Consider the following 226060-nt stretch of genomic DNA (forward strand, 5'->3'; position numbering starts at 1 on the left):
CGCGAGGAAGTGATCACGCGGCGTTCGAAGTTCGAGCTGCTGAAGGCCCGCGAGCGCGCCCATATCCTGCTCGGCCTCGTCATCGCCGTCACCAACCTGGACGAGGTGGTGCGGATCATCCGCGGCTCCTCCAGCCCGGCCGAGGCGCGCGCCGCCCTGCTCGCCCGCGAATGGCCAGTGGCGGAGATCGCCGCCTATATCAAGCTGGTCGAGGCGGTGGAGCATGAGGTGGATGGCGACACCTACCGCCTGTCCGACGCGCAGGTGCGCGCCATCCTCGACCTGCGCCTGCACCGCCTGACGGCGCTGGGCCGCGACGAGATCGGCGACGAGCTGGCCAAGCTCGCCACCTCGATCGGCGAGCTGCTGCACATATTGGGCGACCGCGCCCGCCTTTACGAGGTGATGGAGGAGGAGCTCGACCTCATCGCCGCCGAATTCGCCACCCCACGCAAGACGACGATCGCGCCGGCCGGCGACGATATCGACGACGAGGACCTGATCGAGCGCGAGGAGATGGTCGTCACCGTCACCATGGGCGGCTATATCAAGCGCACCCCGCTCGAAGCCTTCCGCGCCCAGAAGCGCGGCGGCAAGGGCCGTTCCGGCATGGGGACGAAGGATGAGGACGCCGTTATCGCGCTGTTCGTCACCTCCACCCACACGCCGGTGCTGTTCTTCTCCAACCACGGCAAGGTCTATCGCCTGAAGGTGTGGAAGCTGCCCGAGGGCGCGCCCCAGGCGCGCGGCCGGCCGATGGTGAACCTGCTGCCGCTGGCGGCGGGCGAGACCATCTCCACCGTGCTGCCGCTGCCCGAGGACGAGGCGGTGTGGAAGGACCTGCACGTCATGTTCGCCACGGCCAAGGGCACGGTGCGCCGCAATTCGATGGATGCGTTCACCAACGTGCCCTCGAACGGCAAGATCGCCATGCGCTTCGACGAGGGCAGCGACGATCGCCTGATCGGCGTCGCGCTGCTGACCGAGGAGGACGACGTGCTGCTGGCGACCCGCCAGGGCAAGGCCATCCGCTTCGAGGCGACGGCCGTGCGCGAGTTCCAGAGCCGCACCTCCACCGGCGTGCGCGGCATGACGCTGAAGGAAGGCGACGAGGTGATCTCGCTCTCCATCCTGCACCGCGCCGGCGCCAGCCAGGAGGAACGCGAGGATTATCTGCGCTTCGCCCCGTGGAAGGCGGAGAAGGAAGGCGCGCCGCAGATGCCTGCCGAGCGCTTCGCCGAGTTGCAGGCGCGTGAGCAGTTCATCCTCACCGTCTGCGCCAACGGCTACGGCAAGCTCAGCTCTGCCTATGAATATCGCCGCACCGGGCGCGGCGGCCAGGGCATCACCAATATCGACAATATCGCCCGCAACGGGCCGGTGGTGGCGAGCTTCCCGGCGCTGACCAGCGAGCAGCTGATGCTCGTGACCGATCAGGCGAAGATGATCCGCCTCGGCCTCGATACGCTGCGCGTGATCGGGCGCGGCAGCGCGGGCGTGCGCCTGTTCAACGTGGCTGACGACGAGCATGTCGTGTCCGCCGCCAAGATCGAGGAAAGCGACGAGGCGGAAGACGATGCCGGGAATGGCACGGAGGCCGATGACGCCGCCGGCGGAGATACGGCCGCCGATACCGGCGACGAAGCCGCCCCCGAAGCCTGATCGGCGGCACCCGCGAGGGAAACGGCGGTCCCGCCCCGCGCGGACCGCCCCTCCGGCGCCCCGATCGCGGGAATCCGGGCAATGACCGATGGCCTTGAAAGCTACCGGCGCTTGCGACCTGATCGCGTGAATAATAGTGTTCTTACAAGGGGTTAGCGCAGGTCAGGTTCGCTGGGTGTTTTCACCCATAAGCTTGTCGTAAGCCCCCCCAAAAATGTGGAAGCGTGGCCGAGTGGTTTAGGGAACCGGTCTTAATAACCAGCGACGGGGCAATCCGTCCGTGGGTTCGAATCCCACCTCTTCCGCTATCCACCTCATAGCAGCGCCTCCCTCCGGGCGACGAATTTATGCCACTTGCCTGATCGCAAACGGAACCCAACTTTCTTTTTGTAGAGAGCTGGAGAGAGTGCAACTTGAGCTGCATGCCTGTGTCGGTTGCAATACAAACAGGCAGCCACGATATTCTCGCTGCTGTCGGTCCCACCATCACATCGAGCAAGAAGATGTTCAGCAGTGGCTTGGAAGTGGCGAGCTTGCGATAGCGTCAGACCGTAGGTTTTGGCAAAAACTGAAAAATCGCGCAGCCACATTGGTTGTTGGCAATAATAGCAGACACTGCCCTGCTGCCAAAACTTAACATCACGAATTTTTGCGAGTGACGGCACTACACACCTCCAACGACAAAACGTCATTGTGGTATGCGCCGACCATTGGCCGTCCCGAGGCGGGTGAGCTCCTGCTCGCATACTAGGCGGCTTCTGCCGACCCCACAGTCCTCGACGAAATCGCGTATCCGCTGATTTCCACTGCTAGATACGCATGATGAAGTAATCTTGCAAGACGGTATGCCTGAAGTCTGCTTTTGGATTGAAAGCAGGTACAAGCATTGACGGTATAAAAGCCGCACAATTAGCCACCATGCAGGGGCACCGTCAGCGAGCATGTGCGCCGCTCCATGTTCCGTCCTGCTCCCAGCGCCGAAGGTCAGCGACAATCTCAATCATGTCCCGCTGGTCCAGCGCACCGCTCTCAATTCCGGGCAGTACTCGCGCTCAAGCCGTGTGTCAGACGAACCGAACAGAACCGTGAACAGGGATGGCTTTGGCTTCTCTGCTTCCTCTATCCGTTTGATACGGCGTTGAAGGGCGCAGATGCCTGCAATTGTGGTTATCCCAGTCTGAGATGGTAACGAAGGTCAAACGGCAGGTCAGGCTCACCGGGACGAATCGCTACCGGCACGGGTGCAGGCGGTAGAGCGGGGTCAGGTTCGGGCATCGCGATCCTCAAGAGCGGTGATTCTCGCCTCGAGCTCCTCACTGGCCCGCACGTCCGCGAGCGATTTGATGCTGTCGATGATGAGCCGCCCTACATCGGGCGCGACCGCGCCCGCCGCAATGGCATCGAGCACCTGGGCGACCTGATCGCTGATCGGTGCGGTCGCATCGAACTCGAAGTTCACCTTCTCGGCCTGCGCCTTGATGCTGGGGCAGGCACTTGGCGAGAACGATGCTGGCTGCGTTCGTGTCGCCCTCCAGCGCCTTGCCCACCAGCACAGCGACGATGTTCCGCATCTCGTCCAGCATCTGTTGCGTGGCCAGCAAACGCGGATCCCGTCGCCCCGGTGGACGCCCGCGGGGATTGCTGCTGACGCCCGGTTGCCATGCGGGGTTGCCGGGGCCGCGCGGCTCGATCGGGATCGGTGGCGGCGTGGGCTTCCAGTCCACGAGCCAAGCGCCGCGCAAAACCGGATCCGCGATGATCGATCGGACGTGGCCGGGCATCCGTCCGCCCTCCATCCCGGCGGATCGCATCATTCGAACGATCGCCGGCAAACGAAGGGGGCCGCATCCGTCCTATATTGAATCGTCCGGCTATGTCGTCATGTCCGCTGCAATGGACAGGGCAGGTCGCGCGCATGTCCGGACACGTCGGGGCCGTTCATTGTCGTAGAAAAATCCAATCCTCTCAAGATGTAGATCAGACCATAATGGATCGTTCCGCTTATTCGGCAACATCTGTTCACGATTCCGGCCGGTCGATCGGCTCTTCATCGGGCGGGATTTTGCGCGGCCATGGCCAACGCGGCCGCAATCCTATGTTAATGACTCGTTTCCCATAATATTGACGGAATCGGGATTCCGGGGCATGCGGTGCCGCAAGGGGATACAGCTTTTGCGGGAAAATTGCGGAAAATGGCTTTCCATCTGAAACGGAGCCTTTCCCTGCCGCAGGACGAGGCGCTTCTGGGGGGAGGAAAATTGTCCGCGGGGGATGCGCCGGCCGAGGGGATCGAGATCGATCGATATCGATCGATCGTGTTTCCCAATAATATCCGCCTCTGCCGCCGCAAGCGCGGCCTCGCCAAGCTGCTGGCGCTGTCCCAGCGCCTTCCCGATATTCCCTATATCCGCCTTTCCAAGATCGAGCGTGGCGAGGTGTTCGCCAAGCCGGCCGAGCTTGCCGCCATCGCGGGCGCGCTGAAGCTGCTGCCCGCCGATCTGCTGATCGACATCGACGACGACGCCTTCGACATGGCCGAATGGGCGGCGGACGTGCAGGACCCGGCGAGCTTCGATCCCGCCGAGGACCATTTCGCCGTGCTGCTGGCCGCCGCGATCCGCCATCGGCGCGAGGCCGATGTGGGGCTGACCATCGCGGCCTTGGAAAAGGATTATGGCATCGCCCCGGTGATGCTTTCGCGGCTGGAAAACGCCTTCAAGCCGATCGGCCGGTGGAATGACGGCACGGTGGCGGGCATCTGCCGCCTGATGGACGTGGCGGACGTGGCCGCGCTGCGCGAGCGGGTGGCCGGGCTGCATGCGGCCGGCGCGCTGGACGCGCATCTCCGCGCCGTGGCCAATCCCGAGGATCGCAAGGCCAAGACGCGGGCCCGCGTCGCCGAGCTGCGCGCCGCCTTCGATCCCGCCGCCGGCCGGCTGCACCCGCGCCCGCCCAAGGCGCCGCCGCCGCTCCGCGCCGATCCGGCCGGAACGCAGCCCGCCTTCGCCATGCTGGCGGAGGAGCGCGCGCCGTTCGAGGGGCCGGCCATGGCCGAAGGGGAAACCGCCCTGGTGCGGCTGGTGCCGGTTTTCGGCGCGCCGATCGGCGAGGGGCTGATCCAGCGCACCCCCATGGGCACCATGGTGGAGGCGCCGCGCGGGGCCGGACCCAATGCCTATGGCCTGCGCGTCTGCCGGCCCACGCTGGGGCCGGCCCTGCCGGCACGGGCGACGGTGATCGTCGATCCCGATCGCTTCCCCACCCCCGGCGGCATCGCCGTGGTGCGCGAGACGGAGGGGCTGCGCCTGCTGACGGTGGGCGTCGATCGCGACGGCCGGATGACCGGCTATAGCGCGCATCCCGATCGCGAGATCGCGATCGACGCGCTCGATCCGATCGACGTCGCCACGGTGATCGGCGCCATCTTCGACTGAGATCTCCGGCTAAGGGGATTCCGAAGGCGGAAGCGGCGCCTCGCCGCCAAATACGCGTGATTCCAACGGCCTGGTCGATAAATTCCGAATCCGAACGCCTGAAATCCGGCCATCCGATCGATGATCGGCCGAAACCATTCCTATAATGATCCTGAGTAGCCGAGTTCAGGACGCTGTTATGCGCGCACGCCGCGGGGCAAAGGATATATTGGGCAGCGCCCTGCACAGGATCACCGGCTTCCTCGGCACGGCTTCCGGCACAGGCATTCCACGCGATACAGGCACGGCCGCCCATGGCGACGGCCCCGGCGGCTGGATCGATCCCGTCACCACCCTTCCCGACCGCCGCACCATCGCCCGCCTGTTCGATGATCTGAGCGCGCGCCTCGAAGGCGGGCCGGTGGCGATGCTCATCGTCAACCTCGACCGCTTCAGCATGGTGAACGACGTGTGCGGCCATGAAGCCGGCGACCTGGTGCTGCGGGTGACGGCGGAACGGCTGCGACGGCTGGCCAGGGCATCGGGCGCGGCGCTGGCCCATCTGGGCGGGGACGAATATGCCTGCCTCATGCCCGGCGATGCCGCCAGCGCCGCCGAGATCGCGCGGCGGATGGTGGACCAGGTGGCCGAGCCGATCGCGGTGGCAGGCGGCGTGGTGGAGGTGGGCGCATCGATCGGCATCGCCGACAGTGCCGCGATCGACGGCCGCGCCGACGATCTGCTGCGCGTGGCCGGCGTCGCCCTGTCCCGCGCCAAGAATGACGGCGGCGCCACCTTCCGCACCTTCGAGCTGGCGATGGATTTCGACCTGCGCGATCGGGTGCGGCTGGAAAGCGATCTGCGCGCCGGCATCGCGCGCGGCGAGGTCGTGCCCTTCTACCAGCCGATCCTCTCGCTCCAGTCGGGCCATCTCGTCGGCTTCGAAAGCCTGGCGCGCTGGCGGCACCCGATCCGGGGGATCATCGATCCCGCCGTGTTCATCCCGATCGCCGAGGATGTCGACCTCATCAACGATCTGAGCTTCGCGCTGCTGCGCCAGGCGTGCCGCGACGCGCGCGACTGGCCGGGGCACCTGACGCTTTCGATCAACATATCCCCCCTGCAGATCCGCCGGCCCGATCTCGCCATCCGCCTGTTGCAGACGCTCTATGCCGGCGGCCTCGCGCCGGGGCGGCTGATCCTGGAGATCACGGAAAGCGCGCTGGTGGAGGATATCGCCGCCGCCCGCGCGACGATCCTTTCGCTGCGCAATGCCGGGGTGAAGGTGGCGCTGGACGATTTCGGCACCGGCTATTCCAGCCTGCACCATCTGCGCGAGCTGCAGTTCGACCGGATCAAGATCGACCGCTCCTTCATCGCCACGCTGGACAGCTTTGCCGGCGGCAAGATCGTGCGCGCGATCGTCGATCTCGGCCACGGCCTCGGCATGCCGGTGACGGCAGAGGGGGTGGAGACGATCGAGCAGGCCGACACGCTTTCGCTGCTGGGCTGCGCCTATGGCCAGGGCTTCCTGTTCGGCCGCCCGCTCCCGGCGGCCGAGGCGCTGGCGGCGGTCGATACCCGCCATCCGATGATCGATCCCCGCCGCGCCACGGGCTGAGCGGGGGCTCCCCGGCTTATCGCGGCCGCTGCGGAAGGCCGTCCGCTATCTCGTAATAATCGCCCTTGTCGGCGACGAAGATGTGCTTTTCCAGATGCGTGCCCGTGGGCGCATCGAAGGCGCCCATCGCCACCGCGATGCTGTCCTTGAACACGGGCTTCCAGAACAGGGCGGAGCCGCAGACCGAGCAGAAGCCCCGCTCTACCTTCTCCGACGATCGATACCAGCTCAGCTTGTCGGCGCCGTTCAGCCGCAGATCGGCCAGCGCCATGTCGGTGGACGCCCAATAATGGCCGGAAACCTTGCGGCACATGCTGCAATGGCAGGCGTCCGGGCCGCGCAGCTCGCCCGCGACCTCGAAGGTGACCGCCCCGCAAAGACATGATCCCCCGTGCACCGCCCCCTCCCCTGCCGCTGTCTCAGGCGGGTTTGATAGAGGGCGCGGGCGGCGATCGTCCAGCGCGGGGCGGACGGGCGATCAGAATTCCGAATTGACCGAGATCGGGGCCGTGAAATCCGGGGCGAGGTTGCCGGCCGCGCCATAGGTGGAGGCGCGGCGGCCGGCGAGGCGCTTGGCCTCGGCGGTGACGGCGCCCATCATCTCGATCGAAAGATCGATCTGGCGTTCGAGGATGGCGGCGTTCGCGGTCGAAGCCTCGCCCAGCGCGATCAGCGCGGCGGCAAGCTGGTCGCGCCCGTCCTGATCCAGCGCCCGCGCCCAGCCGGGCTTTTCGCGATCGAGGCGGGCAAGCTCGCTTTCCAGCACGCCGACGAGGCGGATCTTGGCGGATGCGAGCTCGGCCAGGTCGCGGCCGCCCTCGCGCGAGCGGAGTCGATCGGTTTCCTCGTTCATGATGAGCGTGAGCGACGCCATGACGTCGATCGCTTCATTGGCCATGGCCGGAACCTCCCTGCATACGGATGATCTGATCGAGCACGGCGGGCGCGAGGCCGATGCCGCCGCGCTTCGCGATCTCATTACCCATTTGCTCGGCAAGCACGCCGCGGAACATCTCCTCGCCCGCGCCGCCGGAAAAATCGCCGGTGTCCACCATCTCCATCATCAGCTTGGTCATCTGGCCGACGAACACGGCCTCGAACTCGCGCGCCGTGGAGGCGGGATCGGGCGTGGGGCGCGGCATCTGCGCGGTCGCTGCCGGCGGCAGCATGGCGGAGGCGATATCGGCCATCTTACTGCACCTCGATTTCAGCCTGGAGGGCACCCGCCCCCTTCAGCGCCTGGAGGATGGTGATGAGGTCGCGCGGGCTGACGCCGAGCGCGTTGAGCCCGGAAACCAGGGTATGGAGCGATGTGCCGCCGTTCAGCACCGCCAGCGATCGGCCGCCGCCGTCGTCCACGTCGATGCTGGTGCGCGGCAGCACCGTGGTCTGTCCGCCGGAGAAAGGCTCCGGCTGCGAGGCGATCGGGGTTTCGGTGACGGCGATGGTCAGCCCGCCTTGGGCGATCGCGACCGGGCTGACGCGCACGTCCGCCCCCATCACCACCGTGCCGGCGGCCTCGTTGATGACGACGCGCGCGGGCTGGTCCACATCGACGGGCAGGTTTTCGATCCGGGCCATCAGTTCGACCAGCGGGCCGCCATAGCCGGCACCCTGGCGCAGCTCGACCGTGGCGGGATCGAGCACCTCGGCCGCGCCGGGCGCCTGCATGTTGATGACGTCGGCAATGCGGTGCGCGGTGGTGAAATCGGGGTTCTTCAGCGCCAGCTTCAGGCTGGTTGCCGACTTGAGGGCATAGGGCACCTCCCGCTCGATGATCGCGCCGCCGGCGATCCGCGCGGAGGTGGCGACGCCGCGGGTGATGCGCGCGGCGGCCCCTTGCGCCTTGAAGCCGGATACCGCCACCGGCCCCTGGGCCACGGCATAGATTTCCCCATCCAGCGCGCGCAGCGAGGATACGAGCAGCGTGCCGCCCTGCAGGCTGGTGGCATCGCCCATGGCGGAAACCTGCACGTCGATCTTCGATCCGGCGCGCGCGAAGGGCGGCATCGTCGCCGTCACCGAAACGGCGGCGACATTTTCCGTGCGCATCGTCGTGCCACGGATGTTGACGCCCATCCGTTCCAGCATCGCCTGGATCGTCTCCTCGGTGAAGGGGACGTTGCGGATGCGATCGCCCGTGCCGGCCAGGCCGACGACGAGGCCGTAGCCGACGAGCTGGTTGGAGCGGACATTCTCGACGTCCACGATATCCTTGATCCTGGTCGCCGCGTCAGCCGGCGCGACAGCGAGGCCGCAGCCCAGCACGGCGGCCGAGACCAGCGACAGGGCACGGGCCCGAAATCTGGTAAAGCTTCGCATCATAATCCTTATAGGATGAAGCGGCGGCCGAACCGGCGGCCGGGCCGGGATTTTGCGACGGATCATGCCACCCGCCTCGCCAGGCGCATCACGTAGCCGATGATCTCCGCCACGGCGGCATAATGTTCCACGGGAATGGGGTGGTCGATCTCGACCGCGGCATAGAGCGCGCGGGCGAGCGGCGGGCTTTCGACGATCGGCACCTTGGCGCCGGTCGCGATCTCGCGGATCTTCAGCGCCACCGCATCGACGCCCTTGGCGACGACGATCGGGGCCGCCATCTCGCCATGTTCATATTTCAGCGCCACCGCATAATGGGTGGGGTTGGTGACGATCACGCTGGCGGTGGGCACCGCCTGCATCATCCGCCGCCGCGCGCGCTGCATCTGGATCTGGCGGATGCGCGCCTTGATCTTGGGATCGCCGTCGCTCTGCTTGATCTCGTCCTTGATCTCCTGAAGGCTCATCCGCATCCGCTTCAGATAGGCGCGGCGCTGATAGACGAAATCGAACAGGGCGAGGCCGACGACCATCATCGCGACGACCTTGAGCACGCGGTAGATCATCTCCGCCAGCGTCTTGCCCACGTCATAGGGCGACTGGCCGATCAACTGGTCGAAGGCCACCGCGCGCGGCCAGGCGACCAGCACGGCGACGAGGACGATGACGGTGAACTTGGCGAGCGTCTTGCCGAATTCCACCAGCGCGCGCGTGCCGAACATGCGCTTGAGGCCGGTCATCGGCGAAAGCTTCGACCATTTGAGGCGGACCCGCGACCAGCTTATCGTCGGCCGGCCCTGGAGGAAGAGGGTGAGGATCGCGCAGCCGAACAGCACGGCGGCGATCGGCGCCAGCGACAGGGCGGTTTCCGCCATCACTCCGCCGACCAGATTTTGCGCGCCGCGCGGCTCCATCCGGAAATCCTCGGCGCTGCCCCACAGCCGCACCATCATCGTGCTCAGCCGCGCGAAGCACCAGGCGCCCAGCCCGCCGGCGACGACGAGCGCGCCCACGAACATGGTGGCGTGCCGCATCTCCGGCGCATTGGCGACCTCGCCCTTCTTGCGGGCATCCTCCAGCCGCTTCTGGGTCGGTTCCTCGGTCTTCTGATCCTGATCGGTCTCCGCCATGTCAGAGGCTCCAGCCATTCTGCATGAAATTGGCCATGGCGTTGGCGAACGCCGTCAGGATGCCGCCGATCAGCACCGCGAACAGCGACATGCCGAGCAGGATGTTGAGCGGCTGCATGATGAAGAAGGCCTGGATCTGCGGCGCCATGCGCACCGCTAGGCCAAGGGCGACGTTGAACAATATGCCGTAGACGATCAGCGGCGCCGCCATGCTGACGGCAAGGCCCATCGCGTGGCCCGTGGTTTCCACCGCCAGCCGGGCGAAATCGGCCGCCGGCGGCAGGCCGCCGACCGGGAACAGCGCGTAGGACTGGACCATGGCGGCGATCCACAGGTGATGGACGCCGGTGGTGAGGCAGACGACCGCCGCGGCGATACCGATGAAGCGGGCAAGCACGGACGCCTGCCCGCCGAGCGCCGGGTCCATCACCAGCGCGGAGGACAGGCCGACCTGGAGGCTGATGATCGCGCCCGCCATCGATGCGGCGTTGAACAGGATGCGGACGATCATCCCCATCGCGATGCCGACCAGCAGTTCCGACAGGACGATGCCGGGCAAGGCGGTGTCGGAACGGAGCGCGGGCGCGACCTGCCCGCCCAGCAGCCCGAACAGGCCGGCGGTGAAGCCCAGGCCGAAGAGCAGGCGCACGCGGCCGGGGATCGCATCCTCCGAGAAAGCGGGGAGCAGCATCAGCACCGCCCCGATCCGCGCGAACAGGATCAGGAAGGCGGCCGCATCGAAGGGGAGCCCCGCCATCGCCCGTCACCCCGCGACGATGATGTCCGCGATGCGGGCCATGAAGCCCGCCAGCGCCCGGCCGATCATCGGCAGGGAAAGAAGGAGGACGATGCCCAGCACCAGGATCTTGGGCACGAAGGTAAGCGTCATTTCCTGGATCTGGGTGAGCGCCTGGAACAGGCCGACGGCGACGCCGACGATCAGCGAACCGATCAGCATCGGCCCCGCGATCGTCAGCATCAGCAGCAGGCCGGCCTTGGCCAGCTCCATCGCCTGGAAGGCATCCATCGCGCCGGCCCCGGATCAGATCTGCATGCGCATGATTTCGGAATAGGCGTTCACCACGCGATCGCGCACCGCGACCACGGTGTCGAGCGCGGTCTCGGCCGCGCCGATCGCGGTGACGACGTCGATCAGGTCGCCCTTGCCGGCCACCTGCTGCGCGCTCGCCGCCTCGGCGGTGCGCAGCGACGTGGCGGCTTCGGTGACGAGATTCTCGATCATCCCGCCGAACCCGCCGCCCGGCGCGCCGGCTGCGGCACCCGCCACATCGGCGGCACCGCCGGATGCACCGCCCGCGGCGGCGGGCGCGATGCTGTTCACCGCGCGGCCATAAGCGGCCGCGGCGTCAAGGACTCCGATGGACATGGATGGCTTCCTTATTTGAGAAGGTCGATCGTCCGCATCGTCAGGTTGCGCGCGGATTCGATGGCGTTGAGATTGGCTTCATAGGATCGCTGCGCGGCCTTCATGTCGGCGGCCTCGACCAGCCCGTTCACATTGGGGCGCAGCACATAGCCCTGCGTGTCGGCCGCCGGATTGCCCGGCTGGTAGATGCGCTGGAAATCGGTCTTGTCGCCTTCGATCGAACGGACCTTGACGTTGGTGGCGCCGGTCGCCCGGTCCACCTCCGCCTTGAACGTCGCGACGCGGCGGCGATAGGGATCGCCGCCCGCCGTGCGGGCCACGGAATCCGAGTTGGCGAGGTTTTCGGCGATGATGCGCATGCGCAGCGATTGCGCACGCAGGCCTGATGCCGACACACCGATCGAAGACTTCAGATCCATGGTTCCTCCCGCCCGCTTGATCGCTGGCTTTTCCCTTATAGGCATTTTTTGCCTAGCTCCGGCGGTTCGGCGAAAATTAATCCTATAAAAATCCCAGAAGGAGACCTCTATGTCCGTCCTCGAGGGAATACCCATCGACCTGTCGATCGTTCTCGGATCGACCAATCTGCCGATCCGCCAGGTGCTCAAGATGGGGCGCGGCGCGATGATCCCGCTCGATTGCGGGCATAATGATCCGACGCTCGTCTATGTGAACAACCAGCTGGTGGCCAAGGGCAAGGTGCTCGTCGAAGGCGAGCATATGTCGCTGGAGATCACCGAAGTCGTCCAGCGGGTGCGCTGACATGGATTTTCTCGCGCTGCTGCGCACCCTGGGCGCGCTGGGCGTGGTGCTGGGCCTGCTGGCCGGCGCCCTGTGGGCTGTCCGCCGTTACGACCTGAAGCTGCCGGGCGCCTTCGCGGGCGGCCTGGGGCCGAAGGCGGACGTGCGGCGCGTGCAGATCATCGAACGGCTGGCGATCGACGCGCGCCACAGCGTCGCCCTCATCCGCCGCGACGACAGGGAACATCTGGTGATGCTGGCGCCCCAGGGGCCGCTGCTGATCGAAGGCGGCATCGATCCCGCCGCGCGGAAGGCCGCCGCCGATGCGTAAGGCCATCCGCATCGCGGCGATCGCCGCGCTCCTGATGCTGCCGCAGGCGGCGATGGCGCAGAGCGTGACCGCCAATCTGGGCGAGGGATCGATCTCCGGCCGCGCCATCCAGCTGGACACCTCGAAGAACCGTCTGATTTCGGCATGATGGAGGCGTGAAGGCTCACGAGCGGCATATGAGCCTCGGTTTCGGTGAGTAATCTGCTGATTTTTGCTGGAGAGGCGGCTGCGCGGGCCGTCTTTGGCGTCACGCGGGCGCAATTCGCCCCTCGAGCCAGGCCAGGCGCTGGAAGTTATAGGCAAGGTTGGTCATGCCGATCTTGATGCGGGCACGAGCAATACCGATGGTGCGCACCACCAGACCCATGCGGTGCTTTTGCCCGGCAAAGACGTGCTCGACGGCGGAGCGGACCGCCGACCGCTTGGCATTGGCGCGTGCAATACGCTTAGGCATCGCTCGGCGGTGTGGCTTGCGCTGGTGGATGTGGCTGGTGAACATGCCCTTGGCGAGAAAGGCTTCGTTCTTCTTCGAGCGGTAGGCCGTATCGGCCCATACCCCCGCGGCCGTGTTGTCCGGACTAATCAGCGTTGGCAGCCTTGCGCCATCGTGGGCATTGGCGGCGCTGGCATCCCAGGTGCGGATCAGGCCATGCGCCCGGTCGATGCCGATATGGTTCTTGTAGCCGAACATCGGGATGGCCAGATCGACCGGCTTGAAGGCCTTGGGGTCCGCGCCTTCCTTGATCTTGGCCTTGGTGTACTTGACGCTCCAGCGGGCGTCGCGATCCTTTTGCCGGATCTTCGCAGGGTTATCCTTCCAGCGCTCGGGTATCCGGCCCTCCTTGATGGCCGCCTTCTCCTCCTCGGTGTTCCGCTGCTTGGGAGCCGGCACAACGGTCGCGTCGATGATCTGCCCGCCCATGGCAAGGTACCCTCGGTCTGTGAGAGCGGCATCGAAGCGGGCAAATAGCCTGTCGATGGCTTTGGCCTTCACCAGACGCTCCCGGAACAGCCACACTGTCGTCGCATCGGGCACGGTGCCATCCAGGCCAAGCCCCAGAAAACGCTGGAAAGAGAGGCGGTCCTTGATCTGGAACTCGGTCGCTTCGTCCGAAAGCGAGTAGAGCGCCTGGAGCACGAGGATCTTGAACATGAGGACCGGATCAAACGGCGGGCGGCCACCTTTGCCGCGAGGACTACGGCGCAGCGCCGCTACCAGCGGTCCCCGGAAAACCTCGAAGTCCACGACTGCCGCCAGACGCTCTAGCGGATCACCCGCCGCGCTCAACGCCTCATATCGGTCCGAAAGATCGAAGAAACCCGGCTGCCCTGCCATCATCGCCTCCGCTATCGCGCAAAGGCAGTGAATCACTTCAGGCCGTCAGGCGCCACGAGTTTTTCGAGGTGTCCAGCTCGTGCTGATGCTGACGGTGCTGAGCCTCGCGCCCGGCATCCTGATGACGGTGACGAGCTTCACGCGGATCATCGTCGCGCTCTCGCTGCTTCGGAACGGGCTGGGCGCGCAGGGCGTGCCGCCCAACCCGATCATCATCAGCCTGGCCTTGTTCCTCTCCTTCTTCGTCATGGGGCCGACCTTCGACGCCGCATGGAAGCAGGGCGTGACCCCCTATAATGAGGGCCGCATCACCGAGGCGCAGGCGTTCGAACGCACATCCAAGCCGTTTCACACCTTCATGCTGAAGCATGTCCGCGACGAGGACGTGAAGCTGTTCGTGGACCTTTCCGGCAAGAAGCCGACGCCGCGCGCCGAGCTGCCGATGACGACGCTGATGCCCGCCTTCATGATCTCCGAGCTTCGGCGCGCGTTCGAGATCGGCTTCCTCTTGCTGCTGCCCTTCCTGGTGATCGACCTCGCCGTGGCGGCGGTGCTGATGGCGATGGGCATGATGATGCTGCCGCCTGCGACGATATCATTGCCCATGAAGATCATCTTCTTCGTGCTGGTCGATGGCTGGGCGCTGATCGCGGGATCGCTGGTCAAGAGCTTCGGTGGCCCCGGCTGACGCGGCGGGGCGCTGTTATCGACAACGAAAAAGGGGCGCGGGACCGATCCGGTTCCGCGCCCCTTTTCGTCAGCATATGTCCGGCTTCAGCTATCCGCGGCGGAATAGCGGGTGGCGGGATCGACCAGCCATTCGGCCAGCGTGGCAAAGGCGATCGATTCCAGGAAGGCGACGCCCACCTTGCCGTCCTGCACCCAGCGCACCACGCCCTTCTGGGGCGGCAGGCCGGGGACGACGAGGGTGACGAGTTCGTCCTTCTCCACCGGCGCGGTGACGGCGAGCTTGGCGCCGCCCTGCGAAAGATCCACCACCGACACGCGGTGGATGCGGCCGTTGGTCTTGAGCTCGGCAGGGCAGCTCGTCGGCAGGCGCGGCGCGCGGGGCACCTGCCCGCCCGGCCGGCGCCAGCTCGTCGAGGATTGGGAGAGCAGCCGCTCGACATCGATCGCGGCATCGAACTGCACGCCGATCGATCGCCGGTCGGTCCAGCGCACCTCGCCGGCGATCACGTCGCCGTTGCGGAATTCGATGCGGATGCGCTCGCCCACGACGAAGCGGGCGCGGACGTCGGCCTTGAGCCCGCCCGAGGAAAGGTTGCGGACGCAGCAGAGCGCGTCGTAGCGGTCGCTGGTGATGCGCGCGATCAGCAGCAGCGCGATCGTCCGCGGCGAACGCGGCGTCATCAGCGGCGCGGCGCGCGACGGCAGCCAGTCCCCGTTGTGATCGCCGCCTGCCGCGGAGGACGAAAGGTTCATCGGTTTCTCCGGTTCAGATCGGGGCCGCCTGCGTCACGATAGCGCGGCGGACCACATTCTTTCCATAGGTTTCCTGCGCGGCATCGAACACGACCCTGCGAAAGGCGGCGAGGCTCGGGATCGTCCCGTCCCGCCCGCTCGCCATCGGCGTGCGATAGGTGCGCATGTTGACCGCGTTCAGCAGCACCGGCATCTTCGCCGCGATATCATCGCGCCGGTCGGCCGGCACCTCCAGCTGCACCTCGAAGGAGACGTAGGAAGCGAGCCTGCCGTCGGAAAATACGAGCGGCGCCAGGATGGGGCCGGTGGGCACGAATTCCAGCTTCTCGACCGTGGGCATCGGCGCGGCCAGCAGCCTGCCGGTGCCGTAGGCGGCCCCGCCGCCCACGCCCACGCCGGCGACCAGCGCCAGGATCGAGACGAGCATCTTCTTCATCCTATATCCCCCCTTTCCGCCGGCCCGTCAGAACCTGAAGCTCGCATCGCGCGGCAGCGCGGAGGGTTCGGCGAGGATGACGATGGTGATGCGGCGGTTCTCCGGCCGGTCGGGCCGATCGGGATAGATCGGCTCCGTCCCCGCCTTGGCCACCACTTCGGAAAAGCGATCGGGCGAAAGGCCGGCGGCCACCATCGCGCTGCGCGCAGCGAGCGCGCGATCGCTGGACAGGCGCCAGTTGGCGTCGCTCTGGCCGCCGGTGGAATCGGTATGCCCCTCGATCGCCACCTGCGCGCCGGCCTTCACCAGCCGCTGCGCGATGCGCGTCAGCATCTGCCGGGCATAATCGTTGAGCTCAGCCGTCGGCCCCTTGAACATCGATCGGTTGGCGCTGTCCAGCAGGTGGACGCGCAGCCCCTCGCGCGAGCTTTCGACGCTGACGTTGCGGGTCTGGTTGGGGCTCTCCGGCGGCTTGTCCAGCGCGATCATCATCTCGTCCGCCAGCACGCGCAGCGCCGCTTCCGGCACCTCGGCCGTGCCGCCCCGCGCAGCCCCCTTCACGCCCGCTTCCGCCGATGGCTGGCCCACCGCCTTGTCATTGTCGCCCTGCGCGCGGCGGCCGTGGCCGCCTTCGCCGGGCTGGCTGCCGGGCTTGGCGGTCATGGTGGCGGCCGGCGAATCCTTGGCGGGGCTGGGCGAGAAATATTCGGCCAGCCCTTTGAGCTGCGCCTTGTTCGGATTGGCCAGGAGCCAGAGCAGCATGAAGAAGGCCATCATCGCCGTCACGAAATCGGCATAGGCGACCTTCCAGGCGCCGCCATGATGGGCGGCGTGCTTCTTGCGGCGCACCTTGCGCACGATGATCGGCGCGACTTCCTCATTCTGTCCCCGAGCCATGATCTGCCCTTATCCGATCGCGGCGCGCAGCCGCTCCTGCACCGCCGTCAGCCGCACCCGCTCGATCGCCGGGCGCACGCCCTCGCCCTGCGCGACGCGATCGAGCAGGTCGGCGCTTTCGTCGGCGCACTGGATGACGAGATCGAAGACCTGGAGCTGGTCCATATAATCCATGGCGAACCGCTCGTCGGCGACGAGCGTTTCGGCGAGCTGCTCGATCAGCGTGCGCACGCCGCGGATCTCCATCGCGACGGCCGCGCAGAGCGAGGTTGCTTCCGGGCCAATCTGCGTCACCATCATCTTTTCGACCGATCTTTCAGAAAAGCTCGACATCGCCATCGTCCGGCGGCGCGAGCGGCTTGATGTTCAGGACGGGCGGCGGCGCATCGGCGACGACGCTGGACCGCACCCGCCCTTCATAGGGCATGAATTCGACCTTGCGGGCCTTGGTGCCGCCCAGCTCGCACCGGCCGACGGCGATCCCCTCCGTTTCCATGAAGCGGCGGGCGAAGGCGGCATTGCTGCTGCCGATCGCGCCCAGGCCGGCGATGATGTTCGCGCCGCCGTAAAGGTGCGCGCGCAGCCGGTTGCGCGCGGCGCCCTGCTGCATCATCCGGTTGATGAGCAGTTCCATCGCATGCACGCCATAGCGTTCCTGGCCGACCCGGTCGCCCAGGCCCTCGGTCGGTTCGCCGAGCAGGAAATGGTTCATGCCGCCCACGCGCGCCACCGGATCCTGCAGGCAGACCGCCACGCAGGAGCCGAGCAGCGTGGAGATGATGACGCCGGGTTCGGCCACCACCGCATGCTCGCCCTGGACGATCGGGATGCGCCGCATCATGGGATCAGGTCAGCTCGCCGAAGACGCGCTCGATCTTCTCCTTGAGCGCGGCGGGCGCGAAAGGCTTCACGACATAATTGTTGACGCCGAGCGCGGCCGCCTTCTGCACGACCTCGCGGTCGGCGGAGCCCGTCAGCATGATGAACACCGTCTTGCCGATCACCGGATCGGCGCGCACCGCCTCCAGGAACTGGAGCCCGTCCATGTCGGGCATGTTATAGTCCGAGATGATGAGGTGGACGCGATCCGTCTTGACCGCGGGCAGCGCTTCGACCGCGCCCGGCTTGTCCCGGATATCCTTGAAGCCGAGATCCTGGAGCGCGCGCCGGATCATAGCGCGCATGCTCGTCTGATCGTCGACCACCATAACCTTAATTGCAGACGCTGCCGGCATGAACCGCTCCCAACCTTACTTCCTGCAAGCCGCGAGGATCGCCTCGGGCATTGCCGACAAACTCACTTCCCGTTCGACCGCGCCCAGTTCGAAGGCAGCGCGCGGCATTCCGTAGACGACGCAACTCGCCTGGTTCTGCCCCAGCGTTCTGGCACCCGCGAGGCGCATGGCCTGCATCCCGGCCGCGCCGTCATTGCCCATCCCCGTCAGGATCACGCCCACCGCCGCCGCGCCCAGCGGCGCGACCGAATGGAACAGCACATCCACAGACGGGCGATGGCCGCCGACAGGCTCGCCCGGGCGCAACCGGATATGGCCGTTGGTGCCCCCCACCAGCTCCATATGGTTGCTTCCCCCAGGAGCAATATAGACGGTCCCGCGCTGGATCGGCGTCCCCGTAACGGCTTCGACGACGGAAACCCGCGATTCCCTGTCCAGGCGCGCGGCGAAGCCGTTGGTGAACGCCGCCGGCATGTGCTGGACGACCAGCACCGGCGGGCAATCGGGCGGCAGCGCGCCGATCACGGAGAACAGCGCCTCGACGCCGCCGGTCGACGCGCCGACCGCGATCACCACGTCGCGCTGCAGGCCCGGCTGCGAGGCGACGGGCGCAAGGCGCGAAGGCCCCTGCCGCACCGACGATCGCGCCGCCGCCTTCACCATCTTGCGCAGCAAGGCCGCGTCGCGGGCGATCTCCAGCGGATTGCCGGCGGGCTTGGCGATGCAGTCCACCGCCCCCAGCCGCAGCGCCTCGATCGTCACCTCCGCGCCGCGCGCGGTGAGCGTGGAGCACATGATGACGGGCATGGGCCGCAGCCGCATGATCTTTTCGAGGAAGGACAGGCCGTCCATCCCCGGCATCTCGACGTCCAGCGTCACGACATCGGGGTTGAGCTCCTTGATCATCGCGCGCGCGGTGTGCGGCTCCGGCGCCATGCCGACCACCTCGATATCGGGATCGGCCGAAAGCGCGCGGGCCAGCACGGCGCGCATCGACGCGCTGTCGTCCACGATCAGGACGCGGGTCGGCCCGGTCATGCCCGTCCTCCCGGCTTCAGGTAGATGGTCTGGCCCACCGGCTCCATCGCCTGCGCCGCCGCCCCCACCAGCCGTTCGGAATGGCCGATATAGAGGTGGCCGCCCGGCGCCAGCATGTCGACGAAGCGCGCCTCCAGCTCCGCCTTCGCGCGATCGTCGAAATAGATCATCACGTTGCGGCAGAAGATCACGTCATATTTCTGGCGCATCGGCCAGCGATCGAACAGGTTGAGCACCCGTGCCGTCACCAGCGCGCGCAGCTCGTCCGCGACCACGAAATCGCCGCCATGGGGCTTCATCCAGCGATCGCGATACATGGCCGGGATCGGCTGCACCGTGGATGCGGAATAGACGCCGCGCGCCACCGACTCCACCACATGCGGGGCGATATCGGTGGCGAGCAGCTTCACGTCGCCCTGGCGCAGCCAGGCGGCGCTGGACGGGCCGTCGCCCGCCAGGGTCATCGCGACCGAATAGACTTCCTCCCCGCTGGAGCAGCCGGCCGACCAGATGCGCACCGGCATCCCCGCCCGCGCGCGCGCCTGCAGCTGCGGCAGCACCGTCTGGCGGAGATGATCGAAATGATGATCCTCGCGGAAGAAATGGGTGTGGTTCGTCGTGAGCGCCACGACCATGGCATGGCGCTCCGCCGGGTCCTCGCGCACCAGCGCGACATAATCGGCGAAGCGGGTCAGGCCATGTTCGCGCAGGCGCCGGCTGAGCCGCGAGTGGACGAGCACGATCTTGCTTTCGACAAGATGGATGCGCGCGTCCTCCTGCATGACCGCCGCGATGGCGCGGAATTCGGGCAGGCCGAGTTCTGCGCCGGCGGCGAGCGCGGCGGCATCCGCGCCCTCGCGGGGAAGGGAGGCGGAGGCTGGCTTCACGCGGCGATATCCAGCCCCACGCGGGTGAGGCCCAGCGCATCGAGATCGAGCAGCAGCACCATGGTCTCGGCATCTTCCGCCTCGGCCGCGCGGCGTTCGATCTTGACGAGGCCGGCGATCATGCTGGCCTCGACCATCTCGACCTCGGGCGCCGGCTGGATATCGCCACCGTTGATGGCGACGATGTCGGCCACCTCGTCCACCAGGAAGCCCGCCTGGCGGCCGCCGATGCTGACGACGAGGATGCACGAGCGCGAATGGATCCTGCTGGGTTCCCAACCAAGCCGTTCGGCAAGCCCCACCACGGGGACGACCGAGCCGCGCAGGTTGGTGACGCCCTTGATGTAGGAGGCGACGCTGGGCAGCGGCGTGGGCTCTTCCCATTCGCGGATTTCGATCAGGGCGCGCATGTCGATGCCGAACATCTGCTCGCCGAGCGTGAAGGTGACGATCTTGCGTTCGTCCGAATTGTCAGTGGCGCTCATGCCGCCATTCCTTTCATCGCATATTTGCTCTGGTGGTTGGTCGACGCGACCAGCGCATCGATATCGAGGATCAGGCCGATCGTGCCGTCGCCCAGGATCGTCGCGCCGCCGAGGCCGCGGATCGGATGGAGATTGTCCTCCAGGCTCTTGATGACGACCTCGCGGCGGTTCTCGATCGTGTCGACCATCAGGCCGACATGGCCGGCGGCCTCGCTCTCGACGATGATGACCAGCGATTCCTCCGGGCTGCGGCGATCATTGGCGCCGATGCCGAAGATCTGGCCGACGCGCTTGACCGGCAGGTAGGAACCGCGCAGCTCGATCACCTCCGAATTGGGCGAGGTGGGCTTCACCTGGCCCGGCTCGGGCTGCACCGTCTCGATCACGTTGGTCAGCGGCAGCACGAAGCGCTGCTGGCCGAGGCGGACGATCATGCCATCGAGGATGGCGAGCGTCAGCGGCAGCGCCATGATGAAGGTGGTGCCTTCGCCCGGCGTGGAGTGGATCTCCACCCGGCCGCCCAGCGCCTCGACATTGCTGCGCACCACATCCATGCCGACGCCGCGGCCGGAGATGTTGGAGATGGTTTCCGCCGTCGAGAAGCCCGGCGCGCAGATCAGGCTGTCGATCTCCTCGTCGGACAATTGCGCGTCGGCGCTGATGATGCCCTTCTCGACCGCCTTGGCACGCACCCGCTCGCGGTTGATGCCGCGCCCGTCGTCGGCGACGCGCACGATGATGCGGGCGCCCTTCTGCTCGGCCGAAAGGTGGATGGTGCCTTCGGCGGGCTTGCCGGCGGCGATCCGCTCCTCGGGGCTTTCGATGCCGTGATCGACGGCGTTGCGGATCATGTGGGTCAGCGGATCGCCGATCTTCTCCAGCACGCCCTTGTCGACCTCGGTGGTCTCGCCGCTGGTTTCCAGCACCACCTTCTTGCCGGTCTCCGCCATCAGGTCGCGCAGCATGCGCGGCACGCGGGAGAAGGCCTGGCGGATGGGCTGCGCGCGCAGCGACATCACATTGTCCTGGATCTGCCGGGTGAGCCGCGACAGCTCGGGCAGCTCCACCCGCTCCTGATCCGCCGGCGACAGCCGATCGGACAGGATCGAACCGTGGATGACGAGCTCGCCCACCAGGTTGAGCAGCTGATCGAGCTTCGAAAGGTCGACGCGGATCGTCTGCGATGCCGGCTCCGCCGCCGCGCGGGCCTCGCCGGTGGCGGCGGGCCGGGGCGCGGGCGTGGCTGCGGGCGCTGCCGCGACTGCGGCCGGGGCGATCGGCGCGGCCGGGGACGGCGGCGCGTCGGCGACCGCGGCTTCCACCGCCACCTCCGCGACCGGTGCGGCCTCGGCCGCCGCGCGCGCGATATCGATCACGGAATCCGGCGATACGAAATCGAAGCATTCGCGGATGTCCTGCTCGTCCACCGTGCCCGGCAGCTCGATCGTCCAGACGAGATAGCTGTCCTCGGGATCGAGATCGCGCAGGCCCGGCAGCGCCGAGCTATCGACGGCGACGATCCGGCCGCCCATCGTCTCCAGCTCGCGGACGATGAACAGCGGCTCGCTGCCATTGGCCAGCGCCGCGCGGGACGGGCCGAAGCGCACCGTCCAGGGCTGCGGCTCGGCGGGGGAGAGATCCTCGAGGTCGATCGCCACCGGCTCGAAGCCGAAGGGATCGAAATCCTCGACGCCCGCCGCGACGGGAACGAAGCCGAACTCGTCCGCTTCCGCCACCGGCGCGCTATCTTCCACGGCCGGCGCGGGCGCGGGATCGGCGGTACCGCCTTCGGCGGCCGCCCCCTCGCCCTTCAGGATCGCGTCCAGCGCCTCCAGCATCGCCTCGTCGGCGGGCGCATCGCTATTGCCCTGCGCGGCGGCGACGTGATCGGACAGGATGTCGAACGCGCCCAGCATCACCTTGGTGACGGCCGGAGTCGGCGCGATCCGGCCGGCGCGCACCTCGTCCAGCACATTTTCGAAGCGGTGCGAGAAAGCGAGCAGCGCGGCATGGCCGAACGCGCCCGATCCGCCCTTGATCGAATGGACCGCACGGAACACGCCGGCGATCACATCGGCGGAGACATCGCCGTTCGCCATGGCCGACAGGCCTTCCTCGGCGATGGCGAGCCCTTCGGCGCATTCCTCGAAGAAGATCGCCTGGATCTCGTCCAGGCCGTCGTCCCCCGCGCTCACGGGCACACGCGGCGGATCGCCGCCCCCAGCTTGGTGGCGTCGAACGGCTTGGTGATCCAGCCGGTGGCGCCGGCTTCGCGCGCGCGGGCCTTCTTCTCGTCCGAAAATTCGGTGGACAGCACCAGGATCGGCGTGCCCCGGAATTCGGGAACGCCGCGCACCGCCTCGATCAGCTCGAACCCGTCCATCTTCGGCATGTTGATGTCGGTGATGAGCAGGTCGGGCTTCACCTCGTGCATGCGCTCCAGCCCGTGCACGCCGTCATTGGCGCCTTCGATGCGGAACCCCTGCGCGGTCAGCGACGTCTTGAGCAGCATGCGCATGCTGGCGGAATCGTCGACGGTGAGAATAAGCTTGCTCACTGGACTGTTTCCCCTTCCGCAGTGAGGCCGATGGCTTCGGCCAGCCGGCAGGCGACGACGCGCTCGATGAAGGCCGGGCTTGGATTGATGATGGCGAACGGCTGGCCGGTCTGATCGGCCTCCGCCTTCGCGGCGACGAGCAGCTGGAGCACCGCCTGGCCGACGCTTTCCACCTCGCCGGCGTCGATCACCATCTCGCCGTCGAAATCGGCGGCGAGGACGAGGCGGACGCGGAGGTCTTCGGCGGTGACAGTGGAACCGTGGGCAGGCAGCCGGAGCGAGCGATCCTCGCCGGGCAGGTCAGACGGGTGTGGCATGCAGTTCGTCCTTGGCTTGATCGAGCGCGACCTCGAGCTGGGCGAAGGAGGGCGCATAGCTGGATGGCGTCATCCGGCGGGCGAGCTCCACCGCCACCTGGGTCGGCAGGCCCTGGGCATGGGCGATGATCGCGGTCTTCACGATCGAATAGGGCTTGAAATCGGCATCGACGATCTGGTGCAGCTTGGAGGCGATCGGCCCGACCAGGCAGTAGGCCAGAAGCACGCCCAGGAAGGTGCCGACCAGCGCGCCGCCGATCATCGCGCCCAATATCTCGGTGGGCTGGTCGATCGAGCTCATCGTCTTGATGACGCCGAGCACGGCGGCGACGATGCCGAGCGCGGGCAGGCCATCCGCCATCATCTGCAGCGAATGCTGGGGCAGAAGCTCCTCGGCATGGTGCCGCTCGATATCGTTTTCCATGGCTTCGGCGATCTGGTGGGGATCCTCGAAGTTCACCGTCATCATCCGCAGATAATCGCAGATGAACTCGACCAGCCCGGCATCGGCGAGCAGGCGGGGATAGCGGCCGAAGATGGCGCTCTTCTCCGGCGCGTCCAGATGGCTTTCGATCGCGGTCGCGCCGCCCTTGCGGAAGGTGGCGAGCAGCGTGAACATCAGCGCCAGAAGGTCGCGATAATCGCCCTCCGTCCAGCGGGCGCCGCGGAACACGCGCAGCACGCCGTTCCACGCCTTCTTCACCGTCCCCAGCGAATTGCCGAGGATGAAGGCGCCGATCGCCGCCCCCGCGATGGCCAGCATCTCGTGCGGCAGCGCATGAAGGATGACCATCAGGTTGCCGCCCGACATCAGGAAGCTGCCGAAGACGCACACCAGGATGACGACAAGTCCGATACCGTTGAGCATAAGGAAATCCGAGAACTGGGTGGCCGGAGCCGGTTCCCTGATTATAGGATGAAGTCATCGGCTGGTGGCGCGAGCGGACGGCTTTTTCCCAAGTCGGGACGCTTTGCCGGCCCCCGGCCCCGCCGCCCCGCCCGGTGCGTGCAGGAAAAATCCCCTCGCATGCGGCCGATGCCGCGCGCTTCATCCTAAAATGACTGGGGAGAGTTCAAGGAGTCACCATGTCGCTGAACGCCTATCATCGCGCGCAATCGATCGTCGCGACCCCGCGCGCCACCGAGCATCGCCTGATGAGCCAGATCACCGGCGCCCTCATCGAAGCGCGCGACGCGGGCCTGAGCGGCGCGGCGCTGATGCCGACGCTCCACCGCAACCGCGAGGTGTGGACCCACCTCGCCACGATCTGCGGCCTGCCCGGCAACCAGCTGCCGGATGCGCTGCGCGCCTCGATCATCTCGATCGGATTGTGGGTCGATCGCTATACGAGCGACGTCGCCGCCGGCCGGGATTCGATCGAGGATCTCATCACGGTGAACCGCGCGATCATCGAAGGGCTTTCCGGCGAAAATAACCAGGTGGCGAGCGCCGCGGCCTGAAGCGTCATCGTGACGCGATCAGGAACGGATAATATTCACCGTTTATTTTCATATGTTTAAACAATCATCCGAATAGCCGCTGGCCAAGCCTTTCGCTTCGCCTCGTCGTATTGGGCGCGGACGCATCTATTCTTCGGTTTGACAACGCATCATGTTGCGCTAGCGCTTCCCGAGGGGGGAGCACTGTGGCGGGCGGCGCGACCGGATGTTTGGATCGGATCCATCGCAGCGGAATGTGGATTCCAGGAACGGCCTGAACGCCGGCTGGGTTCCCCATGTCTGCGCGCTGACCGCGCTTGCCTGCTGCCTGATCGCGCTCGCGGGCTGGGCCACCGGCCAGCCGGGCATCGCCGGCTTCGGCAACCAATCCTATCCCATGCGCCCGCTGACGGCGGCGGGCTTCGGCCTGGTGGCGCTGGCGCTGATCGCCGCGATATGGCGGCAGCGCGCACTCACTCTGGTGCTGATGCTGCCGGTCGTGCTGATCGCCGCCGGCGTGGCGCTCGATTATGCCGGCAATGCGCCGACCATCGCGGATCGGCTGCTGCTGTCCATCGGCCGCGCCGCGCGGCAGGGCCATCCCCATGGCACGCTGCCGGGGCCGATGCCGATCGCGATGATGATCCTGCTCGCCGTCGCCACGCTGCTGGCGCTGCGCGAGGTGAGCCGGCGCAGCAAGATCGTGGTGATGATCGCCAGCCTCGTGCTCGGCGTCACCATCATCGCGGGGCTGGCGGTGCCGCTCGGCATCGTCGCGATCTCCGGCCCCGGCCAGCACGTCACCCTGTCGCTGCCGCTGGCCATCACCACCGCGTCGCTGGCCCTGGCCCTGATCGGCTGGCGCCACCATAATGGCTGGCCGGGCCTGCTTTCCGCACAGGGGGTGGAAGGGCGGACGCTGCGGACGATCTTCGTGCTCGTGCTGGTCGCGCCCGCCGTCCTCGGCCTGGGCGGCCTGTGGGCGGCGAGCCTGCCGGGCATCGCGCCGGAGCTTGTGGAGATGGTGGAGGCCGGCGCGCATGTGCTGGTGAGCGCGGCGGTGCTGTTCTGGGCATGGTCGCGCATCTCGCGCGAGAACAATGCCCGCTGGGCGGTGACGCGCGCGCTCGATTCCGCGCCGATCGTCCTCACCGATGCCGAAGGCCGCATCCTCCACTGGTCCAAGGGCTGCGAGAATCTCTACCTCTGGGACGCGGGCGAGGCGGTGGGCCGGCTGAAGCACGACCTGCTGGCCACCACGATCGATCAGGACTGGCCGGCGATGATGGCCGAGATCACCCGCACCGGCGCCTGCGAGCGCGAGATGGTGGAGCAGCGGCGCGACGGCACGCGCCTCCACATATTGGAGAAGGCCCAGCTGCTGCCGGTGCGCGCGCAGGATGCGCCGCTGGTGGTGCTGTCGATGACCGACATCACCGAGCGCGAGCGCCGCGCCGCCGTGCTCGCCGCGCGCGAGTCCGAGCTGGGATCGATCCTGGAAACCGCGCCCGACGCGATGATCGCGATCGACGATCGCAACGTCATCCGATCGTTCAACGCGACGGCGGAACGCATGTTCGGCCGCCCGGCGGGCGAAATGGTGGGCCAGGATTTCCGGGCGCTGATGCCGGAGCGGTTTAGGGGCCAGTTCGATGCCGGCCTGGCGGACGACGCCGATGCCGGCGGCGAGCGCAGCCGGCTGCGCTCGCTGGTGGGCCTACGCAGCGACGGCACGGAATTTCCGATCGAGCTGGCGCTGGGCGCGGCGGAAGTGGGCGAGGAGCGCATCTTCACCGCCTTCATTCGCGACGTGACCGACAAGCTGGCCGCCCAGGAAAGGCATGCCGAGCTGCGCGACGAGCTGCTCCACGTATCGCGGCTGAGCGCCATGGGCGAAATGGCCGCCGGCCTGGCGCACGAGCTGAACCAGCCGCTCGCCGCCGCCACCAACTTCCTGGGCGCGGCGGAGATGCTGCTCGCCGCCGACGCGCCGGATTCGGGCAAGGCCGCCGATCTGGTGCGGATGGCAAGCGCGCAGACGCTGCGCGCGGGCGAGATCATCCAGCGGCTGCGCACCTTCGTCTCCAAGGGCGACGTGGAAGTGCATGCCGAGCCGATCGTCGACGTCATCGCCGGCGCGGTCAGCCTCTCGCTCACCAGCGTCGAGCAGCAGAAGATCGGCATACGCTACGAACCCGATGCCATGCACCGCACCATCCTGGCGGACAGGGTGCAGATCCAGCAGGTGCTGGTGAACCTGATCCGCAACGCGGTGGACGCGCAGCGCGACCGGCCGGACGCGCGGCCCGAGATCCTGCTCACCTCGCGCGGCGTGGGCGACGGCATGGTGGAGATCGCCGTCAGCGACAACGGGCCGGGCATACCGGAGGAGATACTGGGCAGCCCCTACAAGCCGTTCAACTCCACCAAGCCGAACGGCATGGGCATCGGCCTGTCCATCTGCCGGCGGATCGTGGAATTCCATGGAGGGACGATGCACGCCGAAAACAGGCCCGAAGGTGGCGCGCGCATCCGTTTCACCGTGCCGGCGATCGGCAATGCGGAGCTGGCGACATGATCGCGGGCCACAATGTCTATATCGTCGACGACGACGATGTCGTGCGCGGCTCGCTCGAAAGCCTGCTCGCGCTTCGGCCGGATACCAGCGTGCGCAGCTTCGGCTCGGGCGACGCCTTCCTTGCCGGCGCGGACGGGCTGGAGAGCGGCTGCCTGCTCCTCGACCTGCACATGCCCGGCCTTTCCGGCATCGACGTGCTGAAGGCGATCGGGGACCATGCCGGCAAGTTCGTGGCGATCGTGCTGACCGGCAAGGGCGATGTCTCGCTGGCGGTGCAGGCGATGAAGGCGGGCGCGGTGGATTTCCTGGAAAAGCCCTGCGCGCACCGCGCGCTCATCCAGGCGATCGACACCGCCATCGCCCGGCTCGAGCGGTCGAGCCTGGAAGCCGATCGCGTCGCCGCCGCCACCGCCAAGCTCGCCTTGCTGTCGGCCCGCGAGCGGGACGTGCTGAAGGGCCTGATCGAGGGGCTTTCCAACAAGGTGATCGCCTACCAGCTCGAAATCAGCCCGCGCACGGTGGAGATCTATCGCGCCAAGCTGATGGAGAAACTGGAGGTGCGCAGCCTTTCCGAAGCGCTGGGCATCGCGTTCGCCGCCGGCATGTTCCCTAGGCATTGACGGTCCGGGCGCGCCGCTCGGGGCAGGCGCGAACCGGCAATCAGGCCCTGCGCTCCAGCATCGGCACCTCATCGCGCCGCAGGGTCAGGACTTCGACGCCATCGCCCGTGACCGCCACCGTATGCTCGAACTGGGCGGAGAGCTTGCGGTCGTTGGTCACGACCGTCCATCCGTCGCTCTCGGTCGAAACCTTGCGGGTGCCCTGGTTGACCATCGGCTCGATGGTGAAGACCATCCCCTCGCGCAGCTTCAGGCCCGTTCCCGGCCGCCCGAAATTGAGGATCTGCGGGTCCTCGTGCATCTCGCGCCCGATGCCGTGCCCGCAATATTCGCGCACGACCGAATAGCCGTTTTTCTTGGCATGCCGCTCGATCGCGAAGCCGATGTCGCCCAGATGGGCTCCGGGCCGCACCTGTCCGATGCCCTTCCACATCGCCTCCTGCGCGACCCGCACCAGCCGCCTCGCGGCGGCCGGCGCGTTGCCGACGAGGTAGGTCTTGCTCGAATCCGCGATGAAGCCGTTCTTCTCCAGCGTGATGTCGAGGTTGATGATGTCACCGTCGCGGATGATCTCGCCGGGATCGGGCACCCCGTGGCAGACGACGTGATTGATCGAGCAGTTCAGGACATATTCGAAGCCATATTGTCCCTTGCTCGCCGGACGGGCGGCAAGATCATCGGTGATGAAGCGGTCGACCAGATCGTCGACCTGCATCGTCGACATGCCGGCGAGTTCCTGCCCGTCCAGCATCTCGAAGACCGACGCCAGCAACCTGCCCGATATGCGCATCAGCGCCAGTTCGTCCGGGGTCTTCACCATGTCAGGCGGCCGCCGCCTCCGCGATGCGCACATGCGCCGCCGCAAACTGCATCTTCACGATGTCGTTGAAGGACAGGGTGGGATTGGCTTCGGCCAGCATGCCGATCTTCATCCAGAATTCGGCCTGCGCATTGATCGACCGGCACATGACCGTGCTGGCCCGGCGGGCTTTCTCATGCAGGTCGCCGTCGATCTTCACGATGCCCATGGATGTCCTCAAAGCTGCCGAATATACGATTCATATACAAATCGTATATTCGGCAGTCAATCAGCGGACCGCCTTGTCCAGACGACCCTAGAATTCCAGCGCCAGATCGAGATAGCCATAATGGGTGTCGCCCGCGGCCGGGGCGTTGGGCGCATCCTTGAGGAAGCGGCCCTTGGCCAGCCAGGCGGCGCCGGCATCCATGCGCAGCAGGTCCGGCACCAGCCAGTAACGCACCCGCCCTTCAAGCTGGTGGCCGGCGAAGCGGCCGGAATGGCCGGTGCGATCGCGCACGCCCGTGGAGGCGAAGCTGTCCGTCCTGTCGGCCAGCCACAGCGCGCGATACATCAGCGCGCCGTCGACGCGCTTGCCCGGCTTCACCTCGATGCGCGCGCCGCCCGACAGCAGGTTCGCGCGGCCGACCGGGCCGTAGAGGCCGGTGGGGCCATATTCCCAGCGCCGCGCGCCATAGAGCGTGTCGAAGCGGTTGTAGCTCTTCGCCCCCGGCCCGTCGCCGCTGGCGAGATCGAAGTGGAGGGATAGGCGCGGCTGCCAGCCTTCGGGCCAGGTGCGGCCGACTTCGGCATGGATCAGATAGGCCGAGACATCGAGATCGGTGACGTCGCTGGGCGAGGTGCTGCCCCGCGCCTCGCCGAACTGGTAGGCGGCCTCGATATCGTAATCGAGCGCGGCCTTGGCCGGCTTGCGGAAGGCGCGGAAGCCAGGCGTGTAGAGATGGCGGTTGCGCGTCAGCCGCGTCGCCGAATCCCGTTCGTTGAGGCCATAGGCATAGATTTCGAAGGTGCCGCCCAGCACGTTTGCCTTGGTGAAGGTGCCGCCGAAGAATTGGAGGTCGGTGGTCTCCTGGTCCCATTCGACCTCGTTGTCGCGGATGCCGTCGGCATCTTCCGGCAGGCGGATCTGCGGCAGCGACCAGAGCAGTATCAGCCGGTCGCCGGCGCGGCCCTGCCAGTCGAAATAGGCGCCGGTATAGGCGTTGGTGGTGTTGCGGAAATTCTGCCGCGCCACCAGCCGCCGCGATCCGATATCGAGGGCGAAGCGCCCGACATTGAGCGCCGCCTTCGATCCCTCGCCCAGCCCCTTCACGTCGAGCCCGACATAGGCCTGGATCAGCTCCATGGCGTTGACCTCGCCCGTCCCGGCGGAGGAGTTGCGCTTCTGGCCATAAGCGCGCGCATCCCACAGCTCCGCGCCGAAGCGGACCGGGCCGGTATCATATTCGGCGAACAGGGTGGTCTTGAGCGACCACATGAAATCGCTCTCGGCGGCATCCGGCCGGAACTGGCCGTCGATCGCCTCGATCCGGGATCGGATGCCGGCCTTGAGGGTCAATCCCTCGGGCGCGCCGACAGCCTGCAACAGCGGGTTGGCTTCCGCGTGGGCGGCCGATCCGCCGGCCCCGGCCAGGCAGGCGCCGGCCGCCATCATCAGGCCGCGGACGGCGGCGATACGGGGGAAAATGCGGGAACGCACAGGCCCCACGGGCGCCAGACAAGGCGCGGGGCGGAAGATACGCATCGATCTCGGTCTCCGGTTTCTATCGCCCATCTTATAGGACCGGAACAGGCCGGCGCCGGATCGGCCGACAATCTTTTGTCATGAAGCGGACATGCTTTGCGCAAGGCGGCCACCCGCCCCGCCGCCTGCCATCCTATAATGGGAAAGATGCCGGATGGCGAAGCGACGCCACTCCGCCCCCATCGACTTGTAAGCTTAAGGATCAGGGATGCAGGACGCTCTCAACAACTGGCGATTGCCGCGCAAGATGCTGGTCGCCTTCGCATTGATCGCGGTGTTCGTCGTCGCGCTCGGGGCCGCCGGCCTCATCGCCAACCGGCATCTGAGCAAGATCGCCGACGAACATGTGACCAGTGGCATCGCCAGCGTGGATGCGCTCTCCGACGTGCGCGGCTATGTGCGCGAATATCGCATCCTGATGTATTCGCATGTCACTTCGGTGAGCGCTGCGGAAATGGCGAGCCTCGACGATCGCATCGCCAAGAATAAGGAGAAAATCGACGCGGCCCTCGGCAAGTTCGCGGCCGCCGCCGGCGAGGAATTCACCGCCGATGTCGCCAACATCCGCGCGGTGCTGACGCGGCTGGAGCAGGTGAATGCCCGCGTCGTCGCCTTCAGCCGCCAGGATAAGGATGCCGAGGCGCTGGCCCTGCTCAAGGCCGATGGCAAGGAGGCCTCGCACGCGGCCATCGACGCCACGAGGGCGGTGATGGACAAGACCGTCGCGCTCGCCAACGCCCGCGGCGAGGATGGCAACAAATTCTCCGACAACGCGCTGATCTTCATGAGCGTGATGGTCTTCTTCTCGCTCGGCGCGCTCGCCATCATCTGGAACCTGCTCAACAAGACCGTGTCGCGCCCGATGGCGGAGCTTACCTCCGTCACCACCGCGCTGGCCGAAGGCCGCCAGGCCAACGTGCCGCACCGCGATCGCAGCGACGAGCTGGGTGAGATCGCCAAGGCGGTCGAGCTGTTCCGCCTGGCCGCCGTCGCGCGTGCCGAGGCGGATCGCAAGCTGGCCGAGGAGCAGAAGCTCGTCACCGCCACGCTGGGCGAGGGGCTCGCCGCGCTGGCCGAGGGCGATCTGACCGCCGAGGTGACGGCCGAGTTCCCGGCTCCGGTCGCCTCGCTCAAGACCAACTTCAACGACGCCATCGCCCGCCTGCGCGAGATGATCGGCGCGGTTTCGGTGAGCGCCGCCGGCATCCGCACCGGATCGCAGGAAATCGCCCAGGCGTCCGAGGATCTCGCCCGCCGCACCGAGGGCAATGCCGCGAGCCTGGAGGAGACCTCCGCCGCGCTCGCCCAGATCGACGATCGCCTCAAGACCAGCGCCAGCGCATCGGCGCAGACGGTGGCCCGCGCCGATGAAGCGCTAGCGACCGTGGCCGGCGGCCGCGCCGTCGCCGAGGAAGCGGTGCAGGCGATGGAGCGGGTGAGCCACAGCGCCAAGGGTATCGACCAGGTGATCGAGGGCGTCGACAAGATCGCCTTCCAGACCCGGGTTCTCGCCATGAACGCGGCGGTGGAAGCCGGCCGCGCCGGCGATGCCGGCCGGGGCTTCGCGGTCGTCGCCGATCTCGTCAGCGCGCTCGCGATGCGCGCGGAGGAGGAAGCCAAGCGCGCCCGCGATCAGTTGACCGTCACTCAGACCGACATCGTTTCCGCCGTGGACGCGGTGCAGCGCGTGGACAATGCGCTGGAGAATATCTCCGGCGGCGTCGGCGAGGTGCATGGGCTGCTGGGCCAGATGGCCGAGGACAATCAGGCCCAGTCCTCCGCGATCAGCCAGATCAGCGTGGCGATCAGCACCATGGACCAGTCGACCCAGCAGAATGCCGCGATGGTGGAGCAGACCTCCGCCGCCGCGCGCAACCTGACGACCGAGGTGACCTCGCTGGCCGAGCAGGCCGCGCTGTTCCGGGTCGATAACGGCCGCCCGCAGGCCCGCAGGGCCGCGACCGCGCCTGCATCCGCCCCGGTGGCGAAAGCCGCCCCCGCCAAGCCGAAGCCCGCGCCCAAGCGCAATCAGGCCTATGTCTCGCCCGTGAAGGCGCTGCCGGTGCCCGCCATGGCGAACGCAGCCGCCCGCCTGAACGGCACCAATAACGAGGACTGGTCGGACTTCTGATCGACCCGGTGGAACGGTCCCCACGAAGAAGGCGCCCGGTGGCCGAAAGGCTGCCGGGCGTTTTCGCATCCTTGTTCCGGCTTGCGCGGAAGGCCGGATCGAATCGATCGTTACGGGGTTGAGGTGGAAGGGCCGGCAGGGAGGATCGCGATGCCCCGATCGACGATATCGGCCGCTGCCCCGCACCCGCGGGAAGCGACGCCACGCATCCGTGCAAAATTTCAGGCAGGCAAGCATGAAGATGCTCGACCTCGGCCCAAATCGGCGCAACATCTTCTCCAGCAACTAGCTCAAGGATTTCAGGCCGGCCGATCGGTCCAAGTTCCGGGACCTGCAGGATAGGATCATCACCATGCGAAAAAATGCGTCGAGCTTCCTCCTCCTTCTCGCCGCCGTCGCGGCGCCCGTCGCCATCGTCGCGCCGGCGGACGCCCAGCTCCTCAACCGCTTCATGTTCCGCGGGCTGGAGAAGAGCGACATCGCCGCGCTCCAGCCGGTGATCCGCGATAGCCTGTCCGAAGACGCGATCGGCGCCACCCGGCCGTGGAAATCCACCAGCGGCAAGGAAGGCTATGTCCGCCTGCTGGATGGCGGCGCAAAGGCGGGATCGAACCGGGGCACCGTGCGGATCACGCTGATCCGCGCGGATCAGACGACAGACAGCATCATTTTCCAGTATCAGCAGGACGCCAAGGGCGTCTGGCGCACGGTGGGTTGAAGCACGACGCTGGAAAGGCATGGCTTTTCGATGAATGCCGTTTGTCGAAAGGCGCTTGCCGGATGGCGATCGGCCTCCATGGTGCGGCTCCCCACACCATAATCGGGTCGATCCATGCGCCTTTCCACCACCGTTACCCTTGCCGCCTGCCTGCTGGCGGCCCTCCCCGCCGCCGCCCAGAAACCCGAAGAGCCCGCCAAGAACGCGCCCGACAGCATCGAGAAGAAGGTCGCGACCGAAATCGCCGCCAACTGGGCGACCGCGCCTGTCGAGGAAGTCGCCAAGTCCAAGAACATGAAGGTTTCGGTCGGCGGGCGGAGCATCGGCTACACCGCCACCGCCGGCACGCTCACCATCCGTGACGCGAACGGCAAGCCCACCGCCAGCATCTTCTACACCGCCTACACGGCACCGTCGTCGAACGGGAAGCGGCGCCCGGTGACCTTCCTCTACAATGGCGGTCCCGGCTCGGCGAGCCTGTGGCTGCGCATGGGCTCCTTCGCGCCGATCCACGTCCGCACCACCGATCCCACCTCGGTGGCGCCCGCGCCCTTCGATGTCGGCCCCAATGCCGATACGCTGATCGGCAGCACCGACATGGTGTTCATCGACGCGCCGGGCGCCGGCTATTCGCGCCCGCTGGGCGATACCAAGCCTTCGACCTTCTACGGCGTCGATCAGGATGTGGACGCCTTCGCCAAGGCGATCACCCGCTACATCGCCAAGAACAAGCGCTGGGGCGATCCGAAATATATCTTCGGCGAAAGCTACGGCACCACCCGCTCGGGCGCGCTCGCCTACAAGCTGGAGGATGAGGGCGTCGCCCTCAACGGCGTGATCCTGCTGTCCTCGATCATGAACTACGGCATCCGCCAGTCCGGCTTCGATACCATCCACATCGGCTACCTGCCGAGCTATGCGGCGACCGCCTGGTATCATAACCGCGTGGCCGACAAGCCCGCCGATCTCGCCAGCTTCGTGGAAGAAGCCCGCGCCTTCGCCAACGGCCCCTATGCGGCCGCCCTCCTCAAGGGGCAGGACATCACGCCCGAGGAAGAGGATTCGATCGCCCGGCAGCTCAGCCGCTTCACCGGCCTGTCGGTCGATTATCTGAAGCGCGCCAACCTGCGCGTCGATCTCGGCCGCTTCCGCAAGGAATTGCTGCGCGACCAGCGCGCCACCGTCGGCCGCTTCGATTCCCGCTACATGGGCATCGATGACGACGCCGCCGGCGAGGAGCCGGAATATGATGCGTCGAGCACCGGCATCACCGGCCTCTATGTCAGCAGCTTCCAGGATTATCTGACCCGCGAGCTGGGCTATGAGACGGAGCTGACCTATCGCGGCAGCGCCCGCGACGGTGGCGACTTCAAGTGGGACTGGTCGCATCGCGCGCCTGACGGCCGCACCCAGAATGTCGCGGACGTGACGGCCGATCTCTCGGCGGCGATGCGGATCAACCCGCATCTGCGCGTGCTGTCGCTGAACGGCTATTACGACATGGCGACGCCCTTCTTCTCCACCGAGCGCGACCTGAAGCACATGATGCTCGCGCCCAACCTGCGCCAGAACCTGCAGTTCCGTTATTATCCGGCGGGCCACATGGTCTATCTGAACCCGGATGCGCTGCACACGATGCGCGTGGATCTCGAGCGCTTCTACGCCGAAGGCGCGCGCTGATCGACCGGCGGCGCCGGGCTTCCGATCGAGGCCCCGGCGCCGCCTCCCTTCTTTCCGAGGATTGACCTCGGCACGGGGCCGTGACGATATCGGCCGATGGACGATATCGAGCTGTTCCGGCGGATGGCGCTGGCGATTGCGATCGGCGCCGCAATCGGCATCGAACGGCATTGGCGCGAGCGCGACGAGGCGCGCGGCCAGCGCACGGCGGGGCTGCGCACCTTCACCCTGATCGGCATGCTGGGCGGCGCCGCCGGCCTGATCGAGCGCGACCTTGCCGGGCAGGCGGCGCCCACCGGCCTGGTGCTCGCCACCTTCTTCCTGGTGCTGGCCGGCGCCGTCACCCTCTATCAATATCGCGAAACGCAGGACGAACAGTCGCACAGCGTCACCACGGTCGTGGCGGCGATGCTCACCTTCGCGCTGGGCGCGCTCGCCATGCTGGGCAGCATGGCGGTGGCCTCGGCCGGGGGCGTCGCGCTGCTGACGATCCTGTCCAGCCGCGAATTCCTCCACCGCGCGATGCGGCGGCTGCGCTGGGCGGAGCTGCGGTCGGCGGTGATCCTGCTCGCCCTTACCTTCATCGTCCTGCCGGTGGTGCCGGCCGATCCGATCGGCCCGTTCGGCGGCATATCGCCGGCGCGGACGCTGACCCTGGTGATCGTCCTCGCCAGCATATCCTATGGCGGCTACATCGCCGTCCGGCTGCTGGGATCGGCGCGGGGCGAGCTTGTCGCCGGCGCGGTCGGCGGCATCGTCTCCTCCACCGCCGTCACCATCACCAACGCCCGCCGATCGGCGACCGAAGCGCCGGACAAGGCCAGCGGCGAGGCATTGGCGGCGGGCGCCGTCAGCGCGGGCGCGATATCCTTCCTCCGCACCGCGCTCCTCGTCGGCACGCTCGCATCCTCGCTGGTGCCGCTGCTGGTGGCGCCGCTACTGGCGGGCGCCGCCGTGATGATCGGCTATGCGGCCTTCCTCGCGCGGCGCGGCGCCGCCAGCCACCCCGAGCAGCGGCACAAGAATCCGTTCGAGCTCGATTCCGTGGTCCGCATGGCGCTGCTGCTGGTGGGCGTCGCCTTCCTCGCCCAGGCGGCCAGCCAGTTCTTCGGCGATGCCGGCCTGCTCGCCATATCCGCACTTTCGGGCCTGGCGGACGTCGACGCCGCGACGGTGACGGTAACGGGCATGATGGACCGGCTGGCCCCCCAGGTCGCCGCCCAGGCGATCGCGGTCGCGCTCTTTTCCAACGTCGCGGCGAAGGCGGTCTACGCGGCGGTGCTGGGATCTGCCCCCTTTCGCCTCCACATGGTGCTGGCCTCGCTGATGGCGGCCGCCGCGACGGGCGCGGTGCTTTCCCTCACCACCGGCTGAACGCCCCTTCCGTCCTCCCCGCCGGAAGGCGTAGAGGGGCCTCGGAACGGCCGCCCCCGGTGCGGCGGCCCGGCTAAGGAAGGACGGGACATGACGGGAACGGTGTTCATCACAGGCGCTACGGCGGGCATCGGCGCGGCGGCCGCGCGGCGCTTCGCGGGCGCGGGCTGGAAGGTGATCGCCACCGGCCGCCGCGCCGACCGGCTGGAGGCGCTGGTGGCCGAGCTGGGCGCCGACAAGGTCCACCCCGCCCTCTTCGACATGCGCGACGAAGCCGCGATCGACCGGGCCATCGCCGCCCTCCCCGCCGGCTTCCGCGACGTGGACGTGCTCATCAACAATGCCGGCCTCGCGCTCGGCACCGCCCCGGCGCAGGTTTCCGACCTCGGCCAGTGGCGGCAAATGATCGACACCAACGTCACCGGCCTCGTCACCATCACCCACCGGCTGCTGCCGCTGCTGATCGAACGCAGGGGCGCGATCCTGAACCTGAGCTCGGTCGCCGCGACCTATCCCTATGGCGGCGGCAACGTCTATGGCGGCACCAAGGCCTTCGTCCGGCAATTCTCGCTGGGCCTGCGTTCGGACCTGCACGGCACCGGCGTGCGCGTCACCTCGATCGAGCCGGGCATGGTGGAAACCGAATTCACCACCGTGCGCACCGGCGGCAACCAGGCGGCCTCGGACGCCTTCTACAAGGGCGCGCATCCGATGACCGGCGAGGATATCGCCGAAACCCTGTTCTGGGTCGCGACCCAGCCGAAGCATCTCAACTTCAACAGCATCGAACTGATGCCCGTCACCCAGTCCTTCGCCGGCTTCCAGGTCGCCCGCGACGCCTGATCCGCCAAACGGGAAAGCCCCGCCGATGGGCACCGGCGGGGCTTTTCTTATGGAAGGATGGCAGGGCAGCCGCCGATCATCCCATAAATATCCTGTAATATATCAGGCGTTCGGCGAAGCTTCGACCGATGCCTCGACAGACGCCTTGCGCGGCTTCGCGCGGAGCACGCCGGGCCGGCGATATTCGGCCATCATCGCGAACTTGGGCTCGCTGCCGGCCAGTTCCGCAATGGTCTTGGCGGCGCGCTTGGTGATCTGGCGGACGCGCTCCTTGGTGACACCGGCCTCCTCCTCGACGAAGCTGGGCGTCGCGATGTCGAACAGGCGCGCCTCGACGATCTCGCGGTTGCGGACGAGCCGCTGCTCCAGCTTCTCCAGCTCCTCCGGCTCGATGCCGTGGACCTTGGAACGGAAGCGGACCGGCAGGTGCGCGGCGATATCGGACGGCTGCGGCTGGGGCGCGCGCTTCTTGGGGCGCGGACGGCGGCGGAGCTGGTTGATCGCGGTGGTGCGGAGATGCTCGACATAGCTGTCGACCAGCGATTCCGTGGCGCGACGGGCGAGATAGTCGGAAGCGCCGGCTTCGGTGTGGGCGAGCGCGTCCTCGTCCTCGATCACCGCTTCCAGCGAGGCTTCCTCGCCGTCATTGCCCTGGACCATGGCGTTGAGCGAGATGGTGGTCGCATCGACCTTCTTCGCCGACGGGCGCTGATCGGTCATCAGACGGAAGCGAAGGCTCTGCAGTTCCCCCCGGATCTGCCAGTTCACGAAGGTCGTGAACTGGGCCTTCTCTGGCTCATAGGCCTGGATGGCGCGGTGCACCGCGATGGCGCAGACCTGTTCGGCATCATCCCAATGGCCGCCCAGGCCATATTGGCGGATGAAGTGGCGGATGCGCGGCGCGATCAGCTTGAGAATGCGGGCAAACGCCTTGTCCACCTCGGCGCGCTGGCGGGCGGTGGGCCGCGCATCGCCTTCCGGGGTGTTCGCGATGACGACCGCGACGGCGGCCTCCAGCGCGACAGTGGTCTTCGACATGTTGTGCCTCCCTGTTCAAGGGGCCGCCTGCGCATCCGCATGCTGTCCCTCACCGGGGGCCTATGTCGCCGACAAAGGTTAACAAAGGTTCTTATCCCATATGGATTGCGGCCATTTATCCCATATTTTTTGCAGGAGAGAGAAATCCGGCGATCGCGGGATGTCAGCTTTTGGATTCAAGGACCTGGAAGCGATCGGGGCGCAGATTGCGGCCGACATAGTCGAGCAGCCAGGCGCGGTGCGCGCTGCTGGCATCGCCGGCGGCGGCGATTCGTTCGCTCGCGCGGGCGGTGCCGACCTGGGCGTTCAGCAGCAGGCGGGCGCGATCGGGATCGAGGCCGCCATTCCTGAGGAATCGCGCGGCGTCGCCCAGCCCGAGATGATGGCCGAGATAGGCGATCTCCGCGATCGCCTCCGCCCCCTCGCCCACGCGCAGCCCGCGTTTTTCGAGCTGGTCGATGTTGGACCGGGCATAATCGGCGATCGCGTTGATCGAGGCGTCGCCATCGTAACGCAGCGCCAGCAAGGCGGAGCGGGCGTCGTCACGCACCTTGCCAGCGGCGTCCAGCCAGCCGTTGGCGCGCGCCACCGTGTTCAGCCAGGTGCCCGGCCGTTCGGTCTCCCCCTGCCAGGTGCCGGCGAGGAACTGGCCAAGGCCGGCGGCGCTGGATCGCGGGTTGCGCGAATATTCCAGCCAGCGCCCGTCATTGTCCCGCGCGGATTCGGCATTGACGATCGCCGCCAGCGCGGCGGCGGGAATGCCGGTGCGCGCGGCCGCCGACTGCAGCGTGGCACGATAACGCGCATTAGGGCCCAGGCCGCCCACCTCGCCAGCGTCCCCGTCGTCCCGACGGCCATCGCCATCACCATCGCGGCGCCGCGCGGACGCCATGTCGCGCCCGCCATCGCCATAAGCGATCGGGGGCTGGGAGGGTTGCGGCGACGCCATTGCCGGCGCGGCGCCCCGCGCGTCCAGCCCGCCACTGAACATCGCGATCAGCGAATCCAGGCTGAACTCGCTGCCCGCGCCGCCAGTGCCGGCCACGGCCGCGCCGTCGTCCCCGGTGCCCAGCGCCGCCTGCCACAGGCGGCTGGAAAGCTGCGCCCGCGCCTCGGCCAGGATCAGATCGGCCCGCTGGCGGGCATCCACCTGCTGGATGTCGCCGTGCGGGCCGTCCAGCCGCCCGATCATGGCGAGCGCCGCCGCACGGGCCCGCGGCCGAGCGCGAAAGCGGTGGCGGATCGATCGTCGAGCTGGGCCTGCTCCGCATTCTCCCTGGCTCGCTCGGCCTCGGTGCGGAAGCTGTCGGCCGCGGATTCGATCGCCTTGAACGAGCTGTAGGCCGCCATCGCCTTGTTGCGCAGCCGGCCGAGCTGGGCGTCCACCACGGCCTGGTCCTCGCGCAGGCGCGCCCGTTGCGCGCACATGCGTTCGACATAAGCATGGGAGGAAAACAGGATGTCGCCGGCCGCGATCCGCGCCTCGCGCTCCATCGCCGCCTCCACCTCGGCGCGGTTATTCTCGATCTGGACGAGCTGGCTCACCTGCACGCTGATCGCGACGCGCACGTCGTCGATCTCGCGCTGCTGCACGCGCATCGCGCCGTCATAGGGCGTCTTCATCGGGCTCCGGTCCCTCCATGATGGCGGCCAATGCGGCGAAGGCCTCGCCCGCATGGCCGCGTTCGTTCTTCGACTGGTTCAGCAGCGCCTCGATCCTCGGCGCCAGCAGCACCGCCTGATCCACCTCGGCGCTGGCGCCGGTGCGATAGGCGCCCAGCCGCACCATCTCCTCCATGTCTCCATAGGTGGAAAGCGTGCGGCGCGCGGCGAGACGCACCAGATTTTCTTCCTCGCTGTGCGCGTGGGGCAAGGTCCGCGACACCGATTTCAGCACGTCGATCGCCGGATAACGACCGCGTTCGGCGATCCGGCGGGTGATGACGACGTGGCCGTCCAGGATGCCGCGCACGGCGTCCGCCACCGGCTCGTTATGATCGTCGCCGTCCACCAGCACGGTGAACAGGCCGGTGATCGATCCCTGCCCGGCCAGCCCCGGCCCGGCGCGCTCCAGCAGGCGCGGCAGCTCCGCGAACACGGTGGGGGTATAGCCCTTGGTGGCCGGCGGCTCGCCGCTGGCCAGGCCGATCTCGCGCTGGGCCATGGCGAAGCGCGTGACCGAATCCATCAGGCACAGCACGTTCAGGCCCTGGTCGCGGAAATATTCCGCCACCGCCAGCGTGGTCCACGCCGCCTGCCGCCGCATCAGCGCCGGTTCGTCGGAGGTGGCGACCACCACCACGCTGCGGGCAAGGCCATCGGGGCCGAGATCGTCCTCCACGAATTCCTGCACTTCGCGGCCGCGCTCGCCGATCAGCCCGATCACGGCGACGTCGCATTGCGTCCAGCGCGCCAGCATCGACAGCAGGGTCGACTTGCCGACGCCCGAACCCGCGAACAGGCCCAGCCGCTGGCCGAGGCACAGCGGCGCGAAGATATCGAGCGCGCGCACGCCGGTCTCGATCTTGGCGCCCACGCGGGCGCGGGCGGAAGCGAGCGGCGGCATCGCCTTGATCGGGCGCGGCACGGCGCCCGCCAGCAGCACGCCCTTGCCGTCGACCGGGCGGCCGAGGCCATCGATCATCCGGCCGAGCCAGGCGGTGGAAGGGCGCAGCGCGAACTGGCCGGCGGCGATATCCGCCCGCGCGCCCGATGCGATGCCCTGCGGATCGCTGAACGGCAGGCAGTGGGCGATGCCGCGATCGAGGCCGGTGACTTCGGCCTCCACGGTGCCGCCGGGGGAAGCGACGCGGATGCGCGATCCGATCTGGGCGGCGCCGGCCAGTCCCTCCACCTCGATCAGCGCGCCGCGCACCGCCACCACCCGGCCGTAGCGGCGATCGGGCGAAAGCGCGCGCAGCCCCGCCTCGGCGGACGCGAGTGTCAGCACGGGCTGGGCCTCAGGCGGCCGTGGCCACCGGCCGGGCCATCGCCTCGGCTTCATAATCGATCAGCCAGCGGCAATCGGCCAGCGCGCGATAGAAATCGGATGTCGCCACCTTCTGGGCGAAGCTGATGCACACCGTCTTGGCTTCCGGCGATTCCAGCGCCTCCATCAGCGCCTGCACCAGCGTGACGATCGCATCCTGGTGGCGCTGCTGATCGGCGCTGTCGATATAGGCCATCATGCAGGCGAAATAGAGCCGGCGGGCCGGCGTGTTCGCCTCTTCCGGGCTCATCACGTCGCGGCCGCGCAGCAGCGTGACGTTGTTTTCGATGCACAGGTCCGTGCGGCCGGCGGCGCGCAGCACCGCGCCGTTGACGATGATCTTCTCGCCGTCGCGAAGGGAAATGCGGAGCGCCATGTCCTGCCTCAAATGCCGTTTCCCCTATTATAGGATGGCGATGGCGGATGCGGCCCCCGCACCCGGAAAATTTTGCCTATATTTGGTCGGCTTCTTCTCCCTCCTACAATGATCGATGGAACAGGCATGTGCCCCCACGGCCGCGCCCGTCACCACGCATAGGAGAATCATGTGAGCCTCTATTCCGCTCTTTATGCCGGCGTCTCGGGCCTCGGGGCACAGTCCACCGCGATGGCGACCGTCGCCGACAACATCACCAACGTGAACACCGTGGGCTACAAGGGCACCACCGCCCAGTTCAGCACGCTGGTCACGAACAGCGGCACCAAGAACAGCTATTCCGCCGGCGGCGTCTCCGCGGCCCCGCAGGCGATGATCTCCGCCCAGGGCCTGCTCCAGTCTTCGGGCAGCCTCACCGATCTCGGCATCGACGGCGCGGGCTTCTTCGTCGTGCGCTCCAGCGCCGATCCGAACGCGCCGATCGCCTTCACCCGCGCCGGCTCCTTCGTGCCCGACAAGAACGGGCAACTCTACAACACCGCCGGCTATTATCTGCAGGGCTGGCCGCTCGACGAGAATGGCAACTTCGTCAACAACGGCAACATGAACGCGCTGCGCCCGGTCGACATCAACGAGCTGAGCGGCGCCGCGCAGGCCACCACCAAGATCGCGCTGCGCGCCAACCTGCAATCCACCGCCACACCGCCGACGACGCCGCCTTACGCCGCGGCCGGCGACATGATGAACGGCACGGTGGAACCGCAGTTCGAACGCTCGGTCGACGTCTATGACGCGCAGGGCAATGCCCACACCGTCTCCTTCGCCTTCGTGAAGACCGCGACGAACGAATGGGCGGTGGAAATCCATTCGGAAGGCAATCTGCTGCGCAGCGGATCGCTCGCCTTCAACGGCGACGGCAGCCTCGACGTCGCGGGATCGACCGCCGGCCTGTTCGACGATCTCGCCGTCAACTGGGGCAACGGGGCCGATGCCTCGCCGATCTCGCTCTCGCTGGGCTCGCAGGGCGGGCTCGACGGCATCACCCAGTTCAGCAGCGATTCCTCGCTGCTCTCGTCCAGCGTGAACGGCGGCATCCTCGGCGCCGTCGCCTCGGTGAACATCTCCGACAGCGGCGTCGTCAGCGCCGTGTTCGAGGATGGATCGACCCGCCCGATCTACCAGCTCCCGCTCGCCACCTTCCAGAACCCGAACGGGCTGACGGCGGTTTCGGGCAACGCCTACATCACCTCGCTGGATTCGGGCACGCCTTCGGTCAACCCGGCCGGCTCGCTCGGCTCGGGCAAGATCGCGGCCGGCAAGCTGGAAGCCTCCACCGTCGATCTCGCCGGCGAATTCACCAACATGATCCGCTTCCAGCGCGCCTACAGCGCGTCCTCCAAGATCATCACCACGGTGGACGAGATGCTGCAGGAACTGGGCAACATGAAGCGCTGATCCGCCTGATCCCGCCCGCCTGAAGACCATGAACGCCAGAGGAAACCGCCCGTGTCACTGAACGACATCCTGAACACCGCCGTGTCCGGCCTGTCCGCGTCACAGGCGGCGATGCGGACGGTTTCCAACAATATCGCGAACGTCAACACGCCGGGCTACGCGCGCGAGAAGGTGGCGGCGTCCAGCACGGTCAGCGGCGGGCGGACCAGCGGCGTCTATGTCAGCGAGCCTTCGCGCGTCGCGGACAAGTTCCTGGAGAGCACGGTCTACAACCGGTCGGCCGGCGCCGGTTGGGCGAAGACCGCCTCTTCCTATTTCGACCAGCTCGAATCCCTGCTGGGCGGCGTGGGATCGACGACGGGCCTCGCCGCCCGCCTCGCCGCCGTCTCCTCGTCCGCCACGCAGATGTCGAGCCTGGAGGCGACGCCCCAGTCGATCGCCACCTTCACCGGCAATGTCGATGACATGCTGGACCTGCTGAAGCAGCTTCGCGGCGACACCAACGGCCTGCAGGCCAATGTCGAGTCCGAGGTCAATTATACCGTCGATCGCACCAACACGCTGCTGAAGCAGATCCACACGCTCAACGATTCCGTCGCGCAGCGCAGGGCGCTGGGGCAGAGCACGTCGGGCATCGAGAATGAACGCGCCGCCGCGATCGAGGAACTGAGCGGCCTGATGAAGGTCACGGTGCGCGAACAGCCGGACGGCCGCATGATGATCGAGGCCGACAGCGGCCAGGTGCTGCTCGACCGCCGGCTGCGCCAGCTCAGCTACAATAGCGGGCCGGGCGCCGCGCAGCCGCTTTATTCGGCGATCGACATCCGCTTCGCCAATAATGACGGCACGCTCGGCGCCTCCACCGGGCAGAAGATCGATTCCTCCGCGATCGGCGGCACGCTCGGTTCGCTGATCGACCTGCGCGACAATGTGCTGCCGGCCTATTCGGGGCAGGTGGGCGACCTGTTCTCCGCGCTGGCCGAGGGGCTGAACGCGGCCGCCAACGCCGGCACCACCGTTCCCGCCCCCGCCAGCCTGCAGGGACGGCAGACCGGGCTCGCCGGCACCGACCGGCTGGGCTTCACCGGCGCCGCCAGCTTCGCTGTCATGGGCGCGGACGGCACGCTGCTCGCCAAGGTCGATGTCGATTTCGATGCGCTGGGGCCGACGGCCACGGTGGACGACGCGGTCGCCGCGATCAATGCCGGGCTCGCCGGCTTCGCCACCGCCTCCTTCGTCGACGGCCGCCTCAGCATCGCCGCCGATGCCGCGCCCAACGGCGTCGCCGTGGCGCAGGCCGAAGCCAACCCCGCCAACCGCGCTGGTGTCGGCTTTTCGCATTATTTCGGCCTGAACGACGTGATCCGAAGCGATAGCGGCGCGATCACCCCATCGGGCTTCACCGCCGCCGACGCGGCCGGCTTCGGCGCCGGCGAGACCGCCGAGGTCGTGCTGCGCGACGCCGCCGGCCGGCCGATGGCGAGCTATACCTACACCGCCACCGGTGGCGAGACGTTCGGCGATGTCATCGCCCAGCTCAACGCCAGCCCGCTTTCCGGCCATGGCAGCTTCGCGCTCGACGATCGCGGCCGCATCCAGTTCACCCCCAATGCCTCGAGCGCGGGGGCGAGCATAACGATCCCGGCCGATTCCACCAGCCGCAACGGATCGGGCCTGTCCTTCTCCGACCTTGCCGGCAAGAGCGCGGTGGACGGCGCCTTCATCCGGCCCGACATCCTCGACAACACCGCCAACCTTCCCCTCGCCCGGCTGAACCTGGGTGCCACCATCGGCGAGAAAGCGATCGGGCCGGGCGATTTCCGGGGCGCCGGCGGCTTCGTCGACAGCCTGACCAAGGCGATCGACCTCGGCAACAAGGGCAAGGCATCGGTGGACGCGATCACCAGCCAGTTCATTGCCGGCATCGCCACCAAGTCCGCCCAGTCGCAGACCAACCTCGATGCGGCGAGCGCGCGGCTGAGCGACGCCGTCGGCCGGCGCGACAATTTCGCGGGCGTGAACATCGACGAGGAGCTGGCCCAGATGGTGGTGCTCCAGAACAGCTATTCCGCCGCCGCCCGGGTCATGACCACCGCCAGCAGCATGTATGACACGCTGCTGGAGATGGTGGGCTGATCCCCGCCAGCCGCCACCGTCCTCCAGGGAGACAGTCATGAACCGCGTAGCCACTACCCAGCTCAACAGCGTGATGATGGGCAGCCTGCAGCGCACCCAGTCGCTGCTCGCCGCCGGCCAGGCCCAGCTCGCCACCGGCAAGAAGGCGCAGAATTATTCGCAGCTCGGCGGGGATGCCATCCGCGCCCTTTCGGCCAACGCCCTGCTGGAACGGCAGGAAGGCTACAAGGCGTCCGCCGGCAACACCACGACGACGCTGAAATTCTACGACGCGAACCTCAGCGACCTCGAAAAGTCGATGACGAACCTGCGCCAGAAGGTGATGGATTCGCTCGGTATTTCCGATGGCCGCGATCTGGCCGCCAACATCGAGGCCGCGTTCGACGACTTCAAGACCATCATGAACACGAAGGTGAACGGCCGCTCGCTGTTCGGCGGCTCGCAGACCGATACCAAGCCGCTCAAGCCGGAAACGCTGTCCGACACGATCGGCCTCGATCCGGCCGATGCCTTCGCCAACGATCAGGTGCGCGGATCGGCCCGGGTGGGTGACGATCTCGATGTCGAATATGGCATCGTCGCCAGCGATTTCGCCGGCAAGTTCATCGATGCGTTCGGCGCGCTCGCCGACCTGGGCGAGCTTTCCAGCCCGCTCACCGATGCGGAGCGCACCGCGCTGTTCGCCGCCGTCGATACACTCGACGCGGGGCTGACGGACGTGCGCACCGTCAATGGCGAGAATGGCCGCAAGATGGCCTATGTTGAGCAGATCGGCAAAAGGGCGGAAGATCGCTCGATGCTGATGACCGAGGTGATCGGCGAGACCGAGAATGCCGATCTCGGTCAGGTCGCCGTCGACATGGCGCAATATCAGCTCACCCTCGAGGCATCCTATTCGGTGTTCGCCCAGCTCAACGGGCTTTCGCTGGTCAATTATCTGCGCTGACGGACGGGCCGGCCCTTGCGGGGCCGCACCCCTCCCCCGCCTGTTTGCTTACCGCGGGTCGCAACCGTCGGCAGCAAGGGCGCCTCGTCACGGACGGGGCGCCCTTTTCCTTTGGGGGCGTGGCATGACGCACCCGCCTGTTTCGTCCCCGGCGCTTCTGCTACCGCCGGCCGATGACGCTCCGCATCACGATACCCGAAACGCCGTCCGACGCCGATCGCGAGGCCATTCTCGCTCCCTTGCGCGCCTTCAATGCCAGCCGCGCGGGCGACCCCGGCCTGCGCCCGGTGGCGATCCTGCTGACGGACCAGGCCGGCCGGGATGTCGGCGGCCTGTGGGGCAAGATCGCCTATGACTGGCTGTTCGTTGAACTGCTCGCCGTGCCGGAGGAGTGGCGCGGCGGCAATTACGGCAAGGCGCTGATGCAGGAAGCCGAAAGCATCGCCCGCGCCCATGGCTGCGTGGGGGTGTGGCTGGACACCTTCGAATTCCAGGCCCGCGGCTTCTACGAGAAGCTGGGATTCGAGCTGTTCGGCGAGTTGGGGGACCATCCGGTGGGCCAGCGCCGGTTTTTCCTGCGCAAGCGGCTTCAGGAACCGGCTGCGCAGATGCTCGGAAATCGCGGCTGAATTTGCCTCATCCGTGGATGGGCTGCCGGGTGGGACAGATCACCCTTAGGCAACGCTCCGCCTCCTCCATTCCCCGTGCCCCATAAGGGTGGCCCCACAAATCCCCCTCCAAACCGGGTAGTTCTACCGATTGGCCCTCCGGGGCGCTTTTGCGAGACTCGCGCCAACGGCTCCACAGGATCCGGGGAGTTCGCCATGAAGCGTGCCGGTTTCACCCTCGCCGCCCTCCTGCTCGCAGCATCCTGGGGGCGAGCGGCCTTGGCCCAGAGCGAAAGCGGCCAGAACGACGCCAACAATCCGCTGACGCCGAAGATCACCTTCAACATACACGATTATTACGTGCCCAAGCTGACCGACGTGCCGGACGAGGATGCCAACCAGCTTCTGTTTCGCGGGCTGATCCCGCACAAGACCTTCGGCCGCGGGCAGTTGCTGCGCTTCACCCTGCCGCTCGTCACCACGCCCACAGCATCCGGCCACGCCACCGCCTTCGGCGATCTCACGCTGATGGACATCATCCCCTTCAAGTCCGGGAAGATGGAGCTGGGAGTGGGGCCTCTGCTCGTCGCCCCCATTGCCGGCAAGCACGTCACCGGCAGCGGCAAGTGGCAGGCCGGCGCCGTCGGCCTGCTGATCGCGCCACAAAAATGGGGGCTTATCGGCTCGCTCCTCACCTACCAGCATTCCTTCGCGGGCGACGACGACCGGCCCGAAACCTCGCTGATGACCTTCCAGCCGCTGCTGATCTACAACCTGCCCAAGGGCTTCTACATGCGCTCCACCGGCACCTGGACCTTCGATCTGGAAAAGGCCGGCGACTATATTCCGCTGGGCCTGGGCGTGGGCAAGGTATGGCAGGTGGGCAAGACCACCATCAACGGCTTCGTCGAACCGCAATATTCGGTCTGGACCAACGGCGCCGGCACGCCGCAATGGCAGATCTTCGTCGGCCTCAACTTCCAGTTCGCCCTCGCCGCCAAATAGCGGATCGGGCCGTGCCCGATAGGCCTTACGCCCCCCTGGGGCCGGGCGTTGCGGCCTTGCCGGCGGGAATCGGCCCGGCATCGACCAGCTCGGCGATCTCGCCGGCCGGGCTCACGCTGGGGATGGCGGCCATCGCGCGCGATATCGCAGCGGGGTCGACCGATCCCACCGTCCCGGTCAGCATCTCGAACACCGGCGCGGTCGGCAGGCCCTGGAAGGACGCGGCATAGTGCGCCCGGAGCGCCGCCAGCCCATCCTCCTGCCCCAGCATCGCCAGGGATACGGCATAGCGGAGCAGCACCGCCTGATCGACGTCGCTGATCCTGCCGGCGCGCGGCAGCGTGGGCGCCATCTCGCTGGCCAGCGCCGCCCAGTTGCGGTTCTTCCACAATATCTCGACCCGCAGCGGGCCGGCGCCCGGCACGTCCTGCAGCACGGCGAACGCCTCGTCCACCTTGCCGAGCTGGCTGAGCGCCACCGCCTCCACCCGCTTACGGGCGTGGATCATCTCGTCGGTATAGGGGTTGGCGGCCGTCCTGCGCAGCGCCGCCAGCGCGCGATCGGGGCGCGCCGCGAGGATGTGGAGCGTCGCTACCTTCACCGAAAGCGGCCCCTGCGCGATATCGCGGGTGCGCACGAAAAGCTGGTGCTCCAGAAGATCGCCGGCGCGGGCATAGAGGCCGGAGGCCTGCAGCCTGTCCGCCAGCCGCGTCACCAGGAAATCGCCTTCGGCGCCGCTGGGCGCAAGATCGCGATAATCCCAATAGAGCCCGGCCGCCTGATCCAGCGGCAGCTTGCTGGCGGGATCGAGCGCGGAGGCGAGCTTCGCCTGCAGGCCCGGAACGAAATCCGGCCCCTGCCGGCTGGGCTGGAAGAAGCGGAACAGGGTGGCGCCGGTGCTGAGCGCGCCCTGCAGATTGTCCATCTCGCTGTTCAGGCGATAGCTGAGGCGCAGCGCCCGTTCCTCGACCTGATCGCCGCGCCACACATAGCGCAGGGCATCCAGCTTCTTCAGCGCGGCCGCCGGCGTCAGCGCATGGCTGGCGGTTTCCGCCTCGATCAGGCTGAGGCGCGCATCCATCCGCTGGCCCATCGTGCCGCTCTTCTCCACCCGGGCGAAGCGCAGCCGCGCCTCGTCCGACTGGCCGAGCGCCAGATAGGCACGGCCGCGATAGAGATTGGCGGCGGGATCGCGATCGGGGGTCAGCGCCAGCCAGCGCAGCGCGAAATCGGGGCGGTTGCTTTCCACCGCCGCCCGTGCGGCCGCGATGATGAAGGGCTGGCGCGCGTCGCCCTTGCGGGCGTCGATCGCCGCCTTGGCGCAGGCCACCTGCCCCATCGCCGCTTCGGCAAAGCCGGTTTCGGCCAGCGTGCGCAGGCGCCAGGCACAGGCTTCGGGATTATTGACGAGGCCCGGCGCCGTCAGCAGCGCGAAGGCATCGGCCGGGCGCGCCATCATCGTCAGCGCGGTGGCGCGCGCGAGGTTGAAGGCATCGACCATGGCGAGATCGGGATCGTCCTGGCGCATCACGTCCAGCACGCCGATCGCCTCGGACCCGCGCCCGCGCCCGATCAGGCTGCGCGCATAATCCCAGCGCGCCTGCTGCCGGCCGGAGGCGGAGGCCCGCGCCAGCATCCGCCAGGCCACGTCCTCCGATATGATCTTCCAGGCAGCGGGCATGGAGATGTCGGGCTGCTGGGCGAGATCGGCGGCGAAGCCCGGCAGGCGCGCCATCTGCGGCGGCGCCGGGGTGGAAGCGATCGCGACATCGTCCTCGGCGGCCGACGCGGCGATCGGCGCCGGGGGCGGCGGAACCGTGGGCGCCGCGAGCGCCGCGGCGGAGGCGAGCAGCAAGGGCAGCTTCATCACGGCTGCACCTCGAACAGGCCGAAGGCGCCGATCAGCGCGCCGCCGATGCCGCAGCCCAGGATGAACAGCAGGGCGAGCGCGATGGTCGGCAGCCCCGTCGCGGCCGGCGGATCGATCAGCGCGTCGACGGCGTCGGCGGTGGCGGCAACGATCTCGCCCGCGGCCGCGTCATCGGCTTCCCGGTCGCCGCGCCGGCGGCGGGGGATCGCGGTCGTTTGACCCGAGGATACGACCCTGACTCTCTCGGGCTGCTGATCGCGGCTCATCTAGGCACCTGCTTCACACATTTTCATCCTATTATAGGAGATAAGAGCGCGCCGCCGGATTCGCGGCCCAACAATTGAGCAGGCCGAACCGCCTGTTGCGGAGACCTAGATGCGCAAGACTGTCGTGACCGCAGCCACCGCTCTTTCAGCGATGACCAGCGGCAGCGTCGCCGGCGCCGCCGATGCCGGATCGCCAGTGGCGGGCGGCGAATCCCATTTCGTGCAGATGGACCGGATCGAAACCCCGATCTTCAGCCCCAGCCGGATCGAAGGCTCCTTTCAGCTCTCGCTGGTGCTGGAGGCGAAGGATGCCGCGGCGGCCAGCGCGATGCAGGATGAAATGCCGCGCCTGCGCGCCGCCTCGCTTGCCGCCACGCTGGAATTCGCGCGCCTCTATGCGTCCGAACTTACCGCCGTCGATGCCGAACGGCTGAGCGCGGACGTCACCGCCTCCCTCAAGCGCGTCAATCCGGGCATCGCCCGCGTGCTGATCGTGAAGGTCGCCGCCCTGCCCGTCGCCTGACCGGCTTCGGCCGGGCGATCCGACCGACCGATAAGAGAAAAAGCCCCGGTCCGGCCTCGTGCCGAACCGGGGCTTTTTCATTCCCGCTTGCCGCCCGGCGATGCCGCCCAGGCGTGAAGCCGCCTAGCGCGCCGCCAGCCCGCGCGGCGCAGCACCATTCGGGCGCCGCGCCGGAGGCTGCTGCGGCTGCTGTTCCACCACCACGGGCTGGAGCTGGCGCTTGCCCGCCAGCGCCATGCTGAGCTGCACGGCAGCATTGGGCGTCATGTTCGATACGATCATCGCGGTCGAACGCTCGCGCATCCGCCGGGCGATCTCGGTCTGCACGTCGAGATCCAGCCGCTCGAAGATCACCGCCGCCTTGGCGGGCTTCATCGTCTGGTAGATGCGGGCGAGATCGTCGTAGGAATCATTGCCATCGCCGCCCTGGGCACCGCCGCGCCCCGAAGACGACGCCGACTGCGCGGCTTCCGCTTGGCGCTGGGCGAGATCGGCCTTCAGCCGCGCCTCGCTGGCGCGCAGCGCCTGTTCGCGCAGGTCGAGCCCGCGCTTCTGATCGGCGATCGCCTGATCGCGCTCGCGCACGCTCTGCTGGATCGATGCCCCCAGCCGGCTGGCCGGCGCCGGCTGCTCGGCCGTGGGGGCCGCGACCGCCACGGCATTGGCGATGACGGAAAGGCCCGCCACGCCGGCGGTCAGCGACAGGAGCGAAGGCTTGCGCACCAGATCGCGGACCACGCCGGGAAGCTGCCCGGCCACCCCGCTCATGCGCGAGAAAAGCGAAGGAGGCGGCGCCATCACGCGGCTTCCGCCACCGTCTCGGCGGGGATCGCGCCGTCATCGGCGACGGCCGTCACCGCCGGACGCGGACGCTTCGGCTTGGAGCGCGAGCGCTTGCGCGGCGCGGCGCGCACGACCGGCTGATCGATCGCCGCTTCGGCCGCGGCCTCGGCGATGGCCTCGGCAACGACATCCGCTTCGTCGGCCGGCAGATCCTTCCGATCGGATGCGGTGGCGGCGGCGTCCATGATCCGTTCGGCCACGGCATTGCCGATGCCGACCATCACCGAAAGCTCGTCGCGCAGCGCCTCGCCCGAAGCGATGACGCGCGCATTGGCGGCGCCGTCGGTGGCCAGCAGCGTCTTCAGTTCGCCCAGCACCGCGCGGGCCTGGCCGGTCGCGCGATCGAGCTGCGCCACGGTCTCGCCGAGATCGCCCGACTTGATCGCCCGGAAGCTGCGCATCATCCGCGTGCACTGCACCAGCACCGCCGCGCACAGCAGCGTCAGAAGAAGATTGGTGAAGACGGCGAAAGTCATTTGGGGAAGCCTTTCGAAATGTCGGTCGCAAGCCGGATGGCGATGTTGCTGCAGCGCTGGCCGATATGGGCATGACCCAGCGGCACGCCGCCGCAATGCACCTCCAGCGGATCGTCCGGCCCGCGATTGAGCGCGAGCGTCTGGCCGACGGCCATGTTCATCACGTCGTGCAGGCGCATATGCTTTTCGCCCAGCACGACATCGACGACGACCTCGGTATTGAAAAGTTCGGCCGCCATATGCGCTTCCCAGATCCGGTCGCGGCCCAGCTTCTCGCCCATGAAGCGCTGGAGCAGCTTGGTGCGGACCGGCTCGATCGTCGCATAAGGCAGCAGGATGTTGAACTTGCCGCCGCGCCCTTCCATGTCGACGCGGAAGGTGGCGACCGCGGCGATGTTGGAAGGGCCGGCGATCGCCGCGAAGCGCGGGCTGCTCTCCACGCGCTCCAGCTCCATCGTCACCGGCTCGATCGCCTCGAACGAGGCCGAGAATTCGTCGAGCGCGAGCTGGACCATCTTCGACACCAGCATGGTTTCGATGGTGGTGAAGGCGCGGCCGTCGATGCGGACGGCGCCGCCGCCCTTGCGGCCGCCGAGCAGCGCATCCACCACGGCGTAGATCAGGCTGGAATCGACGGTGACGACACCGTAATTCTCCCATTCCTTCACCTTGAACACGCCGAGCATGGCGGGCAGCGCCACGCGCTTCATGAACTCGCCGAAGCGGACGGAGGTGATCTCCTCCAGGCTGACGTCGATCGCGTCGGACGTGAGGTTGCGCATGCTGGTGGCGAAGGTGCGCACCATGCGTTCGCACACCACCTCCAGCATCGGCAGCCGTTCGTGGCTGATCGTGTTGGATTCGATGACGGCCTTGAGCCCGCTCTTCTGCGCGGGTTCCAGCGCGGCATCGAAGCCGAACAGCGCGTCGATGCCCGCCTGGTCGAACGTGACTTCGGCCCCGACCGGCAGCACCGGCGGTTCGGGCAGGGCGAAATCCTCGAAATCGTCGCCGCCGCCGCTCATTGCTGGACGAGGTCCTGGATCAGCACGTCGCGGACGACGCCGACGCCGAGCACATTGGTCGCGCGCGACATCATCTCCTCCTTCACGCGGAACACCGCCGCCGATCCGTTGAGGTCGTCCGGCCGCAATTCGCGAAGGAAGGGCTGGAGCGCATCAAGGATCACCGGCAGCTTCTGCCGCACCTTCTCCGACTTGCCGGCATCGGCCGCGACGATGATGAAGCGCAGGTTGAGGAAGCGGGCCTGCGCGTCGCTGCTGCGCAGGTTCACGATCATCGGCGGCACTTCGACATAGGCATCGCTGCCCGCATCCCCAGCGGCGGAGGCCACGTCCTCGCCCTTGTCGCCGCCGATCAGTGCATAGCCCGCGACCCCGCCGCCCAGCACCAGCGCGGCGACGGCGCCGGCGATGATCTTCGCACGCTTGCCGAAACGCCCCGCCGGCCTGGCCTCGATCGGCACCGCTTCACTGATTGCATTGCTCTGCACGCATTCACTCCCTTGGAGCCGCCGGTCCCGGCCCGCCTAAATCGGCAGGCGGCGCACCGGGAACCGGATTTCCCTCCTATTATAGGATGAGCGTGCGGCAACTTTTGCCTGGCGCCAAATAAGGTCTCGATTTTTCCGAGGTGGGTTGATGGACGTCTCATCCTTTGTGCTGCTCAGCCATGAACAGGCGCTCAGGCGGCGGCTGGACGTGACCGCGAACAATATGGCGAACACCTCCACCGTGGGCTTCAAGCGGGAACAGCCGCTGTTCCACGAATATGTGGAGAAGACGAAGGAAGCCCCCGTCGAGGACGCGAAGAAGACGAGCTTCGTGCTCGATTACGGCGCCGTCCACGATGCGAGCCAGGGCGCCTTCCAGGCGACGGGCAACCCGCTGGACGTGATGATCGACGGCCCAGGCTACATCAATGTCGAGGCGCCGGGCGGCGGCGTCGCCTATACGCGCGCGGGCTTCATCAAGATTCTGGAGACCGGCGATCTCGCCACCTCCGGCGGGCAGCGCATCCTCGACGAAAATGGCCGCGCCATCAACGTGCCGGACGACCAGAAGACGATGGTCACGATCGCCGGCGACGGCACCGTGATGGGCCGCGACGGGCCGCTCGGCCGCATCGCCATCACCACCTTCGACGAGATCAACGTATCGCCGCGCGGCGACGGGCTGATGGAAGGCACGCGCGGCCGCGTGCTCACCGCGCGCGAGGCCAGGCTGAAGATCGGCGGCGTCGAGGCATCGAACGTGCAGCCGATCGTCGAGACGACGACGATGATCGATATCCTGCGATCCTACCAGACCAGCATGCGCATGACCGAAAGCCTGAACGACATGCGCAAGCAGGCGATCGACAAGCTCGGCCGCGTCAACTGATCCCCCTTCAATTCCTTCACTGAAAGGTTGAACCCATGCGCTCTCTTTCCATCTCCTCGACCGGCATGCTCGCGCAGCAGACCAATGTCGACGTGATCTCGAACAACATCGCCAACATGAACACGACCGCCTTCAAGCGGCAGCGCGCCGAATTCCAGGATCTGCTCTACCAGCAGGTCTCGCGCCCCGGCGCCTCCACCAGCGCGGACGGCACGCGCGTGCCCTCGGGCATCCAGATCGGCGCCGGCGTGCGCACCGGCGGCGTCTATCGCATCTCCGAACAGGGCGCGATGACGCAGACCAGCAACCCCTACGACCTCGCCATCGACGGCGAAGGCTATTTCCAGATCACCATGCCTTCGGGCGAAACCGCCTATACCCGCGCGGGATCGTTCCAGGTTTCCGACCAGGGCGAGCTGGTGACGACCGACGGCTATCGCATCGAACCCGCCATCACCATTCCGCAGGGCGCGGTGGACGTGGTGATCTCCAAGACCGGCGAGGTCCAGGTGAAGATGGCCGATCAGACCGAGCTGCAGACCGTCGGCCAGCTTGAGCTTGCGACCTTCGTGAACGAAGCCGGGCTGGAGGCCATGGGTTCCAACCTGTTCCTGGAAACCGCCGCATCGGGCCAGCCCAACGTCGCCATTCCGGGGGAGCCGGGCTTCGGCGTGCTGAACCAGGGCTTCCTGGAGGCGTCGAACGTCAATCCGGTGTCGGAGATCACCGCTCTCATCACCGCGCAGCGCGCCTATGAGATGAACAGCCGGGTGGTGAAGACCTCGGACGAGATGCTCGCCACCAGCGCGCAGCTTCGCTGACGATCATGGCGCTGCTGCTTTCCATCGCGCTGGCCGTGGCGGGCGCCCCGGCCCCGGCCGCCGCCCTGCCCGCTCCCCCGCCCGCCACGGTGCAGGCGCCGGTGCTGGCGCGCACGATCGAGAAGGGCGAGCTGATGTCCGCCGCCGATTTCGAGACCGCGCCGCTCGCCCCCAATGCGGCGCGGGGCGCGCTGCCGCCGGCCGCCGCCGCCGGCAAGGAAGCCGCACGCCGGCTGATGGCGGGCGCGATCGTGAAGGGCACCGATATCGTGATGCCGCGCCTCGTCCGCCGGGGCGAGGCCGTCACCATCGCGGTGGTTTCCGGCGGGCTGACGATCACCGCCCCCGGCCGCGCGCTGACCGACGGCGGCAAGGGCGATGCCGTGCGCGTCGTCAGCCTCAGCACCAACCGCACGCTGGATGCCGTGGTCGACCAGCCGGGCCGCGTCCGCATCGCCGGGCAATGAAAGGGTCAAGGGACATGAAACGCATCGCATCGGCGCTGATGATCGCCACCCTGCTTTCCGGCTGCAGCGTCGCGGACCGGCTCGCCAATGTCGGCCGCGCGCCGAAGATGTCGCCGATGGACGATCCCACCGCGCCGATCATCGAACCGTCGCTCGGCAACCAGGCGGCCGCCCACCGCGCCGGCCAGGCATCGCCGCCCGAACCCCAGCCGACGGGCGCCTCGCTGTTCCGCACCGGCGCGGGCGCCTTCTTCCGCGATCAGCGGGCATCGCGCGTGGGCGATATCCTGACGATCCGGATCAACATCCAGGATCGCGCCAGCTTCGACAATTCCACCGCGCGCACCCGCGACGGATCGGAAAATGCCAGCCTTGGCCGCCTGTTCGGCCTGGAACCCGGCAATCCGGAGCTGGTGGGGGCCAATTCGGCTTCCAAATCGACCGGCAGCGGCAACACCACCCGCAGCGAACAGATCAACATGACGATGGCCGCGCTGGTGACGGGCGTGCTGCCCAACGGCAACCTGCTGATCCGCGGCCGGCAGGAGATGCGCGTCAATTTCGAGCTGCGCGAGCTGATCGTCTCCGGCGTCGTCCGGCCCGAGGACATCGCCCGCGACAACAGCATCGCCCACAGCAAGATCGCCGAGGCGCGAATCAGCTATGGCGGGCGCGGCCAGCTCACCGACGCGCAGCAGGCCCGCTGGGGCCAGCAGATCTACGACGCGCTGTTCCCGTTCTGAACGCAGGGGCCGGGGAGGAAACTCTCCGGCCCTTCGATTCCCTGGAAAGGCCCGAGCCGGGCGACGGAACAACGTCGCTCGGTTTCTTATATTTCATGGTTGCCAACGGCTTAATCTGGAAGCTGTGGTGCCCAGGGACGGAATCGAACCGCCGACACCGTGATTTTCAGTCACGTGCTCTACCAACTGAGCTACCTGGGCAGGAAGCGTTGGAGCGCGGCCTATAGACAAGGCTGCTAGGGCCTGTCCAGCCCGTCTTCGACAATTTCTTGCCCCTCCGGATCGCTGGCCGGGCCGGGGGTGCGATAGGCCTCGCCGAGCCAGTTCAGGAGATCGCGATCGCGGCAGCCCTGGCTGCAGAAGGGGGCGTGCGCGGGGGTGGCGGGAGCGCCGCAGAGCGGGCAGGCGCCGCGCTTACGCCGGGAGGGGGCCGATGTGGACATGCCCGCTTGATATGGCGAACGAAGCCTCGCTTCGCAAGGCGAGCGGAAGGCCGCGGCGGCGCTCCAGCAGCGCCCACCAATCCGGGCGCGCCGCGATCGCGGCGATCACGGCGGGCGCGGCGGCGATCTGGACGGTGCCGGCACCGGCGGTGCGCTCCGCCCGGCGCAGGAGGGCGCGGGCCGCAGCAACGGCCGGTTCGCTGCGCAGCAATTCGGGCAGCGAGGCGCGGCTGCGGCGGCGGACGATCTGGAGGAAGCCGAAGCCGTTGACGGCGGTCCGCTCGAACGGCTGGGGAAGTTCGGCATCGACGGCGGCGGCGGCGGCCTGGCGATCCGCCTTGGCGCCGACGGTGGGCAGATCGATGCCGATCGAGCCGCTTATGCCCATCCGGCGGATGGCGCGGGCGGCGGCGCGGGCGCCGGCCACGGCCAGCTCGGCCGGCGGCAGCGGGCCATCCACGTCGAACAGGGCCATGGCCGGCGTGAGGGAGAGGCGGAGCGCGCCGCCGGGAAAGGCGATCTCGCCGGTCAGCGCCTCGTCGAGAAGCTCCGACCAGCCGGCCGCCTCCAGCCGATCCTCGCCATGGCTGGCGAGACGGACGACGGGGATACCGGTGGCGGCGATCCGCTGGAGGAGATCGGGGCCGTCCGTGGGCAGCGCATCCGGCGGCGCGGCCCGGGCGATGGCGCGCTTCGGCCGGCCGGGTTCGGGGATGGCGGCGCGAGTGATCTCCACCAGCAGGCGGGCGCCTTCGGTGACGCCGCGCGGCGGCGGCTCGATCAGCGCCTCGCCGCCCTCGCCTTCCAGCGTGACGACGGCGCGGCGGCCGGGAATGAGGACCTTGGTGAGCCGGGCCGGAATGACGGCGCCGGCGCGGGGGCCTGCATCGTCAGGCTCGATCGCGGCTTCGAGGATGCGGCCCTGATCCACCAGCGCGGCCCGCGCCTCGCCGATGCCGTCCTCATAGAGCCATTCAGCCAAGATCGCCTTCGCCGGGCATCACGCCGCCGGCTTCCAGCAGCGCGCGGGTTTCGAACAGGGGCAGGCCGACGACGCCCGAATGGCTGCCGGAAAGGAAGCGGACATAGGCTTCGGCGCGGCCCTGTATGGCATAGCCGCCGGCCTTGCCGTGCCATTCGCCGGACCGGAGATAGCGATCCACCTCCGCTTCCGTCAGCCGCTTGAAGGTGACGATAGAGACGGATTCGCGATGGCGGGCGCGGCCCTCGGCGTCGATCAGGCTGACGGCGGTGATGACGCGGTGGCGGCGGCCGGAGAGCAGTTCCAGGCAGCGGCGGGCCGTGGCCTCGTCCTCCGCCTTGGGCAGGATGCGGCGCCCGGCCGCGACCACCGTATCGGCGGCCAGCGTCACGCAGCCCGGATGCCGCGCGGCGACGGCGGTCGCCTTCTCGGCGGCCAGCCGGCGGGCATAGGGCAAGGGCAGTTCGCCGGCGCCCGCCGTCTCGTCCACCTCCGCCGGATCGACGGCGGCGGGCACGATACCGAGGCGGGCAAGCAGTTCCAGCCGGCGGGGGCTGGCCGAGGCGAGGATCAGGGACGGCATAGGCGGCCCCCGGCCGATCGCCCGAGACGGCCGATCACTTGAAGCGATAGGTGATCCGGCCCTTGGTCAGATCATAAGGCGTCAGTTCGACGAGCACTTCATCGCCCACCAGCACGCGGATGCGGTTCTTGCGCATCTTGCCGGCGGTGTGGCCGAGAATCTCATGGTCGTTCTCAAGCCGGACGCGGAACATGGCGTTGGGCAGCAGTTCCACTACTTGCCCGCGCATTTCGAGCAGTTCTTCCTTAGCCATCAGGCCCCTTGATGTTAGAGTCGCGTGGAGAAAAATCGCGCCGCCTTAGCGCCAAGCAGCCAAAAAGGGAAGGTCGACGATGCGGCCTTCGCGTTTTTCGGGCATCCGGCGGGGGCCCATTTCCAACGAAGTTGAGGAAGTTGAGGATATAGAACGCATCTTCAACTTCGTGCCCGATATGGTGATCCGGCGTGCCGGAACAAGGCGAATCCGCCCCGTCCGGGGACGAGGCGGATCATAACGCAACGCAACTATTGTAGGACAGGCCGGCCCCCTGCCCGCCGTCGCGGGATCGGGGGCCGGCGCATATCGGCCCGAACGACGGGCCGGAGCCACTTCAGGCGGCGAGCCGGCCGGCGCCATGGCCGCCGCCGCGATCTTCCGACCCGATCCTGAACTGGGATGCCTGTTCGGAAAGCGCATTCACCTCCGAATTCAGGTTGCGCGCGGCGGCCGAGGTCTCCTCCACCATCGCGGCATTCTGCTGGGTCGACTGATCCATCGTCGAGACCGCGACGCTGATCTGCGAGATGGCCGACGACTGGGCCTGGTTGTCGCTGGCCATGCCGTCGAGCAGGCCATGCACCTCGCCCACGCCCTCGGCGATGCTCGCCAGCGCATTGTCCACGCGCTGGACGGCCTCGACGGCGGTGCCGATGTCCGTCTGGGTGAGGGTGAGCTGATCGCGCGCCTTTTTGGCTTCCTCCTCGGCGCGCATGGCAAGCGCGCTGACGAGATCGGCGACCACCGCGAAGCCGCGGCCCGCCTCGCCGGCGCGGCCGGCTTCCACCGCCGCGTTCATGGCGAGGACGCGGGTCTGGAAGGCGATCTTGTCGACGCCCTCGATCACCTCGTCGATGCCCTTGGCGCTTTCGCGCACCCGGTCCATCGCCTGCACCGCCTCGTCCGCCACGTTGCGGCCGCCGCTGACGGTGGAGATCGCCTGATCGGCCCGCTGCACGGTGCGCGTCGCGGCCTTGGCGGTCGCCTTCAGGCGATCGTCGATCTGGGCGAGCGCGGCGGAGGTCTCCTCCAGGCTCGCCGCGTTCGCCTCGGTGCGGCGGGCGAGATCCTCGGATGCCTGGGCGATTTCCTGCGATCCGGTGCGGATCGCGCCGGCGCTCTGCATCACCGCGCCGATCATCCGGCGGAGACCCGTGACGGCTTCGTTGAAGTTGGCCTTCAGCACGGCATAGGCACCGGGGAAGTCGGTCCGGATCTCGGCCGTGAGATCGCCGTCGGTAAGGGCCGCGAGCCCATCCCCGATCGCGCTGGTGATGAGCTTCTGCTCCTCGGCGGCGCGGGCATCGGCGGCGGCGCGATCGGCGGCCGCCTGGCGGAACACGTCCGCCGCGCGGGCCATCGTGCCGATCTCGTCATGGCGGTCCGTCTGCGGCACGGCGAGATTCTCGCCCTTGGCGAGGCGATCGACCGCGGTGCTGAGTTCCGCCATCGGCCGGCCGATGATCGAACGCGCGGCATAAAAGAGCCCGGCGAGCGCGGCGCCGACGATCAGGATGCCGCCGACGATGAGCTGCCATGCCAGGCTGTTCGCCGGCGCGTTGATCGTGGCTTCGGGCACGTCGAGCACGACCGCCCAGGTGGTGTTGAGACCCTTGAACCGGACGGGCCGGATGGTGCGTTCCACCGCGACGCCGCCGATCTCGATATCGTCGAGCGTGATCGTCTCGCCGCTGGCGATCGCGGCCTTCACCTTGTCCAGCCCCGGATCGGCATAGGGCTTCATGCGCAGCGCCGCATCGGGATGCGCGACCCACATCGCCTGGTTGGAAAGCAGCATGACCTTGCCGGTGCCGAACGGCTTCAGCTTGCCGAGGCGCGCCGAAATGTCATCGAGGGCGAGATCGACGCCGGCCACGCCGACGACCTGGCCGTCCGCCTTTATGGGGATCGAAATCGACGTTATCGTCACGGGCTTGCCGTCGACTTCCTCGACATAGGGTTCGATCAGCGAGGGCAGGCCGCTGTCACGCGGCGTCTTGTAGTAATCGCGGCCATATTCGCTGCGGCCGTTCATCGGCTCGAGCACGACATTGCCCGCGCTGTTCTTGACCCAATAGGCCATGAACTCGCCGGTTTCCGAACCGGGGCGGCCGACATTGGCGGCATCCTGGCCATCGAAGCCATTGGGTTCGGCGACGACCCAGCTTCCGAGGATCAGCGGCGACGCATCGATATTGGGCTTGAGCGTCGCCATGGCGAGCCCGCGATCGCGGGCGCCGGCCTGGCGGAGCGTGGCGACCGTCGCCGTCATCGAACGGGCGGTGGCCTCGACGCGGCCAAGCTCGGCCTCGAGCGCGTTGGTTTCGGAATCCGCCTGCGCGGTGGTGGCATCGCGCGACAGCGTTTCGACCACCGAATTGGACTGGTAGATGATGAAGGAAAAACCGAGAACGAGCAGCAGCCCGATCGATAATCCGGCCACCGTCATCAATTTGCCGGCGATGGCCATCCGGCTGAACATTGCGTGCATAACGTTCACCTGCGTTCGGGCCACGATCGAGCGGTGACCTCTTTATCTGGGTCGGCCGGTCCATCGGGAATGCATGGGCGACCGGGCATGGCGCGGGTGGCGATCGCGGAGGATCGGCACCCTAGGTTCATTATATGAAGGGCACGCGCCGCGGCGGGTGATCCGGCAGCGAATATTACGCATTTTCAGCATGAGCCGATCGGGAATGGCGTCATGAAGGCCATATCGCGCATGTCCGGGGCCTCGACATGCGCGAACGCCCGCTTGCCGACCGGCGAGCGGGCGATTTCCATGCGCGGCGGGAAACGGCCGGCCCCCCGGCCGTGGGGCCGCCGCCGCCCCTCAGTTGCGGCCGATCGCGCTTTTCAGGAGCGACATCTGCTTGCGGTAGAGGTTGGTCATCGCCGTGAAATCGGCCTGCACCTGCCCCATCTTCAGCAGTTGATCCTCGATCGTGACGTTATTGCCGTCGGGCTTGGTCTCGGTCGTGTCGCGATCCAGCACGACATTGCTGCCCGCCTGCGGCGGCCGGGCGCCAAGCGCCGCCATGCCGCTGGTCAGGCTGATGCGGGGGCGGACCACGCGGGGAGCGCCGCGCGTGCCCTGCGCCGCCAGCAGTTCCGAAAAATCGGGCGCCTCCACCTCGCGCGCCTTGAAACGGGGGGTTTCGTTATTGGCGATATTTTCCGCGATGACGCGCTGGCGTTCGGCCAGATGCTTCATCGACTGGTGGATGCCGGTGAGGAGCGTGGGCGCGGTGGCCATGGCTGTTTCCTTGTTCCCCGCGATCAGGCGCCGCCGGTGAGGCGGGTGAGCGCGGCCTGATAATTGGCGAGCTGGCGCTGCTGGTAGGCCGAACCCTGGCCGTTGAGCGTGCCATCGACCTGAGCGGCCTTGGTGGAATCCCAATAAAGCGAGCGATAGGCCGTCTGCGTCATCGAGATGGCGGATTCGAGCTGCTTGGCGGCATAGGCCGCGTCCTTGGCGTTGAGCAGGTTGAGCGCCGCGCTGAGATTGAGGCCGAAGGTGCCGCCGGGCTTCACCTTCGGGTCCTTGTCGCTCGGCGGCTTGTTGGCGGCAAGGCGGGTCGATTCCATGCCGAGCTTGACGAGCGCGTCGCGGCCTTCGGCCCCCGCCACCAGCTCGACGGAGCGGCCCGCCTTGGCGGTGACGCGCAGCTTGGTGACGCCGTTGATCGTCGTCGCCATCACGCTCGCGGCATTGCCGGTGATCTTCGATATCTTGGCCGCGAGCGACTTCATCGTCTCGCCGGCCTCGATCACCACCTTCTTCACCCGGCCGCCATCGACGCTGACGCTGAATTCGTCGCCCGCGCGCAGCGTCGTCTGCGAAGTGAGCGTGGTCGCTTCGGCGGGGTTCACCGTGCCGCGCGTGAGGCCGAGCGCGCCCAGCGCCGTATCGCCGCCGGTGGCGGCGGAGACCAGCACCGGTTCGGTCTGCTGCGTGGCGCGGCCGAACTGGCGGGTCGTCTCGATCGCGCCGGTGGCGGCGTCGATGCGGCTGACGAAACCGTCGACCGCGCCGGTGCGCGTGCCGCCGAGATCGCCGGTGGTACGGCCGCCGACATAGAGCGCGCCGTTCATGTAAGCGACGCTATCGATCTGGTCGCTGCCGGCCGAGGCGATATAGGTGGTGCTGGCGCTGCCGAGCGCGGCATCGATGCGGGTGACGAAGCCGTCGCGGCCGCCCGCCATGCCGTTCACCTGCGTGCCCGCGATGGGCGCGATGGTGGCGCCGACCACGGCGATCTCGCCCGTATCCGAAACCGCGATCGCGCGCGCATCGGCAGTGCCGAGCGTGATCGACCCAAGCTCGGTCGAAAGCGCCTGCGGATCGACCTGGCGGAGCTTCGCGGTGCCGCCATCCTCCTTGGTCAGGATCAGGAGCTTGCCCGATCCGTCGACGGCCAGCGCCGTCACCGTATCGGCGCCGCCGCTGTCGATCGTCAGCCGTTCCTGCACCTTGCCGTTGGCATCCAGCCGCGCGACATAGGCATCGCCGCCGCCGGTGGAGGCCTTGCCGCCCACGAAGATCGACCCGTCGGGGCCGACCGTGACGGCGGTGGCGCTTTCATTGCCGACCTTGGCCACGGTGGTGGAGAATATCTCCGCCCCGTCAGCGCCGAAGCGGGCGACCAGCATGTCGCTGTCGCTGCCCTGCACCGTGCCGGCCACGACCAGATCGCCATTGGGCGCGATGCTGATCGCGGCGCCGCTCGATTCCCCGGCCAGCCCCAGCGTGCGCTGCCAGACGACCTTGCCTTCGCTGTCGAGCTTGGTGAGGAACAGATCCTTGTCGCCATCGGCGAGGTTGGCGCCGAGATCGCCCTCGGTGGTGCCGACGACATAGCTGTAGCCCTGCGCATCGGTGACGATCGCGCCCGCGCGCGTATCGGCCAGCACCTGCGCGGGCTTGGGCGCGTCGGCCCCGCTCGTCCCCGTCTTCTTCGCATTATTGGCGGAAAGCGCGGCCTGCGCCGTGCCTTCGCGATCGATGCCGGCGATCGATCCCGAAATCGAGCGGTCGAGATTGCCGGCGGGATCGTCGAAGGTCAGCACCTGGACGCTGGCCGGCGCGTCGAGCGCGGTCTGGCCGGTGACGACCATCAGCCGGTCGTCGCCGCCCACCTGATCGATCGCGATGCGTTCCGACCCGCTGACCTTGAGCGTGAGGCCCCATTTGCCGTCATGCTTCTCGACCGCGAAGCTGGAATGCCAGCGCGCCTTGGGGTCGCCATTCTCGTCGAGGACAATGTTGCCGGCCGTATCGCGCATCGGCACGGCGGCGATGGCGGCGTTGATCGCGGCGGCGACGGAATCGAGCGTCGGCGGCTGCGTGGTCTGCGAGAGATCGACCGTCACGCTGTCGCGGATCGATCCGCGCGACAGATCGATCTTCAGCACCTCGTTGCCGGTGAGGCCGGGGACCGCGGCGTCGCGCGCGGTGCCGACGCCCTTGGCGATCACCTGATAGGCGTCGGCGCTCGATTTGACGCCGACGCTCTCGGTCATGCTCGTCGGCCGGCTGAAGGAGAGGTTGACGAGATCGCTGGGCGCCTGGCCGAGATAGGCCTTGAGATCGGCCAGCCCCTTGGCGAACGTCGCCTCCAGCGACTTGCGTTCGCTGGACGAGGTGGTGAGCTTGGCCGCGCTGTCGGCCAGCACCTTGAGGTTCACCAGCGCCTTATAAGCGGTGAAGGAGGTCTGGATATCGGGCAGGTCGCCCAGGTCGGTGCCCGCGCCCTTGTCGATGATCGTGCGCATCGCCTTGATCGCGGCGATCTGTTCGGACGGCGACTTGGCATCGGTCTTCACCTCCCACGGCGCGGTGACGACCGGCGTGGTGAAGGCGGCCTTGGCCTTGATGACGGCGGCGCTGTCGAAGGTCGTGCCCGAACCGCTCTGGAAGCCGTTGGTGCCCGAAAGGAGGCTGAGACCGACCAGCCCGCTGGACAAATTTATCGTCAAAATTTCCTCCGCCGATCGGGCCCGTGCCGGGCTTCCTCCTATAAGATAGAGGGATCGAGGCCCGGACGGCCGCGAACGCGCCAAATTTTTGGGAGCATGGCATGAGCGTTATGGTGCCGGTCGCCGAGCCGGCGGAGCTGAAGAAATATTCCGGCGCGCAGCGCGCGGCGGTGGTGATGCTCGCGCTCGGCCAGGAACATGGCGCGCCGATCTGGGAACAGCTTTCGACCGACGAGATCAAGGAGCTTTCCGCCAGCATCGCCCAGCTCGGCCGCGTGCCTTCCGCCGTGGTCGAACATCTCCTCGTCCAATTCTCCTCCGAAGTCTCCAGCATGGCGACGTTCCACGGATCGTTCGAGACGACCGAGCGGCTGCTGGAAGGCATCCTTCCGCCCGAGCGCGTGAAGGAGATCATGGAGGACATACGCGGCCCATCCGGCCGGACGATGTGGGACAAGCTTTCCAACGTCAGCGAGACGGTGCTCGCCGGCTATCTGAAGAACGAATATCCGCAGACGGTGGCGGTGATCCTGCACAAGCTGAAATCGGACCATGCCGCGCGCGTGCTTTCGGAACTGCCCGAGGAGCTGGCGACCGACGTGGTGATGCGGATGCTGCGCATGGATACCGTGCAGAAGGACGTGATCCAGCAGGTCGAGCTAACGCTCAAGAGCGAGTTCATGAGCAATCTTTCCCGCGCCCAGCGCCGCGACCCGCACGAGACGATGGCCGAGATGTTCAACGCGCTCGACCGCCAGACCGAGGAAGCGATGCTCTCCGCGCTGGACGAGCGCGCGCCGGAATCGGCCGAGCGCATCCGCGCGCTGATGTTCACCTTCGAGGACCTCGCCAACCTGCTGCCCGCCGCGATCCAGACGATCGTGCGCAACTGCAACAAGCGCGAGCTGGCGCTGGCCCTCAAGGGCGCGCCGGAGGAGATGCGCCAGATGTTCTATGCCGGCATGACCGAGCGCGCCGCCAAGCTGATGCGCGACGACATGGCCGCCATGGGCCCCGTGCGCGCCCGCGAATGCGAGGAGGCGCAGGCCAACCTGGTGCGGCTGGCGAAATCGCTCGGCGATCGGGGCGAGATCATGCTCGTCGATCCCAAGAGCGACGATGCGATGATCTACTGATCCGGCATCGCCGGCAGGACATGATGAAAGGTCGACGATGGAGGCAGCCATCCACGTAAAGCCCTTCGGCTTCGATCGCGTCTTCCGCTTTCCGTCCGCCCCGGAAGAGGCGCCGCCGGCATCGGTGGACGAAGCCATCTTCCAGCAGCGGATCGCGAGCCTGGAGGCGGATATCGCCCGGTTGCGCGCCGAGCATATCGAGATCCTCGCCCGCGCGCGGAGCGACGCCTTCGCGGCGGGGCTCGCCCAGGCGCGGTCCGAACGCGACGCGGCGGTGCTGGCGGCGTGCGACGCGCTGCACGCGACGCTGGACGACATCGACGCCCGCATCGCCCAGGCGACCGAGGCGGTGATGAAGGACGCCGCCAAGCTGGCCTTCACCGCCGCCGAGGTGCTGGCGGGCCATGCCGTGGAGCAGGCCCCCGCCCGCGCGGCGGACGAGGCGCTGGGCCGCGTGCTGGAGCAAGTGAGCCGCGGCACCCGCATCGGCATCCGCGTCCACCCCGCCATAGCCGAGGATATGGAGCGGCTGATCGCGGTGCGGGTGAGCAAGGAACGGCGCAAGCTATCGCTGACGGTGATCGCCGACGAGGAGATGGCCGAGAGCGACGCGCTGATTTTCTGGGAGGAAGGCGGCCTGGCCGTCGACGCCGCCCACCGCCGCGCCGCCATATTGGCGGAGCTTGGCCCGCTGCTGGGCGAAACCAAGGATAATTGAAGAAAAAGACGCGAAGAGAATCTGCACCGGCAAGAGTTGCCTAGTCGATATCCTCCTATAATGGAGGTGCAAGGGCAGCGGCCTTTGTGATCGAAACACGAGGCCAGCCTTGGACGGAATGCGGAATTTGATCGCGCAGTTGGGCACCCGCCGCCTGCTCATCATGGGCGGCGTTGCCCTGGCGCTGCTGCTGGGCATCGGCGCGCTCGCCCTGAGAGGCTCTTCTTCGGAAATGGGCTATCTCTACACCGATCTCGAACCTTCGGCCGCCCAATCGATCACCGAGAAGCTGAAGGCCCAGGGCGTGACCTTCCAGCTTTCGCCGGACGGCACGTCGATCCTGGCGCCGGTGGACAAGCTGGCCGAGCTGCGCATGGCGATGGCCGGCGAGCGGCTGGGCGGCAAGATCGGCTATGAGGTGCTGGACGCCGAGGAACCGTTCGGCGTCTCCTCCTCCCGCGCCAAGATGAACGAGACCCGCGCGATCGAGGGCGAGCTTGCCCGGTCGATCGAGAGCCTGGAGCGGGTGAGCAAGGCGCGCGTCCATATCGTGATGCCGGAGCGCGCGATGTTTGCCGCCGAGCCGCGCAAGGCGACCGCCGCCGTCACCGTCAAGACCAGCGGCAAGCTGACCGGCGAGGCCGTGCAGTCGATCCGCTACCTGGTTTCCTCCTCCGTTCCCGAACTTGCCCCCGAAAGCGTTTCAATCGTCGATCAGTCGGGCGCGCTGCTGGCCCGCGCGGGCGAAGGCGGCGGCGCCGGTTCCTCGGAGATCGAGGAGCGGCAGGCCGCCGTCGAGGCCCGGCTGCGTTCGCAGATCGAGGCGATGGTCGAGCCGATCGTCGGCACCGGCAAGGTGCGCGCCGAGGTTTCCGCCCAGCTCGACCGCGACCAGATGCGCGAGGAAGCCGAGATGTTCGATCCCGACAAGCAGGTGATCGCGCATCAGGTGACGGTGGAATCGGGCGAGCAGAATGACGAGAGCGCGGCCGGCGCCGAAGGCGTGACGGTTGCCACCCAGCTTCCCGAGAATGAAGGCCCGATCAACGGCAACGGCCAGGATACCCGCCGGTCCGCGCGCAACGAATCGTCGGAAGACATCACCTTCCAGAACAGTCGCACCCAGACGGTGAGCGTGCGCAGCCCCGGCAAGATCAACCGGCTGACCGTGGCCGTGATGGTCGACGGCGGGCCGAAGGGCCTTTCGCAGCAGCAGATCCAGCGGCTGACGCGCCTCGTGGAGAATACCGTGGGCTTCGATGCCGAGCGCGGCGACAGCGTGGTCGTGGAAAGCATGGCCTTCGTGGCGCCCGAGGAGCCCGGCCTGGCCGATGGCGCCCTGCCCTTCGGCATCACCACGGACAATCTGTTCAGCCTGCTGAAGGTGCTGGTGCTGGCGGGCGTGGTGCTGATCGGCATCCGCATGCTGCGCCCCAGGCTGATGCCCACGGCCGCCAACGATGCCGAGCCCGTCCTGCTGACCGGCCAGCAGCCCGAGATGCTGGACCTCGCCACCCGCGCCGCCGACGGCGACGAGGAGGCGATGCGCCTGCTGGAGGAGCTGCGCCAGGGTGAGGAGGTGCCGATGCTCGATCAGGAGATCGCGCTCGCCCAGGTCGACGGCCGCATCAAGCTATCCGCGCTGCGGCGCATCGGCGACGCGATCGCCGCCAATCCGGCCGAATCCGCTTCGGTGATCCGCCAATGGATGAACGCATGAAGGACGACGAGATGACCAACGACCCCGAAGCCCGTCTGCTGGCGCCGACCCATTTCGGCCCGGAAACCGGCGAGACGGCGGCCGACGACCAGGCGGAAGGGTGGAATTACCGGGCCGCATCCGCCGCGCCGCCCTCCGCCGACGACCTGCAGGCCGTGTTCGACGTGCCGGTGAAGGTGCAGGCGGTGCTGGGCCGGTCGCGCATGGACATTGGCGAGCTTCTGAAGCTGAAGCCGGGCGCGGTGGTGGAGCTGGATCGCCGCGTCGGCGAGCCGGTGGACATCTTCGTCAACAACCGCCTGATCGCCCGTGGCGAGGTGGTGCTGATCGACAGCGCGCTGGGCGTGACGCTTACCGAAATCATCCGGCAGGATCGTTGATGCCACCCGATGGCGCCCACCTGCTGCTGGTCGGCGATCCGGCCAGCGCGTCCGAGATCGCGGCCGTGATGGCGCGCGCGAACCCGGATGCCCTGGCCGTGTGCGAAGCCACCGGCGAGGCGATCGAGCGGCTGGGCCGGACCCGCGGCGACATGGTGATGATCGACGTGCCGGTGGACGTGCGCGACATCGTCGCCCGCCTGCGCGGCGAGGCCGGTGCCGCGACGCCGGTGCCCGCGCGGATGATCGACGCCCTCGTCGGCCGCACCGTGGCCGAGGTGGAGCGCGCCCTGATCCTGCGCACCCTGGCCCATTGCCGCGGCAACCGCACATCGGCGGCCACCATCCTCGGCATTTCGGTGCGGACGATGCGCAACAAGCTGAGAACCTTCATCGAGGACGGCATTCCCGTCTCGCCGGCGGCCTGATCCCGGCCGCCCGCCCTCGGAGCCCCCCATGCCCATCCAGCTCGAACAGTTCCTGAACCGGCTCGGCCCCGGCCGCGACCTCGCGCTTGCCGGCGGCATCATCGCGATCATCGCGATGCTGATCCTGCCGATGCCGGGATGGATGCTCGATTTCGGCCTGGCGCTTTCGATCACCGCCTCCGTCCTTATCATGATGACGGCGCTGTTCATCGAAAAGCCGCTCCAGCTTTCCAGCTTCCCGACGATCCTGCTGATCGTCACCATGCTGCGGCTGGGCCTGAACCTGGCCTCCACCCGCCTGATCCTGGGCCACGGCCATGAAGGCCACCAGGCGGCCGGCGGCGTGATCGCGGCGTTCGGCGAATTCCTGATGGGCGGCGAGACGGTGATCGGCCTCACCATCTTCATCATCCTGATCGTCATCAACTTCGTCGTCATCACCAAGGGCGCGGGCCGCATCGCCGAGGTGGCGGCGCGGTTCAGCCTGGATGCGATGCCCGGCAAGCAGATGGCGATCGACGCCGATCTTTCCGCCGGCATGATAACCGAGGCGCAGGCGCGCGAGCGCCGGGCCGAGATCGAGGCGGAGAGCGGCTTCTACGGCGCGATGGACGGCGCCTCCAAATTCGTGAAGGGCGATGCGGTCGCCGCCCTCCTCATCACCGGCATCAACATCGTCGTCGGCCTGATCGTGGGCGTGGTGATCCACGGCGTGCCGTTCGGCGATGCCTTCCGCACCTATACGATCCTGACAGTGGGCGACGGGCTGGTGAGCCAGATCCCCGCGCTGATCGTCTCCACCGCCGCCGGCCTGCTCGTTTCCAAGGGTGGCGTCGCCGGCAAGACCGGCGCGGCGCTGGGCGACCAGCTCGGCCGCTATCCCAAGGCGTTCGGCATGGTGGCCGCGCTGATGGCGGTGCTGGGGCTGGTGCCGGGCATGCCCTTCATCCCCTTTGCCGGCCTTGCCGCCCTGTGCGGCTGGTTCGCCTGGAAGATGACGCGACGGAACGAGGCGGAGGCCGCCCGCACCGCGATGGCCGAGGCGATGGCGCGCGAGCAGGAAAGCGCGCAGGCCGAGGAGCCGATCGCCCGCACGCTGGCGATCGACGCGGTGCGGATCGAGCTGGGCTACGCCCTCCTCCCGCTCATCAACGACAGCCAGGCCGAGCCCCGGCTGGACGATCAGGTCCGCGCGCTCCGCCGGCAGATGGCGATCGATTACGGCTTCGTGCTGCCGTCCGTCCGCATCCTCGACAATATGGCGCTGCAGCCCAACGAATATGTCGTCTACGTCAAGGAAACGGAGGCGGCGCGCGGCGAGCTGCGGCTGGACAAGCTGCTCGTCATCAACCCCGCCGGCGGATCGGCGGGCGTGCCGGGCGAGGAAACGCGCGAGCCGGTATTCAACCTGCCGGCCCTGTGGATCGACCGGTCGCTGCGCGACGAGGCCGGCTTCCGCGGGCTGACCGTGGTTTCCAGCGGCACGATCATCACCACCCACCTGACCGAGATCGTCAAGGACAACATCGCAGACCTGCTATCCTACACCGAGGCGCAGAAGCTGCTGACCGAGGTGCACAAGGAATCGGAGAAGCTGGTTTCGGATATCGTGCCGGCCAAGATCTCCGTCTCCGGCGTGCAGCGCGTGCTGCAGAACCTGCTGGCCGAAGGCGTTTCGATCCGCGACATACCGACCATCCTGGAAGGCATCGCCGAAGCCACCGCCTACACCCAGAACCTCACCCAGATCACCGAGCATGCGCGCGGACGGCTGGCCCGCCAGATATCGGCGGCGCAGACCCGCGAGGGTACCATCCCGATCGTGACGCTGGCGCCGCGCTGGGACCAGGAGTTCGCGGAGAGCATCGTCGGCCAGGGGGACGAGCGCCACCTCGCCATGGCGCCTTCCAGCCTGCAGGGCTTCATCGCCTCCGTGCGGGAAACCTATGACCGGCTGGCCTCGGAGGGCGAGATACCCTGCCTGCTGACCAGCCCGACGATCCGCCCCTTCGTGCGATCGATCATCGAACGGGTGCGCCCGGCGACCGTGGTGCTTTCGCAGAACGAGATCCACGCCCGCGCCCGCATCCGCGCGATCGGCACCATCGGATGAGCCGGATCGGCGCAGGGCGCGACCCGACCGCGCCTTTCCATCCTATAATGGAATGTGAGGTGCGAAACGCACCGACAGGAAGGGCCGAATGACCATATCGATGATTGCCCCGGCCGTTGCCGCATCCACCCGCCCGCAAGGGGGATCGGCCGGCGCCAGCGCGGCGGCGGCGGGCTTCGGCGCGCTGATCGGGGCCGGCTCCAATGCGACGGCGGAAGGCGGCGCGGCGCCGGTGATGGCCGGAAACCAGGCCGATCTTCCCGCCCAGCCCGATACGCAGGCCAGCCAGATCGCCCAGACGGCGGCCCCTTCCCTGCCCTTGCCTTCCGAACGGCCGGCTCCGGCCGACGATCCGGCGCCGGCCGGAGAGGCCGTTGCCGAAGGCGAGGAACAGAGCCTGCTGCCGGATGCCGCCGGCCCGATCCCGCCCGCACCGCGCGAGGCATCGGTGAAGACCGCGCCGCAGCCCGAGGTCGCACCGGCGACCCTGGCTTCGACCCGGTCGGGCAAGCCGGCGGCGCCGGCCGTCCCGGCCAAGGACGTCGCCGAGATGCCCGTCGTCGCGGCGGACGCCGGCAACATGGATATCGCGGCAGACGATCCTGGCGCCGACGATGACGGTGCCGACAAGGACGGAGCGCCGGTCGACATCGCCGGGGATGATAGCGCAACCCGGCCCGCCGCCCAGCCAATCGAGCCGCAGCGCCCGGCAACGGCGCTTGCGGCGGCGCCCGCCCCGGCACCGGTCACGGCGGACGCCCCGATCGCGCCGGACAATCCCCTCGCCACGGCGGATGCCGAAGCAGCCGGCGTCTCCATCGAGGCGCGTCCCGCCGCCAGGCCGGCCGGTGAGACCGCGACGGCCGCCAACGCCACCACCGGGCAGGCCGCGCCGGACGGCCCCGATGGTCTGCCTTCCCCGCTGTTCAGCCAGGCGCTGCCCGGCATCGCGCCTCGCGCGGTGGCCCATCCCTATGGCGCCGCCGCGCCGCATGCCCCCGCGCAGGCCGTCGTCACGGCCGAGGCCGGGCGGATCGGGCGCGAGATGGGCGTGGAGATCGCGCGTGGCATCTCCGCCGGCCGCAGCGAGGTGCTGATCCGGCTCGATCCGGCCGAGATGGGGCGGATCGACGTGCGCCTTTCCTTCGAGCGCGACGGCAGCCTGCGCGCGGTGATGGCCGCCGACAGCCCGATGGCGCTGGACATGCTGCGCCGGGAATCGAGCGATTTGAGCCGCGCGCTCGCCGATGCCGGCGTGCGGGCGGACGCCCAGTCCTTCCGCTTCGACAGCCGCGGCGGCGATGCCGGCACGGCCTGGCAGCGCGGGCAGCAAGCTTTCGACGGCCGCGAGGCCCAGGGCGGTCCGGCCCTGGGCAGCGGCCCGACCGACGATCAACCCGCTTATCGTTCGCTGCGCGCCAGCGGCCGAGTGGACGTAAGGGCCTGAAGGGAACGACCGAGATGACGACCGTTTCGAATACCGACGCATCGACCATGAGCAACACGGCGAACCAGCAGGCCAAGAGCCAGATCGGCGCCGATTTCAACATGTTCCTGAAGCTGCTGACCGCGCAGATGCAGAATCAGGACCCGCTCGATCCCATGGACACGTCGGAATATACCCAGCAGCTCGTGCAATATTCGCAGGTCGAGCAATCGATCCAGCAGACCGACAAGCTGCAGCAGATCATCGGCAAGCTCGCCTCGCAGGACATGGCGCAGGCATCGAGCTTCATCGGCCGCGAGGCGCGGTTCGATTCGCCCGTGGCCGGCCTGGGCGAGGCGCCCGCGACCTGGACCTATTATGCCGATGGCCAGCCGGCCTCGATCGTCGCCACCGTCAAGGACGCGAAGGGCAAGGTCGTCAGCGAGAAGACGATCGAGGCGGACGCGCAGGGCCGCTACCAGTGGGACGGCACGCTGGCCGACGGCACTCGCGCCGCCGACGGCGCCTATACGCTGTCGATCGCCGCGCTCGACGCCAGCGGCAACAAGGTGCCCGTGACCATCAATTCGGTCGCCACCGTCAAGGATGTCGTGACCGACGGCACCAACGTGATGCTGGGCGTGAACGGCATCCGCATGTCGGTGAACGGGCTGGTGGCGATCTCCAACCCGGCCTGATCTCCCGGGCAGCCGCGAAAAGAAACCCCGCGCCGACCGGTCGGCGCGGGGTTTTCTTTGCATCCTGCCCCGTCCGCGATCGAACGGAGGCTCGATCGATCAGGCGACGCGGGCGGTGTGCGGCACGGGCGCGTAGAGCCGCATCGTGGAGGAAATGCCCTGATGAGCCGGCGCCGCGCGGATATTGCGCTGGGCGCCCGGGGCGACGGGAAGGCCGTCCCCGGCATCGGCCAGGTTGAAATCAGTGAGCGTGCAGCCGGCAATGCGCGCGGGCAGCGCAAGGGTTATCAGGCAATCTTCGATCGAAGGATCCTGGCGCGGGCCGAGGGTTTCTTCGACATCCTCGATCGTCAGGCCGCCCACGCTCATGCACCGCTCCGCGGCGGCATCCCAGAGCGCACAGGCGTCCTCGACCGATAGCTGGAGGGTGAGCCGGTAGTTCATTTCGGAATTTCCGGTGCCGGCATTATGGGCCGATCCTCCGGAAGCGACGCTGACGTTCATCAGAAAGAACCTCGTTCGATAATGTTCCGACTTCTGGTCTCGTCCTCCCCACTAGACGACGGCACGGCCTGGTACCGCGCACATGAGGCCAGCCTCTCTTCGATGGACCGGTTAATACCAACTAAGGGAATTCCCTTATCTGCCCGGCGACTCCTCGTCCTAGGGGGATTGGTGGTTAATGCCGCCGGAAATGTTCCGGATGCGGTCCATCGCCCGAAAATCCTGCGGAATCGGGCACCGTCGCGCCTTCCCCGACATGCAAGAAGGCCGGAACGGCGAACCGCCCCGGCCTTCCGCATGATGTTCCACCCCGTGGGTGAGGGCTGGGGTGGAACTGATCATGTCCCTTAACGGAACAGCGACAGGATCGTCTGCGGCGCCTGATTGGCGATGCTGAGAGCCTGGACGCCCAGCTGCTGCTGGACCTGCAGGGCCTGCAGCTTCGCCGATTCCTTGGCGAGGTCCGCGTCGACCAGGTTGCCGATGCCGCTCGTCACCACGTCGGTGAGCTTGCTGTTGAACGAGAGCTGGCCCTCGATCTTGCGCGAAGACGCACCCAGCGTGCTCAGGCTGTCCTGAACTTCACCGAAGAAGGCATCGAGCTTGTCGATCACGCCGGTGGTGGCGGTGCTGAACGCGGCGGCGGTGATGTTCGTCGGATCGCTGGTATCGATGCCGGCGAAATCGGTGTCGTCGGTCAGATCGCCGAGGGCGGTCGTCGCCTTCGTCGTATAGCCCTGGTTGTCGACGGTGAGCGCCGAGGCACCCGAAGCAATCGACTGGAGCGCCGAAACGCCCTGCGCGGTCGCCGAGCCATCACCCTTCAGGATGTTGGTGCCGTTGAAGTCCGAACCGTCGATGATCGTGGAGACCTGCTGCTTGAGAGCCAGCAGATCCTTGGTGATCGCGACGCGGCTGTCGTCGTCCAGGCCAGCATCCGAGGCTTCTAGAGCCTTGGACTTCATCTGGTTGAGCAGGTCGGAGATCTGCTCGGCACCGGCGATGGCGGTGTCGGTGACGCTCTTGGCGTTGTTGAGCGAGGAGGTGACCGCGCTCAGCTTGCCGAGATCGCCGCGCAGCGTCTGCGCCACGGTATATTTGGCGGAATCGTCCTTCGTCGACGCCACGTTGAGACCGGTGGTGATCCGGCTCTGCGTGGTCTCCAGGCTGCGGTTGGTCGACGTCAGCGACTGAAGCGCGGCCATCGCACCGACATTGGTGTTAACGGAAAGTGCCATGATATCGTCCTTCTTGGATAGGAGGCCGCCTTCTGCGACCTGGACCGGAAGCGCCGATCCGCGACGACCCGATACCCATCGGCCCGCCTTTCATTCTGGGAAGGATTCCGGGGCCACCCAAATCCGCGCCCGACTTTTTTATGCTTAACGACTTGGACGCGGGCACAAGAAAAGGCCGGGATGGCGAACCACCCCGGCCTTTCCCTTTCGACACCCCCGCCCTCCCCCGGAAGAGGAGGACGGAGCCGATCGTCCCTTGCCGATTAACGGAACAGCGACAGGATCGTCTGCGGCGCCTGGTTGGCGATGCTGAGAGCCTGGACGCCCAGCTGCTGCTGGACCTGCAGGGCCTGCAGCTTCGCCGATTCCTTGGCGAGGTCCGCGTCGACCAGATTGCCGATGCCGCTCGTCACCACATCGGTCAGCTTGCTGTTGAACGAGAGCTGGCCCTCGATCTTGCGCGAAGCCGCGCCCAGCGTGCTCAGGCTGTCCTGGACGGAATCGAAGAAGGTATCCAGCTTGCCCGACAGGGTCGTCGCCGCGGCGTCGTCCGCCAGGGCGATGTCCGCGCCGGCCGCGCCGAGATTGTCGGTCGACAGGGTCGTGTAACCCTGGTTCGCGACGGTGAGCGCCGAAGCACCCGAAGCGATCGACTGCAGCGCGCTGACGGTGCCGTCGACGGCCGGAGCCGTAGCGCCGTCCTTCAGGATGTTGGTGCCGTTGAAGTCCGAACCGTCGATGATCGTGTTGATCTGGGCCTTGAGGGCGGTCAGATCCTTGGCGATCGCATCGCGGCTGTCCTGATCGAGGCCCGCGTCCGAAGCTTCGAGCGACTTGGACTTCATCTGGTTGAGCAGATCGGAAACCTGCTCGGCACCGGCGATGGCGGTGTCGGTGACGCTCTTGGCGTTGTTGAGCGAGGAGGTGACCGCGCTCAGCTTGCCGAGATCGCCGCGCAGCGTCTGCGCCACGGTATACTTGGCGGAATCGTCCTTCGTCGACGCCACGTTGAGACCGGTGGTGATCCGGCTCTGCGTGGTTTCCAGGCTGCGGTTGGTCGACGTCAGCGACTGAAGCGCGGCCATCGCACCGACATTGGTGTTAACGGAAAGTGCCATGATATCGTCCTTCTTGGATAGGAGGCCGCCTTCTGCGACCTGGACCGGAAGCGCCGATCCGCGACGACCCGATACCCATCGGCCCGCCTTTCATTCTGGGAAGGATTCCGGGGCCACCCAAATCGATGCCCCACTTTATTTATGCTTAACGAACGCGATGCGCGGACCGGCACGCGCGCAAGGAAAAGGCCGGGACGGTCGAACCATCCCGGCCTTCCTTTGGCCACCGCCCCGTGGGTAAGGCCGGAGCGGAGCCGTCGCCCGAATTAACGGAACAGCGACAGGATCGTCTGCGGCGCCTGGTTGGCGATGCTGAGAGCCTGGACGCCCAGCTGCTGCTGGACCTGCAGGGCCTGCAGCTTCGCCGATTCCTTGGCGAGATCCGCATCGACCAGGTTGCCGATGCCGCTCGTCACCACGTCGGTCAGCTTGCTGTTGAACGAGAGCTGGCCTTCGATCTTGCGCGAAGCCGCGCCCAGCGTGCTCAGGCTGTCCTGGACCTTGCTGAAGAAGGTATCCAGCGCCGCGCCGAAATCGGTGGCCTTCTGGGCACCGGTGTCGCCGCCGCCGCCTGAGCTGTCGCTCAGGTCGATGTCCTTGCCGCCGGTCTTCACCCAGGTCAGGGTGCCGGTGTTGGTGGCATCGCCCAAAGCGGTTTCAGACAGGCTGGTATAGCCCTGGTTCGAAACGGTGAGGGCCGACGAACCCGAAGCGATCGACTGGAGCGCCGAAACGATCTGGTCGTTGGTGGCATCGGCCGGATCGTTCTTCAGGATGTTGGTGCCGTTGAAGTCCGAACCGTCGATGATCGTGTTGACCTGCTCCTTGAGCGCAGTCAGGTCCTTGGCGATCGCATCGCGGCTGTCCTGATCGAGGCCCGCGTCCGAAGCCTCGAGGGCCTTCGCCTTCATCTGGTTGAGCAGATCGGAAACCTGCTCGGCACCGGCGATGGCGGTGTCGGTGACGCTCTTGGCGTTGTTGAGCGAGGAGGTGACCGCGCTCAGCTTGCCGAGATCGCCGCGCAGCGTCTGCGCCACGGTATACTTGGCGGAATCGTCCTTCGTCGACGCCACGTTGAGACCGGTGGTGATCCGGCTCTGCGTGGTTTCCAGGCTGCGGTTGGTCGACGTCAGCGACTGAAGCGCGGCCATCGCACCGACATTGGTGTTAACGGAAAGTGCCATGATATCGTCCTTCTTGGATAGGAGGCCGCCTTCTGCGACCTGGACCGGAAGCGCCGATCCGCGACGACCCGATACCCATCGGCCCGCCTTTCATTCTGGGAAGGATTCCGGGGCCACCCAAATCGATGCCCCACTTTATTTATGCTTAACGAACGCGATGCGCGGACCGGCACGCGCGCAAGGAAAAGGCCGGGACGGTCGAACCATCCCGGCCTTCCTTTGGCCACCGCCCCGTGGGTAAGGCCGGAGCGGAGCCGTCGCCCGAATTAACGGAACAGCGACAGGATCGTCTGCGGCGCCTGGTTGGCGATGCTGAGGGCCTGGACGCCCAGCTGCTGCTGGACCTGCAGGGCCTGCAGCTTCGCCGATTCCTTGGCGAGATCCGCATCGACCAGGTTGCCGATGCCGCTCGTCACCACGTCGGTCAGCTTGCTGTTGAACGAGAGCTGGCCTTCGATCTTGCGCGAAGCCGCGCCCAGCGTGCTCAGGCTGTCCTGGACCTTGCTGAAGAAGGTATCCAGCGCCGCGCCGAAATCGGTGGCCTTCTGGGCACCGGTGTCGCCGCCGCCGCCTGAGCTGTCGCTCAGGTCGATGTCCTTGCCGCCGGTCTTCACCCAGGTCAGGGTGCCGGTGTTGGTGGCATCGCCCAAAGCGGTTTCAGACAGGCTGGTATAGCCCTGGTTCGAAACGGTGAGGGCCGACGAACCCGAAGCGATCGACTGGAGCGCCGAAACGATCTGGTCGTTGGTGGCATCGGCCGGATCGTTCTTCAGGATGTTGGTGCCGTTGAAGTCCGAACCGTCGATGATCGTGTTGACCTGCTCCTTGAGCGCAGTCAGGTCCTTGGCGATCGCATCGCGGCTGTCCTGATCGAGGCCCGCGTCCGAAGCCTCGAGGGCCTTCGCCTTCATCTGGTTGAGCAGATCGGAAACCTGCTCGGCACCGGCGATGGCGGTGTCGGTGACGCTCTTGGCGTTGTTGAGCGAGGAGGTGACCGCGCTCAGCTTGCCGAGATCGCCGCGCAGCGTCTGCGCCACGGTGAACTTCGCCGAGTCATCCTTCGTCGACGCCACGTTCAGACCCGTGGTGATGCGGCTCTGCGTGGTCTCCAGGCTGCGATTGGTCGCCGTCAGCGACTGGAGCGCGGCCATCGCACCGACATTGGTGTTAACGGAAAGTGCCATAATGTTGTCGTCCTTCTTGGATAGGAGGCCGCCTTCTGCGACCTGGACCGGAAGCGCCGGCCCACGACGGCCCGATACCCATCGGCCCGCCTTTCATTCTGGGAAGAACGGTCGGCTCGCCAAAGCGAGGCGGATGATTTTTCATGTTTAACAAATAATTAACCGCAATTTCCAGGCTATCCGACAGGGCAGCCGCAGCAGCGGGGATCAAGAAGGGCAGATCGGTCACCGATTCGGCGCCGCACGGCCATGAATCCCGCCCACCCGCACCCTTGTTTCGTCATTGCGAAAAGATGACGCACGAGAAAATATGCCGCCGTGCAAAATAATTATCCGCCCCAAACGCTTGATCGTCCAATAATGGCTTTTGCGCATAGGGTGCACATGCTAACGCATATCGGCTTATCCGCTGTCCTTCGGCATGTAGCGATGGCGCAAGACGGCACATTCGGGACCAAGGGGAAGGTTCACGCATTCATCCGGGCGCGGGGGAAGCAGCAGGCGATATGCACAACCGCAAGGGAATATCCTATTATTTCCTGATAATAGTGATGGTGGCCATGATGGCGTGGCCCGCCATCGTAAATGGCCAGCCCTTTTTCTTCCCCGACACCACCACTTATGTGCGATCGGCCGACTTCCCGATCCATCTGGCCTCGGGCGGGCGCATCTCGACCGTCTGGACGCGATCGGAGGACGCGGCGGCGCATCGATCGCCCACGGCCAGGCCGGCGAGCCCCACCGCCGACCAGGATGCGGCCGCCCCCAAGCGCGGCAACGATCTTTCCAGCGGCTTCATCATGGGCGGGCGATCGCCTTATTTCGGGTTCGGCCTCTACCTCACTTATGTGCTCAGCAATTTCTGGCTGTTCGTGGCGATCGGATCGATCCTGTCGCTATGGCTCGTCCGGTTGGCGCTGCGGGCGATCGGCATCGAGGACGACCGGACCTTCCTGCTGACCGCCGCCCTGCTCGCGCTGCTGACGCCGCTCCCCTTCTACACATCCTATCTGCTGGCCGACATCTTCGCCGGGCTCGGCATGCTGGCGCTGGCGGTGCTCGCCGCCTCGCGCGGGCCGATGGGCCGGAGGGACCGGCTCGTCCTGGCGGGGCTGGTGATCCTGTGCACCATGTCGCATCCCACGCATGTCCTGATCATATTGGCGATGACGGTCACAGCGGCGATCATGGCTGCGTTCAGGCTGCTGCCCCGCGCCAATGCCCGCTTCGCGCTGGGCACCGGCGCGGTCGCCGTGGCGCTGGCCGTGGCGGGCACGATGCTGACCAATTTCGCGATCGAAAGGACATTCGGCCATCCGCCGCACATGGCGCCGCTGCTGACCGCCCGCTTCATCGGCGACGGGCCGGGCGCGCGCTATATCAGGGAATATTGCCCCGGCGCGGACTTCACGGTCTGCCGGTTCGCCGACCGGATCGCACCGACTTCCGGCGCCTTCCTCTGGTCCACGGACAAGCGGGACGGCGTCTTCCTCTTCGCCACCGATGCGGAGCGCAAGGCACTGTCTGCCGAGGATATTCCCTTCGCGCTGGCGGTATTGAAGACCTATCCGATCGAACAGGCCGGCATGATCGTGAAGAACTCGCTCCTCCAGGCGGCGATGTTCGACGATCGCTGGCTGAACTATAGCTGCAAGGCGGAGGCGCGGTGCTGGCGCACGGTGCCCGAGCCGATCCGCCAGCGCATGGCGGCATCCCCGGCGGGCCAGGGCCTGTGGCCGACCGGGGCGCTCAGCATCATCCATTACGGCACAGTGGGCATCGCCCTGCTGACGATGGCGGCGGCGGGCATAGCGGCGCTGCGGCGGCGGCGCGACGAGCGCGATCCGTTGACCGCCGGCGAACGCGCCGTCTGGGCATGGATCGCGCTGATCGCCGTGGGGCTTGCCGTCAACGCCTTCCTGGGCGGCGCGCTTTCCGATCCGCAGAGCCGTTATCAGGGCCGCGTGATCTGGCTGGTGCCGTTTACGGCGTGGATGCTGGTGATGGCGCGGCGGCAGTCGCGCTCCGCCCCGGCGTTCCAGGCGGTGCCGGCCGCGCCGCTGGCCGAGGCGTCACCGGTCGCCTGATCGCCTCAGGCGGCCTCGTGCATCGCCTGCTTCAGCACCTCGAAGATCCTGGGATCGGCGCATTGCGCGACGTTGATGCGCATATGCTGGCCCGCCGTCTGCGAAAGGCTGAAGACGTTGCCCGGCGCCAGCACCACGCCCTGCCCCAGCGCGGTGCGGGCGAGATCGGCGGCATCGACGCCATCGGGCAGGCGGCACCATAGGAACATGCCGGCACGCGGCTCGATCCAGGGCCGGATGCCGATCGCGGCGAGCCGCGCCGCCGTCCGCTGCCGGGCGCGATGCAGGCGTTCGCGAAGCGCGGTGACATGGCGGCGATAGCTGCCATCCTGAAGCGCGCGCGACACCAGCTCGGTCGAGAGGCGGGGCGCGCTGAAGGCGGTGGCGATCCGGAGGTCGAGCAGCCGTTCCAGCCAGTCGCGCCGGATGGCGACATAGCCGCACCGCACGCTGGCCGAGAGCGTCTTGGAGAAGCTGCCGATCTGGATGACGCGGTCCAGGCCATCGAGCGCGGCGAGGCGGGGGGCGGGCTCATCCTCGAAATCGGCGAAGATATCGTCCTCGACGATGACGAGGTCATGCTGCTCCGCCAGCCGGAGCAGGCGATGCGCCACCGCCGGCGCCAGCGTCGCGCCGGTGGGATTGTGGACGCCGGAATTGGTGACGTAGAGGCGCGGGCGATGCTGGGCCAGCGCCTCGGCAAAGGCATCCATGTCCGGCCCCGAGGGCGTGAAGGGGATGCCGACGATCCGCGCGCGATGGGCGCGCAGCAGCGCGTGGAAGTTGAAATAGCAGGGATCGTCGACCAGCACGACGTCGCCGGGCTCGATCAGCATGCGGCAGAGCAGGTCGATCGCCTGCGTGCCGGATTCGGTGAGCATGATCTGGTCCGGGGCCGCCTCCACCCCGCGTTCGGCGAGCCGCCGCGACAATAATTGCCGGAGCGCCGGCAGGCCGAGCGGCGTGCCGTAATCGACCAGCGCCCCTTCATCCGCCCTGGCCAACGCCCGCATCGCGCGGCGCAATATGTCCTCCGGCAGCCAGGAGGGCGGCAGCCAGCCGCAGCCCGGCTTGAGCGCGTCCTCCCCCGCCTCGAGCGACTGGCGCGACACCCAGAAGGGATCGACCGCGCGATCGAGCCGGGGGCCGACATCGGCCACCGATAGCGGCGGCAGATGCCCGGCCACATAGAAGCCCGACCCGCGCCGCGAATGGATGACGCCTTCGGCGGCCAGGCGATCATAGACCTCCACCACCGTCGACTTGGAAACCTGCGCCGAGGCGGCGAGCGCACGGATCGAGGGCAGCTTCGCCCCCGGCAGCAAGGCCCGCGAGGCGATGCGCTGGCGCATGGCCCCGGCCAGCCGTTCGGTAAGCGAGCCCTGGGGCGCGGCAAGCGACACATCCATCCTTATTGCTCCGTGAACCGGTACAGTTTGGTCGAACTGTATCGATCCGTACCTCGCCCCGCCAGCCCCGCCGTCGCATCGGGGAAAAAACACCGAATGGATCGCGCAATGGACCGGACGACGAGCGGGTGGATCAACGGATTGCTGGGCGTGCTGATATTCAGCGGATCGCTGCCGGCGACGCGACTGGCGATGGGCGGTTTCGATCCGCTCTACCTGACGGCGGCGCGCGCGGCGATCGCCGGCGGCCTCGCGCTCCTCATGCTGGCCGCGCTGCGCCAGCCCCGGCCCGCCCTTTCGGATATCGTGCCGCTGCTGGTGGTGGCCGGCGGCGTCGTGCTGGGCTTTCCGCTGCTGAGCGCGATGGCGCTGCGCCATATCGACACCGCCCATTCGATCATGTTCACCGGCCTGCTGCCGCTGGCCACCGCCATCTTCGCGGTGCTGCGCGGCGGCGAGCGGCCGGCGCCCGCCTTCTGGCTGTTCGCGGCGCTGGGCAGCGCGGCCGTGACAGGATTCGCGCTGCGCGACGGCGCAGGCACGGCATCGATGGGCGATGCGCTGATGCTGGCGGCGATCCTGGTCTGCGGACTAGGCTATGCCGAAGGCGCGGTGCTGGCGCGGCGGCTGGGCGGCTGGCAGGTGATCTGCTGGGCGCTGGTGCTGGCGCTGCCGGCGATGATCGGGCTGATGACGGCCCTGCCCGCGCCCCGATGGACGCAGGTGCCGTCCGCCGCCTGGGCCGGCCTGGCCTATGTCGCCCTGTTCAGCATGCTGATCGGCTTCGTCTTCTGGTATCGCGGGCTGGCCCTGGGCGGCATCGCCAGCGTCGGCCAGCTCCAGCTCCTCCAGCCGCTTTGCGGGCTGGCGCTGGCCGCCATCCTGATCGATGAGCCGATCGGCGGATCGATCGTCGCCATAACCATCGTCGTTGCCATCTGCGTTGCCGCCGCCCGGCACTTCGCCAAGAGGAGACCCGCTTTATGCCCCGCCCGTTCCAGCTGATCGACGTGTTCGGCGAACACCCCTTCTCCGGCAATCCGCTGGCGGTGGTGGCCGATTCGGAGGGGATCGACACCGATACGATGCAGCGCATCACCCAATGGCTGAACCTTTCGGAAACCACCTTCCTGCTGCCGCCCACCACGCCCGAGGCCGATTATCGCGTGCGCATCTTCACGCTGGAACGCGAATTGCCCTTTGCCGGCCATCCGACGCTGGGCACCTGCCATGCCTGGCTGGCCGCAGGCGGCGTGCCAAAGCAATCGGGCAGGATCGTGCAGGAATGCGGCGCGGGCCTCGTCCCCATCCGCCAGGACGCGGCCGGCCTGGCCTTCGCCGCGCCGCCGCTGATCCGGACGGGCGCGGTGGACGAGGCGAGGCTGGAGGAGGTTGCGGCGTTTCTCCGCATATCCCGCGCCGAGATCGTGGATGCGCAATGGGTGGACAACGGGCCGGGCTGGATCGGCGTGATGCTGGCATCGGCGGAGGCGGTGCTGGCGGTCGAACCCGCGCGCAGCCATGGCGGCCGGATCGAGGTGGGCGTCGTCGGCCCGCATCCCGTCGGGCAGGACATCGGCTATGAACTGCGCGCCTTCTTCAGCGATCAGCATGGCGGCGTCATCGAGGATCCGGTGACGGGCAGCCTCAACGCTTCGGTGGCGCAATGGCTGTTCGCGTCGGGCCGGGTGCAGGGTTCCTACCGCGCCGCGCAGGGGACCCGGCTGGGGCGCACCGGCCGCATCCGCGTCGATCGCGATGCGGACGGCACGATCTGGATCGGCGGGCGAACGGCGACGCTGTTCAGCGGCGAAACCGCCTTCTGATCGACCGGACGCCGGCGCCCGCCTATAAGCATCCGGCAACGGCGTCTCGGCACGCGCGCCGGGCGATCAGGACGGAAAGGCGGCTCCCCTTGCACATCGACCATCGGTTTCGCGGCCCTCCGCAGAGCGGCAATGGCGGCTATGTCGCCGGCCTGGTGGCGGCGCCGATCGGCGGATCCGGCTGCATGGTCACGCTGAAGCTGCCGCCGCCGCTGGCGACGGAGATGGAGCTTGCGCGGGACGGCGACGCCATCCGGCTGATCGACGACGAGGCCCTCGTCGCGCTGGCGGAACCGGCGGAGATCGCGATCGATGTGCCGCCCCCGCCGGCCCTGCCCGTTGCCGAGGAAGCTTCCCGCCATTTCGCGGGCTTCGACGAGCATGTCTTTCCCGGCTGCTTCGTCTGCGGGCCGGAACGGGCGGAAGGCGATGGCCTGCGCATCTTCCCCGGCCCGGTCGGCGACGTGGCCGGGCAGGTCGCCGCCTTGTGGGTGGCCACCGCCGATCTGGCGGACGAGGGCGGCCATGTTCGCCCCGAATTCCTGTGGGCCGCGCTCGACTGCCCCGGCTATTTCGCGGTCCAGCCGCGATCGGGACCGGCCGTGCTGGGGCGGATCGGCGTGATGATCCACGGCAGGCCACGGGCGGGCGAACCGCTGCTGGTGACCGGCTGGCCCATCGCCAGCGAAGGCCGCAAGCATCAGGCGGGCACCGCGATCCACGATCGCGACGGCCGCCTGATCGCCGCTGCGCTGGCAACCTGGATTTCGATCCGGGCCTGATCCGAGTCCGTCGTCCGGGCGATCCGGCCTAGCCGTGTCGCGCCACGGCACGCGGCACGGCCTTGCCGCCGCCGGTCATGGCCGCCTCGCCGCGCGAATAGGTGCCGACGAGGAGACCCGCCGCCAGCACCTTGCCTTCCATCGCGTTGAGGAGCGCGGAGCGGCCGGGATGGCGACGGAACAGGGGCACGTCCGCCAGCGCGAAGAGCTGGAAGATATAATCGTGGCTGCCATGGCCGGCAGGGGGATCGGGGGGCAGCCAGCCTTCGCCGAACGCGCTGTTGCGGCCGATATCGCCGCCGCCGGCATCGCCCCCGCCATCCGCCCGGATCGCGCCTTCGGCCAGCCGGCGCTCGCCCGGCGGGATGCCGCAGACGATCGCATGCACCAGCGGATTGGGCGCGGGGGCGTCCGGGTCCTCGACGATCAGGGCCAGGCTGCGCGTGCCGAGGGGCACGCCGTTCCAGACGAGGGGCGGCGAGACGCCGGCGCCATCGGCGGTGAAGCGTTCGGGCAATCGCCCGCCATCGGGGAAAGCGGGGCTGGAAAGATCGATGTGCACGCCGGTTATCGTCAGTTCCGGCTGGACGATCGCCAGCTTGGCATGGCCCGCGCGGACATTGCGCATCAGCGCGCCGATCCATTGCGGCAGATGTTCCAGCATCGGGCGATCCCTCCCCTCTCCGGCCTGATGCCTGCACAACCGGCGAAGGGGTGGATTGGGTTCCATGAAATCGGCGGGCGATGACGCCCGATCAGTGGAAGTCGCGCGATTTCGGCAGGATGCGGACATTGCGGGGATGCGAGGCATGGGCCGGTCGCGGCGGGAGCGCCGCTTCGCCCGGATCGGCCATGGGCCGGGGGCGATCGGCGGCGATCCCGTCCAGCGCGGCGGTGCGATCGACGATCCGCGTGGCGATCAGATGCGCCACGCCCTCGCGGCTTTTCTGCAGCTCGCCCGTCACCTCCATCAGGCGGGATGCCATGACGGCACGGCGATAGCGTTCGAACAGCCGCGCCCAGATCAGCACGTTGGTGATGCCGGTCTCATCCTCCAGCGTGACGAACACGGCATTGCCCTTGCCCGGCCGCTGGCGGATCAGCACCACGCCCGCCACCCTTATTTGCGCGCCATTCTTCGCCTGCTCCGCCTCCGCGCAGCTCAGCACGCCCGCGCGGCGGAAGCGATCGCGCAGGAAGGTCATCGGATGATCCTTCAGCGACAGGCGCGTCACCTGATAATCGGTCATCACATGTTCGGCGAGCGGCATGGCGGGAAGCGCGGCATCCGCCTCATCCCCCAGTTCCCGCGCGGCGGCGGCGGCGAACAAAGGCAGCTCGCCCGCAGGCGTGCGCCGCGCCTCCCACAGCGCCTCGCGCCGGTCCAGCGCGATCGACCGGCAGGCATCGGCATCGGCCAGCAGGCGCAGCGCGCGCGCCGGCAGGCCGGCATCGCGGGCCAGCGCCTCGACGCTGGCGATCGGCCCGCGGGCGCGGGCATCGGCCAGCGCCACCGCCCACTCCTCCCGAAAGCCATCGATCTGGCGCAGCCCCAGCCGCAGGGCGAGGCGGCCATCCTCCCCCCGTTCCAGGCCGTTGTCCCAGAAGCTGGCATTGATATCGATCGGCCGCACCTCCACCCCATGATCGCGGGCGCAGCGCACGATCTGGGCGGGCGCATAGAAGCCCATGGGCTGCGAATTGAGCAGGGCGCAGGCGAACACCGCCGGCTGGTGGCATTTGAGCCAGGCCGAGACATAGACCAGCTTGGCGAAGGACTGGGCGTGGCTTTCCGGGAAGCCATAGCTGCCGAAGCCTTCGATCTGCTTGAAGCAGCGGGCGGCGAAATCGGGTTCGTAACCGCGCCCCACCATCCCCCCGATCATCTTTTCGCGGAACCTGTGGATGGTGCCGACATTGCGGAACGTCGCCATCGCCCGGCGCAGCTCGTTCGCCTCGTCCGCGGTGAAGCCGGCGGCGATGATGGCGAGCTTCATCGCCTGTTCCTGGAACAGGGGGACGCCGAAGGTCTTGCCGAGCACCTCGCGCAATTCATCCGGATTGTCGCGCGATCCGGGCAGGTCCGCTTTCTCCTGCCCGGCGCGGCGGCGGAGATAGGGATGGACCATGTCGCCCTCGATCGGCCCCGGCCGCACGATCGCGACCTGGATGACGAGATCGTAGAACTCCCTGGGCCGGAGGCGGGGCAGCATGTTGATCTGGGCGCGGCTTTCCACCTGGAACACGCCGATGCTGTCGCCCTTGCACAGCATGTCGTAGGTGGCCTTGTCCTCCTTCGGCACGGTTTCCAGCATGAGATCGCCCTCGCCATGCCGGCGCATCAGATCGAAGGCCTTGCGGATGCAGGTGAGCATGCCGAGCGCCAGCACATCGACCTTCATCAGCCCCAGCGCGTCGATATCGTCCTTGTCCCATTCGATGAAGGTGCGGTCCGCCATCGCGGCATTGTGGATCGGCACGGTCTCGTCCAGCCGGTCCTCGGTCAGCACGAAGCCGCCGACATGCTGGGAAAGGTGACGCGGGAATTTGAGAAGCTGGCCGACCAGCGCCCGCAGCCGCGCCATTTCGGGATTGGCGGCATCGAAGCCCGCCTCGGCGAAGCGGCCGTCCGGCACCTCGCCGCCATAGCTGCCCCAGCTCGTATCGGCGAGGCGCGCGGTCACATCCTCCGACAGGCCGAGCGCCTTGCCCACCTCCCGCAGGGTGCTGCGCGGGCGATAATGGATGACGGTGGCGGCGATGCCGGCGCGGTGGCGGCCGTAGCGTTCATAGACATATTGCATCACCTCCTCGCGCCGCTCATGCTCGAAATCCACGTCGATATCGGGCGGCTCGCCCCGCTGTTCGGACAGGAAGCGCGAGAAGAGCAGGTTGTTTTCGACCGGATCGATCGGGGTGACGCCCAGCAGGTAGCAGACCAGCGAATTGGCCGCCGATCCCCGCCCCTGGCAGAGGATCGGGGGATCCCGCGTGCGCGCGAACCTCACGATGTCGTGCACCGTCAGGAAATAATAAGCGTAGTTGCGGGCGCGGATCAGGCTCAGCTCCTCATCCAGCACCTTCTGCACCTTGGCCGGGATGCCACCGGGATGCTGGGCATTCGCCGCCGCCAGCACCAGATGCTCCAGCCAGCCCTGCGGGGTCCAGCCTTCGGGCACGGGTTCGTGCGGATATTCGTAGGCGAGCTGATCGAGATCGAAATGGATGCGGGCAAGGATGTCCGCCGATGCCGCCACGGCTTCCGGGCAGGCGCGGAACAGGCGCGCCATTTCGGCGGGCGGCTTCAGATGGCGTTCGGCATTGGCATGGAGGAGCCGGCCGGCCTCGGCGATCGTCACCCCTTCGCGGATGCAGGTGACGACATCGTGGAGCGGCCGCTGTTCCGGCCCGGCATAAAGCGCATCGCAGGTGGCGAGCAGCGGCACGCCCGCCCGCGCGCCCAGCGCCGCCAGCCCGGCCAGCCGGCGATGATCGCGGCCCTCGCGCGGCATGGTCGCCCCCAGCCAGACCGCGCCGGGGCAGGCATCGGCCAGCCGGCGGAGCACGAATTCGTCCGCGTCGCCGGCCATCACGATCAGCAGCAGATCCTGGCAATAAGCCAGCAGATCGGCGAAATGGAGGATGCAATCGCCCTTCTCCGCCCGCCGGTTGCCGAGCGTGAGCAGGCGGGTGAGCCGCCCCCAGCCGAAGCGGGTGGCGGGATAGGCGACGATATCCGGCGTGCCATCGGCGAAGACCAGCCGCGCGCCGACGGCGAGGCGGAAATCGAGGGGCCTCGCCTCTTCCCCATTCTCCTCCTGCGCGGCCGCGAGCGCCGCCTTGGCTTCCTTCAGCGCGACATGGGCGCGCACCACGCCGGCCACGGTGTTGCGATCGGCGATGCCGATGCCGGCCATGCCGAGGCCGATCGCGCGCGCCACCATGTCCGCCGGATGGGATGCGCCGCGCAGGAAGGAATAATTGGTGGCGGCGACCATCTCGGCAAAGCCGGCATCGGCTTCCTCGCCCCCCGACGGCCGATCGCCGGCGGGGCGGCGGAAAGGCGTGACCCCATCCGTCATGCAAAAACCCCGTGGAGATACCAGGCGGGATCGGCCTTCTCCTCGTAAAGGCCGTGGCGGAAGATCCAGAAGCGGCGGCCGCGCGCATCCTCCACCCGATAATAATCGCGGGTCAGCCCCGGCCGGTCGATCGCGCCATCGGCCCGCTGCCACCATTCGGCGGCGATCCGTTCCGGCCCTTCGAAGCGGCGCACCTCATGCGCGTCGCGCCGCCAGCGGAAGCGGTGGGGCGGGCCATCGGGCACCTCGGCGATCACATCGATCGGCTGGGGCGGATCGAACAGATGGATGGGCCGCAGCGGCGGATCGCCGGGGCCGGCCGCATCCCAGGCGGCGGGCGGCGGGGCGGCCACCGCCGGCAAGGCGAGCTGGGCCTGTTCTGGAATATGCGTGTCGCGCGGCACCAGCCGCCGCACCCGGCCCCGGCCCAGCCGCGTGCTCAGCCGATCGACCAGCGCCGCGATCTCCGCCTCATGGGTGGCGCCGCCTTCCAGCCGCAGCTGGGCGGCCGCCAGCGGCTCGACCAGGGGCACTGACAGCCGGACCATATCGAAGCCGAAGCCGGGATCGATCGGATCATCGAGCGCGCCGATCCGTTCGCGGAACAGCCGCATCACCATCGCCGGATCGCGCGTCGGCCGGCTGGTCTCCACCCGGATCGACCGCGCCAGCCCGTCGCTGCGGAAGAACATGCCTTCGAACCGCCGGCCGCCGGCCTTGCGTTCCTCCAGCAGCCGCTTCGCCTCGCCGGCCAGTTCCTCCAGCACCGCCAGCGCATATTCGGTGCGGGCGATCGGCTCGGCAAAGCGGCGCTCGATGCCGATCGTCGGCGGCGTGCGGCGCGGGACGATCGGGCTGTCCGCCTCGCCCAGCAGGCGGCGGAGCGCCATCACCGCATCGCCGCCGAAACGCGCGGCGATCGCCGCCAGCGGCCGGCAGGCAAGATCGCCCACCAGCTTCAGCCCGGCGCGGCGCAGGCCCAGCTCCGCTTCGGAATCGAGGCCCAGCGCCGCCACCGGCAGCCGGCGGATCGCGGTCGCCTCATCGGCGGCCGGCACCGTCTGGAACCGGGCCAGCGCGCGGGCGCCGGCGGCATTGCCGGCCAGCGCATGGCGCACCGCCAGCCCGCTTTGCGCCAGGCGCGCCTCGATATCGGCCACCAGCCCCGCCTCGCCCCCGAACAGATGCGCGCAGCCGCTGATATCGAGCAGCAGGCCATCCGGCGCATCCACCGCCACCATCGGGGTGTAACGGCCGCAGCCTTCGGCCAGCGCCTCCAGCCAGGCGAGATCGGCATCGGGATCATGATCCGCCACGGCGAGGTCCGGCACGCGGGCGCGCGCATCGGCCAGCGGCAGGCCCGGCTCCAGCCCGAGCGCCAGCGCCTGCGCATCCACCGCCGCCAGCCGCAGCGCGCCCTTCACCTTCTCGACGAAGGCGAGCGGCGCCTGCGCTTCAGGCGATGCGCCGGTCCGACGTCGCGCCGCCCGCAGCCGATCCGCGGGAAGGAAGGGGAACCACAGCGCCAGGCAGCGCCGGTTCCCGGATGGCTTCGCGGAAGACAATGCGTTCACGATCCCACTCCACGCGCCAGCGGAGATCGGCGATCCCGCTCCGCTGCCGCAGCAATTCCACTTCGAAGGCCGCCTGCCCCGGCGCATTGGCCGCCAGCGCCCGCGAAGGCGCGGCGCGCACCCGCCAGCGGGTGTCGGCGGCGCTGGGCGAGGCCCGCGCGTCGATCCTGAGCAGCAGCACCGGCACGCCCGAATCCTCCGCCGCCAGGGTCAGCCGGCGGGTGGCCGTGAGGTCCAACACCCGAGGATCGCCCCAGCATTCCACCACCACCGCCGCTAGGCCGGGGCAGCGGGCGGCATCGCCGGCCCCGCGCAGCAGCGCCACCGGATCGGGCGCGACCGCCAGCAGCAGCCCGTCCGCCGCCCCGCCCAGATCGGCGAGACCGGGGGCATAGAGGCCGCCGCCGCGCCGTTCCGCCTCGTCGCAGCGCAGCCAGAGCAGCCCTTCGCCGGGATGCGCATCGGCATCGCCATCCGCCATCTCCGCCGCCCGCGCGCGCAGCGCCAGCATCGCCGCGAACCCGGCGGCGCTGCCCGCCTCGCCCGCATCGGCGGCGAAAATCTCATGCAGCCGCCCCCGCGCCAGCCCGCCGCCCAGCGCACCGTCGATGCCGCCATGGCCGGTGACGATCCGCCCCGCTTCCGCCGGAGCGGCGCCGGCCAGCATCGCGATCCGGCCGCGCAGGGCGGCAAGGGAGGGGTGCGACTCGTGCATGACAAATGTTCCTGATATGTTCCATATCAGGCCCCGATCCGGCCACTGTCAAGCGGACCGGCCAGTCATCGGAAAATGAAGGGAAAAGCCCCTCAACCCCGCGAAGCCGGCCGGCGCAGGATGAATTCGTCGTCGCGCCAGCTGCCGACCGGGAACTGATATTCGCCGGCCTTTTCGAAGCCCAGCGCCGTATAGAGACGCTGCGCCTTCAGGTTGCCAGACCAGACGCCGATCCAGATCGCCGCCGGCTGCCTGGCCTCCATCCAGCCGAGCGCGGTTTCGAGCATTCGGCCGCCCAGCCCCAGCCCCTGCGCGGACCGGAGCAGGTAGAGCTGCTTCAGCTCCATGTCCCCGGCCGCCACATCGGCATGGGGCAGGCCGCACGGCCCCGCGACCGCGAAGCCGATCGCCACGCCGCCTTGTTCCGCCACCCACACGCCATGATCGGCATCGGCGATGCGCGCCGCGAAGATGGCGGGCGCCAGCTTCTCGGCGACATAGGCATCGCGGTCCGCCAGCGGATAGGGAATGCCGAAGCCTTCGACGAAGGTCTCGAAGAAGGTCGCCACCGCCAGATCGGAAAGCGCCGCCGCATCCCCGGCGCGGGCCCGGCGGATCATGCCTTGTTCCCCTTGTATCGCGCGCGGAAGCCATCGGCGAACGCCGTCAGCCGCCCCTCGGCGATCGCCGCGCGCAGCTCCGCCATCAGCCGCTGGTAGAACCAGAGATTATGCTCGGTCATCAGCATCGCGCCCAGCATCTCGCCCGATTTGACGAGATGGTGGAGATAGGCGCGGCTCCACGGCGCGATCGGCGATTCGGGGTCGATCGGGGCCAGATCCTCGGCATATTTGGCGTTGCGGATGTTGATCGGCCCGTCCCAGGTGAAGGCCTGGCCGTTGCGGCCGGATCGCGTGGGCAGCACGCAATCGAACATGTCGATGCCGCGTTCCACCGCGCCGACGATATCGTCGGGCTTGCCGACGCCCATCAGGTAGCGGGGCCGATCCGCCGGCAGCATGTCCACCGCGAAATCCAGCACGCGGAACATCTCCGCCTGCCCTTCGCCCACCGCGAGCCCGCCGATCGCATAGCCGTCGAAGCCGATGCCGGTCAGCGCCTCGCTGGAACGACGGCGCAGATCCTCCTCCATCGATCCCTGCTGGATGCCGAACAAGGCGGAGGAAGCCGCATGATCGCCGCCGGCATCGAAGGCGTCGCGCGATCGCTTCGCCCAGCGCATCGATCGTTCCATGGAGGATTCGGCGCGGTCGCGCGTCGCCGGAAAGGGCGTGCATTCGTCGAACGCCATCACGATGTCAGACCCCAGCAGCCGCTGGATCTCCATCGATCGTTCCGGGGTCAGCATGTGGCGGGAACCATCGAGGTGCGATTTGAACGCCACCCCTTCCTCGGTGATCTTCGCGAGATCGCTGAGGCTCATCACCTGATAGCCACCGCTGTCGGTCAGGATCGGCCGGTCCCACTGCATGAAATCATGCAGGCCGCCCAGCCGGGCCATCCGCTCCGCACCGGGGCGCAGCATGAGGTGGTAGGTGTTGCCCAGGATGATATCCGCCCCGATCGCGCGCACGCCTTCGGGCTTCATGCCCTTGACGGTGGCGGCGGTGCCCACCGGCATGAAGGCCGGCGTGCGGATATCGCCACGCCGCATGGCGAGCGTGCCGGTGCGCGCGGCGCCATCGGTGGCGGCCACGCTGAACTGGAAACGGGGACGATCGGTCATGGCTGCGCCCCATGCCGCGTGCGGGCGCGAGAGTCGAGATGGCTCCCGCCACGGCCACTGCGCCGCATGCCCCCTTTCCATCCCCACCCCGCCCGTGCCACACCCCGGCCCATGCGGGAGAAGGAGTTACGGCTGGCGCTGGTCTGCTATGGCGGGATCAGCCTGGCCGTCTACATGCACGGCATCACGCTGGAGGTATGGCGGCTGGCGCGGGCGAGCCGGGCCTTTCATGCCGGCGAGGATTGCGCGGCGGGCAGCGAATCCATCTATCGCGAGCTTCTGGAGACGATCGAGCGGGAGACCGGCGTCCGGCTGCGCGTGCTGATCGATATCGTCGCGGGCGCGAGCGCGGGGGGCATCAACGGAGTGTTCCTGGCGCAGGCGATCGCGCGGGGGCAGTCGCTGGAGCCGCTGACCGAGCTGTGGCTGGAGAAGGCCGATGTCGACGTGCTGCTCGATCCCGACGCCCGGCCGCTCTCCCGCGCCACCAAGATGTGGGCGGCGCCGATCGCCTGGTGGGCGGCGGGCAAGCGCGGCGGCACGATCGAGCGCACCGTCGATGCCGAGGCGCGCGAGGAGATACGGACCAAGCTGTCGCGCTTCGTGCGCGCGCGCTGGTTCGAACCGCCCTTCGGCGGCGGAATATTCTCCGGCCTGATCCTCGATGCGCTGGATGCGATGGCGGAAACGGGGGACGGCGATCCGCTGCTGCCGCCGGGCCAGCCGCTCGACCTGTTCGTCACCGTCACCGATTTCCACGGCCATCCCGAGCGGCTGGCGCTCAATTCCCCACCCGAGATCGTGGAGACCGAGCATCGGCTGAAGATCAGCTTCAGCGATCACGGCCTTTCCCCCCGGCGGCTGGGCGACGTGCCCGACCTCGTCTTCGCCGCGCGGGCGACGGCGAGCTTCCCCGGCGCCTTCCCGCCCTTCACCGTGGCGGAGCTGGACGGGGTGCTGGAAGCGCGCGACCGGACCTGGCCGGGGCGCGAGGCCTTCCTCACGCGCGCCCTGCCCCGCCACGCCGCGATCGGGACGACCGGGGATGCGGTGCTGATCGACGGATCGGTGCTGGCCAACGCCCCCTTCGGCCCGGCAACGGATGCGCTGAAGGATCGCCCGGCGCGGCGCGAGGTCGATCGCCGCATGGTCTATATCGATCCCAAGCCCGGCGCCCATTCGATCCGCATCGGCCGCGGCGAGAACGAGCTGCCGGGCTTCTTCGCCACCATCTTCGGCGCGCTTTCCGATATCCCGCGCGAACAGCCGATCGGCGACAATCTGGATGCGATCGCGGCGCGATCCGCCCGCATCCGCCGCATGCGCCGGATCGTCGAGGCGATCCGGCCGGAGGTGGAAGGGGCGATCGACAGCCTGTTCGGCCGCACCTTCTTCCTCGACAGCCCCACGCCCGGCCGGCTCGCCGCCTGGCGCGCCAAGGCGCAGGACGCCGCCGCCAGGCGCGCGGGCTATGCCTATGCCGCCTACGGCCACCTCAAGCTTTCGGGCGTGGTGGAGGACATGATCGACCAGATCGCCACGCTGGCGGGCGGCGACCGGCTGCGCCACATCGATATCCGCCGGGCGATATGGGCGGAGGTGCGGAGCATCGGCATCACCGAGCCGGGGGCGCTTTCCTCGAACGGGGCCAGCCCGGCCGCCATCCTGTTCTTCCGCGATCATGATCTGGGCTTCCGCATCCGCCGCCTGCGCAGCGTGATCCGCCGCATCAGCGAGGTGGAGGAGCAATCCGCGACGGAGATACCCGCCCTTCAGGCGGCGCGCGACGCGGCCTATGCCGCGCTCGCCCTCTATCTCGACCGGCAGATGGACGATTTCTTCGGACCGGAGACCATCGCCGCCGCCGCCAAGGCCACGCAGGCGCCGGCCGCGGCCATGGCCGCCATCGCCGCGGCGCGCGACCTCAGGCTGGTGGACGAGCGGGCCGACGACATCATGGCCACCGCGCTTTCCGCGCTTCCCAAGGCGGAACGCCGCATCGTGCTGCTCACCTATCTGGGCTTTCCCTTCTACGACATCGCGACGCTGCCGCTGATCCACGTCGAGGGCACGGACGAGTTCAATCCCATATTGGTCGACCGCATTTCCCCGGACGATTGCTCCGCCATCCGCGAAGGCGGCGCGGAGGCGACGCTGAAGGGCATACAGTTCAACAGCTTCGGCGCCTTCTTCAGCCGCAACTATCGCGAGAATGATTATCTGTGGGGCCGGCTGCACGGCGCCGAACGGCTGATCGACATCGTCGTTTCCGCCCTGCCGCCCGGCATCACCCTGCCGCCCGGAACGATAACGGGCCTCCGGAAACGCGCCTTCCGGGCGATCCTCGCGCAGGAACGGCCGCGCCTCAAATCCATCCAGCCATTGTTCGACCAGCTCGAAAGGGAGGTGGGTTAACCCACCAGCCCCTTTGCCAAAGGCGCGCCTTTCTGCCTAAAAGGTGCGATCAAGGAGACAGGGTCGATGCAATTCCTCCGAACCTTGTTCTGGGTCGTTATCGCGGTGATCGCGGTGATCTTCGCGACGCGGAACTGGAATACGGTGACGATCAATCTGTGGGGCGGCCTGCAAGCGGACGTGAAGCTGCCGATGCTGATATTCGGCGCCTTCTTCATCGGCCTGATCCCGCCATGGATCCTGCACCGCACCACCCGCTGGACGCTGCGCCGCCGCCTGGAAAGCGCGGAACGCGCCCTGGCCGAGGCGCGCGGCCCCGCGCCGATCCCGGCGGCCCCGGCCCCCCAGGCCCCCAACATCATCGAAGCGACGCCTTCGCCCTCCACCATCCCCGTTCCGCCGGCGGTATCATGACGAGCCCGATCTACGTTGCCCTCGACACGCCCGATATCGACCGGGCGATGGCCATCGCCACCCGCATCCGCAACCATGTGGGCGGGATCAAGCTGGGGCTGGAATTCTTCTGCGCCAACGGCCGGGCCGGGGTGAAGGAGATGGCGGCGCTGGACCTGCCGATCTTCCTGGACCTGAAGCTGCACGACATCCCCAACACCGTCGCCAAGGCGGTGCAGGCGCTACGCCCGCTCGATCCCGCGATCCTGACGGTGCACGCGGCCGGCGGGCGGGCGATGATGGAGGATGCCAAGGCCGCCGCCCCCACCGGCACCAAGGTGGTGGCGGTGACGATGCTCACCAGCCTGGACGGGGCGGACATGCAGTCGATCGGCCTGCCACCCGATCCGCATGCCCAGGTCGAGCGGCTGGCCGCGCTGGCGCGCGACGCCGGGATCGACGGCATCGTCTGTTCGGGCAATGAGGTGGCCGCCGCCCGCGCGATCTGGCCGGAAGGCTTCTTCGTGGTGCCCGGCGTCCGCCCGGCCGATGGCGACGCGGGCGACCAGAAAAGGGTGATGACGCCGCGCGCCGCGCTGGACGCCGGCGCATCCGTGCTCGTGATCGGCCGCCCGATCACCCAGGCGGACGATCCCGATCGGGCCGCCCGCGCGATCGAAGCGACGCTTTGAGGCAGGCGGCCGGCGCCGCGATCAGGCGGCGGCGGCCACCGGCTCGGGTTCGCCCAGCGCCTTCAGCTTCGCTTCCAGCAGGCCCAGCAGCCGCATCGGCGCGCCATCGAGCTGGCGGCCGAGCCGGTGGATCAGGCTGACCGCGCTGTCCTTCAATTCCGGGTCGCACAGCGGACGGGCGACCAGCGATCCCTCCCCGATTTCGGCAAGCGCGCAGATGCGGGGCAGCACCGTGACCATCCGGCCGGCCTTGGCGGTTTCCCGCATCATGTGCAGCGATGCCGTCACCAGCCGCGGCTCCAGATAGGCCTGGGCGCGGCGCTCGGCATCGTCCAGCAGGGCGCGCGTGGGAAATCCCTTCGGCGGCAGGCAGAGGTCGAAACCGGCGAGATCCCCGATCGTCGGCGCTTCCAGCCGCGCCGCCGGATGGCGCGGCGCGCAGAGCAGCATCAGGGGCTGGCTGATCGTGGCGCGGACGCGGATCTTGGGCTCGTTGGTGCCGTTGAGGATCAGGCCGATATGCGCCTCGTCCTCCAGCACCATGCGGACGAGATCGGCATCCGCGCCCGTCGCGATCGTGATGGTCACGCCGGGGTTGCGGCGCTGGAAGCCATCGATCACGGCGTTGAAGGCGGGGCCGAAAAACCCCTCGCCCACGGCCAGGTTGATGCGGCCGGTCCGCACCTCGCGCAGCGCGTGGATCTGGCTCAGCAACGCCTCGCGATCGGCAAGCTGGCTGCGATAATATTCGTAGGTCAGCCGCCCGGCATCGGTCAGCCGGATCGAGCGGCGCCCCCGTTCGATCAGCGAAATGCCCATTTCGCTTTCAAGCTGCGCGATCTGCCGGCTGATGGACGATACGGCGACACCGATCTTGTCGCTGGCCAGGCGCATGGAACCGAGGCTCGCCGCCTCGTAGAAATAGTGCAGAGCATTGTCCCACATAGTTTGCGACCCCTTTGTGGATAGGCGGGCCTTTGCGGCTCCTGCCCGGCATCAAGCTGCGCGATCCTTGCACCGCATGCAACGGGATTCGGGCTTCATTGCCCCGGCCGCCAGTTTTAAGTGCGCAGCCGGACCGCGCTTCTGGGCTGTTCACCCGATCTTCCACAGGGTAGAGCGTCCGCCATGCCTCCGCTTCTTCTCGTGATGGTGGGCGGTGCCTTGGGCGCCGGCCTGCGCTATCAGATTTCCCGCATCGCCCTTTACCTCTGGGGTCCCGATTTCCCCTGGGGCACCTGGATCATCAACCTTTCGGGCGGTTTCCTGATGGGAACGCTGGTCGGCGCGCTAGCCGGCAGCGATCCCGAAATGACCGCGCCGATCCGGCTGCTGCTCGCCACCGGCGTGCTGGGCGGCTTCACCACCTTCTCCGCCTTCAGCCTCGATACGTTCGGCATGCTCCAGAACGGCCAGCACGGGCTGGCGGCGGTCTATGCCGTCACTTCGGTCGTCGGATCGGTGATGCTCCTCGTCCTCGGCCTCCTGCTTGGAAAGGCGCTGTCATGAGCGGCGATCCCGCGGCGGACAATGTCCGCCAGTTCACCGTCAGCGATGACGATCACGGCATCCGCCTGGACCGCTGGTTCAAGCGCCACTTGCCGGATGCGAGCTTCAACGTCGTGTCGCGCTGGGCGCGCACCGGCCAGTTGCGGGTCGACGGCAAGCGGATAGCGCCGGGCGACCGGATCGAGGCCGGACAGATCATCCGCGTGCCCCCGGCGGACAGCGCCCCGGCGGCGCCCGCGCCCAAGGCCAAGAAGGCCCGTCCGCCGCTTTCGCCCGAGGATACGGAATTCGCCCAGTCGCTGGTGATCCATCGCGACAAGGCGGCCATCGTCCTCAACAAGCCGCCCGGCCTCGCCACCCAGGGCGGCACCAAGACGGACCGCCATGTCGACGGACTGCTGGACGCCGTGCAGTTCGAGGCGGAAGGCCGGCCCAAGCTGGTCCACCGGCTGGACAAGGATACGTCCGGCGTGCTGCTGGTCGCGCGATCCGCCAATGCCGCCGGCCATTTCGCCAAGGCCTTCAGCAGCCGCACCGCGCGCAAGGTCTATTGGGCGCTGATCGCCGGCGTGCCTTCGATCGACGACGGCATGATCGAGCTGCCGATCGCCAAGCAGCCCGGCACCGGCGGCGAGAAGATGCATGTCGACGAGAAGGAGGGCAGCCCCGCGCGCACCCGCTATCGCGTGATCGAGCGCGCCGGCAACCGCGCCGCCTGGGTCGAGCTGCAACCCTATACCGGCCGCACGCACCAGCTGCGCGTGCATATGGCGGCGATCGGCCACCCGATCGTGGGCGACGGCAAATATGGCGGACAGGAAGCCTTCCTGACCGGCGGCATCAGCCGCAAGATGCACCTCCACGCCCGCCGGCTGCGGGTGGATCATCCCGACAGCGGCCAGATCGACGTGCGGGCAGAGCTGCCGTCGCATTTCGCCGAAAGCCTGGAGACGCTGGGCTTCGACCTTGCCGATGGCGATGCGCTGCCGCTCGACGAACCGAAGTTCAGCGAGACGGCCGAGGGCAAGCGCCGCGCGATCAGCGCCGCCGCCAAGGCCCGCCGCAAGGAACGCAAGGGCGAAAGGCGCGGCCGGGGGCGCAAGTGAACCGCCTCGCCGTTTTCGATTGCGATGGCACGCTGGTCGATAGCCAGGCCAATATCTGCGATGCGATGGAGGAGACCTTCGCCCGCGCCGGCCTTCCCCTGCCGGGGCGGGATGCGGTGCGGCGGATCGTGGGCCTCAGCCTGGTGGAGGCGGTGCGCGCGCTCCATCCCGCAGGCGATCCCGAGCTGCATTACGCCATGGCGCAGGATTATAAGGGCTGCTTCCACGCGCTGCGCGGGCGCGGGCTGGTGGCGGAGCCGCTGTTCGACGGCATCGCCGATGCGATCGCTTCGGCCGATGGCGATGGCTGGCTGCTCGGCGTCGCCACCGGCAAGTCCGATCGCGGGCTCAACCTCTGCCTGGCCCATCATGGCATCGCCGATCGCTTCGTGACGCTCCAGACCGCCGACCGCCATCCGAGCAAGCCGCACCCCTCCATGCTGATCCAGGCGATGGCCGATGCCGGCGCCGTGCCGGAAACCACCGTGATGATCGGCGATACCCGGTTCGACATCGCCATGGCCAAGGCCGCGGGCGCGACGGCGATCGGCGTGGCCTGGGGCTATCATGACGCGGACGAGCTGCACGCCGAGGGCGCCGACCATGTCGCCCGACACCCGGCCGACCTTTCCGCCATATTGAAGGAACTCAAATGAACCGGGACGATGCGGAGCGGCTGGCGCGCACCCGCTACACCATCATCTCCGCCATGCGCGCGAGCGGCGCCCTGCTGATGGTGCTGGGGATGTGGATCTGGGTCGGCGATATCCTGCGCGCGGGCGGGCTGCCGGCGGCGGGCGTGCCGCTGTTCGCGATCGGCTTCCTCCAGTCGCTGATCGTGCCGCAGATATTGGCACGGAAGTGGCGGACGCCGAAGCCGTGAAGCGGTTCTACAAGGAAGTCGCGGCGGCGGCGGAGCCCGGCGGCTTCGCGATCCGGCTGGACGGGCGGCCGGTGAAGACGCCGGCGCGCAACCCCCTACTGCTGCCGGGCGCGGAGCTGGCCGAGGCGATCGCGGCGGAATGGGCGGCGCAGGGCGAGACGATCGATCCGCGATCCATGCCGCTGACCGGCCTCGCCAATGCGGCGATCGACCGGGTGGCGCCGGACCCGGCGCGCTTCGCCGCGGACATCGCCGTCTATGGCGAGACCGATCTGCTCTGCTACCGCGCCGACGAGCCGGCGGAGCTGGCGGCCCGGCAGGCGGCGGCGTGGGACCCGCTGATCGACTGGGCGCAGCGGCGATACGACATCCATTTCACGATCGCGACCGGCATCATCCACAAGGCCCAGCCGGCGGCGACGGTGACGCGGCTGGCCGAAGCGGCGGCGGCGCGGGATGCGTTCGCGCTGGCGGGATTGTCCCCGCTGACGACGATCGGCGGATCGCTGGTGACGGCGCTGGCGGTGGCGGAAGGCGCCGTCGATGCAGACGCGGCGTTCGCGGCGACCCATCTCGACGAGCTGTGGCAGGCCGAGCAATGGGGCGAGGATGCGCTGGCGGCCGATGCCAGGGCGGCGCGGCGGCGGGACTTCATCGCGGCGGCGCGGTTCGTGGCGCTGGCGGGCTAAGCGTCCGGCCCGGCGACGCCGGCCCGCATCGGGGCGATTGATCGATATACGATTCAGGTTGTATCGTTAATTTCCGCCAGCGAGCGGAAATGAGAGGGGACCTGAATGAAACATGTGCTGAACGCGCGCTTCCTGGTGACGTGCGCCATCATATCCGTGCTGATCTTCGTGGCGGACATCGCCTTCCACGCCACGTTCGTGCCCGATCTGTATGTCGGCTACCCGCAGCGCGCGGCGGGCGAGATGGCGCCGCTGATGCCGTTCCTGTTCCTGACCTATCTGGTGCAGATCACCATGTTCCTGTGGCTGTTCGTGCGGCTCTATCCCGAACGCGGCATCGGCAAGGCGGTGTGGTGGGGCCTGTGGGGCGGGCTGTTCGTGGTGCTGCCCAACATGCAATTCTTCGTGGGCGTGGCCGGCACGACTTGGACGCTGCTGGCGGTGCAGGTGGTGGAAGCGATCGTGCTGCTGATCGCGGCGGGCATTATCTTCGAATTCGTCTATCGCCCGCGCGCCGCGAGCGCGGCAGAGCCGGCCCGCGCCTGAGCAGTCCGGCAGAGCAACCGTACGATTGCAGTTAGCGCAATCGTACGGTTGCATTTCTCAATTGCGGAAAATCGTTTCGGTCGACTATTCATTGTGCAGCGCACAACGAGACACGGCGGCCCGCCGCCCGGCTGCAAAGCCGGGTGCGCCGCCGGCGTCCGCGCCACGCGGGCTATCCCGCCCGCGCATATGGAGAAGACCATGCGTATGTTCGAAGCCGCGACCAGCCTTGCGCTGGCGATCGCGACGCAGGCGCTTGCCGTGGGTATCGTCGTTACCTTCTGAGCGCTTGCCCGGAGATCGATCCGGGACACCTGCAGACCCCGTCCGACCATAATGGTCGGCGGGGAAAGCCCTTCCCCTCCGCCCGCCATCCCCTTACATTCCCCGGCGATGACGACCCCGCCGATCAGCGAACTTTCCGCCCGGGCGCGCGACATCTTCCGCGTGGTGGTGGAAAGCTATCTGGGCACGGGCGCGCCGGTAGGCTCCCGCACGATCGCGCGACTGGCGGGCCTCAACCTTTCCCCGGCGTCGATCCGCAACGTGATGCAGGACCTGGAGGAGCTGGGCCTGCTGGCGGCGCCCCATACATCCGCCGGCCGGATGCCGACCGAAAGCGGCCTGCGCCTGTTCGTGGACGGGATGATGCAGGCGGCCGAGCCGTCGCCCGAGGAGCGCGCCGCGATCGAGGCGCGAATCACCGGCGGCCCGGTGGAGGATGCGCTGACGCAGGCGAGCGCGGTGCTTTCCGGCCTTTCATCCTGCGCGGGCATCGTGCTGGTGCCCCGTCACGAGCCGGTATTGCGCCAGTTCGGCTTCGTCCCCCTTTCCCACGATCAGGCGCTGGCCGTGCTGGTGGGGGCGGACGGATCGGTGGAGAACAGGGTGGTCGATCTGCCGCCCGGCACGCCGCCCCACCTGCTGGTGGAGGCCAGCAGCTATGTGAGCGCGCGATTGACCGGGCTGACCCTGCGCGAGGCCGAGGAGCGGCTGCGGGCCGAGATCGGCCAGGGCCGGGCGATGCTGGACAGTGCCGCCGCCGACCTGATCGCGCGCGGGCTGGCGACATGGTCCGAGGATGGGGAGGCGCGGCCAGTGCTGATCGTGCGCGGCCAGGCCAATCTGATCGATCCGGATGCCGCCGCCGATCTGGAACGGGTGCGCCAGCTGCTGGACGAGCTGGAGAGCAAGCAGGAGATCGCCCGCCTGCTGGACAGCGCGCGCGCCGGCCAGGGCATGAAGATCTTCATCGGATCGGAGAACAAACTTTTCTCCCTTTCCGGCTCATCCGTGATAGCGGCCCCCTATCGTGGCGGCGACGGCCGCGTGGTCGGCGTGGTCGGCGTGATCGGCCCGACCCGGTTGAACTATGCGCGCGTCGTTCCCATGGTGGATTTCACCGCGCAGACATTGACGAGACTGATGGCATGAGTGACGAGACGACCCCGGAACAGACCCCCGGCGCCAACCCCGCCGAAAGCCCCGAGGAGGTTGGCAAGAACCCCCTCGCCGCCCTGGAGGCCGATCTGGAGAAGCTGCGCAACGACCTGCTCTACGCCCAGGCCGAGACCCAGAATGTCCGCCGCCGGCTGGAGAAGGAGAAAGCCGATTCGATCGCCTATGCGGCGACCGGCTTCGCCCGCGACATGCTTTCCGTCGCCGACAATCTGGGCCGCGCGCTGGCGGCCATCCCCGCCGAGATCGCGGCCGACGAGCGGATCAAGCCGCTGGTGACGGGCATCGAGATGACCGCGCGCGAGCTGGAGACCGTGTTCCAGCGCAACGGCGTGACCAGGATCGCGGCGGTCGGCGAGCCGCTGGACCCCAATCGCCACCAGGCGATCATGGAGGTGGAAAGCCCGGATGCCGCGCCCGGCACCGTCGTTCATGAAATGCAATCGGGCTACATGATCAAGGATCGGCTGCTGCGCCCGGCGATGGTGGGCGTCGCCAAGGCCCCGGCCGGCGCCCCCTCGCCCACGCCTTCGGTGGACCTCGAAGCCTGATGCGTTCGGGGCTGCGGCGCGCGGCGCGCCCGTTGCTGCGCGCCGCGGCCGACCGGCTGCACGGCCCCAGATATCTCCGCGCCCGCCGGGCCATTTCCCGGCTGGAAGCGCATGACCTGGGCAGCGGATATCGCGGCACGCGCCGGCGCGTGCTGGTGCTGTACGATCCCAACGCCATCGCGCTCAGCCAGGTCCACCCCTTTCTCGACTGGCGGCGCATCGCCGGCGCCGGGGATCTGGACATCGAGCTGAAGGCGGCCGAGCTGCCCGCCCATTTCGCGGCCCACGCGGCCAGCGGGCTGAAGGCGCTGCCGGATGCCGATACCGTGATCTTCCAGCCCGATCTGGTGCGGCTGGGCGATACGGCGCCGATCGTGGCCCCGGCGCTGCGCGATCGTTATCCCGACGCGCGGCTGGTGCTGCTGGACGGCACGCCGCACAGCGGCTTCCTGGGCGTGGAAGGTGTGGTCGACGCGATCGATGCCTATGTGAAGAAGAGCAGCCTGGCCGATCGCGCGGCTTATGCCCGGCCGGTGCTGGGCGACACGGTGCTGACCGATTATTTCGCGCGCCGCCACGATTGCCCGCTGCCCGAAGCGACCATGGCCGTGCCCGACCGTTTCTGGGCCAAGCTGATCGTGGGGCCGGCCTTCATCACCGACCGGCGGATCATGCCGCTGTTCGCCCGGCCCTTCGCCGAGATCGGCGGCCAGCCGCGCGCCATCGACCTCAACGCCCGCATCGCCAAACGCGGCGCCCCCTGGTATGCCGCGATGCGCAGCGATGCCGACGAGCGCGCGGGCGCGCTGGAAGGCATCGCCATCGCCCGCGGCCAGGGGCTGAAGCTGAAGGCGTTCATGGCCGAGCTTCGCCAGTCGAAATGCACGTTCAGCCCCTTCGGCTATGGCGAATTATGCTGGCGCGATTATGAGGCGATGGCGATGGGCAGCGTCGTCATCAAGCAGGGCATGGACGGCTTCGTGACCGCGCCCGACCTGTTCGACCGGGACGAGACCTATGTGCCCGTCGCCTGGGACCTTTCCGATTTCGAGGAACGGACGCGGGCCGTGCTGGCGGACGAGGACCGGCGCCAGGCGATCGCCGCGCGCGCCTATGGCCGGGCGCGGGATTATCTGTTCGGCGGCGGGCTGGGCGCCTATCTGCGCCAGGTGGTGCAGGGATGATGCGGCAACCGGCGGCCCCGATCCCTTGACCCGACGGACACGGCCTTGAACGCATCCAGCCCGAACGATTCCCGGGGCCTGATCGGCCGCGCCCACCGGCTGGCGACGCGGCCGTCGTCGCTGATCCTGATTTCGCTGGGCTTCCAGAACGGGCTGCGCCTCGTCAGCTCGATGATCCTGACGCGGCTGCTCGACACGCATGATTTCGGCGTGATGGGCATCATCATGTCGTGGATGATCGTGCTGACGATGATCTCCGACATCGGCGTCTATGCCGTCGTCACCCGGCACAAGCGCTTCTTCGAGCCCGCCTTCCTCGACGCGATCTGGACGTTCCGGGCGTTGCGCGGGCTGGTGATCACCATAGCGATGATCGTGCTGGCGGGGCCGATCGCCAGCGTTTCCGCCAAGTCCGAGGTGGCCGCCCCGCTGGCCGTGGCGGCGCTGGTGCTGCTGATCGACGGATCGCAATCGCTGTTCAACGTGACCGCCCCGCGCGAGGGGCGGCTGGCCCAGCTCACCCTGTTCGAGATGGCCGGCGCGCTGGTGCAGACGCTGTTCACCATCCTGCTGGCGCTGATGATCCCGAGCTATTGGGCGCTGGTCTGGGGCTATGTGTCCGGCGCCTGCGTGAAGACGGTGGCGAGCTTCCTGCTGCCGGGCGCGGCACGGCGGCCGAGCTTCGACCGCGAGGTTTTCCGCGAGCTGATCGTGGGCGGGCGGCCCTTCTTCATATCCAGCGTGGCCAGCGTGTTCGTGCGCCAGATCGACAAGATCCTGCTGTCCCGCTTCATGACGCTGCCGCAGTTCGGCATCTATACGATCGCATCCAACCTCACCTCGGTGCCGACGCTGCTTTCGGACAATTATGCCCGGCGCTTCCTCTACATCGCCTATGTCAACCACCGGGAAGCGCAGGACCGCCCCGACACCGGCTTCTTCCTGAAGTTCGGCCGGCCGTTCCGCTGGCTCTACGTCGCCGGCGTCGGCGCGCTGGTGGGCGGCGGCGAGGCGATCGTCCACATCCTCTACGACAGCCGCTACTGGTTCGCCGCGACCTATATCTATCTGCTGGCGCCTTCGATCTTCCTCCGGCTCACCAATGCGCGGATGGAGCAGTTCCTCCTCGCCCACAAGGTCGATGCGGCGCAGATGTATGCCAACCTGATCCGCGCGGCCTGGATCGTCATCAGCCTGCCGGCCGCCTATCACTGGGGCGGGCAGCTCGCCATGATCGCGGCGCTAGGCTGCGTGGAGGTGCCGGTGCACGTCTATCTTTCCGCCAGGGTGCATGGGCTGGTCGGGAGCTTCCACTGGCGGGAGCGGGCGACGGCCTTCGCCGTCGCGCTGGCGGCCGGCCTCGTGGCGCTGGCACTGAGCCAGATCGGGCTGGCGCTGGTCGAAGGGCAGAAACTGGCGATATTCTAGGCGGAAGCCCGTTTCCGCTGCGCGGGCGCCGCGCCGCCAACGGCTTGACAGGCCAGCCCTTATCCTTCTCTAGACGATGGCGGCCCCGGTGATGACCCCTCCGTGCCCTGCCCGCCATCCCGCGCGCGTCTAGACAATCGAGGCCTGATGATGTCCCAACCCACCGGCGACAGCGGCGGCGCGCCCGCCTTCAACCTGGGGTTCCGCGAGTTCGTGGCGCTGGTGGCCGCGCTGATGGCGATCAACGCGCTGGGCATCGATTCCATGCTGCCGGCGCTGCCCGCGATCGGCGACGCGCTGGGCATCCACAACGAGAACCAGCGGCAATGGATCATCGCCGCCTATGTCTTCGGCTTCGGATCGATGCAGCTCGTCTACGGCCCGCTGGCCGACCGCTTCGGCCGCAAGCCGGTGCTGATCGCCAGCATGAGCCTGTTCACGGCGATGAGCGTGCTGGCCGCCTTCGCCTGGGATTTCCCGTCGATCATCGCCGCGCGGGTGGCGCAGGGCGTGTTCGCCGCCGCATCGCGCGTGCTGGCCGTATCGATCGTGCGCGATCGCTTTTCCGGCCGGCAGATGGCGCGGGTGATGTCGCTATCCTTCATCGTCTTCCTGGCCGTGCCGATCCTGGCGCCCAGCATCGGCCAGTTCATCCTGCTGTTCGCGCCGTGGCGGGGGATATTCCTGTTCCTCGCCTTCTTCGGCGCGCTGCTGGTGCTGTGGGCCGGCTTGCGCCTGCCCGAAACGCTGCATCCCGAGGACCGCCGGCCGATATCCGCCGGCAAGATCGCCAGCGCGGCGCGGGTGGTGATCGGCAACCGTTATTCGCGGGGCTATACGCTGGCGTCCACCATGCTGTTCGGCAGCCTGATGGGCTTCATCAATTCGGTGCAGCAGATCTTCACCGACATCTTCCACGAGCCTAAACTGTTCCCGGTGATCTTCGCCAGCATGGCGGCATCGATGGGCTTCACCTCCTACCTCAACTCCCGCATCGTCGAGCGGCTGGGCACGCGCTTCGTGTCGCACTGGGCGCTGATCGGCTTCATCGCATCGGCGGGCGCGCATTCCGCCATCGCGCTGAGCGGGCATGAGACGATGCTGAGCTTCGCCCTGCTGCAGGCGGCGACGATGGCGTGCTTCGGCCTTGCCGGATCGAATTTCGGATCGATGGCGATGGAGCCGGTGGGGCATATCGCCGGCACGGCATCCTCGATCCAGGGCTTCACCTCCACGCTCGGCGGCGCCGCGCTGGGCATCGTCATCGGCCAGCTTTACGACGGGACGACCGTGCCGGTGACGCTGGGCTATCTGGTGCTCGGCCTCGTCGCGCTGGTGATCGTGCTGGTGACGGAACAGGGGCGGCTGTTCCGCCCCCACCCCGTCGTCAACGAAGCCGTCCCCTGAAGGCACCGGCCCTGAAGGCGCGCGCCGCCGCCAGCGCGATCGGCACGCCGACCAGCACCATGTGGGTGAAGAGCGCGGCGGCGACGTCATAGGGATCGCGGTTGGGGAAGCGTTCCGGCCAGCGCAGCGGCAGGACGATCCAATACATCACCACATAGAGGCCGAAGCCATAGGCCAGCCCCCACAGGATCGGCCGGCGGACGAGCGCGGGGGCCTGGCGGGCGACGAGCACGAACACCGCGGCCATGACCAGCGCGAGCAGGACGTGGACGCAGGCGCCCACCGCCGAGGCGCCGGCGCCGCCTTCGCGCATCGCATCGCCGAACGGGCCGCTCGCCACCACCCGCAGCACGCGCGCGGGGCCGATGCCGTCGCGCGCGGCCAGCATGAAGGCCCAGCCGAGATCGAGAATGGCGGCGATCAGGCCGCCGCCGAGGATTGCACGCATCGTGGGTGACAAAGGCTTCCTCCCAATTTTGCGATTATGGAGGGGAGGCTAGACCTGATCGGCGGCGCTGGCCAGCGATCCCGCCTCAATAATCCTTCGACACCCGCACGTTGGCGCTGGTGCGGCCGATGGTGGAGATGCTGGAGAGAAGCGAGAGCCAGCGGGTGATCTGGAATTCCACGCGCGTGGCCGAATAGCCGGCGCCGTCGGTGATCAGCTCCACATAGGTCTTGCGGGTGATATATTTGCCGGCGGCGATCGATGTGCCCTGGCCGGTGGTGGTATCGGCCGGCAGGATGCGCAGGCGATCGAGGCCGGTGGCCTGGCGCACCGCGTTGATCGGGTTGAGCCCGGTGCCGCCGCTTTGCAGCGAGGCGACGGCGGCGGCGAGCTGGAGGGCCTCCGGCGCCGAGAGATTGGTGATCGAGGTGCCAAACAGCAGCCGCGACAGCAGCTCGTCCTCCGGCAGGGCCGGAATGCTGGTGAAGTTGATTTCCGGCCGGAGCCCGGTGCCCGAGACGCGGATCGTGGCGTTGAGATCGCTGATATCGGCCTGCGCCACGATATCCAGCACCGGATCGATCGGGGTTTCGCCGAGGAAGCGGATCGATCCGCGTTCCAGATCGAAGCGGCGGCCGGAAAATTCATAGCCGCCGCGCACCAGATCGGCCCGGCCCTTGATCGCCGGATTGTCGATCGTGCCGCGAATCTCCAGATCCGCGCGCCATTCGGAATCGAGGCCGAGGCCGGTGACGGCCAGGCGATTGCGCGCCTTCGCCTTCAGATCGAGCCGCCAGGGCATGGGCGGGGAATTATCCTCATCCTCGTCCACCGGGCGGTTGACCTCGGTGACCTTCAGCACCGGCACCTCGGCGGCGGCGGCACGGCCGAGGCGGAAGCGGCTGCGATCCAGCGTGACGTCGCCCGCGATCATGCCCCCGCCCCTGGCGGCGGTGATGCGGATCGGCCCGGTAACGGTGGCGCCGATATCGTCGCGGTTGATGAGCACGGCGTGGTTCGCATCGGCGGCCAGATCCATGGCGAAGCCGCTGGCCGAGGCGAAATCGAAGCTGCCGCGCCCGCTGATGCTGCCATCGTCGGACGTGGTGCCGGTGAGGCTGTCGATCACCAGCCGCGAGCCGTTGAACCGCCCCTGCGCCTTCACATTGGAGATGACGGTGCCGCTGACCGCGCTTTCTACCCGCCCGGCATCGGTGCGCAGCGACCCGCGTATCTGCGGATCGGCGAGCCGGCCGGTGGCATCGGCGCTGACCGAGAGCGGGCCGGAAATGTCGATCGTGCCGATGCCGGTGAGCCGCCAGAGCGTATCGGCCGGGCCGACATAGCGGAGCTGGGCGAAGAGCGGCGCATTCATCAGCCGGCTGACGATATCGCCCTCGCCGGTGAGCGGGGCTATGCGCGCCTGGGCGCGGCCGATCGTCTTGCCGCCGGTGGCGACCACCGCGCGCGCCACCGCCCGATCGCCGGTGAGCGCCGCGGCCAGCCCCATGTCCACGGGCGTGGAGGAGAGCACCAGCCCCGAACGGGTAAGCCCGCGCACCTTGAAATCGGCCCGGCCGGTGGGAAGCGCGCCTTGCGCCCAGCGATATTCGAGCCGGCCCGTCGCCTGCCCGCCGAGCGCCAGCCGGGGCACGAGGATGTCGAGCGCGGTGAGCGGCATCCGTTCCAGCCCGGCATCGACCTCCACGGCGGTGGGCGAATAGCGGCCGGCAAGCGTGGCGCCGCCGCCATTATATTCCAGCCGGGTGGAGGCCAGCCGCCAGCCGCCTTCTTCCTCCGCCGTCAGGACGGCGGGCGTGACCAGCCGGAGCGGCCGGCCATCCAGCCGGCCGCTGCCGTTCAGCGCCACCCGATCAGGCGCGACATCGGCATCGACGTTGAAGACGAAGGCGCGGCCGCGCGTGCCGGCCAGCGTGGCGGAAACCTTGCCGCGCCCGGCCGCCAGCTCCGTCTCCGCGCGCAGCCGGCCAAGGGTGAAGCCGCCCCGGCGCACGCCGAAGGCCGCAAGCCGGCCGTTTATGGAAAGGCCGGCGGGATCGAGGCGGATCGAGCCGTCGACCCGGCCGCGCCGCACGCCGATTTCCGGCGGGCCGGGGAAGCGCGCATCGCGCAGCGCCAGATGCGATTCGATTTCCTGCACGCCCAGCACGGGGCGGAACAGCAGCTCGCCATCGATGCCGCCGCCGGCAAGGCCCAGCCGCCCGAGGAAGCCGCCCGTTTCCGAACGCAGCGCGCCGCTGGCGCGGGTGCCGGCGACGTCGAGCGCGGCGACGCCGATCGTCGCCGGGCTGCCCTGCGGCAGCAATATCTGCCCGTTGCTGGTGAACGGCCCCAAAATGGAGCCGCCATCGGCGGTATAGGCAAAGCCCTGCGGATTGGGATCGAGCAGGACGCGCACCGCATCCAGCCCCAGCGCGTCCATCGGCCGGGCGAGCGCCAGATCCACCTTCGGCCGGCTGATATCGCCGTCCAGCTTCAGGGTGAACGGGCCATATTGGCCCTGCCGGCCGCTGCCTTCGAACTGGAAGGTGCCGTCGCGCCGGCGCATGCCATCGCCGGTGATGGTGATCGCCGGCCCGCGCAGGCGGAGGTTGCGGAACAGCAATATCCCGTCCGGCCCGCGCACCAGCCCGGTTTCGATATCGGGAAGGCCGCCGGCCAGCCCGGCGAAGAAGGCGTTGTCGAACCGCCGCACCCAGGCGCGGCCGGTGCCCTGCACCATCGTGCCGCGCCCGCCGGCGCCGGGCACGACCTTGAGGTCGCTGGTCACGTCGACCAGGCCGATGCCGGGGATGAGATAGCGGGTGAGCCCGCCCGAGACGCCGACATCGTAACGCCCGGTGACGAGATCGAGATAGAGCGAGAGCTTGCCCTTGAGCTTGTCCGACGAGAGCGCCAGCCCCTGGCCGCGCACGTCCTTCGCCGTGACGTCGAGCTTGCCGTCCACCAGCAGGTTGGCGAGGATGCCGCCCGCGACATCGCCCACCCCGGTCACGCGCCGCGCGGCAAGCCGCACCGGCAGCTTCACCGGCACGCCCGCCAATTGCCCCCGGCCCTGGGCGCGGACGCCTTCGAAACCGGTATCGTCGAAGGCCGCGCGATCGGCGGTGAGGAGATAATCGAAGGTCGCCGCCTTGAACGGGCCGTCGAGCAGCACGCGCAGGCGGACATTGGTGCCCGTCATGTTGGGGAAGAGCGCCGGCGGCTTCAGCAGGCGCAGGTTGAGCTGGGTGCCCTGGAAGGCGCTTTTCGCCAGGTCGAGCACGCCCGTCATGTCGACGGTGAGCGCCGGCGAGCGTAGCGACAGCGTGGAATCGAGCTTGCGATCGGCAAGCTTCGCCTCGCCGGTGACGAGGATGCGCGGCGCGGTGAGCCGCTGGAGCTTGCCCTTGAGCAGCGGCGCGGGCGCCAGGCCGCCGGAGAGCGAATAGCTGCCCTCCCGCACGCCGAGCTTGAGATCGACGACGCGATGCGGGCCGATATCGAGCTGGGCGCCGCCATTCCACACCTTCCACGTGCCGTCCCCCGCGACGGCGAGCGCGATCGGGTGCTCGGTGCCCGCCAGCTTGCCGACGACGCTGCCCTTGGGCGCATCGAGCCGGGCCGAGAGATCGAAGCGGTCGCGATCGGGCTCGGCATCCAGAAGCAGGCGGAGATCGTCCCCGGCATTGGTGGCGGCGGCGAGATCGACGAGCGCGCGGCCGCCCCTTATGTCCGCCCGCCCCTTGATCCGCGCCACCCGCGGATCGCCGGCGACGCCCGGTTCCAGCCGGAGGGCGCGGATATCGAGATTGCCGAGATGGATATCGAAGCCGGGCAGGATCGGCCCCGCCTTCTTCGACGGATTGAGCTTCGGCAGGCGGTGGAGGATGGCGAGATCGGTGGCCAGCCGATCGACGTGCAGCGTGTTGGCGATCCAGGCGCGGGGTTTCCAGTCGAGGTCGAGTTCCGGCACCTCGAGGAACAGGCCGCGCGGATCATAGAGGCGGAGATCGCGCAGGCGGGTGCGCCCCCAGATCGATCCGTCGATCCGGCCGATGCGGATCTTGAGCCCCGAGGAGGGCGAGAGCGCCGCGATCCGATCCGCCAGGAAACGGTGGCCGGGCCCCGTATCGATCGCGAGCAGCGCCGCGCCCGCCAGCGCCACCAGCCCGAGCAGCGACCAGAGCAGCCAGCGCAGCGGCGCCCACAGCCTGCGGCGGCGCGGCGGGGGAGCCTCCTCCTCCGGCGGCGGGGCCGTCGCGGGATCGTCCACGCTCAAAACGCCTGCCCCAGCGAGACATAGACCGCCACCCGCGCATCGCCGGGGCGGCGATCGAGCGGAGTGCCGACATCGACGCGGATCGGCCCGAAGCTGGAATAATAACGCACGCCGAGCCCGGTGCCGTAGCGCAGCCCGGAGAAATCGGGGAGCGCATCGGTGTAGAGATTGCCGCCGTCGAGGAACGGAACGACCCCGAAATTGCCGAAGCGGACGCGCGCCTCCAGCGAGAATTCGGCAAGGCTGCGGCCGCCGATCGGATCGTTATTGAGATCGCGCGGGCCGATGCGCTGATAGCCGTAGCCGCGCACCGATCCGCCGCCGCCGGCATAGAAGCGCCTGGACGGGGCGATGCGATCACGGCTGGCGCCGAGGATCGATCCCACGCGGACGCGGCCGGCGATGGTGGCGCGATCGCTCAGGGGCACATAGCCGGTCGCGTCGAACTGGGTCTTCACATAGGCGAAGGGGCTGCCCTGGAAGGAGACTTCGGGCGAGACGCGGCCGGCGAGGCGGAAGCCGCGCATCGGATTGAGCAGATCGTCCGATCCGTCATAGCTGAGGCTGGTGGGCGCGGCGGCGATGAAGAAGGTGCGGCGGCGGGGGATGTTGGTGGCGCCGACCACGTCCTTTTCGTCCGAGGCGAGCAGTTCCGCCCCCAGCGACCAGGTCCAGTCCTTCTGCCAGATGATGTTGGTCTGCCGTTCCAGCCCCGCGCCGAGGGTGAGGGTGCGGGCGTCATAGGCATCGCGATTGGTGTGGCTGGCCAGCACCTGCGCGGTCAGCACCCGATCGCGATCCTTGAAATTGTTGCGGCGGAGCTGGGCGCCGATCAATTGTTCCTGCGTGCCAGCCACGCCCCGGAAGGTGACGGCGCCTTCGGGCTTGATGAGGTTGCGGTGCTGCCAGCTCACCTCCGCGCGGAGACCTTCGCCCGTGCCGTAGCCCAGTTCGCCCGCGATGGTGCGGCGGGGCGCGCGTTCCAGCGCCACCACCATGTCCACGGTGTCGGACGTGGCACCCGCGCGCGGCGTGATCGTGACCGAGGAGACGAGGCCCGTCTGGATGAGCGCGCGGCGGAAATCGTCCACCTTGGCGCTGTCATAGGGATCGCCGGGGGAGAAACGGGCGATGCGGCCGAGATGCTTGACCGAGAAGAGCTGGCGGCCCTGTATCTCGATATGGCCGAAGCGGCGGGCATGTTCGGGGACGACCGCAAGCTTCAGGGTGGCGGTATGGGTATCGTGATCGATCACGATATCCGGTTCCTCGATCTTGCCGAAGGGGAAGCCTTCGCGCCCCAGCGCCACCTTGAGGCCCGCGACCGCGGCGTTGACGGCGGCGGCATCGACCACGTCGTCCTGCTTGACGGGGAAGGCGTTGCGCAGGCTTTCCGCCTTGTCCCCGGCGGCTTCGAGGCCGGCCAGCTCCACCGCCGAGAAATGATAGACCTCGCCCGCATCGGCGATGAGGGTGACGGTGACGACACCGCCCCCCTGCCCTTCCACGCGGGTGCGGACGCGGGCGTCATAATAGCCGTGGGCGCGCAGCAATTCGCGCAGCATCGATTCGTCGCTGCGGGCGCGGCGATCGATCTGGGCGACGTTGGCGTCCTTGCGCTCGCCCGCGACGAGGGCGGAGAGCGCGTCGAACTGGCCGCGCAGCCTGTCCTTCGCGACGGCAAGCCCGTCGAGCCCGTCGATGACGATGCGATAGCGGCGCTGGGCATCGGCATCCACGGACGCCGCGGGCGGGGTTTCGGCCGGCGGGGCGGGCTGGGCGATCTGGGCGGGCGCGGTTCCGGGCGGCGCGGGCGGTGGCGATTCCGCCGTGGCGGCGGGCGCCTCGTCCGGCGCATCGAGATCGGGCCAGGCGATGCCGATGTCGGGCAGGTCGTCCATCGGCGAAAGCGGGCCGGGCGCCGGCAGGTCCGGCCCCTGCGGCGCGACCGGCGGCGCGGCATCCACGGCGTCCAGCGTCCCGGCCACCTGCGCAAGCGCGGGGACCGGCCAGGCAAACAGGGCCGTGGCCAGCGCAAGATTCCGCGATGTGCGCCGGCGAACGTCCCACTGCATGGGGGTTAACTAGATCGGTTTTCCTTCCCACGGAACAGCCCTTGGCATCGCGACCCGCTATTTCGGGGCCGTTCGGCGATTTCGGGACATGATCGGTGGAAGAGGCGGCCGGTCCGCTGGGGGCGGTGATCCCGGAAAGCAATGGTCGGGGCGACAGGATTCGAACCTGCGACCCCCAGACCCCCAGTCTGATGCGCTACCAGGCTGCGCTACGCCCCGACCTTGCTTGTCCGAAGCCCATTGCCGGGCCTCAGGCGGCGCGCTTTATCGGGGTCCGCCCGGACATGCAAGCCGCATGTCCGCCCGATATTGCAGCAGAGCCCGCGGGCGCGTAGATATTAGGTTGCGAAAGGAAACTTATCATGAGCGCGAACGAACGGGTCTATGGCGTCGCGACGCCCGAGCAGATCGCCGGAATGAGCGGGCGCGAGGCGCTGGAGGCGATGATCGCCGGCCGCCTGCCCGCCCCGCCCATCGCGCGGCTGATGGGATTCGAGCTGGTCGAGGTGGGCGACGGCCTGGCCATATTCGAAGGCACGCCCTTCCCCGATCTGCTCAACCCGCTGGGCGTGGTGCACGGCGGCTGGGCGCTAACGCTGATCGACAGCGCCGCCGGCTGCGCGGGCCATGCCACGCTGGCGCCGGGATATGGCTATACCAGCGTCGAGACCAAGGCCAATTTCGCCCGGCCGATCGCGCCCGACACGGGCAAGGTGCGCGCGGAGGGGCGCGTGCTGACGGCCGGCCGCAGGATCATCGCCACCGAGGCCAGGATCACCGATTCGCGGGGCCGGATCGTCGCCCACGGCACCTCCACCCTGATCGTGTTCCCGCCGGGCAGCTGATCGCCGGCCCGGGCCCCGGAAACATCCTGCAACACGGCCACCGTTGCGCGGGCCGCCCTTCCCGTGATAGGCGCCCGCTTTTCCCGGGCCTTGTTGACGGCCGCGCTTTCCAGGAAGCCAATCCCAGATGTTCGTGACCCCCGCATATGCCCAGGCCGCCGGCGCCGCATCCTCCTCGGGCGGCAGCGTCGCCATGCTTGTCGGCCAGTTCGTCCTGCTCGGCGCCATTTTCTGGTTCCTCATCATCCGCCCCCAGCAGAAGAAGCTGAAGGAGCACCGCGCCAAGATCGATTCCGTCAAGAAGGGCGACACCGTCGTCACCGGCGGCGGCATCATCGGCAAGGTCACCAAGGTGGACGAGCATGAGGTGGAGGTGGAGATCGCCTCCCAGGTCAAGATCAAGGTCGTCAAGGCGACCCTGACCGACGTCCAGCCGCTCGGCGGCGCCAAGCCCGCCAACGACTGAGCCCGACCATGCTGGATTTCCCGCGCTGGAAGGTCTGGTCGATCCTCGGCTCGATCGCCATCGGCATATTGCTGGCCATACCCAGCCTGATTCCCGAGACGACATTGGCGCAGGCCGGGCTTTCCGGCCTGCCTCGGATCAACCTCGGCCTCGACCTTGCCGGCGGCAGCCACATCCTGCTGGAGGCGGACACCGCCGACGTCGCCAAGCAGCGCGTGCAGCTGATGGAAGAGAATGTCCGCACCGAGATGCGGCGCGGCGACACCAAGATCGACATCGGCGACATTTCCACCGCCGGCGGCAAGCTGAGCTTCTTCGTGCGCGACACGACCAAGCTGGATACCGCCGTCGAGCGCATCCGCACCCTGACCCAGCCCGCCGGCATGACCGGACAGCGCGACTGGGACGTGGCGGTGGTCGATTCGTCGCGCATCGTGCTGACGCCGACCAAGTCGGGCCTCGACAATGCCGTGAACAGCGCGATGGACGTGGCGACCGACGTGGTCCGCCGCCGCATCGACGAGATGGGCACGCGCGAGCCGACCATCATCCGCCAGGGCAGCAACCGCATCGTGGTGCAGGTGCCCGGCCTGCAGGACCCGGAGGCGCTGAAATCGCTGCTGGGCAAGACCGCCAAGCTCGAGTTCAAGCTGGTGGACCTGACCGTGACCACCGCCGACATCGCCGCCAACCGCGCGCCGGCGGGCAGCCAGATCCTGCCCTATCCCGACAATCCCGGCGGCGTGCCGGCGATCGCCGTCTATCGCCGCGTGATGCTGAACGGCGACGAGCTGATCGACGCCTCGCAGGGCTACGACCAGAATGGCCGGCCCGTCACCAACATCCGCTTCAACGCTTCCGGCGGCCGCAAGTTCGCCCGCGTGACGACCGAGAATGTCGGCAAGCCCTTTGCCATGATCCTCGACGGCAAGGTGATCTCCGCCCCCAACATCAACGAGCCGATCCAGGGCGGCCAGGCCCAGATTTCCGGCAATTTCACCGTGCAGGGCGCCAACGAGCTGGCGATCGCGCTGAAATCCGGCAAGCTGCCGGTGGCGTTGAAGGTGGTGGAGGAACGCACCGTCGGCCCCGATCTGGGCGCCGATTCGATCCGCGCCGGCACGCTTTCCGCCGTGATCGCGACCGTCGCCGTGATCGTGTTCATGCTGGTGACCTATGGCCGCTTCGGCGTCTATGCCAACATCGCGCTGATCATAAACATCCTGATCATCATCGGCGTGATGGCGCTGGTGGGCGCGACGCTGACCCTGCCGGGCATCGCCGGCTTCGTGCTGACGATCGGCGCGGCGGTGGACGCCAACGTGCTGATCAACGAGCGCATCCGCGAGGAACAGCGCCGGGGCCGCAACGCCGTGCAATCGGTGGAGCTGGGCTATAAGGAGGCGAGCCGCGCCATCTTCGACGCCAACATCACCAACACGATCGCCGCCGTCATCATGTTCTCGCTGGGCACCGGCCCGGTGAAGGGCTTTGCCGTGGTGCTGATCATCGGCATCGCGACCTCGGTGTTCACCGCCGTCACCTTCACCCGCCTGCTGGTGGCCCGCTGGCTGCGCGCCAAGCGCCCGCAGCACATCACCATCTGATCCGGGGACCGGACCATGCGCCTGCTCAAGCTCGTTCCCGACAACACCAATATCGGCTTCGTCAAGCTGAGGTGGATCGCCTTCACGCTGACCGGCCTGCTGACGGTCGCCTCGGTCGCCCTGCTGGGCATCCGCGGCCTGAACCTGGGCGTGGACTTCGTCGGCGGCCTGATGGTCGAGACGGAGTTCCAGAAGCCGGTATCGCTCGACGAGCTGCGCCGCGATGTCGACCGGCTGGGCGTGGGCGAAAGCTCGCTCCAGCAGTTCGGCCAGACCAACGTCGTCTCGATCCGCCTGCCCCTGCCCGAATCGACCGATGAAGGCGCCACCAACCAGGTGGTGAAGAAGGTGCAGGGCGCGCTGGAGGCCAAATATCCGGGCGTCCAGTTCCGCCGCACCGACACCGTTTCGGGCAAGGTTTCGGGCGAGCTGATCCGCACGGGCGTGACCGCCGTGGTGCTTTCGATCATCGGCATCGCGCTGTTTTCCTGGTTCCGCTTCGAATGGCAGTTCGGCTTTTCGACCGCCGTCGCGATCATCCACGACGTGCTGGTGACGATGGGCTTCTTCGCGCTCACCCAGATCGAGTTCGACCTGAGCATCGTCGCCGCGGTGCTGACGATCGTGGGCTATTCGATCAACGACAAGATCGTGATCGACGACCGCATCCGCGAGAATCTGCGCAAATATCGCCAGATGGACATGCGCGCGCTGGTCGACCTTTCGGTGAACGAGACGCTGCCGCGCACGGTGATGACATCGCTGACCCTGCTGCTGGCGCTGGGATCGCTGCTGCTGTTCGGCGGCGACGTGATCCGCGGCTTCACCGCGGCGATGATGCTGGGCATCCTGGTGGGCACCTATTCCTCCATCTACGTGTCCTCCTCGCTGCTGATCTCGCTGGGCGTGACGGCCAAGAGCTTCGCGCCCAAGACCGCCGCCACCGGCGCCGAGCGCGTGACCAAGCGCGAGAATAACGAGGGCGCCGTTCCCTGAGGGGGAGGCGCCCGAGGGGAACGGAATGGCGAACGGCCCGAAGATGGAGCGCGATCCGGCCCCCGAAGGGCCGATCGTGCGGGGATTCCGCGAACGCGGCTTCCTCGTTTCCGATCGCTACGTCCCCGGCGGGCTGAAGCTGACGCCCGACGACGCGCGCGACTGGACGGCAACCGACGTCGCGACGCTGACCGAGGCGGACGTGGCCGATCTGCTGGCGATGGCGCCCCCGCCCGAATTCATCCTGATCGGCACCGGCCGCGACATGATCCGCCCGCCCGTGGCCTTCGTCCGCGCGATCGAGGCGCGCGGCGTGGGCGTGGAGGCAATGGACAGCCGCGCGGCCGCGCGCGCCTGGGGCGTGCTGCGCGCCGAGGGCCGCTGGATCGCCGCCGCCCTGCTGCCCCTGTAGCTTGCTGCCCCTGTAGCCTCCTGCCATTGCAGATGGCGGGGCCGCGCCTGCCCGTCTTCCCCGCACAATCTTCGCAATCGGGCGCACACCCTTCCCTTCCCGCTTGGCGGCTTTGAAAGGCTGGTCTAAGACCCACCGCCATGCGCTATATTGCCCGCCCGGTCGCCCTTGCCGTCGCCATCGCCCTGATCGCCCCGCTTGCCGGCTGCGCGAGCTCAGGCGCCAAGAAGGCCGACACCAAATATGTCGCCCGCGACGTCGACACGCTCTACAACGCCGCCAAGGAACGGCTGGACAAGGGCCAGTACAAGATCGCCGCCGCCCTGTTCGACGAGGTGGAGCGCCAGCATCCCTATTCCGCCTGGGCGCGCCGCGCGCAGCTGATGAGCGCCTTCAGCTATTATCTGGCGCGCCAGTATCAAAGCTCGATCCAGTCGGCGCAGCGCTTCCTTTCGATCCACCCCGGCAACAAGGATGCGCCCTACGCGCTCTACCTGATCGGCGTGGATTATTACGAACAGATCCAGGACGTGACCCGCGACCAGAAGATCACCCAGCAGGCGCTCGATGCGCTGGGCGAGGTGGTGCGCCGTTACCCCGACACGCCCTATGCCGCCGACGCCCGCCTGAAGATGGACCTGGTGCGCGACCATCTGGGCGGCAAGGAGATGGAGATCGGCCGTTTCTACGAACGGCGGCGCGACTGGCTGGCCGCGACCATCCGGTTCCGCAAGGTGGTGGACGAATATCAGACGACCACCCACGTGCCCGAGGCGCTGATGCGGCTGACCGAATGCTATCTTTCGCTGGGCGTGCCCGAGGAAGCGAAGAAGGCGGCGGCCGTGCTGGGCGCCAACTATCCCGGATCGAAATGGTACGAGCGCGCTTATGCGCTGGTGCAGAAGCACCCGGCCTGATCCCCGCCGTTCCGGCATGAGCGCCCCGGCGGGCCTGCCGTGCTGAGCGCGCTTTCGATCCGCGACGTCGTGCTGATCGAGGCGCTGGACCTCGATTTCGGGCCGGGCCTGGGCGCGCTGACCGGCGAGACCGGGGCCGGCAAATCCATCCTTCTCGACGCGCTGGGGCTGGCGCTGGGCGCGCGCGCCGATAGCGGGCTGGTGCGCAACGGCGCGCAGCAGGCGGTGGTGACGGCGAGCTTCGACCTGCCGGACGACCATGAGGCAGCCGAGCTGCTGGTCGAGAACGGGCTGCAGGCCGAGCCGGGCGAGCCGCTGGTGATCCGCCGCATCGTGAAGGCGGACGGCGGCAGCCGGGCGACGGTGAACGGCCAGCCGGCATCGGCCGCGTTGCTGAAGGAACTGGCGCCCCATCTCGTCGAGATTCACGGCCAGCATGACGATCGCGGCCTCCTGAACCCGCGCGGACACCGCGCGCTGCTCGACGCCTTCGGGCGGATCGACACGCAGACCGCGGCCAACGCCCATCGCGCGTGGCGGGCGGCAGAGGAAAGGCTGGCCGGGGCGGTCGCGGACCTCGAAAATGCGGCGCGCGACCGGGAATGGCTGGAGCATGCCGTGGCCGAGCTCGACGCGCTTGCCGCCGAGGCGGGCGAGGAGGAAGCGCTCTCCACCGCCCGCGCCGACATGCAGAAAGGCGCGCGGCTGGCCGAGGATCTGGAGGCCGTGACCGGGCATCTCGACGGATCGGAAGGCGGCGCGGCGCAGCTACGGCAGGCGGCGCGGCGGCTGGACCGGATCGCCGGCGAGCATCCCCTGCTGGCCGAGGCGCTCGAGGCGCTCGACCGGGCGGTGATCGAGGCGGGCGAGGCCGAGGATCGGCTAACCGCCGCGAAAGAGGCGCTGGCCTTCGATCCCGATCGGCTGGAGGAAGCCGAAACCCGGCTGTTCGAGCTGCGCGCCATGGCCCGCAAGCATCGCGTGGAACCCGATGCGCTGCCCGCGCTCGCCGCCGAGCTGCGCGAGCGGCTGGGGCGGATCGAGGCGGGCGGCGAGGGCATCGCCCGGCTGGAGGCCGAGGCGGCGGCCGCGCGCACCGCCTATCTCGACGCCGCGACCGCGCTCACCGAGGCGCGCGGCACGGCGGCCGCGCGGCTGGACGCGGCGGTGGCGGCCGAGCTGCCGCCGCTCAAGCTGGACGCCGCCCGCTTCCGCACCGCCGTGGAGCCGCTGGCCGAGGCGCAATGGGGGCCGGCCGGACGCGACCGGGTGGAATTCGAGATATCAACCAATCCCGGCGCGCCCTTCGCGCCGCTGGTGAAGATCGCCAGCGGCGGCGAACTGAGCCGCTTCATCCTGGCGCTGAAGGTCGCGCTGGCCGAGGAAGGCGCCGCGCGGACGATGATCTTCGACGAGATCGATCGCGGCGTCGGCGGCGCCGTAGCGAGCGCGATCGGCGAGCGGCTGGCCCGGCTGGCGGCGCGCGCGCAATTGCTGGTCGTCACCCACAGCCCGCAGGTGGCGGCGCGCGCCAACGCCCACTGGCTGATCGCCAAGAGCCACGACGGCACCGTCACCCGCACCGGCGTGACCGCGCTGGACGCCGCCGACCGCCGCGAGGAGATCGCCCGTATGCTGAGCGGCGCGGCGGTGACGGACGAGGCGCGGGCGCAGGCGGCGCGGTTGCTGGAAGCCGCGTAGCTTCCGATCGACCCTCCCTGGAAGGAAGGGACTTAGGGCGGACGGGCACACGGAGCGCCTTTCCAGAAGCATGCCGGTGGATGGCCGGTCCATGGCGCCGGCAACCGCGCTTCACGATCGGCGAGACGAGCGATCGAGCATCGGGACATCCCGTGCGGCGCGCCGCCCCCTTCGTTTCAGGAAGGGGAGAGGCGCGGCCGGCGATACCTCCCTACGTGCCCACCCGCCCGAACGGCAGCAGCTTGCGGGCGATCGCCTGGGCGGCCTTGCCGTTGCCGGCGCGCAATGCCGGCAGCACCTGATCGATGCTGCGCTTCATCAGCCGATCGAGCGGGGTGGCGACGGGCGCGGACGCGGCCTCCTCGGCCAGGCGGCGGGCGGCGGCGATATCGTCGTCATCGTGGCGGATGCGCATCAGCGCGGCCATGCCGGCGAAGAAGGGCCGGTTGCCCGCCAGCGCCACCGCGCGATCGAGCGCGGCCTGGCCGACATTGTGGCGCGCGCCCAGCGCCGTGCGCGCGACGAGGCCGCCGAGATCGTCAATCGCGTCGAGGTGCCAGCCGGCGATCAGCAACTGCACCTCCGCATCGTTCGGATCGGCGGCGGCGAGGCTTTCGAAGATGCGGCGCGACATCTGCGCGTCCGAACGGCTGCGGGTGAGCTTGGCGCGGTAGCCGATGGCGATGCCGCGCTGCATCGCCGCCTCGCGGTTGCGCGGGTCCGTCATCAGGATGGCATCGGCCCGCTGGATGGCCTTGCCGATCAGCGCCAGCGCGGTCGCCTTGTCCGCCGTCTGGAACGCCGCCTGGATCAGGATGTCGCGCGGGGTTTCCGGTGCGGGGGCCGGCGCGGCCGCTATGACGACAGGGGCAAGGATGGCGAGCGGCACGCCGCGCATGACAGTCAAATACTCCCTCCCCCCGGTGCCGGCACCATCGGCCGGCGGCTTCCTCAGGGGACGCACGGGACGGCCGCCCGGTTCCCCTTATTCGCGCTCCACCAGCGCCGCCAGCGCGGTTTCGTCAAGGGGCGGCGCGCAGAGATAGCCCTGGTAGATGTTGCAGCCTTCCGCCGCCAGCAGGGCAAGCTGCTCCTCCGTCTCCACCCCCTCGGCGATCACGGCGAGGCCCAGCGATCGCGCCATTTCGATCACGCCGCGCACCACCACCCGATCGCGCGCCGATCCGGTGATGTCCTGCGCCAGCCGCTGATCGATCTTGAGGTAATCGAGCGGCAGCGCCTTCAGATAAGCGAGGCTGGAATAGCCGGTGCCGAAATCGTCGATCGCCACACGCAGCCCCGCCGCGCGCAATTCGCCCAGCATGGCGGCCGCATGGCCGAGATCGTCGATCAGGCCGCTTTCGGTGACTTCCACGGTCAGCCGCGCGCGGGGAAAGCCGGCATTGTCGACCAGCGCCAGGAAGCGGGCTACGAAGCCCGGCCGGGCGATATCGGCGGCGGTGACGTTGACGGCGAGACGGAGCCCCGCCCGCGCCCCGCCCCAGCCGGCGGCGATGCGCAGCGCCTTGGCCTGCACATGTTCGGAAAGCTGGACGAGATAGTCCGATCGCTCGGCCGTCGCGAACAGGGTGGCCGCCCCCAGCGCCCCCAGTTCCGGATGGCGCCAGCGGGCAAGCGCCTCGATGCCGACGACGGCGCCGGTGGTGACGGAAACCTGCGGCTGGAAAAGGATGCCGATCTCGTCCCGGTCGAGCGCGACGCGCAGGTCCACCTCCAGCCGGCTGGCGCGGGCCACCTGCGCCTCGTCCACCGCATCCAGCGCGCGGGCGGCGCCGTCCCCCGCGCGGGCCTCGGCCAGCGCCAGGCTGGCGCGGCGGATCAGGGCATCGCCCTCCTCCGTCCCGTCGGGCGCGGCGATGCCGATGCGCGAGGAAAGCGAGACGACATGCTGGTCCACCGCGAAGGGCCGGGCGATCGCATCGGTAAGCTCGGCCGCCAGCCGCTCCGCATCCTCGACGGTGGCCGGCGGCGCCAGAGCGACCGCGAACTCCGCGCCGGCCACCCGCGCCACGCAGCCGCGCCGCGCCATCGCCGGATCGAGCTGGCGTTCGATACGCCGGGCGACCGCCTGGAGAACCTTGTCCCCCGCCAGATTGCCGAAGGCGGCGTTGATCGCATCGAAACGGGTGACGGCAAGCAGCATCAGCACGCAGGCCGGCCCTTCCGCCATGCCGGCGCGCGCGGCCGCCGGCGCGCCGCAATGGCGATCCACCCAGCGCCGCAGCGCCGCGCGATCGGCAAGCCCGGTCAGCGCATCGCGGCTGCGGCGATCGCGGCGGCGTTCCGGCGCGGCATCCGCCTTCGCCACGTCCCGCCGCCCCCGCGCCAGCCGATCGGCATGGCGATCGGCGAAGCGGAGCATCTGCGCGAATTCCGCCTCGCCGAAGGGACTGGCCAGATAATGGGTCGCGCCGGCGGCATGGACCGAATCGAGCGCGGCGACATCGCCGCGCGACAGCAGCACCAGCAGCGCGCCGGCATTGGCCTCCACCGGATCGGCGAGCAGGCGGGCGGCGGCCAGCCCTTCCTCCAGCGCGCCGCGGGCATCGACCACGGCCACCTGGGCGGCGCTGGAAAGGAAGGGGCGCTCGACATCCGCCGCCTCGCCCCTGCCCGCCAGGACCACGCGCCAGCCGGCCCGTTCCGCCATGCCGCCGATCTCATCACGATGACGGAACGACACCAGGAAGATCGCCGGGATGGCGGCCACAGGCCCGCCACTGGCCTGTTCCGCAACGCTTTCGTGGCGCGGCGCGATAGCTCTCATCCTTCGATCGATGGTTTCGCGCGATGCTAGTCCGCCTCGCCGTCCGCGCCAATGGGCGAAAATGATGCCACGTTACGTTAACGACATGATTGCGCCCGGCCCGCCGGGCTTGCCCCTGGCCCGCCCCGGCCCTAGCTTCACCCCCATGACCAGCATGGCGCAGACGGGTGCCGCCGGAATCGCCCCGGCTAAAGCCCTGATCGACGGATTCGGGCGCCGAATCACCTATTTGCGCATTTCGGTCACCGATCGCTGCGACCTGCGCTGCCGCTATTGCATGCCCGAAGCGATGGCCTTCAGCCCGCGATCGGAGATCCTTTCGCTGGAGGAGATCGCCGCGATCGCCGATGCCTTCGTCGCGCGCGGCGTCCGCCGGATAAGGCTGACCGGCGGCGAGCCGCTGGTGCGGCGCGGCGTGCCCGATCTGGCACGGATGATCGGCCGCCATCTCGCCACCGGCGGGCTGGACGAACTGACCCTCACCACCAACGGCACCAACCTCGCCCGCAACGCCCAGGCCCTGTTCGATGCCGGCATCCGCCGCGTGAACGTGAGCCTGGACAGCCGCGATCCCGCCACCTTCCGCCACATCACCCGGCGGGGCGAGGTGGAGAAGGTGCTGGGCGGCATCGCCGCCGCCACGGCCGCCGGCCTGGGCGTGAAGATCAACATGGTGGCGCTGAAGGGCCTGAACGAGGACGAGATCGAGCCCATGCTGCGCTGGTGCGCGGCGGAGGGGCACGACCTGACCCTGATCGAGACGATGCCGCTGGGGTGGATCGAGGAGGATCGCACCGATCGCTACCTGCCCCTGACCGGGGTGCGCGAGGCGCTGGCCGCCCGCTTCACCCTGACCCCGCTGATCGACCGCACCGGCGGCCCGGCGCGCTATTATCGCGTGGAGGAGCTGGACGCGCGGATCGGCTTCATCACGCCCCTGACCGAGAATTTCTGCGCCGGCTGCAACCGGGTGCGGATCACCGCCGGCGGGATGCTCTACCTCTGCCTGGGCCAGGATGCGCGCGTCGACCTGCGCGGCGCGCTGCGCGCGGGCGGCCCGGCGGCGCTGGACGCCCTGCTGGACGAAGCGATGACGAGGAAACCCGAACATCATGATTTCCATATCGACCGGCGCGGGGCGGCGCCCGCCGTGGCACGCCATATGAGCGTCACCGGCGGATGACGACCGAGCACAGGCTGGCGCTGGTCCCCTCCCCCACCGAAGCCGCGCAGGCGGCCGCGGTGGTGCTGCGCGACCGTTATGAATGGGTGCCGATCGAGGAAGCGACGCTGGTGGTGGCGCTGGGCGGGGACGGCTTCCTCCTCCAGACGCTGCACGCCATGCTGGACAGGCGGCGCATCCTGCCCGTGTTCGGCATGAACCTGGGCACGGTGGGCTTCCTGATGAACGAATGGAGCCCCGATCTTCTGGAAAACCGGATCGGGCGCGCCAAGACCTTCACGGTGACGCCGCTGCGCATGGATGCGGAGACGGTGGACGGCGAGACCGTATCCTATCCCGCGATCAACGAGGTGTCGCTGCTGCGCGAAACCCGGCAGACGGCGAAGCTGGAAGTGCTGGTGAACGACCGCGTGGTGCTGCCCGAGCTGGTGTGCGACGGCGTGCTCGCCTCCACGCCGGCCGGCTCCACCGCCTACAACCTCTCCGCGCAGGGGCCGATCCTGCCGCTCGATTCGGCGATGATCGCGCTGACCCCGATCAGCCCCTTCCGCCCCCGCCGCTGGCGCGGCGCCATCCTGCCCGAACGCACGCGAATCAAGTTCCGCGTGCTCGATCCGGTGAAACGGCCGGTGAGCGCGGTGGCCGACCAGCGCGAGGTGCGCGACGTGGCGACGGTATCCGTCGCGATCGACCGGGCCAGCTCGCTCACCCTGCTGTTCGACCCCGAACATGCGCTGGACGACCGCATCACCATGGAACAGTTCGCCGTCTGAAAAAGCGGAAAAGAGGGGCTTGCAACCCGCGATAAGCCGCTGCTATAGGCGCGCCTCGCCTCGACGCCTTGGTCGGGACGAATGGTGATCCCCGGTAGCTCAGCGGTAGAGCATCCGACTGTTAATCGGACGGCCGCCTGTTCGAATCAGGCCCGGGGAGCCACTTCCGCCTTTGCGGAAGGGCTGCACCCTTTGCGGTCATCCGGCGCCTGACGCCCCTCAGCCCAGCCGAACCGACAGTTCGACATCCCCACCGAAGGGCAGGGACATGTAGCCGTTCGCGATCGAGCGGACATGTTCCAGATATTCGGGGCTGAAATCCGCATTGTCCGCGATGACGATCGCGCCTGTGCGCAGATGGGGTTCGACCCGTCCGAGAATGTCGGGATAGAGGGCCTTGGCGCCATCCAGCAGGACCAGATCGATCGCCTCCGGCAAATCGACCGCGAGGGTCTGCAAGGCATCGCCTTCGCGGAATTCGACGAGATCGGCGAGGCCGCCGGCGGCCAGATTCGCTTTGGCGCGCGCGATCTTGGACGGTTCGAACTCGCTGGTGATCAGCCGGCCCTGGCCGCCATTATCGCGCAGCGCGGCGGCCAGATACAGGGTCGAAAGGCCGAACGACGTGCCGAACTCGACGATCGAGCGGGCATGGGTCGCGCGCGCCAGCATGTAGAGCAGCGTTCCCGTTTCCCGCGACACGGGAAGGGCGAATTCCTTGAGATCGCTGTAGAGCGCGGCATAGCCCGTCCTGCTCCGCAGCAGGCTGAGGCGTTCCTCATCGGACATGGCGGTGAAGGCGGGGCTGGCCATCGGCGATGCCGAATCCGCCTCGCGGAACAGGCGATCGAGCAGGGGCGCCACGGGGGCGCTCATGAGGGTGTTCATCGATTTTCTCCGATATCGAGCAGCGTTCATTTGCTCGATCGGAAGAATACGACTAATTCGTCACATTCCCTATTCGTATTGGCCTAGCCTTATCGTGACCAACGCCCGAAACCCTGATGTTTCCTCGCGAAAACAGCCCAGGCAGGCACGATCGAACGATCTTGTCGCGGCGATTCTCGACGCCGCTGTTCAGGTTTTGACGAGCGAGGGAGCGCAGCGATTCACCACCGCCCGCGTGGCGGAGCGCGCGGGCGTGAGCGTCGGTTCGCTCTACCAATATTTCCCCAACAAGGCGGCCATCCTCTTCCGGCTCCAGAGCGACGAGTGGCGGCAGACGTCGGGGCTGCTGCGCGACATCCTCGAGGACGGGCGCGATCCGCCCGCCCTCCGGCTGCGCAGGCTCGTCCACGCCTTCGTCCGATCCGAGTGCGAGGAGGCGCAGATCCGGCAGGCGCTCGCCGATGCCGCCCCGCTCTATCGCGACGCGCCCGAGGCCAGGGAAGCGCGGGAAACGACCGCCCATATCTTCAAGGCGTTCCTGCAGGAGGCCCTGCCGGGCATATCGGCGGAGACGCGGACAGTGGCGGCCAGGCTGATAAAGACCACGCTCCGCGAAGTGGGCAGCGATTTCTCCGAGACACCGCGCACGCCCGCGGAAATCCAGGTCTATGCCGATGCGCTTGCCGACATGTTCTGCGCCTATCTGGAGAAGCTGGCCGAGGCCGCCGGCCGCGCCGCCGATCCACCCTTGCCGGAGACGGGGCCAACCCGCTAGGACCAATCGACATTCAGATGATGGCAGGCCGTCAGGGCTGAATGTCGATTGGTCCCAACCCGAACCCCTTCCGAAGATGACGAAGGCCGCCCCCCTGCCCGATCTTGCGATCCGCCTGCGCCGCACCGCCTTCAACCGGGCGCTGGCCGAAGCCGACCTGGCGGCGATCGGCCCGCTGCTCGCGCCCAACGCCATTCTCGTCACCGGCACGGACAGCGCCGTGATTTCCGGCCGCAAGGCGCAATTGCTGGCATGGAAACGCGAATTCGCGGCGCGGGAGCGGACGATCTACACCCGCACGCCGGACACCATCCAGGCTTCGCCGGTGGAACCGATCGCGCTGGAACAGGGCCATTGGCAGGGCCTTGCCGCGGAAGGCGGGGCAGCAGTCGCTTCCGGCACCTATGCCGCCAAATGGCGCAGGATCGGCGCGGACTGGGTGATCGAGGCGGAAATCTACCTCACCCTTGCCTGAGGCGCCCTTCCCGGAGGCGCCGGGCGATCACGCCAGCCGTTCGACCAGGAAATCGACGAACACCCGCACGCGGGCCGGCATGTTCGGGCCGCCAGCGAACACGGCGTGGACCGCCTCCCTGTCGCCCGGATTATACTCCTCCAGCAACGGGACGAGCCGGCCGGCGGCGATATCATCCTCCACCCCGAAGAAGCCGACACGCGTGATGCCGACGCCGTCGATCGCAAGCTGGCCCAGCGTCTCGCCATTGTTCGCCTCGATATTGCCGCTGACGGCGAGGGCATAATCGCGGCCGTCGCGCCGGAAGGGCCAGACCGGCTCGGCCCGGCGGAAATTGAAGCTGAGGCAATTATGGTCGTGGAGGTCCTCGGGAATATGCGGCGTACCGTGACGCGCGAGATAGGCCGGCGAGGCGACGATCACCCGGCCATTCTCCCCCAGCTTGCGCGCGGTGAGCGGGCTATCGGCCAGCGGGCCGAAGCGGATGGCGACATCGGCCTCGCCGCCGGCGATGTCGACCAGCCTGTCGCTGAGGCTGATATCGACGAGGATGTGCGGATGGAGTCGGGTGAACTCGCCCAGCAACGGCACGATGCGGAGCCGGCCATGGGCCTGCGCGGCGCTGATCCGCAGGCGGCCGCGCGGCGCGCCCTGGTCCGCGATCGCCTGCTCCGCATCGTCGAGATCGGTGAGGATGCGCCGCGCGGCCGCGAGATAGGCCTGCCCCTCGGCAGTGAGCGCCAGCGCCCGCGTGCTCCGCAACAGCAGCCGCACGCCCAGCCGCGCCTCGATCCGATCGATCGCGCGGCTGACCGCCGAGGGCGTGAGGCCGAGCTGCCGCCCGGCGGCGGAGAAGCTGCCTTCCGCGACGACGGCGGTGAATATCTCCAGCGCGCGGGCGCGATCGGCGGCGGGGGCGATCTTTGCATCCATTTCAAAAATCCTTCGCCTCCAGCCGGCCTACCGGCGGACTCCGTGGCGATCCATCTATGCGCTCCTATAGCAGTTGAAAGGGACGCGGATGGAATATCGGCAATTGGGAGCGTCGGGGCTCCGGGTGCCCGTGCTGAGCTTCGGCGCCGGCACCTTCGGCGGGGCCGGCCCGCTGTTCGGCGCCTGGGGCAATAGCGACGCGCGCGAGGCACGGCGGCTGGTGGACATCTGCCTGGAAGCCGGCGTCACCCTGTTCGACACGGCCGACGTCTATTCCGACGGCGCTTCGGAGGAAGTGCTGGGCGAGGCGATCCGCGGCCGGCGCGACGCTGTGCTGATCTCCACCAAGACCGGCCTGCCGACCGGCGACGGGCCGGGCGACTGGGGCGTATCCCGATCGCGCCTGATCCGCGCCGTGGAAGGCGCGCTGAAACGGCTGGGCACCGACCATATCGACCTGCTGCAGCTCCATGCCTTCGATGCCTCGACGCCCGTGGAGGAACTGCTCGCCACGCTCGACATGCTGGTCCGCACCGGCAAGGTGCGCCATGTCGGCGTATCCAACTATCCCGGCTGGCAGCTGATGAAGGCGCTGGCCCTGGCCGACCGCCATGGCTGGCCGCGCTTCATCGCCCACCAGGTCTATTATTCGCTGATCGGCCGCGCCTATGAGGCGGACCTGATGCCGCTGGCGGCCGATCAGGGCGTGGGCGCGCTGGTGTGGAGCCCGCTGGGCTGGGGGCGGCTGACGGGGAAGATCCGCCGCAGCGCGCCGATCCCGGCCGGCAGCCGCCTCCACGAAACCGCCGCCTTCGCGCCGCCGGTGGAGGACGAGCTGCTCTATCGCGTCGTCGACGTGCTGGATGCCATCGCCGGGGAAACCGGCAAAACGGTGCCGCAGATCGCGCTCAACTGGCTGATCGGCCGGCCGACGGTTTCGTCAGTGATCATCGGCGCGCGCAACGAAGAGCAGCTTCGCCAGAATCTGGGCGCCATCGGCTGGTCGCTGACGGCCGAGCAGGTCGCCCGGCTGGACGCCGCGAGCGACGTGATGCCGCCCTATCCGCATGCCCCCTATCGCCAGCAGGAAGGCTTCGCCCGCCTGAACCCGCCGCTCGTCTGACCCGGAAAGCCCGTCATGAAGATCAATCCTCCCCTGCTCGCCCTGGCCGCCGGCGCCTTCGGCATCGGCGTCACCGAATTCGCGCCGATGGGGCTGCTGCCCGTCATCGCCAACGACCTTGGCGTTTCCATCCCCGCCGCCGGCCTGCTGATCAGCGCCTATGCGCTGGGCGTGATGCTGGGCGCGCCGCTGATGACGCTCACCACCGGGCGGATGCGGCGGCGGACGCTGCTGATCGGGCTGGCCGCCATCTTCACGCTGGGCAACCTGCTGGCGGCGATATCGACCAGCTACGAGATGCTGCTGGCGGCCCGCATCATCACATCGCTGAACCACGGCGCCTTCTTCGGCGTCGGATCGATCGTGGCGGCCAGCCTCGTGCCGCGCGAACGGCAGGCGGGCGCGGTGGCGGCGATGTTCATGGGGCTGACCATCGCCAATGTCGTGGGCGTGCCGCTGGCGACATGGGCGGGCGAGGAGATGGGCTGGCGCGCGGCCTTCTGGGGCATATCGGCGCTGGGCGTGGTGACGATGGCGGCGCTGCGCCTCACCCTGCCGGACATGGCCGCGCCGAAGGACGGCGATGCCGTGGCCGAGCTGCGGGTGCTGACGCGCGGGCCGGTGCTGGCCGCCCTCGGCCTAACCGTGGTGGGCGCGAGCGCCATGTTCACCGTCTTCACCTACATCACCCCGATCCTGCGCGAGCAGACGCACGCCTCGCTGGGCTTCGTGACGGCGATGCTGGTGACATACGGCCTGGGCCTGACGATGGGCAACTGGCTGGGCGGGCGCTTTGCCGATCGTTCGGTGGACATGACGCTGATCGTCACGCTCGCCTCGCTCGCCGCCGTGCTGGTGCTGTTCGCGGCGCTGATGCCCTATGCCGCGCCGACCGCCATCCTCGTCTTCCTGTGGGGCGTGGCGAGCTTTGCGCTGGTGCCGCCGCTGCAGGTGCGGGTGATGGCCGCCGCCGCCGATGCGCCCAACCTCGCTTCGTCGATGAACATCGGCGCGTTCAACCTGGGCAATGCCATCGGCGCGGCGCTGGGCGGCGGGGTGATCGCCGCCGGGCTGGGCTATCCGGCCGTGGCGCTGGCCGGCGCCGCGACATCGGCGCTGGGGCTGGGCGCGGTGTTGCTCGCCCGGCGCCCGGCCGGGCAGGCGGCCGAGCAGCTCTGCAACGAAGCCGCCTGATCGCGCCCCATACCAAGGCGTCGAGATGCTGGCGCATCACGCCTGGAAAGGCTCAGGCGCCGCGGTCTTAATCAAGGTTCGATGAGTCACGCTCATCGAACCCCGTCGTCACTCCTCCGCCGGGCAGACCGTGCCGGTCTTGTTTTCGACCAGCCGGGCATCGATCAGGTCCATGTCGAGCGTGCCGCCCGTCTTCAGCCGAAGCAGCGGCTGGACCTTGCTGAAATCCTGCCCCTTGAAGCAGGGCAGCGCGATTTCGAGATGGCTGGCGCCGGGGCGGAGCAGGCGGGCGATGGGCAGCGCCGTATCGCCCACCATCAGATGCACGGCCGAGGACGGCGCCTTGCCGACCTTGACGTCCAGGCTGACGAGCATCGAGCCGTTCGCCTCGCGCGAGATATCGGTGGGATCGGCGGCGGCGATGGCGACCCACCCTTCCCCCTTGCCGTTCCAGCCGAGATGCACGGCCAGCGGATCGCGCGGGCTGGGACCGGCGGTGACGGCGCCCGCGCCCGCCGGCTTGCCGGCATAGGCGACCGGCGGCGCGCCCGCCGCGCCCAACGTGAGGCCATAGCCGTTCCAGAAGACGCCCCTGGCGAAATAGACGCCGCGGTCGCCATATTGGACGCTGGTCTCCACCTCCGGCAGGCGCGGCGTTTCGGCCGGCGCGGCATAAGTAAGGCCGAACCCGTAGGCGAATTGCGGATCATAATCGGCATCGCCGATATTGAGGGGCGTCTGGTCCGGCCGCTTCGGCCAGGAGAAGCTGAGCCGGCCGGTGAAATCGTGGCGCGGCTTGCCGTCCGCCCCGGCGATCAGCACGTCCGCCACGCCCGCGCCTTCCGATCCCGGCAGGAAGGCCGCGACGAAGGCGTCGGCCTGGTTGATCTGCGGGTTCACGTAGAGCGGCCGGCCGGACAGCAGCACCGCCACCGTGGGAATGCCCGCCGCCTTCAGCCGCTTCAGCAGCGCCAGGCTTTCATTGTTGCCATGGTGGAGTGCGACGTCGGTCTGGTCGCCCATATATTCGGCATAGGGCGTCTCGCCGAAGACGACGATGGCCACATCCGGCTTGCGGGCGAAGGCCCCGTCCGGCGCAAGCTCGGCCATGCCGCCGGCCGCCTCCGCCGCCTGCCGGATGCCCTGGTAGATGGAGGTGGCGCCGGGAAATTCGGCCGGCCCATTGTCATTTCCCTGCCAGGAAAGCGTCCAGCCGCCGGTCTGCATCGCCACATTATCCGCGCCCTCGCCCGCCACGAGGATGCGGGCGCCCGGCCGGATCGGCAGCAGCGATCCGTTATTCTTGAGCAGCACGAGCGACTTGCGCACCGCCTCCCGCGCGACGACGCGATGCTCCGCCGTGCCGATCGGCCGGAGGGTGCCGGGCCGATCCCTGGGCGCCGCCCCGTCCATGATGCCGGCGCGGAACTTGACGCGCAGCACCCGGCGCACCGCATCGTCCAGCCGCGCCATCGGTATCTCGCCCGATCGGACCTGGCGGATCATATTGTGGTAAAGCGCCTTCCAGTCGGTCGGCACGTTGAACACGTCCACGCCCGCATTGAAGGCGATCGCGCAGTCGGAAAGCGTGCAGCCCGGAATCTGCGAATGGCCGTTCCAGTCGCCGATGATGAGCCCGTCAAAGCCCATCCGCACCTTCAGCACATCGGTGAGCAGCGCCTTGTTCGCGTGCATCTTGGTGCCGTGCCAGCTGCTGTAGGAGGCCATCACCGTCTGCGCGCCGGCACCGATGGCGGTGACGTAACCGGCCGCGTCGACCCGGCTCAGCTCCTCCTCCGACACCAGCGAATTGCCCTGGTCGCGGCCCTTGTCGGTCGATCCGTCGCCCAGGAAATGCTTGGCGGTGGCGAGAACGTGATCCCGGTCGAGAAAGGCCCTGCCGCTGCCTTCCAGCCCCTCGACGATGGCGGCGGCATAGCGGGAGACGATGCGCGGATCTTCCGAATAGCTTTCATAGGTGCGGCCCCAGCGATCGTCCCGCGCCACGGCGATGGTCGGCGCGAAGGCCCAGTCCATGCCGGTCGAGCGCACCTCCGCCGCCGTCACCGCGCCGATGCGGCGGATCAGATCGGGATCGTGCGCGGCCCCGAGGCCGATATTGTGGGGAAAGAGCGTGGCGCCCAGCACATTATTATGGCCGTGCACCGCATCCGACGCCCACATCAGGGGGATGCGGACATGGTTGGCGCGCGGATCGACCGAGGCCTCCCAATAGGATTGGATCATCTCCACCCAGTCCCCGACCGAGGCATGCTTGTTGCCCCTGGGGAAGGAACCGCCGCCATTCTCGATGCTGCCGATATGGTAATCGCGCACCTCCTCCGGCGTGATCCAGCGGATTTCGGGCTGGAGCGTCTGGCCGACCTTCTCCTCCAGCGTCATCTGCCGGATGATATCGCCGATCCGCGCCTCGATCGCGGGATCGAGGCCGATGGGCGAGCGCGCGGCCGGCCAGATTCCGGGGTGGACGGGCATGGGTTCGGAAGGTGCGGCCGGGGCCTGCGCGCCCTGCGCGGACAGGAAAGCGGCCAACGCCAGCCGGGACACCATCCGCGCACATCTGCCTGCCTTCATCCTCATCCTCCAGCCGATCCGGTTGCGGGGCTCAGGCCCCTTTTCATGCAGGCGCTGATTATCATCCGCCCGGCGCCCTCGCCACAAATTTATGGCAACGTTTTCATCGCTGCCAAAAGGATCAGGCGAGCCGGGGCGCGGTGCTCTGGCGGATGACCAGCCGGTGCGGCAGGATCTCGGCGAGTTCGTCCGTTCCCGCAGGCGTCTCGTCCGGCCTTTCCATGGCGCGCAGCAGGCGGCGGGCGGCGCGCTCGCCAATGTCGCGCGTCGGCTGGGCGACGGTGGATAGCGGCGGATTGGCCATCGCCGCATAGATGGTGTCGTCGAAACCCATGATGGAAAGATCGGCCGGCACCGCAAGGCCGAAGCGCGGCGCGACGCTCATCACGCCCAGCGCGATATCGTCATTGGCGCAGAACAGCGCGGTCGGCCGCGTTTCCCGGCCGAACAGCCGGTGCGCCGCCGCGATGCCGCCCTGTATGCTGAGTTCGGCATGGAGGATGCGCGCCGCGCCGCCGGCAATGCCCGCCTGCGCCATGGCCGCGACGAAGCCGCGCTCGCGATCCTGAGTGATCAGCGATCCCCGCTCGCCCGAAACGAACATGATCTCGCGATGGCCGCTGTCCAGCAGATAGCGGGTGGCATCGAAGGCCGCCTGATGATTGTCGATATGGACGCTCGGCAGGCTGGCGAGATCCTCGCTGATCGGCTCCAGCCCGATCACCACCGGCAGGCGGGGGAAATTGTCCAGCTCCACCAGCTTCCGGCTAAAGGGCGGCGAGGAGCAGAGCAGGATCACGCCCACCACCTGGCGCGCCACCAGCAGATCGATGAAGCGGCTATGCCCCTGCTCCTCCGACCGGGATTCCATCAGGATGATCGAATAGCGATCGCCCAGCACCCCGCGAATGCCGTCGATGATGTCGGAAAAGATGCTGCTGCCGATATTGTGGATCACCACCAGCACGATGTCGGTGCGCCCGCGCCGGAAGCTCTGGGCCAGCAGATTGGGGCGGAAGCCGGTCTCCTCGATCACCTTGCGGACGCGGGCGAGCGTCTTGCGGTCCACCTTTTCCGGGTTGTTGATGCAGCGCGAAACGGTGGAGTTGGAGACACCCGCCAGCCTGGCGACCTCGACGATCGTGGGTTTGGGCAAAGCGATCACTCCTCGATCCGGCAATGATGACGGCAGGCCGGCCCTTCCCCCGCCAGAGCATTTTCCAGTCAGATGACACCATCTGACGACTCGGAAAATACAGAAAACAAAAGATAATTAGAGCATGGTCCGATTCAGCCAGATCGGATCATGCTCTAGCCCGCAACGCGTCCGCGCGGCAAGGCGCCGGCGCGGACGGACCATCCGTTCAGAGCGTGGAGGAAATCTTCCAGAGGTCGATCCCGCCTTCCTGGGCATGGGTATCGATCTCGGCCAGTTCCTCCGCCGTAAAGGCGAGATTGTCGAGCGAACGGAGCGTATCGGCGAGCTGGTCCACCGTGCGCGCGCCCACCAGCGCGGAGGTGACGCGCGGATCGCGCAGCACCCAGGCGATGGCCATCTGCGCCAGCGTCTGCCCGCGCCGCTTGGCAATCTCGTTCAACGCGCGAATCCGCGCGATATTGTCGGGCGTGATCAGCGACTGGCTGAACGATCCGGGCCGGGCGGCGCGCGCATCTTCCGGCACGCCGTTCAGATATTTGGTCGTCAGCAGGCCCTGCGCCAGCGGCGAGAAGGCGATGCAGCCGGTGCCGAGATCGGCCAGCGTGGCGAGCAGATCCTGCTCGATCCAGCGGTTCAGCATCGAATAGCTGGGCTGGTGGATCAGCAGCGGCACCTTATGCTCGGCCAGGATCGCGGCCGCCTGGCGCGTCAGTTCCGGCGAATAGCTGGAAATGCCGACATAGAGCGCCTTGCCCTGCCGGTGCAGCGTGGCGAGCGCGCCCATCGTCTCCTCCAGCGGCGTATCGGGATCGACGCGGTGGGAATAGAAGATGTCGACATAATCCAGGCCCATGCGCTTCAGGCTCTGGTCGCATGAGGCGATCAGATATTTGCGCGATCCGCCCACGTCGCCATAAGGCCCCGGCCACATATCCCACCCGGCCTTGGTGGAAATGACCAGCTCGTCGCGGTGGCTGCGGAAGTCCGTCGCCATCACCCGGCCGAAATTCTCCTCCGCCGATCCGTAGGGCGGCCCGTAATTATTGGCGAGATCGAAATGGGTGATGCCGTGATCGAAGGCATGGCGCAGGATCGCCCGGCCGGTCTCGAACACGTCGTCGCCGCCGAAATTCTGCCAGAGGCCGAGCGAAATGGCCGGCAGCTTCAGCCCCGAACGCCCGCAGCGGCGATAGGGCATGGTATCGTAGCGGCCGGGGGCGGCGGCATAGGGCGTGGGAAAAGCCATGGGATCAATCCAGCAGGTTGAGAATTGCGTCGATGCCGATCCGGGCGATCTCGAGATCCTCCTCGCCCGAAAGGCCGCTGACGGCGACAGCGCCGAGGCATTCGCCGCCATGGAAAAGGGGCGCGCCGCCGTCCCAGCCGACATAGCGCGCATCGCCGTGATAATGAACGTCGGACCCGTCCGCCTGCGCGCTGCGGCCGATATCGCCGCTGGGCCGGCGGACGCGGGCGGCGGTGTAGGCCTTGTTCTGCGCGATCACGATCGACGGCAGCGGGCAACCATCCATCCGCCAAAGCGCGATCAGCTCGCCATGCCCGTCGCTGACCGCGATCGCCGCCGCCTTGCCACGCCGCCTCAACTCATCCCGGCAAGCATCCACGGCGACGGATGCCTCGGCCTCTCCCAATATACAAACGGAACGCATGCGAGCCTTTCAGTGGTAACGTTTTCACGACGCTAGCACCGATCCCTCTGCTTGAACAGCCGGTCGATCATCTGGGCCCAGCCAAGCCTGCCGCCGTCGAAGCGGCGGCAGGCTCGCTTCACTGAAACGCCCTCAGCGCACGGCGTGGGCCTTTTGCGCGAATCGCTGGCGGAAGTCCGTCAGTTCCAGCGAGAAATCGTCCTCGCCGTGGAAATCGGCGTCGCTGAGCTGCGGCTTTTCCTGCTGCTTGTACCAGGCGGCATAGTCGGCCGTATCGACGCTCAGGCTCTTATAGTGGGTGGAATAGGTGCGGACCTTGATGGTCGGCACGGGGGCGGCCATGTCGAAGGTCATCAGCCGCAGCCAGCCGTCGCCGATCCCCACCGGCCATTCGGATTTCACGCCCGCATCCTTGGCGGTCTGGCCGCGATCCTGATAGTCGGCGAGCACCTGGTGCACCTTGTGGCCGAAGCTGTTGGTGTCGGTGCGCACCGCCTGGCCATGTTCGTGGCCGCACAGCACCAGGAATATCTGGTCGTGCCGGCTGATGAACTTGTCCCAGATCATCTGGGGGCTGTTGTCCTGCGGGTCGGCGGCGTGGCCATCGATCATCGGGTTGGGGATGCGGCGCGCTTCCTTGTCCATATAATCGTGCATCGTCACGATCGTCGGCAGGCCGGGATATTTCTTCACGATCGAGGCCGCCCATTCCAGCGAGGCGTTGGGGGCATCGAACTGCAGGCCGATATGGAGGAACCTGTAGCCGCCGGCGGTGAAGATCTGGGCGCTGTCCGCCCCGCCGTCATGCGATGCGACATACCAGGGCTGGCCCTTGAAGAAGGGGGACTGATCGCCGAACACGCTGCGGAAATTGTTGAGCCCGCCGGGATGGAGCATGCCGAGCGACGCCATGTCCTTGGGATCGAACTTCGCGGCCGGCGGGAATTTGGAGTCCGTCCACATCGCGTCATAATCATGATTGCCCGGCACGACGGAGAAGGGAACCTTGCCGGCGAGCAGCATATAGCCCGAGCGCGCGGCGGGCATCTCCACCGACTTCACCTTCTCGGTCGGCGCGAAATGGGCGTCGAGCATGGGATTGGCCGCCCGCTTGAAGCCGCGCTTGGCATGATCGGGGTCCATGGCGATCGTCTGGTGCTGCCATACGTCGCCCAGCGCCGTCACGAAGGCGATGTCGCCGCCCGCGCTCTCCACATTGTCGGCGACATATTGCAGCTGCTGCATGAACATGTCGCGCGCGTCGAAGGGAAAGCCCTCGGCGGTCTGGTGCGTGTAATCGACATAATTCTGCGTGTCGGGGATCACCGCGATGGTGAAGCTGCCATCCTTGGCGGCGAGCGGCGCCGTCGCCAGCACGGTGGCGATCAGGGCGCAGCCGCGGAACAGGCGCATATATCGGGACATGGTGCTTTCTCCTTGCAGGGAAATCAGAAGGTGACGCCGAATTCGGCGCGATAGGTGCGGCGCGATCCGGCGATGAAGGTGGGGATGCCGAAATAATCGCCGGTATTGCCGGCATCGACGAGGAACTTCTTGTCGGTGAGGTTGTCGCCGACCAGCGCGAAGGACCATTTCTTGTCGCGCGGGGTGAAGGTGATCCGCGCGCTCAGCAGGCCGTAGCCGTTCTGGAATTCATCGACAACGCGATCGGAATAGGCCGCCGGCACGCGCTGCTGCAGATCGAGCCGGTCATTATCCTCGAAGAAGAACATCTTGGACTGCCAGCTGTAGAGCGGCGCGAAGGCGACCGTGCCGCCCTTCAACGGCGCCGCGAAATTGCCGCCGATCGCGAACTTGTGATCGGGGCTGTTGCGGAACATGTTGCCGTCATAAAGGCCGGCGCGGAAGCGGGCATGGTTGTAGCCGTAGCTGCCGAAGACCGAGATGCCGGGGGTGAGCTCGTAGCTCAGCTGCGCCTCGAAGCCGGTGGCGTCCGCCTTGCCGGCATTCACCGTGGCGACGATGCCGTCCTTCAGGCCCAGCGTCTGGAAATTCTCATATTCATAATGATAGACCGAGGCATCGCCGACCAGGCGGCCGCCCAGCAGGCGGAACTTGACGCCCGCCTCCGCCGATTTCAGCGTTTCCGTGGGGATCAGCTGCGCCGGTGTGGTGGGGTTGAGCTGCAGCACCTCCGGCCGCTTGCCGATGCCGTAGACCGCGTAGAGATTGACGTCCGGCGTCAGCTTGAAGCGCAGGCCCGCGCGGCCGGTGACGTTGCTGGAGCTGTTGCTGCCGGTCAGCACCGCGTTGCCGGGCGTGGGCTGGAGCAGCAGGCCGCCGCCGGTGAGGCTGGACGGCCCGAGCGGAGTGAGGCCCTGGAGGGTGAGATCCTTCTTGTCCCACGTCGCGCGGGCGCCGGCGAACAATTCCAGCCGATCGGTGAGGTGGGCCGTCACATCCGCGAAGATATCGTAGGTGGTGATCTTGGCGCCGGTGATCTGCTGATCGAGCTGGAACGCCTTCAGCACATTGGCGGCCGGCCCGAGCAGGGCGTTGATCTCCGCATTGGTGAGGCCGCGCGGGGCGAGATTCTGCAAGGTGCCGCCCAGCAGCAGCGCCATCGCACGCTCGTCATATCCCATCTCCATGCTCATGCCGTTATTGGCATGGAACACGCTGCCGCCGATGAAGCCTTCGAAGATGCCGACATCCTTGAAGTTGAGGCGCAGCTCCTCCGAATATTGCTTGCCGTCGTTGCACTGATGATAGGCGATCAGGTTGGTCGGCGTGCCGTCATTATCGCCCGACTGGCAGGCATCGAACCAGCGATAGCCGCTGATCGAGGTGAAGCTGAGGCGATCGTTCAGGCGCCAGTCCGCCGTGCCGCTGATGCCGACGATCTCGCGATGGAAATAAGGCGAGGGCAAGGTGCCGAAGGTATCGAGGTGGGTGGGCGTCCAGAAGCGAAGATCGCCGACCACCGCGCCGGTCGCCTGATCGAGCGGCAGGAAGGTGCGCGACTTGAAGGGAACGCCGCCCTTGGTGTCGTCCACGTCATAGGTGGCGATCAGGTTGAAGCTGAAATCGCTGGTCGGTTCCCACTTGCCCGCGAAGCGATAGGCCTGGGCGTCGAGCGCGTTGTAGGTGCCGCGGCCGTCGCTGTCCTTGACGAAGCCGTCGCGCTTGCGCTTGAGCGCGCCGAAACGGATGCCGAGCGTGTCGCTGACCGGCAGGTTCACCACGCCCTGCAGGCTGTAATAATCATAATTGCCGCCGCCGGCCTTGAGCTCGACCGAGAGATCGTCGGTCGGCCGCTTCTGGAAGATCGAGACGCCGCCGTTGAGCGCGGAGCGGCCGTGGAGGGTGGATTGCGGCCCCTTCTCCACCTCGACGCGGTCGATGTCGAACAGCTCGCCATAGGCCGAGGCGGTCTGCACCACCGCGACGCCATCCTGGAACACGGCGACGCGCTGTTCCGCCTGGGGGGAGAATTCGTTGGAGGTGATGCCGCGCACGGAGAAGCCGGGGGCGAACTTGTCCTGCAACTGGATGACGAAGCCGGGGGTGATGGCCGATATCTTGGAAAGCTCGGTGCCGCCGATCTGGTCGAGGAAGCCGGAGCCGTAAGCGCTGATCGACATGGGAACATCGGTGATTCGCTGTTCGCGCTTCTGCGCGGTGACGATGATGTCGCCGCCCATCGCATCCGGGGCGGGAGCTGCTTCCGGCGCGGCGTGAGCCTGCGCCGCCGCCAATATCAACAGGCTGGAAGAAAAAAGGAACTTGCGCACGACCCGATCTCCATGGACCATTTACGAGACGGGCGTGTATCGTTATTCTATGACAGATTTGCTGCACGAAAGCTGCACGGAAATGGCGAGCGAAATAATGGATGCAGGCATCACGCGCGGCCGCGGCCGGCCGCGCGACACGCAGAAGGATGCGACGATCCGGGACGCGGCATGGCGCGTCCTGGCCGACAAGGGCTATGAGGGGCTGACCTTCGAGGCGATCGCCGAGCTGGCCGGGTGCAGCCGCGCCACCCTCTATCGGCGCTTCGCTTCCAAGGACGAGCTGATCACGGCGATCCTGCACGAAACCTCGCGAGCGATCGAACCGGGTTTCGCCGCCGGCGAATCCCCCCGCAATATCCTGATCGGCCATGCCAGCGCAGCCGCCGACTATCTTTCGGGCGAGCGGGGCCAGGCGATCCTGAAGCTGGGCTTCGCGATCGCGCACCTGCCCGATCTGGCGGCGGCGATCGGCCGGCATGCCGATCAGGAACGGACCTTCTACATCCGCGAGTTCCGGCGGCTGGCCCCGGCCGCCGCGCTGGCGGACATCGAATTCGCCTGCCACACGCTGATCGGCAGCGTGACCTACCATGTCGCCATCCTGCGACGCCCGCTTCCCCCGGCGCGCATCGCCCAGCTGGTCGATCAGGCGATCGCGCTGGTTGCCGATCGAACCGGAAGCCGCTGACCGGCAGCCCGAGGCGAATGGGATGGGGGGTGCGGCTGCCCCATCCCCGGTCGCGCGCCATTGCGATGAGGCGCCGCGCGTTCTAGCGGACGGGCATGCCTGCCATCGTCCGCTCCGCCCGCCGCCTTGCCTTTCCCCTGCTCGCTTTCGGTTTCGCCGCATCGGCCCTGGCCGATCCCGCCGCGCATATCGGCAATGTCACCATCACCCGCGACGATTGGGGGATCGCCCATATCGACGGCAAGACCGATGCGGACGCCGTGTTCGGCATGATCTATGCCCAGGCCGAGGACGACTTCAACCGGATCGAGACCAACTATCTGGTCAATCTCGGCCGGCTGGCGGAAGCCGAGGGCGAAAAGGCGATCTGGCAGGATCTGCGCCAGCGCTTGTTCGTCGATCCCGAACGGCTGAAGGCCGATTATGCGCGCAGCCCGCAATGGCTGAAGGCGCTGATGCAGGCCTGGGCGGATGGCCTCAACCATTATCTCGCCACCCATCCCGATGTCCGCCCCCGCGTGATCCGCCGTTTCGAGCCGTGGATGGCGCTGAGCTTCACCGAAGGCAGCATCGGCGGCGATGTGGAGCGGGTGCCGCTGAGCCAGCTCGAAGCCTTTTACGGCAGGAAGCAGATCGCCATGACGGCCGACGAGAAGGGCCTCCTCTATCGCGAGCCGCAAGGATCGAACGGCATCGCCATCGCGCCCGGCCACACGAAGGACGGCCACGCGCTGCTGCTGATCAACCCGCACACCAGCTTCTTCTTCCGCGCCGAGCAGCAGGTGAAGAGCGGCGAGGGGCTGAACGCCTATGGCGCGGCCACCTGGGGCCAGTTCTTCATCTATCAGGGGTTCAACGACCGGATCGGCTGGATGCACACGTCGAGCGGGATCGACAATGTCGACGAGTTCGCCGAGACGATCGTGCGCCGGCCGGACGGCGGGCTCGCCTATCGCTACGGCAAGGCGCTGCGCCCCGTTGCCGAAAGGACGATCCGGCTGGCCTATCGCGTGGCGGACGGGACGATGGCCGAGCGCAGCTTCACCACCTATGCCACGCATCACGGGCCGATCGTGCGCGAGGCGGACGGCAAGTGGATCGCCACCGCCCTGATGAACCGGCCGGTGCCGGCGCTGGAGCAGAGCTATCTGCGCACCAAGGCGCGCGATTATGCGGGCTTCCTGAAGGTGGCCGAACGCAAGGCCAATTCCTCCAACAACACGCTGTTCGCGAGCGCCGATGGGGACATCGCCTATCTCCATCCCCAGTTCGTGCCGGTCCGCGACGATCGCTTCGACTATCGCCGCCCCGTGGACGGCAGCGATCCGGCGACCGACTGGAAGGGGCTGCACAGCCTGGCCAGCCTGCCGCAGGCGGTGAACCCGAAGAATGGCTGGGCCTTCAACACCAACAACTGGCCGTGGACGGCCGCCGGCAAAGACAGCCCCAGGGCGGCGGATTATCCCCGCTACATGGATCAGGTGGGCGAAAATCCGCGCGGGCCGCATGCCGAACGGGTGCTGAACGCGCAGGCGCGGTTCACGCCCGAAACGCTGATCGCGGCCGCTTACGATCCCTATCTCACCGCCTTCGCGCGGCTGATCCCTGGCCTGGTCGCCGCCTATGATCGCGCGCCCGATCCGGCGCTGGCCGGGCCGATCGGCCTGCTGCGCGGCTGGGACCATCGCTGGGGGCTGGAGAGCGAGGCCACGTCGCTGGCGGTGTTCTGGGGCGAGGCGATGTGGGAGCCCGCCGCGGGCCCCGCCAAGGATGCCGGGCTTTCGGTGTGGGATTATATGGCGACGCGGGCGAGCGATACGGAGCGGCTGGCCGCGCTGCGCGCCGCCGTGGCGCGGCTGACGCAGGATTTCGGCGGCTGGCGGGTGCCGTGGGGCGAGATCAACCGATACCAGCGCAACGACGGCGCGATCGAGCAGGTTTTCGACGATGCCAGGCCCAGCATCGCGGTGCCCTTCACCGCATCGCAATGGGGATCGCTCGCGGCGTTCGGGGCGAAGCGCTATCCGGGGACGAAGCGCTATTATGGCACGCGCGGCAACAGCTTCGTCGCCACCGTGGAATTCGGCCCGCGCATCCGCGCCTGGGCGGTGAGCGCGGGCGGCGAGAGCGGCGATCCGGCATCCCCGCATTTCGCCGATCAGGCCCGGCTCTATGCCGAGGGCAAGCTGCGCCCGGTCTATTTCTACCCGGACGAGCTGGCCGGGCATATCGGGCGGCGTTATCGCCCCGGCGAGTGAAGCGGGGCCGCGCCCCGCTCAGCCGAGGCGGGCCAGCACCGCCCCCGCCCGCATCCGGGCGACGATATGCCCTTCCCGTTCCGCCGGATCGCGGGAGAGGTGGAGCATGCCGAGGCCGATCGTCCACAGGGACAGGAAGTGCGAGAGCAGGTCCTCATTGGGCGTGGCGCCGGCATCGTCGCGCACCTGCCCGCGCGCCAGCCGCATCGACCAGGCCTGGCGGGCCAGTTCCGGATCGCGCCAGCCGGCCAGGAACAATTCGCAGGATGCGAGGACGAGCGGAACCTCGCCAGCCATCTGCCGGGTGATCATCGGCGGGAACATGGCGACCACCCGGTCGACCAGCCCCGCGCTCTCCAGCCGGCCGGCGGGGACCGATCGGGTGAAGCGGCGATGGATGTCCTCGTAGATCGCCATCACCAGATGCTGGCGGGTCGGGAAATTGTAGAGCACCGATGACGGCGCGACCGCCGCCCGCGCCGCCACCTTGCGGTAGCTGAGCGCGTCGCCGCCCGATTCGGCCATCATGCGGATGCCGGCATCCAGCACCGCGCGGGCGACATCCCCCGAAGCGGCGCGATCGGCGTCGCCGGGATCGCGCCGCTTTTCCCGGTCGCGGAAGGCGCGCAGCCAGCCGCCGGCATCGGCATCCCGCCTGCCGAAAACGAAGAGGAGCAGCTCGCGATCGAGCACGTCCTTCTCGACCCGGAAGGCGTGAGGCGCGCTCGCCAGCGCCACCCCGACGATCAGTTCCAGCACGAAGCCGGCCATGTCCGCCGGCAGGCCCGCTTCGCCGGCCATCGCCGCGACCATGCGGGCTTCCCAGTCGCGCGCCATCGGCGCGTAGGTCCCGTCGCGCGCCGCCTGGGCCAGCAGGTGGAGGATGCCGGCGGTCGCTCGCTCCGCTTCGCCCAGCCAGGTGCGCAGCAGCGCGATCGCCAGCTCCGTATCCGGCACGGGCAAGGCGGCGAGGCCCGCGAAGGCCGAAAGGGCCGTGGCCGTGGCCGCGACATGCCGGTCCGCCGCGCGGGCGTAGATCGCCTTCAGCAGCGCCTGCTTGCTGACGAAATGATGCTGCAAGGTCGCGGCGGGCACGCCGGCGCGATCGGCGATGCCGCGCACGCTCGCCCCTTCCGGGCCGGCTTCGGCCAGGACCGCGAGGCCCGCATCGAGAATCAGATCCACCGTCGCCACGATCGCCATCGGCCGCTCATAGCAGGCGGGCGGAACCGGCTCCAATAATCAATACGATCGTATCTTTTCCAACGCCACTCCCCGCATATCGAGTCCCGATTGACTTATGAATGTCACATATATGCAGGATTTTCCCTCTATCGGAAGCGCCGAGCTTCCAAACGGGGATTGATACAAATGTATTGTCATGACAGGTTCCGTCCTCATAACGGGGAGAGAGAAATGACTGAGGGGACGAAGGCGCCGAGGCGCCTCGGGATGCTGCTGGGCGGGTGCGCGGCGATGCTGCTGGCAAGCGCGCCGGTCGCGGCACAGGTGGTGAACGCGGACGGCGGCGATGGCGGGCAGGCCGCCAGGGAAAACGCGGCGGACGAGATCATCGTCACCGCGCAGCGGCGCGAGCAGGCGATTACCGAGACATCCGCCTCCGTCACCGCATTCTCGGCCGAGCGGCTGCAATCGATCGACGCGCAGGACGCGCGCGACCTGACGATGTTCGCGCCCAGCCTGACCTTCATCAAGAGCGCGCAAATCAACCAGATCGCGATACGCGGCCTGGGATCGCCGGGGCTCGACGATTTCGAAAGCGCGGTCGGCTTCTACAATGACGGGGTCTACACTTCGAAATCGCGCAACGCGCTGACTCCCTTCTACGACATGGGCGGCATCGAGGTGCTGCGCGGCCCCCAGGGCGTGCTGTTCGGCAAGAATGCGCTGTCGGGCGTCGTCAGCCTCCGCACCGCCGATCCCTCCCATGATTTCGGCGGCTTCGTGACCGCGCAGGGCGGCAACCTGGACCTGTTCGAGGCGACCGGCGCCGTCACCGGCGGGATCAACGACGATGTGAGCTTCCGCCTGGCCGGCATGGTGCGCCGGCGCGGCGGATATCTGGACGATCTGGCGCCGGGCAAGAGCGACGGCGGCAAGCAGCGCACCTATGCGGTCCGCGCCAAGAGCACCATCGACTTGGGCGACACCACGCGGCTGAAGCTGAAATATGAATGGTTCCAGGATGATGAGCATGGCTACACCCGCCAGCTCACCTCCGTCGGCCCGGCCGATGCGGTGAACCCCGCCTTCAACGGCATCGAGACCGAGCTCGACGATCGCGTCTATTCGGGCCAATCGGGCATCTACAATGTCGATGCGCTGGTCGGCACCCGCGCGCATATCGCCACGGCGGACCTGGAGCAGGAGATCGGCAATGGCGACACGCTGTCGATCATCGCCGGCTACACCAATTTCCACCACGTCCTGCGGCGCGGCGATGCGCTGCCGATCGACACGCTGCTGCAGGCCAACCCCACCCGCAACGAGGCGGCGACGCTGGAAATTCGGCTGACATCGGCCGACGACCGGCCGCTGCGCTACATCGTCGGCGCCTATGGCGACATGACCTGGACCAAGCGGCGCGGCTATTCCGCGCTGAACTTCACCGGAGTCGGGCAAGGCGTGCGCGCGGCCCTGATCGGCAACGGCATCCCCGCCGCGCTGCTCCCCTCGCCCCAGGGTTTCGACGAAGCCAACACGCTGATCCTCGCCAGCCCGTTCGACCAGAAAGGCAAGAGCTGGGCGGCCTTCGCGGAGCTGAGCTACGACCTGACGAGCAAGCTGAGCGTGACGGCGGGCCTGCGCTACAGCTGGGACAGGAACAGCATCCGGCGCGGTTTCGATCGATCGCTGGACCTGAACGGAAACATCTTCGCCTCGGTCGCAAGCTATGCGGCGGTCGTGCCCGTGCCCGGCTTCCAGATCGCGCCGGGGCTGACGGTGGAGCAGCTACTCGCCGGCACCATGCAGGGCGTCTATGGCGCCTTCCTCGCGCTGCCCGGCACGCCGGCGGACGATGGTTCGATGAGCGACGGCAACCTCCAGCCCGCCGGCCGCATCGAATATCGCCCGTGGGACCGGGTGCTGCTCTACGGCACGGTGCAGACCGGCACCAAGCAGGGCGGCTTCAACGCCTCCAGCCTGCTGCCCGCCACCGCCTTCGGCAAGGAGAAGGCGCTCGCCTTCGAAATCGGCGCCAAATATGATTTCGGCATCGGCTATGCCACGCTGGCCGCGTTCCGCACCAATTTCGACGACCTGCAGGTTTCCGCCACCAACACCGCCGGCGCGGTCGACACGATGAACGCCGCCAAGGCGGTCTCGCAGGGCTTCGAGGCGGAGATATCGGTGCAGCCCATGCGCGGCGTGCGGCTGGGCGCCTCCTACGCCTATCTCGACGCGCATTATCGCCGCTTCGTGAATGCGCCGTGCACGGTCGACCAGCTCCACGCCCAGCCCAACGGCTGCTCGCAGGATCTGACCGGGCGGCCGCTGCCCAATGCGCCGGCCAATTCCGCATCCGTCTATGCCGATACCGAAATTCCGTTGACCGACCGGCTGAACCTGAAGGCATCGGCCAATATCGGCTGGAAATCGGATTTCTACACCGAGATCACCGATACGCCGCAGCAGAAGGCGGATTCGCTGGCGATCGTGAACGGACGGATCGGCGTGGAGCTGCCCGACACCGGCCTCACCATCTCCCTGATCGCCAAGAACCTGTTCGACGAGCGCGGCGCGCTGATGCGCCAGCGGGCGTCCAACGCCCGCGATCCGGGCACCATCCTGTCGCTGATCAACGAGCCCCGCACCTTCGCGGTCGAAGCCCGCTTCGCCTTCTGATTCCCCAAAACATGAGAAGAGATGCCATGATCCGATCCTCCCTCCTGGCAGCCGCCGCGCTGCTGGCGGCAACAGCCGCCACCGCCGGTCCCCAGCCCGCCTTCCAGCCGGACATGCCGGACAAGGCCAGCCCGGCGCCGTGGACGCAGGCGCCCGCCGCCCGGCCGGATGCGATCCGCTTCGCCGTGATCGGCGACCGCACCGGCCTCGCCCGGCCCGGCGTGTTCGAACAGGCGGTGAAGCAGGCGGACGGGCTGAAACCCGAATTCCTCATCAATGTCGGCGATCTCGTCGAAGGCTATACCGCCGATGCCGGGGAGCTTGCCGAGGAATGGGGCGCGATCGAAAAGGCCATCGGCGAAATCCGCATCCCCTTCTTCTACGTCGCCGGCAATCATGACCTGGGCAATCAGGCAATGCTGGACGTGTGGCGCGCCAAGCGGGGCGAGCCTTATTACGCCTTCACCTATAAGGGCGCGCTGTTCCTGATCCTCGATACCGAGGATCCGCCCCGCGACATGTCCCCCGAATTCGCCGCCCAGTTCCACGCGCTGGCGGCGCAGATGAAGACCGATCCGGCCGGCACCGAGGAGAAGCTGAAGGCGGCGCTGGCCGGCGTGAACGCCAAGCGGGCGGCGGGTGAGACCGATCCCGCCATGGCCGCGCTGGAAAGCGCGCGCTTCAGCCAGAAGCAGGTGGACTGGGCGCTCGATACGCTGAAGCGGCACAAGGATGCGCGCTGGACCTTCGTGCTGATGCACAAGCCGGCGTGGAAGCTCCATTCCGCCGAATTCGACCGGATCGAAGCGGCGCTGGGCAACCGCAACTATACGGTGATCGCCGGGCACAACCATTATTATGCGCATGAGGTCCGCAACGGCCGCGATTATCTGACGATGGGCACCGCCGGCGCGGTTTCCCACCAGCACGGGCCGGGCGAGATGGACCATCTCGCCTGGATCACGCTGGACGAAGGCGCGCCCTCCATCTCCCTGCTCCGCCTCACCGGCATCCTCGACCGCAAGGGCGAAAGCGGCCAGCCGCTCGCCAAGTGAGCGGGCATCGCCGATCCTGATGCCGGGGGCCGGGCGACGCGGCGGCCCCCGGAAATGGCGGGCATACAAGGGCGCCCCGAGGCCCGATCCGGTTCGGCCTGAACCGGATCGGGCCGCTCCTCATATCTGGACGAGGTGGGCGACTTCCGCGGCCGTCTCCGTCGCCGTGCTGCCGCGCCCGACGATGTGCCCGCCCTGCATCGCGCAATAGCCGTCGGCGAAGCGCCAGACGAAATCCAGATATTGCTCGACGATCAGGATCGTCATGCCCAGCGTGTCGCGCACGGTGCGCAGCGCCGCCTCGATCTGCTGCACGACATTGGGCTGGATGCCCTCGGTCGGCTCGTCCAGCAGCAGCAGGCGCGGCGCGCCCGCCAGCGCGCGGCCGATGGCGAGCTGCTGCTGCTCGCCGCCGGAAAGGAAGCCGCCCTTGCGATCGCGAATGGCGTGCAGCTTGGGGAAAAGATCGAAGATGTGCTGCGGCACGCGGGCATTGCCGCCAACCCGGCCGCCGCCGGCCGAAAGGCCGGTTTCCAGATTCTCCATCACCGTCAGGTGGGGAAAGATATGGCGCCCCTGCGGGACATAGCCGATCCCCGCGCGCGCGCGCCGATAGGCCGGCAGGCCGGTGATGTCCGCGCCTTCGAAGACGATCCTCCCCGCCGTCGCGGATCGCGTGCCGGCGATCGCGCCGAGCAGGGTGGACTTGCCGACGCCGTTGCGCCCGATCAGCGCCGTCGCGGTGCCGGGCGCAAGCTCGATCCCGACATCCCACAGCACCTGGCTCTGGCCATAGGCGCTGGCCAGCCCCTCCGTCGAAAGCAGCGCCCCGCTCATGCCGCATGCCCCAGATAGACGGCCGCGACCTCCGGGTCGGCGCGCACCTCCGCGACGCTGCCCTGCTTCAGGAACCGGCCCTGGTGCATCACCGTGACGGACGCGGCGAGCTGATCGACGAAGCTCATGTCATGATCGATCACCAGCACCGCGCGGTCGGCGCCCAGATCGCGGATCAGATCGGCGGTCCGGCTGGTCTCCGCCGGCCCCATGCCCGCCGTTGGCTCGTCCAGCAGCAGCAGCTCCGCCCCCGTCGCCACCACCATGCCGATCTCCAGCCACTGCTTCTCGCCATGGGCGAGCAGCCCCGCCATCACCGCCCGCCGGTCCGCCAGCCCGATCAGGTCCAGCGTCTCTTCCACCATGGCCCGCTCCCCGGCCGGGATGCCGGAGCCGAAGCTCTTCCACCAGCGCCGGTCGCGCCGCGCGGCCAGCGCCAGATTGTCCGCCACGCTCAGATTGGGCAGCACGCCCGGCGCCTGGAACTTGCGGCAGATGCCGCGCGCGACGATCTGCTGCTCCGGCAGGCGGCCGATATCCTCGCCACGGAAGAGGATGCGGCCGTCGGTGGCCCGGACGCGGCCGATGATCGTGTCGCACAGCGTGGACTTGCCGGCCCCGTTCGGGCCGATCACCACCCGCGTTTCGCCGCGCTGGAGCGTCAGGCTGAAATTATCGAGCGCCTTGAAGCCATCGAAGTCGACGGTCACGCCATCGACCGCGAGCAGCAGGTCCGCCACCGCCGATCCGGTCATGCCCGTCCCTCCCCGCCGAAGCGCGCCCTTGCGAAGCCCGCGAGCCCGTTGGGCAGCAGGGTCACGACCAGGATGAACAGCGCGCCGATCAGGTAGAGCCACAATTCGGGCATGGCGCTGGATATGCCATCGCGCGCCAGGTTCACGGCCAGCGCCCCCAGGATCGCGCCCGCCAGGCTGTATCGCCCACCGATCGCCACCCACACGACCATCTCGATCGACGGCACCACCCCCACCAGCGCGGGCGCGACGACGCCGGCATGGAGCGTGAACAAGGCCCCCGCGACGCCGGCCAGCAGCCCCGCGATCGCGAAGGCGACCACCTTGAACGGCGTCGGGCTGTATCCCAGGAAACGCGCCCGGTTCTCGCCGTCGCGCACCGCGCGCAGCAGCATGCCGAAGCGCGAGGCGAGCAGCAGCCTGAGGCCGATGAAGGCGAGGCAGAGGATCGCCAGCGTCACCCAGTAAAGCCCCTTCGCCACCGCCGGGCGCGAGAGGCCGAAGCCGAAGACGCTGTAGAAATCGGTAAGCCCGTTGAAGCCGCCGGTCACATCCTGCCGGCTGGTCAGCAGCGTCGCGAAGGCGAGCGCCAGCGCCTGCGTGATCAGGGCGAAATAGGTGCCACCGACGCGCCGGTGGAACACCGCCCAGGCGAACAGCGCCGCCACCAGCGCGGGCACGATCAGGATCGCCGCCAGCGTGAAAGCGGGGCTGGCGAAGGGCTGCCACCAGAAAGGCAGGCTTTCCCGCCCGCTCCACACCATGAAATCGGGCAGCTCGCCCGCCGGCAGATCGGCCAGCTTCATGTGCATGGCGATGGCGTAGCCGCCCAGGCCGAAGAACACGCCCTGCCCCAGGCTCAATATGCCGCCATGGCCCCAGATCAGCACCAGCCCCAGGGCGAGGATCGCCATCGCCATGAAACGGGCGAGCAGGTTGAGATTATAGGCCGAAAGCAGGAAGGGCGCGGCAATGGCGAGCGCGAGGAGCGCCCAGGGGACGAAGCGGCGGAGCCGCGCGCCCGGCAGGCGGCGCTCCGTCGCCCGTGGCGGGATGGCGATCGCGGCGTCAGGCATCGAGCGCCCGGCTGCGTATGGCGATCACGCCCTGCGGGCGCGCCTGGAGGAAGAGGATCACGAACAGCAGGAGCAGCACCTGCGCCATGCTGACGTCGACGAAGATCTGCGCGAGCGCGGAGAACAACCCCAGGATCAGCGCCGCCACGGTGGTGCCGACAAGGCTGCCGAGCCCGCCCATCACCACCACCAGGAAGGCGGGAATGATGTAGCTCTGCCCCACATTGGGCGTGACGGGCCCGAGCAGCGCCAGCACCACGCCCGCCAGCCCGGCGATGCCGGAGCCGAGGCAGAAGACCATGAGGTCGACGCGGCGCACATCTATGCCCACCGCGCCCGCCATCATCCGATCCTGGTTCACCGCGCGGACGAGGAGGCCGATCCGCGATCGCTTCAGGAGCAGCGCGATCCCGGCGAGCACCGCGATGGTGACGGCGATGATGAACAGCCGCGTCGAAGGCAGGTTGACGCCGCCGACCGCCATGCCGCCCCCCAGCCAGTCCGGCGCCCGCACCTCCACGCCGATCGCCCCGAATATGTCGCGCGCCGCCTGCTGCAGGATCAGGCTCACGCCCCATGTCGCCAGCAGCGTATCCAGCGGGCGCTGGGCCAGCCGGCTGATGAGCGCCGTCTGCACCACGCCTCCCATCAGCGCCGCGCCGGCGAACGCCACGGGGATCGCGATCAGGATGGCCAGCGGCCCCGGCACCACGATCAGGGTGAGATAGGCGAGATAGCCGCCCAGCATCAGCATCTCGCCATGGGCCATGTTGATGACGCGCATCAGGCCGAAGCTGAGCGCCAGCCCCAGCGCCGCCAGCAGGTAAAGCGACGCAACCGAAACGCCGTTGAAGAGCTGTGTCAGGAAAAGCAGGCTGTCCATCGCCGCCTCCGATCGAGCCGGCCGGTCAGAGCTTGCACGTCTTGCCGGGGAAGGCGAGCGGGTCATAGGGCTCGGGTGCGATGTCCGCGCCGGAATCGGCGATGATCTCGAACTGGCCGTCGCCCTTGAGCTTGCCGACATAGGCCTTCTGCACCAGGCTCTGGTTGGGCGCGAAGCTCACCTTGCCCATCGGCGTGTCGAAGCCGCCGAGCGCCGCGGCCGCCTTGCGCACCGCTTCGGGATCGAAGCTGCCGGCCTTCTCGGCCGCCGCCTTCCACGCCCAGACATTCAGATAACCGTGCACCATCGGATCGGTGATCGCGGCATCCGCGCCGAATTTCTTGCGATAGGCCTCGATGAACCGCGCATTGTCCGGCAAGGCGAGGCTCTGGAAATAATTCCAGGTAGCGTAGCTGCCCTCAACCAGTGCCGCGCCCATCGCCTGCGCCTCCTGCTCGCCGATGGAGAAGGACATCACCGGCAACGTCTTGGGGCTGAGGCCGGCCGCCTGCATCTGCTTGAAGAAGGCGACGTTGCTGTCGCCGTTCAGCGTGTTGATGACGATCGCAGGCTTAGCCGACTGGATTTTCGCGATCACGCCCGAAAAGTCGGTCCCGCCCAGCGGCACATAGGCCTCGCCGGCCACCGCCATGCCGCCCTTCTCGATATGCTTCTTCAGGATCAGGTTGGCGGTGCGGGGATAGACATAGTCCGATCCCACCAGGAAATAGCTCTTATATCCCTGCTTCACCGCCCATTCGAGCGCGGGCAGCGCCTGCTGGTTGGGCTGCGCGCCCGAATACATGATGTTGGGCGAACATTCATTGCCTTCGAACTGGACGGGATACCAGAGCAGGTTGCCGGTCCGCTCGAACACCGGCAGCATCGCCTTGCGGCTGGCCGACGTCCAGCCGCCGAAGACGGTGGCGACGCCACCATCCTCGATCAGCTTCGACGCCTTCTGGGCGAAGGTGGAAGGGTCGGAGGCCCCGTCCTCCACCAGCGCCGTGATCTTCTTGCCTAGCACGCCGCCGGCGGCATTGATCTCATCGATCGCCAGCATTTCGGCATTCTTCACGGTGATCTCGCTGATCGCCATCGTGCCGGTCAGCGACTGGAGCACGCCCACCGCGACGCCATCGCCCTTGGCCGCGCCATCCGCGCCGCCGCCCGAGCAGGACGCCAGCGCCAGCGCGAGGCCCGACACGGCGAGAGCCAGGATCTTGGACGATTGAAAGGCCATTTCGCTACTCCCTAAGCGCACCGCCGGATGGCGGGCACACCCCTGCCGGGATGGCGCGAACGCTAGGAAAGGGCGGGCTCCGCTCGATATGCGTCATTTGACGTAGGCGGCCGCCCTGCCGACCTCGATAGGATCGCCCCGACAAGCGCCGACGCCACCGGAAAACCGGGCGCGAAGGTGGCATTCGAACGGGGGCGCAACCTTGATAGCGACCGAGCAGAAGCAGGATGGCACCGCCGCACGGGTGACGGGTCCGCCCTGGCCGGACCCCGCGGGACTGCGCCGCAGGATGGGCGCGATCGTGCGCGATCCGCTCTTCGCCTTCCTCATCGTCGGCGGCGGCTTCTTCGCCGCCTATCACGCGATCGAGGCGAGCCGGAAGGAGCCCGTCCACTACAGCCGCGAAATCCAGGCCGCGCAGGTCGAGGAGTTCGAGATGCTGGCCGGCCGCAAGGCGAGCGAGGCGGACAAGGCGCGGATGCGCGACAATTTCATCGCCGACGAACTATTGTTCCGCGAGGCGATCGCCCGCGGCATGCACCTTACCGACAGCCAGACCCGCAAGCATCTGACGGACAAGGTGCGCTACCTCATCGCCGGCGCCCCGCCGGAGCCGACCGAGGAACAGCTCGTCGATTATTATTCGGACAATCTGAAGCGCTATCAGGCGGAGCCGAAGATCAGCTTCTCGCAGGTCTTCTATTCCGCGGCGCCCGCCGATCCGGCGGCGGTGCTGGCCGCGCTCAATGCCGGCCAGCGGGTCGGCGGCGACGATTTCTGGCTCGGCCGCGATTATCCCCAATATGGCGAGAGCATGGTGCGCGGCATCTTCGGCCAGCCCTTCGTCGAACGGCTGCGCAAGGCGCCCGACGGCGCCTGGTTCGGCCCCGTCCGCTCGCCGCGCGGGTGGCATTTCGTCCGCAAGGATCGGAGCTTTGCCCCGTCGCTGATGCCCTATGCCCAGATCCGCGATCAGGTGCGCCAGGATTTCATGATGGCCGCGACCAATTCGGTGGTCGATCGCGAAGTGGCCAAGCTCAAGGAGAAATTCGATGTTCGGATCGATCGCTAGGCTCGCCGCGCTGGCGTTGGCGGCCGCGACGATCGCGGCCGCGCCGGCCCGCGCCGATATCTTCCTGTCGGGCGAGTTCAGCCTCGCGCGCGGGGAGGAGCCGGACAGCTACGAATTCACCGCCGCCGTTCCCGAAGCCGTCAGCTCGCCCGCCCCGGTGATCTGGCCCGAAGGCTGCAGGCAGGCTTCCTCCAGCCGGCAGACGGCGGGCGGACGCGCGCGCTACTCCTTCGAATTCACCTGCGACCGGGCGATCCGCACCACCGATGTGATCCAGGCACCGTGGAAGGTCGATGGCGCCAGCTTCGTCACCAACATCATGGGCACGCAGGTCGATCGCAGCCTGACCGGCGATGAAAAAGGCGTCGCCGTGCCCATCGGCGAAACCGCCGCCACCGATCGCCCCGTCATGGAGATCGCGCGCGAATTCCTGGCGCAGGGCGTGCTGCACATCTGGCTGGGATGGGATCACCTCGCCTTCGTGCTCTGCCTCTGCCTGCTGGCGCGCGGCCGCGAACTGATCGGGCTGGTGACGGCCTTCACCCTCGGCCACTCCGTCTCGCTGGCCATGGCCTTCTTCGAACTGGTCAACATCCCCATCCCCCCGGTGGAGGCCGCGATCGCGCTGTCGATCGCCTTCATGGCGCGCGAGGCGCTGCACGCCAGCGGCCATATCCCCTCCCCCAGCGTGCTCCGCCGGCACATGACGGTGGTGTCGCTGTTCGGCCTGCTCCACGGCCTCGGCTTCGCCAGCGCCCTCGGGGAACTCGGCGTGTCGCGCGGCGAGCGGGTGCCGAGCCTCATTTTCTTCAACATCGGGGTCGAGGCCGGCCAGCTCATCTTCGTGGCGGCCGTCACCGCGATCATGGCGGGGCTGCGCACCGTCTCGCTCAGCCAGCCGGTCCGCAAGGCGGCGCTCTACGGCGTCGGCACGCTCGGCGCCTTCTGGATGGTCGAACGCGCGACCGGCTTCGGCCTCGCCTGACCGCCTTTCGCCCATTCCCCAGTTCGGCAGGAGCAGATGCACATTTCCGGTTTCCTGAAAATGGCCTCGCCCGCGGCCATGGTGCTGGCGATCGGCCTCGGCGGATCGCCGGCCGTCGCAGCGGAGGCGGCACCCCCGCAGGAAAGCGCCGAAGCCATCGTGGTCTGGGGCCGCGCCCAGGCGCAGATCGGCATCGCTACCGCCGGATCGCAGGGCGTCGTCGGCTATGCCGATTTGGAAAAGCGGCCGATATTGCGCGTGGGCGAGCTGGTCGAAACCGTGCCCGGCGTCATCGCCACGCAGCATTCCGGCACGGGCAAGGCCAACCAATATTTCCTGCGCGGCTTCAACCTCGATCATGGCACCGATTTCGCCGGCTTCGTCGATGGCATGCCGGTGAACATGCGCACCCACGGCCATGGTCAGGGCTATCTCGACTATAATTTCCTGATCCCCGAGCTGGTCGAGCGCGTCGATTACGCCAAAGGCCCCTATTCGGTGGACGCGGGGGATTTCAGCGCGGCGGGCACGGTGCGCTTTTCCACCTATCGCCAGCTCGCCCGCCCTTTCGTGGAGGTCACGGCAGGCTCGAACGATTATTATCGCGGCCTCGCCGCCCTCAGCATGGATGACGATGCCGGCGGCACCACGCTGGTCGGCATCGAAGGGCTCGCCTCGCGCGGGCCGTGGGTGCTGGACGAGAACCACCGCAAGGCCAACCTGCTCGCCAAATACAGCCGGGATGACTGGTCGGTGACGGCGATGGCCTATCATGCCCGCTGGAATTCGACGGACCAGATCCCGCTCCGCGCCGTGGAGGACGGGTCGATCCCCCGGCTCGGCTATATCGATCCCGATCTCGGCGGCCGGACGACCCGGCTCTCGCTGTCCGGCGATGCCGAGATCGGCGACGGCACCTCGGTCAATGCCTATGCCATCTACTATCAGATGCGGCTGACGTCGAACTTCACCTATTTCGCCGCCGATCCGGTGAACGGGGACGAATTCCAGCAGCGCGACAAGCGGGGCATCTTCGGCGGCGCCATCCGCCATCATTGGGATGGCGCGACGGCCGGCATCCCCACTATCTTCCGCCTGGGCGCGGACACGCGCTACGACCTGATCGGCCGGGTGGGGCTGTATCCCAGCGTCGACGGCCGCCGCCGCGATCCGATCCGCCAGGACAAGGTCGATGAATATAGTGTCAGCGGCTATGGCGAGGCGGAGCTGGCGCTTGGCGGCGGCGTGCGCGCCATCCTCGGCCTGCGCGGCGATTTCTACGGCTATGATGTCGATGCCGACATCTCCGCCAACAGCGGCTTGGGCACCGACGCGCAGCTCAGCCCCAAGGTCGCGCTGGCCTGGGCGGCGGCGAAGGGACTGGAATTCTATGCCAATTACGGCGAGTCCTTCCACAGCAACGATGCGCGCGGCGCCGCGATCAGCATCGATCCGGCGACCGGCGATCCGGTCGACAGCGTCGACCTCCTCGTCCGCGCGCGCGGCGCGGAAATCGGCGCCCGCGTCGAAGGCGCCCGCTTCAACGCCTCGCTGGTCGGCTTCTGGCTGAAGCTCGGATCGGAACTGGTGTTCGTCGGCGATGCCGGCACCACCGAGCCCAATGACGCATCGAAGCGACTGGGCATGGAATTCAACGCCTTCTGGCGCCCCGTCGATGCCGTCAGCTTCGATCTTTCCGCCGCCTACACCCGCGCCCGCTTCAGCGGCACGCCCTCGGCGGTGGATCGCATTCCGGGATCGGTGGGCTTCGTGCTCGGCGCGGGGGCGGCGATCGATCTCGGCGACGGGCTGTCCGCGGCGCTGCGCGTCCGTCATTTCGGCAGGGCCCCGCTGATCGAGGACGGAACCGTGAAATCGCAGCCGACGACCCTCGTCAACCTCGGCGGCTACAAGGCGCTGGGCCCCTGGCGGATCGGCGTGGACATCTACAACCTGTTCAACGCCCGCGACGCGGACATCACCTATTTCTACGAATCCCGGCTCGCCAACGAGGCGGAGCCGGTGGAGGACATCCATTTCCATCCCGTCGAGCCGCGCCAGTTCCGCGTCTCGCTGCGCCGCAGCTTCTGATCGGATCGGCATGGCGGCCGCCCTTCCCCCGCCCGATTTCACCGCCGCCCGCGCGGCGCTGGCGGCAGGCGACCTCAACGGCTGCGCCGGGATCGCGGCGGCGGCCGTCCAGTCGCATCCCCATCTCGCCGAAGGGCATTTCCTGTTCGCGATGGCGCTCGGCGAAGGCGGGCGGATCGCCGCCGCGCTGCAGGCGATCGACAGGGCCACGGATCTGGCGGCCGACAACCCCGAATATCAGGCGCAGCGCGCCCGGCTGCTCACCCTCGCCCGGCGCGAGGCGGAGGCGCGGGCAGCGGCGGATCGGGCGGCGGCCTCGGCCGGCGCGGCGGACGCCCGCACGCTGGACACGATCGGCTGCGTCTATGCGCGGCTCGGCGACCATGCCGCCGCCCTTCCCCTGTTCGAAGCCGCCGTGGCCATGGCGCCCGATAATGCCGAATATCGCTTCAACCTCGCCGCCGCTTACGGCTTCTTCGATCGCAAGGCGGATGCCGAGGCGCAATATGAGGCCATCCTCCGGCGCGATCCCGCCCACGGCCGCGCCCATTTCGGGCTGGCGGGGCTCCGGCGGCAGACGCCCGCCGCCAACCATGTCGAACGGCTGGAACGGGCGCTCGACGCCGCGCGCGATCCGATCGATCGGCTGCGCATCCATTATGCGGCGGCCAAGGAATATCAGGATATCGGCGAACATGACGCCGCCTTCCGCCATCTCGACACCGGCAATCGCGCGCACAAGGCGCGGACCGGCTTTTCGATCGATGCCGACGCGCGCAACGCCTTCGCCATCCGCACCGCATTCGACCGCTCCGGCTATTTCACGGGCGCAAGCAGGGTGGAGGACGCGCCGATCTTCGTGACGGGCCTGCCGCGCACCGGCACCACGCTGGTCGATCGCATCCTTTCCTCCCACCCGGAAATCGCTTCCGCCGGGGAGCTTCAGGCCATGCCGCTCGCGATCAAGCGCCTGGCGAAAACGCCGTCGCGGCTGGTGCTGGACATGGAGACGATCCTGGCCGCGGCCGGCCTCTCCCCCGATGCCGTGGGGCGGGACTATATCGACCGCGCCCGCCAGCATGAGGGCGCCCGCCACGGCCGTTTCGTGGACAAGCTGCCCCTCAACTTCCTCTATATCGGCTATATCGCCCGCGCGCTGCCCAATGCCCGGATCGTCTGCCTCCGGCGCAACCCGATGGACAGCATCTGGAGCAATTTCAAGAATCTGTTCGCCACGACATCGGCCTATTACGGCTATTCCTACGATCTCGTCGATTGCGCGCGCTTCTATCTGCTGTTCGATCAGCTCATCGCTTACTGGCGGGCAAAGCTGCCGGGCCGCGTGCTCGAATTCAGCTATGAAGGGCTGATCGACGATCAGGAGGGCCAGACCCGGCGGCTGCTCGATCATTGCGGGCTGCAATGGGACCCCGCCTGCCTGGATTTCCATGCCAATGCCGCCCCCGTGGCCACCCCCAGCGCCGCGCAGGTGCGCCGGCCCCTCTATCGCGACGGCATCGGCCAGTGGCGCGCCTATGAACGCCACCTGGCGCCGGCGCGCGATTTCCTGATCCGCCAGGGCATCGCCATAGACTGAAATCCGGCTGCGGGAGGCGCGCGCCGCGCGCGCCGGCCAGCCCTATCTCCCCTCCCCAAAAAAGCGGCCGCTCCGTGGGGCTGGAGCGGCCGCGAGGTTGAAGGGGAATGCTTGCGCGGTCAGAAGCGGAAGCGCGTCTCGATACCCACGGTGCGCGGGCGCACCACGGCATGCGAGTAATAACGAAGCGCCACGCCGTCATTGACGCCGATCTGCTCGGTCGACTGGCCCACCGAGGTAACGGCGTAATTGTCGAAGATGTTGTTGGCGAACAGGCTCACCTCCCAATCGTCCATGCCATAGGTGATCGAGGCGCGATGCAGCGTGTAGGAGGGCAGCTTCTCGCCGAAGCCCCGCGCGCCGATCCGCGTCACCACATTGCCGCGATAGACGGCCGTCCAGTTGAGCTTGAGATCGGCGCCGCTGTCGAACGGCACGGTATAGGTGGCGCCGATCGTGCCCGCATTCTTGGGCGTGCCGGGCAGGCGGTCTCCCGGCTCGCCATCGAAGCGCCCGTGATGGGTGGTCACGATCACGCCGGGCGCGACATCCGTCAGGTGCACGTCATTGTAGGAATAGGTGCCGCTGATCTCCAGCGCGGAGACCGGCCGGCCGGTGAAGCTCAGCTCCACGCCCTTCGACACCGCCTTGGCGCCGTTCACCGTGATGCCGAGCGCGCCGTTCACCGTCTGGCTGCCCACCTGGATGCCGTCCCAGTCGATATGATAGCCGGCGACCGATCCGACCAGGCGCCTGTCGAACAGCGAGAAGCGGACGCCGATTTCCTTGTTCTTGGTCTTGTCGGGACCGTAGATCAGCTCGTCCGGCAGCGCGCAGACATTCTGCCCCGGCTCGAGCGGCAGCACGCAGGGCGGGTGGCGGTTGACGCCGCCGATGCGATAGCCGGTGCTGTAGGTCGCATAGACCATCAGATCGTCGGTGAACTTGTAGGAGGTGTTGATCTTCCACACCGTGCCGCTGTCGCTGGTATCGCCCGAACGCACGCGGCTGGGATCGAACTGGATCGCCGGATAGGGCGTGCGCCGCCGCCCGCCGCCGGTCAACGGCAGATCGGTGCCGCCCGTCACCTCGGCTTCATATTTGAAGTAGCGGATACCGCCCGTGACCTGCCATTTCGGCGTGATCTCGAACGTCGCCTCGCCGAACACCGCCTTTTCCTTGGTCTTGGAATTGACGAAGGAGATATATTCGAGGTCGTCGGGCCGGTAATCGATGCCCGCCCAGGCGGTGTAGCCCGGCACATATTCGTTGCGCCACTGGCTGGTGCGGAAATTGTTGTAGAAGCCGCCGATCACCCAGCTCAGCGGGCCGCCATGGGCGGAAACGAAGCGCACTTCCTGGTTGAACTGCTTATATTTGTTCTCCGACGGCGCGTAGGAGGAGAAGCCGGGGAACAGCTCATAATCATAATCTAGATCCAGCAGCAGATCGGTATTGTCGGTATTCCCCGTCACCTTCTGCCGGGTGAGCGCGGTGGACGTCACGAGCTGCGCGAAATCGAACAGATTGGCGTTGATCTCCAGCGAAACGAGATGCGCCTCGCGCCGCGACGGCTCCAGATAGCGGGATGCGCGCTCATATTTTCCGGTGCCCAGCACGCCCGCGCTGTTGGACTGGTAGCCGTCCGTCTTGGAAAGCTGGTAGGCGTAGGTCAGGAACGCCTTCAGATCTTCCGAGGTCTGCACCAGCAGCGTGTTGCGGGTGGTGAAGGTGCGCTCGAAATCCGCATCCTTGTGCCGCTCGAAATTCTCGGCCTGCTGCGCCGGCGTGCCGAGATCGAGGCCGCCCGGCTGCGGCAGCGATATGCCAGGCTGCTTCAGGACATAATTATAGTCGATGAACCCCGGCTCGAAATAATAGCCGAACACCGATCGCAGCGCGATATGATCCTGGACGATCGGCACGTTGAACGCGGCATCCCCGATATAGCCGATATCGTCGCTATGCGCGACGGTGGAGGCGCGAAGATGGGCATAGCCTTCCACGTCGTTCACGTTCGGGCGCTTCGGCATGTAGCGGATCGCCCCCGCCAGCGTGCCCGAGCCGTAAAGCGTGCCCTGCGGCCCCAGTAGCACCTCGACCCGATCGATATCGATCAGCTTGAAGTCGAGATACATGGGCACTTCGCCCAGATAGGTGGCCACCGAATTTTCGGTGTTGCTGCCGCCGATGCCGGTATCGTTCGCGGAAAGGCCGCGCAGCACGATCTTGCTGGCGCTGCGCGCGCCGGTATCGAGCACCGTCACGCCCGGCGTGAAGTTGGCGAGGTTGCGGATATCGGTGATGCTCTGGGCTTCGAGCTGCTCGGCGCCGACGGCGGTGATGTTGATCGGCGCGTCCTGCACCGAAACCGAACGGCGCGTGCCGGTGACGATGATGTCGTCGGCGGCACTGGCCGCCGCCGCGGCTTCGGCCGCCTCGGCGGCATGGGCGATGCAAGGCAACAGGCCACCCAGCGCGGTCGCCGACATCAAGGCGAGGCTGGTGAGAGATCGGCGCTTCATATTACCCCCTTCTTTTTGGTTCTCGTGCCGCCAGCATCCGATGCCCCCGGCGGCCCGCTTCTGACGGTGCCGCGCGACCCGGCGCGCGATGGTGGCGCGCATCCGACCCGGAGCATGAAAAGGGTATGAGGGGCGCCGGGCCGGCCCTATGGGGCGTTTGACGTAGGGCGGGAATTGCTATCAAACAATTGATATCTAATAATATTATGGCGAGTAACATGCACGCAATTGGCCGCGCGGCGCATGCGGTGCTATGACGTCGGCACCCCGGCGATACAGATCGGGGAAAGACGCAGGAGATCAGGATGCGAAATCACATCATGGCGGCATGCGCGCTTGCATGCCTGCCCGCCATGGCCACGGCCGCGCAAAATCCCTTCGCCGCCCCAAGCGCCACGGTGCGCACGGACGGCCTCGATCTTGCGAGTCCCGATGGCCAGCGCCGGCTCGACGCCCGCCTCGCCGATGCCGCGGAGGCGGTGTGCGGCCGATCGGTCAGCCACATCCATCTCGCGATGGCGAAGAAGGCCAGTCAGTGCCGGGCCGAGGTGATCGCCGAAGGCCGCGCCCGCCTCGCCGCCGATCGCTCCACGGAGCTGCGCGGCACCGATTGAAGCCAGCGGCCCGCACACGGGAAGCGGCGTCCGGCCGCTATCCCGCCAGCATCTCCGCCGTGATCGGCAGTGAGCGGATGCGCTTGCCGGTCGCGGCGTGGATCGCGTTGACCAGCGCCGGAATCACAGGCGGCAGCGCCGGTTCGCCCAGCCCGCTCGGCGGATTGTCGGTAATCACCCATTCCACCACGATATCGGGCACGTCGCCGATGCGCGGGATCGGCGCGTCGTGGAAATTCTCCTGCGTCACCGCGCCCGCGACCTGGGTGATCGCCTGCCCCGACAGCGCATAGCCCAGCCCCTCGATCACCGATCCCTGCACCTGGTTGATCGCGTTCACCGGATTGATGATCTGGCTGCCGACGTCGCCCGCCACCCAGACCTTGGCGACGCGCGCCTCGCCTTCGGCCGATACGGCCACGTCCACGATCTCCGCGAAATAGCCCATATGGCTGAAGTAGAAGCCGAAGCCCCGGCCGCGTCCCTCGGGCAGCCGCGCGCCCTTGCCCCAGTCCGCCATGGCGCACACCTTGTCGATCACGCCGCGCGCGCGGCCGGTGTTGAGCGCGGGCGCATTGGGCAGCCAGGGCAGGTCGCGCGGTTCGCCCAGCAGCTCGATCATCAGATCGGGCAACGTCTTGCCGGCGGCGACGGCCACCTCGTCCAGGAAGGACTGGAAGACGAAGCCCAGCGCGTTCGAACCCGGCGCGCGCAGCCAGCCGGTCGGCAGGTTGGTCGCCAGCAGCGACTGGCCATAAGCTAGATTGGGCACGCAGCCGGCCGGAAACTCGAATGGGCTCATCTGCGCGGAACGGATGGGCTTGCCGTCCTGGCCGAAGGTGATGAAATGATCTTTGAAGCCGGTCAGCCGGCCCCGCCCGTCGATCGCGGCGGCGAAGCGGTGCCAGCCGCCGGGACGATAGAAATCGCGCCGCACGTCATCGGTGCGGGCATAAAGCAGCTTCACCGGCGTGCCGGGCACCTGCGCGGCGATGGCGGCGGCGCGGACCATATAATCGTTCATCAGCCGCCGGCCGAAGCCGCCGCCCGATCGCGTCATGTTGATGCGGATCGCCTCGGGCGGAACGCCCAGCGCCTCGGCCACCAGCTTGCGGCCGGGCTCGGGATTCTGCGTGGGCGCCCAGATCTCGACCTTGCCGTCCTTCACCAGCGCCGTGCAGTTCTGCGGCTCCAGCGTGCCATGGGCGAGGAAGGGATAGCTGTAATCGGCCCGCACCACCCTGGCGGCGGCGGCGAAGGCCGCCTCGACGTCGCCATGGCGGGCAAGCTCGGCATCGGGCTTGGCGCCCATCCTCGCTGCGGCCTCGGCCGCATAGCCATCGGTGGAAAAGCCTTCGAGGCCGGCCGTGTCCCATTGCAGGTCCAGCGCCTGCCGCGCGCGATCGGCCACCCACCAGCTTTCGGCCAGCACCGCCACGCCGTCGTAGAGCGATTCCGCCTGGCCGTTGCCCTTGATGACGATCACATGGCGCACGCCCGGCATCTTGCGGACCTCGTCCAGATTGCCCGCCCTGAAGGTGCCGCCGAACACGGGGCATACCTCCAGCGCCGCGTGCAGCAGCCCCGGCATCGCGACATCGATGCCGTAAAGCGGCTTGCCCGCGACGATCGCCGGCACATCCACCCCGCCTATGGACGTGCCGATGATGCGGAACGCCGCCGGGTCCTTCAGCTTCACATTTTCGGGGTCGATCGGCGGCAGCGCCGCGGCCTCGGCGGCGAGATCGGCATAGCGCGCCGTACGGCCGCTCGCCTCATGCGTCACCACGCCGCCCGCCGTCGCGAGGCCCGCCGGATCGACGCTCCATTTCCGCGCCGCCGCCTGCACCAGCAGGCTGCGCGCGGTGGCGCCCACCCTGCGCATCGGCAGCCAGTTGACGGGCGTCGCGCGGCTGCCGCCGGCAACCTGCGGGCCGAACAGCTTTTCCGCGGCATGGGTCTGCTCGATGCGGACCTGCGCCCAGTCGACATCCAGTTCCTCGGCGATCAGCATCGGCAGCATCGTCTTCACGCCCTGCCCGATCTCCGGATTCTTGGCGCCGATGGTGATGCTGTTGTCGGCGGCGATACGGATGAACGCATTGAGGGCGACGGGCGCCTCCCCCGCCGTCCCGGCCAGCGCCACGCGCGCGTCGATGGCCAGCGCGCCGCCGGCAAGCAAGGTCGCCTTCAGGAAGGAACGGCGTTCGATCGCGATGTCAGGCACCGGCGCCTCCCGCCCCGGCCGCCTGCCGGATCGCGGCGCGGATGCGCAGATAGGTGGAGCAGCGGCAGAGATTGCCGGCCATCGCCCCATCGATATCCTCGTCGCCGGGATGGGGCGTGGCAGCGAGCAGCGCGGTGGCGCTCATGATCTGCCCCGCCTGGCAATAGCCGCATTGCGGCACGTCGAGCGCGATCCAGGCATCGGTCACGCGGCGCCCGGCGTCGGTGGTCGCGACCGCCTCGATGGTGACGATCTTCATCGCGGCGGCATCGGCGATCGTCGTCTGGCAGGATCGGATGGCGGCCCCGTCGGCATGGACGGTGCAGGCGCCGCACAGGCCCGCGCCGCAGCCGAACTTGGTGCCCCTGAGGCCCAGATCCTCGCGCAGCGCCCAGAGCAACGGCTTTTCCGGATCGGCATCGATCGTGCGCGCCTGCCCGTTGATGTTGAGGGTGATCGTCATGAAGCCTCGCGCCTCCCGTGCGCCGCGCACAGACCTATCCGGCCCCGCCATAGACCAGCAAGTCCTTCGGCGCGCCGCATCTGCGGATCAGATCGTTCACCACCTGGCGGCGATGCGCGAGCAGCGGCACGTCGGTCAGCGGGCGGGCGCGGATCGCGCGCACCTCCTCGCCGGTGAACGGTTCCGCCCCGTGCGGGGCGGAGCCCTCGCCGAGGTCGAAGGCGACGAAATTGAGCACGGCGGCCAGCCGCGCATCATCCAGCAGCGCGCGGGCGACGTTGGGAACGCGCACGATATATTCGCGCCCTTCCGGCGTGCAGAGGAACCACCCCGCCCGCCCGCGCAGCACCGGCACCGATTTCGGCGGCGAAAGGCCGGTCGTGCCATGGCAGCCGCCGCAGCGGAGGAGGAACTGGCTCTGCGCGGGATTGAGCACCGGGGCGCCCGCCGTGCCGCTGTCCGCGCGGCCGGCCGCCACGCCCGCCAGCCCGATCGCCGCCGCCGCGGCGAGAGCCAGCGGCCGCGGGATCACGGCACGATCCCCGCAGTGGCCAGTCGTCCGCGCTCCTCGCCCACCTTGGCGGCCGGCAGCTTCGGCGCGGCACGGACGGCCGCCACCTCGGCCGGGGTGAACGGCCGGGCCTTGGCCCTGGCGCCGGCGGTGGAGATATAGGTCAGGATGTCCGCCAGATCCTTGTCGGCCAGGCGGGCATAGGGAAGCATCGCGCCGCTCAGCGGCTTGCCGTCCACCATGATCCGTCCGGTCTGGCCGTGGAGCAGGACGGCGATCAGGTATCGCCGCCCATCCTCGCTGGCCGCCACCTTGTCCATCCGGCCCGCGAGCCGGGGATAGACGCCGGGCACGCCCTGCGCGGCGGACTGGTGGCACATCTGGCAATTGGCCTTGTAGGCCTGCGGCACCGCCTGCGCATATGCCGCCGCCGGCGACAGCAGCAGGGCAACGGCCACGATCCAGGCCCGTGACATCAGCTCGCCACCCCGACCAATGCGGCCGTCGAGCAATGATAGGCCATGGAGGAGGTGCCGAAGCACCAGATGATCTCGTTATTCCCCGATGGCCGGTAGGCGGGCGTCGCCTCCTCCGTATTGTCGCAGCGGCAGCGGCCGCAGCCGCTGGTGCCGCAGCAGTCGCGATAGGCGATCAGGTAGAGCCGCTTGTCGTCCGGGTTGAGGCAGGTGCCGACCCAGGAGGTGAGCGACGGCTGCGTGCCCGGCGGGCACATGCTGGTCGTGCCGCCGCAGCAGGTGCAGAGCGATCCGTCGATGGCGCAGTAGCGCCAGTAATTGCACTCGGTATCGTCCTTGGTCTGCGCCTTCTTCTGGAAATCGCTGCGCGTGTCGGGCTCCACCGGCTCGGCGGCATGCGCCTTCATCCGGTCGACCGGCAGCAGCGGAAAGAGCGGCGCCGCGACGAGCGCCGTTCCCACGCGCGATATCATGCTCCGCCGCGAGGTGCGGCCGGCCAGCCTGCGGGCAAGCTTCTCGCCGATGCCGTCCATGTCCGATATCTTCATGGCACTATCCCCCGTTCGTTCACTTGCCGCCGCCGGCATGCATGCGGACGACCTTCTCGTCGCCCGCCGCGCCGCGTTCGCGCAGATAGTCCTGGGCCGATGCGAAGCCGGTCTCGCCCGCCACGATCAGGCTCTCCAGATGCTCCCGGCTGTTGACGAGGCCCTTGGCCACGATGCTGCCGGCCGCGCTCACCAGCGCCGCCGTGGGCAGCTTGCCCACCTGATAGGCCAGCCCGATCTGCGGGCTCAGCGCGAAATCGAACCCTTCCATGCGATGGCGCCGGGCCATGGCGGCATAATCCTCCGCATTGCCGTCGCCCACGAACACCAGCCGCAGCTTCTCCGCGCGGGCCAGCACCATCGCGATGGGGATGATCTTCTTGCAGATCGGGCAATCGGGCGCGACGAACAGCAGCAGCGATGCCTGCCCCGAAGCGTCCGGCCCGCCGACATTGACGATCCCGCCCGCCAAGCCGGGGGCCGCGATCACCGGCGCCAGGTCGCCGGCCTTGGGGCCGCCGTCCGTCACCAGCGCGCCCATCGGCGCGATCCGTTCGTGCAGCACGCCGATCTGGCGGGCGAGCGCCACGACCGCGACCACCAGCAGCGCCACCACGATCCACAGCAGGAATGTCGATGCGATCAGCATGATCAATAGGCTCCGTTGGGCGCGCCGGTGGATCGCGGCGCGAAGGAATGGAGGATGGCGATGGCGCGGAACAGCGCGTAGACGCCCGCGCCCGCCACGATCGCCAGCAGCCGCGCCGGCAGGCCCGCCACCGGCCCGGCCACGATCCCGCCCAGCAGGATGCCGGCGAGCGCGACGTTGCGCGCAACCATGGGCCAGCCGATCGGCCGGGGCCGGCCGCGCGGATCGCAGCCGCAATCGATATGGCGCCGGCCGCGCAGCAGGTTGACGGCGATGGCCGCCGCGAAGGCCAGCAGCAGCCCCGCGCCGGCGATCATGCCCGCGGCACCGCCAAGGCCGGTGACGATCAGGATCGCCACGGCCAGCTCGGCAGCCGGCAGCAGCGCCGCCACGCCGCCGATCAACGGACCAGGCACCAGCCGATAGCCGGCGAGCGCAACCAGCCAGTCATCGCGGGCGGCAAGCTTGGCCAGCGCGCCCGCCGCCAGCATCGCCGCGATCGCCGATGCGGCGGCCAGGTGGCCGATCGCCAACAGGGCGGATGCGTCCATGACGCGATCAGAAACCCGTGACCTGGATCATTCCCGGCCGGCGGATCTCGCTCATCTGGCGGACGATCCTGCCATTTTCCGGGTCCATCACCCAAAGCCAGTCGCCCTCGCCCGCCACATAGAGCAACGGCTTCTCGTCCTGGCTCACGCCGACGACGCGGCCGGCGGTGGGCACGCGGAACCGCCCCTTCACCTGCCGGGTGGCGACGTCGATCGCCCACAGCTCGGTGCCTTCCGCCTTCTGCGTCCAGGGCTTGCCTTCATGCATGAGGGCGAACAGCGTGCCGCTCGCCATGTGGATCGCAAACGGCCGCCGCCCGCCGGGCCGCCAGGTCTTGTGCTGCGGCTCGGTCGTCGCCGGGGAAAGCCCGGCCGCCGCCTGCAGGCTCCACGGCTCGCCGAACACGGGCTCGCCCCCCAGCTTCACCGGGTGGACGAGGCCGTTATAGGTGATGAACCAGGCTTGGCCCGTCTTGCGATCGACCAGGCTCTCCTCGAACACGGGGTCGGCCTCGGCCTCGAAGAATGGCTGGCTCTGCCGGATCGTGCCCTTCGCCTTCACATCTACCGTCACCGTCGCCAGCGAACCGTCGGCGCAAAGCGAGGCGAAGCCCTCGTCGCGATAGGGGAAGATCAGGCCGCAGCCTGGCACCTCGATGGTGGAGAGGAACTTCTTCTTCTCCAGGTCCACAACCTGCACCGAGGTCGCCGGTTCGAGGTTGAAGACATAGCCGCGCGTGCCGCTCGCGCTGATCGAGAAGAAGGGCATGCGCCCCGATGCGATCAGCCGGCCGGGCAGCTTGATCTCGTTCACCAGCTTCAGGCTGGCGCTGTCATAGACGGAAACGAGGTCGACCCGCTCGCCGCGATTGTCCCGCGACCAATAGCTTTCGGAAACATAATAATGGCCGTTGTCCGGCGCGACGGCGAGCACGCCGGCCCGGCCGCCATGGATCGTCCCTTCCACCTTCGCGGTATCGCCATCGATGATGGTGAAGCCTTCGCCGGCGGCGATGTAGAGGCGGTGCGCACCCGCCGGGCCGAGCGTCAGCGTGCCGCTGGTCTCGGCCTCCAATATCGGCGGCGGCGGCGATGCGGGGGCGGGCGGCGGCGTATCGGCGGCCGATGCGATGCCCGCCCAGGCGATGCCGGCGGCGCAGGCGCCTCCCCTCAGCCACGATCCGAACTGCAGCCCCATATCCCGTTCCCCACAGGTTGATCGATGGGCGGCAGCATTGGATTGCGGCGATTTGCCGGGCCATGGGGCGTTTGACGTAGGGGCCGCGCCGCCCGCCCGATGCTAGCTCCGGCACGGCCCCCTGGAGGGACGATTCCGTCCGCGCCGGTGCCTGGGGCCGATGGCAAGAACAGGGAGGTCGCGGCGTGGGACTATCGAGGAAACTCGGCATCATCGCCTTGTCGGCGGCGGCGGGCATCGCATCGCTCGCCATCGCGCAGAGCACGGAAAAGCGGTTCGCGCCCGAGATCGAGGCCAAGCTCGACAAGCTGACGCCCGAGCAGGCGAAATTCCTCCGTTCGAAGGAAACCGATCGATTCGTTTCCGTGGAAGGCGAGCTGGAGCGCCGGCTGGCGGCCAAGTCGCCGGAGGAGATCCAGGCCTATGTCGCCGCGATGATGGAGGTGATCGAGGCGAGCAAGTTCAACCCCAAGACCGACATGGCGTCGATCCCCCTCAACCCGGAGGCGAAGAGCTTCAACAGCTGGAAGGTGCTGCGCCCGGCGGAGCTCGATCCGAAACGCGAACCCGGCCCCTTCTCGCTCAGCCGCTATGTCGAAGGGCGCAGCGGCATCCCCACCTTCTTCGGCCTGCCCGTGGCGCTGCGGCCGGACGACCTGACCGCCGGCAAGGTCGATATCGCCATGGTCGGCATCCCGCTCAACATGGGTTCGGGCACGCGCGGCGCGCATCTCGGCCCCACCGCCATGCGCACCGTCCGCATGGGCGCCGGCAACGACATGTATACGATGACGTCGCCGCGCGCCGTGCTCAACATGGTCGATTATGGCGACGTCGCCGTCGACAATATGAGCACCGAGCGATCGATGGGCCATGTGCGCGAGCAGGTGGCCTCCATCGCGAAGACGGGCGCCATCCCCTTCATCGTCGGCGGCGACCACAGCCTTGCCTATTCGGACATCGCCGGCGTCACCGACGTGCTGGGCAAGGGCAAGGTCAGCGTCATCCACTTCGATTCGCATTATGATGCGGGTCGCGGCCGCGCCCACCTGATCGATCATGGCCAGCCGGTCTACCGGCTCATCAAGGAGGGCCATGTCGCCGGCCGCGATTACATCCAGGTCGGCCTGCGCGCGCAATCGCCCGATATCGAGACCTTCGAATGGATGCGCGAACAGGGCTTCCGCTACCATACGATGGTGGAGGTGGAGAAATCCGGCTGGGACGTGGTGGTCAGCCGCGTGCTCAAGGAAGCCAAGGAAAACGGCAAGCGCGTGTTCGTGTCGTTCGACATCGACGTGCTCGATCCCGCTTATATGGTCGGCACCGGCACGCCGGTTCCCGACGGCCTCACCATGCGCGAGGTGGTGCCGCTGATCCGCCGCATCTGCGCTGAGACCGACCTTGCCGGCTTCGAGCTGGTGGAGCTCGATCCGACGATGGACCCCACCTACCGCTCCGCCCAGAACAGCGCTTACATCATGCACGCCTGCATGGCCGGCATGGCGATCCGCAAGAAGGGCATCACCCAGGAACATTATCTGAGCCCGCTCAGCTCCGAATGGCAGAAGCCCGCGGAAAAGAAGGGGCGCCAGAAGCCCACGACCTGATCCGAAATCCAGCGTGGACCTGGGGGCGGCATCGCAGGATGCCGCCCCTTCTTGTTATAGATCAGTATCTTACCCTGCTACGTCAATCGCCCCATATCGGCCCCGCCCCGCCGCCCCTAGCGTCCCGCCCCGACAGGATTTCTTTTGCCGGGGGCTGGATCATGAGGCTGAAACGGATCGTTATCGGAATGCTGCTGGCGGGCGTGGCGATCACCGCGACCGTGGCCGCCGGATCGGACAAGGTGGCCCCGCCCGCCTGGCTGGAAGCCAAGATCGCGAAGCTGCCCAAGGAGAAGCGCGATTTCCTCCTTTCCGAAAAGGCGGAGGGCATGGCCGGTTCCTACGACAAGCTGTTCCAGCGCCTCGAGAAGAAGAGCCCGGCGGAGATCGAGGCCTATATCGACGGCATGCTCGCCGTGGTGGAGGCGAACAAGTTCCACCCCGACACCGACATGGCGTCGATCCCGCTCAATACCGAATCGCCCATGTTCAACGGCTGGAAGACGATGCGCCCGCGCACGATGGACCCGAAGAGGGAACCGGGCCCCTTCAGCCTCAGCTATTACATGAACGGCCGTGGCGGGGGCGTCTATGGCGGCGGCATCGCCACCTTCGCGGGCGCGCCGGTCGCCATCTATCCGGAGGATCTCGTCGCCGGGAAGGTGGACGTCGCGATCGTCGGCGCGCCGCTGGACATGGGATCGGGCTATCGCGGCGCCAAGTCCGGCCCATCGGCGCTCCGCAACCAATATGGCGCGGGCGGGATCGACATGTTCACCATGGTCGATCCGTCGAAGGAGCTGAACATCGTCGATTATGGCGACATCGCCGTCGACAATATGAGCACCGAGCGCACCGTCCACCATGTGCGCGAGCGCGTTGCCGAGATCGCCCGCACCGGCGCCATCCCCTTCGTCGTCGGCGGCGATCACAGCCTGGAATATTCGGACGTGGCGGGCCTGGCCGACGTCCACGGCAAGGGCAGCTTCGGCGTCGTCCACTTCGATTCCCACTTCGATGCCGGCCAGGGCGGCGTCCACTTCATCACCCATGGCGCGCCCGTCTATCGCGCGGTGAAGGAAGGCCATGTCCTCGGCCGGAACTATATCCAGGTCGGCCTGCGCGGGCCGTGGCCGGAGGCGGAGGGCTTCGAATGGATGCGCAACAACGGCGTGCGCTACCATGCGATGCCGGAAATCGAGAAGAATGGCTGGCAGGCGACGATGGAGCGAGCGCTCAAGGAAGCGCGCGAAAGCGGCAAGAAGATCTTCATCAGCTTCGACGTCGACGTGCTCGATCCCGCCTTCGCGCCCGGCACCGGCACGCCCGTTCCCGGCGGCCTCACCATGCGCGAGGCGCTGCCGATCGTCCGCCGGCTGTGCGCGGAGAACGAGTTGGTCGGCTTCGAGATCGTCGAGGTGGCGCCCCAGCTCGATTCCACATACCGCACCGCGCTCAACGCCAATTTCGTGATGCACGCCTGTCTCACGGGCGTCGCGATGCGCCGGAAGGGCATCACCCAGGCCGGCTATCTTTCCGACCTCACCACCGAGCACCAGCAGCCCTCGGCCGGCCAGAAGGGCGAGCGCGACGGCAAGGTGGAAAAGGTCGATCCCGATTATGGCTGGCGGCCGAAGAAGCGCCCGACCACCTGACCGGCGGGGCGAGGGTCTCCCGCCCCATACGTCAAATGCCCCATGTCGATGCGTCCGTGTCCCCCGCACAACCATCGGCATGGAGCATGGCCGATCCGCAGATGCCGTCATTCATCCGCTGGCGCCGCCGCCATCGGCACAGCGCCAGCAGGCGGCACTGCAACGGGTGGATGGCGAGGCGCGCATCGCCTTCGCCGCGCGCGGCGTGGCGGATCTCTACCAGCGCGCGCCCTGCCGGCTGCTGTTCCCCGATGTCGCGGCGGGCGATTTCCCGCAGGCCGTATCGATCACCACCAGCGGCGGCCTCACCGGCGGCGATCGCGTCGCGCTCGATATCCGGGTCGAGCCCCATGGCCGCGGCACCGTCACCACCCAGGCGGCGGAGAAACTCTATCGCGTGCGGCCGGGCGATCCCGACATCCGCATCGAGACGCGGATCGAAATCGCCGAGGCCGGGCGCTGCGAATGGCTGGCGCAGGAAGCGATCCTGTTCGATCGCACGCGGATGCGCCGGCGCCTGCATGCCCATCTGGCGGAGGATGCCCGGCTGCTCGCGGTCGAAACCATGCTGTTCGGCCGCGCCGCGATGGGCGAGCAGTTCACCCGGGGCCTCGTCCATGACGAATGGCGCATCTGGCGGGCCGGCCGGCTGCTGTGGGCGGACGCGCTACACATCGCCGGGGATTTCGCCGCCACCGCCGATGCGCCGTTCGGCTTCGGCGGCGCGCGCGCGATCGCGACGCTGGCCTATGCCGGCCCCGATGCCGCGTGCCACCTCGATCTCGCCCGCGATCTCGCCGGCGCGCCGGATGGCGGCGCCACCTGCCTCGACGGCCTGCTCATCCTCCGCCTGGTCGACCGGGACGCGCGGGCCTTGCGGGATCGCGTGATCCGCGCGGCCGCCGCGCTGCGCGCCGCCACGCTGGGCCTGCCCCCGCGCCTTCCCGCCGTCTGGTATTGCTGACGATGAACCTCACGCCCCGCGAAAAGGACAAGCTTCTGGTGGCGATGGCCGCGATCGTCGCGCGCGGGCGGCTCCAGCGGGGCGTGAAGCTCAACCATCCCGAAGCGATCGCGCTGATCACCGAACATGTCGTCGAAGGGGCGCGCGACGGCCGCAGCGTCGCCGATCTGATGGCGAGCGGCGGCCATGTGCTGACCCGCGATCAGGTGATGGAGGGCATATCCGAGATGATCCACGACGTGCAGGTGGAAGCCACCTTCCCGGACGGCACCAAGCTCGTCACCGTCCACAGGCCGATCCGGTGACGGCGGTGCCCGCGCCCTCCACGCCCCACCCCCGTCATGCCGGACTCGGTCCAGCATCCATTGCCGCTGCGCTGGAATTTCGGACGGAGCGGCAATGGGTCCTGACTTTCGTCGGGATGACGGAAATGGCGCGCGGGGCCGCCGCATGATCCCCGGCGAGATCATCCCCGCCGAAGGCGACATCGTCCTCAACGCCGATCGCGTGGCCATCACCCTTGTCGTCGCCAATAGCGGCGACCGGCCGATCCAGGTCGGCAGCCATTATCATTTCGCGGAAGCCAATCCCGCGCTCGCCTTCGATCGCGCCGCCGCGCGCGGCCACCGCCTGGATATCGCGCCCGGCACCGCCATCCGCTTCGAGCCGGGGCAGAGCCGCGAAGTGGCGCTGATTCCCTATGGCGGCCGCCGCATCGTGATCGGCTTCCGCGGCGAAGTGATGGGGGCGATCTGAATGCCGGTCACGCTCACCCGCCGGGCCTATGCCGGCATGTTCGGCCCCACCATCGGCGATCGCATCCGGCTGGGCGATTCCAGCCTCCTCATCCGCGTCGAGGAGGACCGCACCGTCCATGGCGAGGAGGTGAAGTTCGGCGGCGGCAAGGTGATCCGCGACGGCATGGGCCAGAGCCAGGCCAGCCGGGCCGAAGGCGCCGCCGATACCGTCATCACCAATGTCGTGATCCTGGATCATTGGGGGATCATCAAGGCCGATGTCGCGATCCGCGACGGCCTGATCGCGGCGATCGGCAAGGCCGGCAACCCCGATACCCAGCCCGGCGTCGACATCGTCATCGGGCCGGGGACGGAGATCATCGCCGGCGAGGGCCGCATCCTGACCGCCGGCGCGATCGACGCGCACATCCATTTCATCTGCCCGCAGCAGGCGGAAGAGGCGCTGAACGCCGGCGTCACCACCATGCTGGGCGGCGGCACCGGCCCCGCGCACGGCACGCTCGCCACCACCTGCACCCCCGGCCCCTGGCACATGGAGCGGATGTTCCAGGCGCTGGAGGCGATCCCGATGAATTTCGGCCTGTTCGGCAAGGGCAATGCCAGCCGGCCCGATGCGCTGGTGGAGATGATCCTGGCCGGCGCCTGCGGCCTCAAGCTGCACGAGGATTGGGGCACGACGCCGGCCGCGATCGATTGCTGCCTGTCGGTGGCGGACGACATGGACATCCAGGTCACGCTCCACACCGATACGCTCAACGAAAGCGGCTTCGTGGAAAGCACGATCGCCGCCTTCAGGGGCCGCACCATCCACGCCTTCCATACCGAGGGCGCTGGCGGCGGCCATGCGCCGGACATCATCCGCGTCGCCGGCCTGCCCAACGTGCTGCCTTCCTCCACCAACCCGACGCGCCCCTACACCGTCAACACGCTCGACGAGCATCTCGACATGCTGATGGTGTGCCATCATCTCGACCCCCGCATCGCCGAGGACGTGGCCTTCGCAGAAAGCCGCATCCGCAAGGAGACGATCGCCGCGGAGGATATCCTCCACGATCTCGGCGCCTTCTCGATGATGTCGTCGGACAGCCAGGCGATGGGCCGGGTCGGCGAAACGATCATCCGCTGCTGGCAGACGGCGGACAAGATGAAGGGGCAGCGCGGCCCCCTTGGCGCCGACGATGCCGATGCGGACAATTTCCGCGCCCGCCGCTACATCGCCAAATATACGATCAACCCGGCGATCGCCCACGGCATCAGCCACATCGTCGGATCGATCTCGGTGGGCAAGCTCGCCGATCTGGTGCTCTGGTCCCCGGCCTTCTTCGCGGTGAAGCCCGATATGGTGATCAAGGGCGGCAGCATCGCGGCGGCCCCGATGGGCGATCCCAATGCCAGCATCCCGACGCCGCAGCCCGTGCATTATCGGCCGATGTTCGGCGCGCTCGGCCGGGCCAACACCTTGTCTTCGCTCTTCTTTGCGTCCGGCGCATCGATCGATGCCGGAATTCGCAATCGATATGGCCTTTCGCGCCCCTTTGCTGCGGTGCACAACACCCGTGGGACCATCGGAAAGGGGGCCATGATCCTGAACGACGCAATGCCGCATATCGAGGTCGATCCCGAGACCTACGAGGTCCGCGCGGACGGCGAGTTGCTGACCTGCGAGCCGGCCCGCACCCTCCCCTTCGCCCAGCGCTATTTCCTGTTCTGAAAGGATCGTGATGCAGACGGCGGAACGGATCATCGCACGGGGGGAGTGGGACCCGGCCAGCGCGTCCGATCATATCGCCCTCGATCATGACGAGCGGCACCGCCGCCGCTTCCGCTATGTCGCGAAGGGCGGCACGGCCTTCCTGCTCAACCTGCCCCGCGCGACGGTGATCGGCCATGGCGACGCGATCGCGCTGGCGGACGGGCGCCTGATCGCCGTCACCGCCGCGCCCGAGCCGCTGATGGCGGTGCGCGCGGGGCCCGGCATCGGCCTGGTCCGCCTCGCCTGGCATATCGGCAACCGCCACCTGCCGGCCGAAATCCAGGCCGACCGCATCCTGCTGCGCGAGGATCATGTGATCCGCCACATGCTGGAGGGGCTGGGCGCATCGGTGGATGCGATCCACGCGCCCTTCACGCCCGAACAGGGGGCCTATGCCGGCGGCGCACACGGCCACGACCATCATCACGGCGACGGCCACCATCACGATCATGCCGCGCCACCCGGACGGGAGCGCCACCGCCATCACCATGCTCACTGACGGCGCCCTTCAGCACCTGCTTGCCTGGACATCGCCAGCCTATCCGGTCGGCGCCTTCACCTACAGCCACGGCCTGGAAACGGCGGTCGACGATCAGCGGGTCCGCGATGTCGCCGGCCTCGCTTTTTATATCGAGGCGGTGCTCGCGCGCGGCGGCGGCTGGGTGGATGCGGTGCTGTTCGGCCATGGCTGGCGCACCGCCGCCGATCCGCAGGCCTTCGATGAGGTGGCGGCGCTGGCCGCCGCCTTTCGCGGCAGCAGCGAAACCGCGCTGGAAAGCCACCAGCAGGGCCGGTCCTTCCTCACCGTCACCCGCCGCGCCTGGCCGCATCCCGCGCTCGACGGTTTCGCCGGCCGCTGGGGCGATCGGCCGATCGCCCATGCCGTGGTGCTGGCGCTGGCCTGCGCCGCCCACGGCGTCCCGCTGGAACCGGCGCTCCATGCCTATCTGCACGGCACCGCCGCCAACCTCGTCTCGGCCGGCGTGCGCCTCGTGCCGCTCGGCCAGACGGACGGGCAGATCGCCACCGCCCTTCTCGCCCGCAGTATCCCGCCGATCGCGGCGCGGGCCATCGCCACCCCGCTCGACGATCTCGGCACCGCCGCCCCGCTGCTGGAACTGGCGTCGATCCACCACGAAACGCTCTACACAAGGCTGTTCAGATCATGACCATGGCCGCCCTCGCCCCACAGGGCCACGCGCCCCGCGCACCCCATGTCCACGGCCCGCTCCGCATCGGGATCGGCGGCCCCGTGGGATCCGGCAAGACGGCGCTGACCGACCGGCTCTGCAAGGCGATGCGGGACGATTACGATATCGCCGCCATCACCAACGACATCTACACGCGCGAGGATGCCGAATTCCTCACCCGATCGGGCGCGCTTGTCCCCGAAAGGATCATGGGGGTGGAGACCGGCGGCTGCCCGCATACCGCGATCCGCGAGGATGCCAGCATCAACCTCGCCGCCGTGGACCAGATGGCGGCGCGCTTCCCGGGGCTGGAGGCGATCTTCATCGAAAGCGGCGGCGACAACCTGGCCGCCACCTTCAGCCCGGAGCTTGCGGACATCACCATCTACGTGATCGACGTTTCCGCCGGCGACAAGATCCCGCGCAAGGGCGGCCCCGGCATCACCCGATCCGACCTTCTGGTCATCAACAAGATCGATCTCGCCCCGCTGGTCGGCGCGAGCCTGGAGGTGATGGACCGCGACGCCCGCAAGATGCGGGGCGCCCGCCCCTTCCTGTTCACCAACCTCAAGGACAATATCGGGCTGGACGAGATCATCGCCTTCATCGTCCAGGCGGGCGGGCTGCCGGCAAGGCGGGAGAGCCGATGAACCAGCCCGCCTACATCTACCGGGAAAAGCGCCTCTACAACAAATGGGCGGCCAGCCAGACGCTGGAGGATTATGCGCTGCGCTACACGGCGGACAGCGCGCGGCGCTGGTCGGCGGGGCGGGTGGCGAACACGGCGATCGGGGCGACGGCCTTCCTGGCCTGCGAGGCGATCGGGGCGACGATCACGCTGGCCTACGGCTTCGCCAACAGCGTCGCGGCGATCGCGGCGGCGGTCGCGCTGATGTTCGTGATCGGCTTCCCGATCGCCTATCAGGCGGCACGGCGCGGGCTCGACATCGATCTCCTCACCCGGGGCGCGGGCTTCGGCTATCTGGGCTCCACCATCACCTCGCTGATCTACGCCTCCTTCACCTTCCTGCTCTTTTCGGTCGAAGCCAGCATCATGGCGGTCGCGCTGCGCGCCATGTCCGGCATCCCGATGAGCCTGGCCTATGTGCTGAGCTCGCTCGTCGTCATCCCGGTCGCGCTCTACGGCATGAGCGCGATCACCCGCTTCCAGTTCGTCACCCAGCCCATCTGGGTGATGCTGCAGCTCGCACCCATCGGCTACATCCTCTGGCTCGGCCAGCCCGCGCTCGATGAATGGAGCCGCTTCGCCGGCCAGTTCGGCGCGCCGGACGGGGAGGTCAGCCTCCTTTATTTCGGCCTGGCCTTCTCCACCCTCCTCTCGCTGCTGCCGCAGATCGGCGAGCAGGCGGATTATCTGCGCTTCCTGCCCGCGCGCGAGAAAACGGGACGCACGCGCTGGTGGCTGGCGATGATCGCCGGCGGGCCGGGATGGACGCTGATCGGCGGCGCCAAGCTGCTGCTGGGCTCCTTCCTCGCCGATTATGTGCTGCGCCACGGCGCGACGGCCGCGCAGGCGGCCAGCCCGACGGACCTGTTCCTCACGATCTTCACCGCGATGACGAGCCATTCGGGGCTGGCGCTGGTGCTCACAGGCATCTTCGTCATCACGTGCCAGCTCAAGATCAACGTCACCAACGCCTATGCCGGGTCGATCGCCTGGTCCAACTTCTTCGCCCGGCTCACCCACAGCCACCCCGGCCGCGTCGTCTGGCTGATCTTCAACGTCGTCCTCGCGCTGATCCTGATGGAGATCGGCATCCTCGACGCGATCGAGGGCATCCTGATCCTCTACGCCAACATCGCCGCCGGCTGGATCGGCGCGCTGGCGGCGGACCTGATGATCTCCAAGCCGCTCGGCCTCTCGCCGCGCGGCATCGAGTTCAAGCGCGCCCACCTGTTCGACATCAACCCGGTGGGCGTGGGCGCGATGACGCTGTCGATCGTCGCCTCCACCGTCTCGCATGTCGGCCTGCTGGGCCCGCTGCCGCAGGCGTTCGCGCCCGCCATCGGGCTGGCGATCGCCTTCGTCGCCGCGCCCGCCATCGCGCTCGCCACCCGCAGCCGTTATTATATCGCGCGCCGATCGACATTGCCGGCCAAGGCGGAACGGCGCTGCATCATTTGCGAAAACAGCTTCCAGCCGGACGACATGGCCCATTGCCCGGTCTATTCGGCGCCGATCTGCTCGCTGTGCTGCACGCTGGAGGCGCGCTGCCACGATCGCTGCAAGGATCGCAGCCGCGCGACGGAGCAGGTGTCCCACTGGCTCGAACGCCTGCTGCCGGCATCGCTCGCGGCGCAGGTGCACACCCCCGTCGGCCATTTCATCGGCGTGCTGGCGCTCATCAACCTGTGCAATGCGCTGGTGCTCGGCGTCATCCACCGGGAGTTCGCGCGGCGCATGGCCGATGGCGGGGCCGCCATCGCGCCGGTGCTGCTCGCGGTGTTCTTCGCCTTCGCGCTGCTGGCCGGCATCGCCGCCTGGATCATCGTCCTCGCGCACGAGAGCCGCCGCGCCGCCATGCAGGAAACCCAGCACCACATGCAGAAGCTGGTCGAGGAGATCGCCTCGCACGACGTCACCGACCGCCAGCTCCAGAAGGCGAAGGAGGCCGCGGAGGCCGCCAACGCCGCCAAGAGCCGCTACCTCGTCAGCGTCAGCCACGAAATCCGGTCCCCGCTCAACTCGATCTACGGCTATGCCCAGCTTCTGGAGCGCGGCAGCGACGTGCCCCCGGTGGAGGCCGCCCGCGTGATCCGCCGCAGCGCGGAGCATCTCACCAACCTGGTCGAAGGGCTGCTGGATATCTCGCAGGTGGAAAGCGGCATCCTGCGCGTCAGCCGCGATACGGTGCGCCTGCCGCCCTTCCTCGATCAGCTCGCCAATATGTTCCGCCCGCAGGCGCAGGCCAAGGGCATCGCCTTCGTCTACGAACGGCCGGAACGGCTGCCCGAATTCGTCCACACCGATCAGAAGCGGCTGCGCCAGATCCTGATCAACGTGCTGTCGAACGCGATCAAGTTCACCGAGGCCGGCAAGGTCGGCTTCAAGGTCAAATATCGCAGCCAGCTCGCCACCATCGAAATCGCCGATACCGGCATCGGCATCGATCCGCGCGATCTGAAGCGCATCTTCGATCCGTTCGAACGCGGCAGCAATCCCGGCGCGCACCGCCAGCAGGGCGTGGGCCTCGGCCTGTCGATCACGCAAGCGCTGGTGCAGATATTGGGCGGGGAGATCACCGTCAGCAGCGAACCCGGCAAGGGCACCCGCTTCGTCATCCGAGTGATGCTGTCCCAGGCGGCTGCGGGCGCCGCGCTGCCCGACAGCCCGAGCGGCGACACCGTGACCGGCTATGTCGGCCCGCGCCGCTCCATTCTCCTCATCGACGACGATCCCACCCAGATCGCGGTGCTGCGCAACCTGCTCGAACCGCTCGGCTTTCCGGTCTATACCGCGCTCGACGGCGAAAGCGGCACCATGCTCGCCGCCCAGGTCCGGCCCGATCTCGTGCTGCTGGACATCACCATGCCGGGATTGTCGGGCTGGGAAACGGCCCGCCTGATTCGCGAGGCGCATGGACCGGCGATCCGCATCGTCATGGTTTCCGCCGACGCGCACGAATATCGCCGCGGCGGCGACGGGCAGGATGCGCACGACATGTTCCTGATCAAGCCGGTCGAGCTCAACACGCTGCTCGATACCATATCCGACCAGCTCGATATCGAATGGACGAGCGGCACCCCCGCACCCGCCACGGCCGACGCGGGCGAAGGCGGTTCGGCCGATGCCCTGCCCGAAGCGGCGCAAGCCTATCTGGTCGAGCTGGAGCAACTCGTCCGTATCGGCCATGTCCGGGGGATAGAAAGGAAGATACAGGAATTCGAGGCCGCCGTGCCCGAGGCCCGGCCGATGACGGGGCATTTCCTCGCCTCGCTCGACCGCTTCGACCTCAAGGGGCTGGGGGCGATGATAAAGACAAGGTTGAACGATGGTCGCTGATCTTGCCCATGAAACCGTGCTCGTCGTGGACGACACGCCCGAAACGCTGCGCTTCCTCACCGACACCATTGATCGGGCAGGCATGACGGCGCTGATCGCCACCAGCGGCGAAAGCGCGGTCGATCTGCTCGCCCATGTCACCCCCGGCCTGATCCTGATGGATGCGGTGATGCCCGGCATGGGCGGCTTCGAAACCACCCGCGCGATCAAGCGCAACGCCGCCTGGGCGCATATCCCGGTGATCTTCATGACCGGCCTCACCGAAAGCGAGCATGTCGTCCATGCGCTCGACGCCGGCGGGGTCGATTATGTCCGCAAGCCGATCGTGGTGGAGGAACTGCTCGCCCGCGTCCGCGTCCACCTCGCCAACGCGCGGATCTCCCATGGCAGCCAGATCGCGCTCGACGCCACCGGGCGCCACCTCCTCGCCGTCGACGAAGCGGGCGGCCTCGCCTGGGCGACGCCGCAGGCCGGCCGGATGCTGGCCGATATCGATCCCGCGTGGGACAAGGAGGCCGGCGCCCTGCCCGATCTCCTCCGCCCCGCGATCGCCCGGCTGCTGGCGGACGACAATGGCAGCGGCGCCGGCATCAAGCTCGATCTGCCGGGCGCCACGCTCGAACTGGTGCTCGTCACCCGCGCGCGGCGGGACGAGACGCTGATCCGCCTCAACCTGATCCGCGACGGCGCCGATATCCAGCGCCTGCAGGATCGCTATGCCCTCACCCAGCGCGAGGCAGAGGTGCTGCTGTGGATCAGCTACGGCAAGCCCAATCGCGTGATCAGCGAGATCCTCAGCATCAGCCCGCGCACCGTGAACAAGCATCTGGAACAGATATTCGAAAAGCTCGGCGTCGAGACGCGCGCCGCCGCCGCCGCCTTCGCGGTGCGCACGATCGGCAACTGACCCGCGCGGCGGCGGTCAGGAGCCGCTCCGGGACACCTCGTCCGCGAGGCGCCTGCTGTCGGCCTTGAGCACATCCATGGCCGCCCGGCGCAGCGCATCGCCCCCCGACCATGTTCAGATCCTGCGCCAGTTCAGATCCAGCGCCAGCCCGGTTCGATGCCGATCACCCGGACAACGGCTGCGGGAAGCAGCCCCGGTGCGAGGCCTACATCACCTCGAACAGGCCGGCCGCTCCCATGCCGCCGCCCACGCACATCGTCACCACGACATGCCGGACGCCCCGGCGCCTGCCTTCGATCAGCGCGTGCCCGACCATCCTGGCGCCCGACATGCCATAAGGATGCCCGATCGCGATGGCTCCGCCATTCACGTTGAGGCGTTCGTCGGGAATGCCGAGCGTGTCGCGGCAATGGAGCACCTGCACCGCGAAGGCCTCGTTCAATTCCCAGAGCCCGATATCGTCGATCGCAAGATCGAACTTCTCGAGCAGCCTAGGAACCGCCAGGACCGGGCCGATCCCCATCTCATCCGGCTTCGTCCCCGCCACGGCCATGCCGACATAGCGGCCCAGAGGTTGCAATCCGCGGCGCTCGGCGGTGCGCGCCTCCATCACCACGCAGGCCGATGCGCCGTCCGAAAGCTGGCTGGCATTGCCGGCCGTGACGGTTCCGTCGGGGAAGACGGTCTTCAGGGCGGACAGGCCCTCGATCGTCGTATCGGGGCGGTTGCCCTCGTCCCGTTCCAGATGCACCTCGCGGACGCTCGTTTCGCCGCTGGCCTTGTCCACATGCCGCATGGCGGTGCGCACCGGAACGATCTCGGCATCGAAGCAGCCTTCCGCCTGGGCACGCGCCGTGCGCTGTTGCGACTGGAGCGAATAAGCGTCGCATGCCTCGCGCGGGATGCCGTAACGCGCCGCCACCGTCTCGGCGGTCTCGAGCATCGACATATAGATGTCGGGCTGGGCGGCAGCCAGCCTGGGATCCTGATCGACGCGCAGATCCGGGGTCTGGACCAGCGAAATCGATTCGACGCCGCCGGCGACCACCACGTCCATCCGGTCGACGATCACCTGCTTTGCCGCCGTCGCGATCGTCATCAGGCCGGAGGAGCATTGGCGATCCAGCGTCATGCCGGACACCGAGACCGGCAGGCCAGCGGCCAGCGCGGCCGTCCGGCCGATGGTCTGCTGGAAGCCCTGGGGTAACGAGCAGCCGAGGATGCAATCCTCGACCGCCCCCGGCTCCACGCCCGCCCGCTCCACGGCCGCCGCAATGGCATGGGCGGCAAGGGTCGGAGAGGGCGTGGCGTTGAAGGCGCCGCGATAGGCCCGGCCGATCGGAGTGCGGGCGGTGGAAACGATGACGGCGTCGCGCATCACTGGCGGAGCGCTACGACGAGGTTTTCGTTGCCCGCGCTGGCAAGTTCGCGTTCCGCCTGGAAGAAGCCGTAGGGAGGAACCATCTCACCCGTGCGATCGGTGACGGCCTGCCAGCCCGAAAGCAGGCGATCGCCCGCATCGGCCCCGGCACCGACATAATGGCCGCGCGTAAGCGTGATGTTCGCCGCGGCGAAATGGCCGGCGCCCGCGCAGAGCACCGTGCGCGTGGGCGCATCCTCGCCCGCCAGCGCCAGAAGCGCCGGGCTCACCAGCGACGGATCGAGAAGCTCCAGGCTGTCATCGGAAAGAACCCCGTGCGTCATCTGGGTTGCCGCCGTCGGCGCAAGAGCGTTTACCCGGATGCCATATTTCTCGCCTTCGATGGCGAGCGTCTGCATCAGGCCGACCTGGGCCATCTTGGCGGCGCCATAATTGGCCTGCCCGAAATTGCCATAGAGGCCCGAAGACGAGGTCGTCATCACGATCCGCCCGTAACGCTGCGCCCGCATCGGCTCCCAAACGGCCTTCGAGCAGATCGCGGCGCCCATCAGATGCACGTCGACGACGGCCCTGAAGTCATCCATCGTCATCTTCGCGAAGCTCTTGTCGCGGAGAATGCCGGCATTGTTGACGAGAATGTCGACGCGGCCCCAGCGGGACAGAATATCTTCGACCATGGCGAGAATGGCCGCCTCATCCGTGACCGAAGCCGCGATCGGCATCGCCTCGCCCCCGCCAGCCACGATTTCCGCAGCGATCTTGCCGGCGCTTTCCTGCGACATGTCGTTGACCACGACCTTGGCGCCGAGACGCGCGAGGTAAAGCGCATGGGTACGCCCCAATCCCCCACCCGCGCCCGTGACGATGGCAATTCGACCCACAAGATTCATGGCACTCTCCCTTCTTGCGGAAGGGATTAGCGCATGGAATATTCACTATCAAGTGAGCGAATGAAATTCACGCCGCTCGAAACGCCGGTGCCGCTCCCTCGCCTGTCCTCATCGCCCCTGGCCGCAGATCTGCAGGAAACCCGCCGCCATGAAGGAAGCCATGCGTTCCTTCACGGCGACGAAATCGTCGGATTTGCACAGGCCGTGGGAGAGCTTGTCGATACGCCCCGTGCGCGCGAGCGTAAGCATGAGAGCGCCGGTAACGAACTGATACCCCCAGAAAATATCCTCCTCGCTGCAATCGGGCAGCGCCTTCTTCAGAAGGTCGATCAATCTGAGCACGACGGGATCGAAGTGGGTGTCCATCAACTCGGCGCCCCATTCGGGCGTATTCGCCACCTGCGCGCCCAGCGCGGCGTAGTTTTTCCACGCCTCGCCACCCTCGATATAGAGGTCGAGGTCCGTATCCAGAAAGGCGCGGAGCGCGCCTTCCACGGTCGGCCTGTCGCCGCACGCGTTCTCATATTGATCGAGCGCGTTCATCCGCCGCTCGCTCGTCACGACGGCGCGACGGGCGAACACGGCATGGAAGAGCTTGTTCTTGTCCTCGAAATAATAATTCAGCAGCGTGTGATGGACGCCGACCTTCTTCGCCACGTCCTTCAGCGTGACCCCGTAGAGCCCATGTTTCGAAAAGAGATATTCGGCAGCATCAAGGATCTGCTCGATTGTCTCGGCGCGTTGCTCGGCCTTCTTCGACCGCTTGGGGGCTTTCACATTCTCTTGCACGAGAATGTTCTTCGGGGATAGGCGCGCAGGCGTCAAGGCTGGAGAACAAGGCGGGAAAGTCAGGCCCCGCCATATTCGCTTTGGAGGCGCAATTTATCGATCTTGCCCGTTGCGGCCAGCGGCATGGCGGACAGGCGGACGACCGCGTCGGGAATCCACCAGGGCGCAACCCGGCCGACAAGCGCGCCCAGCAGCTTTTCGTCGGAAACCTGCTGATCCTCGCGCATCTCGACCAGGAGGATCGGGCGCTCGCCCCATTTCGGGTCCGGCCTGCCGATGACCGCCGCGAGCGACACTTCAGGCAGGGCGCCCACGACCGCCTCGATTTCCGCCGGATTGATCCACTCCCCACCCGATTTGATGAGGTCCTTGGCGCGGCCGGTGATGATCAGCTCGCCATCGGCGGTCAGCTTCGCCAGGTCGCCCGTGGCGAACCAGCCGTCGGGATCCGTGGCGGACCTGTCTTGGCCGAAATAGCGTTCGATCACCGCTGCGCCGCGAACGCGAAGATGCCCCTCCGTTTCCCGTTGCGTCGGAAGCGCCCGTCCCTCCGCATCGGTGATGAGCAGATCGACACCGATCGCCGGCTTGCCCGACGCCGTCGCCTTGCGCGCGGTATCGCCCGGCACCGCCACCGTGCCCGAGGGAGAGAGTTCCGTCATGCCCCAGCTGGTCTGGATTTCGACGCCCAGCCGGCGTTCGAGCCGTTCCATGAGCGCGGGCGCCATCGGCGCGCCGCCGACGATGATCCGTTCGAGGCTCGGCAAGGCGCCGCCTTCGGCCTCGAGATGCTCGAGCAATCCCAGCCAGACCGTGGGCACGCCCACGCCGATCGTGACATCCTCGGCCGCGATCAGCCGCGCGAGGCTGGCGCCGTCGTTCCGACGTCCGGGCAGGACCAGCTTGCCGCCGGTCGCCGGCAAGGCGAAGGGAAGGCCCCAGGCATTGGCATGGAACATGGGCACGACGGTCAGGACGCTATCTCGCCCGGAAATCGCCATCACGTCGGCCTGTAGCAGCCGCAGCGTGTGCAGGAAGCTGGAACGGTGCGTGTAGGTCACGCCCTTCGGCGATCCGGTGGTGCCGGACGTGAAACAGAGACCCGATGGCGCCGTTTCGGCGAAGCCGCCCCAAACGACATTGCGCGGCGCCCCCTCGATCAGGGATTCGAGGCGGGAAATTCCGGGCGCGTCCCCGCCATCGCCATCGATGACGAGGATATGCTGCACGACCGGCGCGCGTTCGGCGATGCGGGCCGCCAGCGGCAGCAGGTCCGCGCTGGCGATCAGCACCGGCGCTTCCGATTGCGCGACCATGGAGGCCAGTTGCGGCGCGGTAAGGCGCGGGTTGAGCGTGTGGCACACCCCCCCCATGCCCATGACGCCATACCATGCCTCGACATGCGCGCGGCTGTTCCATGCGAGCGTCGCGACCCGATCCCCGAAGCCGATGCCGAAGCCCGCCAGGATCGAGGAGACCGCCAGGGCCCTGTCCCTGACCTCGGCATAGCTCAGCCGGTCGATCGTGCCGTCGTCGCGCGCCGTGACGATCTCGCTTTCCGGGTGCCATTTGGCGGCATGGTCCAGGAACTTGTCCAGCGTCAGCGGATAGTCCTGCATGCTCCCCTGCCTCACTGGCAATCTCCGCTCTTGGCCGGGAGGACGGGGGAGGCAACGCCGGTGTTCCAGTTCCAGGCGAGATTGCCGGCCGCGCGCCGGCGGCAGACCGTGGCCTCGTGCAGGGCATACATGCTGGGGAACAGATAGGTGCCGGGCTGCGGCTTTCCGGCAAAGGCCATATAGTGCGCGCCGTCGCCATAAGGTTGCCAGTCCGGCTGGCCCGGCGCCGTGGGGCGGCCGGTCGTGGCGAAGGAGGCCCAATAGGCCATCATCGCATCGGACAGGCGGTGTTCCGCCAGCGTGTCGGGAATCTTCGGCCAGAAAGCCGGCGTCTGGCGGGCCGTGCCGAACACATAGGGAAGCTCGGCCGCATGGAAGGCGTGCATTCCGTTCTCGTCCGCCGCCGGATAGCCGTGATCGAACAGATAGAGGTAGGAATCCGCGCCGGCCCTGGCCTGCTTGATGGCGAGCCGGGTCGAGGTCCAGCCGTAGAGCGCGTCCCGCGTGGTGGCCAGCATGCTTTCGGCCACCGATGTCGCGGGATAAAGCCGCAGGAACTGATCGGCGAGATCGCCATATCGGCCGCGGATCGCCTCCTCATAGGCCGCCGCATCGGCGGGCGCGGGCGGCAGCAGGAAGCGCAGCGTCCGGATTTCCCCGCTGTTGAAGCCCGCCATCAGCGGGACGCGCGCCTGCTCGCCGCGATCGAAGGTGTCGACGAGCTGGCGGGTCAGGATCTTGCCGTCCACCACGCCCCACGGCCCATAGCCGGCGAGGATGGCGGCCTGGGTCAGCTTCTCCGCCTCCATGGCGCGCAGCCCGGCGAGGTTAGAGGCGCCGAGCGCCTGCATGACCTGCGTGCCCGCCGCCTCGGCCGAAGGGGTGCCGTGGCGCTCCGCCTTCAGTTCGGGCGTCGTGATCATATAGGCGCTCTCGGCGATCGCCTTGTGGAACAGGCCCCGGGCCCGGGGGCTCGCCATCAGATACATCACGCTGAGCGCGCCGGCGGATTCGCCGGCGATGGTGATGTTGGCGCCATCGCCGCCGAAGGAAGCGATGTTGCGCCTGACCCATTGCAATGCCGCGATCTGATCGAGCAGGCCGTAATTGCCCGAAATGCCCTCGCCGGATTCGGCGCTGAGCTCGGGATGGGCGAGATAGCCGAGGATGCCGAGCCGGTAGTTGATCGATACGACGATCATCCCCTTGGCCGCGAGCCGGGAGCCGTCATACATCGGCTCATGGCTGTAGCCCGTGGTCAGCGCGCCGCCGTGGATCCACACGAAGACGGGGAGGCCGCGCGCCTTCTGGGGCGCCCAGATGTTGAGGGTCAGGCAGTCTTCGCTCATCCGTTCGGGCGGATTGGCATAGATGCTCTGCGCGCGGGGCCGGGGCTGCACGCAGGCCGGGCCGAAGGCGCGCGCATCGCGCACGCCCTGCCATGCCGGCAGCGCCACCGGCGCCTTCCAGCGCAGATCGCCGATCGGGGCGCGGGCATAGGGAATGCCACGGAAGACATCGACCTTGCCGACTTCCATCCCTTCGACGGCGCCGTCGGGCGCCCGCACGACGGGTCCGGCATCGGCCGCGCCGGCAAGGAGAAGGGCGCCGAGAAGGAAAATGGGGGCACGCCGAAACATGCGCATCAAAGGTCTCCGGCTTCTTGCGCGGCGCGGCGGATGGCCCGCGCCAGCATGAAAAAGAGCAGCACCGCCAATCCGTAGAATGGCACGAGGGTGAGGAAGGCGAGCTGCAGCGAATTTTCGGGATGGGCGGCGCGGAACCAGTCGCTGGCGGCGCCCAGATAGGTCGGGCCGAGGCCCAGCCCGATCAGGTTCATGACGAGCAGGAGCAGCGCGCCCGCCATCACGCGCTCGTTGGGGCGCACCTCTTCCTGCACCAGCGCGACGGCCGGCGAGAGGTAGAAATAGTTGAGCGCCATCGGGATGACCGCCAGCAGCATCGCCATCCGCCAGCCCGGCGCCAGCACGAAACCGACGAAGAACGGGACCGCGAGGATCAGGCCGACGGCCGGGATGAGGGCATAGGCCCGCTTGTCGCGCGGCGCCAGCCGATCGACCAGCCGGCCCGAGAGGAAGATGCCGCCGCCCATGGAAACGAGGATGAGCAGCGAATACCACAACGCCACCTCTTCCATGGTCATGCCCTTCTCCTCCATCAGGAACAGCGTGGCGAAATTGGCGGTCGCATAGGTGATGAACTGGTTGGCTCCCGTGGCGAGCGCCACCAGCCGCAGCACCGGATTGGCGAAGAACATCCGGCAGGTCGCCATGAACGGCGCCATGGATTGCGGGGCCTGCCCGGCGGCGGGAGCATCGAGACCGCCGCGCACCGGCTCGCGAACCGTGAGCCACACTATCAGAGCCGTCACGACACCGACCGCGCCAAGCACCAGGAAGGCGTCGCGCCAGCTATAGGCGGCGGCGATCGACGCGCCGAACGCGACGCCGAGCGCATTTCCCAAGGGCGGGCCGAGATTGTAGAGGCCGAGCGCCGTGCCGCGCGTGCCGGGACGGAAATAATCCGAGATGATCGCATAGGAAGGCGGCACGCCGCCCGCCTCGCCGATGCCCACCGTCATCCGGGCGATCGCCAGTTGCGGATAGGTGGCCGCGAACCCGCAGGCGATCGTCGCCGCGCTCCAGAGCGCGCAGGCGAAGGACAAGACACGCACGCGGTTGGAGCGATCGGCGAACCAGGCGACCGGGATCGAGATCAGGCAATAGAAGAGCGCGAAATAGAGCCCGCTGATCAGCCCGATCTGGCCGTGGCTGAGGTGCAGCTCCTCCCTTATCGGCTTCGCCAGGATCGACAGCAGCTGCCGATCCAGGAAATTGAGGACATAGACGAAGCAAAGCGCCGCCAGAACGAACCAGGCGCGAGCGCCCGGCTGCGTTCCGGCGGCGCCCCCGACCGGGTTTGCGACCCCCAGGGATTCAGATGCGCCGGCCGGCATGGGGATCAGAGCCCGTATCCGAGGCGGATGCCCACCGTTCGCGGCCGCAGCGTGCCGACCCGGCTTGCCATGAAGGCTTCGGGATGGATGTAGACGGCCGAGTGGTTGTCGAACAGATTCTCGACATAAAGCTGGGCCGACCAAGCCTGCCGCTTCACGCCCAGGCTCATATTGACGTTCACATATTCGTCGGTCTGGCCGAAGGTCGCCAGCGGCAGGTTGGGGTTGCCCGGCGTGTTCGGGAAGGTGTTGTTGTACGATCCCACATATTGCACGTTCACGGCCAGGTTCGCCTTCATATCATCGGCAAGGTCGAAGCCGTAATTGCCATAGATCGCCCCCTGAAGTCGCGGCGCGGACAGGCGGTGACCCAGCACCGCGCCGGAAATGGCGGCTTCCTCGGGCGTCAGCTTGGTGATCTTCGAATCGTTATAGGCGGCGTTCAGGCCCAGATAGACGTCCTTGGCCGGGATGATGCCCATCTCCACCTCGAAGCCCTTGCTGCGGGCCGCGCCGACGTTCGTCGCGAACTGAACCGAATCCGAAACGCGGTTCGCCTGCGCCTGGATGTTGCTCCAGTCGATCAGGTAGAAGGCCGCGTTGATGGTGATGCGGCCGTCCAGCCAGCGGCCCTTGGCGCCAAGCTCATAGCTTTTGAGATCGTCCGAAGTCGCGCCGTAGGGAATGATGATGTCATTGGGGTCCACCAGGCTCGGCCGGCCCGCGAAGGCATTGACGATCGGCGCGCGGAAGCCGGTCGAGAAGGTGGCGTAGGTCGTCAGCGTCTCGACCGGCTTGAAGGTGGCGCTGGCCTTCCAGGAGGGTTTCGATCCCTTGGCCTTGACCCCGGCGACCGCTTCATAGGGCGTGAACGTATCGAAATGCCCCGGAATATTGTAGAGCGCATAGGTGAAATAGTTGTAGCCGGCCGCCGTGGCGAGATAGCCCCCGGCCTCGGTGAAGCCCTGGGCCGAAATGCGACCGTAACGCATTCCCCCGGTCAGCCAGAAGCGATCGGAGAAGCGATAGGTCAGCTCGCCGAAGCCTGCGAGCTCCTCGCTGATCTGGTGCGTATACTGCTTCTGATAATATTGGTCCGGCAGCCCCGTCAGGTTGCGCTCCGCGAGAAATTCGAGCGACGAGCGATACAGATAGTCCACGTCGCGGCGACGGTGGAGGTAGAAGCCGCCGAGGACGAACTGGAACGGGCCGTCGAGGGTCGAGGCGAGGCGCGTTTCCTGGACGAACACCTTGTCATAGGCATTGGCATCGAGGCCGAAGGCGATCGGCGCGCCCGGATAGCTGCCCGCCGGGAACGACCCAGACAGGTCGGCGTAGAAGCGCTGGTCGAAATCCGAATAGGTGCTGGAACTGGTCAGCTTGGCGAAATCGAACTCATAGTCGATCGTCGCGTTGAGGATCGTCTGCTTGCCGGTGAAGCGATCCGGCTGATCGGAATAGCGCTTCTCCCGGCCCAGCGTCGGATCGGTGAGCGACGAATCCTTGGGATCGCTATTCTCGTAGGAACCCAGCAGGCGGATGGAGAGGCGATCGTCCGGCCTCCACAGCACGATCATGCGACCGCCATAATCGACCAGCGTGTTGGAGTTGTGGACGCCCGTCCCGACATTGTCGAGATAGCCTTCCTCGTGCCGGTAGAAGCCGACCGCGCGAACGGCGAGCTTGTCGCTCACCACCGGCACGTTGAGCATCATGTTATAGCGCTGCCGGATGGAATCCGATCCGGTCAGGCCGAGATCGACCAGCGCCGAGGTTTCGAAATCCCCGAGGTCGGGGCTCTTGGTGAGGATCCGCATCGCGCCCGACAATGAGCCCGATCCGAAAAGCGTGCCCTGCGGGCCGCGCAGGAACTCGACGCGCTCCACGTCGAAAAGATTGGGATCGACCACGGTGGTGTTGCCGATCGTCGATACCGGCAGCTCGTCGATATAGACCGCGACCGAGCTTTGCAGGTTAGCGTTATAGCCGTTGGTAGCGATGCCGCGCGCGGTGAAATTGTTGAAATTCTGGGTCGGGCGGTTGAGGATGACGCCGGGCGTCTCGCGGGCGATGCCTTCGAAGCCGACGATCCCCTTTTCCGTCAGCTGGCGCTGCTGGAAGGCGGTGACGCTGACCGGAACGTCCTGGAGGCGCTCTTCGCGGCGGGTTGCGGTGACGACGATATCCTCGGCCCGGATAGTCTGATCGCCGTTGTCATGCGCCGATCCCGACGCGGCATGCTCCGCCTCGGGCAAGGCATCCTGCGCCCATGCCGGAGACGCAAGCAGCGCGACGGCGACCGCGGAAACCGACACTAAGCTTCTGGTGTACATGCTTTTCCCCTCCCCTTGATGCCGTCGCTTGCCGGACGGCTTTCGATGGGAGGCACTATGCGTTGCGACCGTCAGCCTGTCAATATTCACTCTCTCGCGTGTGAATATTGACAGGCTGACGGTGGGAATCCCTATCCACACACCGGCCAATAGGTGCAGGAGCCCGCGTTCGGCGTGCGAGGCAGGAAGCTAACCGAAGGAGACGCAAGGCCATCCGGGCAAGCGAGGAACCCAACACGGTTCCGGCAACGCGATTCTGAAAGGTTGACGCGGAAACACACCGCGTAAGGGCCTGCCGGAAGATCAGCGGCCCTGGGCTTCGGCGTGGTGAGGATGGCGCTCGGACCGGAAATGAAACCGCTTATGGGCGAGGCCAGGGCATACGGCCCGCCACCGATCATTTTCGAGCCTATCACCCTGAAATAAAGCGATGATCAACCTGGCTGGGGCGGCAGGATTCGAACCTGCGAATGCCGGTACCAAAAACCGGTGCCTTACCACTTGGCGACGCCCCAGCATCACAAGCGGGCGCCCTTATAGCGGGCGATCGCGGTCTGGGAAGGGGGGTTCGATCAGGGGGTGAGCGATGCCTTGAAGGCGGCCAGCTTTTCGGCCAGCGCCTCCGCTCCGGCGCGGTCGCGGGCGAAGTGGAGGGGGAAGAGCTCGATCTCGGTGACGCCGGCTTCCACCATCGCGCGGGCGTTATCGAGCGTGCGGTCCATGTCGGGACGGCCATTGTCGCCCTTCGCCGCGCGCGGCACGGCGCGGACCATCAGGCTGGCGGGATCGCGGCCGCGTTCCGCGAAGGCATCGCGCAGCCGGGCAATGCCTTCGGCGATCGAGGGCACGTCCGCCTGGATCGGCAGCCAGCCATCGGCATGGTCGGCGATGCGCGCGACGTTGCGTTCGCTGGGCGCGATGCCGAGCATGATCGGAATGCGCTGCTGCACCGGGAAGGGCCGGCTGTGGATGCGATCGAAGCTGACCGTCCTGCCATGATAGGCGGCCGGCGCATCGCGCCACAGCGCGCGGGCCACCTCGATCTGCTCGATCATCAACCCGAAGCGCCCCTCCCACGGCACGCCGCTCGCCTCATATTCCTCCTTCTGCCAGCCGACGCCGAGGCCGATCGAGACGCGCCCGCCCGACAGCACGTCCAGCGTGGCGAGCTGCTTGGCCAGCAGCACAGCCGGGCGCAGCGGCGAGATGAGGATCGCCGTCTGCAGCCGCACCCTCTTGGTCGCCTGGGCGATGGCGGAAAGCAGCGCGATCGGTTCCCACCACGGCCAGTCGAGCGGCATGGGAAAGGGGCCGTAGGGATAATTTTCCAGCGCCTCGCCCATCACGACATGATCGGTCAGCGTCACCCCGTCGATGCCCATCTCCTCCGCCACCGCCAGCCAATCGATCGCGGCGCGGATATCGCCGCCGAACAGGGTTTCGAGGCCGATCAGACCCAGGCTGACGCGGATGTCGCGCTTCATATATTTGCCTTCGCGATGTGGCGCGCCGCGCGGCGGCCGGAAAAGACGCAATCCGCATAGGACAGGCCGGAGACATAGGTCTGCGAGGCGATGCCCACCGCCGTGCGGCCGGCGGCGTAGAGGCCGGGGATCGGCCTGCCCTCGCCATCCAGCACCTGCCCCGTATTCTCCTCCACGCGCAGGCCGCCGAAGGTGATGACGGGCAGCGGCAGGAAGCGGCTCGCGATCGAGATGTCCATCGCGTAGAACGGCCCGGTGGCGATCGGCTGCATGTCCTCCGGCTCCTTCTCGAAGGGGTCCGGCTCCTGGCCCGCCGCCGCGCGGTTGTAGCGCGCGACCGTCGCCGCCAGCGCATCGCGATCCACGCCGATGCGATCGGCCAGCGCCGCCAGCGTCGGCGCCTTCTTGTAGTTGAACAGCAGGTTGAGCAGCGTCACATCGCGCTGGAAGGGCACCAGCACCGGATCGAAGGCCTGGCGGAAGGCCTGCTTGCGCGCGGCGGCATCATAGATCAGCCAGCCGGTGCCGCCATGATGATCGACGATATGCTCGCCCATCGTCGCGCCATAGACGGTCTCGTCGACGAAGCGTTCGCCCTTGGCATTGACGACGATCGCGTCGGACCAGGCCTTGGGCGGGTTGATGAAGCGCCAGGCGGAAACCTTGCCCATCAGCGCGGTCGATCCGCCGGCCGTCATCCCCATGACGATGCCCGATCCCTGATCGCCCAGCGTGCCGTTGGGCATGCCCGCCGCATAGGCCGGGGCATAACGCTGCACCATCTTCGGGTTCATGATGAAGCCGCCGGTGGAAAGCAGCACGCCTTCCCTCGCCCGAATCCAGCGGGTTTCGCGGCCGTGCGCCTCGATGCGCATCGCCTTCTTCAGATAATGGTTGCCGATGCCGATGGTGATCGCGGCAAAGGGTATGGACGGCGGCAGCATCGCCAGGAAATGGTTGGCCCGGCGGATATATTTGGTGAAGGCGGCCGCATCCTTCGATCCCGGCGGGATCGAGAGCACCTTGAGGCCAACGACCCGGCCCGAGGCATCGATGGCGAGCTGCCGCGCCTCGGTGAGCGGGCGGAACTTCAGTCCCAGCCGGAGCGCGGAATCGCGCAGGGGATTGTAGATGCCGATGCCGACGCCCCATGCCTTCTTGCCGTTGGCGATATGGGCGCGGTGGCCGCGCGCCGCGGGCTTCGCCACCTTGCGGTAGCGGGCGACCAGCGAATTATCGGGGTGGTAGAGGAAGCGATCGAGCGGCGGATAGCTCGCCTTCTTCTTCCACACCGCGCTGTTGAGCTTGCCGCCATGGTGGAGCAGCCAGTCGACCGTGGAAACGCTTTCGTCGACGAACTTGCGCAGCGTGGAATCGGCGACGACCTCGCCCGCCTCCATCTTGAGATATTTGTACATCTCCTCGGGGCTGTCGTCCTCGCCGGCTTCCTTCTGGATCACCGTGCCGCCGCCCGCATAGAAGATGCCGCCATTGGCGGCGGTAGACCCGCCGCCTTCATAGCGATCGACGGCGATGACGGAGACGCCGCGTTCCAGCGCCTCCACCGCGGCGGCGACGCCGGCCCCGCCGAGGCCGGCGATCACCAGATCGGCCTCCTCATCCCATGCGTGGGAGGAGACGTCGTCGAGGATCAACGGATCCTCGACATCCAGGCCGACTTCCTGCGCCTTCGCCGCGACCGCCATTCCGATCAGACCCCGAAGCCGCCCGAAACCGAGATCGTCTGCCCGGTGACGTAACGGGCGCGGTTCGATGCGAAGAACACCGCCGCCTGGCCGATATCCTCCGGCTGGCCCCAGCGCTTCAGCGCCAACAGCTTGTGGGTCTCCTTCACCCAGGCTTCGTCGAACACCCCCTGCTTGGTCAGTTCGTGGAACATGCCTGCGTCGATCACGCCGACCAGCACCGAATTGGCGCGGATCTCATATTTGCCTTCTTCCTTGGCGATGCCCTTGATCAGCGCTTCGTTGGCCGCCTTGGGCGCCACCGAAAGCCCGTCCATCGCCGGCCACCAATCATGCCCGGCCGAACCAAGATGGACGAAGGAACCGCCACCATTCGCGCGGAAATGCTCGATCAGCACCTGCGATGCGGTGAAGAAGCCGAACACCTCGACCTCGATGGCGTTGCGATAATGATCCTGGGTCCATTCGGCGATGTGGATCTGCGGCACCAGCGGCCCGGCACCCCACACCATCGAATGGACGCGGCCATGTTCCTTGGCGGCGGCGGCCACGGCGGCCTCGACCTGCGCCTTGTCCCGCACGTCGACCTGGTGGATCGACGCCTTCACGCCATGCGCGCGGATCGCCTCCGCCGTCTTTTCCGCCACGTCCTTCTTGGACCGGTAGCAGATGGCGACGTCCGTGCCCGACTTCGCGAATTCCACGGCGACGCCCTGGCCGATGCCGCCGCTGCCGAATTCCACGGCGACGCCCTGGCCGATGCCGCCGCTGCCGCCGAACACCATCACCGCGCCTTCGGGAAAATCCTTGCTCATCCTTGTTTCTCCTGCGTTCGTTTCAATTCGCCCGGGCGATCACGCGCTCGGCATAGCGGCTGATCGCATCCTTCTTGACCTGCAGCTCGCGGAAGTCGGCGCCGTCGTCGGTGAAGCGTTCGACATCCCACGGCGTCGGCAGCCAGGGCATGGCCGAAAGATGGCCGCCCACCGCATCCAGCGCCGCCACCGCGTCCGGGGTCAGCGGCTCGGCCAGCGACAGGATCGGCGTGAAGCCTTCGCGCGGCAGGCCCTGCTCGGCGCGAAGCGCGAGCATCCGTTCGACGATGGCGACATTGTCCGCCAGCGTCATCGGCAGGCCGAGCCAGCCGTCGTTGCGCGCGGCGCGGCGCAATGCGGGCGGCGAGGAACCGCCGCACAGCACGGGGATGGGCGATGCCGGCGCGGGCCGCATCAGCACGTCGCTGAACTGGAAGATATCCCCCGCGTGGCTCACGCTTTCGCCGGTCCACAACTTGCGCATCACCGCGATCAGCTCGTCCAGCCGCTTGCCGCGCGTCTCGAACGGCACGCCGACCGCATCATATTCCTCCTTCAGCCAGCCGGCCGATACGCCGCACAGCACGCGGCCGGGCGCGAAGGCATCCACGGCCGATATGGCGCGCGCGGCGGTGAAGGGATCGCGCAACGCCGCGAGATAGATGTTGGTGGCGAGCTTGATCCGCGATGTGGCCCCGCCGATCACGCCCAGCGTGACCCAGGGATCGGGCCAGGGCGTCTCGATCGGCCAGAACCATTCGCCATTTTCCGAATAGGGATATTTGGTCGCGAATTTCGTCGGCATGACGAGATGGTCCGCAACCGTGACGCCGTGGAAGCCGCAGGCCTCCGCATGCTGGGCGAGCGGCACGAGTTGGTCCACCTCGGCCACGCCCATCAGCACCAGCCAGAACTTCATGGCCGCACCCCGCCCGCATCGCGGGATCGCGTCAGCGGCCTTCTGATCTTTTCCATGCGCCTCTCCCCCGGCATGCGCCTTTGCGCACTTCCGACATCCGAACGATGCGGCTTTTGTCGTCGAGGGTCTAGAGGAGAGGCGGCTTGCGAAAAAGAAGGGACGCCAGTTTGCGGAAAGCGATGGCCCGATCCGTCAATTCGGGCATCCCCGCCAAGCCCCGCGGGATCAGCCGGTGATGCCGTTGCCGGGCTTCACCGCCTTCAGCTCCGTCCAGTCGATCAGCAGCGTGCGCGCCGCGATCTTCCAGCGGCCGTCCTCGCGGCGGAACGCATCCTGATAGCGGATCGCCCACATGTCGTTGGTGGCCGTGCCGTCGGCATTGACGGTGATGTGGTTGGCGTAGCTCTTGGTCTCGCCGGATGCGCTGTCGCCCACGACCGTCACGGCCTGGGACGTGACCTGATGCAGCGTGCGCGCGAACATCTGGCCCAGCATCGCGGGAATGGTGCGGATGCTCGCCAGCCCTTCCATCCGGTTGAACGGGGTGACGATCACCGCATCCTCGGTGAACAGGCCGGCGAAGCCCGCCTCGTCACCGGCATCGCCGAAGATGGTGTAGTTTTCGACGAGCGCGCGGATCGCGGCGCGATCCTGTTCCTGCGTATCGGTCATGGCGGGCATCCCTTTTCGTTTCCCGCCATCTTCCGGCCGATGCCCGCCAAGGCAAGCGCCCCGGGCCGCATATGGCCCGATCGCCGCCGAATGAATGGCCCTAATCAGATAGAGTGATAGGCGCGATACCAATCGACGAAGCGCGGCACGCCGACATCGATCGGCGTGGTCGGCGCATAGCCGAGATCGTCGCGGATGGCCGAGATGTCCGCGTAGGTTTCCTTGACGTCGCCCGGCTGCATCGGCTGGTAATCGCGGATCGCGGGGCGGCCGCATGCCGCCTCGATCACGTCGATCAGGCGGCCCAATTCCTCCGAGCGGTGATTGCCGATATTGTAGAGGCGGTGCGGCGCGCGGCTGCCCCCGGCCTTGGCCTGGCCATCGTCGGGCGGCGGATTGTCCAGCGAAGCGACCACCCCGGTCACGATATCGTCGATATAGGTGAAGTCACGCCGCATATCGCCGCCGTTGAACACGCGGATCGGATCGCCCGCCAGAATGGCGCGGGTGAACAGCCACACCGCCATGTCCGGCCGCCCCCACGGCCCGTAAACGGTGAAGAAGCGCAGGCCGGTGAGCGGGATGCGATAGAGATGGGCGTAGGTCTCGCTCATCAGCTCGTCCGCCTTCTTGGTCGCGGCATAGAGCGAGACGGGGTGGTCCACCCGGTCCTCGACCCGGAAGGGCAGGCTTTCGTTCGCGCCATAGACCGAGGAGGAGGAGGCATAGACCATCGGCACGCCGGGCCGCTCGCGCGCCACCTCCAGCATGTTGAGGTGGCCGACCAGATTGGACTGGGCATAAGCGCGCGGATTTTCGATCGAATAGCGCACGCCCGCCTGCGCGCCGAGATGGACGATGCCCGATATCGCCGCCCCCGCCAGCGCGCGCGCCAGCGCCTCATGATCGGCGAAGTCGATCTGGGCGAAACGGAAGGCATCGCCGAAGCGGGTTTCGAGATCGGCGATCCGAGCGCGCTTCAGCGCTACCGGATAATAATCGTTGAGATTGTCGATGCCGATCACGCGATCGCCGCGCGCCAGCAGCCGGGCCGCCACCTGCTGGCCGATGAAGCCCGCCGCACCCGTGATCAATATCGTCATCGCCGCTCCGTCCCAAAGCTTCGCCCCTTCTAGGGACGGGACGGGCGCGGGCGCAACCAGCCGGTTGGACAGGCGGGATATTCGCGATACTGTGCCCGCGCCGTAACGATCCGGCCGATGGCCTCGGCCATAGACTTCGGGAGGACGAAATCCATGAAGTTCACCGTCTACAAGGACAAGGCCGGCGAATATCGCTGGCGGCTCGTGCATGCCAACGGCAACATCCTGGCGACCGCGAGCGAGGGCTATTCCGCCAAGGCCTCCGCGCTCAAATGCATCGAGAATGTGAAGAATTCGGCCAGCGCCGAAGTGGTCGAGGAATCCTGATCCTCAGCCGAACCGGGCGGGGGAATAACGCTCCGCATCGATAGCGTGCACGGCATCGGGAACGGCGCCGCCGGTGAGCAGCGCCGCACCCAGCCATGCCGCCGCCGGTGCCGTCTGAATGCCGAACCCGCCCTGCCCTGCGAACCAGAAGAAACCGGGCGCGCGATCATCGAAGCCGTAGACCGGCGCGCGATCGGGCGCGAAGCTGCGCAGGCCCGCCCAGGCATGCTCCCGCGCCAGCACGCGGCCGATGCCCAACCGCTCGAAGCGATCGATCGCCACCGCGACGTCGATCTCCTCCGGCGCGGCGTCGCAGGGCGCGCTCGGCACCTCGTCATGCGGCGAGAGCCATAGCCGCCCGCCCGCTTCCGGCTTGAAATAGAATCGGCCGAGCGCGTCGATCACCAGCGGCAGATCGGCGGAGGCCGGCGGATCGATCGCGATCTGCACCATGGTGCGCCGGAAGGGTGTGATCGCGATTCGCCGGGCGCCGGCCATCGCCGCCACGTCCGTCGCCCAGGCGCCCGCCGCATTGATGACGATATCGGCCAGCACGGGCCCGGCGCGGGTTTCGATCCGCCAGCCGCCCTGCTCCCGGTCCATCGCCTGGACGGCGGCATCGGCCAGCAAGATTGTGCCCGCGCGGCGCGCCCGCGCCAGATAATCGGCATGCAGCGCCGCCACGTCGATATCGGCGCAGGTCGGTTCGGCAAGCCCCGCGTCCCAGCCGGGCGCGAGGCCGGGCAGGACGGCCGCGAGCCCAGCGCGATCCACCGGGTCCAGCGCGACGCCGGTGCCCGCGAACGCCGCCGCCATGCGCGCAAGCTCGGCCGCGCCCTCCCCGTCGGCGATATGCAGCGCGCCGCGATCCCGGAGAAAACCGCCGTTCCAGAGGTAGGCGCCCGATGCCGTGGTCAGCGGCTGCACCGCCGGCCCGCCATAGGTTTCCGACCAGAAGGCGGCCGACCGGCCGGTCGCATGATAGCCGGGGCGGCTTTCCGCCTCGATCAGCACCACCCGTCTTCCCCCGCCGCCGACTTCGGCGGCGAGCGACGCGCCCGCCATGCCCGCGCCGACGATTGCGATATCGGCCCGGATCATCGCGCATGCTCCGCGAGGAAAGCGTCGATCATCCCCAACGCGGCCCGGCGGATATCGTCCCGCTCGCGCAGCAGCTCATGCGCGGCCGCCGGGAACCAGCGCAGCTCGGCATCCGGCATGCGGGCGGCGGCCCTGGCGATCGCGCGCGCATCGACCAGCCGGTCCGTGGGCGTCCCCAGGATCAGCGTCGGCGTCGCCACGCCTTCCAGCATGCCGGGCGCGGCCAGCGCCGCCATCGATTCGGCCCCGGCGCGCAGCCACCCCCAGCTCGGCGCGCCCAGCGCAAGCTCGGGATGCCGATCCCGCCACCAGAGTTCGTCCGCATATTGCGCAAGATCATGGGTAAGGTTGCGCTGCCGGTGGGAGGGGCCGTCGCCGTCACCCAGCCTTTCCGTCCATGCCGCACGCCCGGCAAGGCCCAGCCGGCAGGCCGCGCCCGCGATCCAGCGGACGGCCCAGGCCGGCAGCGGCCCGGCGGCATAGCCCAGCATCGGCGCCAGCAGCACGGCGGCATCGACCTGCGGATGCCGTTCCGCCAGCAGCCTGAGGAGGAGATGCCCGCCCATCGAATGGCCGACCAGCACATGCGGGCCGGGCGTGCCGGCAAGCCATGCCGCCACGAATCCGTCCAGATCGTCCACCCAGCGATCGAAGCTTTCGGCATGGCCGACGGCCGGATCGGCAAGGAATCGCCCCGATCCGCCCTGGCCGCGCCAGTCGAAGCCGGTGACGGCCCAGCCGCGATCGTGCCAGTGGCCGATCGCCTGCAGATATTTCTCGATGAAGTCGCCCCGGCCGGACTGGAACAGCAGGCTGCCGCGCGCGGCCCCGCCGGCGGGCGCCGGCCAGTCGAAGCGGCGCAGCGCCCAGCCGTCCGATGCCCGCCAGGAATCGATCCTCATCCCCACGGGCAGGCTCCGCCGGCCGCCGCTGTCGATATTCCGGGGCGCATCCATCGGCGCTGGTTACGGTTTGGCAAGGGTCCGCGTCTAGCCTCTTGGCCATGGGGGTAACGGGAATCATCATCCTTGGCGCGCTGGCCGCAGGGCTGCTCTACGCCGCGTGGGGCGACATCGCCGCGCGCACCATCCCCAATTGGCTGAATGCCGCGATCGCCATCGGCGCGCCGGCCTGGTGGCTGGCCCAGGGCCTGCCGCTCTGGCCGGGCATGGCAATCCAGCTGGGGCTCGCCCTGCTGGTCTTCATCGTCTTCGCGGGCTGCTTCGCGCTCAACATGATGGGCGGGGGCGACGTGAAGCTGCTGGGGGCGCTGGCGCTGTGGCTGCCGCCGCTGCCGCTGGTGCGCATGCTGGTGGCGATGGCGCTGATCGGCGGGGTGCTGACGATCGCGATGGTCGTCCTCCACCGCGCCCGCCGCGCGGAAGGCCAGCCGGAAATCCCCTATGGCGTCGCGATCTCCCTCGCGGCGCTGTGGGTGATGGCCAACGATATCTTAACCACCCCCGTTGCATGACGGGGCACCGTAAAGGGCCGAAGGGATCACGGGCGTCATGGATGTGAAGAAGCTTGCACTGCTGATCGGTGCGCTCCTCCTGGCAGGTGTTTCGGCCTTCGCGGCCAAGACCATGTTCACCGGCGCCGCCGCGCCGCAAGCCGCTGCGGCCATCGCTCCGCAGCCGACCGGCCCGGAAGTGCTGGTCGCCACCCGCGCGCTGCCGGTGGGCACGATCATCGAACCGGACAGCTTCCGCTACCAGCCCTGGCCGAAGGACCTGGTGGAGAAAGCCTATTTCATCAAGGGGCAGAGCGATCTCGCCTCGCTGACCGGAACGGTGGTGCGGGTGCCGATCACGGCCGGCGCCCCGATCACCCAGGGATCGCTGGTCAAGCCCGGCGATCGCGGCTTCCTGGCCGCCGCGCTGGGGCCGGGCATGCGCGCCGTGACCGTCTCGGTCTCCGCCTCCTCCGGCGTCGCCGGCTTCGTCTTCCCCGGCGACCGCGTCGATCTGGTGCTGACCCAGGACGTGACGGGCGGGGGCGACGGGCCGCCGCTCAAGGCCTCCGAAACGATCATCCGCGATCTGCGGGTGCTGGCGACCGACCAGCGCACCGACAATCAGGTTGGCGATGACGGCAAGACGGTGGTCGTCACTTTCTCCACCGTCACGCTCGAGGCGACGCCCAAGATCGCCGAGAAGATCGCCGTCGCGCAGACGATCGGCCAGCTCTCGCTGTCGCTCCGCTCGATCGCGGACAACACCTCCGAACTGGAGCGCGCCATCGCCGCGGGCGAGGTGAGCGTGCCCGAAAATGCCGATCCGAAGGCGGAAAAGCAGATGCTGCTCGCCATCGCCAACCGGCCGATCGATACCGACACCACCGTCACCGTCGGCGCCGACGTGTCGCGCTTCCAGCGCCGCACCGTGCCCGCCAAGGCCGATTCCGGCCAGCAGTCCGGCGGCCAGCCTTCCGCCGGCGGCAATTATGCGCCGCGCGTCGCGGGGCCGGTCGTGCGCGTCGCACGCGGCAACACCGTCACCGAAGTTCCCGTGGGGGGGAAATAAGATGCTAATTTCGAAGAGCAGCCACCACGCGGTGGGGCTGGCGCTGGCCGCCATGCTGGCCGCAGGGCTGGCGCTGGCCGACGCGACGCCGCTGGCGGCCGCGCCGTCCGCCACCGCGCCCACCGATCGGATCACGCTTTCGGTCGGCACCGGGCAGATGGTGAAGCTCGCCGGTCCGATGACCGACCTGTTCGTCGCCAATGACTCCATCGCCGACGTGCAGGTGCGCTCGCCCACCCAGCTCTACATCTTCGGCAAGGGCGCGGGCGAAACCACGGTCTACGCCACCAACAAGGCGGGCCAGGTGGTCTATTCCACCAATGTCCGCGTCGGCGCGAACTTCTCCAACGTCGGCCAGATGCTGAAGGTGGCGATGCCCGACGCGCAGATCGCCGCCATGCCGATGAACGGGATGGTGCTGCTGACCGGCACCGTCGCCACGCCGGGCGATGTCGAGGAGGCGCAACAGCTCGTCCAGGCCTTCGTCGGCAAGGACACGCAGGTCTTCAGCCGGCTGAAGACGGCCACGCCGATGCAGGTGAACCTGCAGGTCCGCATTGCCGAGGTGAATCGCGAATTCGCGAAGAGCGTGGGCATGAACCTGCTGAGCCGCGACAGCTCCGGCGGGTTCCTGTTCGGCATCGGCCAGGGCAAGCCGGGGACGATCACGACCATCACCAAGCCGGACGATCCCTCCGGGCTTCCAATCGGCAGCACATCTTACACCTTCAATTACAAGGACACGGGCACCACGCTCGGCTTCGCGGGCCACCTGCTGGGCCTGGACCTGCTGGGCACGCTGGATCTTGCGGAAAATGACGGTTTCGTCACCACGCTCGCCAATCCCAACCTGACGGCGCTTTCGGGCGAGACGGCCAGCTTCCTGGCGGGCGGCGAGGTGCCGATCCCGATCAGCCAGGCGCTGGGCACCGTATCGGTGGAATATAAGCAATATGGCGTGAGCCTGGCCTTCACGCCCACCGTGCTGTCCGACGGGCGCATATCGTTGCGCGTGCGGCCGGAAGTGTCGCAGCTTTCGGCGGCGGGTTCGGTGATGCTCAACAATTTCAGCATTCCGGGCTTCACCACCCGGCGGGCGGAAACCACGGTCGAGCTCGGCTCCGGCCAGGCCTTCATGATCGGCGGCCTGCTGTCCAACACCAGCAACAATTCCATCGACAAGGCGCCCTTCCTGGGTGACCTGCCGATCCTGGGCGCGCTGTTCCGTTCCAACTCGTTCAAACGCAACGAGACCGAGCTGGTAATCATCGTCACCCCCTATCTGGTGCGCCCGACCTCCGCCAGCGAGGCGCGGTTGCCGACCGACGGCCACAAGGCGCCGACCGATGCCGAACGGCTGCTCGGCTCCCAGACCTTCATGGGCAAGAGCGGCGAGCCGCGGCCGGGGCCGGTGCAGACGCCGCCCGTCACCGTGGCGCCCGGCGTCGGCGGCAACCCCGCCGCCCCGGCCGTCTCCGTCCGCCCCGGCGCTTCGGCAACGGGCTCCTCCCGCAAGAGCGCCGCGGCCCCCGCGCCCGGCTTCTCGTTCAATTGAGGCCCGCGATGGAAGGCAGAACCATGCGTCACATCCTTGCCACCGGCCTGCTCTCGCTGGCGATCGCCGGCTGCGGACCGGTCAATCGCGGCGTCGAATCGGTGAACCAGCCGGTCGTGAGCCGCGCCGATTACGTGTTCGACGTGAACGCCGATGGACTGGCGTCGCCCGATAGCGCCGAAGGGCGCCGGCTGGACGCCTGGTTCGCCGCGCTCCGGCTGGGCTATGGCGACAGCATCGCGCTCGACGACCCGGCCCCTTATGGGCATGAGGGCGCCCGCGCGACGATCGCCGCCATCCTCGCGGATCACGGCATGCTGCTGGGCAATGCCGCACCGGTGATGCCGGGATCGCCCGTCGCCGGCTCCATCCGCGTCGTCGTCAGCCGGTCCCGCGCCGAGGTGCAGGGCTGCCCGAACTGGAGCCGCCCCTCCCAGCCGGAATTCGCCGCGTCCACCATGTCCAACTATGGCTGCGCGGTGAACGCCAACCTCGCGGCGATGGTCGCCAATCCGGAGGATCTGGTGCGCGGCCAGGAAGCGTTCGGCTCCGATGCCCGCAGCGTCACCAAGGCGATCCAGTCCTACCGCCAGAAGGCCCCGACGGGCGCCGAAGGTCTCAAGTCCGAATCGACGACGAAAGGCAGCAAATAATGAACGCGCCCTTCCACGCCCGCGGCAGCGCGCTACGCGATCCCTTCTCCGCCTTCGTCTGCGACGAGGCCACGGCCGAGCTGCTGCGCCTCGTCGTCGCCGAAATGGGCTGGGCGCCCGAAAAGGTGAACAAGGGCGGGCTGCGCAATGCCGTCCAGTCGCTCTCCGTATCGGCCAGCCCCGGCATCCTCTTCGTCGACATGACGGAATCGGGCGATCCGCTGAACGACATCAATTCGCTGGCCGAGGTGTGCGAGCCCGGCACGGTGGTGATCGCCGCCGGCCAGGTGAACGATGTCCGCCTCTATCGCGATCTCGTCGCCTCCGGCATCCAGGATTATCTGCTGAAGCCGTTCAATCCGGATCAGCTGCGCGATGCCTTCGCGCAGGCGCAGATGACGCTGGCCGGCCCGCGCGGCGGCGAGCAGGTGGTCGATCGCCCGCATCTTTCCGCCGCCGTGATCGGCGTGCGCGGCGGCGTCGGCGCCTCCACCCTCGCCTCCTCGATCGCCTGGCTGTTCGGCGAACGCTCCGGCCGCACCACCGCGCTCCTCGATCTCGACGTCCATTTCGGCACCGGCGCGCTCGCGCTCGATCTGGAACCGGGCCGGGGCCTTACCGACGCCATCGAAAATCCCAGCCGCATCGACGGCCTGTTCATCGAACGCGCGATGGTGAAGGCCAATGACAAACTGGCCGTGCTGTCGGCCGAAGCGCCGATCACCCAGCCGCTGCTGTCCGACGGATCGGCCTTCCACCAGTTGCAGGAGGAATTGCGCGCCGCCTTCGAATGCACCGTGGTCGATCTGCCGCGCGCCATGCTGATCCAGCATCCGCACCTGATCCACGATCTGCAGGCGGTGCTGGTGGTGACGGAATTCACCCTCGCCGCGACGCGGGATACGATCCGCATCCTCGCCTGGCTGAAGTCCAACGCCCCGCAGGCGCGGGTCATCCTCGTCGCCAATCGGGTGCCCACGGTCGGCGTGCCGGAAATCGCGCGCAAGGATTTCGAAAGCTCGATCGAGCGCGCCGTGGATTTCGTGCTGCCTTACGACCAGAAGACGGCCGCGCAGGCCGCCAAGGTGGGCAAGCCGCTCGCCGAGGTCGGCAAGACCGCCAAGATCGGCCCGATGGTGAACGAGATCGCCACGCGCCTGATCGCGGTGGTCGACGGCAAGGAAGCCGCCGACCAGCCATCCGGCAAGTCGCTGCTCGGCAAGCTGGGCGACATCAAGTCGCTGCTGCCCGCCAAGAAGCAGAAGCAGGGCTGAGCCCGATGGCGCTGGCGCCGATCCTGATCTTCGCGGCCGGCATCGCCGGCGTGCTGCTGCTGCTCTTCGCGGCCTTTTCCGGCCCGTCGACGGCCAAGGCGCAGACCCGCCGGCTGGCCGAGATCCGCGATCGCCACAACAAGAGCGGCGCCGGTGCGGTCGAAGCCCAGATGCGGCGCATCATCGCCCAGCGCGAAACCAGGCTGGACCTGGCCTTCAGCCGCTTCATCCCCAATCCGGCCCAGCTTCAGAAGCGGCTGGACATGACGGGCAAGGCGTGGACCGTCGGCAAATATGCGCTGACCTCGCTCGCCATCGCCTGCGTGGTCGCGCTGCTGATCCTCACGCGCGGCGCGCCGATCCTGCTCGCCATCTTCGTCGGGCTGGTGGTGGGCCTGGGCGTGCCGCACATGCTGGTGGGAATGCAGATCAACAAGCGCGTCGCCGCCTTCAACGCCAAGTTCCCCGACGCGATCGAGCTGCTGGTGCGCGGCCTGCGCTCGGGCCTGCCCATCTCCGAAACGCTGGGCGTGGTCGCCAGCGAGGTGCCGGGGCCGGTGGGCATCGAATTCCGTTCGGTTTCCGACAAGATGAAGATCGGCCGGACGATGGATGCCGCCCTCCAGGAAACCGCCGACCGGCTGGGCACGCCCGAATTCCAGTTCTTCACCATCACGCTGCAGATCCAGCGCGAAACGGGCGGCAACCTTGCCGAAACCCTCGCCAACCTGGCGGATGTGCTGCGCAAGCGGGCGCAGATGAAGCTGAAGATCAAGGCGATGTCGTCGGAATCCAAGGCATCGGCCTATATCATCGGCGCGCTGCCCTTCATCGTCTTCGCCCTGATCTGCTACATAAATTACGATTATATGGGCAAATTCTTCGTCGACGAGCGGCTGATGATCGCGGGGGGCGGCGGCCTTATCTGGATGAGCATCGGCGCTTTCATCATGCGCCAGATGATCAATTTCGAAATCTGATCGGGGAAGCGGGGACATGGAAGCGCAAGGCCCGACGCTGATGGGGGTGGATGTCTACATGGTGGCGACCCTGCTCGCCGCCGTGGCCACCTTCGCGCTGCTCGTCGCCATCTATGCCGCCACCACGGTGCGCGATCCGATGGCCAAGCGCGTCAAGGCGCTGAACGAGCGGCGGGAGCAGCTGAAGGCCGGCATCACCGCTTCCACCGGCAAGCGCCGGGTGAAGCTGAACGCCACCAACGAAACCGCCGATCGCATGCGCAGCTTCCTCAATTCGATGAAGGTGCTGCAGGACGAGCAGCTCAAGCAGGCGCAGATCAAGCTGATGCAGGCCGGCATCCGATCCAAGGATGCGGCGATCGCGGTGATCTTCGGCCGGCTGGTGCTGCCGGTGGTGATTGGCGGCGGCGTGTTCCTGGCGATCTACGTCTTCGGCTGGCTGGGCGACTGGAGCCCATTCAAGAAATCGCTGATGGCGGCGGGATCGCTGCTGCTCAGCTACAAGGCGCCCGATCTCTACGTCCAGAACAAGATTTCCAAGCGCACGGCCGCGATCCGCAAGGGCCTGCCCGACGCGCTCGACCTGCTGGTGATCTGCGCCGAGGCCGGCCTTACCGTGGACGCCGCCTTCCACCGCGTCGCCAAGGAGCTGGGCAAGGCCTATCCCGAGCTGGGCGACGAATTCGCGCTCACGGCGATCGAGCTCGGCTTCCTCACCGAACGGCGCGCCGCCTTCGAGAATCTCGCGATGCGCGTCGATCTGGATTCGATCCGCGGCGTCGTCACCACTATGATCCAGACGGAGAAATACGGCACGCCGCTGGCCTCCGCGCTCCGCGTGCTTTCCGCCGAATTCCGCAACGAACGGATGATGCGCGCCGAGGAAAAGGCCGCCCGCCTGCCCGCGATCATGACGGTGCCGCTGATCTGCTTCATCCTGCCGGTGCTGTTCGTCGTCATCCTCGGCCCGGCGGCCTGCTCGATCTCGGACAACCTCATCAACCGCTGATATGGGGAACCCGGCGGCGGGGCCGTGCGCTCTGCCGCCGGGAACCAGACCAGGCGGAGCGCATCCCGTGCCATCGATCCATGACGCCGCCGCCCGTGGCTATTCGGCGCGGGCGGAAACCTATCGGAGCGGCCGGCCCGATTATCCCGCGGAGGTCGCCGGCTGGCTCCGCGACGTAATCGGCCTCGCGCCCGGCCGTGTCGTCGTCGATCTGGGCGCGGGCACGGGCAAATTCCTGCCATGGCTGCGCGGGACCGGGGCGCGGACGATCGCGGTCGAGCCCGTGGCGGCGATGCGGGACAAGCTGGCCGCCGACAATCCCGACATCGAATGCCTCGCCGGCACCGCCGAGGCCATTCCCCTGCCGCCCGCGTCGGCCGACGCGGTGATCTGTGCGCAATCCTTCCACTGGTTCGCCAATGCCGCCGCCCTGGCCGAGATACGCCGCGTGCTGGCGCCCGGCGGGATGCTGGGGCTGATCTGGAACGTGCGCGACGAAAGCGTGGACTGGGTGGCGCGGCTGAGCGCGATCACCGATGCCCATCAGGGCGATGCCCCCCGCTACAAATCGGGCGCGTGGCGCAACCTTTTCCCGGCCGAGGGATTCGCCGCCGTCGGCGAGGCGCATTTCCGCCACGCGCATATCGGCCCCGCCGATCAGGTGGTGCTGGACCGCACGCTTTCGACCAGCTTCATCGCCGCCTTGCCGCCCGCCGGGCAGGAGGCGGTGGCCGCCCGGGTCCGCGCGCTGATCGCCTCGACGCCGGCCCTGGCGGGAGAAGAAACCGCCTTCCCCTATGAGACCGCCGCCTTCGCCTTCCGCAAGACGGACTGATCGCGACGGAACGTCGGACGGCGGCAGCCGTTGGCCTCCACACGATCAGGAGAGGCGATGACGATGCTCAGCTTTTCGCCAAATCAATGGGCGGTGCTCGCGCTGGTGCTGGTGCTCGGCTGGCTGCTGGGGCTGCTGTCGCGATCCGGCGGCGCGAAATGGCGCCATCTCTACGAACAGGAGCGCAGCGATCATCAGGCGACGATCGCCGATCGCGATGCCCGGATCGCGGCGGCCAACGCCCGGATCGCCGAGCTGGAACGGACGGCGCCCGCCATCGGCGCGGGCACGGCCGGCGCCATCGCGGCCGCCGCGCGCGGCGGCGTGGACGACCTCACCCGCATCCACGGCATCGACCGCAACGAGGAAGTCCGCCTGAACGAGGAAGGCTATGCCCACTTCCGGGACATCGCACGGATGAGCGATGGCGACGAAGCCACGCTCGAAGGCCGGATGGGCTATGAGCCCGGCCGCATCGCCCGCGAAAACTGGCGCGGGCAGGCCGCCGCCCTCGCGGAGGGCCGGGCGCCGGAATATCGCCAGGCCTGAGGACCGCCCCTCCCCGCCTGCCGATCGGACGGAGAGGGGCGGCGCATCTCAGCCCTTCTTCTTCAGCGCCGCCTGCGCGGCGGCAAGCCTTGCGATCGGCACGCGATAGGGCGAGGCCGACACGTAATCGAGGCCGGTTTCCTCGCAGAAGGCGATCGAGGCCGGATCGCCGCCATGCTCGCCGCAGATGCCCAGCTTGATGCCGGGGCGCGTCTTGCGGCCGCGCTCCGCCGCCAGCTCGATCAGCTCGCCCACGCCTTCGACATCCAGGCTCACGAACGGATCGCGGGCATAGATGCCCTTGTCGACATAGGTGGTGAGGAAGCGGCCGGCGTCGTCGCGGCTGACGCCCAGCGTCGTCTGCGTCAGATCGTTGGTGCCGAAGGAGAAGAATTCGGCGACCTCGGCGATCTCGCCGGCCTTGAGCGCGGCGCGCGGCAGCTCGATCATCGTGCCGACCAGATAGTCGATGGTCCGGCCCTTCTCGGCGAACACCGCCTTGGCGGTGCTGTCGATCACGTCCTTCATCAGCTCCAGCTCGCGCTTCGTGGCGACGAGCGGGACCATCACCTCCGGGATCGGCGCCGCGCCGCTCTTCTCCGCAACGGCGACGGCCGCCTCGAAGATGGCGCGGGCCTGCATCTCGTAGATTTCGGGGTAGGTGACGCCGAGGCGGCAGCCGCGATGGCCGAGCATCGGGTTGAATTCATGCAGCTCCGCCGCGCGCCGCTTGAGCGCCTCGACGCCGACGCCGGCCGCCTCGGCCACCTCGCTGAACTCCTCCTCCGCATGGGGCAGGAATTCGTGCAGCGGCGGATCGAGCAGGCGGATCGTCACCGGCAGGCCGGCCATGATCTCGAAGATCTGGACGAAGTCGCCGCGCTGTTCGGGCAGCAGCTTCTCCAGCGCGACGCGGCGGCCCTTCTCGTCCTCGGCCAGGATCATCTGGCGCACCGCGGTGATGCGCGCGGCATCGAAGAACATATGCTCGGTGCGGCACAGGCCCACGCCTTCCGCGCCGAAGGTGCGCGCGGTCTTGCAGTCCAGCGGCGTTTCCGCATTGGCGCGGACCTTGAGGCGGCGCACCTTGTCCGCCCAGCCCATCAGCACGCCGAAATCGCCGGCCAGCTCCGGCTCGACGGTCGCGACCTTGCCCACCATCACCTCGCCGGTCGATCCGTCGATGGTGATGACGTCGCCTTCCTTCACCTCGCGCCCGCCGACGCGGAACAGCCGCGCCTTGGCGTCGATGGCGAGGCTGCCCACGCCCGACACGCAGGGGCGGCCCATGCCGCGCGCCACCACGGCGGCGTGGCTGGTCATGCCGCCGCGCGCCGTCAGGATGCCCTTGGCGGCGTGCATGCCGTGGATATCCTCCGGCGAGGTTTCGACACGGACGAGGATCACCGCATCGCCCAGCTCGGCGCGATGCTCGGCGGTGTCGCTGTCGAACACGGCGATGCCGGATGCGGCGCCCGGCGAGGCGGGCAGGCCCTTGGCGATCACGTCACGCGGGGCGTTGGGATCGAGCGTGGGGTGGAGAAGCTGGTCGAGCGCGGCCGGATCGACGCGGGCGACGGCCTCCTCCTCGCTGATCAGCCCTTCATTGGCCATGTCCACCGCGATCTTCAGCGCGGCCTTGGCGGTGCGCTTGCCGTTGCGGGTCTGGAGCATCCAGAGGTGTCCGCGCTCCACGGTGAACTCGATATCCTGCATGTCGCGATAATGCGTTTCCAGCAGGTCGAACACCTTGGCGAGCTGGCCGTAGACCTCCGGCATCGCCTCTTCCATCGACAGCGGCTTGGCGCCGGCCGCCTCGCGCGCGGCCTTGGTCAGATATTGCGGGGTGCGGATGCCCGCCACCACGTCCTCGCCCTGCGCGTTGATCAGGAATTCGCCATAATAAGCCCGGTCGCCCTTGGAAGGATCGCGGGTGAAGGCGACGCCGGTGGCCGATGTGTCGCCCATATTGCCGAACACCATCGCCTGCACGTTGACGGCGGTGCCCCAGTCGGCCGGGATGTCGTTCAGCCGACGATAGACCTTGGCCCGTTCCGACTGCCACGATCCGAACACCGCGCCCACCGCGCCCCACAGCTGCTCATGCACGTCCTGCGGGAAGGGCTTGCCCCACTGCTCCTCGACGATCGCCTTGTAGCGCTTGACCAGCGCCTGCCAGTCGGCGGCCGAAAGCTCGGTATCGAGGCTGTAGCCCTTGTCCTCCTTGGCGATCTCCAGCGCTTCCTCGAACGCGCCGTGGTCCAGCTCCAGCACCACGTCCGAATACATCTGGATGAAGCGGCGATAGCTGTCCCAGGCGAAGCGATCGTCGCCGGAAATCGCGGCCAGCCCGGCCACCGTCTCGTCGTTGAGGCCGAGGTTGAGCACCGTGTCCATCATCCCCGGCATGGAAGCCCGCGCGCCCGAGCGGACCGACACCAGCAGCGGATCGGCGGCGACGCCGAACTTCTTGCCCGTCACGGCCTCGATATGGGCGATGCCGTTCGCGACTTCGGCCTTCAGGCTTTCGGGGAAGGACTGGCCCTCCTCATAATAACGCGTGCACATCTCCGTCGAGATGGTGAAGCCCGGGGGCACCGGCAGGCCGATCGAGGCCATTTCCGCCAGGTTCGCGCCCTTGCCGCCCAGGAGGTTGCGATCCCCCTTGCCGCCATCCGAAACACCGCCGCCGAAACGGTAGACGTATTGCGTCATCAACTCTCACCCTCGTTGAGCCGCCGCCGAAGTTGAGGAAGTTGAGGATTGCGATTGCGCTTCCTCAACCTCCCCCGGCGGAGGCGCTTCAGCCCTCGATCCTCGAGAAATCAGCCACTTCATGCACCGCCGCGCGGATGCGTGAGAGCAGCCCCAACCGTGCCGTCCGTTTGGCGGGGTCGGCATCGTTCACCGTCACCTTGTCAAAGAAGGCGTCGATCGGCCCGCGCAGGCCGGCCAGCGCCTGCATCGCGCCCTCGAAATCCTCGGCCGCGATCGCGGCCGCCGCCTTCGGCTCGGCCACGTCGAGCGCAGCGACCAGATCAGCCTCTTCCTTTTCGGGCGTGTAGGACAGCCCCTTCCCATCCGTCATGCCAGCGAAGGCTGGCATCTCGTGCGGCCGAACGCCCGCGCCTTCGCCCGAGGCCCCAGCCTTCGCTGGGGTGACGGGCAGGGATTCAACCCCCTCCTTCTTCAGGATGTTGGCCGCGCGCTTGTAGCCGGCCAGCAGGTTGCGCCCATCCTCGGTGGAAACGAACGCTTGCAGCGCCTTCACCCGGGCGAGCAGGCGGACGAGATCATCCTCCCCGCCGAGCGCGAACACCGCGTCGATCAGGTCATGCCGAACGCCGGCCTCGCGCTGCTGGACCTTGAGGCGGTCGGCGAAGAAATCGAGCAGGTCGGCCGGAATGGCGAAGCGCAGGCCGTTGTCCATCAGCAGGCGGATGATGCCGAGCGCGGAGCGCCGCAGCGCGAACGGGTCCTTGGAACCGGTCGGCGTTTCGCCGATGGCGAAGAACTGCTCCAGGCTGTCCAGCTTGTCCGCAAGGCTGACGGCCACCGTCACCGGCGCGGTGGGCACTTCGTCGCCCTGCCCGACCGGCTTGTAATGGTCGCGGATCGCATCGGCCACCGCATCGGGCAGCCCCTCGGCGCGGGCGTAATAGCCGCCCATGATGCCCTGAAGCTCGGGAAACTCGCCGACCATGCCGGTGACGAGATCGGCCTTGGCGAGGCGCGCGGCCTGTTCGGCGAGGTCGGCCAGCGCCTCTTTCGTCATGCCAGCGGAGGCTGGCATGACGACACCGGATTCCACCAGCCAGCGCGCCAGCTTCGCCACGCGATCGACCTTGTCGGCGACGGTGCCAAGCTTTTCGTGGAAGACGATCTGGTCGAGCTTCTTCGCATTTTCGGCAAGCGGGACCTTGAGGTCCTGTTCCCAGAAGAAGCGGGCGTCGGAAAGCCGCGCGGCAAGCACCTTGCCGTTGCCGGCGGTGATCGCGGCGCCGCCATCCTTCGCATCGATATTGGCGACGCAGATGAAGGCGGCGGCGAGCCGGCCGGCCTGATCGTTCAGCACGAAATATTTCTGGTTGGTGCGCAGCGTGAGCTGGATCACCTCGCGCGGGACTTCCAGGAAGGCCGCGTCGAACCGGCCGAGCAGCGGCACCGGCCATTCGGTGAGGCCGGCATTTTCCGCCACCAGCCCTTCGTCCGGCACCACGGCGAGGCCGGCCTCCGCCGCCAGCGCGGCGGCGCGATCGCGGATGATCGCCTGCCGTTCCTTCGGGTCCAGGATGACATGGGCGGCGCGCAGCTTGGCGGCATAATCGCCGGCATTGCCGATCGTGATCTCGCCCGGATGGTGGAAGCGGTGGCCGAGCGTCGCGGCGCCCGAACGGATGCCATCGACCGCGCAATCCACCACGTCGTTGCCGAACAGGGCGACGATGCCCTGCAGCGGCCGCACCCAGCGCAGCGATGCGCTGCTGGCCGATGCCGCGCCCCAGCGCATCGACTTGGGCCAGGGGAAGGCGGCGACGATCGCGGGAATCGCCTCGGCCAGAACCTCGGCGGTCGCGCGGCCGGGCTTGTCGATCACCGCGAACAGCACGGCATTGCCCTTGGGATCGGTGCGCTCGACCAGCTGGTCGCGGGTGAGGCCGGTCTTCTTGAGGAAGCCTTCCAGCGCCTGCGCCGGCGCATCGGCGCGGGGGCCTTTCAGCTCCTCGCTCACCGCCGCCGTTTCCACGGGCAGGCCGCGCGCGATCAGCGCGAGCCGGCGCGGCGTGGCATAGGTTTCGATCCCATCGGCCTTGAGGCCGGCCCTGGCGATCTCGCCCTCGAACAGGCGGGCGAGATCGGCGCAGGCCTTTTCCTGCATCCGCGCGGGGATTTCCTCGGAACGAAGCTCAAGCAGGAAATCCATCATGCCCGAACTCCATTTTCCGTCACCGCGGCGAAGGCCGGGGCCTCGTGCGCAGCGCGCTCCGGGAGGCGAAGGGAAATGCCAGCCGGCGCTGGCATGGCGCGATTGTGGAAAGCCATCCTCACGCCTCCCACCCGTTGTGGCGCATCCACGCCTCGCAGCAGCCCTTCGCCAGATCGCGCACCCGGCCGATATAGGCCTGCCGCTCCGCGACCGAGATCACGCCCCGCGCCTGCAGCGTGTTGAAGATGTGGCTGGCCTTGATCGCCTGGTCATAGGCCGGCAGCGGCAGCGGCTTTTCCCGGTCCAGCAGCGCGCGGCATTCGTCCGCCGCCTGGGTGAACTGGCGGAACAGCACCTCGGTGTTCGCCGCCTCGAAATTATAGGCGGAGAATTGCCGTTCATTCTCCAGGAACACGTCGCCATAGGTGACGCCGTCGTCGTTGAAGGCGAGGTCATAGACCCGGTCGACGCCCTGGATATACATGGCCAGCCGCTCGAGCCCGTAGGTCAGCTCCCCCGCCACCGGCTTGCAGTCGAACCCGCCGACCTGCTGGAAATAGGTGAACTGCGTCACTTCCATGCCGTCGCACCAGACTTCCCAGCCCAACCCCCAGGCGCCGAGCGTCGGGCTTTCCCAGTCATCCTCGACGAAGCGGATGTCGTGCAGCAGGGGATCGATGCCGATCGCCGCCAGCGATCCCAGATACAGCTCCTGCAGGTTGGGCGGGCTGGGCTTCAGGATCACCTGATACTGGTAATAATGACCCAGTCGATTGGGGTTTTCGCCATAGCGGCCGTCGGTGGGCCGGCGGGAGGGCTGCACATAGGCCGCCTTCCACGGATTGGGGCCGAGCGCGCGCAATGTTGTTGCGGGATGGAAGGTGCCGGCGCCCATTTCGACATCGTAGGGCTGGAGAATCACGCAGCCCTGCTTGCTCCAATAATCATGGAGCGTCAGAATAAGCCCTTGAAAGGAAAGTTTTTCCGGCATTGATCCCCGATATTTCTTCGCATCTGCAAAAATCGCGGCGGACCCTAGCGGCGCGAAGGCATAGCGGCAAGCTGCTTGACCCCGGCTTGCGGGCGGCCCGCCGACACCGGATAAGGCGGGCCATGACGCTCATCTCCAGGCTGCTCTCCGCCGTCCTCGCCATCACGCTCGCCGCCTGCGGCCCCGCCGCCAGCCCGCCCGCAGCCGCGCGGGTGGCGCAGGAAGACCATCCGGCGCTGTGGAAGCTCGCCGACGAGGATACGACCATCTACCTGTTCGGCACCATCCATGTGCTGCCGGCCGGCTATGAATGGCGCGATGCAGCAATCGACGCGGCGATCGACCGGTCGGACGCGCTGGTGATCGAGGCGGTGATCGACCGGACCGATCCTGCCAAGGCCTTCGCCCTGCTCAGCCGGCTGGGGACGACGCCCGGCCTGCCGCCGCTGCTGGATCGCGTACCCGCCGACAAGCGCGAGCAGCTTGCCGCGCTGATCGCGCGCAGCCGCCTGCCCCAGCCCTTCCTCGACGGGATGGAGACGTGGAGCGGCGCGCTGATGCTGATGCCGGTGCTGATGAGCGACCTGGGCCTCGACGGGGGCATGGGCGTGGAGGAGCAGCTCGAGGCGCGCTTCAAGGCGGACGGGCGGCCGATCGAGGGGCTGGAGACGGCCGAGCAGCAGCTCCGCGTGCTCGATGGCCTGCCGGAGGACGTGCAGCGCCAGTTCCTGGTCGCGATGATCGACGACGGCACCGCCCAGAAGGCGGAGTTCGATGCGATGCTGGCCGCCTGGTCGCGCGGGGACGAGGCGGCGATCGCGGCGACCTTCGACAAGGACGTGCGCGTATCGCCCGAGCTGCGCGCAGCCCTGCTGGTCCGCCGCAACGCGGCTTGGGCGGATTGGCTGAAGGCGCGGCTGGACCGGCCGGGCACGATCTTCGTCGCGGTGGGCGCCGGCCACCTCGCCGGCCCGGATTCGGTGGTGCGGATGCTGGAGGCGAAGGGGCTGAAGGTGGAGCGCGTGCAATAAAGGGCCGCCGCCCCGTCCGCTTTTGACTCTTGCCCCCTGCTCGGCTATGCGCGCGCCTCCCGTTCCGGTCATCCCTGGAGGCGGTTCGGGCAGATTCAACCCAAGCGAACTGGAGACATGATATGAGCGACACGCTCACGCTGTCGGCCGAGACGCGCGACCGGGCAGGCAAGGGAGCCTCCCGCGCCATCCGTCGTGAAGGCCGCGTCCCCGCCGTTATCTACGGCAACAAGCAGGAACCGCTCTCGATCCATCTGGAAGAGAAGGTGCTGGTGAAGGCCCTGCATACCGGCCACTTCATGAACAGCGTCGTGCTGATCGACGCCGGCGGCCAGCAGATCCGCACCCTGCCGAAGGACATCCAGTTCCACCCGGTCACGGACCGTCCGCTCCACGTCGATTTCCTGCGCATCGGCGAGCACACCACCGTGCACGTCAACGTGCCGGTGACGTTCACCGATGAAGATGCCGCCCCCGGCATCAAGCGCGGCGGCGTGCTCAACATCGTCCAGCACGAGATCGAGCTGATCGTCGACGCGGCCGAGATCCCCGACGAGATTTCGATCTCGCTCAAGGGCCTCGATGTCGGCGCCTCGATCCACATCTCCGAAGTCGCGCTGCCCAAGGGCGCGAAGCCGGCGATCGCCGATCGCGACTTCACCGTCGCGACGATCGTCGCGCCGTCCGCGCTGAAGAGCCAGGAAGGCGACAACGAGACGCCCGCCGAAGGCGAAGGCGAATAACGATCGAGCCGGCGCGGCCTTCGTCCGATCGCATCGGGCGAGCCGCGCCGGCAAATCGGCTTGCGACATTTTCCTGCCCGTCGGATGATGCGATCCGACCGGAAAATGATCCTTTCAGGAAGCGGGAGAACAGCATGCGCGGTGCCAGGATTGCTTTGGGGGCCGCGTGCCTCGCCCTCCTGCCCCAGACGCTGCTGAGCGGAACCGCATTGGCCCAGGCCAAGCCCGCGCCCGCCGCCAAGCCCGGCGATCGCGACGCCTTCTGCTTCATCGCCACCGCCGCCAGCCTTGCGGCGATGCGCCAGAATGAAGCCAAGCTGACCGAGGACAACAAGAAAGCGCTGCCCGCCCTGGTGCAGGCCGTGCCCTTCTTCGCCGGCCGCGTGACCAAGCGGGTTTCGGGCGATGCCCTCACCAAGGTGCTGCGCGACGAGGAAGCCACCTTCCGCGCCAGCAATCGCGGCGTGGAGGCGGTGAACTGCCTCAACATCTTCAGCAGCGGCATGAAGACGATCATCGAGGCGACCCAGCCCGGCGCCACCAAGGCTTCCCCCGCGCCAGCGCAAAAGAAGTAACGGCCGCCCCGCGCGGCCGACGATCGCGGAATTCCACTGATGCCACAATTATGGGTCGGCCTGGGCAATCCCGGCGCGCAATATGCGATGCATCGCCACAATGTGGGCTTCATGGCGGCGGACGCCATCGCCGAAACCCACGGCTTCGGCCCGGAAAAAAAGGGCTTCCAGGGCTGGGTGCGCGAAGGGCGGATCGGATCGCACAAGATCCTGCTGCTGAAGCCCGCCACCTTCATGAACGAAAGCGGCCGCGCCGTGGGCGAGGCGATGCGCTTCTACAAGCTGGACACCGGCGACGTCACCGTATTCCATGACGAGCTCGATCTCGCGCCCTTCAAGGTGAAGGTGAAGACCGGCGGCGGCACCGCCGGGCATAACGGCCTGCGATCGACCGAGGCGCATATCGGCAACGCCTTCCGCCGCGTGCGCATCGGCATCGGCCATCCCGGCCACAAGGATCGGGTGACGGGCCATGTGCTGGGCAATTATGCCAAGGCCGAGATGGACGACCTGGCCGGGATGCTGGGCGCCATCGCCGGCGAGGCGCGCTGGTTGGCCGATGGCGACGACGCCCGCTTCATGAGCGAGATCGCGCTGCGCCAGCAGGATTGAGGAAATATCGATGCCCAGCCGTTCGCTGTTCGCGACCCGCTTCTACGAGGACAATATCGGCGACGACGCGCTCGTCGCCGAGCTGGAGGATGCCGTGCGCGCGCTGGCGGCGGAGGATGCGGCGGGGCGCCGCTGGTCCCGCGAGCATGGCTATCGCGGCTATACGAGCTACGCCTCGCTCGCCGATCTGCCGCTACGCGATCCGCGCTTCGCCGATCTGGTGCGCATCCTCAATCGCCACGTCGCCCGCTTCGCCCTGGATTGCGCCTTCGATCTCGGCGGGCGCAAGCTGAAGCTGGACAGCCTGTGGGTGAACCTACTGAAGCCCGGCGGCATGCATTCGGGCCACATCCACCCGCACAGCGTGGTTTCCGGCACCGTCTATATCGCCATCCCGCCCGGCGCGGGCGCGCTGAAGCTGGAAGACCCGCGCCTGCCGATGATGATGGCCGCCCCGCAGCGCACGGCCGATGCGCCCGAGGATCTGCGCACCTTCGTGCGCGCCGTCCCCGCGCCGGGCACCATCTTCCTCTGGGAAAGCTGGTTGCGGCACGAGGTGCTGGCCGGCGACGGCAAGCCCGACCGGATCAGCATCAGCTTCAACTATCGCTGAGCGCCGATCGCCGCCGGCCCTGGCGGGCGCGCGAGGCTAGCGCCGGGGATTGCCGAAATCGGTGGCTCCGCCCTGGGCGCCGGCGCCGCCTTCATGGCTGGCCTCGCCGCCGTCCACGGCGCCAGCCCCGGTCCTGCGGCGGATGGCGGCGCGTTCCGCTTCCACCCGTTCCTCGATCAGTTCATCTTCGGCGCTGGCCGGCTTCCTGCTTTCACCCATTTCATGCTCCTGCATGGCTGGAACGCCCCTCAGGCGACCAACGAAACAGGGTCCGGCCCGTTCCGGCGATGCGGCGAACGGTGACGGAAGCTGGATTTCGCGCCGCGAACCGCCTATCGGCTGTCGCGATCCTCGGGCCGATCCCGGCCCCTTCCAAGACACAAGGTATCTCCATGGGTTTCCGCTGCGGCATCGTCGGCCTCCCGAACGTCGGCAAGTCCACCCTGTTCAACGCGCTGACCGAGACGGCGGCGGCGCAGGCGGCCAATTATCCGTTCTGCACGATCGAGCCCAATGTCGGCCAGGTCGCCGTGCCCGATCCGCGCATGGCGGAAATCGCCAGGATCGCCGGATCGGCCAAGATCCTGGAGACGCAGCTCGCCTTCGTCGACATTGCCGGCCTGGTGCGCGGCGCATCCAAGGGCGAAGGGCTGGGCAACCAGTTCCTCGCCAATATCCGCGAGGTGGACGCCATCGTCCATGTGCTGCGCTGCTTCGAGGATGGGGACATCACCCATGTCGAAGGCAAGGTCGATCCCATCGCCGATGCCGAGACGGTCGAGACCGAGCTGATGCTCGCCGATCTCGAATCGCTGGAAAAGCGGGTGCCCGCCTTCGCCAAGAAGGCCGCGCAGGGCGACAAGGAAGCCAAGGCCGCGGCCTCGGTGCTGGGCCAGGCGCTGGACCTGCTGCGCGACGGCAAGCCCGCGCGGCTGACCGAGCCGAAGGACGAGGATGAGAAGCGCATCTTCGAGACCGCGCAGCTGCTGACCGCCAAGCCCGTGCTCTACGTCTGCAATGTCGAGGAAGCGTCCGCCGCCAACGGCAACGCGCATTCCGCCCGCGTGTTCGAGAAGGCGGCCGCCGAAGGCGCCAGGGCGGTGATCGTATCCGCCGCGATCGAGGCGGAGATCGTCGGCCTCGACCCCGCCGACCGGGCCGATTTCCTGTCCGACCTCGGCCTCCAGGAAACCGGCCTCGCCCGCGTGATCCGCGCGGGCTACGATCTGCTCCACCTCATCACCTTCTTCACCGCCGGCCCCAAGGAAACCCGTGCCTGGACCGTGGAGAAGGGCGCCAAGGCCCCGCAGGCGGCCGGCGTGATCCACACCGATTTCGAACGCGGCTTCATCCGCGCCGAAACCATCTCCTATGCCGATTACGTCGCCTACAAGGGCGAGGCCGGCGCGCGCGAGGCCGGCAAGCTCCGTTCCGAAGGCAAGGAATATGTGGTGCAGGACGGCGATATCATGCTGTTCCGCTTCAACGTCTGATCCCGACCGGGCATATCGCGATGATGGCGGCTGCCGGTGCCGTCATCATCGCGTCGCATTGACGCGTCACAGCCCAGCCCATGTCCATGAAATCCGTTCGTTTCCTGCCCGCCCTCGCCGCCTCCCTCGCTCTCGGCCTGCTTTCGGCCTGCGCCCATGTCGCGGCCGGGCCGGCGCCGGTTGCCGCCGCGATCGAGGAACGGGCGCCCGTCACCATCCTGGTTTCGATCGACGGGTTCCGGCCGGACTATCTCGATCGCGGGCTGACCCCGAATCTGAACGCGCTGGCGGCGGGCGGGGTGAAGGCGGCGATGCGGCCTTCCTTCCCGTCCAAGACCTTCCCCAACCATTATGCAATCGTCACCGGGCTGCGCCCCGATCGCAACGGCATCGTCGGCAACAAAATGGAAGACCCGCGCCGGCCGGGCGTGACCTTCACGCTGGGCGACGCCAAGCAGGCGCTCGATCCCTTCTGGTGGGATGAGGCCGAGCCGATCTGGGTGACGGCCGGCGCGCAGGGCGTGCGCACCGCCACCCTGTTCTGGCCGGGATCGGAAGTGGCCATCCACGGCCGCCGGCCGGACGACTGGTGGCGCTATGACGAGAATATCCCCAACAGCCAGCGGGTGGATGCGGTGATCGACTGGCTGCGCCGCCCGGCGGCGAAGCGGCCGCGCCTGCTGACGCTCTATTTCGACACGGTCGACACCGCCGGCCACGCATATGGGCCGGCGGCGGCGGAGACCGACGGGGCAATCGCCGAGGTCGACCGGCGGATCGGCGATCTCGTGGCCAATCTCGCCGCTATCGGCCAGCCGGCCAATATCGTCGTGGTTTCCGATCACGGCATGGCCGCGACCAGCGACGACCGGGTGATCCGCATCGACCGCATCGTCGATCCCGCCACGATCCGGCTGGTGGCGGATGGCCCCTATGCCGCGATCGATCCGGTGGCCGGCAGCGACGCCCGGCTGGCGGGCGAACTGCTGAAGCCCCACGATCATATGCAATGCTGGCGGAAATCGGAGATTCCGGCCCGTTTCCACTTCGGCGCCAATCCGCGCGTGCCGGCCTATCTGTGCCTGGCCGATCCGGGCTGGCTGATCTTCGCCGCCCAGCCCGCATGGCCGGCCAAGGGCGGCAATCACGGCTATGACAATGACGCGCCGGACATGCGCGCCACCTTCATCGCCGCAGGCCCCGGCATCGGCGGGCGCGGCACGCTGCCCGTTTTCGACAATGTCGACGTCTATCCCCTTCTCGCCCGCCTCGCCGGCATCCGCCCGCGCGAGACGGACGGCGATCCCGCGACGCTGGCCGGGATCGTGGCCGGGCGCTGACGTCCCTTCCGGGGGGGACTTTCCTCCGTAACGCATCGCCCGCATGATGCCGCCTCCATCGATCGATGCGAGGAGACAAGCGATGAAGATCGTAAGGCAGGGTTCGGCCGCCTGGTCGGGCGGATTGAAGGACGGGCGCGGCGCGATCAGCACCGAAAGCGGCGCGCTGGATGCCTATCCCTATGGTTTCTCCTCCCGCTTCGAAGGGCAGAAGGGATCGAATCCGGAGGAACTGATAGGCGCCGCCCACGCCGCCTGCTTCACCATGGCGCTGTCGCTGATCCTGGGCGAGGCCGGGCTGACGGCCGAGAAGATGGAGACCAGCGCCAAGGTGACGCTGGAGAAGCAGGATCAGGGCTTCGCCATCACGGCGAGCGCGCTGACGCTCAAGGCGAAGATTCCCGGCGCCAGCGACGCGCAGTTCCAGGAGCTCGCCGCCGCCGCCAAGGCCAATTGCCCGGTCTCCAAGCTTCTGAAGGCGGATATCAGCCTGGAGGCGACGCTGGAGGGGTGATCCCGGATCGCCGGGCGGAGTCGGGATGGCGCACCGATCGCGGTGGCGCGCGCGCCTCGACTGCGCTCGCGACGATGCGGCAGTCAGGTCAGGCGCTTCCGCCTGACCTGAGCCGGCCTCAGTGGCGGAAGTGGCGCATGCCGGTGAAGACCATGGCGAGGCCGGCCTCGTCGGCCGCCGCGATCACTTCCGCGTCGCGGATCGATCCGCCCGGCTGGATCACGGCGGTGGCGCCCGCCTCCACCGCCGCCAGCAGGCCATCGGCGAAGGGGAAGAAAGCATCGGAGGCGACGGCCGAACCGATGGTGCGCGGTTCCGCCCAGCCGGCCTTCTCGGCCGCGTCCCTGGCCTTCCACGCGGCGATGCGCGCGGATTCGAGGCGGTTCATCTGGCCCGCGCCGACGCCGGCGGTGGAGCCGCCCTTGGCATAGACGATCGCGTTCGACTTCACATGCTTGGCCACCGTCCAGGCGAACAGGCAATCCTCCAGCTCCTGCGCGGTCGGCTGGCGCTTGGTCACCACCTTCAGCATGTCGCGCGTCACGCGGCCATTGTCGCGCGACTGGACGAGCATGCCGCCGGCGATCGACTTCATCGTCAGGCCGGGGCGCGCGGGATCGGGCAGCTCGCCGGTGATGAGCAGGCGAAGATTCTTCTTCCGGGCGAAGACGGCGCGGGCCGCCTCATCGGCGGCGGGCGCGGCTACCACTTCGGTGAAGATGCCGGAAATCGCCTCCGCCGTCGGACCGTCCAGCGGGCGGTTGACGGCGATGATGCCGCCGAAGGCGGACACGCTGTCGCAGGCGAGCGCGGCTTCATAGGCCTCGATCAGCGTATCGGCCGATGCGACGCCGCAGGGATTGGCATGCTTCACGATCACCACGGTCGGCGGGCCGTCGCGGAATTCGCTCACCAGCTCCAGCGCCGCATCGGCGTCGTTGTAATTATTGTAGCTCAGCTCCTTGCCCTGCACCTGCTCGGCCTGGGCGATGCCCCGCGCGGACGGGCCGGTGGGGAGGTAGAGCGCCGCCGACTGGTGGGGATTCTCGCCATAGCGCAGCTCCGCGCCCTTCTTCAGCGGCACCGACAGCGCCTGCGGGAAGGATTCGCCCAGATCGGCGAAGGCGAACCAGGAGGCGATCGTCGCGTCATAATTGGCGGTCGCGGCGAAGGCGGTCGCGGCGAGGCGGCGGCGCAGCGCGAAGGAGGTGGCGCCGGCCTTCTCGTCCATCTCGGCGATCAGCGCGCCATAATCGGCCGGATCGGTGACGATCGCGACGAAGGCATGGTTCTTGGCCGCCGAACGGACCATGGACGGGCCGCCGATATCGATATTCTCGATCACCTCGTCGCGCTCCGCGCCCTTCGCCACGGTCTGCGCGAAGGGGTAGAGGTTGACGACGACCAGATCGATCATGCCGATCGCATGGTCGGCGGCGGCGGCCATGTGCGCGGCATCGTCGCGCACCGCCAGCAGGCCGCCATGGACCTTGGGGTGCAGCGTCTTGACGCGGCCGTCCATCATCTCCGGGAAGCCGGTGAGGTCGGAAATGTCGCGCACCTCCAGCCCCGCCTCGCGCAGCGCCTTGGCGGTGCCGCCGGTCGAAACCAGCTCCACGCCGTGGCGGGCGAGCGCGCGGCCCAGATCGGCGAGGCCGGTCTTGTCCGATACGGATAGGAGGGCGCGGGTGATCTTCACGTCGGTCATGGGGCCAAGAATCCTGATGGGGAATTTGGCGCACCCGTTACGGCAATGGCGGCCGCGATTCCACCCGAGTCTTGCCCCGGCGGGGCTGAATCAGCCCGCGCGCTTGAACTGCCAGCTCACCGTGGAGCCGCCGGCGGCGGCCTGCCCTTCGATCACCAGCTGGTGCGTCGGGCAGGGCTGGCCGGTGGGATCGATCCACAGGCTCTCCTCCAGCGCCAGCGTGCCGCCCCGGCAGCGGAACTGCCACGGGCGGCCATCGCCCACCCGCAGCAGGGCGCCGAGGCCGTCGGCCGTCTGCGTCACCTCTATCCCCGGCGCGAGGTGGAAGCGGACGGCGAAATGGGCCGCCGCCCCGCGCCGCCGCCGGCCGGCGGGCAGCAGCACGTCCTCGCCGCGCAATTCGCGCCCGTCGGCGGCCAGCGCGAGCTGGCGCTGGTGGACGAAGCCGAAGCGGCGGACATAGCCGTCATGGCTGGCCTCCACCCGGCTGCCGCCGTCATTCTCCTGCCGGTCCAGCTCCACCTCGCCGACCCCGCGTCCCAGCGAGCCATCGGCGTGGATGGCCGTGGAATTGCTGTCCGCCATCACCAGCGTAGAATGGGCGGCGGTGGACCGCAGCGCCTCGGCCAGCGCATCCGGCAGGCGCTGGCCGCCCCGGCCGCCGCCGCAATTGACGATCAGCCGCTGGCCGGCATCGGAAAATTCGAAGCCCAGCGTGGAGGCGCAGCCGCCCTGCGCCAGCCGCGACACCGGCGGCGGCGCGGCATCGATCACCACCACCGCCTGGCCGCAGGCGAGCCGCTGATAGCCCCAGTCCCGCGCCTGGCGGAGCGGGCGCGCGCGCACCGTGGAGGCTTCAACCGCGGCGGAAATGCGCTCGGCGGAAACGGGGGCGCCGCCCTGCCAGCTGGAAAGCGCGCCATCGCCCATGACGACGCCAAGCAGCGCCGGCACCGCGCGCGCCAACGCATCCTCCACCAGCGACGATACGTCCCGCCGGCGGGCGAGATAGACGCTGCGCAGGTGGGAAAGCAGCTCGATCAGTTCGAGCTGGGCGACCGGCGAGCGGTTGGCGAGGCCGCCGTCGCCATAGAGCGCCTGCGCCAGCGCGCGGCCCAGCCCCGCCTCGCCATGCGCCAGCCGCTGCTCGCCGCCGGGAATGAGGAGGCCGGCCGCGACGACGCCGCACCAGGCGGCGATCCGCGCCGGCCCCTGCGGCGCCTTGTCCGCCCCGCGATCGAGGTGGCGGGCGCCGCGCGCCAGACTGTTCAGCACCGCCGATCGATAGACCAGATCGCCGCTGGAAAGGATGAAGGGCGCGTAGGACGCCCAGAACAGGATGCGCCGCCCCCACAGGTCCGCGCGCCAGGCGGGCTCGGCGACATGGTTGCCGAAGGCGGCCAGCCACTGCTTCAGCAACTGCTCCGCAACCGGCGCGCCGCGTTCGCGCGGGGCGGCGGCGGCCAGATCGCGCAGCCAGGCGAAGCTGTGGATGTGATCGGCGAAATCGGCCGACACGCCGAGGTTGGAGAAATCGAGCGAGGCGAGCGCGATCGCCTCGCCGCGATGGAGGATGCCGCCTTCCAGGATCGCCTGGCCCGCATGGGCATCGCCCACGATCGGATCGGCGGGCACGGCCAGCAGCTTCAGCGGATAGCGGCCGCGCAGGCGGAGCGCGTGGAGCGGCGTGCGCCACGCCAGCTTGTGCAGGCGATTTGCGAGACGTTCTGCCAAGGAAAGCCCCTGATCACCGGCCACGCGGATCAGCCGCTTGCCGGGTTCGATCCCGTCCTGCCCGTCGATCGCGGGCGGATCGATCGGGCCGGCCCTGCTCACGCCGCCTTCAGCGCCGCGATGTTGGAGGCGTAGGCCGATGGCCCGCCCCGGAAGGTGGCGGTGCCGGCCACGAAGACATCGGCCCCGGCATCGCGCGCCGACCGGATGGTGCCGACGTCGATGCCGCCGTCCACCTCCAGGTCGATCGGCTTGCCCAGCTTGTCGATCATCTTGCGGATCGCCTCGATCTTGCGGAGCTGGCTGGAAATGAAGCTCTGCCCGCCGAAGCCGGGATTGACGCTCATCACCAGGACGAGATCGATCTCCTCCAGCAGATAATCGAGCATCTTGGCCGGTGTCGCGGGATTGAGCGAAACGCCCGCTTTCTTGCCGAGCGCCTTGATCCGCTGGACGGTGCGGTGCGTGTGCGGGCCGGCTTCGGGATGGACGGTGATGATATCGGCGCCCGCCTCGGCAAAGGCATCCAGATAGGCATCGACCGGAGAGATCATCAGGTGGACGTCGAACGGCTTGGCCGAATGGGGGCGCAGCGCCTTCACCACCGCTGGGCCGATGGTGATGTTGGGCACGAAATGCCCGTCCATCACGTCGACATGGATCCAGTCCGCCCCGGCCGCGTCGATGGCGCGGACCTCCTCGCCAAGCTTCGCGAAGTCGGCGGACAGGATGGACGGAGCGATACGGACAGGCGCGGTCATGGGCATATTCGCTTAATGACCCCGGAGCATCGGGGCAAGCGGCGTCGCTGGCGCCTGCCGCCCATCCGGCAAGGTTGACCCGATCAGGCCGGCGCCGAGCAGCAGCAGCAGCTTCACGTCCATCATCACCCCCGCGCGGCGGCGTTCGGCCACGAAATCCGCGACCTCGTCCAGCGGCACGCGGTGGACGACGATATTCTCGCCCTCCACCCCGCCGCCGGGGCCGACGCGCACCAGATCGCGCGCGACAATCAGGGTGAAGGTTTCGGAAACCATGCCCGGCGAGGCGGCGAAGCAGCCCGCATTCTCCAGCCGGCCGGCGCGATAGCCCGTCTCCTCCTCCAGTTCCCGCCCGGCGGCAGTCTCGATCGGCTCGCCGGCCACATCGTCGCCCACCAGCCCGGCGGGCAGTTCGAGGCAGGGCGCGCCCAGCGGCACGCGATATTGCTCCACCAGCAGCACATGGCCGTCGTCCACGGCCAGGATCACCGCGGCGCCGATGCCCCGCGCGCGGCCGACATATTCCCATTTTCCCTTGCGGCGCGCCTCGATGAAGCGGCCCTGCCACAGGATTTCCGCGGGCTGATCGGCATCGTCCGGCAGCGGATGCCCGGCAGCAGAATGTTTTTGGACAGGATCGTGATTCATGCTTCGATCGTTAGGCGAGCGGCCATGCCGTCGCAACGGCGGCCTTGCCATGACGGCA

The 226060-nt window shown here is 68.0% G+C and carries 212 protein-coding genes, 4 tRNA genes and 1 pseudogene (1 of these 217 cut by a window edge); 104 read left to right on the plus strand and 113 right to left on the minus strand.

Annotated elements, in window-relative coordinates:
- A protein-coding gene (gyrA, locus tag G432_RS06585) for a DNA gyrase subunit A (RefSeq protein ID WP_015458045.1) crosses the window boundary here: on the plus strand, positions 1-1662 show its 3' portion. 1083 nt of this gene lie to the left of the window's left edge; only the last 1662 of its 2745 coding nucleotides appear in the window; the start codon falls outside the window, past its left edge; it ends in the stop codon at positions 1660-1662.
- A gap of 314 nt (positions 1663-1976) precedes the next feature.
- Here the strand turns inward: gyrA and G432_RS22460 are convergent, their stop codons facing one another.
- Positions 1977-2327, minus strand: coding sequence for an HNH endonuclease (locus G432_RS22460; protein ID WP_015458046.1), 351 nt, complete (start codon positions 2325-2327; stop codon positions 1977-1979).
- A gap of 648 nt (positions 2328-2975) precedes the next feature.
- Complete coding sequence (locus G432_RS24425; RefSeq protein WP_443024291.1) at positions 2976-3263, minus strand: hypothetical protein; 288 nt, start codon at positions 3261-3263, stop codon at positions 2976-2978.
- Here G432_RS24425 and G432_RS23690 point away from each other — a divergent pair.
- The 3 genes from G432_RS23690 to G432_RS06605 all read left to right on the plus strand — a co-directional run bounded on the left by G432_RS23690 (position 3169) and on the right by G432_RS06605 (position 6696).
- The gene (locus G432_RS23690; RefSeq protein ID WP_187294069.1) at positions 3169-3612 is read left to right on the plus strand and encodes a hypothetical protein; all 444 of its coding nucleotides are present in this window, start codon (positions 3169-3171) and stop codon (positions 3610-3612) included. The genes G432_RS24425 and G432_RS23690 overlap by 95 nt on opposite strands.
- A 242-nt stretch (positions 3613-3854) precedes the next feature.
- Positions 3855-5096, plus strand: a complete 1242-nt coding sequence (locus G432_RS06600; protein WP_015458048.1) for a hypothetical protein — start codon at positions 3855-3857, stop codon at positions 5094-5096.
- 178 nt (positions 5097-5274) lie between these two features.
- Complete coding sequence (locus G432_RS06605; protein WP_084673628.1) at positions 5275-6696, plus strand: putative bifunctional diguanylate cyclase/phosphodiesterase; 1422 nt, start codon at positions 5275-5277, stop codon at positions 6694-6696.
- A 16-nt stretch (positions 6697-6712) separates the two neighbouring features.
- Here the strand turns inward: G432_RS06605 and G432_RS06610 are convergent, their stop codons facing one another.
- The 9 genes from G432_RS06610 to flgC all read right to left on the minus strand — a co-directional run bounded on the left by G432_RS06610 (position 6713) and on the right by flgC (position 11954).
- Positions 6713-7093, minus strand: a complete 381-nt coding sequence (locus G432_RS06610; RefSeq protein WP_015458050.1) for a GFA family protein — start codon at positions 7091-7093, stop codon at positions 6713-6715.
- A gap of 81 nt (positions 7094-7174) precedes the next feature.
- Positions 7175-7594, minus strand: coding sequence for a hypothetical protein (locus G432_RS06615; protein WP_015458051.1), 420 nt, complete (start codon positions 7592-7594; stop codon positions 7175-7177).
- Positions 7584-7886, minus strand: a complete 303-nt coding sequence (locus G432_RS06620) for a rod-binding protein (protein WP_015458052.1) — start codon at positions 7884-7886, stop codon at positions 7584-7586. The genes G432_RS06615 and G432_RS06620 overlap by 11 nt, the downstream gene beginning before the upstream one ends.
- Before the next feature lies 1 nt (position 7887).
- Positions 7888-9018 (minus strand): flagellar basal body P-ring protein FlgI, encoded by a 1131-nt coding sequence (locus tag G432_RS06625; RefSeq protein ID WP_015458053.1) that lies wholly within the window; start codon positions 9016-9018, stop codon positions 7888-7890.
- A 62-nt stretch (positions 9019-9080) separates the two neighbouring features.
- Positions 9081-10148: a flagellar biosynthesis protein FlhB gene (gene flhB, locus G432_RS06630; RefSeq protein ID WP_015458054.1), complete on the minus strand. Its 1068-nt coding sequence runs from the start codon at positions 10146-10148 to the stop codon at positions 9081-9083.
- Position 10149: 1 nt separating this feature from the next.
- Entirely contained in the window at positions 10150-10905 is a 756-nt protein-coding gene (gene fliR, locus G432_RS06635) for a flagellar biosynthetic protein FliR (protein ID WP_015458055.1), read from the minus strand.
- 6 nt (positions 10906-10911) lie between these two features.
- Positions 10912-11175, minus strand: coding sequence for a flagellar biosynthetic protein FliQ (locus G432_RS06640; protein WP_015458056.1), 264 nt, complete (start codon positions 11173-11175; stop codon positions 10912-10914).
- 15 nt (positions 11176-11190) lie between these two features.
- Positions 11191-11535: a flagellar hook-basal body complex protein FliE gene (locus tag G432_RS06645; protein ID WP_015458057.1), complete on the minus strand. Its 345-nt coding sequence runs from the start codon at positions 11533-11535 to the stop codon at positions 11191-11193.
- Positions 11536-11546: 11 nt separating this feature from the next.
- On the minus strand, positions 11547-11954 hold the full coding sequence (flgC, locus tag G432_RS06650) for a flagellar basal body rod protein FlgC (RefSeq protein WP_015458058.1): 408 nt from the start codon (positions 11952-11954) through the stop codon (positions 11547-11549).
- A 109-nt stretch (positions 11955-12063) separates the two neighbouring features.
- On the opposite strand from flgC, the gene G432_RS06655 reads away from it, so the two are divergent.
- Genes G432_RS06655 through G432_RS23175 form a run of 3 tightly spaced genes read left to right on the plus strand, consistent with a single transcriptional unit; the run spans position 12064 to position 12755 of the window.
- On the plus strand, positions 12064-12297 hold the full coding sequence (locus tag G432_RS06655; RefSeq protein WP_015458059.1) for a FliM/FliN family flagellar motor switch protein: 234 nt from the start codon (positions 12064-12066) through the stop codon (positions 12295-12297).
- A gap of 1 nt (position 12298) precedes the next feature.
- On the plus strand, positions 12299-12607 hold the full coding sequence (locus G432_RS06660) for a flagellar biosynthetic protein FliO (RefSeq protein WP_015458060.1): 309 nt from the start codon (positions 12299-12301) through the stop codon (positions 12605-12607).
- On the plus strand, positions 12600-12755 hold the full coding sequence (locus G432_RS23175) for a hypothetical protein (protein ID WP_187294037.1): 156 nt from the start codon (positions 12600-12602) through the stop codon (positions 12753-12755). The genes G432_RS06660 and G432_RS23175 overlap by 8 nt, the downstream gene beginning before the upstream one ends.
- A gap of 99 nt (positions 12756-12854) precedes the next feature.
- Here G432_RS23175 and G432_RS06665 read toward each other — a convergent pair whose 3' ends face one another.
- A complete protein-coding gene (locus tag G432_RS06665) occupies positions 12855-13943 on the minus strand; it encodes an IS5 family transposase (protein ID WP_015449243.1) in 1089 nt (362 codons plus the stop codon).
- Between the two features lie 64 nt (positions 13944-14007).
- On the opposite strand from G432_RS06665, the pseudogene fliP reads away from it, so the two are divergent.
- Positions 14008-14631: pseudogene (gene fliP, locus G432_RS06670) on the plus strand (flagellar type III secretion system pore protein FliP); the annotation flags it as partial.
- Positions 14632-14717: 86 nt separating this feature from the next.
- Here fliP and G432_RS06675 read toward each other — a convergent pair.
- Genes G432_RS06675 through motA form a run of 13 tightly spaced genes read right to left on the minus strand, consistent with a single transcriptional unit; the run spans position 14718 to position 24106 of the window.
- On the minus strand, positions 14718-15386 hold the full coding sequence (locus G432_RS06675; protein ID WP_015458062.1) for a PilZ domain-containing protein: 669 nt from the start codon (positions 15384-15386) through the stop codon (positions 14718-14720).
- A 13-nt stretch (positions 15387-15399) separates the two neighbouring features.
- Positions 15400-15822 (minus strand): hypothetical protein, encoded by a 423-nt coding sequence (locus G432_RS06680; RefSeq protein WP_015458063.1) that lies wholly within the window; start codon positions 15820-15822, stop codon positions 15400-15402.
- 27 nt (positions 15823-15849) lie between these two features.
- Entirely contained in the window at positions 15850-16719 is an 870-nt protein-coding gene (locus tag G432_RS06685; RefSeq protein WP_015458064.1) for a flagellar motor protein MotB, read from the minus strand.
- Positions 16720-16728: 9 nt separating this feature from the next.
- On the minus strand, positions 16729-17019 hold the full coding sequence (locus G432_RS06690; protein WP_015458065.1) for a hypothetical protein: 291 nt from the start codon (positions 17017-17019) through the stop codon (positions 16729-16731).
- 16 nt (positions 17020-17035) lie between these two features.
- Positions 17036-17557: a chemotaxis protein CheD gene (locus tag G432_RS06695; RefSeq protein ID WP_041865216.1), complete on the minus strand. Its 522-nt coding sequence runs from the start codon at positions 17555-17557 to the stop codon at positions 17036-17038.
- Between the two features lie 7 nt (positions 17558-17564).
- On the minus strand, positions 17565-17954 hold the full coding sequence (locus tag G432_RS06700; protein ID WP_015458067.1) for a response regulator: 390 nt from the start codon (positions 17952-17954) through the stop codon (positions 17565-17567).
- A gap of 15 nt (positions 17955-17969) precedes the next feature.
- Entirely contained in the window at positions 17970-18992 is a 1023-nt protein-coding gene (locus tag G432_RS06705) for a protein-glutamate methylesterase/protein-glutamine glutaminase (protein WP_015458068.1), read from the minus strand.
- Complete coding sequence (locus G432_RS06710; protein ID WP_015458069.1) at positions 18989-19879, minus strand: CheR family methyltransferase; 891 nt, start codon at positions 19877-19879, stop codon at positions 18989-18991. The genes G432_RS06705 and G432_RS06710 overlap by 4 nt, the downstream gene beginning before the upstream one ends.
- Positions 19876-20364, minus strand: coding sequence for a chemotaxis protein CheW (locus G432_RS06715; RefSeq protein WP_015458070.1), 489 nt, complete (start codon positions 20362-20364; stop codon positions 19876-19878). The genes G432_RS06710 and G432_RS06715 overlap by 4 nt, the downstream gene beginning before the upstream one ends.
- Complete coding sequence (locus G432_RS06720; protein ID WP_015458071.1) at positions 20361-22565, minus strand: chemotaxis protein CheA; 2205 nt, start codon at positions 22563-22565, stop codon at positions 20361-20363. The genes G432_RS06715 and G432_RS06720 overlap by 4 nt, the downstream gene beginning before the upstream one ends.
- Entirely contained in the window at positions 22556-22921 is a 366-nt protein-coding gene (locus tag G432_RS06725; protein ID WP_015458072.1) for a response regulator, read from the minus strand. The genes G432_RS06720 and G432_RS06725 overlap by 10 nt, the downstream gene beginning before the upstream one ends.
- Positions 22918-23238, minus strand: coding sequence for an STAS domain-containing protein (locus tag G432_RS06730; protein ID WP_015458073.1), 321 nt, complete (start codon positions 23236-23238; stop codon positions 22918-22920). Before G432_RS06730 ends, G432_RS06725 begins: the two co-directional genes overlap by 4 nt.
- On the minus strand, positions 23222-24106 hold the full coding sequence (gene motA, locus G432_RS06735; protein WP_015458074.1) for a flagellar motor stator protein MotA: 885 nt from the start codon (positions 24104-24106) through the stop codon (positions 23222-23224). Before motA ends, G432_RS06730 begins: the two co-directional genes overlap by 17 nt.
- A 218-nt stretch (positions 24107-24324) precedes the next feature.
- Here motA and G432_RS06740 point away from each other — a divergent pair, with 218 nt between their 5' ends.
- From G432_RS06740 to G432_RS06750, 3 genes are all read left to right on the plus strand, one after another.
- Complete coding sequence (locus G432_RS06740; protein ID WP_015458075.1) at positions 24325-24699, plus strand: flagellar biosynthesis regulator FlaF; 375 nt, start codon at positions 24325-24327, stop codon at positions 24697-24699.
- Between the two features lie 235 nt (positions 24700-24934).
- On the plus strand, positions 24935-27256 hold the full coding sequence (locus G432_RS22070; RefSeq protein ID WP_236626867.1) for a PAS domain S-box protein: 2322 nt from the start codon (positions 24935-24937) through the stop codon (positions 27254-27256).
- Positions 27253-27876 (plus strand): response regulator transcription factor, encoded by a 624-nt coding sequence (locus tag G432_RS06750; protein ID WP_015458077.1) that lies wholly within the window; start codon positions 27253-27255, stop codon positions 27874-27876. The genes G432_RS22070 and G432_RS06750 overlap by 4 nt, the downstream gene beginning before the upstream one ends.
- 40 nt (positions 27877-27916) lie before the next feature.
- Here G432_RS06750 and map read toward each other — a convergent pair whose 3' ends face one another.
- The 3 genes from map to G432_RS06765 all read right to left on the minus strand — a co-directional run bounded on the left by map (position 27917) and on the right by G432_RS06765 (position 30395).
- Positions 27917-28696: a type I methionyl aminopeptidase gene (gene map / locus G432_RS06755; protein ID WP_015458078.1), complete on the minus strand. Its 780-nt coding sequence runs from the start codon at positions 28694-28696 to the stop codon at positions 27917-27919.
- A gap of 1 nt (position 28697) precedes the next feature.
- The gene (locus G432_RS06760) at positions 28698-28904 is read right to left on the minus strand and encodes a ParD-like family protein (protein WP_015458079.1); all 207 of its coding nucleotides are present in this window, start codon (positions 28902-28904) and stop codon (positions 28698-28700) included.
- Positions 28905-28991: 87 nt separating this feature from the next.
- Positions 28992-30395, minus strand: coding sequence for an alginate export family protein (locus G432_RS06765; RefSeq protein ID WP_236626868.1), 1404 nt, complete (start codon positions 30393-30395; stop codon positions 28992-28994).
- Positions 30396-30648: 253 nt separating this feature from the next.
- On the opposite strand from G432_RS06765, the gene G432_RS06770 reads away from it, so the two are divergent.
- The 5 genes from G432_RS06770 to G432_RS06790 all read left to right on the plus strand — a co-directional run bounded on the left by G432_RS06770 (position 30649) and on the right by G432_RS06790 (position 37186).
- Positions 30649-32571: a HAMP domain-containing methyl-accepting chemotaxis protein gene (locus tag G432_RS06770; RefSeq protein WP_015458081.1), complete on the plus strand. Its 1923-nt coding sequence runs from the start codon at positions 30649-30651 to the stop codon at positions 32569-32571.
- Between the two features lie 352 nt (positions 32572-32923).
- The gene (locus G432_RS06775) at positions 32924-33289 is read left to right on the plus strand and encodes a hypothetical protein (RefSeq protein WP_015458082.1); all 366 of its coding nucleotides are present in this window, start codon (positions 32924-32926) and stop codon (positions 33287-33289) included.
- 114 nt (positions 33290-33403) lie between these two features.
- Positions 33404-34969 (plus strand): S10 family peptidase, encoded by a 1566-nt coding sequence (locus tag G432_RS06780; RefSeq protein WP_015458083.1) that lies wholly within the window; start codon positions 33404-33406, stop codon positions 34967-34969.
- Positions 34970-35065: 96 nt separating this feature from the next.
- Positions 35066-36343: an MgtC/SapB family protein gene (locus tag G432_RS06785; protein ID WP_015458084.1), complete on the plus strand. Its 1278-nt coding sequence runs from the start codon at positions 35066-35068 to the stop codon at positions 36341-36343.
- Between the two features lie 90 nt (positions 36344-36433).
- On the plus strand, positions 36434-37186 hold the full coding sequence (locus G432_RS06790; RefSeq protein ID WP_015458085.1) for an SDR family NAD(P)-dependent oxidoreductase: 753 nt from the start codon (positions 36434-36436) through the stop codon (positions 37184-37186).
- Between the two features lie 102 nt (positions 37187-37288).
- Here the strand turns inward: G432_RS06790 and G432_RS06795 are convergent, their stop codons facing one another.
- The 5 genes from G432_RS06795 to G432_RS06815 form a co-directional block, all read right to left on the minus strand.
- Positions 37289-38224, minus strand: coding sequence for a DNA-directed RNA polymerase sigma-70 factor (locus tag G432_RS06795; RefSeq protein ID WP_015458086.1), 936 nt, complete (start codon positions 38222-38224; stop codon positions 37289-37291).
- A gap of 163 nt (positions 38225-38387) precedes the next feature.
- Entirely contained in the window at positions 38388-39416 is a 1029-nt protein-coding gene (locus G432_RS06800; RefSeq protein WP_015458087.1) for a hypothetical protein, read from the minus strand.
- Positions 39413-39847 carry a hypothetical protein gene (locus tag G432_RS06805; RefSeq protein WP_015458088.1) on the minus strand — a complete coding sequence of 145 codons (435 nt, stop codon included), beginning with the start codon at positions 39845-39847 and terminating at the stop codon, positions 39413-39415. The genes G432_RS06800 and G432_RS06805 overlap by 4 nt, the downstream gene beginning before the upstream one ends.
- Positions 39831-41174: a flagellar protein export ATPase FliI gene (gene fliI / locus G432_RS06810; RefSeq protein ID WP_015458089.1), complete on the minus strand. Its 1344-nt coding sequence runs from the start codon at positions 41172-41174 to the stop codon at positions 39831-39833. The genes G432_RS06805 and fliI overlap by 17 nt, the downstream gene beginning before the upstream one ends.
- 10 nt (positions 41175-41184) lie before the next feature.
- Entirely contained in the window at positions 41185-41589 is a 405-nt protein-coding gene (locus tag G432_RS06815; protein WP_015458090.1) for a flagellar biosynthesis repressor FlbT, read from the minus strand.
- Positions 41590-41760: 171 nt separating this feature from the next.
- Between G432_RS06815 and flgE the strand changes: the two genes are divergently transcribed.
- The 5 genes from flgE to G432_RS06840 all read left to right on the plus strand — a co-directional run bounded on the left by flgE (position 41761) and on the right by G432_RS06840 (position 47739).
- The gene (flgE, locus tag G432_RS06820; protein ID WP_015458091.1) at positions 41761-43044 is read left to right on the plus strand and encodes a flagellar hook protein FlgE; all 1284 of its coding nucleotides are present in this window, start codon (positions 41761-41763) and stop codon (positions 43042-43044) included.
- Between the two features lie 51 nt (positions 43045-43095).
- On the plus strand, positions 43096-45180 hold the full coding sequence (gene flgK, locus G432_RS06825; RefSeq protein WP_015458092.1) for a flagellar hook-associated protein FlgK: 2085 nt from the start codon (positions 43096-43098) through the stop codon (positions 45178-45180).
- A gap of 37 nt (positions 45181-45217) precedes the next feature.
- Positions 45218-46126 carry a flagellin gene (locus G432_RS06830; protein WP_015458093.1) on the plus strand — a complete coding sequence of 303 codons (909 nt, stop codon included), beginning with the start codon at positions 45218-45220 and terminating at the stop codon, positions 46124-46126.
- Between the two features lie 173 nt (positions 46127-46299).
- On the plus strand, positions 46300-46755 hold the full coding sequence (locus tag G432_RS06835) for a GNAT family N-acetyltransferase (RefSeq protein WP_015458094.1): 456 nt from the start codon (positions 46300-46302) through the stop codon (positions 46753-46755).
- Positions 46756-46950: 195 nt separating this feature from the next.
- Complete coding sequence (locus tag G432_RS06840; RefSeq protein WP_015458095.1) at positions 46951-47739, plus strand: hypothetical protein; 789 nt, start codon at positions 46951-46953, stop codon at positions 47737-47739.
- Between the two features lie 25 nt (positions 47740-47764).
- Here G432_RS06840 and G432_RS06845 read toward each other — a convergent pair whose 3' ends face one another.
- Positions 47765-49606 carry a hypothetical protein gene (locus G432_RS06845; protein WP_015458096.1) on the minus strand — a complete coding sequence of 614 codons (1842 nt, stop codon included), beginning with the start codon at positions 49604-49606 and terminating at the stop codon, positions 47765-47767.
- Positions 49606-49875, minus strand: a complete 270-nt coding sequence (locus G432_RS06850) for a hypothetical protein (RefSeq protein WP_015458097.1) — start codon at positions 49873-49875, stop codon at positions 49606-49608. The genes G432_RS06845 and G432_RS06850 overlap by 1 nt, the downstream gene beginning before the upstream one ends.
- A gap of 109 nt (positions 49876-49984) precedes the next feature.
- Here G432_RS06850 and G432_RS06855 point away from each other — a divergent pair, with 109 nt between their 5' ends.
- The gene (locus G432_RS06855; protein ID WP_015458098.1) at positions 49985-50398 is read left to right on the plus strand and encodes a hypothetical protein; all 414 of its coding nucleotides are present in this window, start codon (positions 49985-49987) and stop codon (positions 50396-50398) included.
- 123 nt (positions 50399-50521) lie between these two features.
- Here the strand turns inward: G432_RS06855 and G432_RS06860 are convergent, their stop codons facing one another.
- From G432_RS06860 to G432_RS06875, 4 genes are read right to left on the minus strand one after another with little or no spacing between them, the layout of a single operon-like run.
- On the minus strand, positions 50522-51196 hold the full coding sequence (locus tag G432_RS06860; protein ID WP_015458099.1) for a MotE family protein: 675 nt from the start codon (positions 51194-51196) through the stop codon (positions 50522-50524).
- Entirely contained in the window at positions 51196-51717 is a 522-nt protein-coding gene (locus G432_RS23695; RefSeq protein ID WP_015458100.1) for a DUF6468 domain-containing protein, read from the minus strand. The genes G432_RS06860 and G432_RS23695 overlap by 1 nt, the downstream gene beginning before the upstream one ends.
- Positions 51714-52742 carry a flagellar motor switch protein FliM gene (gene fliM, locus G432_RS06870; protein WP_015458101.1) on the minus strand — a complete coding sequence of 343 codons (1029 nt, stop codon included), beginning with the start codon at positions 52740-52742 and terminating at the stop codon, positions 51714-51716. The genes G432_RS23695 and fliM overlap by 4 nt, the downstream gene beginning before the upstream one ends.
- Positions 52739-53230 carry a flagellar basal body-associated FliL family protein gene (locus G432_RS06875; protein WP_015458102.1) on the minus strand — a complete coding sequence of 164 codons (492 nt, stop codon included), beginning with the start codon at positions 53228-53230 and terminating at the stop codon, positions 52739-52741. The genes fliM and G432_RS06875 overlap by 4 nt, the downstream gene beginning before the upstream one ends.
- A 148-nt stretch (positions 53231-53378) precedes the next feature.
- On the opposite strand from G432_RS06875, the gene G432_RS06880 reads away from it, so the two are divergent.
- The 4 genes from G432_RS06880 to flgH are packed head-to-tail and all read left to right on the plus strand — an operon-like array spanning position 53379 to position 56150.
- Complete coding sequence (locus G432_RS06880; protein ID WP_015458103.1) at positions 53379-54119, plus strand: flagellar hook-basal body complex protein; 741 nt, start codon at positions 53379-53381, stop codon at positions 54117-54119.
- Positions 54120-54154: 35 nt separating this feature from the next.
- Positions 54155-54940, plus strand: a complete 786-nt coding sequence (flgG, locus tag G432_RS06885; protein ID WP_015458104.1) for a flagellar basal-body rod protein FlgG — start codon at positions 54155-54157, stop codon at positions 54938-54940.
- A gap of 5 nt (positions 54941-54945) precedes the next feature.
- A complete protein-coding gene (gene flgA, locus G432_RS06890; RefSeq protein WP_015458105.1) occupies positions 54946-55407 on the plus strand; it encodes a flagellar basal body P-ring formation chaperone FlgA in 462 nt (153 codons plus the stop codon).
- A gap of 14 nt (positions 55408-55421) precedes the next feature.
- Positions 55422-56150, plus strand: a complete 729-nt coding sequence (gene flgH, locus G432_RS06895) for a flagellar basal body L-ring protein FlgH (protein ID WP_015458106.1) — start codon at positions 55422-55424, stop codon at positions 56148-56150.
- Between the two features lie 125 nt (positions 56151-56275).
- Here flgH and G432_RS06900 read toward each other — a convergent pair.
- From G432_RS06900 to G432_RS06930, 8 genes are all read right to left on the minus strand, one after another.
- Positions 56276-56351, minus strand: a tRNA-Phe gene (locus G432_RS06900).
- Positions 56352-56386: 35 nt separating this feature from the next.
- Positions 56387-56593 carry a DNA gyrase inhibitor YacG gene (locus G432_RS22470; RefSeq protein ID WP_015458107.1) on the minus strand — a complete coding sequence of 69 codons (207 nt, stop codon included), beginning with the start codon at positions 56591-56593 and terminating at the stop codon, positions 56387-56389.
- Entirely contained in the window at positions 56565-57575 is a 1011-nt protein-coding gene (locus G432_RS06905; protein ID WP_015458108.1) for a hypothetical protein, read from the minus strand. The genes G432_RS22470 and G432_RS06905 overlap by 29 nt, the downstream gene beginning before the upstream one ends.
- Positions 57568-58158: a Maf family protein gene (locus G432_RS06910; RefSeq protein WP_015458109.1), complete on the minus strand. Its 591-nt coding sequence runs from the start codon at positions 58156-58158 to the stop codon at positions 57568-57570. Before G432_RS06910 ends, G432_RS06905 begins: the two co-directional genes overlap by 8 nt.
- 34 nt (positions 58159-58192) lie before the next feature.
- Complete coding sequence (gene infA, locus G432_RS06915) at positions 58193-58411, minus strand: translation initiation factor IF-1 (protein ID WP_003049127.1); 219 nt, start codon at positions 58409-58411, stop codon at positions 58193-58195.
- A 337-nt stretch (positions 58412-58748) separates the two neighbouring features.
- Entirely contained in the window at positions 58749-60905 is a 2157-nt protein-coding gene (locus G432_RS06920) for a methyl-accepting chemotaxis protein (protein WP_015458110.1), read from the minus strand.
- Positions 60906-61247: 342 nt separating this feature from the next.
- Complete coding sequence (locus tag G432_RS06925; RefSeq protein ID WP_015458111.1) at positions 61248-61670, minus strand: flagellar biosynthesis protein FlgB; 423 nt, start codon at positions 61668-61670, stop codon at positions 61248-61250.
- 23 nt (positions 61671-61693) lie between these two features.
- A complete protein-coding gene (locus tag G432_RS06930) occupies positions 61694-64393 on the minus strand; it encodes a delta-60 repeat domain-containing protein (RefSeq protein ID WP_041864831.1) in 2700 nt (899 codons plus the stop codon).
- 101 nt (positions 64394-64494) lie between these two features.
- On the opposite strand from G432_RS06930, the gene fliG reads away from it, so the two are divergent.
- The 8 genes from fliG to G432_RS06970 all read left to right on the plus strand — a co-directional run bounded on the left by fliG (position 64495) and on the right by G432_RS06970 (position 73012).
- A complete protein-coding gene (gene fliG / locus G432_RS06935) occupies positions 64495-65529 on the plus strand; it encodes a flagellar motor switch protein FliG (protein WP_015458113.1) in 1035 nt (344 codons plus the stop codon).
- A 37-nt stretch (positions 65530-65566) separates the two neighbouring features.
- Positions 65567-66247, plus strand: coding sequence for a FliH/SctL family protein (locus G432_RS06940; protein ID WP_015458114.1), 681 nt, complete (start codon positions 65567-65569; stop codon positions 66245-66247).
- A gap of 118 nt (positions 66248-66365) precedes the next feature.
- On the plus strand, positions 66366-67967 hold the full coding sequence (fliF, locus tag G432_RS06945) for a flagellar basal-body MS-ring/collar protein FliF (protein WP_187294038.1): 1602 nt from the start codon (positions 66366-66368) through the stop codon (positions 67965-67967).
- Positions 67964-68347, plus strand: a complete 384-nt coding sequence (fliN, locus tag G432_RS06950) for a flagellar motor switch protein FliN (RefSeq protein ID WP_015458116.1) — start codon at positions 67964-67966, stop codon at positions 68345-68347. The genes fliF and fliN overlap by 4 nt, the downstream gene beginning before the upstream one ends.
- Positions 68347-68775, plus strand: a complete 429-nt coding sequence (locus G432_RS24330) for a helix-turn-helix domain-containing protein (RefSeq protein ID WP_015458117.1) — start codon at positions 68347-68349, stop codon at positions 68773-68775. The genes fliN and G432_RS24330 overlap by 1 nt, the downstream gene beginning before the upstream one ends.
- 28 nt (positions 68776-68803) lie before the next feature.
- Positions 68804-70888 (plus strand): flagellar biosynthesis protein FlhA, encoded by a 2085-nt coding sequence (flhA, locus tag G432_RS06960; protein ID WP_015458118.1) that lies wholly within the window; start codon positions 68804-68806, stop codon positions 70886-70888.
- Positions 70889-70976: 88 nt separating this feature from the next.
- Positions 70977-72335 carry a flagellar hook-length control protein FliK gene (locus G432_RS23185; RefSeq protein WP_015458119.1) on the plus strand — a complete coding sequence of 453 codons (1359 nt, stop codon included), beginning with the start codon at positions 70977-70979 and terminating at the stop codon, positions 72333-72335.
- 14 nt (positions 72336-72349) lie between these two features.
- Positions 72350-73012, plus strand: coding sequence for a flagellar hook assembly protein FlgD (locus tag G432_RS06970; protein ID WP_015458120.1), 663 nt, complete (start codon positions 72350-72352; stop codon positions 73010-73012).
- Positions 73013-73111: 99 nt separating this feature from the next.
- Here the strand turns inward: G432_RS06970 and G432_RS06975 are convergent, their stop codons facing one another.
- From G432_RS06975 to G432_RS06995, 5 genes are all read right to left on the minus strand, one after another.
- The gene (locus G432_RS06975; RefSeq protein WP_015458121.1) at positions 73112-73516 is read right to left on the minus strand and encodes a hypothetical protein; all 405 of its coding nucleotides are present in this window, start codon (positions 73514-73516) and stop codon (positions 73112-73114) included.
- A 347-nt stretch (positions 73517-73863) separates the two neighbouring features.
- The gene (locus G432_RS06980) at positions 73864-74754 is read right to left on the minus strand and encodes a flagellin (protein WP_015458122.1); all 891 of its coding nucleotides are present in this window, start codon (positions 74752-74754) and stop codon (positions 73864-73866) included.
- A gap of 263 nt (positions 74755-75017) precedes the next feature.
- On the minus strand, positions 75018-75872 hold the full coding sequence (locus G432_RS06985; protein ID WP_015458123.1) for a flagellin: 855 nt from the start codon (positions 75870-75872) through the stop codon (positions 75018-75020).
- Between the two features lie 266 nt (positions 75873-76138).
- The gene (locus G432_RS06990) at positions 76139-77056 is read right to left on the minus strand and encodes a flagellin (RefSeq protein WP_015458124.1); all 918 of its coding nucleotides are present in this window, start codon (positions 77054-77056) and stop codon (positions 76139-76141) included.
- Positions 77057-77322: 266 nt separating this feature from the next.
- Complete coding sequence (locus tag G432_RS06995) at positions 77323-78240, minus strand: flagellin (RefSeq protein ID WP_015458125.1); 918 nt, start codon at positions 78238-78240, stop codon at positions 77323-77325.
- A 506-nt stretch (positions 78241-78746) separates the two neighbouring features.
- Between G432_RS06995 and G432_RS07000 the strand changes: the two genes are divergently transcribed.
- The gene (locus G432_RS07000; RefSeq protein ID WP_015458126.1) at positions 78747-80327 is read left to right on the plus strand and encodes a hypothetical protein; all 1581 of its coding nucleotides are present in this window, start codon (positions 78747-78749) and stop codon (positions 80325-80327) included.
- A gap of 5 nt (positions 80328-80332) precedes the next feature.
- On the opposite strand, the gene G432_RS07005 is transcribed toward G432_RS07000, so the two are convergent.
- Positions 80333-81736: an aminotransferase-like domain-containing protein gene (locus G432_RS07005; protein ID WP_015458127.1), complete on the minus strand. Its 1404-nt coding sequence runs from the start codon at positions 81734-81736 to the stop codon at positions 80333-80335.
- Between the two features lie 108 nt (positions 81737-81844).
- On the opposite strand from G432_RS07005, the gene G432_RS07010 reads away from it, so the two are divergent.
- The 3 genes from G432_RS07010 to G432_RS07020 all read left to right on the plus strand — a co-directional run bounded on the left by G432_RS07010 (position 81845) and on the right by G432_RS07020 (position 84344).
- Positions 81845-82741: a DMT family transporter gene (locus G432_RS07010; RefSeq protein ID WP_041865223.1), complete on the plus strand. Its 897-nt coding sequence runs from the start codon at positions 81845-81847 to the stop codon at positions 82739-82741.
- A complete protein-coding gene (locus G432_RS07015) occupies positions 82720-83562 on the plus strand; it encodes a PhzF family phenazine biosynthesis protein (RefSeq protein WP_015458129.1) in 843 nt (280 codons plus the stop codon). The genes G432_RS07010 and G432_RS07015 overlap by 22 nt, the downstream gene beginning before the upstream one ends.
- Positions 83563-83651: 89 nt before the next feature.
- Positions 83652-84344, plus strand: a complete 693-nt coding sequence (locus G432_RS07020) for a hotdog fold domain-containing protein (protein ID WP_015458130.1) — start codon at positions 83652-83654, stop codon at positions 84342-84344.
- Positions 84345-84372: 28 nt separating this feature from the next.
- On the opposite strand, the gene G432_RS07025 is transcribed toward G432_RS07020, so the two are convergent.
- The 6 genes from G432_RS07025 to tgt form a co-directional block, all read right to left on the minus strand.
- Positions 84373-85008, minus strand: coding sequence for a YbhB/YbcL family Raf kinase inhibitor-like protein (locus G432_RS07025; protein ID WP_015458131.1), 636 nt, complete (start codon positions 85006-85008; stop codon positions 84373-84375).
- 91 nt (positions 85009-85099) lie between these two features.
- Positions 85100-88426 (minus strand): error-prone DNA polymerase, encoded by a 3327-nt coding sequence (locus tag G432_RS07030; protein ID WP_015458132.1) that lies wholly within the window; start codon positions 88424-88426, stop codon positions 85100-85102.
- The gene (locus tag G432_RS07035) at positions 88423-89991 is read right to left on the minus strand and encodes a Y-family DNA polymerase (protein ID WP_015458133.1); all 1569 of its coding nucleotides are present in this window, start codon (positions 89989-89991) and stop codon (positions 88423-88425) included. Before G432_RS07035 ends, G432_RS07030 begins: the two co-directional genes overlap by 4 nt.
- Positions 89882-90715 (minus strand): ImuA family protein, encoded by an 834-nt coding sequence (locus tag G432_RS22485; protein WP_015458134.1) that lies wholly within the window; start codon positions 90713-90715, stop codon positions 89882-89884. Before G432_RS22485 ends, G432_RS07035 begins: the two co-directional genes overlap by 110 nt.
- Positions 90716-90807: 92 nt before the next feature.
- Positions 90808-91335, minus strand: a complete 528-nt coding sequence (locus G432_RS07045; RefSeq protein WP_015458135.1) for a GNAT family N-acetyltransferase — start codon at positions 91333-91335, stop codon at positions 90808-90810.
- Complete coding sequence (gene tgt / locus G432_RS07050; RefSeq protein WP_015458136.1) at positions 91332-92462, minus strand: tRNA guanosine(34) transglycosylase Tgt; 1131 nt, start codon at positions 92460-92462, stop codon at positions 91332-91334. The genes G432_RS07045 and tgt overlap by 4 nt, the downstream gene beginning before the upstream one ends.
- A gap of 111 nt (positions 92463-92573) precedes the next feature.
- On the opposite strand from tgt, the gene G432_RS07055 reads away from it, so the two are divergent.
- The 3 genes from G432_RS07055 (at position 92574) to pyrF (ending at position 95962) form a co-directional block, all read left to right on the plus strand.
- Complete coding sequence (locus G432_RS07055; RefSeq protein ID WP_015458137.1) at positions 92574-94877, plus strand: patatin-like protein; 2304 nt, start codon at positions 92574-92576, stop codon at positions 94875-94877.
- 66 nt (positions 94878-94943) lie between these two features.
- Entirely contained in the window at positions 94944-95291 is a 348-nt protein-coding gene (locus G432_RS07060) for a lipopolysaccharide assembly protein LapA domain-containing protein (RefSeq protein ID WP_015458138.1), read from the plus strand.
- Positions 95288-95962, plus strand: a complete 675-nt coding sequence (gene pyrF, locus G432_RS07065; protein ID WP_015458139.1) for an orotidine-5'-phosphate decarboxylase — start codon at positions 95288-95290, stop codon at positions 95960-95962. Before G432_RS07060 ends, pyrF begins: the two co-directional genes overlap by 4 nt.
- Before the next feature lie 21 nt (positions 95963-95983).
- Here the strand turns inward: pyrF and G432_RS07070 are convergent, their stop codons facing one another.
- On the minus strand, positions 95984-96907 hold the full coding sequence (locus G432_RS07070; RefSeq protein ID WP_015458140.1) for a LysR family transcriptional regulator: 924 nt from the start codon (positions 96905-96907) through the stop codon (positions 95984-95986).
- 183 nt (positions 96908-97090) lie between these two features.
- On the opposite strand from G432_RS07070, the gene crcB reads away from it, so the two are divergent.
- The 11 genes from crcB (at position 97091) to G432_RS07125 (ending at position 106723) form a co-directional block, all read left to right on the plus strand.
- The gene (gene crcB / locus G432_RS07075) at positions 97091-97471 is read left to right on the plus strand and encodes a fluoride efflux transporter CrcB (RefSeq protein WP_015458141.1); all 381 of its coding nucleotides are present in this window, start codon (positions 97091-97093) and stop codon (positions 97469-97471) included.
- Complete coding sequence (locus G432_RS07080; protein WP_015458142.1) at positions 97468-98577, plus strand: RluA family pseudouridine synthase; 1110 nt, start codon at positions 97468-97470, stop codon at positions 98575-98577. Before crcB ends, G432_RS07080 begins: the two co-directional genes overlap by 4 nt.
- Positions 98574-99233: an HAD-IA family hydrolase gene (locus G432_RS07085; protein WP_015458143.1), complete on the plus strand. Its 660-nt coding sequence runs from the start codon at positions 98574-98576 to the stop codon at positions 99231-99233. Before G432_RS07080 ends, G432_RS07085 begins: the two co-directional genes overlap by 4 nt.
- Positions 99230-99460, plus strand: coding sequence for a hypothetical protein (locus tag G432_RS07090; protein WP_015458144.1), 231 nt, complete (start codon positions 99230-99232; stop codon positions 99458-99460). Before G432_RS07085 ends, G432_RS07090 begins: the two co-directional genes overlap by 4 nt.
- Positions 99457-100149, plus strand: coding sequence for an ATP12 family chaperone protein (locus tag G432_RS07095; RefSeq protein WP_041865227.1), 693 nt, complete (start codon positions 99457-99459; stop codon positions 100147-100149). The genes G432_RS07090 and G432_RS07095 overlap by 4 nt, the downstream gene beginning before the upstream one ends.
- Positions 100150-100254: 105 nt before the next feature.
- Positions 100255-100695: a hypothetical protein gene (locus G432_RS07100; protein ID WP_015458146.1), complete on the plus strand. Its 441-nt coding sequence runs from the start codon at positions 100255-100257 to the stop codon at positions 100693-100695.
- Positions 100696-101088: 393 nt separating this feature from the next.
- Positions 101089-102129 carry a heat-inducible transcriptional repressor HrcA gene (gene hrcA / locus G432_RS07105; protein WP_015458147.1) on the plus strand — a complete coding sequence of 347 codons (1041 nt, stop codon included), beginning with the start codon at positions 101089-101091 and terminating at the stop codon, positions 102127-102129.
- On the plus strand, positions 102126-102704 hold the full coding sequence (grpE, locus tag G432_RS07110) for a nucleotide exchange factor GrpE (protein ID WP_015458148.1): 579 nt from the start codon (positions 102126-102128) through the stop codon (positions 102702-102704). The genes hrcA and grpE overlap by 4 nt, the downstream gene beginning before the upstream one ends.
- Positions 102704-103888: a glycosyltransferase gene (locus G432_RS07115; RefSeq protein WP_015458149.1), complete on the plus strand. Its 1185-nt coding sequence runs from the start codon at positions 102704-102706 to the stop codon at positions 103886-103888. Before grpE ends, G432_RS07115 begins: the two co-directional genes overlap by 1 nt.
- Positions 103889-103933: 45 nt before the next feature.
- Positions 103934-105316 carry an oligosaccharide flippase family protein gene (locus G432_RS07120; RefSeq protein WP_015458150.1) on the plus strand — a complete coding sequence of 461 codons (1383 nt, stop codon included), beginning with the start codon at positions 103934-103936 and terminating at the stop codon, positions 105314-105316.
- 150 nt (positions 105317-105466) lie between these two features.
- Positions 105467-106723: a multidrug effflux MFS transporter gene (locus G432_RS07125; RefSeq protein WP_041865228.1), complete on the plus strand. Its 1257-nt coding sequence runs from the start codon at positions 105467-105469 to the stop codon at positions 106721-106723.
- On the opposite strand, the gene G432_RS07130 is transcribed toward G432_RS07125, so the two are convergent.
- The 4 genes from G432_RS07130 to G432_RS07145 form a co-directional block, all read right to left on the minus strand.
- The gene (locus G432_RS07130; protein ID WP_015458152.1) at positions 106704-107183 is read right to left on the minus strand and encodes a hypothetical protein; all 480 of its coding nucleotides are present in this window, start codon (positions 107181-107183) and stop codon (positions 106704-106706) included. The genes G432_RS07125 and G432_RS07130 overlap by 20 nt on opposite strands.
- Before the next feature lie 73 nt (positions 107184-107256).
- A complete protein-coding gene (locus G432_RS07135) occupies positions 107257-111453 on the minus strand; it encodes a translocation/assembly module TamB domain-containing protein (RefSeq protein WP_015458153.1) in 4197 nt (1398 codons plus the stop codon).
- Entirely contained in the window at positions 111450-113528 is a 2079-nt protein-coding gene (locus tag G432_RS07140) for an autotransporter assembly complex protein TamA (protein WP_015458154.1), read from the minus strand. The genes G432_RS07135 and G432_RS07140 overlap by 4 nt, the downstream gene beginning before the upstream one ends.
- A gap of 142 nt (positions 113529-113670) precedes the next feature.
- Positions 113671-113747, minus strand: a tRNA-Pro gene (locus G432_RS07145).
- Between the two features lie 143 nt (positions 113748-113890).
- Here G432_RS07145 and G432_RS07150 point away from each other — a divergent pair.
- The 7 genes from G432_RS07150 (at position 113891) to recN (ending at position 120472) form a co-directional block, all read left to right on the plus strand.
- A complete protein-coding gene (locus tag G432_RS07150; protein WP_015458155.1) occupies positions 113891-114373 on the plus strand; it encodes a PaaI family thioesterase in 483 nt (160 codons plus the stop codon).
- 127 nt (positions 114374-114500) lie between these two features.
- A complete protein-coding gene (gene yajC / locus G432_RS07155) occupies positions 114501-114839 on the plus strand; it encodes a preprotein translocase subunit YajC (protein WP_015458156.1) in 339 nt (112 codons plus the stop codon).
- 8 nt (positions 114840-114847) lie between these two features.
- Positions 114848-116446, plus strand: coding sequence for a protein translocase subunit SecD (gene secD, locus G432_RS07160; protein ID WP_015458157.1), 1599 nt, complete (start codon positions 114848-114850; stop codon positions 116444-116446).
- 15 nt (positions 116447-116461) lie between these two features.
- Complete coding sequence (gene secF, locus G432_RS07165; protein ID WP_015458158.1) at positions 116462-117442, plus strand: protein translocase subunit SecF; 981 nt, start codon at positions 116462-116464, stop codon at positions 117440-117442.
- A 25-nt stretch (positions 117443-117467) separates the two neighbouring features.
- Positions 117468-117854 carry an Mth938-like domain-containing protein gene (locus tag G432_RS07170; protein ID WP_015458159.1) on the plus strand — a complete coding sequence of 129 codons (387 nt, stop codon included), beginning with the start codon at positions 117468-117470 and terminating at the stop codon, positions 117852-117854.
- Positions 117855-117994: 140 nt separating this feature from the next.
- A complete protein-coding gene (locus G432_RS07175) occupies positions 117995-118771 on the plus strand; it encodes an outer membrane protein assembly factor BamD (RefSeq protein ID WP_015458160.1) in 777 nt (258 codons plus the stop codon).
- A 39-nt stretch (positions 118772-118810) separates the two neighbouring features.
- Positions 118811-120472, plus strand: coding sequence for a DNA repair protein RecN (recN, locus tag G432_RS07180; protein WP_015458161.1), 1662 nt, complete (start codon positions 118811-118813; stop codon positions 120470-120472).
- 211 nt (positions 120473-120683) lie between these two features.
- On the opposite strand, the gene G432_RS07185 is transcribed toward recN, so the two are convergent.
- Together G432_RS07185 and G432_RS07190 are read right to left on the minus strand one after the other, a co-directional pair.
- The gene (locus G432_RS07185; protein ID WP_015458162.1) at positions 120684-121370 is read right to left on the minus strand and encodes a hypothetical protein; all 687 of its coding nucleotides are present in this window, start codon (positions 121368-121370) and stop codon (positions 120684-120686) included.
- 87 nt (positions 121371-121457) lie between these two features.
- Complete coding sequence (locus G432_RS07190; protein ID WP_438830596.1) at positions 121458-123260, minus strand: putative bifunctional diguanylate cyclase/phosphodiesterase; 1803 nt, start codon at positions 123258-123260, stop codon at positions 121458-121460.
- A gap of 145 nt (positions 123261-123405) precedes the next feature.
- Here G432_RS07190 and moaA point away from each other — a divergent pair, with 145 nt between their 5' ends.
- The 3 genes from moaA (at position 123406) to G432_RS07205 (ending at position 125379) form a co-directional block, all read left to right on the plus strand.
- Positions 123406-124443, plus strand: coding sequence for a GTP 3',8-cyclase MoaA (gene moaA / locus G432_RS07195; protein WP_015458164.1), 1038 nt, complete (start codon positions 123406-123408; stop codon positions 124441-124443).
- A complete protein-coding gene (locus G432_RS07200; RefSeq protein ID WP_015458165.1) occupies positions 124440-125216 on the plus strand; it encodes an NAD kinase in 777 nt (258 codons plus the stop codon). Before moaA ends, G432_RS07200 begins: the two co-directional genes overlap by 4 nt.
- A gap of 88 nt (positions 125217-125304) precedes the next feature.
- Positions 125305-125379: transfer RNA gene (locus G432_RS07205), tRNA-Asn, on the plus strand.
- Between the two features lie 56 nt (positions 125380-125435).
- Here G432_RS07205 and G432_RS07210 read toward each other — a convergent pair.
- On the minus strand, positions 125436-126104 hold the full coding sequence (locus G432_RS07210) for an O-methyltransferase (protein WP_015458166.1): 669 nt from the start codon (positions 126102-126104) through the stop codon (positions 125436-125438).
- Between G432_RS07210 and G432_RS07215 the strand changes: the two genes are divergently transcribed.
- Positions 126091-126879, plus strand: a complete 789-nt coding sequence (locus G432_RS07215; protein WP_202192029.1) for a TetR family transcriptional regulator — start codon at positions 126091-126093, stop codon at positions 126877-126879. The two genes, G432_RS07210 and G432_RS07215, sit on opposite strands and share 14 nt — an antisense overlap.
- A 76-nt stretch (positions 126880-126955) precedes the next feature.
- Positions 126956-127354 carry a nuclear transport factor 2 family protein gene (locus tag G432_RS07220; RefSeq protein WP_015458168.1) on the plus strand — a complete coding sequence of 133 codons (399 nt, stop codon included), beginning with the start codon at positions 126956-126958 and terminating at the stop codon, positions 127352-127354.
- A gap of 27 nt (positions 127355-127381) precedes the next feature.
- Here G432_RS07220 and G432_RS07225 read toward each other — a convergent pair whose 3' ends face one another.
- Complete coding sequence (locus G432_RS07225; RefSeq protein WP_015458169.1) at positions 127382-128287, minus strand: LysR family transcriptional regulator; 906 nt, start codon at positions 128285-128287, stop codon at positions 127382-127384.
- A gap of 88 nt (positions 128288-128375) precedes the next feature.
- Here G432_RS07225 and G432_RS07230 point away from each other — a divergent pair, with 88 nt between their 5' ends.
- Positions 128376-129410 (plus strand): aldo/keto reductase, encoded by a 1035-nt coding sequence (locus G432_RS07230; RefSeq protein WP_015458170.1) that lies wholly within the window; start codon positions 128376-128378, stop codon positions 129408-129410.
- Between the two features lie 15 nt (positions 129411-129425).
- A complete protein-coding gene (locus G432_RS07235; protein ID WP_015458171.1) occupies positions 129426-130604 on the plus strand; it encodes an MFS transporter in 1179 nt (392 codons plus the stop codon).
- A gap of 108 nt (positions 130605-130712) precedes the next feature.
- On the opposite strand, the gene G432_RS07240 is transcribed toward G432_RS07235, so the two are convergent.
- From G432_RS07240 to G432_RS07265, 6 genes are all read right to left on the minus strand, one after another.
- Positions 130713-133199 (minus strand): glycoside hydrolase family 3 protein, encoded by a 2487-nt coding sequence (locus tag G432_RS07240; protein ID WP_236626869.1) that lies wholly within the window; start codon positions 133197-133199, stop codon positions 130713-130715.
- A 121-nt stretch (positions 133200-133320) separates the two neighbouring features.
- Positions 133321-134355, minus strand: a complete 1035-nt coding sequence (locus G432_RS07245) for a LacI family DNA-binding transcriptional regulator (protein WP_015458173.1) — start codon at positions 134353-134355, stop codon at positions 133321-133323.
- A gap of 208 nt (positions 134356-134563) precedes the next feature.
- A complete protein-coding gene (gene mgrA, locus G432_RS07250) occupies positions 134564-135604 on the minus strand; it encodes an L-glyceraldehyde 3-phosphate reductase (RefSeq protein WP_015458174.1) in 1041 nt (346 codons plus the stop codon).
- 4 nt (positions 135605-135608) lie between these two features.
- A complete protein-coding gene (locus tag G432_RS07255) occupies positions 135609-136028 on the minus strand; it encodes a GlcG/HbpS family heme-binding protein (RefSeq protein WP_051128714.1) in 420 nt (139 codons plus the stop codon).
- Between the two features lie 132 nt (positions 136029-136160).
- Positions 136161-137453 (minus strand): metallophosphoesterase, encoded by a 1293-nt coding sequence (locus tag G432_RS07260; protein ID WP_015458176.1) that lies wholly within the window; start codon positions 137451-137453, stop codon positions 136161-136163.
- 23 nt (positions 137454-137476) lie between these two features.
- On the minus strand, positions 137477-139783 hold the full coding sequence (locus G432_RS07265) for a TonB-dependent receptor (protein ID WP_015458177.1): 2307 nt from the start codon (positions 139781-139783) through the stop codon (positions 137477-137479).
- Positions 139784-139880: 97 nt separating this feature from the next.
- On the opposite strand from G432_RS07265, the gene G432_RS07270 reads away from it, so the two are divergent.
- Together G432_RS07270 and G432_RS07275 are read left to right on the plus strand one after the other, a co-directional pair.
- On the plus strand, positions 139881-140474 hold the full coding sequence (locus G432_RS07270) for a TetR/AcrR family transcriptional regulator (protein ID WP_015458178.1): 594 nt from the start codon (positions 139881-139883) through the stop codon (positions 140472-140474).
- Positions 140475-140569: 95 nt separating this feature from the next.
- Entirely contained in the window at positions 140570-142732 is a 2163-nt protein-coding gene (locus G432_RS07275) for a penicillin acylase family protein (protein WP_015458179.1), read from the plus strand.
- Between the two features lie 18 nt (positions 142733-142750).
- On the opposite strand, the gene G432_RS22080 is transcribed toward G432_RS07275, so the two are convergent.
- Positions 142751-143935 carry a TetR/AcrR family transcriptional regulator gene (locus G432_RS22080; RefSeq protein WP_144062004.1) on the minus strand — a complete coding sequence of 395 codons (1185 nt, stop codon included), beginning with the start codon at positions 143933-143935 and terminating at the stop codon, positions 142751-142753.
- 213 nt (positions 143936-144148) lie between these two features.
- Here G432_RS22080 and G432_RS07285 point away from each other — a divergent pair, with 213 nt between their 5' ends.
- Together G432_RS07285 and G432_RS22085 are read left to right on the plus strand one after the other, a co-directional pair.
- Positions 144149-146599 carry a TonB-dependent receptor gene (locus tag G432_RS07285; RefSeq protein WP_187294039.1) on the plus strand — a complete coding sequence of 817 codons (2451 nt, stop codon included), beginning with the start codon at positions 144149-144151 and terminating at the stop codon, positions 146597-146599.
- Between the two features lie 26 nt (positions 146600-146625).
- Positions 146626-147654 carry a metallophosphoesterase family protein gene (locus G432_RS22085; protein WP_015458182.1) on the plus strand — a complete coding sequence of 343 codons (1029 nt, stop codon included), beginning with the start codon at positions 146626-146628 and terminating at the stop codon, positions 147652-147654.
- A gap of 120 nt (positions 147655-147774) precedes the next feature.
- Here G432_RS22085 and urtE read toward each other — a convergent pair whose 3' ends face one another.
- Genes urtE through urtA form a run of 5 tightly spaced genes read right to left on the minus strand, consistent with a single transcriptional unit; the run spans position 147775 to position 152448 of the window.
- Complete coding sequence (gene urtE, locus G432_RS07300) at positions 147775-148491, minus strand: urea ABC transporter ATP-binding subunit UrtE (protein WP_015458183.1); 717 nt, start codon at positions 148489-148491, stop codon at positions 147775-147777.
- Entirely contained in the window at positions 148488-149246 is a 759-nt protein-coding gene (urtD, locus tag G432_RS07305) for an urea ABC transporter ATP-binding protein UrtD (RefSeq protein WP_015458184.1), read from the minus strand. The genes urtE and urtD overlap by 4 nt, the downstream gene beginning before the upstream one ends.
- Positions 149243-150322 (minus strand): urea ABC transporter permease subunit UrtC, encoded by a 1080-nt coding sequence (gene urtC / locus G432_RS07310; RefSeq protein ID WP_015458185.1) that lies wholly within the window; start codon positions 150320-150322, stop codon positions 149243-149245. Before urtC ends, urtD begins: the two co-directional genes overlap by 4 nt.
- Positions 150315-151205: an urea ABC transporter permease subunit UrtB gene (gene urtB, locus G432_RS07315; protein ID WP_015458186.1), complete on the minus strand. Its 891-nt coding sequence runs from the start codon at positions 151203-151205 to the stop codon at positions 150315-150317. The genes urtC and urtB overlap by 8 nt, the downstream gene beginning before the upstream one ends.
- A 25-nt stretch (positions 151206-151230) precedes the next feature.
- The gene (urtA, locus tag G432_RS07320) at positions 151231-152448 is read right to left on the minus strand and encodes an urea ABC transporter substrate-binding protein (protein WP_015458187.1); all 1218 of its coding nucleotides are present in this window, start codon (positions 152446-152448) and stop codon (positions 151231-151233) included.
- 202 nt (positions 152449-152650) lie between these two features.
- On the opposite strand from urtA, the gene G432_RS07325 reads away from it, so the two are divergent.
- Genes G432_RS07325 through G432_RS07340 form a run of 4 tightly spaced genes read left to right on the plus strand, consistent with a single transcriptional unit; the run spans position 152651 to position 158193 of the window.
- Positions 152651-153520 (plus strand): peptidyl-prolyl cis-trans isomerase, encoded by an 870-nt coding sequence (locus G432_RS07325; RefSeq protein WP_015458188.1) that lies wholly within the window; start codon positions 152651-152653, stop codon positions 153518-153520.
- Positions 153501-154505, plus strand: a complete 1005-nt coding sequence (locus G432_RS07330) for a HupE/UreJ family protein (RefSeq protein ID WP_015458189.1) — start codon at positions 153501-153503, stop codon at positions 154503-154505. The genes G432_RS07325 and G432_RS07330 overlap by 20 nt, the downstream gene beginning before the upstream one ends.
- A gap of 36 nt (positions 154506-154541) precedes the next feature.
- Positions 154542-156596 carry a TonB-dependent receptor gene (locus G432_RS07335; RefSeq protein ID WP_015458190.1) on the plus strand — a complete coding sequence of 685 codons (2055 nt, stop codon included), beginning with the start codon at positions 154542-154544 and terminating at the stop codon, positions 156594-156596.
- Between the two features lie 10 nt (positions 156597-156606).
- Entirely contained in the window at positions 156607-158193 is a 1587-nt protein-coding gene (locus G432_RS07340) for a tetratricopeptide repeat-containing sulfotransferase family protein (RefSeq protein ID WP_015458191.1), read from the plus strand.
- Positions 158194-158312: 119 nt separating this feature from the next.
- Here the strand turns inward: G432_RS07340 and G432_RS07345 are convergent, their stop codons facing one another.
- Complete coding sequence (locus tag G432_RS07345) at positions 158313-160718, minus strand: TonB-dependent receptor (RefSeq protein WP_015458192.1); 2406 nt, start codon at positions 160716-160718, stop codon at positions 158313-158315.
- Between the two features lie 305 nt (positions 160719-161023).
- Here G432_RS07345 and G432_RS07350 point away from each other — a divergent pair, with 305 nt between their 5' ends.
- Positions 161024-161332: a UrcA family protein gene (locus G432_RS07350; RefSeq protein ID WP_015458193.1), complete on the plus strand. Its 309-nt coding sequence runs from the start codon at positions 161024-161026 to the stop codon at positions 161330-161332.
- Between the two features lie 37 nt (positions 161333-161369).
- Here the strand turns inward: G432_RS07350 and G432_RS07355 are convergent, their stop codons facing one another.
- The 8 genes from G432_RS07355 to G432_RS07390 are packed head-to-tail and all read right to left on the minus strand — an operon-like array spanning position 161370 to position 167955.
- The gene (locus tag G432_RS07355) at positions 161370-163559 is read right to left on the minus strand and encodes a xanthine dehydrogenase family protein molybdopterin-binding subunit (RefSeq protein WP_015458194.1); all 2190 of its coding nucleotides are present in this window, start codon (positions 163557-163559) and stop codon (positions 161370-161372) included.
- A complete protein-coding gene (locus G432_RS07360; RefSeq protein WP_015458195.1) occupies positions 163552-164022 on the minus strand; it encodes a (2Fe-2S)-binding protein in 471 nt (156 codons plus the stop codon). Before G432_RS07360 ends, G432_RS07355 begins: the two co-directional genes overlap by 8 nt.
- Positions 164023-164056: 34 nt before the next feature.
- Complete coding sequence (locus G432_RS07365) at positions 164057-164554, minus strand: hypothetical protein (protein ID WP_015458196.1); 498 nt, start codon at positions 164552-164554, stop codon at positions 164057-164059.
- A complete protein-coding gene (locus G432_RS07370) occupies positions 164551-165009 on the minus strand; it encodes a c-type cytochrome (RefSeq protein ID WP_015458197.1) in 459 nt (152 codons plus the stop codon). The genes G432_RS07365 and G432_RS07370 overlap by 4 nt, the downstream gene beginning before the upstream one ends.
- The gene (gene mauA, locus G432_RS07375; protein ID WP_015458198.1) at positions 165009-165557 is read right to left on the minus strand and encodes a methylamine dehydrogenase (amicyanin) small subunit; all 549 of its coding nucleotides are present in this window, start codon (positions 165555-165557) and stop codon (positions 165009-165011) included. Before mauA ends, G432_RS07370 begins: the two co-directional genes overlap by 1 nt.
- A 19-nt stretch (positions 165558-165576) precedes the next feature.
- Positions 165577-166206, minus strand: coding sequence for a methylamine dehydrogenase accessory protein MauD (gene mauD / locus G432_RS07380; RefSeq protein ID WP_015458199.1), 630 nt, complete (start codon positions 166204-166206; stop codon positions 165577-165579).
- A gap of 2 nt (positions 166207-166208) precedes the next feature.
- Positions 166209-166757, minus strand: a complete 549-nt coding sequence (locus G432_RS07385) for a MauE/DoxX family redox-associated membrane protein (RefSeq protein WP_015458200.1) — start codon at positions 166755-166757, stop codon at positions 166209-166211.
- A gap of 7 nt (positions 166758-166764) precedes the next feature.
- A complete protein-coding gene (locus tag G432_RS07390; RefSeq protein ID WP_015458201.1) occupies positions 166765-167955 on the minus strand; it encodes an amine dehydrogenase large subunit in 1191 nt (396 codons plus the stop codon).
- 185 nt (positions 167956-168140) lie between these two features.
- Here G432_RS07390 and G432_RS07395 point away from each other — a divergent pair, with 185 nt between their 5' ends.
- From G432_RS07395 to G432_RS07445, 11 genes are all read left to right on the plus strand, one after another.
- Entirely contained in the window at positions 168141-169565 is a 1425-nt protein-coding gene (locus G432_RS07395; protein WP_015458202.1) for an agmatinase family protein, read from the plus strand.
- A 161-nt stretch (positions 169566-169726) separates the two neighbouring features.
- On the plus strand, positions 169727-171220 hold the full coding sequence (locus G432_RS07400; RefSeq protein WP_041864835.1) for an agmatinase family protein: 1494 nt from the start codon (positions 169727-169729) through the stop codon (positions 171218-171220).
- 79 nt (positions 171221-171299) lie between these two features.
- A complete protein-coding gene (locus G432_RS07405; protein WP_015458204.1) occupies positions 171300-172184 on the plus strand; it encodes an urease accessory protein UreD in 885 nt (294 codons plus the stop codon).
- Positions 172185-172186: 2 nt separating this feature from the next.
- Positions 172187-172489, plus strand: coding sequence for an urease subunit gamma (locus tag G432_RS07410; RefSeq protein ID WP_015458205.1), 303 nt, complete (start codon positions 172187-172189; stop codon positions 172487-172489).
- 145 nt (positions 172490-172634) lie between these two features.
- Entirely contained in the window at positions 172635-172940 is a 306-nt protein-coding gene (locus G432_RS07415; protein ID WP_015458206.1) for an urease subunit beta, read from the plus strand.
- Positions 172941-174653, plus strand: a complete 1713-nt coding sequence (gene ureC / locus G432_RS07420; RefSeq protein ID WP_015458207.1) for an urease subunit alpha — start codon at positions 172941-172943, stop codon at positions 174651-174653. It begins immediately after the preceding gene.
- A 10-nt stretch (positions 174654-174663) separates the two neighbouring features.
- Positions 174664-175194, plus strand: coding sequence for an urease accessory protein UreE (gene ureE, locus G432_RS07425; RefSeq protein WP_015458208.1), 531 nt, complete (start codon positions 174664-174666; stop codon positions 175192-175194).
- A complete protein-coding gene (locus G432_RS07430) occupies positions 175088-175864 on the plus strand; it encodes an urease accessory protein UreF (RefSeq protein WP_236626870.1) in 777 nt (258 codons plus the stop codon). Before ureE ends, G432_RS07430 begins: the two co-directional genes overlap by 107 nt.
- A gap of 2 nt (positions 175865-175866) precedes the next feature.
- Positions 175867-176535 carry an urease accessory protein UreG gene (gene ureG, locus G432_RS07435; protein WP_015458210.1) on the plus strand — a complete coding sequence of 223 codons (669 nt, stop codon included), beginning with the start codon at positions 175867-175869 and terminating at the stop codon, positions 176533-176535.
- Entirely contained in the window at positions 176532-179909 is a 3378-nt protein-coding gene (locus tag G432_RS07440) for a hybrid sensor histidine kinase/response regulator (protein WP_015458211.1), read from the plus strand. Before ureG ends, G432_RS07440 begins: the two co-directional genes overlap by 4 nt.
- Positions 179899-180816, plus strand: coding sequence for a response regulator transcription factor (locus G432_RS07445; protein ID WP_015458212.1), 918 nt, complete (start codon positions 179899-179901; stop codon positions 180814-180816). Before G432_RS07440 ends, G432_RS07445 begins: the two co-directional genes overlap by 11 nt.
- Positions 180817-181021: 205 nt before the next feature.
- Here the strand turns inward: G432_RS07445 and G432_RS07450 are convergent, their stop codons facing one another.
- From G432_RS07450 to G432_RS07515, 14 genes are all read right to left on the minus strand, one after another.
- Positions 181022-182194, minus strand: a complete 1173-nt coding sequence (locus G432_RS07450; protein ID WP_015458213.1) for an acetyl-CoA C-acyltransferase — start codon at positions 182192-182194, stop codon at positions 181022-181024.
- Positions 182194-183087 (minus strand): SDR family NAD(P)-dependent oxidoreductase, encoded by an 894-nt coding sequence (locus tag G432_RS07455; RefSeq protein WP_015458214.1) that lies wholly within the window; start codon positions 183085-183087, stop codon positions 182194-182196. The genes G432_RS07450 and G432_RS07455 overlap by 1 nt, the downstream gene beginning before the upstream one ends.
- Before the next feature lie 108 nt (positions 183088-183195).
- On the minus strand, positions 183196-183864 hold the full coding sequence (locus G432_RS07460) for a TetR/AcrR family transcriptional regulator (protein WP_236626871.1): 669 nt from the start codon (positions 183862-183864) through the stop codon (positions 183196-183198).
- A 71-nt stretch (positions 183865-183935) separates the two neighbouring features.
- Positions 183936-185495, minus strand: coding sequence for an AMP-binding protein (locus tag G432_RS07465; protein WP_015458216.1), 1560 nt, complete (start codon positions 185493-185495; stop codon positions 183936-183938).
- Positions 185496-185506: 11 nt separating this feature from the next.
- Positions 185507-187141, minus strand: coding sequence for a carboxylesterase/lipase family protein (locus tag G432_RS07470; RefSeq protein WP_015458217.1), 1635 nt, complete (start codon positions 187139-187141; stop codon positions 185507-185509).
- Entirely contained in the window at positions 187141-188472 is a 1332-nt protein-coding gene (locus G432_RS07475; RefSeq protein WP_015458218.1) for a spinster family MFS transporter, read from the minus strand. The genes G432_RS07470 and G432_RS07475 overlap by 1 nt, the downstream gene beginning before the upstream one ends.
- Before the next feature lie 5 nt (positions 188473-188477).
- Complete coding sequence (locus G432_RS07480; RefSeq protein WP_236626872.1) at positions 188478-190787, minus strand: TonB-dependent receptor; 2310 nt, start codon at positions 190785-190787, stop codon at positions 188478-188480.
- A 458-nt stretch (positions 190788-191245) separates the two neighbouring features.
- A tRNA-Gln gene (locus G432_RS07485) sits at positions 191246-191320 on the minus strand.
- Between the two features lie 57 nt (positions 191321-191377).
- Entirely contained in the window at positions 191378-192289 is a 912-nt protein-coding gene (locus G432_RS07490; protein WP_015458220.1) for a TIGR03619 family F420-dependent LLM class oxidoreductase, read from the minus strand.
- Complete coding sequence (locus tag G432_RS07495; RefSeq protein ID WP_015458221.1) at positions 192286-193995, minus strand: FAD-binding protein; 1710 nt, start codon at positions 193993-193995, stop codon at positions 192286-192288. Before G432_RS07495 ends, G432_RS07490 begins: the two co-directional genes overlap by 4 nt.
- Before the next feature lie 5 nt (positions 193996-194000).
- Positions 194001-194810 carry an SDR family NAD(P)-dependent oxidoreductase gene (locus G432_RS07500; RefSeq protein ID WP_015458222.1) on the minus strand — a complete coding sequence of 270 codons (810 nt, stop codon included), beginning with the start codon at positions 194808-194810 and terminating at the stop codon, positions 194001-194003.
- 22 nt (positions 194811-194832) lie between these two features.
- Positions 194833-195729: a TIGR03619 family F420-dependent LLM class oxidoreductase gene (locus tag G432_RS07505; RefSeq protein ID WP_015458223.1), complete on the minus strand. Its 897-nt coding sequence runs from the start codon at positions 195727-195729 to the stop codon at positions 194833-194835.
- 225 nt (positions 195730-195954) lie between these two features.
- Positions 195955-196401: a nuclear transport factor 2 family protein gene (locus G432_RS07510; protein WP_015458224.1), complete on the minus strand. Its 447-nt coding sequence runs from the start codon at positions 196399-196401 to the stop codon at positions 195955-195957.
- Between the two features lie 104 nt (positions 196402-196505).
- On the minus strand, positions 196506-197504 hold the full coding sequence (locus G432_RS07515) for an NAD-dependent epimerase/dehydratase family protein (protein WP_015458225.1): 999 nt from the start codon (positions 197502-197504) through the stop codon (positions 196506-196508).
- Positions 197505-197657: 153 nt separating this feature from the next.
- Here G432_RS07515 and G432_RS22490 point away from each other — a divergent pair, with 153 nt between their 5' ends.
- Entirely contained in the window at positions 197658-197831 is a 174-nt protein-coding gene (locus tag G432_RS22490) for a YegP family protein (RefSeq protein ID WP_015458226.1), read from the plus strand.
- A gap of 3 nt (positions 197832-197834) precedes the next feature.
- On the opposite strand, the gene G432_RS07520 is transcribed toward G432_RS22490, so the two are convergent.
- Both G432_RS07520 and G432_RS07525 read right to left on the minus strand, forming a co-directional pair.
- Positions 197835-198932, minus strand: a complete 1098-nt coding sequence (locus G432_RS07520) for an NAD(P)/FAD-dependent oxidoreductase (RefSeq protein ID WP_015458227.1) — start codon at positions 198930-198932, stop codon at positions 197835-197837.
- Positions 198929-199888: an alpha/beta fold hydrolase gene (locus tag G432_RS07525; RefSeq protein WP_015458228.1), complete on the minus strand. Its 960-nt coding sequence runs from the start codon at positions 199886-199888 to the stop codon at positions 198929-198931. The genes G432_RS07520 and G432_RS07525 overlap by 4 nt, the downstream gene beginning before the upstream one ends.
- A gap of 47 nt (positions 199889-199935) precedes the next feature.
- On the opposite strand from G432_RS07525, the gene G432_RS07530 reads away from it, so the two are divergent.
- From G432_RS07530 to G432_RS07570, 9 genes are all read left to right on the plus strand, one after another.
- Positions 199936-200406 (plus strand): A24 family peptidase, encoded by a 471-nt coding sequence (locus tag G432_RS07530; RefSeq protein ID WP_015458229.1) that lies wholly within the window; start codon positions 199936-199938, stop codon positions 200404-200406.
- 37 nt (positions 200407-200443) lie between these two features.
- Positions 200444-201457 carry a Flp pilus assembly protein CpaB gene (gene cpaB / locus G432_RS07535; protein ID WP_015458230.1) on the plus strand — a complete coding sequence of 338 codons (1014 nt, stop codon included), beginning with the start codon at positions 200444-200446 and terminating at the stop codon, positions 201455-201457.
- A 1-nt stretch (position 201458) separates the two neighbouring features.
- A complete protein-coding gene (locus G432_RS07540; protein WP_015458231.1) occupies positions 201459-203012 on the plus strand; it encodes a type II and III secretion system protein family protein in 1554 nt (517 codons plus the stop codon).
- 23 nt (positions 203013-203035) lie between these two features.
- On the plus strand, positions 203036-203665 hold the full coding sequence (locus G432_RS07545; RefSeq protein ID WP_015458232.1) for a CpaD family pilus assembly protein: 630 nt from the start codon (positions 203036-203038) through the stop codon (positions 203663-203665).
- Positions 203665-204939, plus strand: coding sequence for an AAA family ATPase (locus G432_RS07550; protein WP_015458233.1), 1275 nt, complete (start codon positions 203665-203667; stop codon positions 204937-204939). The genes G432_RS07545 and G432_RS07550 overlap by 1 nt, the downstream gene beginning before the upstream one ends.
- Positions 204940-204944: 5 nt before the next feature.
- Positions 204945-205919 carry a type II secretion system F family protein gene (locus tag G432_RS07555; RefSeq protein WP_015458234.1) on the plus strand — a complete coding sequence of 325 codons (975 nt, stop codon included), beginning with the start codon at positions 204945-204947 and terminating at the stop codon, positions 205917-205919.
- Between the two features lie 16 nt (positions 205920-205935).
- Positions 205936-206928, plus strand: coding sequence for a type II secretion system F family protein (locus tag G432_RS07560; protein WP_015458235.1), 993 nt, complete (start codon positions 205936-205938; stop codon positions 206926-206928).
- A 67-nt stretch (positions 206929-206995) separates the two neighbouring features.
- Positions 206996-207763, plus strand: a complete 768-nt coding sequence (locus tag G432_RS07565; protein ID WP_015458236.1) for a class I SAM-dependent methyltransferase — start codon at positions 206996-206998, stop codon at positions 207761-207763.
- A 57-nt stretch (positions 207764-207820) separates the two neighbouring features.
- Positions 207821-208312: a hypothetical protein gene (locus G432_RS07570; protein WP_015458237.1), complete on the plus strand. Its 492-nt coding sequence runs from the start codon at positions 207821-207823 to the stop codon at positions 208310-208312.
- Positions 208313-208360: 48 nt separating this feature from the next.
- Here G432_RS07570 and ppdK read toward each other — a convergent pair whose 3' ends face one another.
- The 3 genes from ppdK to G432_RS07585 all read right to left on the minus strand — a co-directional run bounded on the left by ppdK (position 208361) and on the right by G432_RS07585 (position 214230).
- Complete coding sequence (gene ppdK, locus G432_RS07575; RefSeq protein ID WP_015458238.1) at positions 208361-211027, minus strand: pyruvate, phosphate dikinase; 2667 nt, start codon at positions 211025-211027, stop codon at positions 208361-208363.
- An 88-nt stretch (positions 211028-211115) separates the two neighbouring features.
- Entirely contained in the window at positions 211116-213239 is a 2124-nt protein-coding gene (glyS, locus tag G432_RS07580; protein ID WP_015458239.1) for a glycine--tRNA ligase subunit beta, read from the minus strand.
- A 118-nt stretch (positions 213240-213357) separates the two neighbouring features.
- The gene (locus G432_RS07585) at positions 213358-214230 is read right to left on the minus strand and encodes a glycine--tRNA ligase subunit alpha (protein WP_015458240.1); all 873 of its coding nucleotides are present in this window, start codon (positions 214228-214230) and stop codon (positions 213358-213360) included.
- A gap of 122 nt (positions 214231-214352) precedes the next feature.
- Between G432_RS07585 and G432_RS07590 the strand changes: the two genes are divergently transcribed.
- From G432_RS07590 to G432_RS07610, 5 genes are all read left to right on the plus strand, one after another.
- Positions 214353-215261 (plus strand): TraB/GumN family protein, encoded by a 909-nt coding sequence (locus tag G432_RS07590; RefSeq protein WP_015458241.1) that lies wholly within the window; start codon positions 214353-214355, stop codon positions 215259-215261.
- A 122-nt stretch (positions 215262-215383) separates the two neighbouring features.
- A complete protein-coding gene (locus G432_RS07595) occupies positions 215384-216004 on the plus strand; it encodes a 50S ribosomal protein L25/general stress protein Ctc (RefSeq protein WP_015458242.1) in 621 nt (206 codons plus the stop codon).
- A gap of 134 nt (positions 216005-216138) precedes the next feature.
- Complete coding sequence (locus tag G432_RS07600) at positions 216139-216579, plus strand: hypothetical protein (RefSeq protein ID WP_015458243.1); 441 nt, start codon at positions 216139-216141, stop codon at positions 216577-216579.
- 39 nt (positions 216580-216618) lie between these two features.
- The gene (gene pth / locus G432_RS07605) at positions 216619-217191 is read left to right on the plus strand and encodes an aminoacyl-tRNA hydrolase (protein WP_015458244.1); all 573 of its coding nucleotides are present in this window, start codon (positions 216619-216621) and stop codon (positions 217189-217191) included.
- Between the two features lie 10 nt (positions 217192-217201).
- Positions 217202-217804: a TIGR02466 family protein gene (locus G432_RS07610; protein WP_015458245.1), complete on the plus strand. Its 603-nt coding sequence runs from the start codon at positions 217202-217204 to the stop codon at positions 217802-217804.
- Positions 217805-217840: 36 nt separating this feature from the next.
- Here G432_RS07610 and G432_RS07615 read toward each other — a convergent pair whose 3' ends face one another.
- A complete protein-coding gene (locus tag G432_RS07615; protein ID WP_144062006.1) occupies positions 217841-218023 on the minus strand; it encodes a hypothetical protein in 183 nt (60 codons plus the stop codon).
- Between the two features lie 173 nt (positions 218024-218196).
- On the opposite strand from G432_RS07615, the gene ychF reads away from it, so the two are divergent.
- The 3 genes from ychF (at position 218197) to G432_RS07630 (ending at position 221151) form a co-directional block, all read left to right on the plus strand.
- Positions 218197-219297, plus strand: a complete 1101-nt coding sequence (ychF, locus tag G432_RS07620; protein ID WP_015458247.1) for a redox-regulated ATPase YchF — start codon at positions 218197-218199, stop codon at positions 219295-219297.
- Between the two features lie 86 nt (positions 219298-219383).
- Positions 219384-220637 (plus strand): alkaline phosphatase family protein, encoded by a 1254-nt coding sequence (locus G432_RS07625; RefSeq protein WP_015458248.1) that lies wholly within the window; start codon positions 219384-219386, stop codon positions 220635-220637.
- An 82-nt stretch (positions 220638-220719) separates the two neighbouring features.
- Positions 220720-221151 carry an OsmC family protein gene (locus G432_RS07630; RefSeq protein WP_015458249.1) on the plus strand — a complete coding sequence of 144 codons (432 nt, stop codon included), beginning with the start codon at positions 220720-220722 and terminating at the stop codon, positions 221149-221151.
- Positions 221152-221269: 118 nt separating this feature from the next.
- Here G432_RS07630 and purH read toward each other — a convergent pair whose 3' ends face one another.
- The 4 genes from purH to G432_RS07650 form a co-directional block, all read right to left on the minus strand.
- Entirely contained in the window at positions 221270-222859 is a 1590-nt protein-coding gene (gene purH, locus G432_RS07635) for a bifunctional phosphoribosylaminoimidazolecarboxamide formyltransferase/IMP cyclohydrolase (RefSeq protein ID WP_015458250.1), read from the minus strand.
- Between the two features lie 90 nt (positions 222860-222949).
- Entirely contained in the window at positions 222950-224695 is a 1746-nt protein-coding gene (locus G432_RS07640; protein ID WP_015458251.1) for a heparinase II/III family protein, read from the minus strand.
- Positions 224692-225354, minus strand: coding sequence for a ribulose-phosphate 3-epimerase (gene rpe, locus G432_RS07645; RefSeq protein WP_015458252.1), 663 nt, complete (start codon positions 225352-225354; stop codon positions 224692-224694). Before rpe ends, G432_RS07640 begins: the two co-directional genes overlap by 4 nt.
- A 12-nt stretch (positions 225355-225366) precedes the next feature.
- Positions 225367-226002, minus strand: a complete 636-nt coding sequence (locus tag G432_RS07650; protein WP_015458253.1) for an NUDIX hydrolase — start codon at positions 226000-226002, stop codon at positions 225367-225369.
- Positions 226003-226060: the final 58 nt, after the last annotated feature.

Source organism: Sphingomonas sp. MM-1, assembly GCF_000347675.2.
Taxonomy (GTDB): domain Bacteria; phylum Pseudomonadota; class Alphaproteobacteria; order Sphingomonadales; family Sphingomonadaceae; genus Sphingomonas_E; species Sphingomonas_E fennica.

What these genes read in the sequence shown, in the direction of transcription:
- ureE (WP_015458208.1), top strand. Translation starts at nt 174,664, where the DNA reads ATGCAGACGGCGGAACGGATCATCGCACGGGGGGAGTGGGACCCGGCC.
- mauA (WP_015458198.1), bottom strand. Translation starts at nt 165,557, where the DNA reads ATGAAGATATCGGACATGGACGGCATCGGCGAGAAGCTTGCCCGCAGG.
- G432_RS07455 (WP_015458214.1), bottom strand. Translation starts at nt 183,087, where the DNA reads ATGAATCTTGTGGGTCGAATTGCCATCGTCACGGGCGCGGGTGGGGGA.
- G432_RS06615 (WP_015458051.1), bottom strand. Translation starts at nt 7,594, where the DNA reads ATGGCCAATGAAGCGATCGACGTCATGGCGTCGCTCACGCTCATCATG.
- flhA (WP_015458118.1), top strand. Translation starts at nt 68,804, where the DNA reads ATGCCCATCCAGCTCGAACAGTTCCTGAACCGGCTCGGCCCCGGCCGC.
- G432_RS06805 (WP_015458088.1), bottom strand. Translation starts at nt 39,847, where the DNA reads ATGAAGACGCCCTATGACGGCGCGATGCGCGTGCAGCAGCGCGAGATC.
- G432_RS07560 (WP_015458235.1), top strand. Translation starts at nt 205,936, where the DNA reads ATGGAAGCGCAAGGCCCGACGCTGATGGGGGTGGATGTCTACATGGTG.
- G432_RS07530 (WP_015458229.1), top strand. Translation starts at nt 199,936, where the DNA reads ATGGGGGTAACGGGAATCATCATCCTTGGCGCGCTGGCCGCAGGGCTG.
- secD (WP_015458157.1), top strand. Translation starts at nt 114,848, where the DNA reads ATGCTGGATTTCCCGCGCTGGAAGGTCTGGTCGATCCTCGGCTCGATC.
- ppdK (WP_015458238.1), bottom strand. Translation starts at nt 211,027, where the DNA reads ATGACGCAATACGTCTACCGTTTCGGCGGCGGTGTTTCGGATGGCGGC.
- G432_RS23690 (WP_187294069.1), top strand. Translation starts at nt 3,169, where the DNA reads ATGCTGGCTGCGTTCGTGTCGCCCTCCAGCGCCTTGCCCACCAGCACA.
- G432_RS07080 (WP_015458142.1), top strand. Translation starts at nt 97,468, where the DNA reads ATGAGCGGCGATCCCGCGGCGGACAATGTCCGCCAGTTCACCGTCAGC.
- G432_RS07370 (WP_015458197.1), bottom strand. Translation starts at nt 165,009, where the DNA reads ATGTCACGGGCCTGGATCGTGGCCGTTGCCCTGCTGCTGTCGCCGGCG.
- flgC (WP_015458058.1), bottom strand. Translation starts at nt 11,954, where the DNA reads ATGGATCTGAAGTCTTCGATCGGTGTGTCGGCATCAGGCCTGCGTGCG.
- G432_RS06925 (WP_015458111.1), bottom strand. Translation starts at nt 61,670, where the DNA reads ATGGCCACCGCGCCCACGCTCCTCACCGGCATCCACCAGTCGATGAAG.
- G432_RS06860 (WP_015458099.1), bottom strand. Translation starts at nt 51,196, where the DNA reads ATGGCGCCGCCTCCTTCGCTTTTCTCGCGCATGAGCGGGGTGGCCGGG.
- G432_RS07060 (WP_015458138.1), top strand. Translation starts at nt 94,944, where the DNA reads ATGCAATTCCTCCGAACCTTGTTCTGGGTCGTTATCGCGGTGATCGCG.
- G432_RS06675 (WP_015458062.1), bottom strand. Translation starts at nt 15,386, where the DNA reads ATGAACCTTTCGTCCTCCGCGGCAGGCGGCGATCACAACGGGGACTGG.
- G432_RS06605 (WP_084673628.1), top strand. Translation starts at nt 5,275, where the DNA reads ATGCGCGCACGCCGCGGGGCAAAGGATATATTGGGCAGCGCCCTGCAC.
- G432_RS07505 (WP_015458223.1), bottom strand. Translation starts at nt 195,729, where the DNA reads ATGAAGTTCTGGCTGGTGCTGATGGGCGTGGCCGAGGTGGACCAACTC.
- G432_RS07400 (WP_041864835.1), top strand. Translation starts at nt 169,727, where the DNA reads ATGAGGCTGAAACGGATCGTTATCGGAATGCTGCTGGCGGGCGTGGCG.
- fliF (WP_187294038.1), top strand. Translation starts at nt 66,366, where the DNA reads ATGCGGAATTTGATCGCGCAGTTGGGCACCCGCCGCCTGCTCATCATG.
- G432_RS07220 (WP_015458168.1), top strand. Translation starts at nt 126,956, where the DNA reads ATGACGAAGGCCGCCCCCCTGCCCGATCTTGCGATCCGCCTGCGCCGC.
- G432_RS22080 (WP_144062004.1), bottom strand. Translation starts at nt 143,935, where the DNA reads ATGGCGATCGTGGCGACGGTGGATCTGATTCTCGATGCGGGCCTCGCG.
- G432_RS06695 (WP_041865216.1), bottom strand. Translation starts at nt 17,557, where the DNA reads ATGCGGCGCATCCCGATCGTCCAGGGCGAGCATGCGGTGGTGGCCGAA.
- G432_RS07240 (WP_236626869.1), bottom strand. Translation starts at nt 133,199, where the DNA reads ATGAAGGCAGGCAGATGTGCGCGGATGGTGTCCCGGCTGGCGTTGGCC.
- G432_RS07550 (WP_015458233.1), top strand. Translation starts at nt 203,665, where the DNA reads ATGAACGCGCCCTTCCACGCCCGCGGCAGCGCGCTACGCGATCCCTTC.
- map (WP_015458078.1), bottom strand. Translation starts at nt 28,696, where the DNA reads ATGGTGAAGACCCCGGACGAACTGGCGCTGATGCGCATATCGGGCAGG.
- G432_RS06970 (WP_015458120.1), top strand. Translation starts at nt 72,350, where the DNA reads ATGACGACCGTTTCGAATACCGACGCATCGACCATGAGCAACACGGCG.
- G432_RS06830 (WP_015458093.1), top strand. Translation starts at nt 45,218, where the DNA reads ATGAACCGCGTAGCCACTACCCAGCTCAACAGCGTGATGATGGGCAGC.
- G432_RS06800 (WP_015458087.1), bottom strand. Translation starts at nt 39,416, where the DNA reads ATGATCGGGCGGCTGGACGGCCCGCACGGCGACATCCAGCAGGTGGAT.
- G432_RS07540 (WP_015458231.1), top strand. Translation starts at nt 201,459, where the DNA reads ATGCTAATTTCGAAGAGCAGCCACCACGCGGTGGGGCTGGCGCTGGCC.
- G432_RS07285 (WP_187294039.1), top strand. Translation starts at nt 144,149, where the DNA reads ATGACTGAGGGGACGAAGGCGCCGAGGCGCCTCGGGATGCTGCTGGGC.
- G432_RS06835 (WP_015458094.1), top strand. Translation starts at nt 46,300, where the DNA reads ATGACGCTCCGCATCACGATACCCGAAACGCCGTCCGACGCCGATCGC.
- urtA (WP_015458187.1), bottom strand. Translation starts at nt 152,448, where the DNA reads ATGGCCTTTCAATCGTCCAAGATCCTGGCTCTCGCCGTGTCGGGCCTC.
- crcB (WP_015458141.1), top strand. Translation starts at nt 97,091, where the DNA reads ATGCCTCCGCTTCTTCTCGTGATGGTGGGCGGTGCCTTGGGCGCCGGC.
- G432_RS06660 (WP_015458060.1), top strand. Translation starts at nt 12,299, where the DNA reads ATGGATTTTCTCGCGCTGCTGCGCACCCTGGGCGCGCTGGGCGTGGTG.
- G432_RS06775 (WP_015458082.1), top strand. Translation starts at nt 32,924, where the DNA reads ATGCGAAAAAATGCGTCGAGCTTCCTCCTCCTTCTCGCCGCCGTCGCG.
- G432_RS06785 (WP_015458084.1), top strand. Translation starts at nt 35,066, where the DNA reads ATGGACGATATCGAGCTGTTCCGGCGGATGGCGCTGGCGATTGCGATC.
- G432_RS06980 (WP_015458122.1), bottom strand. Translation starts at nt 74,754, where the DNA reads ATGGCACTTTCCGTTAACACCAATGTCGGTGCGATGGCCGCGCTTCAG.
- G432_RS07125 (WP_041865228.1), top strand. Translation starts at nt 105,467, where the DNA reads ATGTCCCAACCCACCGGCGACAGCGGCGGCGCGCCCGCCTTCAACCTG.
- G432_RS06690 (WP_015458065.1), bottom strand. Translation starts at nt 17,019, where the DNA reads ATGATGGTGACGCAGATTGGCCCGGAAGCAACCTCGCTCTGCGCGGCC.
- G432_RS06620 (WP_015458052.1), bottom strand. Translation starts at nt 7,886, where the DNA reads ATGGCCGATATCGCCTCCGCCATGCTGCCGCCGGCAGCGACCGCGCAG.
- G432_RS06640 (WP_015458056.1), bottom strand. Translation starts at nt 11,175, where the DNA reads ATGGATGCCTTCCAGGCGATGGAGCTGGCCAAGGCCGGCCTGCTGCTG.
- G432_RS07230 (WP_015458170.1), top strand. Translation starts at nt 128,376, where the DNA reads ATGGAATATCGGCAATTGGGAGCGTCGGGGCTCCGGGTGCCCGTGCTG.
- G432_RS07585 (WP_015458240.1), bottom strand. Translation starts at nt 214,230, where the DNA reads ATGCCGGAAAAACTTTCCTTTCAAGGGCTTATTCTGACGCTCCATGAT.
- G432_RS06910 (WP_015458109.1), bottom strand. Translation starts at nt 58,158, where the DNA reads ATGCCGTCCCTGATCCTCGCCTCGGCCAGCCCCCGCCGGCTGGAACTG.
- G432_RS06665 (WP_015449243.1), bottom strand. Translation starts at nt 13,943, where the DNA reads ATGGCAGGGCAGCCGGGTTTCTTCGATCTTTCGGACCGATATGAGGCG.
- G432_RS07490 (WP_015458220.1), bottom strand. Translation starts at nt 192,289, where the DNA reads ATGAAGCGCGACATCCGCGTCAGCCTGGGTCTGATCGGCCTCGAAACC.
- G432_RS07190 (WP_438830596.1), bottom strand. Translation starts at nt 123,260, where the DNA reads ATGAGAGCTATCGCGCCGCGCCACGAAAGCGTTGCGGAACAGGCCAGT.
- mauD (WP_015458199.1), bottom strand. Translation starts at nt 166,206, where the DNA reads ATGCTGATCGCATCGACATTCCTGCTGTGGATCGTGGTGGCGCTGCTG.
- G432_RS06850 (WP_015458097.1), bottom strand. Translation starts at nt 49,875, where the DNA reads ATGAGCCGCGATCAGCAGCCCGAGAGAGTCAGGGTCGTATCCTCGGGT.
- G432_RS07615 (WP_144062006.1), bottom strand. Translation starts at nt 218,023, where the DNA reads ATGGGTGAAAGCAGGAAGCCGGCCAGCGCCGAAGATGAACTGATCGAG.
- flgG (WP_015458104.1), top strand. Translation starts at nt 54,155, where the DNA reads ATGCGCTCTCTTTCCATCTCCTCGACCGGCATGCTCGCGCAGCAGACC.
- G432_RS07055 (WP_015458137.1), top strand. Translation starts at nt 92,574, where the DNA reads ATGCGGGAGAAGGAGTTACGGCTGGCGCTGGTCTGCTATGGCGGGATC.
- G432_RS07430 (WP_236626870.1), top strand. Translation starts at nt 175,088, where the DNA reads ATGCCGGCGGCGCACACGGCCACGACCATCATCACGGCGACGGCCACC.
- G432_RS07045 (WP_015458135.1), bottom strand. Translation starts at nt 91,335, where the DNA reads ATGATCCGCCGGGCCCGCGCCGGGGATGCGGCGGCGCTTTCCGATCTG.
- pth (WP_015458244.1), top strand. Translation starts at nt 216,619, where the DNA reads ATGCCACAATTATGGGTCGGCCTGGGCAATCCCGGCGCGCAATATGCG.
- G432_RS06880 (WP_015458103.1), top strand. Translation starts at nt 53,379, where the DNA reads ATGGACGTCTCATCCTTTGTGCTGCTCAGCCATGAACAGGCGCTCAGG.
- G432_RS06920 (WP_015458110.1), bottom strand. Translation starts at nt 60,905, where the DNA reads ATGCACGCAATGTTCAGCCGGATGGCCATCGCCGGCAAATTGATGACG.
- G432_RS06985 (WP_015458123.1), bottom strand. Translation starts at nt 75,872, where the DNA reads ATGGCACTTTCCGTTAACACCAATGTCGGTGCGATGGCCGCGCTTCAG.
- G432_RS07170 (WP_015458159.1), top strand. Translation starts at nt 117,468, where the DNA reads ATGGCGAACGGCCCGAAGATGGAGCGCGATCCGGCCCCCGAAGGGCCG.
- G432_RS07630 (WP_015458249.1), top strand. Translation starts at nt 220,720, where the DNA reads ATGAAGATCGTAAGGCAGGGTTCGGCCGCCTGGTCGGGCGGATTGAAG.
- secF (WP_015458158.1), top strand. Translation starts at nt 116,462, where the DNA reads ATGCGCCTGCTCAAGCTCGTTCCCGACAACACCAATATCGGCTTCGTC.
- G432_RS07015 (WP_015458129.1), top strand. Translation starts at nt 82,720, where the DNA reads ATGCCCCGCCCGTTCCAGCTGATCGACGTGTTCGGCGAACACCCCTTC.
- G432_RS22490 (WP_015458226.1), top strand. Translation starts at nt 197,658, where the DNA reads ATGAAGTTCACCGTCTACAAGGACAAGGCCGGCGAATATCGCTGGCGG.
- G432_RS07410 (WP_015458205.1), top strand. Translation starts at nt 172,187, where the DNA reads ATGAACCTCACGCCCCGCGAAAAGGACAAGCTTCTGGTGGCGATGGCC.
- G432_RS07515 (WP_015458225.1), bottom strand. Translation starts at nt 197,504, where the DNA reads ATGACGATATTGATCACGGGTGCGGCGGGCTTCATCGGCCAGCAGGTG.
- G432_RS06730 (WP_015458073.1), bottom strand. Translation starts at nt 23,238, where the DNA reads ATGCCACACCCGTCTGACCTGCCCGGCGAGGATCGCTCGCTCCGGCTG.
- G432_RS07005 (WP_015458127.1), bottom strand. Translation starts at nt 81,736, where the DNA reads ATGGATGTGTCGCTTGCCGCGCCCCAGGGCTCGCTTACCGAACGGCTG.
- G432_RS23185 (WP_015458119.1), top strand. Translation starts at nt 70,977, where the DNA reads ATGACCATATCGATGATTGCCCCGGCCGTTGCCGCATCCACCCGCCCG.
- fliM (WP_015458101.1), bottom strand. Translation starts at nt 52,742, where the DNA reads ATGAGCGGCGGCGGCGACGATTTCGAGGATTTCGCCCTGCCCGAACCG.
- G432_RS07185 (WP_015458162.1), bottom strand. Translation starts at nt 121,370, where the DNA reads ATGCGCGGCGTGCCGCTCGCCATCCTTGCCCCTGTCGTCATAGCGGCC.
- G432_RS07345 (WP_015458192.1), bottom strand. Translation starts at nt 160,718, where the DNA reads ATGAAGCGCCGATCTCTCACCAGCCTCGCCTTGATGTCGGCGACCGCG.
- G432_RS07555 (WP_015458234.1), top strand. Translation starts at nt 204,945, where the DNA reads ATGGCGCTGGCGCCGATCCTGATCTTCGCGGCCGGCATCGCCGGCGTG.
- mgrA (WP_015458174.1), bottom strand. Translation starts at nt 135,604, where the DNA reads ATGGCTTTTCCCACGCCCTATGCCGCCGCCCCCGGCCGCTACGATACC.
- G432_RS07025 (WP_015458131.1), bottom strand. Translation starts at nt 85,008, where the DNA reads ATGCTGGAACATCTGCCGCAATGGATCGGCGCGCTGATGCGCAATGTC.
- G432_RS06815 (WP_015458090.1), bottom strand. Translation starts at nt 41,589, where the DNA reads ATGGCGCTCCGCATTTCCCTTCGCGACGGCGAGAAGATCATCGTCAAC.
- G432_RS07405 (WP_015458204.1), top strand. Translation starts at nt 171,300, where the DNA reads ATGGAGCATGGCCGATCCGCAGATGCCGTCATTCATCCGCTGGCGCCG.
- G432_RS06855 (WP_015458098.1), top strand. Translation starts at nt 49,985, where the DNA reads ATGCGCAAGACTGTCGTGACCGCAGCCACCGCTCTTTCAGCGATGACC.
- G432_RS07090 (WP_015458144.1), top strand. Translation starts at nt 99,230, where the DNA reads ATGAACCGGGACGATGCGGAGCGGCTGGCGCGCACCCGCTACACCATC.
- G432_RS06845 (WP_015458096.1), bottom strand. Translation starts at nt 49,606, where the DNA reads ATGAAGCTGCCCTTGCTGCTCGCCTCCGCCGCGGCGCTCGCGGCGCCC.
- G432_RS07595 (WP_015458242.1), top strand. Translation starts at nt 215,384, where the DNA reads ATGAGCGACACGCTCACGCTGTCGGCCGAGACGCGCGACCGGGCAGGC.
- G432_RS07390 (WP_015458201.1), bottom strand. Translation starts at nt 167,955, where the DNA reads ATGGGGCTGCAGTTCGGATCGTGGCTGAGGGGAGGCGCCTGCGCCGCC.
- G432_RS07510 (WP_015458224.1), bottom strand. Translation starts at nt 196,401, where the DNA reads ATGACCGATACGCAGGAACAGGATCGCGCCGCGATCCGCGCGCTCGTC.
- G432_RS07625 (WP_015458248.1), top strand. Translation starts at nt 219,384, where the DNA reads ATGAAATCCGTTCGTTTCCTGCCCGCCCTCGCCGCCTCCCTCGCTCTC.
- G432_RS07340 (WP_015458191.1), top strand. Translation starts at nt 156,607, where the DNA reads ATGGCGGCCGCCCTTCCCCCGCCCGATTTCACCGCCGCCCGCGCGGCG.
- moaA (WP_015458164.1), top strand. Translation starts at nt 123,406, where the DNA reads ATGACCAGCATGGCGCAGACGGGTGCCGCCGGAATCGCCCCGGCTAAA.
- G432_RS07330 (WP_015458189.1), top strand. Translation starts at nt 153,501, where the DNA reads ATGTTCGGATCGATCGCTAGGCTCGCCGCGCTGGCGTTGGCGGCCGCG.
- G432_RS06790 (WP_015458085.1), top strand. Translation starts at nt 36,434, where the DNA reads ATGACGGGAACGGTGTTCATCACAGGCGCTACGGCGGGCATCGGCGCG.
- ureC (WP_015458207.1), top strand. Translation starts at nt 172,941, where the DNA reads ATGCCGGTCACGCTCACCCGCCGGGCCTATGCCGGCATGTTCGGCCCC.
- G432_RS07475 (WP_015458218.1), bottom strand. Translation starts at nt 188,472, where the DNA reads ATGCCGGCCGGCGCATCTGAATCCCTGGGGGTCGCAAACCCGGTCGGG.
- G432_RS06840 (WP_015458095.1), top strand. Translation starts at nt 46,951, where the DNA reads ATGAAGCGTGCCGGTTTCACCCTCGCCGCCCTCCTGCTCGCAGCATCC.
- G432_RS06750 (WP_015458077.1), top strand. Translation starts at nt 27,253, where the DNA reads ATGATCGCGGGCCACAATGTCTATATCGTCGACGACGACGATGTCGTG.
- G432_RS07440 (WP_015458211.1), top strand. Translation starts at nt 176,532, where the DNA reads ATGAACCAGCCCGCCTACATCTACCGGGAAAAGCGCCTCTACAACAAA.
- G432_RS07465 (WP_015458216.1), bottom strand. Translation starts at nt 185,495, where the DNA reads ATGCAGGACTATCCGCTGACGCTGGACAAGTTCCTGGACCATGCCGCC.
- G432_RS22485 (WP_015458134.1), bottom strand. Translation starts at nt 90,715, where the DNA reads ATGCACGAGTCGCACCCCTCCCTTGCCGCCCTGCGCGGCCGGATCGCG.
- G432_RS06625 (WP_015458053.1), bottom strand. Translation starts at nt 9,018, where the DNA reads ATGCGAAGCTTTACCAGATTTCGGGCCCGTGCCCTGTCGCTGGTCTCG.
- infA (WP_003049127.1), bottom strand. Translation starts at nt 58,411, where the DNA reads ATGGCTAAGGAAGAACTGCTCGAAATGCGCGGGCAAGTAGTGGAACTG.
- G432_RS06990 (WP_015458124.1), bottom strand. Translation starts at nt 77,056, where the DNA reads ATGGCACTTTCCGTTAACACCAATGTCGGTGCGATGGCCGCGCTTCAG.
- G432_RS06760 (WP_015458079.1), bottom strand. Translation starts at nt 28,904, where the DNA reads ATGGGCATCGTGAAGATCGACGGCGACCTGCATGAGAAAGCCCGCCGG.
- fliR (WP_015458055.1), bottom strand. Translation starts at nt 10,905, where the DNA reads ATGGCGGGGCTCCCCTTCGATGCGGCCGCCTTCCTGATCCTGTTCGCG.
- ureG (WP_015458210.1), top strand. Translation starts at nt 175,867, where the DNA reads ATGGCCGCCCTCGCCCCACAGGGCCACGCGCCCCGCGCACCCCATGTC.
- G432_RS06770 (WP_015458081.1), top strand. Translation starts at nt 30,649, where the DNA reads ATGCAGGACGCTCTCAACAACTGGCGATTGCCGCGCAAGATGCTGGTC.
- G432_RS07070 (WP_015458140.1), bottom strand. Translation starts at nt 96,907, where the DNA reads ATGTGGGACAATGCTCTGCACTATTTCTACGAGGCGGCGAGCCTCGGT.
- fliG (WP_015458113.1), top strand. Translation starts at nt 64,495, where the DNA reads ATGAGCGTTATGGTGCCGGTCGCCGAGCCGGCGGAGCTGAAGAAATAT.
- G432_RS06705 (WP_015458068.1), bottom strand. Translation starts at nt 18,992, where the DNA reads ATGACCGGGCCGACCCGCGTCCTGATCGTGGACGACAGCGCGTCGATG.
- G432_RS07115 (WP_015458149.1), top strand. Translation starts at nt 102,704, where the DNA reads ATGCGTTCGGGGCTGCGGCGCGCGGCGCGCCCGTTGCTGCGCGCCGCG.
- tgt (WP_015458136.1), bottom strand. Translation starts at nt 92,462, where the DNA reads ATGACCGATCGTCCCCGTTTCCAGTTCAGCGTGGCCGCCACCGATGGC.
- G432_RS07030 (WP_015458132.1), bottom strand. Translation starts at nt 88,426, where the DNA reads ATGACGGATGGGGTCACGCCTTTCCGCCGCCCCGCCGGCGATCGGCCG.
- G432_RS07140 (WP_015458154.1), bottom strand. Translation starts at nt 113,528, where the DNA reads ATGCAGTGGGACGTTCGCCGGCGCACATCGCGGAATCTTGCGCTGGCC.
- G432_RS06780 (WP_015458083.1), top strand. Translation starts at nt 33,404, where the DNA reads ATGCGCCTTTCCACCACCGTTACCCTTGCCGCCTGCCTGCTGGCGGCC.
- urtE (WP_015458183.1), bottom strand. Translation starts at nt 148,491, where the DNA reads ATGAGCGGGGCGCTGCTTTCGACGGAGGGGCTGGCCAGCGCCTATGGC.
- G432_RS06995 (WP_015458125.1), bottom strand. Translation starts at nt 78,240, where the DNA reads ATGGCACTTTCCGTTAACACCAATGTCGGTGCGATGGCCGCGCTCCAG.
- G432_RS07385 (WP_015458200.1), bottom strand. Translation starts at nt 166,757, where the DNA reads ATGGACGCATCCGCCCTGTTGGCGATCGGCCACCTGGCCGCCGCATCG.
- G432_RS07150 (WP_015458155.1), top strand. Translation starts at nt 113,891, where the DNA reads ATGAGCGCGAACGAACGGGTCTATGGCGTCGCGACGCCCGAGCAGATC.
- G432_RS07450 (WP_015458213.1), bottom strand. Translation starts at nt 182,194, where the DNA reads ATGCGCGACGCCGTCATCGTTTCCACCGCCCGCACTCCGATCGGCCGG.
- rpe (WP_015458252.1), bottom strand. Translation starts at nt 225,354, where the DNA reads ATGACCGCGCCTGTCCGTATCGCTCCGTCCATCCTGTCCGCCGACTTC.
- G432_RS07650 (WP_015458253.1), bottom strand. Translation starts at nt 226,002, where the DNA reads ATGAATCACGATCCTGTCCAAAAACATTCTGCTGCCGGGCATCCGCTG.
- G432_RS07000 (WP_015458126.1), top strand. Translation starts at nt 78,747, where the DNA reads ATGCACAACCGCAAGGGAATATCCTATTATTTCCTGATAATAGTGATG.
- G432_RS22085 (WP_015458182.1), top strand. Translation starts at nt 146,626, where the DNA reads ATGATCCGATCCTCCCTCCTGGCAGCCGCCGCGCTGCTGGCGGCAACA.
- G432_RS07350 (WP_015458193.1), top strand. Translation starts at nt 161,024, where the DNA reads ATGCGAAATCACATCATGGCGGCATGCGCGCTTGCATGCCTGCCCGCC.
- cpaB (WP_015458230.1), top strand. Translation starts at nt 200,444, where the DNA reads ATGGATGTGAAGAAGCTTGCACTGCTGATCGGTGCGCTCCTCCTGGCA.
- urtB (WP_015458186.1), bottom strand. Translation starts at nt 151,205, where the DNA reads ATGGACAGCCTGCTTTTCCTGACACAGCTCTTCAACGGCGTTTCGGTT.
- G432_RS07175 (WP_015458160.1), top strand. Translation starts at nt 117,995, where the DNA reads ATGCGCTATATTGCCCGCCCGGTCGCCCTTGCCGTCGCCATCGCCCTG.
- G432_RS07010 (WP_041865223.1), top strand. Translation starts at nt 81,845, where the DNA reads ATGGACCGGACGACGAGCGGGTGGATCAACGGATTGCTGGGCGTGCTG.
- G432_RS06740 (WP_015458075.1), top strand. Translation starts at nt 24,325, where the DNA reads ATGTCGCTGAACGCCTATCATCGCGCGCAATCGATCGTCGCGACCCCG.
- G432_RS07335 (WP_015458190.1), top strand. Translation starts at nt 154,542, where the DNA reads ATGCACATTTCCGGTTTCCTGAAAATGGCCTCGCCCGCGGCCATGGTG.
- G432_RS06645 (WP_015458057.1), bottom strand. Translation starts at nt 11,535, where the DNA reads ATGTCCATCGGAGTCCTTGACGCCGCGGCCGCTTATGGCCGCGCGGTG.
- G432_RS07545 (WP_015458232.1), top strand. Translation starts at nt 203,036, where the DNA reads ATGCGTCACATCCTTGCCACCGGCCTGCTCTCGCTGGCGATCGCCGGC.
- G432_RS07610 (WP_015458245.1), top strand. Translation starts at nt 217,202, where the DNA reads ATGCCCAGCCGTTCGCTGTTCGCGACCCGCTTCTACGAGGACAATATC.
- flgA (WP_015458105.1), top strand. Translation starts at nt 54,946, where the DNA reads ATGGCGCTGCTGCTTTCCATCGCGCTGGCCGTGGCGGGCGCCCCGGCC.
- G432_RS23175 (WP_187294037.1), top strand. Translation starts at nt 12,600, where the DNA reads ATGCGTAAGGCCATCCGCATCGCGGCGATCGCCGCGCTCCTGATGCTG.
- G432_RS06715 (WP_015458070.1), bottom strand. Translation starts at nt 20,364, where the DNA reads ATGAGCGCCACTGACAATTCGGACGAACGCAAGATCGTCACCTTCACG.
- fliN (WP_015458116.1), top strand. Translation starts at nt 67,964, where the DNA reads ATGAAGGACGACGAGATGACCAACGACCCCGAAGCCCGTCTGCTGGCG.
- grpE (WP_015458148.1), top strand. Translation starts at nt 102,126, where the DNA reads ATGAGTGACGAGACGACCCCGGAACAGACCCCCGGCGCCAACCCCGCC.
- G432_RS07500 (WP_015458222.1), bottom strand. Translation starts at nt 194,810, where the DNA reads ATGAGCAAGGATTTTCCCGAAGGCGCGGTGATGGTGTTCGGCGGCAGC.
- G432_RS07570 (WP_015458237.1), top strand. Translation starts at nt 207,821, where the DNA reads ATGACGATGCTCAGCTTTTCGCCAAATCAATGGGCGGTGCTCGCGCTG.
- motA (WP_015458074.1), bottom strand. Translation starts at nt 24,106, where the DNA reads ATGCTCAACGGTATCGGACTTGTCGTCATCCTGGTGTGCGTCTTCGGC.
- G432_RS07100 (WP_015458146.1), top strand. Translation starts at nt 100,255, where the DNA reads ATGAAACATGTGCTGAACGCGCGCTTCCTGGTGACGTGCGCCATCATA.
- G432_RS07495 (WP_015458221.1), bottom strand. Translation starts at nt 193,995, where the DNA reads ATGGCGGTCGCGGCGAAGGCGCAGGAAGTCGGCCTGGATGTCGAGGAT.
- G432_RS22470 (WP_015458107.1), bottom strand. Translation starts at nt 56,593, where the DNA reads ATGTCCACATCGGCCCCCTCCCGGCGTAAGCGCGGCGCCTGCCCGCTC.
- G432_RS06680 (WP_015458063.1), bottom strand. Translation starts at nt 15,822, where the DNA reads ATGAAGAAGATGCTCGTCTCGATCCTGGCGCTGGTCGCCGGCGTGGGC.
- urtC (WP_015458185.1), bottom strand. Translation starts at nt 150,322, where the DNA reads ATGCCTGACGCCGCGATCGCCATCCCGCCACGGGCGACGGAGCGCCGC.
- G432_RS06795 (WP_015458086.1), bottom strand. Translation starts at nt 38,224, where the DNA reads ATGTCGAAGACCACTGTCGCGCTGGAGGCCGCCGTCGCGGTCGTCATC.
- purH (WP_015458250.1), bottom strand. Translation starts at nt 222,859, where the DNA reads ATGACCGACGTGAAGATCACCCGCGCCCTCCTATCCGTATCGGACAAG.
- G432_RS24330 (WP_015458117.1), top strand. Translation starts at nt 68,347, where the DNA reads ATGCCACCCGATGGCGCCCACCTGCTGCTGGTCGGCGATCCGGCCAGC.
- urtD (WP_015458184.1), bottom strand. Translation starts at nt 149,246, where the DNA reads ATGACCGGATCGGCGGTGGCGGACCTGCTGCTCGCGGTCGATGGCGTG.
- G432_RS07415 (WP_015458206.1), top strand. Translation starts at nt 172,635, where the DNA reads ATGATCCCCGGCGAGATCATCCCCGCCGAAGGCGACATCGTCCTCAAC.
- G432_RS07270 (WP_015458178.1), top strand. Translation starts at nt 139,881, where the DNA reads ATGGATGCAGGCATCACGCGCGGCCGCGGCCGGCCGCGCGACACGCAG.
- G432_RS06600 (WP_015458048.1), top strand. Translation starts at nt 3,855, where the DNA reads ATGGCTTTCCATCTGAAACGGAGCCTTTCCCTGCCGCAGGACGAGGCG.
- G432_RS07360 (WP_015458195.1), bottom strand. Translation starts at nt 164,022, where the DNA reads ATGACGATCACCCTCAACATCAACGGGCAGGCGCGCACGATCGATGCC.
- G432_RS07590 (WP_015458241.1), top strand. Translation starts at nt 214,353, where the DNA reads ATGACGCTCATCTCCAGGCTGCTCTCCGCCGTCCTCGCCATCACGCTC.
- G432_RS07225 (WP_015458169.1), bottom strand. Translation starts at nt 128,287, where the DNA reads ATGGATGCAAAGATCGCCCCCGCCGCCGATCGCGCCCGCGCGCTGGAG.
- G432_RS07235 (WP_015458171.1), top strand. Translation starts at nt 129,426, where the DNA reads ATGAAGATCAATCCTCCCCTGCTCGCCCTGGCCGCCGGCGCCTTCGGC.
- G432_RS07470 (WP_015458217.1), bottom strand. Translation starts at nt 187,141, where the DNA reads ATGCGCATGTTTCGGCGTGCCCCCATTTTCCTTCTCGGCGCCCTTCTC.
- G432_RS07255 (WP_051128714.1), bottom strand. Translation starts at nt 136,028, where the DNA reads ATGCGTTCCGTTTGTATATTGGGAGAGGCCGAGGCATCCGTCGCCGTG.
- G432_RS07520 (WP_015458227.1), bottom strand. Translation starts at nt 198,932, where the DNA reads ATGATCCGGGCCGATATCGCAATCGTCGGCGCGGGCATGGCGGGCGCG.
- hrcA (WP_015458147.1), top strand. Translation starts at nt 101,089, where the DNA reads ATGACGACCCCGCCGATCAGCGAACTTTCCGCCCGGGCGCGCGACATC.
- G432_RS07200 (WP_015458165.1), top strand. Translation starts at nt 124,440, where the DNA reads ATGACGACCGAGCACAGGCTGGCGCTGGTCCCCTCCCCCACCGAAGCC.
- G432_RS06975 (WP_015458121.1), bottom strand. Translation starts at nt 73,516, where the DNA reads ATGAACGTCAGCGTCGCTTCCGGAGGATCGGCCCATAATGCCGGCACC.
- G432_RS07215 (WP_202192029.1), top strand. Translation starts at nt 126,091, where the DNA reads ATGAGGGTGTTCATCGATTTTCTCCGATATCGAGCAGCGTTCATTTGC.
- G432_RS07600 (WP_015458243.1), top strand. Translation starts at nt 216,139, where the DNA reads ATGCGCGGTGCCAGGATTGCTTTGGGGGCCGCGTGCCTCGCCCTCCTG.
- G432_RS07260 (WP_015458176.1), bottom strand. Translation starts at nt 137,453, where the DNA reads ATGTCCCGATATATGCGCCTGTTCCGCGGCTGCGCCCTGATCGCCACC.
- G432_RS06685 (WP_015458064.1), bottom strand. Translation starts at nt 16,719, where the DNA reads ATGGCTCGGGGACAGAATGAGGAAGTCGCGCCGATCATCGTGCGCAAG.
- yajC (WP_015458156.1), top strand. Translation starts at nt 114,501, where the DNA reads ATGTTCGTGACCCCCGCATATGCCCAGGCCGCCGGCGCCGCATCCTCC.
- G432_RS07525 (WP_015458228.1), bottom strand. Translation starts at nt 199,888, where the DNA reads ATGGATGCGCCCCGGAATATCGACAGCGGCGGCCGGCGGAGCCTGCCC.
- G432_RS07275 (WP_015458179.1), top strand. Translation starts at nt 140,570, where the DNA reads ATGCCTGCCATCGTCCGCTCCGCCCGCCGCCTTGCCTTTCCCCTGCTC.
- G432_RS06940 (WP_015458114.1), top strand. Translation starts at nt 65,567, where the DNA reads ATGGAGGCAGCCATCCACGTAAAGCCCTTCGGCTTCGATCGCGTCTTC.
- G432_RS07210 (WP_015458166.1), bottom strand. Translation starts at nt 126,104, where the DNA reads ATGAACACCCTCATGAGCGCCCCCGTGGCGCCCCTGCTCGATCGCCTG.
- flgH (WP_015458106.1), top strand. Translation starts at nt 55,422, where the DNA reads ATGAAACGCATCGCATCGGCGCTGATGATCGCCACCCTGCTTTCCGGC.
- glyS (WP_015458239.1), bottom strand. Translation starts at nt 213,239, where the DNA reads ATGATGGATTTCCTGCTTGAGCTTCGTTCCGAGGAAATCCCCGCGCGG.
- flhB (WP_015458054.1), bottom strand. Translation starts at nt 10,148, where the DNA reads ATGGCGGAGACCGATCAGGATCAGAAGACCGAGGAACCGACCCAGAAG.
- G432_RS06655 (WP_015458059.1), top strand. Translation starts at nt 12,064, where the DNA reads ATGTCCGTCCTCGAGGGAATACCCATCGACCTGTCGATCGTTCTCGGA.
- ychF (WP_015458247.1), top strand. Translation starts at nt 218,197, where the DNA reads ATGGGTTTCCGCTGCGGCATCGTCGGCCTCCCGAACGTCGGCAAGTCC.
- G432_RS06700 (WP_015458067.1), bottom strand. Translation starts at nt 17,954, where the DNA reads ATGCCGGCAGCGTCTGCAATTAAGGTTATGGTGGTCGACGATCAGACG.
- G432_RS23695 (WP_015458100.1), bottom strand. Translation starts at nt 51,717, where the DNA reads ATGACTTTCGCCGTCTTCACCAATCTTCTTCTGACGCTGCTGTGCGCG.
- pyrF (WP_015458139.1), top strand. Translation starts at nt 95,288, where the DNA reads ATGACGAGCCCGATCTACGTTGCCCTCGACACGCCCGATATCGACCGG.
- G432_RS07445 (WP_015458212.1), top strand. Translation starts at nt 179,899, where the DNA reads ATGGTCGCTGATCTTGCCCATGAAACCGTGCTCGTCGTGGACGACACG.